This window comes from Pseudovibrio sp. Ad13, from assembly GCF_001623225.1.
Classification (GTDB): Bacteria; Pseudomonadota; Alphaproteobacteria; order Rhizobiales; family Stappiaceae; genus Pseudovibrio.
In genome coordinates, this window is the sequence record NZ_LMCC01000015.1 from 173015 (window position 1) to 403700 (window position 230686).

The 230686-nt window shown below is 50.9% G+C and carries 220 protein-coding genes, 6 tRNA genes, 1 pseudogene and 1 riboswitch (2 of these 228 cut by a window edge); of the genes and pseudogenes, 97 read left to right on the top strand and 130 right to left on the bottom strand.

What is annotated here, in order from left to right:
• A protein-coding gene (gene accC / locus PsAD13_RS17940; RefSeq protein WP_063289054.1) for an acetyl-CoA carboxylase biotin carboxylase subunit crosses the window boundary here: on the top strand, positions 1–1300 show its 3' portion. 68 nt of this gene lie to the left of the window's left edge; 1300 of the gene's 1368 nt are visible here — the last part of the coding sequence; the start codon falls outside the window, past its left edge; the stop codon is at positions 1298–1300.
• Between the two features lie 31 nt (positions 1301–1331).
• Complete coding sequence (gene aat / locus PsAD13_RS17945; protein WP_063319038.1) at positions 1332–2021, top strand: leucyl/phenylalanyl-tRNA--protein transferase; 690 nt, start codon at positions 1332–1334, stop codon at positions 2019–2021.
• A gap of 13 nt (positions 2022–2034) precedes the next feature.
• On the opposite strand, the gene PsAD13_RS17950 is transcribed toward aat, so the two are convergent.
• A complete protein-coding gene (locus tag PsAD13_RS17950) occupies positions 2035–2568 on the bottom strand; it encodes a DUF2155 domain-containing protein (protein ID WP_306418677.1) in 534 nt (177 codons plus the stop codon).
• A 264-nt stretch (positions 2569–2832) separates the two neighbouring features.
• Here PsAD13_RS17950 and PsAD13_RS17955 point away from each other — a divergent pair, with 264 nt between their 5' ends.
• A complete protein-coding gene (locus PsAD13_RS17955) occupies positions 2833–4872 on the top strand; it encodes a mechanosensitive ion channel family protein (RefSeq protein WP_208986771.1) in 2040 nt (679 codons plus the stop codon).
• Positions 4873–5019: 147 nt separating this feature from the next.
• Here the strand turns inward: PsAD13_RS17955 and PsAD13_RS17960 are convergent, their stop codons facing one another.
• From PsAD13_RS17960 to PsAD13_RS17970, 3 genes are all read right to left on the bottom strand, one after another.
• Positions 5020–5667, bottom strand: a complete 648-nt coding sequence (locus PsAD13_RS17960; RefSeq protein WP_063292424.1) for a DUF2497 domain-containing protein — start codon at positions 5665–5667, stop codon at positions 5020–5022.
• Between the two features lie 221 nt (positions 5668–5888).
• Entirely contained in the window at positions 5889–7256 is a 1368-nt protein-coding gene (locus PsAD13_RS17965) for a TolC family outer membrane protein (RefSeq protein ID WP_063319039.1), read from the bottom strand.
• Positions 7257–7715: 459 nt separating this feature from the next.
• Positions 7716–8375: a protein-L-isoaspartate O-methyltransferase gene (locus PsAD13_RS17970; protein WP_057464431.1), complete on the bottom strand. Its 660-nt coding sequence runs from the start codon at positions 8373–8375 to the stop codon at positions 7716–7718.
• A gap of 302 nt (positions 8376–8677) precedes the next feature.
• Between PsAD13_RS17970 and PsAD13_RS17975 the strand changes: the two genes are divergently transcribed.
• The 4 genes from PsAD13_RS17975 (at position 8678) to PsAD13_RS17985 (ending at position 10307) form a co-directional block, all read left to right on the top strand.
• A tRNA-Cys gene (locus PsAD13_RS17975) sits at positions 8678–8751 on the top strand.
• Between the two features lie 154 nt (positions 8752–8905).
• Positions 8906–9145: a hypothetical protein gene (locus tag PsAD13_RS27655; RefSeq protein ID WP_153040921.1), complete on the top strand. Its 240-nt coding sequence runs from the start codon at positions 8906–8908 to the stop codon at positions 9143–9145.
• A gap of 139 nt (positions 9146–9284) precedes the next feature.
• Entirely contained in the window at positions 9285–9950 is a 666-nt protein-coding gene (locus PsAD13_RS17980; protein WP_063319040.1) for a ParA family protein, read from the top strand.
• 9 nt (positions 9951–9959) lie between these two features.
• Positions 9960–10307: a hypothetical protein gene (locus PsAD13_RS17985; RefSeq protein WP_063319041.1), complete on the top strand. Its 348-nt coding sequence runs from the start codon at positions 9960–9962 to the stop codon at positions 10305–10307.
• A gap of 37 nt (positions 10308–10344) precedes the next feature.
• On the opposite strand, the gene PsAD13_RS17990 is transcribed toward PsAD13_RS17985, so the two are convergent.
• A complete protein-coding gene (locus tag PsAD13_RS17990) occupies positions 10345–11145 on the bottom strand; it encodes a DNA adenine methylase (RefSeq protein ID WP_063319042.1) in 801 nt (266 codons plus the stop codon).
• Positions 11146–11763: 618 nt separating this feature from the next.
• On the opposite strand from PsAD13_RS17990, the gene PsAD13_RS17995 reads away from it, so the two are divergent.
• Positions 11764–12714, top strand: coding sequence for a DMT family transporter (locus PsAD13_RS17995; RefSeq protein ID WP_063319043.1), 951 nt, complete (start codon positions 11764–11766; stop codon positions 12712–12714).
• Between the two features lie 439 nt (positions 12715–13153).
• Here PsAD13_RS17995 and PsAD13_RS18000 read toward each other — a convergent pair whose 3' ends face one another.
• The 34 genes from PsAD13_RS18000 to PsAD13_RS18165 form a co-directional block, all read right to left on the bottom strand.
• Positions 13154–13627: a hypothetical protein gene (locus PsAD13_RS18000; protein WP_063319044.1), complete on the bottom strand. Its 474-nt coding sequence runs from the start codon at positions 13625–13627 to the stop codon at positions 13154–13156.
• A gap of 12 nt (positions 13628–13639) precedes the next feature.
• Complete coding sequence (locus tag PsAD13_RS18005; RefSeq protein ID WP_063319045.1) at positions 13640–14095, bottom strand: hypothetical protein; 456 nt, start codon at positions 14093–14095, stop codon at positions 13640–13642.
• Between the two features lie 26 nt (positions 14096–14121).
• Complete coding sequence (locus PsAD13_RS18010; protein WP_063319046.1) at positions 14122–14802, bottom strand: hypothetical protein; 681 nt, start codon at positions 14800–14802, stop codon at positions 14122–14124.
• A gap of 52 nt (positions 14803–14854) precedes the next feature.
• Positions 14855–15631 (bottom strand): hypothetical protein, encoded by a 777-nt coding sequence (locus PsAD13_RS27660; RefSeq protein WP_153040922.1) that lies wholly within the window; start codon positions 15629–15631, stop codon positions 14855–14857.
• Between the two features lie 28 nt (positions 15632–15659).
• Positions 15660–16412 carry an abortive infection family protein gene (locus tag PsAD13_RS18020; RefSeq protein ID WP_244275187.1) on the bottom strand — a complete coding sequence of 251 codons (753 nt, stop codon included), beginning with the start codon at positions 16410–16412 and terminating at the stop codon, positions 15660–15662.
• Positions 16413–16486: 74 nt separating this feature from the next.
• Entirely contained in the window at positions 16487–16876 is a 390-nt protein-coding gene (locus tag PsAD13_RS18025) for a hypothetical protein (protein WP_063305202.1), read from the bottom strand.
• Between the two features lie 201 nt (positions 16877–17077).
• On the bottom strand, positions 17078–17338 hold the full coding sequence (locus tag PsAD13_RS18030) for a hypothetical protein (RefSeq protein ID WP_063319047.1): 261 nt from the start codon (positions 17336–17338) through the stop codon (positions 17078–17080).
• Positions 17339–17740: 402 nt separating this feature from the next.
• A complete protein-coding gene (locus PsAD13_RS27665; protein WP_153040924.1) occupies positions 17741–18022 on the bottom strand; it encodes a hypothetical protein in 282 nt (93 codons plus the stop codon).
• 260 nt (positions 18023–18282) lie between these two features.
• Positions 18283–18507, bottom strand: coding sequence for a hypothetical protein (locus PsAD13_RS18035; RefSeq protein WP_063305333.1), 225 nt, complete (start codon positions 18505–18507; stop codon positions 18283–18285).
• Between the two features lie 686 nt (positions 18508–19193).
• Positions 19194–19406 (bottom strand): hypothetical protein, encoded by a 213-nt coding sequence (locus PsAD13_RS18045; protein ID WP_063319048.1) that lies wholly within the window; start codon positions 19404–19406, stop codon positions 19194–19196.
• Between the two features lie 69 nt (positions 19407–19475).
• Complete coding sequence (locus PsAD13_RS18050) at positions 19476–20108, bottom strand: TIGR02594 family protein (protein ID WP_063319049.1); 633 nt, start codon at positions 20106–20108, stop codon at positions 19476–19478.
• 112 nt (positions 20109–20220) lie between these two features.
• Positions 20221–21570 (bottom strand): hypothetical protein, encoded by a 1350-nt coding sequence (locus tag PsAD13_RS18055; RefSeq protein ID WP_063319050.1) that lies wholly within the window; start codon positions 21568–21570, stop codon positions 20221–20223.
• A 24-nt stretch (positions 21571–21594) separates the two neighbouring features.
• Positions 21595–23403 carry a hypothetical protein gene (locus tag PsAD13_RS18060; RefSeq protein ID WP_063319051.1) on the bottom strand — a complete coding sequence of 603 codons (1809 nt, stop codon included), beginning with the start codon at positions 23401–23403 and terminating at the stop codon, positions 21595–21597.
• Positions 23403–23807, bottom strand: a complete 405-nt coding sequence (locus PsAD13_RS18065; RefSeq protein WP_057462207.1) for a hypothetical protein — start codon at positions 23805–23807, stop codon at positions 23403–23405. Before PsAD13_RS18065 ends, PsAD13_RS18060 begins: the two co-directional genes overlap by 1 nt.
• Positions 23792–24379 (bottom strand): hypothetical protein, encoded by a 588-nt coding sequence (locus tag PsAD13_RS18070; RefSeq protein ID WP_063319052.1) that lies wholly within the window; start codon positions 24377–24379, stop codon positions 23792–23794. Before PsAD13_RS18070 ends, PsAD13_RS18065 begins: the two co-directional genes overlap by 16 nt.
• The gene (locus tag PsAD13_RS18075; RefSeq protein ID WP_153040925.1) at positions 24376–25089 is read right to left on the bottom strand and encodes a hypothetical protein; all 714 of its coding nucleotides are present in this window, start codon (positions 25087–25089) and stop codon (positions 24376–24378) included. The genes PsAD13_RS18070 and PsAD13_RS18075 overlap by 4 nt, the downstream gene beginning before the upstream one ends.
• Positions 25082–27325 (bottom strand): phage tail length tape measure family protein, encoded by a 2244-nt coding sequence (locus PsAD13_RS18080; RefSeq protein ID WP_063319054.1) that lies wholly within the window; start codon positions 27323–27325, stop codon positions 25082–25084. Before PsAD13_RS18080 ends, PsAD13_RS18075 begins: the two co-directional genes overlap by 8 nt.
• 155 nt (positions 27326–27480) lie before the next feature.
• Positions 27481–27867: a gene transfer agent family protein gene (locus PsAD13_RS18085; RefSeq protein WP_063305343.1), complete on the bottom strand. Its 387-nt coding sequence runs from the start codon at positions 27865–27867 to the stop codon at positions 27481–27483.
• Positions 27868–27876: 9 nt separating this feature from the next.
• Entirely contained in the window at positions 27877–28323 is a 447-nt protein-coding gene (locus PsAD13_RS18090; protein WP_057462213.1) for a phage tail tube protein, read from the bottom strand.
• Between the two features lie 15 nt (positions 28324–28338).
• Entirely contained in the window at positions 28339–28764 is a 426-nt protein-coding gene (locus PsAD13_RS18095; protein WP_063302119.1) for a DUF3168 domain-containing protein, read from the bottom strand.
• Positions 28754–29197, bottom strand: coding sequence for an HK97-gp10 family putative phage morphogenesis protein (locus tag PsAD13_RS18100; RefSeq protein WP_153040926.1), 444 nt, complete (start codon positions 29195–29197; stop codon positions 28754–28756). Before PsAD13_RS18100 ends, PsAD13_RS18095 begins: the two co-directional genes overlap by 11 nt.
• Positions 29190–29528, bottom strand: a complete 339-nt coding sequence (locus PsAD13_RS18105; protein WP_057462215.1) for a head-tail adaptor protein — start codon at positions 29526–29528, stop codon at positions 29190–29192. Before PsAD13_RS18105 ends, PsAD13_RS18100 begins: the two co-directional genes overlap by 8 nt.
• A complete protein-coding gene (locus tag PsAD13_RS18110) occupies positions 29525–29803 on the bottom strand; it encodes a head-tail connector protein (RefSeq protein WP_063319055.1) in 279 nt (92 codons plus the stop codon). Before PsAD13_RS18110 ends, PsAD13_RS18105 begins: the two co-directional genes overlap by 4 nt.
• A gap of 2 nt (positions 29804–29805) precedes the next feature.
• Entirely contained in the window at positions 29806–30054 is a 249-nt protein-coding gene (locus PsAD13_RS18115) for a hypothetical protein (RefSeq protein WP_057462217.1), read from the bottom strand.
• A gap of 70 nt (positions 30055–30124) precedes the next feature.
• On the bottom strand, positions 30125–31438 hold the full coding sequence (locus PsAD13_RS18120; RefSeq protein ID WP_063319056.1) for a phage major capsid protein: 1314 nt from the start codon (positions 31436–31438) through the stop codon (positions 30125–30127).
• A gap of 14 nt (positions 31439–31452) precedes the next feature.
• Entirely contained in the window at positions 31453–32301 is an 849-nt protein-coding gene (locus PsAD13_RS18125; RefSeq protein ID WP_063319057.1) for a head maturation protease, ClpP-related, read from the bottom strand.
• Positions 32298–33524: a phage portal protein gene (locus PsAD13_RS18130; RefSeq protein WP_063319058.1), complete on the bottom strand. Its 1227-nt coding sequence runs from the start codon at positions 33522–33524 to the stop codon at positions 32298–32300. The genes PsAD13_RS18125 and PsAD13_RS18130 overlap by 4 nt, the downstream gene beginning before the upstream one ends.
• Positions 33521–35236, bottom strand: coding sequence for a terminase large subunit (locus PsAD13_RS18135; RefSeq protein WP_063319059.1), 1716 nt, complete (start codon positions 35234–35236; stop codon positions 33521–33523). The genes PsAD13_RS18130 and PsAD13_RS18135 overlap by 4 nt, the downstream gene beginning before the upstream one ends.
• Before the next feature lie 13 nt (positions 35237–35249).
• Positions 35250–35726, bottom strand: coding sequence for a hypothetical protein (locus tag PsAD13_RS18140; RefSeq protein ID WP_063319060.1), 477 nt, complete (start codon positions 35724–35726; stop codon positions 35250–35252).
• A 177-nt stretch (positions 35727–35903) separates the two neighbouring features.
• Positions 35904–36080, bottom strand: a complete 177-nt coding sequence (locus tag PsAD13_RS28145; protein WP_153040939.1) for an HNH endonuclease — start codon at positions 36078–36080, stop codon at positions 35904–35906.
• A 365-nt stretch (positions 36081–36445) separates the two neighbouring features.
• A complete protein-coding gene (locus PsAD13_RS18150) occupies positions 36446–37048 on the bottom strand; it encodes a transcription termination/antitermination NusG family protein (protein WP_063319062.1) in 603 nt (200 codons plus the stop codon).
• Positions 37045–38355, bottom strand: a complete 1311-nt coding sequence (locus PsAD13_RS18155; protein WP_063319063.1) for a helix-turn-helix domain-containing protein — start codon at positions 38353–38355, stop codon at positions 37045–37047. Before PsAD13_RS18155 ends, PsAD13_RS18150 begins: the two co-directional genes overlap by 4 nt.
• Complete coding sequence (locus PsAD13_RS18160; RefSeq protein WP_153040927.1) at positions 38352–38660, bottom strand: winged helix-turn-helix transcriptional regulator; 309 nt, start codon at positions 38658–38660, stop codon at positions 38352–38354. Before PsAD13_RS18160 ends, PsAD13_RS18155 begins: the two co-directional genes overlap by 4 nt.
• On the bottom strand, positions 38653–39402 hold the full coding sequence (locus tag PsAD13_RS18165; protein ID WP_063319065.1) for a class I SAM-dependent methyltransferase: 750 nt from the start codon (positions 39400–39402) through the stop codon (positions 38653–38655). Before PsAD13_RS18165 ends, PsAD13_RS18160 begins: the two co-directional genes overlap by 8 nt.
• Before the next feature lie 153 nt (positions 39403–39555).
• Between PsAD13_RS18165 and PsAD13_RS18170 the strand changes: the two genes are divergently transcribed.
• The 3 genes from PsAD13_RS18170 to PsAD13_RS18180 all read left to right on the top strand — a co-directional run bounded on the left by PsAD13_RS18170 (position 39556) and on the right by PsAD13_RS18180 (position 41162).
• Positions 39556–39819, top strand: coding sequence for a hypothetical protein (locus PsAD13_RS18170; RefSeq protein WP_153040928.1), 264 nt, complete (start codon positions 39556–39558; stop codon positions 39817–39819).
• A 570-nt stretch (positions 39820–40389) separates the two neighbouring features.
• On the top strand, positions 40390–40833 hold the full coding sequence (locus PsAD13_RS18175) for a helix-turn-helix transcriptional regulator (RefSeq protein WP_153040930.1): 444 nt from the start codon (positions 40390–40392) through the stop codon (positions 40831–40833).
• Positions 40834–40907: 74 nt separating this feature from the next.
• Positions 40908–41162: a hypothetical protein gene (locus PsAD13_RS18180; RefSeq protein WP_057464815.1), complete on the top strand. Its 255-nt coding sequence runs from the start codon at positions 40908–40910 to the stop codon at positions 41160–41162.
• Between the two features lie 450 nt (positions 41163–41612).
• Here the strand turns inward: PsAD13_RS18180 and PsAD13_RS18190 are convergent, their stop codons facing one another.
• On the bottom strand, positions 41613–42293 hold the full coding sequence (locus PsAD13_RS18190) for a GNAT family N-acetyltransferase (RefSeq protein WP_063305359.1): 681 nt from the start codon (positions 42291–42293) through the stop codon (positions 41613–41615).
• Positions 42294–42748: 455 nt separating this feature from the next.
• Here PsAD13_RS18190 and PsAD13_RS28150 point away from each other — a divergent pair, with 455 nt between their 5' ends.
• From PsAD13_RS28150 to PsAD13_RS18240, 10 genes are all read left to right on the top strand, one after another.
• Complete coding sequence (locus PsAD13_RS28150; protein ID WP_208981011.1) at positions 42749–42976, top strand: hypothetical protein; 228 nt, start codon at positions 42749–42751, stop codon at positions 42974–42976.
• Positions 42977–43035: 59 nt separating this feature from the next.
• Positions 43036–43329 (top strand): hypothetical protein, encoded by a 294-nt coding sequence (locus PsAD13_RS18200; RefSeq protein WP_057464812.1) that lies wholly within the window; start codon positions 43036–43038, stop codon positions 43327–43329.
• Positions 43330–43380: 51 nt separating this feature from the next.
• Positions 43381–43599 carry a hypothetical protein gene (locus PsAD13_RS18205; protein WP_063311556.1) on the top strand — a complete coding sequence of 73 codons (219 nt, stop codon included), beginning with the start codon at positions 43381–43383 and terminating at the stop codon, positions 43597–43599.
• Between the two features lie 15 nt (positions 43600–43614).
• Positions 43615–44376 carry a hypothetical protein gene (locus tag PsAD13_RS18210; protein ID WP_063319066.1) on the top strand — a complete coding sequence of 254 codons (762 nt, stop codon included), beginning with the start codon at positions 43615–43617 and terminating at the stop codon, positions 44374–44376.
• A gap of 57 nt (positions 44377–44433) precedes the next feature.
• Positions 44434–45042, top strand: a complete 609-nt coding sequence (locus PsAD13_RS18215) for a hypothetical protein (protein WP_063319067.1) — start codon at positions 44434–44436, stop codon at positions 45040–45042.
• 109 nt (positions 45043–45151) lie between these two features.
• Positions 45152–45427, top strand: coding sequence for a hypothetical protein (locus PsAD13_RS18220; protein ID WP_063319068.1), 276 nt, complete (start codon positions 45152–45154; stop codon positions 45425–45427).
• 2 nt (positions 45428–45429) lie between these two features.
• A complete protein-coding gene (locus PsAD13_RS18225) occupies positions 45430–46074 on the top strand; it encodes a hypothetical protein (RefSeq protein ID WP_063319069.1) in 645 nt (214 codons plus the stop codon).
• Between the two features lie 129 nt (positions 46075–46203).
• The gene (locus PsAD13_RS18230; protein WP_063319070.1) at positions 46204–46407 is read left to right on the top strand and encodes a hypothetical protein; all 204 of its coding nucleotides are present in this window, start codon (positions 46204–46206) and stop codon (positions 46405–46407) included.
• Between the two features lie 17 nt (positions 46408–46424).
• Complete coding sequence (locus PsAD13_RS18235; protein WP_063289144.1) at positions 46425–46676, top strand: hypothetical protein; 252 nt, start codon at positions 46425–46427, stop codon at positions 46674–46676.
• A 365-nt stretch (positions 46677–47041) separates the two neighbouring features.
• The gene (locus tag PsAD13_RS18240) at positions 47042–47779 is read left to right on the top strand and encodes a tyrosine-type recombinase/integrase (protein WP_193777069.1); all 738 of its coding nucleotides are present in this window, start codon (positions 47042–47044) and stop codon (positions 47777–47779) included.
• 12 nt (positions 47780–47791) lie between these two features.
• Here PsAD13_RS18240 and PsAD13_RS18245 read toward each other — a convergent pair whose 3' ends face one another.
• Together PsAD13_RS18245 and PsAD13_RS18250 are read right to left on the bottom strand one after the other, a co-directional pair.
• Positions 47792–48571 (bottom strand): hypothetical protein, encoded by a 780-nt coding sequence (locus tag PsAD13_RS18245; protein WP_063319072.1) that lies wholly within the window; start codon positions 48569–48571, stop codon positions 47792–47794.
• Between the two features lie 292 nt (positions 48572–48863).
• The gene (locus PsAD13_RS18250; RefSeq protein ID WP_084404780.1) at positions 48864–49847 is read right to left on the bottom strand and encodes a phytanoyl-CoA dioxygenase family protein; all 984 of its coding nucleotides are present in this window, start codon (positions 49845–49847) and stop codon (positions 48864–48866) included.
• A 180-nt stretch (positions 49848–50027) separates the two neighbouring features.
• On the opposite strand from PsAD13_RS18250, the gene PsAD13_RS18255 reads away from it, so the two are divergent.
• The 4 genes from PsAD13_RS18255 to cbiB all read left to right on the top strand — a co-directional run bounded on the left by PsAD13_RS18255 (position 50028) and on the right by cbiB (position 54222).
• A complete protein-coding gene (locus PsAD13_RS18255; RefSeq protein ID WP_063319074.1) occupies positions 50028–50870 on the top strand; it encodes a hypothetical protein in 843 nt (280 codons plus the stop codon).
• A gap of 119 nt (positions 50871–50989) precedes the next feature.
• Positions 50990–52159, top strand: coding sequence for an alkane 1-monooxygenase (locus PsAD13_RS18260; RefSeq protein ID WP_063319075.1), 1170 nt, complete (start codon positions 50990–50992; stop codon positions 52157–52159).
• Between the two features lie 85 nt (positions 52160–52244).
• The gene (gene cobD / locus PsAD13_RS18265; RefSeq protein ID WP_063319076.1) at positions 52245–53267 is read left to right on the top strand and encodes a threonine-phosphate decarboxylase CobD; all 1023 of its coding nucleotides are present in this window, start codon (positions 52245–52247) and stop codon (positions 53265–53267) included.
• The gene (cbiB, locus tag PsAD13_RS18270) at positions 53254–54222 is read left to right on the top strand and encodes an adenosylcobinamide-phosphate synthase CbiB (protein WP_063319077.1); all 969 of its coding nucleotides are present in this window, start codon (positions 53254–53256) and stop codon (positions 54220–54222) included. The genes cobD and cbiB overlap by 14 nt, the downstream gene beginning before the upstream one ends.
• Here cbiB and PsAD13_RS18275 read toward each other — a convergent pair.
• Genes PsAD13_RS18275 through cobU form a run of 5 tightly spaced genes read right to left on the bottom strand, consistent with a single transcriptional unit; the run spans position 54215 to position 61762 of the window.
• A complete protein-coding gene (locus PsAD13_RS18275) occupies positions 54215–55657 on the bottom strand; it encodes a cobyric acid synthase (RefSeq protein ID WP_063319078.1) in 1443 nt (480 codons plus the stop codon). The two genes, cbiB and PsAD13_RS18275, sit on opposite strands and share 8 nt — an antisense overlap.
• A 42-nt stretch (positions 55658–55699) precedes the next feature.
• Positions 55700–56329 carry a cob(I)yrinic acid a,c-diamide adenosyltransferase gene (gene cobO, locus PsAD13_RS18280; RefSeq protein WP_063299008.1) on the bottom strand — a complete coding sequence of 210 codons (630 nt, stop codon included), beginning with the start codon at positions 56327–56329 and terminating at the stop codon, positions 55700–55702.
• Between the two features lie 2 nt (positions 56330–56331).
• A complete protein-coding gene (cobN, locus tag PsAD13_RS18285; RefSeq protein ID WP_063319079.1) occupies positions 56332–60087 on the bottom strand; it encodes a cobaltochelatase subunit CobN in 3756 nt (1251 codons plus the stop codon).
• On the bottom strand, positions 60087–61205 hold the full coding sequence (gene cobW / locus PsAD13_RS18290) for a cobalamin biosynthesis protein CobW (protein WP_063319080.1): 1119 nt from the start codon (positions 61203–61205) through the stop codon (positions 60087–60089). The genes cobN and cobW overlap by 1 nt, the downstream gene beginning before the upstream one ends.
• Positions 61202–61762, bottom strand: a complete 561-nt coding sequence (cobU, locus tag PsAD13_RS18295) for a bifunctional adenosylcobinamide kinase/adenosylcobinamide-phosphate guanylyltransferase (protein WP_084404768.1) — start codon at positions 61760–61762, stop codon at positions 61202–61204. Before cobU ends, cobW begins: the two co-directional genes overlap by 4 nt.
• Positions 61763–61912: 150 nt before the next feature.
• Positions 61913–62122, bottom strand: a riboswitch (cobalamin riboswitch).
• A gap of 260 nt (positions 62123–62382) precedes the next feature.
• Between cobU and PsAD13_RS18300 the strand changes: the two genes are divergently transcribed.
• The 10 genes from PsAD13_RS18300 to sseA all read left to right on the top strand — a co-directional run bounded on the left by PsAD13_RS18300 (position 62383) and on the right by sseA (position 70084).
• Positions 62383–62457, top strand: a tRNA-Asn gene (locus PsAD13_RS18300).
• 39 nt (positions 62458–62496) lie between these two features.
• Positions 62497–62571, top strand: a tRNA-Asn gene (locus PsAD13_RS18305).
• A 39-nt stretch (positions 62572–62610) separates the two neighbouring features.
• A tRNA-Asn gene (locus PsAD13_RS18310) sits at positions 62611–62685 on the top strand.
• Between the two features lie 712 nt (positions 62686–63397).
• Positions 63398–64087 carry a hypothetical protein gene (locus tag PsAD13_RS18315; RefSeq protein WP_063319081.1) on the top strand — a complete coding sequence of 230 codons (690 nt, stop codon included), beginning with the start codon at positions 63398–63400 and terminating at the stop codon, positions 64085–64087.
• A 246-nt stretch (positions 64088–64333) separates the two neighbouring features.
• Complete coding sequence (locus PsAD13_RS18320; RefSeq protein ID WP_063319082.1) at positions 64334–65371, top strand: cysteine synthase A; 1038 nt, start codon at positions 64334–64336, stop codon at positions 65369–65371.
• 96 nt (positions 65372–65467) lie between these two features.
• A complete protein-coding gene (gene cls, locus PsAD13_RS18325; RefSeq protein ID WP_063305373.1) occupies positions 65468–66898 on the top strand; it encodes a cardiolipin synthase in 1431 nt (476 codons plus the stop codon).
• 70 nt (positions 66899–66968) lie between these two features.
• On the top strand, positions 66969–67688 hold the full coding sequence (locus PsAD13_RS18330; RefSeq protein ID WP_063305374.1) for an SDR family NAD(P)-dependent oxidoreductase: 720 nt from the start codon (positions 66969–66971) through the stop codon (positions 67686–67688).
• A 109-nt stretch (positions 67689–67797) separates the two neighbouring features.
• Positions 67798–68442, top strand: a complete 645-nt coding sequence (locus PsAD13_RS18335) for a LysE family translocator (protein WP_063305375.1) — start codon at positions 67798–67800, stop codon at positions 68440–68442.
• 67 nt (positions 68443–68509) lie between these two features.
• Complete coding sequence (locus PsAD13_RS18340) at positions 68510–69235, top strand: alanyl-tRNA editing protein (RefSeq protein WP_063305376.1); 726 nt, start codon at positions 68510–68512, stop codon at positions 69233–69235.
• A gap of 3 nt (positions 69236–69238) precedes the next feature.
• Positions 69239–70084 (top strand): 3-mercaptopyruvate sulfurtransferase, encoded by an 846-nt coding sequence (sseA, locus tag PsAD13_RS18345; protein ID WP_063289161.1) that lies wholly within the window; start codon positions 69239–69241, stop codon positions 70082–70084.
• Positions 70085–70145: 61 nt separating this feature from the next.
• Here sseA and PsAD13_RS18350 read toward each other — a convergent pair whose 3' ends face one another.
• On the bottom strand, positions 70146–70760 hold the full coding sequence (locus PsAD13_RS18350; RefSeq protein WP_063305377.1) for an NAD(P)H-dependent oxidoreductase: 615 nt from the start codon (positions 70758–70760) through the stop codon (positions 70146–70148).
• Between the two features lie 101 nt (positions 70761–70861).
• On the opposite strand from PsAD13_RS18350, the gene PsAD13_RS18355 reads away from it, so the two are divergent.
• Entirely contained in the window at positions 70862–71449 is a 588-nt protein-coding gene (locus PsAD13_RS18355; RefSeq protein ID WP_057464415.1) for a TetR/AcrR family transcriptional regulator, read from the top strand.
• Between the two features lie 6 nt (positions 71450–71455).
• Here PsAD13_RS18355 and PsAD13_RS18360 read toward each other — a convergent pair whose 3' ends face one another.
• Positions 71456–72259: an HD domain-containing protein gene (locus PsAD13_RS18360; RefSeq protein ID WP_063319083.1), complete on the bottom strand. Its 804-nt coding sequence runs from the start codon at positions 72257–72259 to the stop codon at positions 71456–71458.
• A gap of 87 nt (positions 72260–72346) precedes the next feature.
• Here PsAD13_RS18360 and PsAD13_RS18365 point away from each other — a divergent pair, with 87 nt between their 5' ends.
• Positions 72347–72961 (top strand): TetR/AcrR family transcriptional regulator, encoded by a 615-nt coding sequence (locus PsAD13_RS18365; RefSeq protein WP_084404769.1) that lies wholly within the window; start codon positions 72347–72349, stop codon positions 72959–72961.
• A 103-nt stretch (positions 72962–73064) separates the two neighbouring features.
• On the opposite strand, the gene PsAD13_RS18370 is transcribed toward PsAD13_RS18365, so the two are convergent.
• Positions 73065–74093, bottom strand: a complete 1029-nt coding sequence (locus PsAD13_RS18370; RefSeq protein WP_063292372.1) for a hypothetical protein — start codon at positions 74091–74093, stop codon at positions 73065–73067.
• Between the two features lie 97 nt (positions 74094–74190).
• On the opposite strand from PsAD13_RS18370, the gene PsAD13_RS18375 reads away from it, so the two are divergent.
• Both PsAD13_RS18375 and PsAD13_RS18380 read left to right on the top strand, forming a co-directional pair.
• Entirely contained in the window at positions 74191–75306 is a 1116-nt protein-coding gene (locus PsAD13_RS18375; protein WP_084404770.1) for a serine protease, read from the top strand.
• A gap of 95 nt (positions 75307–75401) precedes the next feature.
• Entirely contained in the window at positions 75402–76301 is a 900-nt protein-coding gene (locus PsAD13_RS18380; protein ID WP_063319084.1) for a hypothetical protein, read from the top strand.
• A gap of 50 nt (positions 76302–76351) precedes the next feature.
• On the opposite strand, the gene PsAD13_RS18385 is transcribed toward PsAD13_RS18380, so the two are convergent.
• The 9 genes from PsAD13_RS18385 to PsAD13_RS18425 all read right to left on the bottom strand — a co-directional run bounded on the left by PsAD13_RS18385 (position 76352) and on the right by PsAD13_RS18425 (position 86092).
• Entirely contained in the window at positions 76352–77155 is an 804-nt protein-coding gene (locus PsAD13_RS18385; RefSeq protein ID WP_063292371.1) for a hypothetical protein, read from the bottom strand.
• 137 nt (positions 77156–77292) lie between these two features.
• Positions 77293–78090: an amino acid ABC transporter ATP-binding protein gene (locus PsAD13_RS18390; RefSeq protein WP_063289166.1), complete on the bottom strand. Its 798-nt coding sequence runs from the start codon at positions 78088–78090 to the stop codon at positions 77293–77295.
• 39 nt (positions 78091–78129) lie between these two features.
• On the bottom strand, positions 78130–79248 hold the full coding sequence (locus PsAD13_RS18395) for an amino acid ABC transporter permease (RefSeq protein ID WP_063319085.1): 1119 nt from the start codon (positions 79246–79248) through the stop codon (positions 78130–78132).
• Position 79249: 1 nt separating this feature from the next.
• Positions 79250–80452: an ABC transporter permease subunit gene (locus tag PsAD13_RS18400; RefSeq protein ID WP_063319086.1), complete on the bottom strand. Its 1203-nt coding sequence runs from the start codon at positions 80450–80452 to the stop codon at positions 79250–79252.
• Between the two features lie 84 nt (positions 80453–80536).
• Complete coding sequence (locus tag PsAD13_RS18405) at positions 80537–81559, bottom strand: amino acid ABC transporter substrate-binding protein (protein WP_063292369.1); 1023 nt, start codon at positions 81557–81559, stop codon at positions 80537–80539.
• A 579-nt stretch (positions 81560–82138) separates the two neighbouring features.
• Positions 82139–82456, bottom strand: coding sequence for a lipid-A-disaccharide synthase N-terminal domain-containing protein (locus PsAD13_RS18410; RefSeq protein ID WP_057464408.1), 318 nt, complete (start codon positions 82454–82456; stop codon positions 82139–82141).
• Positions 82456–83232, bottom strand: coding sequence for a glycosyltransferase family 2 protein (locus PsAD13_RS18415; protein WP_084404771.1), 777 nt, complete (start codon positions 83230–83232; stop codon positions 82456–82458). The genes PsAD13_RS18410 and PsAD13_RS18415 overlap by 1 nt, the downstream gene beginning before the upstream one ends.
• A gap of 53 nt (positions 83233–83285) precedes the next feature.
• Positions 83286–84350, bottom strand: a complete 1065-nt coding sequence (locus PsAD13_RS18420) for a phosphatase PAP2 family protein (RefSeq protein WP_063319087.1) — start codon at positions 84348–84350, stop codon at positions 83286–83288.
• Positions 84350–86092: a glycosyltransferase family 39 protein gene (locus tag PsAD13_RS18425; protein ID WP_208986773.1), complete on the bottom strand. Its 1743-nt coding sequence runs from the start codon at positions 86090–86092 to the stop codon at positions 84350–84352. The genes PsAD13_RS18420 and PsAD13_RS18425 overlap by 1 nt, the downstream gene beginning before the upstream one ends.
• A gap of 577 nt (positions 86093–86669) precedes the next feature.
• On the opposite strand from PsAD13_RS18425, the gene PsAD13_RS18430 reads away from it, so the two are divergent.
• Positions 86670–87224, top strand: coding sequence for a CAP domain-containing protein (locus PsAD13_RS18430; protein ID WP_208986775.1), 555 nt, complete (start codon positions 86670–86672; stop codon positions 87222–87224).
• A gap of 218 nt (positions 87225–87442) precedes the next feature.
• Positions 87443–89491, top strand: a complete 2049-nt coding sequence (locus PsAD13_RS18435) for a M3 family metallopeptidase (RefSeq protein ID WP_063319088.1) — start codon at positions 87443–87445, stop codon at positions 89489–89491.
• A gap of 80 nt (positions 89492–89571) precedes the next feature.
• On the opposite strand, the gene PsAD13_RS18440 is transcribed toward PsAD13_RS18435, so the two are convergent.
• Complete coding sequence (locus tag PsAD13_RS18440) at positions 89572–89991, bottom strand: DUF423 domain-containing protein (RefSeq protein ID WP_057464405.1); 420 nt, start codon at positions 89989–89991, stop codon at positions 89572–89574.
• Positions 89992–90232: 241 nt separating this feature from the next.
• A complete protein-coding gene (locus tag PsAD13_RS18445) occupies positions 90233–91384 on the bottom strand; it encodes a choloylglycine hydrolase family protein (RefSeq protein ID WP_084404772.1) in 1152 nt (383 codons plus the stop codon).
• 149 nt (positions 91385–91533) lie between these two features.
• On the opposite strand from PsAD13_RS18445, the gene PsAD13_RS18450 reads away from it, so the two are divergent.
• Positions 91534–91998, top strand: coding sequence for a GNAT family N-acetyltransferase (locus tag PsAD13_RS18450; protein ID WP_063319090.1), 465 nt, complete (start codon positions 91534–91536; stop codon positions 91996–91998).
• On the opposite strand, the gene PsAD13_RS18455 is transcribed toward PsAD13_RS18450, so the two are convergent.
• The 7 genes from PsAD13_RS18455 to PsAD13_RS18485 all read right to left on the bottom strand — a co-directional run bounded on the left by PsAD13_RS18455 (position 91990) and on the right by PsAD13_RS18485 (position 99162).
• The gene (locus tag PsAD13_RS18455) at positions 91990–92433 is read right to left on the bottom strand and encodes a GNAT family N-acetyltransferase (protein WP_063319091.1); all 444 of its coding nucleotides are present in this window, start codon (positions 92431–92433) and stop codon (positions 91990–91992) included. The two genes, PsAD13_RS18450 and PsAD13_RS18455, sit on opposite strands and share 9 nt — an antisense overlap.
• Positions 92434–92588: 155 nt before the next feature.
• Positions 92589–92906, bottom strand: coding sequence for a GNAT family N-acetyltransferase (locus PsAD13_RS18460; protein WP_208986777.1), 318 nt, complete (start codon positions 92904–92906; stop codon positions 92589–92591).
• 69 nt (positions 92907–92975) lie between these two features.
• A complete protein-coding gene (gene recJ, locus PsAD13_RS18465; RefSeq protein ID WP_063319092.1) occupies positions 92976–94808 on the bottom strand; it encodes a single-stranded-DNA-specific exonuclease RecJ in 1833 nt (610 codons plus the stop codon).
• Between the two features lie 96 nt (positions 94809–94904).
• Positions 94905–95900 (bottom strand): class II fructose-bisphosphatase, encoded by a 996-nt coding sequence (glpX, locus tag PsAD13_RS18470; RefSeq protein ID WP_063289178.1) that lies wholly within the window; start codon positions 95898–95900, stop codon positions 94905–94907.
• 46 nt (positions 95901–95946) lie between these two features.
• Entirely contained in the window at positions 95947–97272 is a 1326-nt protein-coding gene (locus PsAD13_RS18475) for a homoserine dehydrogenase (RefSeq protein ID WP_063289179.1), read from the bottom strand.
• Positions 97273–97303: 31 nt separating this feature from the next.
• Positions 97304–98515, bottom strand: coding sequence for an LL-diaminopimelate aminotransferase (locus PsAD13_RS18480; protein ID WP_057464398.1), 1212 nt, complete (start codon positions 98513–98515; stop codon positions 97304–97306).
• 317 nt (positions 98516–98832) lie between these two features.
• Complete coding sequence (locus tag PsAD13_RS18485) at positions 98833–99162, bottom strand: hypothetical protein (protein ID WP_208986779.1); 330 nt, start codon at positions 99160–99162, stop codon at positions 98833–98835.
• 539 nt (positions 99163–99701) lie between these two features.
• Here PsAD13_RS18485 and phaC point away from each other — a divergent pair.
• Together phaC and PsAD13_RS18495 are read left to right on the top strand one after the other, a co-directional pair.
• Positions 99702–101510 (top strand): class I poly(R)-hydroxyalkanoic acid synthase, encoded by a 1809-nt coding sequence (phaC, locus tag PsAD13_RS18490; RefSeq protein WP_063319093.1) that lies wholly within the window; start codon positions 99702–99704, stop codon positions 101508–101510.
• 63 nt (positions 101511–101573) lie between these two features.
• Complete coding sequence (locus tag PsAD13_RS18495) at positions 101574–102167, top strand: DUF6653 family protein (RefSeq protein WP_208981016.1); 594 nt, start codon at positions 101574–101576, stop codon at positions 102165–102167.
• Between the two features lie 3 nt (positions 102168–102170).
• Here the strand turns inward: PsAD13_RS18495 and PsAD13_RS18500 are convergent, their stop codons facing one another.
• From PsAD13_RS18500 to PsAD13_RS18515, 4 genes are all read right to left on the bottom strand, one after another.
• Positions 102171–103049: an FkbM family methyltransferase gene (locus PsAD13_RS18500; protein WP_208986781.1), complete on the bottom strand. Its 879-nt coding sequence runs from the start codon at positions 103047–103049 to the stop codon at positions 102171–102173.
• A gap of 176 nt (positions 103050–103225) precedes the next feature.
• Positions 103226–103702, bottom strand: coding sequence for a 30S ribosomal protein S9 (rpsI, locus tag PsAD13_RS18505; protein WP_057464395.1), 477 nt, complete (start codon positions 103700–103702; stop codon positions 103226–103228).
• 2 nt (positions 103703–103704) lie between these two features.
• The gene (gene rplM, locus PsAD13_RS18510; protein ID WP_057464394.1) at positions 103705–104169 is read right to left on the bottom strand and encodes a 50S ribosomal protein L13; all 465 of its coding nucleotides are present in this window, start codon (positions 104167–104169) and stop codon (positions 103705–103707) included.
• Positions 104170–104400: 231 nt separating this feature from the next.
• Entirely contained in the window at positions 104401–104877 is a 477-nt protein-coding gene (locus tag PsAD13_RS18515; RefSeq protein ID WP_208981018.1) for a hypothetical protein, read from the bottom strand.
• 333 nt (positions 104878–105210) lie between these two features.
• On the opposite strand from PsAD13_RS18515, the gene PsAD13_RS18520 reads away from it, so the two are divergent.
• From PsAD13_RS18520 to PsAD13_RS27425, 3 genes are all read left to right on the top strand, one after another.
• The gene (locus PsAD13_RS18520; protein WP_208986783.1) at positions 105211–106404 is read left to right on the top strand and encodes a hypothetical protein; all 1194 of its coding nucleotides are present in this window, start codon (positions 105211–105213) and stop codon (positions 106402–106404) included.
• Positions 106405–106421: 17 nt separating this feature from the next.
• A complete protein-coding gene (locus PsAD13_RS18525; RefSeq protein ID WP_153040931.1) occupies positions 106422–107297 on the top strand; it encodes a leucine-rich repeat domain-containing protein in 876 nt (291 codons plus the stop codon).
• A 62-nt stretch (positions 107298–107359) separates the two neighbouring features.
• Positions 107360–107677, top strand: a complete 318-nt coding sequence (locus tag PsAD13_RS27425) for a hypothetical protein (protein WP_082596998.1) — start codon at positions 107360–107362, stop codon at positions 107675–107677.
• Here the strand turns inward: PsAD13_RS27425 and PsAD13_RS18535 are convergent.
• A complete protein-coding gene (locus PsAD13_RS18535) occupies positions 107644–108102 on the bottom strand; it encodes a PaaI family thioesterase (protein WP_063319096.1) in 459 nt (152 codons plus the stop codon). The two genes, PsAD13_RS27425 and PsAD13_RS18535, sit on opposite strands and share 34 nt — an antisense overlap.
• A 187-nt stretch (positions 108103–108289) precedes the next feature.
• Between PsAD13_RS18535 and PsAD13_RS18540 the strand changes: the two genes are divergently transcribed.
• The 4 genes from PsAD13_RS18540 to PsAD13_RS18555 all read left to right on the top strand — a co-directional run bounded on the left by PsAD13_RS18540 (position 108290) and on the right by PsAD13_RS18555 (position 111649).
• Entirely contained in the window at positions 108290–109120 is an 831-nt protein-coding gene (locus PsAD13_RS18540; RefSeq protein WP_063319097.1) for an enoyl-CoA hydratase, read from the top strand.
• A gap of 100 nt (positions 109121–109220) precedes the next feature.
• Positions 109221–109598, top strand: a complete 378-nt coding sequence (locus tag PsAD13_RS28390) for a DUF3052 domain-containing protein (RefSeq protein ID WP_244275189.1) — start codon at positions 109221–109223, stop codon at positions 109596–109598.
• A gap of 7 nt (positions 109599–109605) precedes the next feature.
• A complete protein-coding gene (locus PsAD13_RS18550; RefSeq protein ID WP_063319194.1) occupies positions 109606–110046 on the top strand; it encodes a CoA-binding protein in 441 nt (146 codons plus the stop codon).
• A 319-nt stretch (positions 110047–110365) separates the two neighbouring features.
• Positions 110366–111649: an O-acetylhomoserine aminocarboxypropyltransferase gene (locus PsAD13_RS18555; protein WP_063319099.1), complete on the top strand. Its 1284-nt coding sequence runs from the start codon at positions 110366–110368 to the stop codon at positions 111647–111649.
• A gap of 133 nt (positions 111650–111782) precedes the next feature.
• On the opposite strand, the gene PsAD13_RS18560 is transcribed toward PsAD13_RS18555, so the two are convergent.
• Positions 111783–112868, bottom strand: a complete 1086-nt coding sequence (locus PsAD13_RS18560) for a COX15/CtaA family protein (protein WP_063319100.1) — start codon at positions 112866–112868, stop codon at positions 111783–111785.
• A 290-nt stretch (positions 112869–113158) separates the two neighbouring features.
• On the opposite strand from PsAD13_RS18560, the gene PsAD13_RS18565 reads away from it, so the two are divergent.
• A complete protein-coding gene (locus tag PsAD13_RS18565) occupies positions 113159–113362 on the top strand; it encodes a DUF2842 domain-containing protein (protein ID WP_063319195.1) in 204 nt (67 codons plus the stop codon).
• A gap of 29 nt (positions 113363–113391) precedes the next feature.
• Here PsAD13_RS18565 and PsAD13_RS18570 read toward each other — a convergent pair whose 3' ends face one another.
• Complete coding sequence (locus PsAD13_RS18570; protein ID WP_208986794.1) at positions 113392–114471, bottom strand: polysaccharide deacetylase family protein; 1080 nt, start codon at positions 114469–114471, stop codon at positions 113392–113394.
• 155 nt (positions 114472–114626) lie between these two features.
• Between PsAD13_RS18570 and PsAD13_RS18575 the strand changes: the two genes are divergently transcribed.
• The gene (locus PsAD13_RS18575; protein WP_063319102.1) at positions 114627–115844 is read left to right on the top strand and encodes a GNAT family N-acetyltransferase; all 1218 of its coding nucleotides are present in this window, start codon (positions 114627–114629) and stop codon (positions 115842–115844) included.
• Between the two features lie 35 nt (positions 115845–115879).
• Here the strand turns inward: PsAD13_RS18575 and PsAD13_RS18580 are convergent, their stop codons facing one another.
• Positions 115880–118249 (bottom strand): GumC family protein, encoded by a 2370-nt coding sequence (locus PsAD13_RS18580; protein ID WP_063319103.1) that lies wholly within the window; start codon positions 118247–118249, stop codon positions 115880–115882.
• Between the two features lie 220 nt (positions 118250–118469).
• On the opposite strand from PsAD13_RS18580, the gene PsAD13_RS18585 reads away from it, so the two are divergent.
• From PsAD13_RS18585 to PsAD13_RS18605, 5 genes are all read left to right on the top strand, one after another.
• Positions 118470–119027, top strand: a complete 558-nt coding sequence (locus tag PsAD13_RS18585; protein ID WP_063289192.1) for a polysaccharide biosynthesis/export family protein — start codon at positions 118470–118472, stop codon at positions 119025–119027.
• 182 nt (positions 119028–119209) lie between these two features.
• Entirely contained in the window at positions 119210–120424 is a 1215-nt protein-coding gene (locus PsAD13_RS18590) for a glycosyltransferase (RefSeq protein ID WP_063305400.1), read from the top strand.
• 12 nt (positions 120425–120436) lie between these two features.
• Positions 120437–121996 (top strand): undecaprenyl-phosphate glucose phosphotransferase, encoded by a 1560-nt coding sequence (locus PsAD13_RS18595; protein ID WP_063305401.1) that lies wholly within the window; start codon positions 120437–120439, stop codon positions 121994–121996.
• A complete protein-coding gene (locus PsAD13_RS18600) occupies positions 121993–123261 on the top strand; it encodes an O-antigen ligase family protein (protein WP_208986796.1) in 1269 nt (422 codons plus the stop codon). Before PsAD13_RS18595 ends, PsAD13_RS18600 begins: the two co-directional genes overlap by 4 nt.
• A 136-nt stretch (positions 123262–123397) precedes the next feature.
• A tRNA-Pro gene (locus PsAD13_RS18605) sits at positions 123398–123474 on the top strand.
• Positions 123475–123606: 132 nt separating this feature from the next.
• Here PsAD13_RS18605 and PsAD13_RS18610 read toward each other — a convergent pair.
• From PsAD13_RS18610 to PsAD13_RS18630, 5 genes are all read right to left on the bottom strand, one after another.
• The gene (locus PsAD13_RS18610) at positions 123607–125007 is read right to left on the bottom strand and encodes an amidohydrolase (RefSeq protein WP_063319196.1); all 1401 of its coding nucleotides are present in this window, start codon (positions 125005–125007) and stop codon (positions 123607–123609) included.
• Between the two features lie 196 nt (positions 125008–125203).
• A complete protein-coding gene (locus PsAD13_RS18615; protein ID WP_063319104.1) occupies positions 125204–125980 on the bottom strand; it encodes a glycoside hydrolase family 108 protein in 777 nt (258 codons plus the stop codon).
• A gap of 92 nt (positions 125981–126072) precedes the next feature.
• The gene (locus PsAD13_RS18620) at positions 126073–126843 is read right to left on the bottom strand and encodes a DUF2793 domain-containing protein (RefSeq protein ID WP_063319105.1); all 771 of its coding nucleotides are present in this window, start codon (positions 126841–126843) and stop codon (positions 126073–126075) included.
• A 113-nt stretch (positions 126844–126956) separates the two neighbouring features.
• Positions 126957–127262, bottom strand: a complete 306-nt coding sequence (locus tag PsAD13_RS18625) for a hypothetical protein (protein WP_063289197.1) — start codon at positions 127260–127262, stop codon at positions 126957–126959.
• A gap of 258 nt (positions 127263–127520) precedes the next feature.
• Positions 127521–130583, bottom strand: coding sequence for an aminotransferase class III-fold pyridoxal phosphate-dependent enzyme (locus PsAD13_RS18630; RefSeq protein ID WP_063319106.1), 3063 nt, complete (start codon positions 130581–130583; stop codon positions 127521–127523).
• A 139-nt stretch (positions 130584–130722) separates the two neighbouring features.
• On the opposite strand from PsAD13_RS18630, the gene PsAD13_RS18635 reads away from it, so the two are divergent.
• A complete protein-coding gene (locus PsAD13_RS18635) occupies positions 130723–131151 on the top strand; it encodes an Lrp/AsnC family transcriptional regulator (RefSeq protein WP_063319107.1) in 429 nt (142 codons plus the stop codon).
• 102 nt (positions 131152–131253) lie between these two features.
• Here the strand turns inward: PsAD13_RS18635 and PsAD13_RS18640 are convergent, their stop codons facing one another.
• From PsAD13_RS18640 to PsAD13_RS18665, 6 genes are all read right to left on the bottom strand, one after another.
• Positions 131254–131967, bottom strand: coding sequence for a MerR family transcriptional regulator (locus tag PsAD13_RS18640; RefSeq protein ID WP_057464307.1), 714 nt, complete (start codon positions 131965–131967; stop codon positions 131254–131256).
• A gap of 41 nt (positions 131968–132008) precedes the next feature.
• Complete coding sequence (locus PsAD13_RS18645; RefSeq protein ID WP_057464306.1) at positions 132009–132320, bottom strand: integration host factor subunit alpha; 312 nt, start codon at positions 132318–132320, stop codon at positions 132009–132011.
• A 135-nt stretch (positions 132321–132455) separates the two neighbouring features.
• Positions 132456–133433, bottom strand: coding sequence for a beta-ketoacyl-ACP synthase III (locus tag PsAD13_RS18650; RefSeq protein ID WP_063319108.1), 978 nt, complete (start codon positions 133431–133433; stop codon positions 132456–132458).
• A gap of 10 nt (positions 133434–133443) precedes the next feature.
• The gene (gene plsX, locus PsAD13_RS18655) at positions 133444–134493 is read right to left on the bottom strand and encodes a phosphate acyltransferase PlsX (protein ID WP_057464304.1); all 1050 of its coding nucleotides are present in this window, start codon (positions 134491–134493) and stop codon (positions 133444–133446) included.
• A 166-nt stretch (positions 134494–134659) separates the two neighbouring features.
• Positions 134660–135232 (bottom strand): DUF177 domain-containing protein, encoded by a 573-nt coding sequence (locus PsAD13_RS18660; protein ID WP_063289201.1) that lies wholly within the window; start codon positions 135230–135232, stop codon positions 134660–134662.
• Complete coding sequence (locus tag PsAD13_RS18665) at positions 135225–135785, bottom strand: ubiquinol-cytochrome C chaperone family protein (RefSeq protein WP_208981023.1); 561 nt, start codon at positions 135783–135785, stop codon at positions 135225–135227. Before PsAD13_RS18665 ends, PsAD13_RS18660 begins: the two co-directional genes overlap by 8 nt.
• 127 nt (positions 135786–135912) lie before the next feature.
• On the opposite strand from PsAD13_RS18665, the gene PsAD13_RS18670 reads away from it, so the two are divergent.
• From PsAD13_RS18670 to PsAD13_RS18685, 4 genes are all read left to right on the top strand, one after another.
• Positions 135913–136350 carry an outer membrane protein assembly factor BamE gene (locus tag PsAD13_RS18670; RefSeq protein ID WP_057464446.1) on the top strand — a complete coding sequence of 146 codons (438 nt, stop codon included), beginning with the start codon at positions 135913–135915 and terminating at the stop codon, positions 136348–136350.
• Between the two features lie 359 nt (positions 136351–136709).
• Entirely contained in the window at positions 136710–137618 is a 909-nt protein-coding gene (locus PsAD13_RS18675) for a DUF417 family protein (protein ID WP_063305410.1), read from the top strand.
• Between the two features lie 150 nt (positions 137619–137768).
• On the top strand, positions 137769–138188 hold the full coding sequence (locus PsAD13_RS18680) for a thioesterase family protein (RefSeq protein WP_063319109.1): 420 nt from the start codon (positions 137769–137771) through the stop codon (positions 138186–138188).
• A 267-nt stretch (positions 138189–138455) separates the two neighbouring features.
• Positions 138456–139736: a carbohydrate porin gene (locus PsAD13_RS18685; protein WP_063319110.1), complete on the top strand. Its 1281-nt coding sequence runs from the start codon at positions 138456–138458 to the stop codon at positions 139734–139736.
• Between the two features lie 90 nt (positions 139737–139826).
• Here PsAD13_RS18685 and PsAD13_RS18690 read toward each other — a convergent pair whose 3' ends face one another.
• The 16 genes from PsAD13_RS18690 to PsAD13_RS18765 form a co-directional block, all read right to left on the bottom strand.
• Positions 139827–141956, bottom strand: a complete 2130-nt coding sequence (locus PsAD13_RS18690) for a sodium-translocating pyrophosphatase (protein ID WP_057464301.1) — start codon at positions 141954–141956, stop codon at positions 139827–139829.
• A 180-nt stretch (positions 141957–142136) separates the two neighbouring features.
• The gene (locus PsAD13_RS18695; protein ID WP_063319111.1) at positions 142137–143354 is read right to left on the bottom strand and encodes an MFS transporter; all 1218 of its coding nucleotides are present in this window, start codon (positions 143352–143354) and stop codon (positions 142137–142139) included.
• Positions 143355–143763: 409 nt separating this feature from the next.
• Positions 143764–144783 carry a thiamine-phosphate kinase gene (gene thiL, locus PsAD13_RS18700; RefSeq protein WP_063319112.1) on the bottom strand — a complete coding sequence of 340 codons (1020 nt, stop codon included), beginning with the start codon at positions 144781–144783 and terminating at the stop codon, positions 143764–143766.
• Between the two features lie 3 nt (positions 144784–144786).
• Positions 144787–145278 carry a transcription antitermination factor NusB gene (gene nusB / locus PsAD13_RS18705; protein ID WP_057464298.1) on the bottom strand — a complete coding sequence of 164 codons (492 nt, stop codon included), beginning with the start codon at positions 145276–145278 and terminating at the stop codon, positions 144787–144789.
• Between the two features lie 8 nt (positions 145279–145286).
• Complete coding sequence (gene ribH, locus PsAD13_RS18710) at positions 145287–145736, bottom strand: 6,7-dimethyl-8-ribityllumazine synthase (RefSeq protein ID WP_057464297.1); 450 nt, start codon at positions 145734–145736, stop codon at positions 145287–145289.
• 156 nt (positions 145737–145892) lie between these two features.
• Complete coding sequence (locus PsAD13_RS18715; RefSeq protein ID WP_063319113.1) at positions 145893–146516, bottom strand: riboflavin synthase; 624 nt, start codon at positions 146514–146516, stop codon at positions 145893–145895.
• Positions 146517–147662 (bottom strand): bifunctional diaminohydroxyphosphoribosylaminopyrimidine deaminase/5-amino-6-(5-phosphoribosylamino)uracil reductase RibD, encoded by a 1146-nt coding sequence (gene ribD / locus PsAD13_RS18720; protein WP_063289381.1) that lies wholly within the window; start codon positions 147660–147662, stop codon positions 146517–146519.
• A gap of 94 nt (positions 147663–147756) precedes the next feature.
• On the bottom strand, positions 147757–148242 hold the full coding sequence (gene nrdR, locus PsAD13_RS18725) for a transcriptional regulator NrdR (RefSeq protein WP_057464295.1): 486 nt from the start codon (positions 148240–148242) through the stop codon (positions 147757–147759).
• A gap of 68 nt (positions 148243–148310) precedes the next feature.
• Complete coding sequence (gene glyA, locus PsAD13_RS18730) at positions 148311–149624, bottom strand: serine hydroxymethyltransferase (protein WP_057464294.1); 1314 nt, start codon at positions 149622–149624, stop codon at positions 148311–148313.
• Between the two features lie 183 nt (positions 149625–149807).
• On the bottom strand, positions 149808–149993 hold the full coding sequence (locus PsAD13_RS18735) for a hypothetical protein (RefSeq protein WP_057464293.1): 186 nt from the start codon (positions 149991–149993) through the stop codon (positions 149808–149810).
• 159 nt (positions 149994–150152) lie between these two features.
• Positions 150153–151499 (bottom strand): L,D-transpeptidase family protein, encoded by a 1347-nt coding sequence (locus PsAD13_RS18740; protein ID WP_063307730.1) that lies wholly within the window; start codon positions 151497–151499, stop codon positions 150153–150155.
• Between the two features lie 504 nt (positions 151500–152003).
• Positions 152004–152516 (bottom strand): winged helix DNA-binding protein, encoded by a 513-nt coding sequence (locus tag PsAD13_RS18745; RefSeq protein WP_057464291.1) that lies wholly within the window; start codon positions 152514–152516, stop codon positions 152004–152006.
• A gap of 155 nt (positions 152517–152671) precedes the next feature.
• Positions 152672–153574, bottom strand: coding sequence for a 3-hydroxyisobutyrate dehydrogenase (gene mmsB / locus PsAD13_RS18750; protein WP_063289382.1), 903 nt, complete (start codon positions 153572–153574; stop codon positions 152672–152674).
• 157 nt (positions 153575–153731) lie between these two features.
• Positions 153732–154142 carry a DUF6163 family protein gene (locus PsAD13_RS18755; RefSeq protein WP_057464290.1) on the bottom strand — a complete coding sequence of 137 codons (411 nt, stop codon included), beginning with the start codon at positions 154140–154142 and terminating at the stop codon, positions 153732–153734.
• Between the two features lie 58 nt (positions 154143–154200).
• Positions 154201–155250 (bottom strand): enoyl-CoA hydratase/isomerase family protein, encoded by a 1050-nt coding sequence (locus PsAD13_RS18760; RefSeq protein ID WP_244275191.1) that lies wholly within the window; start codon positions 155248–155250, stop codon positions 154201–154203.
• Positions 155251–155411: 161 nt separating this feature from the next.
• Positions 155412–156551 (bottom strand): isobutyryl-CoA dehydrogenase, encoded by a 1140-nt coding sequence (locus PsAD13_RS18765; protein WP_063319114.1) that lies wholly within the window; start codon positions 156549–156551, stop codon positions 155412–155414.
• 467 nt (positions 156552–157018) lie between these two features.
• Between PsAD13_RS18765 and hemB the strand changes: the two genes are divergently transcribed.
• The 5 genes from hemB (at position 157019) to PsAD13_RS18790 (ending at position 162733) form a co-directional block, all read left to right on the top strand.
• Positions 157019–158047 carry a porphobilinogen synthase gene (hemB, locus tag PsAD13_RS18770; RefSeq protein WP_057464288.1) on the top strand — a complete coding sequence of 343 codons (1029 nt, stop codon included), beginning with the start codon at positions 157019–157021 and terminating at the stop codon, positions 158045–158047.
• A gap of 34 nt (positions 158048–158081) precedes the next feature.
• On the top strand, positions 158082–159323 hold the full coding sequence (locus tag PsAD13_RS18775; RefSeq protein ID WP_063319115.1) for a threonine ammonia-lyase: 1242 nt from the start codon (positions 158082–158084) through the stop codon (positions 159321–159323).
• Between the two features lie 220 nt (positions 159324–159543).
• Positions 159544–160032 (top strand): RDD family protein, encoded by a 489-nt coding sequence (locus PsAD13_RS18780; RefSeq protein WP_208986800.1) that lies wholly within the window; start codon positions 159544–159546, stop codon positions 160030–160032.
• 83 nt (positions 160033–160115) lie between these two features.
• On the top strand, positions 160116–161948 hold the full coding sequence (locus PsAD13_RS18785; RefSeq protein WP_063319117.1) for an SLC13 family permease: 1833 nt from the start codon (positions 160116–160118) through the stop codon (positions 161946–161948).
• 38 nt (positions 161949–161986) lie between these two features.
• Complete coding sequence (locus PsAD13_RS18790) at positions 161987–162733, top strand: arginyltransferase (protein WP_063297555.1); 747 nt, start codon at positions 161987–161989, stop codon at positions 162731–162733.
• Between the two features lie 16 nt (positions 162734–162749).
• Here PsAD13_RS18790 and PsAD13_RS18795 read toward each other — a convergent pair whose 3' ends face one another.
• Together PsAD13_RS18795 and PsAD13_RS18800 are read right to left on the bottom strand one after the other, a co-directional pair.
• Entirely contained in the window at positions 162750–163421 is a 672-nt protein-coding gene (locus tag PsAD13_RS18795; RefSeq protein WP_208981026.1) for a uracil-DNA glycosylase, read from the bottom strand.
• Positions 163408–163992 (bottom strand): NYN domain-containing protein, encoded by a 585-nt coding sequence (locus PsAD13_RS18800; protein ID WP_057464284.1) that lies wholly within the window; start codon positions 163990–163992, stop codon positions 163408–163410. The genes PsAD13_RS18795 and PsAD13_RS18800 overlap by 14 nt, the downstream gene beginning before the upstream one ends.
• A gap of 823 nt (positions 163993–164815) precedes the next feature.
• Here PsAD13_RS18800 and rpoZ point away from each other — a divergent pair.
• The 9 genes from rpoZ (at position 164816) to recO (ending at position 172874) form a co-directional block, all read left to right on the top strand.
• Positions 164816–165211, top strand: a complete 396-nt coding sequence (gene rpoZ, locus PsAD13_RS18805) for a DNA-directed RNA polymerase subunit omega (protein WP_057464283.1) — start codon at positions 164816–164818, stop codon at positions 165209–165211.
• Positions 165212–165306: 95 nt separating this feature from the next.
• Positions 165307–167544 (top strand): bifunctional (p)ppGpp synthetase/guanosine-3',5'-bis(diphosphate) 3'-pyrophosphohydrolase, encoded by a 2238-nt coding sequence (locus PsAD13_RS18810; RefSeq protein WP_063291607.1) that lies wholly within the window; start codon positions 165307–165309, stop codon positions 167542–167544.
• Positions 167545–167568: 24 nt separating this feature from the next.
• Complete coding sequence (locus PsAD13_RS18815; protein ID WP_063319118.1) at positions 167569–168162, top strand: hypothetical protein; 594 nt, start codon at positions 167569–167571, stop codon at positions 168160–168162.
• A gap of 25 nt (positions 168163–168187) precedes the next feature.
• Positions 168188–168772, top strand: a complete 585-nt coding sequence (locus PsAD13_RS18820; RefSeq protein ID WP_057464281.1) for a DUF2062 domain-containing protein — start codon at positions 168188–168190, stop codon at positions 168770–168772.
• A gap of 152 nt (positions 168773–168924) precedes the next feature.
• Complete coding sequence (gene acpS / locus PsAD13_RS18825) at positions 168925–169344, top strand: holo-ACP synthase (protein WP_063319119.1); 420 nt, start codon at positions 168925–168927, stop codon at positions 169342–169344.
• Positions 169345–169483: 139 nt separating this feature from the next.
• Complete coding sequence (lepB, locus tag PsAD13_RS18830; protein WP_057464279.1) at positions 169484–170239, top strand: signal peptidase I; 756 nt, start codon at positions 169484–169486, stop codon at positions 170237–170239.
• A gap of 141 nt (positions 170240–170380) precedes the next feature.
• On the top strand, positions 170381–171088 hold the full coding sequence (gene rnc, locus PsAD13_RS18835; protein WP_057464278.1) for a ribonuclease III: 708 nt from the start codon (positions 170381–170383) through the stop codon (positions 171086–171088).
• Between the two features lie 46 nt (positions 171089–171134).
• A complete protein-coding gene (gene era, locus PsAD13_RS18840) occupies positions 171135–172055 on the top strand; it encodes a GTPase Era (RefSeq protein ID WP_063289384.1) in 921 nt (306 codons plus the stop codon).
• A 63-nt stretch (positions 172056–172118) separates the two neighbouring features.
• Positions 172119–172874 carry a DNA repair protein RecO gene (gene recO / locus PsAD13_RS18845; RefSeq protein WP_063319120.1) on the top strand — a complete coding sequence of 252 codons (756 nt, stop codon included), beginning with the start codon at positions 172119–172121 and terminating at the stop codon, positions 172872–172874.
• A gap of 21 nt (positions 172875–172895) precedes the next feature.
• Here the strand turns inward: recO and PsAD13_RS18850 are convergent, their stop codons facing one another.
• On the bottom strand, positions 172896–173210 hold the full coding sequence (locus tag PsAD13_RS18850; RefSeq protein ID WP_208986802.1) for a hypothetical protein: 315 nt from the start codon (positions 173208–173210) through the stop codon (positions 172896–172898).
• A gap of 371 nt (positions 173211–173581) precedes the next feature.
• Here PsAD13_RS18850 and parC point away from each other — a divergent pair, with 371 nt between their 5' ends.
• The gene (parC, locus tag PsAD13_RS18855; protein ID WP_063319122.1) at positions 173582–175834 is read left to right on the top strand and encodes a DNA topoisomerase IV subunit A; all 2253 of its coding nucleotides are present in this window, start codon (positions 173582–173584) and stop codon (positions 175832–175834) included.
• 108 nt (positions 175835–175942) lie between these two features.
• Here the strand turns inward: parC and yjjX are convergent, their stop codons facing one another.
• The 4 genes from yjjX to dapA form a co-directional block, all read right to left on the bottom strand.
• A complete protein-coding gene (gene yjjX, locus PsAD13_RS18860; protein ID WP_063291603.1) occupies positions 175943–176476 on the bottom strand; it encodes an inosine/xanthosine triphosphatase in 534 nt (177 codons plus the stop codon).
• A gap of 119 nt (positions 176477–176595) precedes the next feature.
• On the bottom strand, positions 176596–177168 hold the full coding sequence (gene pyrE / locus PsAD13_RS18865) for an orotate phosphoribosyltransferase (RefSeq protein ID WP_063319123.1): 573 nt from the start codon (positions 177166–177168) through the stop codon (positions 176596–176598).
• A 127-nt stretch (positions 177169–177295) separates the two neighbouring features.
• A complete protein-coding gene (smpB, locus tag PsAD13_RS18870) occupies positions 177296–177772 on the bottom strand; it encodes an SsrA-binding protein SmpB (RefSeq protein WP_057464271.1) in 477 nt (158 codons plus the stop codon).
• A gap of 67 nt (positions 177773–177839) precedes the next feature.
• The gene (dapA, locus tag PsAD13_RS18875) at positions 177840–178718 is read right to left on the bottom strand and encodes a 4-hydroxy-tetrahydrodipicolinate synthase (protein WP_057464270.1); all 879 of its coding nucleotides are present in this window, start codon (positions 178716–178718) and stop codon (positions 177840–177842) included.
• 312 nt (positions 178719–179030) lie between these two features.
• Here dapA and PsAD13_RS18880 point away from each other — a divergent pair, with 312 nt between their 5' ends.
• Both PsAD13_RS18880 and PsAD13_RS18885 read left to right on the top strand, forming a co-directional pair.
• Entirely contained in the window at positions 179031–181328 is a 2298-nt protein-coding gene (locus tag PsAD13_RS18880; protein ID WP_063319124.1) for a transglycosylase SLT domain-containing protein, read from the top strand.
• A 298-nt stretch (positions 181329–181626) separates the two neighbouring features.
• On the top strand, positions 181627–182532 hold the full coding sequence (locus tag PsAD13_RS18885) for an alpha/beta hydrolase (protein WP_063319125.1): 906 nt from the start codon (positions 181627–181629) through the stop codon (positions 182530–182532).
• Positions 182533–182599: 67 nt separating this feature from the next.
• Here PsAD13_RS18885 and PsAD13_RS18890 read toward each other — a convergent pair whose 3' ends face one another.
• From PsAD13_RS18890 to PsAD13_RS18955, 13 genes are all read right to left on the bottom strand, one after another.
• On the bottom strand, positions 182600–183832 hold the full coding sequence (locus PsAD13_RS18890; RefSeq protein ID WP_063319126.1) for a porin: 1233 nt from the start codon (positions 183830–183832) through the stop codon (positions 182600–182602).
• Between the two features lie 486 nt (positions 183833–184318).
• Entirely contained in the window at positions 184319–185515 is a 1197-nt protein-coding gene (locus tag PsAD13_RS18895) for a porin (RefSeq protein WP_063319127.1), read from the bottom strand.
• Positions 185516–186386: 871 nt separating this feature from the next.
• Positions 186387–187517: a porin gene (locus PsAD13_RS18900; RefSeq protein WP_063319128.1), complete on the bottom strand. Its 1131-nt coding sequence runs from the start codon at positions 187515–187517 to the stop codon at positions 186387–186389.
• Between the two features lie 610 nt (positions 187518–188127).
• Positions 188128–189306, bottom strand: coding sequence for a porin (locus PsAD13_RS18910; RefSeq protein ID WP_057464264.1), 1179 nt, complete (start codon positions 189304–189306; stop codon positions 188128–188130).
• 762 nt (positions 189307–190068) lie between these two features.
• The gene (gene phnE, locus PsAD13_RS18915) at positions 190069–191433 is read right to left on the bottom strand and encodes a phosphonate ABC transporter, permease protein PhnE (RefSeq protein ID WP_063319198.1); all 1365 of its coding nucleotides are present in this window, start codon (positions 191431–191433) and stop codon (positions 190069–190071) included.
• 11 nt (positions 191434–191444) lie between these two features.
• On the bottom strand, positions 191445–192320 hold the full coding sequence (gene phnE / locus PsAD13_RS18920; protein ID WP_063319199.1) for a phosphonate ABC transporter, permease protein PhnE: 876 nt from the start codon (positions 192318–192320) through the stop codon (positions 191445–191447).
• Positions 192321–192415: 95 nt separating this feature from the next.
• Positions 192416–193342, bottom strand: a complete 927-nt coding sequence (gene phnD, locus PsAD13_RS18925; RefSeq protein WP_063289228.1) for a phosphonate ABC transporter substrate-binding protein — start codon at positions 193340–193342, stop codon at positions 192416–192418.
• Positions 193343–193382: 40 nt separating this feature from the next.
• Positions 193383–194228, bottom strand: a complete 846-nt coding sequence (gene phnC / locus PsAD13_RS18930) for a phosphonate ABC transporter ATP-binding protein (protein ID WP_063319130.1) — start codon at positions 194226–194228, stop codon at positions 193383–193385.
• Positions 194229–194626: 398 nt separating this feature from the next.
• The gene (locus PsAD13_RS18935) at positions 194627–197413 is read right to left on the bottom strand and encodes a bifunctional aconitate hydratase 2/2-methylisocitrate dehydratase (protein ID WP_063319131.1); all 2787 of its coding nucleotides are present in this window, start codon (positions 197411–197413) and stop codon (positions 194627–194629) included.
• A 713-nt stretch (positions 197414–198126) separates the two neighbouring features.
• Positions 198127–201969 (bottom strand): VCBS domain-containing protein, encoded by a 3843-nt coding sequence (locus tag PsAD13_RS18940; protein WP_063319132.1) that lies wholly within the window; start codon positions 201967–201969, stop codon positions 198127–198129.
• A 505-nt stretch (positions 201970–202474) separates the two neighbouring features.
• Entirely contained in the window at positions 202475–202864 is a 390-nt protein-coding gene (locus PsAD13_RS18945; RefSeq protein ID WP_063319133.1) for a TIGR02594 family protein, read from the bottom strand.
• A gap of 9 nt (positions 202865–202873) precedes the next feature.
• Positions 202874–203107 carry a hypothetical protein gene (locus PsAD13_RS18950; protein WP_153040934.1) on the bottom strand — a complete coding sequence of 78 codons (234 nt, stop codon included), beginning with the start codon at positions 203105–203107 and terminating at the stop codon, positions 202874–202876.
• Between the two features lie 64 nt (positions 203108–203171).
• The gene (locus PsAD13_RS18955) at positions 203172–204440 is read right to left on the bottom strand and encodes a hypothetical protein (protein WP_063319135.1); all 1269 of its coding nucleotides are present in this window, start codon (positions 204438–204440) and stop codon (positions 203172–203174) included.
• Between the two features lie 31 nt (positions 204441–204471).
• Between PsAD13_RS18955 and PsAD13_RS18960 the strand changes: the two genes are divergently transcribed.
• Genes PsAD13_RS18960 through PsAD13_RS18965 form a run of 3 tightly spaced genes read left to right on the top strand, consistent with a single transcriptional unit; the run spans position 204472 to position 205180 of the window.
• Positions 204472–204747 (top strand): hypothetical protein, encoded by a 276-nt coding sequence (locus PsAD13_RS18960; protein WP_153040935.1) that lies wholly within the window; start codon positions 204472–204474, stop codon positions 204745–204747.
• Between the two features lie 30 nt (positions 204748–204777).
• A complete protein-coding gene (locus PsAD13_RS27860; RefSeq protein ID WP_193777070.1) occupies positions 204778–204918 on the top strand; it encodes a hypothetical protein in 141 nt (46 codons plus the stop codon).
• A gap of 10 nt (positions 204919–204928) precedes the next feature.
• On the top strand, positions 204929–205180 hold the full coding sequence (locus PsAD13_RS18965) for a hypothetical protein (protein ID WP_063319137.1): 252 nt from the start codon (positions 204929–204931) through the stop codon (positions 205178–205180).
• Positions 205181–205318: 138 nt separating this feature from the next.
• On the opposite strand, the gene PsAD13_RS18970 is transcribed toward PsAD13_RS18965, so the two are convergent.
• Positions 205319–205711 (bottom strand): DUF302 domain-containing protein, encoded by a 393-nt coding sequence (locus PsAD13_RS18970; protein WP_063319138.1) that lies wholly within the window; start codon positions 205709–205711, stop codon positions 205319–205321.
• A gap of 504 nt (positions 205712–206215) precedes the next feature.
• Between PsAD13_RS18970 and PsAD13_RS18975 the strand changes: the two genes are divergently transcribed.
• The 5 genes from PsAD13_RS18975 to PsAD13_RS18995 all read left to right on the top strand — a co-directional run bounded on the left by PsAD13_RS18975 (position 206216) and on the right by PsAD13_RS18995 (position 210415).
• Complete coding sequence (locus PsAD13_RS18975; protein WP_063319139.1) at positions 206216–207361, top strand: FG-GAP repeat protein; 1146 nt, start codon at positions 206216–206218, stop codon at positions 207359–207361.
• Positions 207348–208412, top strand: coding sequence for an Ig-like domain-containing protein (locus PsAD13_RS18980; protein ID WP_063319140.1), 1065 nt, complete (start codon positions 207348–207350; stop codon positions 208410–208412). Before PsAD13_RS18975 ends, PsAD13_RS18980 begins: the two co-directional genes overlap by 14 nt.
• Positions 208336–209586: a hypothetical protein gene (locus PsAD13_RS18985; protein ID WP_193777071.1), complete on the top strand. Its 1251-nt coding sequence runs from the start codon at positions 208336–208338 to the stop codon at positions 209584–209586. The genes PsAD13_RS18980 and PsAD13_RS18985 overlap by 77 nt, the downstream gene beginning before the upstream one ends.
• A gap of 106 nt (positions 209587–209692) precedes the next feature.
• Complete coding sequence (locus tag PsAD13_RS18990; RefSeq protein WP_063319142.1) at positions 209693–210085, top strand: VCBS domain-containing protein; 393 nt, start codon at positions 209693–209695, stop codon at positions 210083–210085.
• 138 nt (positions 210086–210223) lie between these two features.
• On the top strand, positions 210224–210415 hold the full coding sequence (locus PsAD13_RS18995; RefSeq protein ID WP_063319143.1) for a hypothetical protein: 192 nt from the start codon (positions 210224–210226) through the stop codon (positions 210413–210415).
• A gap of 587 nt (positions 210416–211002) precedes the next feature.
• Here PsAD13_RS18995 and PsAD13_RS19000 read toward each other — a convergent pair.
• Both PsAD13_RS19000 and PsAD13_RS19005 read right to left on the bottom strand, forming a co-directional pair.
• Entirely contained in the window at positions 211003–215589 is a 4587-nt protein-coding gene (locus PsAD13_RS19000; RefSeq protein ID WP_084404776.1) for an autotransporter outer membrane beta-barrel domain-containing protein, read from the bottom strand.
• A 645-nt stretch (positions 215590–216234) separates the two neighbouring features.
• Positions 216235–217565 (bottom strand): annotated as a pseudogene (locus PsAD13_RS19005) (DDE-type integrase/transposase/recombinase).
• Positions 217566–217703: 138 nt separating this feature from the next.
• Here PsAD13_RS19005 and PsAD13_RS27865 point away from each other — a divergent pair.
• Positions 217704–217877, top strand: a complete 174-nt coding sequence (locus PsAD13_RS27865; RefSeq protein WP_193777073.1) for a hypothetical protein — start codon at positions 217704–217706, stop codon at positions 217875–217877.
• Between the two features lie 33 nt (positions 217878–217910).
• Here the strand turns inward: PsAD13_RS27865 and PsAD13_RS19020 are convergent, their stop codons facing one another.
• Together PsAD13_RS19020 and PsAD13_RS19025 are read right to left on the bottom strand one after the other, a co-directional pair.
• Positions 217911–218243, bottom strand: a complete 333-nt coding sequence (locus PsAD13_RS19020) for a DUF6538 domain-containing protein (RefSeq protein WP_153040938.1) — start codon at positions 218241–218243, stop codon at positions 217911–217913.
• 132 nt (positions 218244–218375) lie between these two features.
• Positions 218376–218465: transfer RNA gene (locus tag PsAD13_RS19025), tRNA-Ser, on the bottom strand.
• Positions 218466–218675: 210 nt separating this feature from the next.
• Between PsAD13_RS19025 and PsAD13_RS19030 the strand changes: the two genes are divergently transcribed.
• The 4 genes from PsAD13_RS19030 to PsAD13_RS19045 are packed head-to-tail and all read left to right on the top strand — an operon-like array spanning position 218676 to position 222367.
• Positions 218676–219383 carry a CerR family C-terminal domain-containing protein gene (locus tag PsAD13_RS19030; protein WP_063305209.1) on the top strand — a complete coding sequence of 236 codons (708 nt, stop codon included), beginning with the start codon at positions 218676–218678 and terminating at the stop codon, positions 219381–219383.
• Complete coding sequence (locus PsAD13_RS19035; protein WP_063307750.1) at positions 219376–220326, top strand: HlyD family efflux transporter periplasmic adaptor subunit; 951 nt, start codon at positions 219376–219378, stop codon at positions 220324–220326. Before PsAD13_RS19030 ends, PsAD13_RS19035 begins: the two co-directional genes overlap by 8 nt.
• Positions 220323–221240, top strand: a complete 918-nt coding sequence (locus PsAD13_RS19040; protein ID WP_063319147.1) for an ABC transporter ATP-binding protein — start codon at positions 220323–220325, stop codon at positions 221238–221240. Before PsAD13_RS19035 ends, PsAD13_RS19040 begins: the two co-directional genes overlap by 4 nt.
• The gene (locus PsAD13_RS19045) at positions 221237–222367 is read left to right on the top strand and encodes an ABC transporter permease (RefSeq protein ID WP_063319148.1); all 1131 of its coding nucleotides are present in this window, start codon (positions 221237–221239) and stop codon (positions 222365–222367) included. Before PsAD13_RS19040 ends, PsAD13_RS19045 begins: the two co-directional genes overlap by 4 nt.
• A 53-nt stretch (positions 222368–222420) precedes the next feature.
• On the opposite strand, the gene PsAD13_RS19050 is transcribed toward PsAD13_RS19045, so the two are convergent.
• Positions 222421–224814 (bottom strand): PIG-L family deacetylase, encoded by a 2394-nt coding sequence (locus PsAD13_RS19050; protein ID WP_063319149.1) that lies wholly within the window; start codon positions 224812–224814, stop codon positions 222421–222423.
• Between the two features lie 9 nt (positions 224815–224823).
• On the bottom strand, positions 224824–226023 hold the full coding sequence (locus PsAD13_RS19055) for an ROK family transcriptional regulator (RefSeq protein WP_208986803.1): 1200 nt from the start codon (positions 226021–226023) through the stop codon (positions 224824–224826).
• A 165-nt stretch (positions 226024–226188) separates the two neighbouring features.
• Between PsAD13_RS19055 and PsAD13_RS19060 the strand changes: the two genes are divergently transcribed.
• From PsAD13_RS19060 to argH, 4 genes are all read left to right on the top strand, one after another.
• Positions 226189–227442 carry an extracellular solute-binding protein gene (locus tag PsAD13_RS19060; protein WP_063319151.1) on the top strand — a complete coding sequence of 418 codons (1254 nt, stop codon included), beginning with the start codon at positions 226189–226191 and terminating at the stop codon, positions 227440–227442.
• Between the two features lie 192 nt (positions 227443–227634).
• Positions 227635–228528: a sugar ABC transporter permease gene (locus PsAD13_RS19065; protein ID WP_063289273.1), complete on the top strand. Its 894-nt coding sequence runs from the start codon at positions 227635–227637 to the stop codon at positions 228526–228528.
• 1 nt (position 228529) lies between these two features.
• Positions 228530–229408 (top strand): carbohydrate ABC transporter permease, encoded by an 879-nt coding sequence (locus PsAD13_RS19070; RefSeq protein WP_063290664.1) that lies wholly within the window; start codon positions 228530–228532, stop codon positions 229406–229408.
• A protein-coding gene (gene argH / locus PsAD13_RS19075; protein ID WP_063319152.1) for an argininosuccinate lyase crosses the window boundary here: on the top strand, positions 229405–230686 show its 5' portion. 206 nt of this gene lie beyond the right edge of the window; only the first 1282 of its 1488 coding nucleotides appear in the window; its start codon is at positions 229405–229407; its stop codon lies beyond the right edge, outside the window. Before PsAD13_RS19070 ends, argH begins: the two co-directional genes overlap by 4 nt.

Genomic DNA, 230686 nt, shown 5'->3' on the forward strand with positions numbered 1-230686 from the left:
GCTTGGCATTCGCACTGTTGCGGTCCACTCTACTGCTGACGAAGATGCGATGCATGTGCGCCTTGCTGACGAAAGTGTTTGTATTGGTCCGCCGGTAGCACGCGACAGCTACCTCAACATCCCGCAGATTCTGGCAGCCTGTGAAATCACTGGCGCCGACGCTGTGCATCCCGGTTATGGTTTCCTGTCCGAGAATGCACGCTTTGCGGAAATTCTTGAGGCACACGGCATCACCTTTATCGGCCCTACCTCAGAGCACATCCGTGTGATGGGCGATAAAATTCAGGCGAAAACCACGGCAAAAGAACTGGGCATTCCAGTTGTGCCGGGTTCTGATGGTGGCATCACTCCTGAAGACGACGTCCATGCAATCGCTAAGGAAATCGGTTACCCGGTTCTCGTAAAAGCGGCAGCAGGCGGCGGTGGCCGCGGCATGAAGGTCGCCCTGACAGCTGAAGATCTGGATACTGCGATCTCAACCGCACGCTCCGAATCCAAAGCAGCCTTTGGCGATGATGCTCTGTACATGGAAAAGTACCTCGGCAAACCACGCCACATTGAGGTGCAGGTACTGGGTGATGGTCAGGGCAATGCAATCCACCTTGGTGAGCGCGACTGTTCTTTGCAGCGCCGCCACCAGAAGGTATTCGAAGAGTGCCCATCCCCTGCGCTCAATGAAGAGCAACGGATGGAAATCGGCGAAGTTTGTGCAGACGCTATGCGTAAGCTCAAGTATCGCGGTGCAGGTACAATCGAATTCCTCTATGAAAACGGTGAGTTCTACTTCATTGAAATGAACACCCGTTTGCAGGTGGAACATCCTGTAACCGAGATGGTAACCGGCATTGATCTTGTGATCGAACAGATCCGCATCGCTGGTGGTTCTACTCTGTCAATCAATCAGGAAGAAGTTCGCTTCTCTGGTCATGCGATTGAGTGCCGTATCAACGCAGAGCATCCTCTGACCTTCGCACCATCTCCGGGCACAATCACCTATTACCACCCACCGGGCGGTCTGGGTGTGCGCGTAGATTCAGGCGTTTATCAGGGCTACAAAATTCCTCCACATTATGACAGCCTGATCGGTAAGTTGATCGTTCATGGCCGGACCCGTGTGGAATGTATGATGCGCCTGCGTCGTGCTCTGAGCGAGTTTGTGGTTGATGGCATCAACACAACTGTTCCGCTCTTCACAGAGCTTCTGGACAATCAGGATATCGCCAACGGCGCCTATGATATCCATTGGCTTGAGAAGTTCCTGGAAGCGCACATCGCAGCACAGAACTCCGAAGAAAACTGAGGAGATTTAGGGAGGTCAAAAGCAGGCCAGCATGGAATTTAAGATTACCCCACAAATTCTGCTTAAAGCATACGCTTGTGGCATCTTTCCAATGGCTGAGACTGCTGACTCTCCTGATCTTTTCTGGATTGATCCCGAGCGGCGAGGTATCTTGCCGCTCGATTCATTTCACATCCCCAAACGGCTCGCCAGAACCGTCCGCTCCGACAAGTTTGTCGTTCGAGCCTCCCGTGATTTCAAAGCAGTAATCTCTCACTGCGCGACAACCTCCTCAGAGCGCAAAGAGACATGGATCAACACTGAGATCCGCAAGCTCTACACTGCACTTTTTGCCATGGGGTATTGCCACACAATCGAGGTCTATAACGCCGCTGACGAGCTCGTTGGCGGCCTTTACGGTGTATCACTAGGCGGTGCCTTCTTTGGGGAGAGCATGTTCTCACTGGAGCGGGATGCCTCCAAGGTTGCCCTTGTGCATCTGTATGGCCGTCTGCTCTATGGAGGCTACAGGTTACTGGACGCTCAGTTCGTAACAGAACATCTGGAACAGTTCGGGGCGACAGAAGTTCCCAAAGAGCAGTATGGCAAGCTGCTGGAAAATGCGCTGATGGTACTCGGAGATTTTCACGCACTACCGCAGGAGAGCTCTGGCAAATTAGTGTTGCAGATCATCGAGGATATGCGCCCTGCTCCACCTAAAAACAAAAACGGCCTCATCTGAGAGGCCGCATCATTTACCGCAGTGTTGCAACAACCTTCGGTCGTGGCACCGGAATTTCCCCTGAAGAAACAAAGTCCTTACCAGCAAGATCATCCTCTTCGGAAACAAGATCAACAGCTGGACCAGCGTATCCTTCTGGTGGCGGCACGGAAGTTGTCTTCTTACAGTTGATCAGCCAGATGTCATAGACACTGTGCTCAACAGCGTGCACCCCAGGGTTACTTGCAAACATCCAGCCACTGAAAATCCGGCGAACTTTACTGTCAAGCGTAAGCTCGTCAACCTCAATAAACGCAGTGGTTTGAGAGGCTTCTGTCCGAGGCCGGGAATTACAAACGCGCGGCGTCACCTGAAGCGCACCAAACTGAACTGTCTCATCAATATAGACATCAAACGTGGTAATGCGGCCGGTGATCTTATCCAGCCCTTTGAACACTGCAACCGGGTTTTTAATTGGTGTCTGAGCTTGTGCAGGCAATGCAAATGCTGCCCCACCGATCAACGCAGCAAGTGCGCAGGATGCAGCGCGCCCAAGATATTTACGCATTGTAAAACCCATAAAACTTTCCAGCAGCTAGTGATTCAAACGCCCAAGCTGTAAAGGGCTTAGCACTGGAATGCTACGGGGAAAAGGCCAGAACGAGGCAAACACGCGGCAATCGCTGAGGAATCTCAGCTAACCCACAGGCGTTGCGCGAAAGCCACGATAACCCACCGGCAAATTTTACTTAAATAACAAGGCTTGGATTGTCCAAATGGTCTTGAGTGGCTGGTTTCATAGAGCAGGAAGCAGGCAACAACCGAGACCTCAATGCAACCAGAGCAACAGCCCTCGATAACCCAGCAACAACAGACCTACCGGGCCTCCAATGTGCTTTGCGTTGGTTTGCGTTATTTGTGCGTTACACGTGTTTTTTCTGCGTTTTTTTGCGTTCTTTTGTTTCTGGCACTCCCGAGCGAGGCTCCCGCCCAGTCTCTCTACCAGAAGTACATCAAACAGCAGCAAAAGGAGATCCTGAAAGCTCCCTCAGAAAAGCCAGAGATGCCATCTGACGAAAACGGCATGCCTGAGACACTGCGCATGCCGGCAATGCCTTTGATGGAGTTTCGCGCAAAAGACATCATCGGCATGTTCCCTCTCGCACCTGCCGACACCAGCTCCCCAAGAGCGACACTGGACAGCTTTCTCGACATCATGGAGGAGACCAACCACCTCATTCAGGAAGCTTACGAAGAAAACACAGGTATGGGTGCGTTCTCCATGGAAACGCTCGGCATGAGCAAAAACCATGAGCACATTCAGAACCAGATCCATCTCGCCGAGATTCTTCTGGAGCGTGCCAGAGGCTGCTTTGATCTTTCCGGCCTCCCCAGCGCAACACGTCAACAAACATCATTGGAACTGGTCCTGCAGCTCAAAGAGATTCTGGACCGCATCCCGCTTCCCCCCTTTCCGGATATCCCCGGAACCGCAGCGGGCACCTACGACTTCAATCAGGCCGATTTGGAAAGCTCCTGGACGATCCCATTCACCCAAATCGTTATCACCAGGATGACGGAGGGACCGCAGCAAGGAGACTATGTCTTCTCAGCAGAAACAGTGGACCGGATTCCGGAGTTTTATGAGGAAGTCAAAGCGCTCCCGTCCCGCTCCTCCATTCCGCAAGACCTTTACCACTTTTTCGCCAGCAGTCCCGGGCACCTGCTTCCACCAGCCTGGTTCTCGTTGATTGAAAGCCAACCTCCATGGCTACTGGAACTGTATTATGGACAGGCCGTCTGGCAGTGGTTCGCACTGATCCTGATCACAGCAATCGCCGCAGTCATTCTTTTCTTCTTCGTCACCACCATGCGGCGCTTACCAGATCGCAAGAAGCCGGTTCGGCGGCAAGTGCTCAGCATCATCACTTCTGGCGTTATTGTCGGCTCGCTCATCTTTCTGCGTTATTTGGCTGACTATCAAATCAATATCGGTGGCCCGGTTCTGCAAGTCTATGACCTGACCATCGAAACGCTCGTCTGGATTGGCGGCGCAGTCATCATATACAAGGTCCTCCGCCTTCTGAGCGAGCTGGTGTTGCTCAAGAACCGCGGCGTTGCCTCCATCGACCGCAGCATCATCCGCACAGCAACGCAGTTCTTCGCCATCCTGTGCGCTCTCATTTTGCTCACGTACGGCGCGACCCGCCTGAACATCCCGCTCTACGGCATCATCGCAGGTATCAGTGTCGGCGGTCTCGCCATCGCCCTGGCCGCTCAGCCCACGCTCGAAAACCTTCTCGGCGGCCTGATCCTCTATGCAGACGGCATTGTCCGTGTCGGAGATTATTGCGAGTTCAACAAGGTCCGCGGTCACGTGACATCCATCGGCATGCGCTCAACTCGGATCAGAACCAAAGACAGAACGCTGGTAACCATCCCTAATGCAGACCTTGCAAAAATGAACTTCCTGAACTTCACATTAAAAGATCATTTTCGTGTCGTTCAACACTTCTCATTAGAGTTCGATACAACTGCAGAACAACTAGAGGCCGTCATCTCCAAAATAAAGCAAATGCTAGCCGAACACCCACTCTCTCTGCCAGACGCTTCAAAAGTTTTGCTGGAAGAAATAGACGAAAACGGCTTCTTAATTCTCGTCGAAAATGGTGTCAAAGCATCAAGCCGGGATGAATACCTCGCTATTCAGGAGGATATTCTTATCTGCATACTCAAGCTTGTTTCAGACGAAAACATAAAGGTCGCCCATCCTTTCATCAGTAATTATGGCGATGTTAGAGATACACCCAAAACCACAAAAGGCCCGATTGCAAAAGCAAAGTCTCGGAAAAAAAAGAAAAACCAAATATGAAACCGTAACATACATCTACAGAGCATATTTGAGCGACAAATACCCAAACGGCCCACACCACAGATCAGTTTTGACACGGTTTTCTTAGAAAGAGTAGCAGAGAGCGGATGTGTGAAGGGGAGAGCTTCTCCCCTCACATCCAAAGGATTATTTGCGTGAGATGCGATCGATCTCTTGGCGCACAAGCCGCTCCACCACGCTTGGCAGATGCTGGTCGAGCCAGCCTTTCAGCATTGGGCGCAGCATCTCAGCCACGAGGTCTTCCAGTGTACGGGCGTTCTTGGACAGCACCGTGTTGGCAAGACCGTTAAAGGCGCTGGACACAACTTCGTCCGTCGCGCTTGAGATAAGTGTTTCCGCCGGACTTTTTGCGGCAGATGGCTCAAGAATGTCATCTTGCCCCATACTGCCCAGCCCAAACGCTTCAGGTCCCGGCTGATCAAGAAAAGCGATGTCTCCATCCTCTTCCTTATCTTCATCAGCAAGACCTTCAATAATTTTCAATGAGGAGGATTGCTCGTCGATCTGCTCTTTTTGCGTCAGCTCCAGAACGTCCGGTTCCGCATCCTTCACCACTTCTGGCTCAGGAGTTGGAGCAGGTTCCATTTCCGCTGGCGCATCATCAAAGAGTTTATCTAGATCGTCCTGTGATAATTCGCGACCCGCGTCCGCGTCACTCAATGCAGCATCTGTCATCTGTTCTGCGCCACTTGCTTCGTCATCCGAAATAATCTTGCGGATCGAGCTCAGGATATCCTCCATGGAAGGCTCGTTACCCTGTGAGACAGCTCCCATGTATGTGCTCCACTTCTAATCGCGTCTAATCCGCCGGCTTTCCGACTCAGTTCATTAATAAATACTTACTTAAATATAGGAGAAAAGCGCCCCCGCCTGACAGCCACATATCCAGCAAAAAGCCAATTCCCACAAGGAAAACGAGCAAATTTGAAAATACGGCAACAAAAAAGGGAGCCGATAAGGCTCCCTTCTTCAAAATTTCATTATATCAGAAGAGCTTAACGCCCATCCGGGGTCCGCAGACCAATCCACTTATCACGTACCAGACGGTAGTGTTCAGTTGGGTCATAACGCGCACCGGTCAATGCCAGATTGCTATAGTCGAGACGACCAACAGAGGAAAGAACCGCATAAGCAGCAACCACACGGTCACGCTGCGCAGTCACCAATGTTACGCGCGCATCCACCAGATCACTCTGCGTATCCAGAACATCAAGCGTGGTCCGCTGACCAACACGCTGCTCTTCAATCACGCCTTCCAAAGCAAGACGAGCCGCAGCAACCTGTGCTTCAGCTGCCGTAATGGAAGCGATTGATGCGTTCAGCTGCCCCCAAGAGGAGATCGCCTGTGCACGGATGCTATCACGGGACACATCAACCAAAATCTCGGTCCGGCCCAGATCTTCCTTAGCCTGACGAACAACAGAGTATTCGCTACCGTTCTGATAGATAGGGATATTTACACGACCAAAAATAGAAGCAGATCGTGTAGGTTTTCCTTGATTACCTGATTGGTTGGTATCACTAAAGGTGAGCGTACCCTGCACATCTGCAGTTGGCAGCAAGACACCTTGAGCAGTTTTAACTGCAAATTGAGCTGCATTAACCAGAAACTGAGAAGACTGGATCGCAGGATGTTCATCCTGACCAATGGAGATGGCAGAAGAAACAGTCTTTGGTAGCAAGCTTGTCACATTGGTGCGAGCACTCAGGTTTTTTGGATCAATGCCAATCACCTGACGGAAAATCGCACGACTAGTGTTCAGGTTTGCCAGCGCAGTGTTCAGTGTGGACTGCGCACGTGCACGACCTGATTCAGCCTGAGAAACATCCGTCCGCGTGCCTTCGCCCACATTGAAACGATCTTTAGAAGCACGAACCTGCTCTTCCTGGAATTTCAAGTCACTCCGACGCAAAGACACAAGCGCGGTATCGCGAATGACGTCCATGTAAGCTGTCGCAGCCTGGAAAAGCGCTGTCTGCTCCGCTGTCCGCAAATCTTCACGCTGAGCACGAACAATAGCCTCAGCCTGTCGCGTAGAGTTTACCGTCCGAAAACCACGAAAAAGCGGCTGAGTTGCTGTGACAGACAATGAATAGCGATTATTGCTAGTGTAGGCTCCCCCAGCGTCTTGCCACAGGTATCCATACTCACCACTACCAATAATGCTTGGACGCCATCCGGCCAAGGCCTGTGGTACACCTTCATCTGTCGCACGAAGCTGAGCGCGTGACGCGTTTAATGTCGGGTTATTCTGATAGGTAGCAGCCAATGCCTCTTTAATTGAAAGAGCATTCGCGCCTTGAGCACTCACAAGCAAGCCGACTACTGCAACTGCACCCGTTAACGTTTTCCGAGAAACCACTTTATATGCCTCAAACAGGGTCAATCTTACGAACCGCAAACCCAACACACTCGCCGAAATGTATATCTTATTCGGCGTTTTCCGAAACCGGCGATCAAGCCGATTTTGGAAAAAAATAAATACTGCGACGAACAGGCAACATCTTATCGATATAATTACCTAGCCCAATCGCAGAATATCATTCCCCGGAGGCACACTAATAGAACCATTAAGTTTTTACTACCGTTTTTTCACCCAATGATTGAAACGTGGATATCTCTACATCATTGATAGAAAAGACAGCAGCAGCAACCAGTTCTCATTTTACCCCACCAGAGTCTGAAGTGCTTTAAACCAGCATTGGGACAAAACTGTAATTCACATCACGAAAACGGAAATTCATCACAACACTTCACAGAAAAACAAAAAAAGGCGAAGGTTGCCCCTCGCCTCACATCTCAGTACCTGCATCGCAAGCGTTTAGAATTCAAAGACTTCCGGCTTCTCAAAACCTGGAAGCGCACATGCATGCGCATTAAACGCAAACACAGAACTCACATTGCCGCCAGACTTGGTGTAAAGCCGCGCAACGCCCGCATTGCTCTCCCCCTCAACCACAACAAGACGCCCCTCGTCTTTCAGCTGAGCAGTCAAGGCTTCCGGCAGCTCTTCAACGGAACCGTTCACCAGAATAACATCATAAGGCGCATCAGCCGCATAACCCTTGGCCAGATCGCCATCAATCACAGCAGCATTTTCAATGCCCAACTGTTCAAGATTCGCTGAAGCCGCCTCAGACAGCGCCACATCAACTTCCAGACCAACAACAGCCTCAGCAAGATAGGAAACGATCGCCACGCCATAACCAGAGGCAGCGCCAACCACAAGCACAACATCCTTGGCAGTGATATCAGCCAGCTGAACAAGACGGCCAAAGATGTGCGGCTTGAGCATTTTACGCTCGCCTTTTTCATCAACGGCTACATCTTCATCAATATAGGCCAGCTCCTGCAGGTTTTCCGGAACAAACTTTTCGCGAGGCACCTTGCCCATAGCACCAATAATGCGCAGGTCTGTAATATCATTGGTCCGCAGCTGATTGTCGACCATCAGTGTTCTTTGTTCCGCGAAGTTGACCATCCTGTCCTCACTGTCTCGCAAGATTCTTTGGCTGAGAAATATCGCTCATGCACCACAAACACAAGCTGCCAGATCCGTAAAAATAAACAGTTCCCTCTGTTGTTTTTCTATTTTTGAACTTTACGGTGCAAATACGAGCTTTTTCTCCATGCAGGAAGAAAAGCCGTGCCTCATCCAGAAAGCTACTCACTTAGGTAAACCCCATAGATTTCGGTGTTTTACACAAGAGTGATCGTGGAAAGTGAATTTGCCCGCTTGACTATCCGCCCCAAATATCAGAAAAGCCCCTCACACCACAGCGGGGCCTCTTGGCGGAGTGGTGACGCAGCGGATTGCAAATCCGTGTACGCCGGTTCGATTCCGGCAGAGGCCTCCACTTTCTTTTCCTGACATTGTTATTGTTTATCTTATTGGGATTTTTCCCTCACGTTTTTCGTGATGGAACCAAGGTGAGGGATTCTTGCCCCCAAAATTGCACCCTGCTACCCTCCCAAACTTCCTGTCAGGAGAGACCATTTGGAGCACGAGCAATGGAAAACCGTCCAGTCACTTTGGCAGACCTGAAAGAACTCGACGCGCCAGTTCGCGCTCACTGCAATAACTGCCAGAACGCTGATTACGTTTCCACTGAGGGAATGCCCGAGGATACAATCGTAATTCATATTGCTCGGAAGCTGCGTTGCTCGCACTGCGGATCCAAGGACGTTACATCCCGTCCTTGCTACCAGCACATGGTGCCGCAACATCCCCAAGAGACCTCTCAACAGTAATCAGCCGTAACTAACATTCGTAAACTGTTATCTGCTTACGGCTCTCGATTACCTGTTCCCCATTAATTGTCGCGGATTGCCTGTTATCTGGCGGTTAAATACCGTTGTCCAGCAACTATCTTTTGTTGAGGGGCACAATATGGCGCATACGATTTCAGCTATTCAGCAGAAAGGTGGCTGCGGCAAGTCCACCTTGATAATATCTCTTGCGAGCATTCTCGCTGGAGAAGGCCACAACATCATCATTCCAGACACTGACACACTCCGCTCTTCCTCACTTTGGGCTGAGCAAGAAGTCTTAGATCGCGGCAATATTGATTTCCTCTGCGAGACAAACGACAACGCGATCACCGGACTGCTGCAAGAGCTTAAGGGTGAGTACGATTACACTCTTGTAGACACCGCAGGCTTTAACTCACGTATCGCTGCGTACATCGCAGCTGCTAGTGACCTGGTCTTAATCCCCTGCTCTACAACTGTTGCCGATATTGAGGGAGCAGTAAACACCCAGCGTTTCCTCTCGAAACTGAGTGCGGAGACAGGCAAGCCAATCACAAGCGCAGTGGTAAGGACGGACTTTGACCGCAACACCCGCAATGTTGACGACATCACAAACGAGCTATCTGATGAATCGGCTCTCGACGTTCTGGACACCATCCTCTGGCACACCACAACATTCAAGACTGCAATGAACACGGGAGACTCCATCAAAGGCCGAGCCAAGGTCTACACCCAGGAACTCGTAGGAGAGTTACGGGCAAAGCGCCTCATTCCTCCTGCAATCATTCGGAAAGTAGCAGCATGAGGTTGAGCTATGGGAGACTATAAAGCGAAGCGACAGCTCATTAGCCGAGACACGAGCACAATTGAGCAAGCTCCAGAAGCCGCTGTAAAGCCCACTGAGAGCTCATTCATCCAAGACATTATCGCACAGCTAGTGAATGACCGACCAAGCGAGCATGAGGCCATGCTGAGCGCCTTGCGCAAATCTGAGAGGGGCAACGTCGCTTACTCTCTCGTTCCAATCCCTATCATTGAGATGATTGAAGCTCGCCGCAAAGAACTGAAACTGGGCAAGAAGGAATATTTCTACCACTTGCTGCGAGAAGACGGCTTACCCGTTCCCACCCTAGAAGAACTTGACGCCCGCAATCGGCGATGATTGCGAGCGTCAAAGTTTCTCATATTGGATTGTTAAGCTAATTGGAGATGATCAGCTCAGAGACCTGCTTACCCGCACCTTTCGCAATGGAATAGTTCAGGCTGACAACATCCTGCTGAAAGCCGTCAAAGGTCTGCCGCGTTTCGTCTCTATCATTCAGCGAGAGAATGAACCGACCTGCGATTTTAGAAAGCCGCTCTGCCATCTCCGCAAAGTCGGAGCGCTCAAATACCCCCTTGCCGTAATCTGTCTCACCACCCCAGTAAGGCGGATCGAGATAGAACAACGTCTGCTCTCCATCATAACGCTCTATGCAAGCACGCCAGTCCAAGTTTTCTATGGTCACTGCAGACAGCCTGTCTGCAACCTTTTCTATGTTACTCAGAACACGCTTTACGTTAAAGCGAGATGGCCGCTCTATCGCAGTCCCAAACGACTGTCCCACAGACTTACCACCAAATGCGAGCCGTTGGAGGTAATAGAAGCGAACAGCCCTTTGAATGTCAGTCAGATAATCCAGTCCACTATCTTTGAGCGATTCAAATTCCTCACGTGAGGCAAACATGTATTCCAGGCTTCGCAAGAACTCAGCCTTGTGTGAGCGCAAAACACGAAAGAACGTGACAAGCTCACTATTTATATCGTTAATCACTTCGCATTTGGTGACAGAGCTTCTCTTGAAAAACACCCCGCCCATTCCGCAGAACACATCCACATAACTCTGGTGTGGGGTCTGATTGATCTTACCGACAATACGAGCAGCAAGCTGGCTTTTGCCGCCAAGATAGGGTGCCACCGGTTCAGCGTTGACCGGAGCGACTTCTCCAAACAAGTTCATATTGAAGTTTACTCTCAAGCTATGGCAAGATTTCCCAACCATACAATTAACAATGTATGGCTTGGTGGGAATGAGCCTTTCAGCTTGCTTAACGCTCTCACGGACTGATTTGACAAGGCCCGTGGATTGACGTGTTTACGCACGTCGTTCTTCCCACCAATACTCTGATGGGTATCGAGAAGAGAGGGATCATGGGAAAGAGGCGTTTGACCAATAGCTGCCGTTCAGCCTAGATCCAGTTGCTTACAGCCAGTCCGTGATTTCAACCGTAAGTCGATTTTGGTCAATTTGTTGATGAGTGACCTTACCGGTCATACGCCTTGGTACAATATTCAGACTGCTGGAAACTTCTCACTACTTCTGATTGCTATTATGGAAGCACGCGCAGTGTTATTGACATCTTGTCTGGAATTGTTATATTTCGACATCTGCCCAAGCTTCGTCCAAGCGCAGTCAAATCTATATCTTGATTTGCGCAATTGGACCCAAAATGCAGAAACCACTTCCCAATAGTAAAAAATATTCGCTAACCTTGTACGCTTCTGCGTCCGGGGTTCTTTGTGCTATGCGCGTTTCATGCGTCATAGCCAATGCGATCATGACAAAAGGTCCGCAGCAATGAACCAAGCAGTTCGAAACGACACTAAAGATGTGCCTCGCGCTATAGTTATCACATTAATTTCTTTATTCATTTTCGGGCTTCAAGATATCGCAGTCAAAGCGCTTGTCGCAGATTATCCACCCACACAGCTTGTGATGATCCGGTTCTGGGGTGTTGGCCTGTTTATGGTTATTTGGATTGGACGTACGTCCGATTTCTCTAGCGTTTTACGTTCACACTTTCCTGGATTGCAGATTTTACGAAGTGTCCTACTTCTTGCCGACATTTGGTTGTTTACCGCCGCATTGAACTACATGCAAACATCTGACCTCCAGGCAATTTTTATGTTATTTCCGATTACTGTGAGCGTATTAGCCGTTCCTCTTCTGGGTGAAAGAATGGACGTCTATCGCTGGCTGGCTGTACTGATAGGTTTTGCTGGTGCCCTCATTGTCGTGCGTCCAGGATTTCAACAGATCGACAGCTCGCTATGGCTCGTTGCCGGTGCAGTGTTGAGTTTCTCGCTTTATACTGTACTGACACGTAAAGTTGCGACAAGAGACAGTACAAAAACTTCAATGCTATATCTGGCGTTAGTTGCAGTGTTGCTTTCTACAGCAGTTGGCGTTTTCGACCTGAAGGCAATGACACCAAATGCAATACTTGTCATGCTGGTAGTGATTGTTTGTGCCATAGCCACCCACATTCTTTTCACCGAAGCATTGAAATACGCCCCTGCAAGCACGCTACAACCGTTCAATTTTCTCGCACTTCCCGTAGCCGTTTTGCTGAGCTTTTTATTCTTTGGCTATATCACCGATATTATTACCGTAGTCGGCGGAGCAGTCACAATCGCGGCGGGTGTCATGGTTTGGGTTCGCGAAAGAAAGCGAAATGTCATCAAGCCTAACCTTGCAGGTGTCAAACTTAGCAATATTAAGCCGGTTCTCGCTGATCATAGCGATTGACTGTGTGCTTGATCAACTGGGGCTACAATCAGGTATGATCCTGCCACCAGTGCCCAGGGACAACTCATAACCTGGCTGTCTCGCCTTTTTTAACGCATGTTATGAAAGGTGGGGCAGTTGTGGGAGAGTAATAAACTTTCATACTGACAAGCACTCCAAGCAGCAGAAATCAGCCCATATGAGTGACCAAACAAAAAATAGAGTTGCATACTTGTCGCAATAGACGCTCTTCCAGCGATTGCTTATTGAGTAATAAAGATTCATACCGAATGAGCCCTTTGCTGCCGTTCGTCGGCGCATAGGCATTCGCAAGAGCAGCATGTAGCTGGTGACCATAAGCGGACACTGAGACGCCTATTTGCGATCACTATATCAAAGAACATTCTCAATTGCTGATTGGTCTTACTATGCTCTTAACGGAAATAGAAAGCAGGCCTTCTTAGCTGGATTGATTTTCTCCGGCTCTCTTAAGACGCTTTGCATCTTTCAATGAGGCGATCTGCATTGTGAGGTTGTTGTGCACCCACTTCGAGGCGCGACTGATTGCATCTGCGAAGATTAAGTCAGCATGGACGCTCGTCAGAATGTCGATGCCATCGTCAGGTAAGATTGGTAAAGGTTTGTTTTGGCTGTCAAAAAAATAAACTTCATCTTCGGGATAATGGATCTGCAAGTTTGCCTCTAAGTGGCACACTTCGATCCCAACTTGTCCATGAAGCGGGTAACGTTTGCCCCATTGTTTTAATGCACTTGCAAGCTTGAATCGATTGCCGCCATCTAATGGTGCCCATAGATCCAGATCACGAGTAGGTCTCTCTATATGGTGCTTTAGCGCCATACCTCCAATAACAAGGTACTCAACTTTGAAGTCAGTTAGGCATGCAACAAATTGCCGTTGATACTCATTCAACATGCTCTGCGCTCCTTAGTTGGGCTTAAGCAAATCGCAGTTTCTCTTTTCGTATTCTTCCTGAGCTGCCAGTCTTCTCAAAATCCGCCAGTCTTCAATACTCTGAGTAGTCGCATCTCGCCGAGGTAAGTCTTCTTCAATTGACTTCCGTACCCTCACGAATGCGCCACCTAAAATAAAATCAATGGAAACACCGTAGTCATGGTTCTTCAATATCCATGAAAAGTGATCTCTGTCTTGCTCGGCTATTTTATCAGTAACTGCTGCTTGGTATGCCTTTTGCAATTTACTTAATCCTGAAAAGAAAAAGCTGTCTTGGTTGCCATTATCAAAGATCCTCGACAAGGATGAACATTCCCATTGGGCTTCCCCTTTCAGTGCTAGAAGCTTGTAATTTGAAGCTCTTGCAGGGTAGAGTTGGAGCGCGGATATTAAAACCGATATTCCTATGAAACACAGTATCTTATGCATTCAATGCTCCTTATATGGACTGCTAATTAATCGTTATTTTTAGCGCTGTCCTTCAGTTTCGCTCTAAGTTTGATGATGCGAGCTGGACCAAATTCTATCGCTAGAATCCAAACTAAGATTGCTGTTACAATAAATGGCAAAGCAAAGCCAAAGAACTCCATCCCGTCTGAAAAACCAGAAAAGAATGCTTCAGAAACACTTGTAACTTCTTGAATGCTAGCCAACTCAGCAGAGTCTTCTTCAAGAATTTTTTTGCCGCCCATATCTTGAGTAGTTGAAGAATTTTTAACTTGCATTTCTGTTCTTACTTGTTCGTCAATTGATTGTGATGCGCGGTCAGGTGATATAAAGGGCCAGATCCAGTTGGTAATAAGGTTTACTGTAATAGCCAAGATCACACCTCCTAGTACTTGCCATTTGGACAGCTTGTACCTCCAATGCTCCCAATAACCGTATGTGTGTAACCATTTCTGGCCTTTGTCCGTTAGAAAATATACGCTGCCTTTCGATCCGCGAATTGAAGCAATTGCAATATGTTCAATTAGCCCCAATTCTGTCAGCGTCTTATAGAAATGATCGACATCGATATCTGGGTTTTTCTCCTTAATTTTTGATTGTTTCGTTCCTCGATTAACGGCTCTTAAAAACGTTAAGATGAAGTCAACATTAGTAGTGAGTATAGGTAACGTATTGTTATTTGTCGTCAAATTAATAACCTCAAAAATGTCGCTCTCTTCGGGGGTGCTCGATTGATGCTCCTTAGTTGGACAGTTCTTGCGATGTCAATGCACCCCACTCTTTCTCTACAAACTGGCACATATGCAATAGGCTTCTCATTGCCTCATCGGCATTAGCAACACTGATGGCACTGACAAGGCCATGAGCGGCTTCATCTCGCCAAATGGCAATGATCCCTGAAAACGCTTCCATATTTTTACGGATATGTTGTTTGGTGTTCCCTGTTACCAGATTTAAAATAGCTCTTCGACCATTAGAACCGCGGTACTGCTTAATGATTTTTTCTTCATCACTTGTTTTTGCAATTGCTACCGCAAGAAGTACTGACTCTGCTGCTGCGCCAGCCATGGCGCAACAAGCGAACCAGGCTTGCGCATTCCTACATTTGATTGCTTCTTGTGATCTTTGATAAAACCCATCCCCAAAAGTCTTGTTAAAGCTTTTGAGTGCTGCTGAAAGTGACCCGGGTTGAAGTAAAACTATCTCGTTTTCATCAAGTGAGCTTAGCTGTTCAGAACCATATGAGGTAAGCGAGTAGCCGCCATCAGCAACCGCTTGTGCGCCATGGTGACTTACTCCTGGTCGTAGCCAACCGCGCTTTGTTAGCTCCCATGCGGCTTCTTGAAAAAGCGGATACCATTCTTTTTCCAGCCTATTTTTTTTGTTGTGATCATTTGAAGCTTCTCTGTCAGCTGCGTGGTAACAGACTGAAGAGGGATGGACATCATATCCATAATGTCTGGCTCCATTATTTTTAATTGCGGATATTGTTTTGGAAATAGCTTCGTCTAAATTCATGATAACATAGGTCCTATTCAAATTATGGCTATCGCAATATCTCTTGGTAGGTCTCGACGAGGAAAGTAGCAATCGCTCCTGCTGTATTGACCGCAAGGCTGGCATGACGTGGTGATGGCTTATCAGGCCACTTGCCTCCGCGACCATGGGAATCAGATAGTCGGTTGCGCAATGTGCCAATCCCACTAACGAGATTCATTGCACTTCCCATTATGGTCTTGATTGGTTCTTCTGAATGCTGGCTCGGTCCAAGGTTCAGTGTCTTAGCAACCTTGGCATATAGCTTCGGCAAGTCATCTCTGTCTGAATATGTTTCGTCACACTCGTCGAGGATACGCTTTGTGACGGTTTCAAGTAGAGTGCGCGCTACTGTGATTGCACCTTCAGGATCGGAATTTCGGCGTGCAATGGCTTTGCTCCAAACAGAGTGAACGCCCTCTACGTCGAACGTCTCCAAAGTTTCAGATGCCAGCTTGTCGCTAGGGGCGATATTCCGCCCTTCAAGAAACTCCATGAGGGGGATAAAGCCCTCATTAATAATCTTACGTCGTTCCGCATATTTTTCTGCTTTGCCTTGGATATAAGACCAAAAGGCGGGTAGTGTCGGGCAACTTCTTACGAACGATGGGAGCAGGTTGCAAAGAAAGGGGTCAGCCATAAACCTACTACGAAGATGCATATATTCAGGGTAGTCTTTTAAATCACCGGTGGCACGTGAGGTAAGCATGCTTTGAAGCATCATCGCTTGCTCAATCGGTAAAGTTGGAATTTCATTATGCAATTTTATTGATCCTTTTCGCCAAAACAATATCGCAGTTCAACTTCCCAACTCACACCTAAACTTCTTTGTTGGGCCTAGCCTTTGGCAGATGCCAAAATAGCTAGTCCTAAAGATAAAATCCCCAATGCAAGCGATCCAACGGCTATCCATGCCGGTAGACGCACAGCTGGGTCCCGGGATTTCAACCACCAACACAAAGCGCCGATGATACCAATTTTCTTGATCGTAAAATCGTACACTTCATTTTTTGCCACGCCCATTTCATTTCTCACGTCATAAGGCATGGAAATCGATGTCTTGCAGTCCTGGCCAAGTGCTAAAGCCAGTATTCGCTTGCTAGTGTCTTGACATTCAATCTCAATCACATCGTAACGTTTTGCGTGGTCTCTGTGATCTATATTAACCCGCACAATCAATCGCCCAACATCATTGCGTAGCGCCTTCACCACCTTTAGTTTTGGCAATTCAATCTCCTTTTGGGACTGATTTCTATTCCCCTATAAAATAGACTCAATTATATGTAACGGCTAGGAAAATTAATGGCTTCCTTTGTCCGCCAATCAAATCTCATATCTACCCTTGATTGAACTACTCGAATAGCCGATGTTGGCCCGTTTATTTGATGTTCTGGTGTGTAATGCAGCAAAAAATAGCATGCTGTCTAGTTAACGGTTTTTATTGCGATCTTTCGCAACAATAATGCCTGCCTTGCCCAATACGAGTATCATCACCCCACCTATCCAACCTGCAATTAATGAGTTTATTGCTACGGCAGTACCCATCAATGCTAGACCCATGTTCCCAACAAGTAGAGTTAGAGCTATTGCACACAGAATTGGAACAATTAAGAGAAGCTGAATAAAAACTGGAAAGCTACGGAAACGTTTCCAGATGGCTGTGACATGAGGCTTAGACCGTTCGAACATTTAATCACCTTCCCCAAATAGGGTCATGAATGGATCGTTATGCCGTCCTCTGCAGTGAGGTATGGAAATTATAATTTTGCTATGATGCTGACAGTCAACGACTGTTTTCAAAACAGTGCCATACGATTCACACTTCATCCAACGGAAACCTATGGCCTTAGAAATAGTGACAGGTCAGTTAGAAGGGAACGATCAAAACCCTCTAAGCAACAGTCTCAACCCTCGATAGAACCACCCGAATGGCGGCTGTTGGCCCAGTTACGCGATACCTGCGGACATTCGCTCTAGATTTAGTCACTCAACATCTCGCTACGCCCACAAAGTTCAACACAACGTTGGTTGACTACTATAGCCTTGTGGCTCGCCGTTATTGTTTTTGAGTTACGCCGCAGATGCCAAAAATTAATCTCTATCTGCCCAAATGGAACTAGCTAGACGCGAGGCACGTCGCACCCGAAGAGCTGCCCATAACGAGACTTGGCAGCCAATGAAGCCAGTCCAGGCAATCAAGAACTGGGCTCCATTCGCTTCAGTCGCCGCTTCAAACGCGAAAAGAAGAGAACAGATGGAGCCCGCAGTCACCAAAACAACAAAGCAGAACCAAGCATGCCTTGTTACACCGTAAAACCGATTAGATAGATGAGGAGCAAAAACACTGGTGTTTCGAAAGAATGAGTTTTGCATAGTGCCCCCCTAATAAATGTCCTACTATTACTGTGAGATGCACTACTCAAAAAATAAACCCATAGATTTCATAAGATATATTTTATATTCACACTAGATATTGTTAAGATTTCAACAATATTCACATTTACGTTATTTATATATTATATAAATACACAAATAATACTAAATCATAACTGACCACCAAATATCAGATAAGCTTAGTTAGATTAGGTTTTTGCATGAGTTAATGCTATCCCCGCCGCTGGATAGCGCTATATTTACATAACTACAATTGCACCATTCCTTAAATTCAAAGCACGACTTTCTTTGTAAATGATTTGATCACATGCTTGCTCTGTTATCGGCTTGACCTCCAAATTATTGCAAACATGCACACTCTCCTCATAAGACAATTCTCTCAGAATGACCAAGGCATGATTGATTGCCTCTTCTTCATTTGCCCCAAGTCCCAGAATAGACGTTCTATAAACTGCAACAAACATGAAAAACTCCTATAAATAACGTGTAAAAAATTTCACACGTATGCATTAGGAACTGATCGCAGCCATTAAGTTACTGGTGAGAATAAGAGGCGAGATAGGGCGGATTCATTTGCTCTCTATTTTGATAGACACTAATCCGTTTCCTCAAATCACGTCATGCGAGTTATTCAATACATCACAACCTATGAGATTAATTGCCCTTAGCTATTATTTAGCGAAAAAGAGCAGCTTGCGATAATTGGTTCAGACCAACATTGTCCGATCAAACGTCATCACCTTTGAGGTCAATTATGTATAACTTCACCAGACCAACTTGTGCGGCGACTGCAATCATTTATCTGGTTGAATTACATCAAGCAGACTTGATGTTTCATGCTGATGATAGCCCTCAAGAGTGCGTATTTGGCAGAGAAATCTCATCAGAAACACTAGAAGTGATGGACCAGTATATGCAGAGAACCCATACATATTTGGAAGATCCGCACGTAATCATCTATGAGCTAAGTAGATCGCCGGACGATTACTGAGACACGATCCAATTCACCTCTGGCTCTTTAAGCAAACATGCGATTTTAATCTTTTTTGTCAATCCTCCAGCCGCATATCACAGCGCCAGCCAAATGGAATTGTCTCATCTCTTTTTTAGAACTCTCGGATCTCCAGTAAGGACGATCAGTACCGCTCGGTCAATCAGCACACGACTTATCGCGTTCATAGTCTCGTAGTTGCTTTCGTTTCATGCGGTTGTCCAAAACTCGGTTCCACACCATGAAGAACGCAGCAACCACAGTCAGGATAATGAGCAGTGCCTGAAAGAACGGCTCTAGGAAGTTGGCCCAGTTTTGGGCTATCCAAGCTGCTAGAAAGGTCAGTGCTGTGCCTGTCTCTGATTTCTGCATCTTAGCCTCATTCAAGGATATGGATCTTCTGGTGAGTAAACTGTGGTCACAACTCCAAACTAGAACGCCTTAAGCTTCGTTAGTCGAGACAGCGCCCTCACGCTGCACAAACGCCTGTTCTCCCTGCACGGGATAGCTGTTCGGCCACCGGATATCCAAGAGCCGCCGCTTTGAGACTTTCGTGATTGTGACTGCGTTGGACTGGTTCCCACCAAGCACGTGATAGTGACCTGCACTCTCGGAGACATAAAACCCGACATGCCCTTTCCAGCCGCGAGGACTTCCACGCCAGAACACGAGGATGGAACCTGGTACTGGTTTATCTAAACGCCTGCCGTATTTAGCCCATTGGCGAGATCCTAAAGGGTTGGTGGGCTGGGTATCAGATACAAGGCTCATGCAATGGGCAACGAACAGGCCGCACCATGGGGTTTCATCGGTTTGGTAGGAGATACTTAATTTGCTCGCCCAGCCCATGATCCTTGGATTGTGCGTTGGTCCCGAGATCTCCTTGGTTCCCAGCAGTCGACGCGCCTCAACCAACCATGGTGGCTCACTGCTTTTGATCGCCTTGATTTTGGAGCTAAGCCAATCCTGATAAGCAGCTTCAGATAGCCTGCCCCAATCTCCATCGGGCTTGCCGGGATTGAACCCGAGATCCTGCAGCATTTCCTGAGATTCAAAGTCTGGTATCCGTCCCATGATCACCTCACAAAAAAGGCTCCCCATGGGAGCCGTGTTGTCAGATCAACTTCAATGCATGTCAGCAGAACGCGCACCAGATGATCATCTTTGTTTCATCACTGCGTTAAGCTCAAACCCGATAGACAACGACGTCTACTTTGCCAGTTGCACCAACCACACCTCCAGAACTTCGCAGGCCCAGACCACCTATTTGAAAAGTTTGTTCGGTCTTGCCTCTGATACCGATATTGTCCACGGTGGTGAGCGAGCCTTGTATCAACGTCCCACCTACAATTTGAACAATGTAATCTGTATCCGGCTGCTCGTTTTCGAATGTAAATGTATTGCCTGAACGAGTGAGTCTATAAGACGCTGAGCCCTTCAGATCTGAATAAGCAGCGACAATCTTCGGGAGCCCATTCAGCGCATTCAGTTTTGCTGAGTTGAGCTTCTGATCAGTGACAGAGTTGTTTTTGTATTTCTGAGTGGTGAGTGAGTTGTCCTCAACCTCTGCGGTTCCAACCTTGTCTAACACCGCCAGATTTTGCAGACCAAGGTTCTGGCGAGCGTGCGGGGCACTGGCAATTTCGCTTAGATTATTTGCCGCTTGCACAAAGTCGCTTGCATCAGGCGTTGCCAGCACCCACCCATCAACATCAGAGTAGACTTTCAACTTCTTGTCTGGCGATTTGAAGTAAAGCGCTCCGTCCTCTAGCGCGTTGCCTTCAATGTCAGTGTCCGGGTCGTCATCAAATGATCCCAGATAGAGCTTATTGAAGCGTTTGAACGCCAGATCAGAAGCTTGCTCAACCGCTGCCTCTAACTGGTTCAAAGCATCCTCTGCCTTGCCTTGAGCTGTTTGTGCCTGATTGCGAGCGGCTATTGCAGCAGCTTTGGCCGCAAGAACCACCGCTTCAACATTTGCCGGATTGAGAAGCACATAACCCTCCTGCCCCTCAATCACTGCAAGCATCGCCGGATATCCTGTTTGCAAGTCATCAGGACCAAGCTCATTACCGAGACCATTTCGAATAGGCAACAGCACATCATCAACCTTGATGGTCACTGCGCCCGAGTTGTTGTCAATGGGAACGAAGACTGCAAACTCAACCGCCGAGAGGCTGACGCCCAATCGAAGCTTCGCTCTGATCGCATTACCCGTCCCGTCAATCTCAACCAGTCTCGTGATGCTGTCTGCAAGGTCGCGCACATAGTGCCAGGTACCACCCAGCCACTGATAGTAACCGCTTAAGGCATGGTTGGAGTCAGCTCCGACAATGGCAGGTGTGTAATCTGGCTTGTTGGTGACAGTATCCAGCTCAGCCTTGGTCTTAACGATCACCGCACCCAGCGTTGCTGCAATTTCCACCTGCCCCATGTAGGCGATTATTTCTTCCTTTTTGGGCTTGTGCGGATCTGTGCTTTCAAGTCCGAGGGTCTCTCGCGCACGCCAAACGTATTCCTTGGTGAGGAAGTTCATAGCCAACTCCATTTTGAGGGGAACTTAAACCGCAGCCACAACAACCGTTGGGCCGGACCAATCGCTGTTTTGTCCAAAGACCGAGCGCGTGCGCATGCGGAAGCGATATTCAACACCCGATGTCAGACTGCCTGTTTCAATGGTTTCTTCGCCATCATTGGCCTGCGCATACTTGGCAGCACCGCCGCTGGTCTTCACATATTCCAGCTCATAGGTGAGCGCCTCAGAGAGCCGTGTAAAACTTGCTACCGCGATAACGCTCTGCCCTTGCTGCTGCATCTGGATTGAGAAGCTATCAACGCTTGGAATGGCCTCAGCTGCAATGCGCTTGGGAGGATCGCCCTTTTCGCCCTCATCTTCAGGCTCATAGGCAAACGGGTCTCGCGGAATAACCAGCGCCTCGAACACATGCTGGAACGTTGTCAGATCCAGTGTGGGGGTGCCGTCCAGCTCTAGATAGGCATCAACAAGGTGTGGCGGGTCACTGATCTTGATGAACCTTCTGAGCGGTACATTCTGGGATGCGAAGTAGTCGCATTTCACACGCACACGAGGTGCATTCACCCGAATAGCTTTAAGCGCTTGCAAGCGCCGCATATGGTTGTGACGTTGCACGCAATCATTATCGACAGTGCGCGATCTGGGATCATCCTCCTGAACATATGGATCGCCTTCAATAACCGCATCGTCTTCCACATAGTGAAGCTCAGGATTGACCCAAAGCCCGCGCACTGACTTGACGCTGGAAGCTGCATTGCGGTTCGGCAAGAACTCAATATCAATGATATCGTTTGTTTTCAGATGAATATCAGGTTCAACCCACTCCCCGGCATGAACCGCAATCTGTCCCTGCGCATCAGTGTAAAGAAGCAGCTCGCCTGCCTCATCAATCATCCGGCCAATCTGGGTTGGGTCGTTGTTTTCACGGCCACGGAACCCGCCATGATAACGCGGCTCCATTTCGCCCTTAATGTTCTCAACCTGTTGATCGCAAACGTCCGCAGCATGAGCCCAGCTTTCGAGATCAATCTGGGAGATATCCAGAGCACTGCCATAGGGAGCCAGCAGATAATCAAGCCGTATGAGAGCAAGGTTCTCGCTAAACCTGACCTGTCCGTCTCTGGGATCGAAAATCTTCTTTCCACGAATGGTGGAGGAGAGCGTCGGGTAGCCTTGCGGGAAGACCGTTCGATGACGCCGGGCACTCACGCTCTTACACATCATCAGGACACTGGCGATATTGTCACCGCGATGATCCTCACTCCAGATATCATCGAACTTACTCACCAGCTGCGAATAAGGAACACCAACCTGCGTCCCAACGCGTTCAATGAGCATCACCTTGGCATCACCGCTCAGACGATAATACTTGGATGCATCCTCATCATTGCTCAAAGATTTGGTGACATCGCCATCTGCATCAATCTCAACCGGATCATCACTGAGGAAGTGCTCCACAAAACCATCAATCTCATGAGAGGCATAAGCAATCAGCATATAGGCTGTGCCGCTACGCTCCTCCAAAAACGCCATGTCGCCCGCAACGCGCACGATGCCATATTGATAGGAGCGCGACGGCACATTTTGCTTTTGCACCACCTTGCCATCCGCAGCACTTGGAATAGGCGCTGCATTGTCTTTTCGCTGCTGGCTTCCAAGCAGCGCATTTACACCCAGCCCAACACCAGCGGAAATGCCAACCCCAATAATCCCGACACTCAATGAAGAAACAGCAGCCCCTGCGAGGATTGCCTGTGTTGCGACAGAAGCCCCAACAAAGGCCGCGCCATTTGACAAAACGAATGCAATCCCAAGCGCAGCAGTAGCAGGCATCAGACCCTCCAGATTTTTAAGGCAGGCGCGTGAATGGCTTCAAAGCCCGAACTCCAGTGAACTTGCCAATGCTCACCATCCCAGATCGCGCCCCACTGCCTGAGAGGAGAATGAAGACTGCCGATCACGCCAATGTCGCCAGTCTTTCTGGTTTGGACTTCATTCAGGCCCGCAATATCGGCACATCTGCCAACCAGCTCCAAAGCACCGCCAGCTTCAATAATCAGCTGTTTCATCTGCTCTTGTGTTGAGTAGGTTCCGCGCAGATGAACGGCCCCGTCAGGATACCCGTTGGCACTCACCCAATCGGCAAGAACGAGACAGCAATCAGCCCTGCCCGGATCAAAAGTCAGAGTTTGCCGATCTGCCAGCCAGGTCTTTAAAAGATCTAGGATCGCGGCCATGTGATTGTCTGTTCACTCATCAAGGTAATGCGTTCACACGACAGATCGGGAGGCAGATCTGGATTGACCTTGAGCGAGTAAGCTCGCTGATCAGCATCCGACAGCACTGCGTTGCGCCGGGATTTGCGAGCATGAAAAGCATTGCCCACGACCAAGGTCACATCATGCAGAATTTGAGGCTTATCTGGATCAATCACTGCCCGCTTGCGGAACTTCAGGTCAATGACCCTACCCGTGAACTTGACGATGGGACCTGGAGGCAAAGGCTGGAAATTTTCGTCACAAGTTTGCAAGAGAACCTGCACCTTTGAGCCGATGACATCGCTCTCCTGTGTCTCCTCATAGGCAAGATCGGCAATCTCCTGATCGACACCGGAAAGTCCCATATCCATCGTGGTGGCCTCACCAGAAAACGCATATTGAATGGTGGTTAAGGCAGAGGTTGGAAGCACTCCGGCAGGTCGCCAGTGGTTTCCATCCTTGTCAACATAGGGATGAGAACCAAACCAGAAGCGAGCAGTTCCAGTTGGGAAATGCATTGCCACAAGGATCATAATATTGCGAAAGGTCATGGCGCAGACACCTTGTCCCAATAGTCGATCGCCTCGACAAAGTTCACGCTCTTTCTGGTAAAGCTTGAACTGCCAAAATCCAGATTCATTTCATTGTCACTGGCAAGTTTCATGAGGCAGCTGGGCTCTGTCACATTCAGCAATGTCCCTGCTGGAATGGGTGCCCGGATCGCAGGGAAAATTGGAACCCGCACCACATCACCTTCAGTCTCGATAATTGGCCCGGTGTTATAGAGCGCATGCAGATAACTGAAATGTATCCCGCTCAACCTCAGCCCGCTCTGCAGACCACGCAGTTTGAGCACCGTTGAGCCCAATGTCGCCTGTTCTTCCAATTGAACCAGAGCAGGCTCACTGGCGTAAAAGGTGCCATCGCTAAACCCGGTCTCATCAGCATGGGGAACATAGGATCGCGCTTGCTTTGCAAGCTTTTGTACTTGTGAGCCCACATGAGAGACAGAAACGATCACCAGACCTACTTGCCCGTGCAAGGCAACTTCAATCGCGTTCCAGGCCTCTTCGTGGCGCAGGTCTCGCCTGCGCAACACAATGTTTGGAATTCTGGCTCTCCAGAATCCTAAATCCGTCTGTGTTACCAACTCACGCCCGCCAAGCGTCATTCCACCAGATCTGCTAAATGGCCGTTTCTGAAAAGTAGGCTTGCCTTGGCTTGCGAACAAAGAATGAGGCCAATGGATCACATTAGTCACGGAAGCCACCTCCCCGGTTTTGCGCGTGCATGTTGTAATCGCCAATCATATGCTCACGGCTTTTCTGGGTGGCTGCATCAACAATCATAGGCGCAGCTTCCTTGACTACATTCCCAGACACACTCTCGATCCGCGCTTCCAGATCAGGTGTAACTTCAAGGATCACCCGAGAAATCATCTGCCCACCCCCACCGCCAGATTGAGGAAGCTTGTGGAACGGAGTGATTGTTGCCGGCCCCTCAATCAGCTCAGGGACACCGCGCTCACCAGCAATGCCCCATTTGCCAGCCCCCAGATTGCCCCCTTCTGCGAAAAACCCACCAAAGCTGGAAAGCAAGGTTGAAAGCATCGCGCCCATGTTGCCCCCACCAACTGAGCTTGTCATGCTGGAGACAGATGACTGCAGCAGCATCTTGGCAATCCCCTTACCCATGTTTCCAAGCACATCAACAAACCGTTCGCCCTCAAAGATCACATCCGTGAGTGAGTTGGTGATGGATTGATTGACGCTTGCCATCATGCGGCTTTGCCGTGTCTGTTCTTCAATCTTGCCTGTTAGCTGGGAGACTGATTTTGACCGCGCCTCGATCTCGTCGCGAAGCGTCAGTCCTGTTTTCACAGAGCGCTCATCAAGATCAAGGCCCTGCTGCTTTGCCAGATCGAGCAGCTTGTATTTTGTGGTGAGCGCTGCAACTTCCTCGCGGGTACGACCAAACATCTCAATTCTGCGCTCAAGAGCAGTGACATCCTGATCACCCAGCCCAAGAACATCCGGCCCCTTGTTGGTGATGGGCCGTGCAGCCTCTTGAAGCCGAGCCTGTTCACGAGCCATACGGATGTACTCTTCGCGCTCTTTAGCAAGCTGAGTTCCACCTGTTGGCCCGACCTGCTGGGCAAGCGGATTGACAGTGCGATCAAATTCCAGAGCGGCCAAAGCGCCAGCCCGAGACACCGGATCATCTTTGTATTTTAAGCGCACCTGAGCATCTTCCAGCGAAGTCAAACCATTGCGTTTCATGGCCTCCATCGCATCAGCAGCGCGGCTGATTTCATTGGCCATTGTGGTCGCATCAGCTGAGAGACCTTTAAGCTTCACCCCATCAGTCGCCGTTTTCAAACGCTTGGTTGTGCTGACCGACTGACGAGCGATGCTTTCCACCCGCGCCAGTTCTTTGCCTACCTCTGCAAGCTTCTCATCAGGAAGCCTGGTCAGGATCTCACGCATTTTTGCAAGCGCTTCAGAGACACGCTCCATATTCCCGCTTGCTCTTGCATCTTCAAGAGCAGCCATTTCAGCAGCCCAGATTTTCACGAGATCTGAGGAAGCTTCCAGCTCATGGTTGAGATCTTTCAGTGTGCTCTCGACACCTTCAAGCCCGATAGCGTCAATTGATCGGGACTGACTGAAAGGGTCGCTCAGCTGCGCAATGCGATGCTGAATAGCCTGATACTTCTTAAGCTGGAGATCCAGCTCAGCAAACGCATTGTTACCGCCCAGAAAATCATCAAAGAAAGAATCCAGAGCCGTATCCGTTTTTGTCTGTGCGGCCTTGGAATCCAGCTCTGCTAACGCGGCCACAAGATTGAGCACAGCGCTTGTAACTTCGCCGTACTTGTCTCTGATGTTCTCCAATCCGTTCTTTGAGTAATCAGCAATGGAGCTGTTAGCTCTTGAGATCGCGCTTTCAGCCTCATTGAACGCCTTGGTGAAAGCATCGACTTTCTTGCTGGAACCTTCTGCATTGTCACCCATGCTCAAGAGGACGCCAGCAAGAGGGAAACCAATCCCCGCAATCACCCCCAGAACAGGCATTAACAAGCCGACAGTACCAGTCAAAGCTCCAAAACCAGCTACAAGCTGCGGGATCTGCTGCCCCATGATCCGCATGGGATCAGTGCCCATCTCGAACTGCACCGCCATATCAGCAATCTGATTGGACGTGTTCTGGATGGCAAAGCGCCCACCTTTGGAGACATTGATGAAGCCTTGCATCTCCTTACCAGCACCTTGAGAGGCTTTCCCGATCTTGCCAAAATTATCGTTCATCCCGCCAGCAGATGCCTGAAGTTTCGCGAATTTCTGTTGCGTTTGCTCCAGTTGCTTCTGAAGCTTTTTGTTCTCCGCAGCCATCCGATTAGATGACTTAACCGCAGCAGCCGCGGAACGAGACATCTGATCGTGGAACTTCTTATAGGTGACCTCAAGAGGGATAGTCAGGCCAGAATTCTTTGCCATCAATCAAAACCCTTCAATGCCCAGTTCCCGAAGCTCTTCATCTGAAAATTCACCGCTGGGGTTCCCAGATTTGCCACCATGGACCTCATTGTAACCCTCTACGCAGGCCACATATTCCCATAGGCTCATCTGATCGATTTCTCGTGGAGTGAAGCCTATTGCGGCTCCTCGTTTGTAAAACTTGGAGAACTGCCAGAGTTCTCCTGTTGCCTCACCCCTGCCTGCTCCCCCACGGGATCATCATCCTCGCCCACGAGCGCATTGGTCAGGATCTCAATCGCAACAGGTTTGAACTCAAGCACCCCATGCAATTCAAACAGATGCAGAACCATGGGCCCCGCCTCTTTGTTTGGCATCCCAGCACCGATCAAGCCTTGGCGAATGGTCTCAATCAGATCATCAATAAACCAGGTCCCCGTCGTGATGCGCAGGAGGATGACTTCAGGGCCAGCGTTGCAGTTCTTCTGCAACGCACGAAGCTGGCCGATGTTCAGCACGAACTCGTGCTGACCACCGATCCATTCAATGTTTTTGGCTTCCATAAGTTAGCCTCAAGCTTTGTTTTCAATTTCAGGAGTGCCGACCATATTGATCTCAATAGTTTTCGTAACGCGCCCCTTACCATCAGAACGCGCCTGAGAGAGCTGAGACAAAATTGCAGGAGCCTTCTCCCATTCAGGATCGCCAGATGCCGCTTTTTTGTTCCCAAGACGCACAGGCAGATGCTTTGCAGAATAAAACCAGTTCATCATCTTGCCGTGAGACTCCTGCGCCCAGGTTCCTTCTGCCGAAACAGAAACCTTCACAGAACGCACATCACTCAAGATCTCATTAGGCTTGCTCTCATCATCGCAATCCACGACCTCGGTCTCATCAACATTCGCCTGCCGCTGGATCGTAACACCCTTAAGGCCGCAAACTCTGGCGTAGTTACCATCTTCCGCAAAATCGACCTCAAGGACCATCTCCTCAAAACGCTCTGTTGTCGGCTTAGTCATGACAAACCCCTTTCGTTAGTGAACTTGGATTTCGAATGTGAATTGCAAAATTCCGTGCGTTACGCCCTCTTCTGGATCTGGAACAATCCGCTGAAGCTCTAGCTCGGTGAGCACGTTGCCAAAGGAAGGAAGAGGAAGCTCAGCACCGCTGAGTACATTGCGCACCGCTCGCAAAATCTGCTTTGCATGCACTCTGCCGGGTTTCTTTGACCAGCAATCAATTTGAACTGTGATTTCTTCTATGGTGAAGCAGTCGTGATGATCCTCAGATTCATCTTCAGGGCCAAGGCTCACATAACCTTGCTGATCCCCCCAAGGCGCTCCATCAGAGGAAGCTTTAGTGCTGTCATAAACACCGTGCACCACCTCCATGAGCGCAGCGTCTCCCGCCAAAGCAGCAATCACGGCTTGCTGAAGCTCCAGATCTGGATTAGCCATCATTCAGTACCTTGATTGCTTTGTTAATACGCCGCGTGATCAGGGACTTCACAGCACGGCGCTGCGAGCGGTAAACGGGATAGAAGAAGGGATGGGATTTACGATCTTTGGTTCCAAACTCTTGGATTAAAGCATTTTGGAATTTGATGCCGCGCTTGTTGGTGACCATTGTGCTGGCGTTGCCTGCATAAATCACAATGCGAAGACCGCGCTCAGATGATTTCACTTTCCCAACCACCATGGCACCTTCAGGTGGTTTACCCCACGTCCAACCGATACTTGCAAGCAGTGCCCCCTCATCTTTGGGAACCAGCAGGCGCATGTACTGGACGATACGCTCTGCCCCTTCCTCCATAGCTTGCCGAGCAGCGTTCTTAACGGCATCAGGCAAGATTTTGCGCATGAACTGCCGAAACTCTTGCTCACCTTTAACCATCGATATCACCGCTTTCACAGGTCAGCTCAAAATAGAGCTGGTCATCTGTCGGGATCTTGCTGCGAATTGCGTAGATGGTACCTGAGAGAAGATCTTTCATACGCCAACTGGTTTGGATCGCCTCAGTATCTGGAGAGCGCCAGATAGTAACCACAGTCGGCTGAATACCTTCGAGGCGGGCACCGATCACACGCTCACCGCCGCGTAGAAACTTGAAGTGCGCACGCTCTTCAAAGCGCGGCTCGTAATCAGAGACATGGTTGCCATAACCATCAGACTTCGACACCAAAGCCTCGAACGAGACGACCTCCCGCATTGATTTACTGGTCATCCGGCAAGGTTCCTATAGGGAGCCATCATGACTTCATAAGCAGGAGGTGGAGGAGCATCACCACCCCGGCTGGTGTAGAACGCAAACACATGCATGCTCAAACACGTCTTGATCGGCTCAGGAAGTCCATTGGGAAAGTCGACTTTGAGATCCCGCCGCAGATGTTGCGCAGCAAACACCTCAGCCGTGCGAATAAACGTCAGGAGGAGATCGTCATCATGACCGTGTGAGATGGCCAGATGACGCTTCGCCTCTTCCAGCTCGATCAAAGGCAAAGTTAGTCTCCATCCTCTTCGGATTCTTCCTCCCCTGCGTCTTCATTCGCAGGTCCAGTCAGATCGAGATACTTGATACTTTCCGCCTGCACTTGCTTGGCAGTCAGTCGCTTCAAAGGCGCATCATCGCCTTCCATCAGCGGTTTGGTGACCTTTCGGGTTTTGGCATCTTTTTCATTGACCTTGTAGACACACCCAAACCGGAAGGTGCCAAGGATGGTGTGGCGGGTTGAGTTCACTTTGACGTACATGCTCATTCTCCTGAAAAAGGCTCTGCAATCAGAAGATCGCAGAGCCAGTTGGTGGCCTCGGTTATTCGGGTTACGCGAAGACGAAGTTGCCCTTCACCATCGCCGCAGCACGTTTGATCGCCAGAGCAACCCGTTTACGACCCTTCATGGTCAGCATGTCTTCAATGAAGTTGGTGTCGTGCTCGGAAGAAATGAGCACTTCAGTTTCCTGACGGTCATAATAAGTTCCCGCCATCGCCAGATCGCCAGTCAACCACTCGCCCGCAGACATGGTGTTGGATTCCACCACATCCTTACCCCAGAGCATTGGAGTGCTCATTGAACCTGGGTTACCGAAGATGTATCGGTCCTGACTATCTTTCAGGAGGTCAATTGCCGCCCAATCAGTCGGGTTCATCACAAAGGATGTTGAAACGTAATCCGCCAATGCGACCTGCAAAATGGCAAGACGCAGACGATCAATCCGCGTGGCATTGGGTAGGCCAGCAGCCGCAGCAAATGCCACAGCCTCAGTCAAAAGCCCCTTCAGGTTTTCACCCTGCCCATCACCAGCAAGGATCTGCTTTTCTTCTTCCAGATCCAGACCATAACGAAGCTCGGAGTCGATCTCCGTTTGCAGGAAGTCGGAATCTGCCAGAGCTTCTTCTGTGATATTGGTAACGTGGGCAATCTTTTTGACTTCAGAGGTGGCCTTCTCCCAACCAAAGCTGGATTCCGGCATTGTTCCCTCTTCGGCAACCATCGCCGCCTTATTGTCACGTATTGTCTGCTTTCGGTACTTCACCAGATCAGAACTGGTTTTGCCCTTGGTCAGCAGATCCCGGATAAGCAAGCGACGCCGAGGCATACGGATCGGATCACGTTCCTCTTCATGGTAGATCAAACCACCAGCCGAGCCTGCAGCAGTGGTGATTGCATTCGAGACGGTAATTCGCAGATTGCCTCGTGCACCACCATCGGCAAACGCCTTGATCCGGTCATCTTCTGCCACGAATGCCTGACCAAGTGTCATCACCGGAGTAGAGCCACCGCCGCCGATCCCCTCAGCCACTTGCTGCGAGATTTCCAGCGCCTGACTCTTGATGCCTTCCAGTGAGTTTTTCAGCTCAGTGACCGAGTTGCTCAAAGCCGTCTGCTCAGTCAAAAGCTTGTCGGCCTTATCTTTGGTTTCCTGCGAAACCTCGCCAGAGCGCTTCGCTTGCTTCAGAGCTTCTTCCGCCGTGCCCTTAACGTTATCAGTCACATCATCCAGCTGCTGACTAACTTTTTTCAGCAGGTCTTCTGTCGTCATGTTGTCATTGCGCACCGACCCGACAACAGCATCAGGGCGAGCAAGAGCAAGTGCCGCCAAGCAAATGGCGGGCATGAGTGATTTCGTTCTCATGAATGTTCTCCGATTTACATGGAATCCAATTTATCGAGGAGGCTTTGCACTCCTGCTCGAACGGCAGCGCCAGACTTGCCGGATGGAGCAGCGCCAGACGTGCTCCCTTTCAAAGCCGCACAAAGTGAGCGACGTTTTGATTTTGGTACGTTGAGACGCGCAAGGAGGATATCAAGCTCCTTCTGCGCAGCATTTGGTGAGGGCTTATCGGAAGCTTGGCTTGGAGCCTGCTCAACTTCATCACTTGGAAGAAGCGCATCTGCAAACCCTTGTTCAACAGCACTCTCACCATTGATCCAGGTCTCTTTGTCGAGCTGGTTGCTCAGCTCTTTTTCCGAGATCTTGGTGCGTGCGTGATAGATACTGACTGCCGCATCATCAAACGGCTTTAGCCAATCGGCAACCTCAAGGAACGCATGGCGATCACCGCATGCACAAACCCACGTGTTATGGATCATCAAGAACGCCGCTCGCCCAATCTGGATTTCATCTGCTGCCATTGCAATGACAGAAGCTGCCGATGCTGCTAACCCCAGCACCTTCACAGTTACCTTGGCCTTATGCTCGCGCAGCAGGTTGTAAATCGCCAACCCTTCGAAGAAATCGCCGCCCGGAGAGTTGATCGAGACGACCACATCCTTCTCACCAATGTTGCGCAGCACCGCTGAAATTCGCTTGGCAGTCACCCCATCATACATCCAGCTCTCGCCAATAGGATCGAGGATGGAAATGGTGCTTTCGCCGTCCTCACCAGCTGCTGCTTTGATATCGGGATTCCAGCGCTGCTGTACACTTTCAGCAATCGCACTTTGAAGACCTTTCCCAGCCAGTACCGGGACATTTGGCAAATTACGGATGCTCATTTGTCGTCCTTTCCAAGCAAGTCAACCAGTCCCAGTGAGGTTTGAACCACCAGCTCATCACTGTTACCGCCGCGCCGTGGCAGGTTGATCCTGTCGCGACACTCATCACCAGTCATGATGCCAGCCATACGCAATTTGAGGAAAAGGTCGCCTTTGGCCTTGCTGTCCATTTGCAACATGCCTTCGCGGTTATATTCCACGTACCAACGCCCGCGTTTTTCAACGGGAATGAGATCTTTCAGGATACGGGCTTCGTTTTTGATGAGCAGCGGATTGATACCAAGCGAGAGCCAAGACAGCATCACCGCTTCAACACCGCTGCCCCACATGGTCTGGCCATCTGCTGAATGGCCGATCACAATGGGAGGAACTCCAAACCATCTGCATACATCTTCAACGCTAAAGCGCCGGGTTTCCAAAAGCTGAGCATCTTCAGGGTTGAGCTGGAGCTGCTGGAACTTAAGGCCAGATTCCAGCGTTAGAGTCTTACCTGCTCTGCTCGATCCAATGAACTTTTCCAGCAGGGTCTGAAGCTGGGCCCGCTGTGCATCATTGAGGCTCTGATCAGAAGTCAAAACACCCGCAGCCATCATCGCATTGGAAAAAACGCTGCCCGCTGTCTCATCAGCAGCCAAAGCCGCCCCAATTGAATTCGCCCCGTACTTGATGGCTGACATGCCCAAACCATCACCAGCCCCAAACCCGCGCAGATGGAATACCTTGTCAGCGGGCAACGTGCTGTGTTTGCTCCGGTCATAGACACTGTATTCCAGCTTGCCATCCCGATTGCGTTTGGGTGTGACATTGAGCAGAGGGCGCAACCCAACCAGTCTTGATCCGACAAAGAGCTTTTCCGCACATGCATTGCCGCGCAAAGTTGCATGCGCTGTCATACCCTCCCAGAACTCAACCCCAGTTTGCTCAGGGTTGGGGCTTTTACAAAGGATCTCGGACAGGTCTTCTTCAATCTTCACCCTACTGTTTCCTGAACCCTTTTCATAAAGCGCGAGAGGCAGTGTCGAGATCACCTGTGAAGTCTTGCGAACACAATCCCAAACAGCAGAAAACGCCAGAGCAGAGGACGCATTAACGGTTTTGCCAGCCGAAGAAGAGTGACCACCCCCAGCCCATGCATCTCCCCCATTGAGGTTGATCCATCCAGACTCGCCTGCACGTAGCTCCTGCTTAATGCCGCGAGCTGCTGCCTTTAAAAATCTGATCATATCACCATCACCGGATTGCTGAGGAAGTCGTCCAGGCCATTGCCTTCTGCTTCTGGATGGCGGCTCATGAGATCGAACGCGTTGAACGCTGCTGTGAGCGGGTCAATCTTCATGGAGCCGGATGCTTGCTTGGTCACATAGTCAGCGTTGCCGCGTTTCTCGGTTTTGGCGTTGGAAACACACCAGGCCATCAGCCGAGAACCACCATGAACCAGAGACTTATCTGCTAGCTTTCGCGCCATGCCTTTGGTTACGCCTGAGAGTTTGTAGCCTTGAGGCACACCAACAAGCTGCTCTTGTTTGACCTCCCGCTCCATCAGCTCATCAACAATTGCGGCCACTCCGACTGGATCTAGTCCAATGGCATGTTCTTTCGGAAACAGACCACGATCCAGAACTTGCTCAATGTAGTCAGCAACAATCGGAATATCGTCTTCGATGTTCTCACAGATGAACAAGTCGCCATCCTTCTCGAAGTCTCTAAGCGCCGTCGCAATCTGCTTGCGTTTGTCTAAGGCACTCTCATGGCAACATGCACAGGTCCAAAGCAGCCATCTGCTTTTCTCGGTCTCGCTCTCTTTTTCGCGCCCGATAAAACAAAGCCCTAGAAGGTCATCCAGACCGCCGCCATCAACGCCAGCAGTCACAACCTCACATCGATCTAAAAACTCATCAAAATCACGGATGACAGTGAACTCAGCAGCCTGCCAATGATCAGCCCCAGCCCACCGATCTCTTCGCAGGTTCATGCCAATCGGCACATTCAAGTGCTTGGCAAGGAAGCTTTGCTTGTCCTCTTCACCCGTTCCATCCATGGCTTCGCGAAGTTTGGATTCCAGCCAGCTCTTACGAACGGAACGCCCTAGATTGGGATTGGTGATGTAATAGTTTTCCGGCTTCAGATAATCCTTGCTTTTGAGCATTGCTTTCGGGAACTCGTAGAGAACTCCAAGCCGCTCAGGATCGTGAATTTTCCCGTCACGCACATCTCGGTAGTATTCAAGCTTACTCTTCCAGACCCCAGCTGGCGGTTCATCGGAATGCGTGGTCAGATAAACAACAAATCCTTCAGGACGAGCAATCAATCCGCCAGTGGCCTCCTGTAGCATGGCCGCCGCCTTTGGCTTCTTGCCAAACAACCACAACTCATCGACCAAAACAAAACCAGCTTTTTTGCCAGAGAGCGTGTCGCTGTCAGCCGCCACAATCTTGAGATTTGAGTTTGTGGTCTCATGCCTGATTGTCCGCTGGTGCGAGATCACCTTAAGAATGCTTTTGAGTTCCGGATCGTAGGAGACCATCGCCGCAGCTGGATCAAAGCAGTTGTTGGCCACCTCAATGGTTGGAGCCAACAGCAGCAGCTCATTGAGGTGACGCCAGTTGCGAATGAGCGCCGTCACCATGATCCCGGCTGCAATGGTGGACTTGGCGTTTTTCTTTGAGATCAGGAGCAGGAACTCACTGATCAAACGTTGTCCTTCTCCCGCGTCATAGGCTCCAAAGATCGCACCAACAAAATCGAACACCCACTGATCACAGCACTCACCAAATGTCGGCATGCCCGGAACATCAACCACCTTGAGCGACTTGAAGACATTCAAAGCCGCCTCTGCTTCTGCTGAGAACAAGGGATCAAAGGGAATGAGAGATTTCCCTTGAACAATGCGTTGTTCCCAATCCACGCAGGCTGTTGACCAGTGCTGAATTTTCAAGACAGATCTTTCTTCAGTTGATCAGTTGAGGAGCTTGGGGAGGTGCATACTTTCCGTCATAGGTTTCTGCTGTTTTCTTGCGCTCTTCTTTTTTGCCGAGCGCTTTTTCAGATGCAGCAGGAACACTCTTTCCGCGGTTAGCAATCGCTTCCGCCAGCTTGTCACGATCAGAACTTTCAAGCCGCGAGAAGATTTCTTTGATCGCTGACACCTTCCCCGCTTCCGCCATGTCCATGAGCTTACCCAGAAGCTTGGCTTCCACTCTCGCCCGAGCATCATCCTTGACCTTGAGCTGACGAAAATAATTCTTGCGCAAAGTGGGAGCTGTGATCCCTAAGGCTGCTGCAATTTCATCCTGAGTTTTTCCGAATGCCAGTAACTGTATGACAAGTCTACGCTTTTCGTCTGTCACCACATGAGGTGGACGCCCTCGTTTTCCAAATCCTTCAGGGATTGGATCGCCTAGCAGGTCAAATTCGAAGTCGGCCAAAAAAAAATCTCTCAGTTATATTGGGGCGGGTAAGGGCCATTCAGCCCCCGGACTTTCACCCCACCCCCCATTTTCCGTTGAAAATCAATGACTTGGCAGTCCAGCCGCTAAAGCCTTCACAGCCGCCTCAGAGGCGCTCAACAGCTCCCGAGCAACTCACTCAAACTGATTTTCACCTTATAAATCAACAACTTGGCAACGCATCCGCCGCGCCTGCGCAGTCTTCCGATTGTGGCACCACGTGCAAAGGCACTGGATATTGCCCGGATCGAGGTCAGCGCCGCCATCCTTGCGCTCGACGATGTGGTCAGCGATGAGCTTGTGTTGCCGCTTCGAGAAGTCCTTGCCGCACATCTCGCAGACATAGCCGCGCAGCTGCTTGATGTACTTGGCGAGCGTCTTCCATTCAGCCGTGAGGTAGAATGGATCGACCGCCTTCGGCGCTTTGCGCAGCGTTGAGCCCAATGTGTTCAAGCGAGGTGTGATGGATTTGAGTGGCAAAGGAAGCAGCCTTCAAACAGAAAAAAGGCCCGCCTCTCAGCGAACCAGTTAACGCACTCCGCATGCGTGTTAAAATTCCATAGAAACTCTTCGCGCCAACTCCGCCTCTCGGCGTCTTATGTTGACTGGGTCTCGTGTCCAGGTCGCTCTGTTGGTTTAGCGGGTTCTAGCCGCTCAGGCCCCGGAGATTCACGTGATCATCCTGATGCGCATCATGGTTAACGTAACGCCAGCTTGTCAACCGGCACTGTTGCTTTTGTAGTCCGACCGAATGCTTCAAGCTCCACGCGAGCCAGCTCGCCGCCCTGCCTGAGACTACGAATTTCCCCCACCAACTGAGCACCAACGCCAGCCACAAGCATGACCTTATCACCAATACTAAAGATCTGACCTTTAATCAGTTTCCGCCCAACCTCAGCTTCACAAGCCGTATCGACTATTCGAAGCATCTCGCGCATAGGCACACGATGAGGAGCGCCCTCTAAGGTTGTCGAAAGAATTTTTTCCACACCGTCGCATTTCCGAACTAGATCACAGCTCTGCCCCGCATTCGCATTCAATCCGACGAACAGATAACGAGGGAACATCAAGCAGCTTCTCACGAAACGCTTCTTCATAACCTTGACGGTTCGAACCTCGGTCATCATTGGCAGATAGGCAGTCAGGCCAGCCGCATTGATCCCTTCAAAAGCTCGATCCTCACAGTTCGGATTGGTGCGAACCACAACCCACTCAAGAGAGCTGCCTTTGATGAGCGAACGCATGAACTGATAGTTGCGCTCAAGCGCTCGTCTTTCCTCGTTGGGAGCAGTCATCGTCATTCAGCAGCCTCCTGAGTAGCCGTTGTGGTGTTTGTGATTTGATTGTGCGCTGCTTCAAAGTTCTCAAGAGCTGCTGTCACAGCCTCAAGCAAAGTCTCGTGTTCATCACCAACAAGCCTCGGCATCCAGACCCACTCAGGCAGAGCATGATCAGGAGCAAACCTAGGCCAGCCACGCTTCTGGTGAAGCCGCTTCCAAGCCTGCCAGATCTCGCTACCAACCTTCACAACTTCAAACTCATCACCCAACGAAGACAGCTCATTCGGGACAGTTCCGCCACTTCGCTTCCGTTCGGCAGCTTGATGCATGAGAACAACCGAGCGCCAACCGTATTTCGACAACCGGTCCAGCTTCTCTTGCTTCTCGATATCTCCCCCAGCCGTTAATCGCCCTTGGATTATCGAAGGTGGTTTAGGAAAGTGCTCAGGCGCAAGGGGCGGTTTGAGCAACTCAGAAAACCGATAAACGCCCCAAAGCTTGCCATAGGGCTTGGCTACCTGCACCTCGCCACCCTCATTTCCAGAGCCTTTGGGCAGCAGCTCCCACCGCTTTTCCTTGAGATAAGTCAGCAGAGAGCAAATCTTGGTGCGACCTAAATCCCTGATGTGTTTCTCGTAAGATTTCGCCAGCTTTGCAGCCTGATTGCGTTCTTCCTCAGTCAGTCCAAACCACAGCCGCTCAGCAGCTTCCACACTGTCGCCTGCCCCTGTCGACCAGCCAGCATGAACCTTTTTCAGCCTTCGAACCCACGTTTCACGAGTGACTTTGCCCTTATTGTCATTTTTAACATTCTCGCTCTTACACGCGCCCTCTCTCTTCTGGACTGGTATTGGATTGTTAAATGGACTGTTCTTATCTTGGTGCACGTCGTGCACCGCCTTAGGTGCATCAGGTGCACCACCTTCATGCACCTCGTGCACCACCTTTTTTGAGTGAGCTGGTGCATCTGGTGCACCGCCTTCCTCCTCAAACTCGGCAGTTTTGACCATCCGCTCAGATAAGCTGGGCGCAACTAAATCACGCTCAGGCCACCGCGCCACGTACTCATGGCGCTTCCATCTTTGCCCTCTGAAACCATGTTGGCTGACCTTGATCCAACCAGCTGCACGAGCCGTCTCGATATGGTTGAGAACTGCCCGCTTGCTCAGCCCGCTATACTCCATCAAATCTTCAATTGACGGATAGCAGCTCTCCCCCATCGTGTTCATGAACATGCTCAAGGTTTGCAGCACATGCTTTGTGGTCGCCGGAAGTTCAGACTGGCAGAAGGCTTGCCGCCAATTCCATGCCTTTCGGTCTCCGCTCATGTCCAGCCCTCCACTTCCATTTCAGGAGACTTGAGCATGTAGTCGTTTCGCCTGAGCTTTGCGCCTGCAGCATCGTAGCGCCGCACACCGACCCAGCCAGCCCGTTGTGCCCTCTTAAGGTGCTTGGTCACCACCGGTTTGCTCAAGTTGGCCCGCTCTGCCAGATCGCTAACAGGCACCGTAAAAACCTCACCAACACCGCCGACAAACAGGCTCAGCGTATGCAGCACCAAGCAGGTGCCGGATTCCATGTGGTATTGCGAAAACTCGCGCCGCCACTCTTCAATGTTTCGAAATTCACGCACTGCAAGCCTCCATTGTTTCAGGGAGAGAAAACAAAGGGCCAGGTTGATCCTGAAGTTCAGGGCCAGTAGCCAGTTCTAGGTCATTTAGCTTTGAAAATTGCCCTTTGGAGCCGGGAGGCACCCAGATGAGCTGGGTAGAGCTTGCCTCTTGGTCTGTCCGAAAAATGATCCAGCAATACGCCGTTGCAGTGGACCCTTTGGGATCATATCGCCCCTTATGGATCGGCACCCTTTCAGCAAAAACCGCCACGATTGCAGGTGGATGAGCAAGAAACAGTGTTGCAACACGCTCGATTGTCTCCAGCCACCTCAATGGAACAAGCACAGCAACGCCTCGCTTGGGCTTATGGGCTAATGCACGTTCCACGAACTGCTGAGCCAACATGCCAAAGGGCGGATTGGTGACAATCCAATCAAAGGTTCCGTTAGGGAATTGCCACTCAGGGAGCACTGTCAGGAAGTCCCAAAACTCCCCATGTGCATCGCCAAACCCGCGATTGAACAGATCGGACGCCCAAACCAGATCAAAGTATTCTCGGAGCGGGATCGCCATATGCCCACCACCGCAAGCACATTCCCAAACCTTCAACGGCTCCCAACCCGCCTCTCCCACTCGCTTGAGGTGCAAAAGCAATTCGCACAGAGCACGCGTTGCCCATGGTGGCGTAGGGAAATAGTCACCAAACTTCTCAGGCTCCACTCGAGACGCCATAACCGCTCGTGAGTTCTTAGGAGAGCTCATGCAGCAACCCTCCCGAGGAATTCCGTAGATCGACGTTCAGGTGAATGCGTGTTGCAATCGGCATCGCGTAAAGATGCAGAGAGCCTTGCCGGATGCGCCAACATAGCAAAGCTCTCTGCGCACACTGGCAACCCGAGGAAAGGAACAGCCAGCATGAGTGATGAAGTATTCGAAGAAGCCGTAATTGAAGTACATCCAGAAGAGAATTTAGAACAGAGAGCACATAATGAAGTTCTATTTGTCTTACTGTGCAAAGTGCTTGAAAGCCTAACACCTGAGCAAAGAAAATCTGCTGTAGGACAATTTGAACATTATGCCAGAAACTTGAAATATGGCGATCGCACCAACGACGATGACTGCAAAGTCGTGGAAGAAGTTTGCTATCAATACCTCCGTCAGATTCGATACCTCCGCTAGAAGCAAAGTGGTTGCAAACCTCGCCTAGAAGAAGAACTAGCTTAGTCAATTTTGATTTGTTGACTGGGTTTTGCTCTGCCAACAGATTATGAGGAAAGGTCATGCAGCAACCTCTCGCAACATAATGTGCAAAAGTTACACGACGTTTATCAGATTTGAACACTACACCACCTCCCCCAAACAATGCGCTGCGTGACGAGATTGGCTGCATTGAGGGAACCATCTCTCAATACAGCCAACTTCTACCAATCACCTCTTGGCAGTAGGAAGGTTTTCATCTTCAGTGACTTGCTGTTGCTCCAACATGAAAAGCTGATAAGACCTTTCAAGAACGGCAGTTTTCTCAGAGAAACCATCCCGTTCAACGCGAGAGATGCAACTTTGAGAGCATCCAAGCGCACGCGCCATCTCCAACTGAGTAAGCTTAGCTTTCATTCGAATTTCGGTAGGCTCTAGCATCGCTATAAAATCCCGTGGGTATAATATTTACTCGACACGTGTATTTTCAATGCCAGATGCATAGTCCAAAGTCAACACCCAATGCATAAAGCCGATTGGCACTGTGGAGCTATGGAACCACACGAAAGACTTAGAACAGCCCGCTTCAATGCAGGCTTCAAAACAGCTACAGCAGCCGCCAAGTCTCTTGGCGTCAACGTTAGCACCTACTCAAGCCACGAGAACGGCTCTAGGGCATTCGGTCATGAAGAGGCCGCTCACTATGCCCGCCGCTTCAAAACATCTCCCCAGTTCCTTTTGTATGGAGAAGGCCGATCACCCGATGATGCAAAACCAGACGCTGATGACCTAACACACAGCCTGCTGGGTGAAATGGCGAACAATTCTGACAGACCGCAAACGGATAAGCTTGACTTAGAGTTATTCTTAAAGTCTTTTGAAGAAGGAATAAGACTTGAAGAGCAAATTCTTGATGGCAGGGGTAGCATTAGAGATTTATCTATTATAGTTGAAAATATTTATAACGCTGCAAAGAAGAAAAAGACTGATAAGTGATATTTTTTAACTGAAGGATACTGTCCTAAAGTTTCGCTACGCGCTCTAACCATAAGTACCTAAAGAGAGACCATATGGACAACGAAAGCGCACTATCACTGATCTGGCATCGTCCAACCTTCTCACACAAAGAGGAAGTTTTGGACCTTATTAAGACCGCCGAAAAGTACGACCTAATCACACCACTTAAGATGATGTGTGTTAATCTTTACGATTGCCCCTACATCGATTTACTAAGCGAAAAGCAGCAAAAAGAAGTAATCAACGCCTTTCGCCCCGCGCTGGTTCTGGCGTACACACAACAGAAACAGGAGCAGGAAGTTGCTTGAGTACACCAAGAGGCGCCCCGCTACTGCACTCATACTCGAAGAGTTGAGCACAACGGGTGCACAGCTTTTGCACATCTGGAATAAATCCAATGGGCACCTCTCACCCGAGTTCATCGATTACGCACGCAAAGTACTACTCATGGCGCCACCTGCCACCCCCAGCGACAGCCCTGACATTCTAATGATAGGCAACGACAGCTTCGCACGTCACGTGTTCGGGGCGGACTGGGCTCAACACCCAACCAGAGCCAGAAAGGCGATGTCACTGACATATCGGCAATTGGTGGCAAGCAGTTATTGGAATGCCCACCAGTCAAACAAGCCAATTTTTGACCTGATCGGCGCAAACCTTTCCGACAATAACTATCGCGAGTATTGCAGACTAATCCTGCCCGTACATTCACGAGCAGGAATTTCGCAACTTGTAGTTTTCACGAAAGAGCTACCTGATCAATCATCTCGCGCTATATCACTAATCAACTGATTCAGAGCGTATGAAGGGTTTGCACAAAACGCCAACCCCTTTGGAAAGTCTCGAGACGGCACCTCAAAGCGAATGCCATCTGACTGACCCACCAACCATCCCCAGCGCGCTCCATTTCCATTCAAGAAATCAGCGGGACGCATCCAGCAATAAATCCAATCAAGTCGCCAAAGATCAAAAGCCATAATCTGCGCGAACTCCATCAATCTGCGCGCGTACCCCCGCTTCCTGAGATCTGGCCTTATCCAAAGATCGCCCAGGTATCCAACCTGCCCCGAAATACGCTTCGCGATCTCTGGCTGAACATTCGTCACCTGTACAGGATTGCCATCAACATCAACATATCGCAATCGCCAATAAGTGGCCAAGAATTCCGACAACGCCAACCCTTGCAGCGGCTCTAGCCTAATTGCCGCAAACCCACATAAATGCTTCTCACCAACTAACCTCAGGCCTAGCCATGCAACATTCTCTTTACTCTGTGCGTTGAGAGAATATGCAAAATGCGGTGTAAGCCCGCCCTTAGCCTCGGGCAAAGCTTCTTCAGCAGCGGCAAACGATTCCCCCTGAACAATCTCAAAGCCGTTTTTCTCAAACTCAGAAATCAGCTTAGCAGCTGCCTGATAGAGCACTAAACGCGCCACCATATTGGTACCTCCAAATACCCAAAGAGCAATTGGATGCAGATATCCACATAAAACCTAACGAAATTACCCCTTAAATCTAACAATCAACATAGTTTGACTCGTGTCCTAAATTCATTTTTCGGACGCAGAGCATAATATTTATGCCATACGCATTGACAACAGCGTATACTCAGAGCATATTTTTTACACTGACTGTGTGGATTTGAATATCATGACCGAATTTGAAGCAATTAAGCTTCTTCGTGAACATCGAAGAAAACTGTCTCGACTTCCAGCTGGCTCATTAGTCCGTTTTCGAAGGAGCCCGCCTGAAGACTTAGGCCGATGCAACATCGGTATTGTGCAACGAGATGCAGCCCTTAGTGCTGTGGTCGTTCTCTACATCGATAGCAACAACCAACCTCAGCAAGCAGTAGCAGCAGTTTCAGATTTATTTATCGCAGAGGGTGAACGAGATGACATCTCAGATTGATGACAAAAAGGTGCGGGACACACGCGACGATCTACAACCTGGAATTGACAACCTGACCAGCCAGATCAAAAGCGCCGCGGTGTCTGACACAGATAAAGCAACTCTCGCTTTGCGTGCAGGGAAGGCAATCGTCTCAAACGTTGCAGAAGAGATCTTGGTGAACCAGTTCGCCGAGACACTCTCAAAGGAAGATGAAGACACCACCGCCTAACACAAAATAGAGAGAGAGGGCCCTGCTCTGTCTCTCTATCTCCAAAAGGGAGTATTTCGATGCATAGCGCCACAATCATTCAATTCCCTGCGACTAAACAGAGCCCAGCTCAAGCACCCTCCAAAACCGTACAGCAAGTGGGTGAAGAAGCGCTCACCCAGACGAAGGACGCTCATAGAGACCTCTGCACGTTCCTCTCTGACTTGAGCTTCATGGTCAAAGAGACCCCGCAGGATCGCCGCGCGATCAGCGCTCGCATCCTCGCCATGCACGAAACACTCACCAACGCCGATATCGCGCTGGTGAAGATGCTTCAGCAAATGGAAACCGCAACTCCAGCAGGCACTCTTTAGGGCCTCCAATACCTCACCTCTTCGCTCCCCTCAATCACGAGGAACAGTCCCATGAATAGCATTGAGAAAGTCGTATCTAGTAATCTCTGCCGCGAGATCCTGTTCCATGTGAACGAGGCCGCGAAGCTATCCGTTCTGGTGGCCTTCGCCATAGTGCTGCTGCTCCTCGCCCCCGCCCTTGATGAAACAGTAATCGAGGCAAAACAGAGCATCTCCTCTGAGTTCATCAGCACCCAGCTTTCCTCTTTTGACGTCCTAAACGAACGCTAGAAGGTTCATGCGCCTATGAAACGTAAAGCGAAATTCCAGACTGAAGCCGAGATGTGCTCAGTGTTCCTAAAGAACTTGCCGGAAGGCTGGACCGCTTACCCGGAATGGAACAATTGGGACATTGTTTTGGTCCGCGACTGCGATGACTTTCAAATCGGCATAGAAGCCAAGCTGCGTTTAAACGCCAAGGTCATCACCCAAGCCGCAGAGCGCGCCTATGAGGTCGCAAAGCCGGGACCAGACTGCCGCGCCATCCTCATTCCTGAAGGCTACAGAAACGACCTGACTTTCATTTGCGGACTACTCAACATGCAAGTGATCGAAGTAAGTGATGAGCCACGGAACGCTAAGTATGATCCTTGGTTCCGACCAGAGCTTCCCAATCCCAAGCGCCGCAACTTCTCAAAATTCCCCGAGTTCTATCCTGTCGCCAGAATGCCTCTCCCCGAGATCATCCCGACTGTAGACGCTGGCAAGCCCTGCCCCACTCGCCTCACAGAGTGGAAGGTCAAGGCAATAAAGCTATCCATTCTGCTGGAGAAAAACGGCTTCGTGACCCGCAAAATCTTCGATGAACTGAAGCTCAGCGCAACGCTGTTTCTCTATTCCAAGAATGAGTGGATGAGACGCGGACGCGCCAAAGGTCAATGGAGAGCAGGCCCCAACTTCCCAGACTTTAGAGAGGGCTTTGAAGCGAATTACGCGGAACTGGAGCAACTCTTCCCGGAGTGGTCTCAGCAGCTGACAGAGTTCCAAACAGCGGAGAAGGCCGCCTAAAGCCAACCGGCGACAAGCCTTTGAAATCAACATTTCAACTTGTAGAAGGAAGCTATCATGGATTTTTCTATTCCTGTTCCACTGTACATGATCAAAGCAGCTCACGAGCTACTCAAAACCGTCGAGGAACATCGTTACTACATCAATTGCCTTCAGGTCGAAGTCAAAGACGATGCAGCTCTCCTGATCGCCACAAACGGCAGCATCATGCTCGTGCAATCCATAGATCTCGATGCTGAAATCGGCAGAGGTAGCTTCACCATTCCTCGAAAGGTTCTCGATCAGCTTCCCAAAGCCACCAAGAGCAACCGTGACGAACTCTACGAGCTTTCAGAAAGCAGCGCACAAGGGCCAGACTTGAGCTTCGGCTGGAAGCCAGAGAAGATCGACTATCCCAATTGGCGCCGCGTTTTACCTAGCGACGGTTATGAAAAAGCGTTCGCAAAGTACGACCCTAAGTACATATTACTCTTCAGCAAAATCGCGAAAACTCTTCATGCGCCCAGCTGCCAGATCCTCCCTAACAGCGAACCCCACCCTGCTCTGGTAACGTTTGATGGAGTCGAGCAAGCGTTCGGAGTCGTCATGCCGATTAAGATGACGGAACACTCTACGAAGAAACCCTTCGAAATCTGGGAGCAAGAGTTTCAAGAGGAAGCAGCATGACCTTCCTCCCACTCATCTTCACAGTGAACACAATCCGCATGTGGCAGCTCTACTGGTTTGGTCAGGAGCCGATTCACTATGGCTCAAACCTGCCGGAGGAGATCGAGCAATGAAGTGCCCCACCTGCATTGGCACCGGACGCGATGACTTCTATCACCTTGCTCTGAGCGAGTGTGAGCGTTGCGACGGCACCGGTTACCTACCGATTGAAGACCTCAAACCATCTGCCCTGAGAACTGCTTCGCAAGCTTATTGGGAAACACAGTCTCCGAGCAACAAAGTGCCCTTCGACGAACTCACCCCAAGCAATCAAACCGATCTTTCTTGGCACGCCGCGAAGGTCATTCTCGCTTACCAAAAAAGCGAAAAAGAAACACGGAGCTAATCATGCCGGTCTTAGCATCTAGAACCACAGCGTCAGCAGTCGAGACCATCAGAGAAACAGCCAGAGCCGCTGGCTACTCTATGCCTGCATTCAAGCGGATCATTGAGGAGTTCATCTACCCGCTTCGCTGGTCAGAACGGCAGTCTCGCCCACCTCAGGACACTCACTTTAAGACCTTCGAGTTCTACTCCAAGCCGCCTCTTATGCTCTACATGATCGTGCGTCGGGACTGGTACAACGGGAAAACCGATTGGCTCGCATACTTCCAGCACGCCAACGGCATCTATTCTTCAGACAACAAACCTCACAGCACATTCGAAGATGCAGAAGCTGCCTGCAATAAGTACCATCGCGACCACATCTTGAAACTTATCGACCTGGAGGCAGTTTGCAGCGAGGTCTTTGAGATGGTGGCGAATATGCTGGAAGCCATAACCGGCACAGCCGACAAGACCCCGTGCCCCTTCTGCTCTGGCGAAGCAAACCGTTGCGACTGCGTAGAGGATTACTGCACCTGCACGCTCCCTCGCACAAATTGCGACCATTGCAACAACAAAGGCTGGTTACCGCAGACACCCGCCAGCAACCTCCTCACTGAAGAGGAGGGCAAGCTGGCAGCATTCCAGCACGTCACCCACACCCATTAGCATTGCCGAGGTTACTCCTCCCAAGCGCGAATGCGTCGCCTCGACATGAGCGGCTCAGGAAAGGCGCACCTGAGCCGCTTCCCATCCTTCTCAACACTGGTCGTAACCTAACCTCAAAGAGGCACAGCAATGAGATTGGAAACAGAAGTCAACCCGATCCATATCGGCATCATGCTGACAACCAAGCCGGAAGCTTTAGCAGAGCTACTCACCGCCATTGCTGTTAACGCTCCTTCTGAGCTTGCCGAGCAAGTCAACGAGCATATGCCGGAAGCCCTACGCGACCGCACATCCAACCTGCTTGAGAAACTACTCATCGCAATCTCAACCTGAAACCAATGAGGTGATAAATGTTAGATGGCAAAACCAATCCGTTGAACTTCCCGCCTCGCGGTTTAGGTAGAGTTGATGCCGCCAAATACATTGGCATAAGCGCAAGTCTTTTCGATGAGCTGGTTGCAAAACGTTTGATGCCTGATCCTAAAATGATGAACACCAGAAAAGTCTGGGATATCCGAGAGCTGGACAGAGCTTTCGATGAGCTCCCGCATTCCAACCAATCAGCAACAACAAACAGCAACCTACCAAGCGACTTCGTGTAACCATGAGCACAACAAAGTTCAAAGGCGTTCATACCGAACGAGATCGACACGGAAAAATTCGCAGGTACTTTCGCAAAGACCGACAGTCACGCAGAATCCGCCTTAGAGAAGAGCCCGGAACACAAGCTTTTCTTGATGAGATCGCCCGCGCTCAGCTTGGGTTAACAAAGCCTGCACCGCTGGCAAAAGATAAGCCGAAGAAGACTATTCGAAAGGTAAAAGGAACATTCGGCTGGCTGGCAGAGGAGTATCTCAGTCGAGTAGGCCCCACCTTTGCAAAGTCAACAGTAGACCAAAAACGCCGAGTGCTCACCGCTATTGGCGACGAAACGTGCTTGAGCGCCTCTGCGTCAGCTTTGCGAGATATGGACTATCGCGGACTAACCAAAGCACACGTCACTAAACTGCGCGATCAAAAAGCCGGTACTCCTGAAGCAGCAAACCACCGTGTGAAAGCTCTATCAGCCCTTTTCGAGTGGGCTTGCGGAGAAGCTGAACTTGCCGAAACCAACCCTGTCCATGGGGTCAAGAAGTTCAAGTCAAACACGACCGGCCACCATACTTGGACACAAGATGAGATGGACCAGTTTGCTGCTCACCATAGCCCAGGTTCAAAAGCCCACCTGTGCTTCACAGTTTTACGCTACACTGGCTTGCGCATATCCGACGTTTCTCGGCTTGGACCAAAACATCTCTACACTGATCGCGAAACAGGCTTGCTTCACTTTAAGATTGCAACCAAAAAAAATGAGAACAACACCTCTAAGGTGATTGATATGCCAGTACTCCCACCACTAGCATTGGCTATCAAAGACCTCGATGAACAGGCAACGTTTGTCCAGACACAGTGGGGAAAACAGTACTCCATAAAAAGTCTTGGCAACCGCTTCAGCACTTGGTGCAATCAAGCAAATCTTCCTCATTGTTCAGCTCACGGAATCAGAAAAGCTGATGCCGTTCTAGCTGCAGAACAAGGCGCAACTGCTCATGAACTACTGAGCATGTTCGGCTGGGAAAAACTAAGCACCGCCGAAATCTATACGCGAAAAGCAAATGCAAAAAGACTGAGCCAAACAGGCGCAATAAAGCTAATCAAGAAGTGAGTAACCCAACTCCTACTCAGTAGTTAGAGCTTTTTCCAATGTTTGCACCTCGCTCTGATCTAACGACATTAACTCCCCATATTTGAAGATTAAGTCCCCCAATGCAGAAAGCTCGATTGTGCTCGGGAAATGAACCTGATCTCCTAGGTATCCACCTTGCAAAGTATAATCAAAAAGCCCCAAGGTCTCTAGTTGTTGATATTCTTTTAGCAACGTTGCCAATCTCGGAGTTTTTTTCAAATTACTCCGACTGAGAAAAGCGTGCTTCCCATTTTCAAGGCCCTTTAGCAATTTTATGAGGCACAGCTGTCTGTATGACAATTCTGACACGACGGAGACTAGATGCAGCCCATCTTCTGGTAGCAGTTCATCATCAAACTCGATATTGCTATAAACTTTGGCGAGATGAACGAGCTTCTTTTGCTCCACTTCATTTTGCGCTTTCAGCAAAATGCTTTCAAGCAAGTCAGAAGAGCCTTCGCGAAACTCAAAATCCTCTCGCGGCTTTTCTCCATTCTCAATACGGCAGCTCATATCCTCAATTGCAAGAGACAATACTTCAGCAGACCGCCGCCTCTGTTTGGGGCTTAACACCCTGTCACAGAAATCAGCGGCAATATCCACAACAACTGAAGCAGCTGCAGCACCTCCAAGGAGCAAAACCGGATCTTGCGTCACAATCCCCGGCACTGCTCCCAGGCTACCACTAAGTGCCTTTTTCGAGTTATTGAGAAAGGATCCTGCTTTGTGTTTCTTGGTAGGCATTCCGGTTACGTCTTGGAGGTCTTTCATCACGAGTATCCAGCGCATGAATGATTAGAGAGCTAAACTACGTGGAATGTGAGCATGCAGGATATACTCAGGTCAACCGCCACTCTTGCAAAAAGTGAGGGAACCACATTCGCTAAGTTGTTGTTTTTGCGTCTATAGGTTTTCCCTCACCTAGCACCTAACAATTTGTCTATTCAAATATAAATCGCTCCGGCAGAGGCCTCCATTTTTCTCCCTTTACATTGATAGCAAAAACCTTTTCGCCTTTGGGGCGCAGAAGAATTGCGCCTTGCGATCAGCCATGTCTCGCGTTTCAGAGCACTGGCGGCGCGTCTATTTTTACGTGGCCAACCTCCCGGTGATGGCTCGGTTTTCCTGTCAACTTGCTCCTGAAACTCAGATAACCCGTATAGATCTCTGACTGCCGCCCTTTCACACCCGGCAGTGAGCGCGGGTCCAATCCAGACCATGGAAAGTAGGGCGAACGGCGCAAATCTGCGAACAGGCCGACACGAGCACCTGGGCGCGTTGCAATCCCCCGGCGGTGGAACCCATGTGTATCAGCAATCACCAGTGAGTTTGCCGGCACATCAAAGCAGACGGGTTTACCATATCCCATCCTCAAAATATCTTCCTCACTGGCTCGAAAAGAACCCGCTGCATGCATGCCATCTGGGTGCTGCACCGCATTCAAGCTCTGCTCAAACTCCCAGGCAGTCCGCTCCGGCGTATAACGATGAGACCCCGGCACGTAATGAAAAGGCCCATCAGCGACATCAACATCGCGCAAAAACAACCAAGCCTTCGATGTGGCGTGGAACGTATCCATATGAAAGTCAGTCTGCGGGTCTTTCCTCGTTTTTTCCAAATCCCACAAAACGGCATGCAAAAACACAATGGGATCCGCATTGTAAGACGCCACATAACGCATCGCATTTTGCAAATAAGGGTCGCGAACCGCCCTACTCAAACCCGGTAGGTCTTTCAGCACCGAAGGCGGCAACCCAATAAACCGCGTCACCGTTTTTCCCTGCCGCATTTCACTTGCAGCAAACGCATTCGTGGCAATCTCATCCTGAACTTGCGCAAAAATATCTTTGGAGAGGAAATTCTCTTTCACCACATATCCATTGCGATGAAAAAACGCTTTATCTCCCTCTGGCAGAAAGCGCACCATCTGACGACGGCGCAGCGCAGCCATTTTTTCAGCCCACGCCACACGCTTCAGATAAAACCCACGCTCATTTAACCAGCGACTTCCGATAATCGGATTCTTCTTAAATGACTTTTGACCCATCAAAGCATCAAGAGCCCAGATAGGACTTTTTAAAATTCGCAACACACGAGCCCCCACTCCGCTGACAAAACCGCCAGAACCTGTGCAATAACAAACACACTACGTATTCCTGTGTCCATTTGCCATTTAAACTCATCAAGCAGGCTATTGCAGCACTGATGATTTAAAGGGCAATTTTCGATGAGCGATACACTTGATCAACCGACTAAGCGCTCAACTCCCAAACGCCGCAAAAAAAGGCTTCGCAAAGCCGAGTTTGCCTCCGAAAGCGACATGTGCTCCCATTTCATCAACAAGCTTCCCGAAGAGTGGGTCGCCTACCCGGAGTGGGGCAACTGGGATATTCTACTTGTCAGGAAGAAAGACGGGTTTCAGGTTGGCATCGAGGCCAAGTTGCGTCTCAACGCAAAAGTCATCTCTCAATCTGCCGAAACCGCTTATCACTGCGACAAACCCGGGCCTGATTGCCGAGCAATCCTGATTCCAAAAGGCTCCAATCTCGATTTTCAACCGGTTTGCAACATACTGTCTCTGCAGATCATTGAGATTGAAAGCGAAACCTCTAAAAGCCCAAGTACCGTCAGTTGGTATCGGCCCAAACTCCCCAATCCAGATCGCGCATCCCCGGCAGGAAACTTCAAAGAGTTCTATCCCACCGAGCGACTGGAACTCCCTGAAATCATTCCTATTGTTGCAGCTGGCAAGCCCTCTCCCATCAAGCTGACACCGTGGAAAATCAAAGCCATCAAGCTTGATATTCTGCTGCAAAAGCATGGCGTGGTTACGCGCAAACTATTCAAAGCCCTCAACCTCAGCACGACACTCTTCCTTCATTCCGGCAATGGCTGGATGCTGAAGGGATCAGAACGGGGTGCATGGACACGCGGCCCCAGTTTCCCCGATTTCAGAATAGGGTGCGAAGAGAACTACAACGAGCTGGAAAAGCGTTACAAAACATGGGTTAAGACCTTGCCGATGGAAGGCATCCTCGCACCGGAAACCGAAAAAGAACCCGCTTCATGAGCGAACAAACAGTTCTTTGTTGTTGCATGCAGAACAACTCCCCCGAAACAACAGAGTTTCACTTGACCTAAATAGCTGCTAGATTACCCTTAGGTAAACCAAGCATCTGGGAGGGAGCGATGGTTTTCAAAACGCAGGATGAGACGGGCACATTCAAAACATTCAGGGACGCAAAGCGATATTACTGGCTAATTGCTTATGCCAGCAGCAGCGTCACACTCATCACAGTCGCGCTTTATGCCTACACGCACGTCACAGCAACTCTGTTCATTCCCCTCGTTTACTTCTTCATCGTCATTCCCGGCCTGGACGCTCTGATTGGCGAAGACCCGTATAATCCGCCTGATGATGTGTTGATCCAGATGGCGGAAGACCCCTATTACAGTCGGCTTGTGCGCTGGCTCGTACCATATGCCTGGATCAATCTTTTTGCCGGTGTCTGGCTTGTCGGCACCTACGACCTGCCTCTCTGGCTGATTGCTTTGTTTGCTTTTGGCAAAGGTCTGTTCGGCTCTGGCACCATCATGCTTGCCCATGAACTCGGCCACAAAACCAACAAGACAGATCAATTGCTGGCCAAGTTTGCCCTCGCAGTTGTCGGCTACGGTCATTTTTGCATTGAGCACAATCGCGGCCACCACGTGTATGTGGCAACGCCGGAAGATCCCGCCAGCTCCCGCATGGGAGAAAGCATCTACGCCTTCGCTTGGCGCGAGATGCCCGGCGCGTTCGTCAGAGGCTGGCAAAACGAAAAGGAACGCCTGCACAAGAAAGGCCTCAGCACCTTCTCAGCGAAAAACGATATCTTGCAAGGCTACGCCATCACCTTGATTGTCTTTGGCATTTGCACCGCCCTGTTTGGCTGGAAGGTTCTGTTGTTACTGGCGATTCAAAGCGTGGTTGCTTGGTATGGCCTGACGCAGGCAAACTATGTGGAACACTATGGCCTTCTGCGCCAGAAGGACAAGAATGGCAAATACGAGCGCTGCCAGCCACGCCACTCATGGAACACAAACCACATCTTCTCAAACCTGAGCACGTTCCACCTGCAGCGCCATTCAGACCATCACGCCAATCCTCTGCGCCCTTATCAAACCCTGCGAAACTTCCCTGACTTACCCTGCCTTCCGAGCGGATATCCCGGTTGTTTTGCTCTGGCGGCTATCCCCTCACTGTGGTTCAAAACAATGGACCCAAAAGTTCTGGAATGGGCTGGCGGAGACATCAACAAGGTCAATCGTGTTGATGGGTATGAGCCTGTTGCATTCTCTGCGCCGAACATCTGTTGAAACACGCAGAATGCCACTGCATTTCATGGCAATCACACTGTCGCCCCGCTAAAACAGGATCAAGTTTTAAAGCGGGGTTAGACCAATGCAACATGGTGGTGATCTTTCAAAGGCAATTGCTGAGTTTGGCGGCGAGATCAGCGACTGGCTGGACCTTTCCACCGGCATCAATCCTGTTGCCTATCCAGCAGCAGAACACATCACGTTCCGCGGTCTGGCAGAGCTGCCAAGCGAAAGAGCCGAAGTCGCGCTGATTGAAGCTGCACGTAAGGCTTATCAGGTCGCACCGCACTCAGGCATCACTGCAACACCCGGCACGCAAGCAATCATCACCGCACTTCCGCATCTACTGGGCGCCAGTTCTTCAATCGCAATTGTCGGTCCAACCTATGCTTCCCACGAAGAAAGCTGGAGAGCTGCTGGTGCGACCGTTCAATGCATTTCCGCTCAAGAAGCCCATACCGCTGCGACTAATCACCTTTTGCTTGTGAACCCGAATAATCCGGATGGTCATCTTTTCTCAAAAACCGAACTTCTGGAACTTGCAGTTAAGAGGAGAAAAGGCGGCGGCTATCTGATCATCGACGAAGCCTACATGGATCTTTATCCAGAAACCTCGATCATTCCTGAGCTTGATGACCTTCCAATTCTGGTCCTGCGCAGCTTCGGCAAGTTCTTCGGCCTCGCAGGTTTGCGCCTAGGGTTTCTTGTTGGTCCCAAAGCAATCACAACGAAACTACAGAACCAGCTGGGCAGTTGGGCGGTCTCCGGCCCCGCATTGGATATTGGTTGCGTCGCACTTTCGGATATGAACTGGCAAGAAGAAATGCGTGCGTTTTTGAAAACGGAAATGGCCATCTTCAGGGCAACATTTCAGGAGCTAGGTACATCAGCCATGGGCCACACCAATCTCTATCTGTTGATTGACCACCCTTGTGCTCACCAGCTCCACACAGCACTGGCGAAAGAGAAAATCTGGACACGCGTGTTCGATTACAGCGAAAGCTGGTTGCGCCTTGGATTGCCTGCATCCAAATCCGCCCGGCAGCGGTTCACGCTAGCATTCAAGAACGCAGTACAGACGGTCGAAAACCATGCTGCTCTTTGAAAACACGCTCTGGATCGTTCTGCTTGCCATTTGTCTTGACGCCGTGATTGGTGATCCGGACTGGCTGTGGTCCAGACTGCCACATCCAGTCACTCTGATTGGCCAGCTGATCTCCTATATGGATCACACCTACAACAAACCGGAATACCAACGCTCAAATCGCAAAACCAATGGTATTCTAACGCTTGCCTTATTGATCAGCAGCGCTGGCGTTGCTGGACTGGTACTCCAGTATCTGCTCGATTTTCTGCCATTTGGCTATATTTTGATTGCGTTGGTCGGCATGACCTTGATTGCGCAAAAAAGCCTCTACCAACACGTGGCAAGAGTACGCGATGCTCTGCGAAACTCCGGCCTCACCGAGGCCCGCAAACAAATCTCCATGATCGTTGGCCGCAACCCGGAATATTTGGATGAAGCAGGCGTCAGCAGAGCAGCCATTGAATCATGCTCGGAGAACTTTTCAGATGGTGTGGTCGCGCCCATCTTCTGGTTTGCCGTGTTCGGTCTACCTGGGCTGTTCATTTACAAAGCCGTCAACACAGCTGACAGCATGATCGGCCATAAAAACGAAACCTATGAAGACTTTGGTTGGGCTTCAGCACGATTTGACGACTTGATCAATCTACCAGCCTCTCGCCTGTCCGGCCTGCTGATCGTGCTCGCAGCACTCTTTTCCGGCAGAGCTTATAAAACAGCACTTTCCACCATTCTCAGGGAAGCAAAAAAACACCGTTCACCCAACGCAGGCTGGCCCGAGGCTGCCATGGCAGGGGCGCTCGGTGTAGCTCTAGCAGGCCCACGCCAGTACGCTGAATACCGTGTTGAAGATCCCTTCATGAACGCAAAAGGCCGCAAAATAGCGGATGCAGATGATATTGATGGTGCACTGAAACTGATGGCAATTTCCAGCGCCCTCCTAGCGCTCCTGATCGCAGCAACCTTAGCTATTTAATACGGCTTTGAGCAATTTCCCAAAGCGCATCCAGATCAAGATGTTGCTCCAGATGATCAGCCAGCGCATCCAGCGCCCGTTCCACACGATGCTCGTATCCCAATTGAGAAACAGCCCCGAACCCTTTCAGAAATGCTGCGCGAAACGCATCTGAACCAAAGATGCCATGCATATAACACCCTGAAATCTGACTATTTTTCGAGATTGCCCCATCCACATGGTCTCCAAGGTCAACAAAGGGACGCTCACAATCCGGGCCAGACGTCCGCCCCACATGGATCTCATAGCCTGTGACGCTTTCACCACTCGGGACATGCAACCCGGTCTTCTCAGTTGTTTCCTTATGGGCTGTCAAAACCGTTTCAACATCCAGCAAACCAAGCCCGTCAACGGTGCCAGCATCACCTTCAATCCCCTCAGGATCAGTGATGGTTTTACCAAGCATCTGATAACCACCACAGATACCAAGCACCTGCCCACCACGGCGCACATGTGCAAGAAGGTCGATGTCCCACCCCTGAGCGCGGAAGAAGGCAAGGTCCCCGATGGTGGACTTGGTCCCCGGCAGCAAAACCACATCCGCATCAGCTGGCAGCACCTCACCCGGGAGCACAAACTCCAGCGAAACATCCGCTTCCATACGCAGTGGATCTAGATCGTCAAAATTTGCAATTCGGCTGATGACTGGAACCACAACCTTCAACTTACCGCGACTGGTGCTCTCAGACAGGTCCAGCGCGTCTTCTGCGGGCAGGTCCATCACCTGCGCAAACCACGTCACCACACCATTGCAGGGCCACCCGGTTTTGTCTTCAATAGCCGTTACACCTGAATCAAACAGTGAGGGTTCGCCCCTAAACTTATTGATCAAAAACGACTTTATGCGGTTTACTTCACCACTTTCCAGCACAGCATGCGTTCCGACCAACGAGGCAATGACGCCGCCGCGATCAATATCACCACACAACACCACCGGAACATCTGCTGCCTCGGCAAAGCCCATATTGGCAATGTCACCGGAGCGCAAGTTGATCTCAGCCGGCGAGCCAGCTCCCTCAACGAGAACCAGATCAGCCATTGACTCAACTTCAGCAAAACTCTCCATAACGTACTGGATAAGCGTGCCTTTTTGCCGACCAAACTCCGCCCCGCGCAACGTACCAAACCGTTTGCCCTGCACAATCACCTGAGACCCGCTGTCACTTTCAGGTTTCAGCAGCACAGGGTTCATATGCACACTCAACGCAACATTTGCACCTCGTGCCTGTAAGGCTTGAGCCCGCCCAATCTCACCGCCGTCAGCCGTGACAGCAGCATTGTTGGACATGTTCTGCGGTTTGAACGGCTGAACGGAAAGACCACGGCGCGTGAAAGCACGCGCCAGTCCAGCAACAAGCACACTCTTACCAACGTTAGAGCCAGTGCCCTGTATCATCAGGGCTGGCTTTCTTTTCTGCGAAACAGATGACGTCACAACTTAAAACTCAATGCCTTCCTGCGGCTTCACGCCAGAGCGGAACGGATGCTTGATCTGTCCCATCTCAGTCACAAGATCAGCAATCTCAATCAACTCGTCCTTCGCATTGCGACCTGTGATAACCACATGAACATCATCAGGTTTTTCATCACGAAGGAAGGACACGACATCCTCAAGCGGAATGTATTCATAGCGCAGTACGATGTTCAGCTCATCCAGCAAAACCATCTTATGCTCACGAGAGCTTATCAGCTCCTTTGCCGCATCCCAGGCAGCGTGTGCAGCTGTGATATCGCGCTGACGATCTTGTGTCTCCCATGTAAAGCCTTCGCCCATGCGTTTGATGGTGACGAGATCGGAGAAACGATCCAATGCCATGCGTTCGCCAGTCTCCAGGCGACCTTTCACGAACTGTACGACAGCCACTTTATGGCCGTGACCGAGGCTGCGGAAGATCATGCCGAAACCAGCAGTGGACTTGCCTTTCCCCTTGCCGGTATGGACGATCAGCAACCCCTTCTCGATGGTCTTAGTCGCCATAATCTTATCGCGCGCAGCCTTCTTCTTACGCATCTTTTCAGCGTGGCGTGCGTCCAGATCTTCTTCACTCATGTCAGCCTTGGTAACCATTCTTATTCCCCTCCATCCATGAGCGCGCGTCGCAGCTCTATTAAGTCCTCAAAGGCGCTGTTTCGTTTCGGCACCCACATATCTCGTTGAATGATCTCTAAAAATCGCTCTGTCATTTCCAAAAGCGCTGCAGAATTCTTCTCTGCAATAAAGTCCCGCACCTCATCATCATAAAGATATGCATCATAGAGCTGATCAAAATGATGGTTAGAAACGGCGTTGGTCGTCGCCCCAAAAGCAAAGAGATAGTCGACCGTGGCCGCCATCTCAAAAGCACCTTTATACCCGTGGCGCATAACACCTGCGATCCATTTTGGATTGGCAGCTCTTCCCCTGACAACCCGCCCGATTTCCTCAGAAAGACTGCGAATGACAGGGCGTTCGGGGCGAGAGTGGTCGTTATGGTAGATGTGCGGAGCATCACCCTTGAGCGTTTCAACAGTGGCAGCAAGCCCGCCCTCGAACTGATAATAATCATCAGAATCAAGGAGATCGTGTTCCCTGTTGTCTTGGTTGTGCACGACAGCATCTGCTTGAGTGAGGCGGGTTACCAGATCGTCCTTGGCTTGCTCGCCCTCTTGCGAACGGCCATAGGCGTAACTGCCCCATTCAAGAAAACTCTCCGCAAAGTCGGCGCGCTTATCCCACAGCTTCTCATCGATCAAAGCTTGCAGACCAGCGCCGTAAGCGCCTGGCTTACTGCCGAAAATCCGGCTGGAGGACCGTTTTCGCGCCTGTCCTTCTTCAACACCCTTGGCCAGTAATTCCCCAAGTTCAGTTTGGTACCGCGCCGCCAGTGGGTTGGCATCATCTGGCTCATCAAGGTCGCAGATAGCAGCAACAGCAGCGTCGAACAAATGTATGAGTTGTGGGAACGCATCGCGAAAAAAGCCGGAAATTCTGAGGGTTACGTCAACGCGGGGGCGTTGGAGCTCGGAAAGTGGAACAATCTCAAATCCGGTAACGCGGCCTGAAGCTTCTTCCCAAACCGGGCGAGCCCCAATCAGCGCCAGCGCTTGAGCGATATCATCCCCGCCGGTGCGCATATTTGCGGTTCCCCAGCAGCTCATGGCGATGCTTTTCAGCCACTCACCGTGCTCCTGAAAATGCCGCATAATCAATGCGCTAGCGCTTCTCTCACCAAGCTTCCAGGCGACCTTTGTAGGAACGGAGCGAACGTCAACAGAATAAAAGTTACGCCCGGTTGGCAGCACATCAGGGCGACCACGCGACGGCGCACCCGACGGTCCCGGGGGGACAAATCTCCCAGCCAGAGAGGATAACACCCCATCCACCTCAGCAGCGCCAGAGGCATCTACTGAGCGCGCAATCTCTTGCTCCAACGCCTCCAACACGGCACAAGTCGCTGTAAACGCAGCCGGAACCACCCGTTCACCTGAGACATACGCCAGTGCCAGCGCTTCCAGCCGCTCAACCGTATCCCCGCAGCTGCGCCACGGCGCGTCAAGAAGCTCCTGCAAAAGCACAGGCCGTTCACCAGCCCACGCCTGCTCAAAGGCACAATCCAGTGGATCAAACTCCACCAGATTCAAATCCTCAGAAAGTGCGCGTAACAAGCTGTTCTCATGAGGCTTTTCACCACGCGGCACGCGCAGCAAAGCCACCAGTAACTCGGCCCGTTGCTCTCCTGTTGGCGACTGCCCCAGAATGTGCAGCCCATCGCGGATTTGCAGCTCTTTCAAATCACATAAATGAGCATCCAGTCGCGCCAGACGGGTGTCTTCATCCATCTCGGATGTCAGGCCGATGTCTTTGTCCATGCCTTCACGCGCAGCAACGCCAAGTATCTCTTTTCCAAGCGCTTTCAGGCGGCGATGGTCCACCCCTGCTGCGATGTAATACTCATCCAGCAATGCTTCCAGCTCCAGCGCAGAACCGTGGCTCTCAGCGCGGGCCAGCGGAGGGGTAAGATGATCGATGATCACCGAGGATAACCGCCGTTTTGCCTGCGATCCCTCTCCGGGGTCGTTGACGATGAAAGGATAGATATTTGGTACAGGTCCAATTACGGCTTCCGGATAGCAAGCCTCTGATAAGGCTAATGCTTTTCCGGGGAGCCATTCCAGATTTCCGTGTTTGCCAAAGTGAATAAGTGCGTCCGCCTCAAAGCTGTCGCGCAGCCACATGTACCAGGCAAGGTAATGATGCGGCGGAACAAGCGCCGGATCGTGATAAGTCTCTTTAGGATCAATGTTATAGCCGCGTGCGGGCTGAATGCCGACGGTCACATTGCCGTAAGTCTTCAGCGCCAGCTGGAAAGAGCCGTCAACAATATGCGGATCGTCCTCCGGCGCACCCCAACGTTCCTCAATCCCCTCCCGCACAGCCAAAGGCAGCTGAGAAAACAACTGCTTATAACGAGCAAGCGCAAACACTTCCCCGCCTTTGCGTTGGTTTGCGTTGCTAAGTGAATTGGTAGGACCAGCCAGCAGGTCCTCTATCAACGCCTCGGAAGCTTCCGGCGCATCCTCAGCAACTCCATAACCTGCTGTTTTCATGGCACAAAGCAGGTGTGTGCAAGAGGCAGGCGTGTCCAGCCCAACCCCGTTTGCTATACGCCCATCCTTGTTGGGATAGTTTGCGAGCACTATGCCGACTTTGCGTTGATTTGCGTTTTTGTGTTTCAGCTGCGCCCAATTGGCCGCCAGCGCCGCCACAAACTCAATCCGGTCCGGTTTTGGTACAAAGCGAACAAGCGAACATTGGGTCCTGACATCACGCCCACCTTCTTCCTTAAACGAGATCGCCCGCGTCAAAAGACGACCATCAATTTCAGGAAGCACTACATGCATGGCAAGGTCGCGCGGGGATAAGCCCTGATCGCTCTCCGCCCAGCCTTCTTCCGAGGAAGATGACAAAACGATCTGCAGAACACATGCACCTGGATTGTCCAACACCGTGCCGGAATGAACAGCACCTGCACTCGACAAAGCAAAGGCTGTGGCATTCAAAACCACGTCCGGCGGGCACTGCTCAAACACACTGGAAACAACACCAGCGCATTCCGCAGTTTTCAGGCTCGCCACATAAAGCACCAGCGGGTTTATCCCCTGTGCCTCAAGCTCGTGGCACAAGGCCTGCACTGGCTCGATTGCACCGCTCTGGTACAGCGCCCGATAAAACACAATGGCCGCAACCGGACGGGCTGGATCTTTCCAGCTCGCCCGCACATCATCTAAGGAAGGAAGCGAATGCCCTTGCAGCACCAGCCCGGCCCGCGGCAACGCCATTGGCTCCGATGGTGTCTCAACAGGCAACTCGGCACTCTGCGCGGCATAAAGCAAAGCGTTAGAAAGGTTCTCCGCTCCGCCCTCAATCAGGTATCGCCACAACATGTGCGCGCTCTCAAACGGCACAGTGGAACGCTTCGCCAGCTCTTCGTCCCACTTGTCATCACCGGGCAGCAGAACCAGCTTCACCCCGTCAGCGCGGGCAGCTGCTTCCAACCGCTCAACGCCGTAACGCCAGTATTCAACACCGCCCAAAAGGCGCACCACAACAAGCTTGGAAGCCTGAATGGTCTGCTCAACATAAAGATCAACGGAGTACGGATGCGACAGCGCCAGAAAACTGGCAAGCCGAAGAGAGTAGCCCTCATGCTGGGCATGCGCCGCCGCAAGCCCGGCAAGCTCTGTGTCTGCTGCGCTTAAAAACACAACATCCGCAGGCGCCTGCTCAAGGTCGACGGCCTCTTCACCATCATCCAATCGGCGTGATTGCCCGACAAGTACGTGCATCAGGCCTGAACCAACTCAAATTCACTCAGCGCAGCCTGCACACTGTGTTTGTCCAGCCCCGCAAGACCGATCACAACAAGTTTGGAGTGGCTTTCACTGCCAGCCGCAAACCAGGCCTCCACACGCGGCCCAACCGCCTGCACCAGCACCGGCGCGGCCTTGCCCTCAACCACCACACTGCCCTTAATGCGCAACACACCAGAAACCTTCATGGCCGCTTCCACCTGAGCCTTCACCTCATCAATTGAGGCAAACCGGCGGGTTGGCAGTACAAAACTCTCAAAATCATCATGAGAATGATCGTGATGATGGTGGTCGTGGTCGTGGTCGTGGTCGTGGTCGTGGTCGTGGTCGTGGTCGTGAGCATGCTGCGCTTCATGGTGAGACAGACGCAAGTCCATATCGTCTTCCGCACCGGCATCACGCCCAAGCAGAACATCCAGCGCCAGCTCGCCATGAGAGGCAGCCACAATCTCAACTCCATCACGCACACGGCCACGGATCGTCTGCTTCACCGCCGCCAGCTCTGCCTCGCTCAAAAGGTCCGCTTTGGAAAGCACAACAAGGTCAGCACAGGTCAGCTGATCCGCAAACAGCTCTTCCACCGGGCTTTCATGGTCCAGCGCATCATCCGCTGCCCGCTGCGCAGCAACGGCCTCTTCATCGCAGGCCACTTTGCCAGCGGCAACAGCCGGTGCATCCACCACGGTCACCACACTGTCAACGGTCACGCGCGGCTTGACAGAAGGCCAGTTGAACGCACGCACCAACGGCTGTGGCAGAGCAAGGCCAGAGGTTTCAATCACAACCACATCCGGCACCTGCTCGCGCTCCAGAAGCATCTCCATGGTCGGCAGAAAATCATCAGCTACCGTGCAGCAAATGCAGCCGTTGGCCAGCTCCACCACTTCATCAGCAGAACAGTCCGGGTCAGCACAGCCATTCACCAGTGAGCCATCAAAGCCCATCTCGCCGAACTCATTGACGATCAGCGCGATGCGCTTGTTTTGTGCCTTCATCAGCAGGTTACGCACCAGCGTTGTTTTTCCGGCACCCAGAAAACCAGTGATAATGACAGCAGGGATTTTTTTAGAAGGCGCAGCAAAAGAAACAGTCATAGGGAAATCTCCGGAAAAACAGCAGGCTTCAGCTGCAAAGGCTGTCCAGCAGCCACAAACATCACAAAATGGCAAAGGTCGGCGATACGCTGGTTCAGGCGGCCAGCTTCATCTCGAAAGGCGCGGGCCATGGCGTTTTCAGGCACAATGCCCATGCCCACTTCATTGCCAACAAACACAACGGGGCATGGCAAAGAGCTAAGAACCGCCTCAAGCCGCTCAAGCTCCACGGTCCAGTCCCGCGCCCCGTGCATAAGGTTGGAAAGCCAAAGTGTCAGACAATCAACGAGGATCGCACGATCGCTGCTGGCATGCGTTTCCAGCACGCGCACAAGCTCCAGCGGCTCCTCAACGGTGTCCCAAAGATCGCCCCGCTGCATCTTATGATGCGCGATGCGCTCCTCCATTTCACCGTCAAAGGCCTGTCCTGTCGCGATATAAGTCGGGCGCCGCCCGCTGCTTATAACCAGCTTTTCCGCATATGCGCTTTTCCCGGAACGAGCTCCACCCGTAACCAAGCAATGGCGAACACGAAGGTCGCCTCTCTGTTCAGCCATCTGGGTTAGCTGGTCCCAGAGAAACGAAAAAATGCGCGCAAAGAAGCCGGGGCTTCAATCAAAGAATATGAAAGTACAGCAACTGTCTCGCACGGAGACAGGAAAATATGCGTCATGAGCACCTCTCGCCGTCCACCCGACAGCAGTCCTATGTCAAATCATATCTCCAGCCGGTCTCCTGGCTTGCGGCTCAACCGACCATAGCCCCTTCCCAGCCCTTAAAAGGCCAGTGGGATTTTCGCTAAGGTCTCACCGCTCACAGTTGCGGGGGCAGCTGCGGCTTGTCTCCATAATATATGGAACCGCATTCCCGTTTAATCTTGTCATTCCAAAGCCTGAGCCGGAACAAAAAGAAACTGGAGTTCTGGCCTTAAGTGTGGGACGCAATCAGCTCTCCTGTCAATTGTCTTTGTGAGGATTCCAACATCACCGGAAAATCAAACCCGCAAAATCCGCGGTTTTTGGAGATTTCTGGCTAACCCCCTTGGATATCTCAATAAAAAAATAGAGAAACTGTCCACAAATCGAAAAATACGCAAAAAACGACTTGGCAAACACAACATGCCTCTGTAAAAGCCTCCTCACGCAAACGGCGAGGCAAACTCGCAAGGGTGTCATGATCCCCGGTAGCTCAGTGGTAGAGCAAGCGGCTGTTAACCGCTTGGTCGCTGGTTCGAATCCGGCCCGGGGAGCCATCCTTTTTCGTTTGCAGCCATACGGCAAGATCATCGTGATCCCCGGTAGCTCAGTGGTAGAGCAAGCGGCTGTTAACCGCTTGGTCGCTGGTTCGAATCCGGCCCGGGGAGCCACTTCTTTATCGATCGCCGCCAATGGCAGCCATAGTATGATCCCCGGTAGCTCAGTGGTAGAGCAAGCGGCTGTTAACCGCTTGGTCGCTGGTTCGAATCCGGCCCGGGGAGCCATACTTCTCTTTATATCCTCCCCTTCTTCTTAAATAGCTTATCTCTTCACAAAGCACGTGCGTGCGCGTCTATCCAGAAAACAAGAAAAATGATGGGTAGAAAACCATGTTCACGCGAAGCGAAGGTGCAGCACTATCAAGTGCCGCTGGCCGAAGACATAAAGTCCATTTGGGTAGAACTCTCTTCCGCACAAAAGCGGAGGCGTTCCATTTTGCGTTAAAACTCACCCTGATCCTGCACATGGCCACCCACTGACGCAGCATTGGCTCCTTAAATTTTCAGGGAGTTCATAAGTTGGGAGAGCTGTGCATATCAGCCACGAGCCCCAATACCGTCCGACAGCCCTTGGCACCCACAAAAAATTGGCCGAAATGAAGCCCTGTTCTTTCAAAAGCTTAGCTCATGCGGAAAAATACTAGATTTTTTTGCCATATGTACAAACTGCGATCTACATCACAGATCTATCCAAATCCTATAGCAAATCAACACAATGAAAATTTTACATAATAGCATTTAAATAACCTGAAAGTATAAATACGCGAAACATAATTTATATACAATTATTATGGCATAGATACTCTAAGTAAATGCGTATACCTCTAATATATCTAGTGCATATTATCATACTCACTACTAAGTGATGACTAGTGAAGTGCACATAATAAGGCGCCCCCTCTGGGAAAGTTGCTGCGTAAAAGTCAGGGAGCCATAAATGAGTAGTCTGTTGCCATCCTGCGGTCTGCCGCAAACCTTCAAGTTGCACCTCACAAGATCAGGTTTTCTTGCCGCCTGCATCGCTGCGCCACTCGCTATGGCAGAGCCTTCGCGCGCAGAAACGCCCCCAGCCTCCGCGCCAGCCACAACATCCGGCCCTCAGCTCATCGAAAAATCCGACAATGGCAACACCTACGCCATGCCAGAGGATTATCTGGCCGTCACCGTTGCTCCGCCCTCCAAAACACCCTACGCCGATCCATTAGAGAGCGATTTGTCCATCTGGGTTGGTGAAGTGGAAATTGAGGGCCGCAAGACCCTATGGGTCGAGCTGATCGATAACCACGGCGAGGTCATCTACAATTCCGAGGTCCAGCAAAACGAGACGCATCTGTTGCCTGATGGCAGAGCCATTGCCGTCACCGTGATGCAACCCGCCACTCACAACAAAGCACTACAATCTGCCAGCCTGAAGAAAGACCAGTCCCGCGTGCCAACTGATGAACGCTTTGTCATCACCCGCAAGGAAGCTTTTGCCCCGGCACTGGATACGCAGGTGAATCTGCTGGAGGTGCAGCCCGTCCCAAAGGAAGTCCATAACTCCTTTATGCTGCGCGCAGGTGAGAACGGCGAGATCCTCTGGAAAGCCACCAAGGATGCCATCACCTGGCTGGAAAGCAGATCCTGACAAAGGCTGGACTGCGCGCAAATCGATACTCTCTCAAATCGCATTTAGCGCACTCATTCGAAAGCCACGCACCCCGTGAGTAATTTTGTTCTCACGCACCATCGTAAAGAGAATAATATCCTAGTCTGACGCACCCTTTGGCAGCCCATTTCTTGTTCTCGTGAGGTCAGCGCAGTAGCGTGGTCTCAAAAGGGGTAAACACCCGCATTCTGATTTTTTGGTCATACGAATTATTTGAGAGAAACTATGGATACGCGCGCCTCTGCCATCGAAGCCATCGGCAACACTCCACTTATTCGCCTCAAAGGCCCCTCCGAGCGAACCGGCTGTGAGATCCTCGGCAAAGCCGAGTTCATGAACCCGGGCCAGTCCGTCAAGGACCGTGCCGCCCTCTTCATCATCAATGACGCTGTCAAACGTGGCACGCTCAAGCCGGGCGGCATCATTGTAGAAGGCACAGCTGGCAACACCGGCATCGGCCTCGCGCTGGTCGGCAACGCTCTGGGCTATCGCTCCGTGATCGTCATTCCGGAGACCCAGTCTCAGGAAAAGAAAGACATGCTGCGCATTGCAGGCGCTGAGCTAATCGAAGTTCCGGCTGTTCCCTATAAAAACCCGAACAACTACATCAAAGTCTCGCAGCGCGTAGCTGAAGAGCTGAACAGAACCCATCCGCATGGCGCTATCTGGGCCAATCAGTTCGACAACACCGCCAACCGTCAGGGCCATATTGAAACCACTGCTCAGGAAATCTGGCAGCAGACCGACGGCAAAGTGGACGGCTTCATCTGCGCAGTCGGCACCGGCGGCACGCTTGCCGGCACCGGCATCGGCCTGAAGGAAAAGAACCCGAACATCAAGATCGGCCTCGCAGACCCACACGGCGCAGCGCTTTACAACTACTACGCCCACGGCGAACTGAAGTCCGAAGGCTCTTCCATCTCGGAGGGCATCGGTCAAGGCCGCATTACCGCCAATCTGGAAGATGCACCGATCGACATTCCTTACCGTATTTCTGATGAAGAAGGCCTACTGATCAACTTCGAGCTTCTGGAACACGAAGGCCTCTGCCTTGGCGGCTCCTCCGGCATCAACGTCGCTGGCGCAATCCGCCTGGCAAAAGAACTCGGCCCCGGCCACACCATCGTGACCATCCTGTGCGACTACGGCACCCGTTACCAGGGCAAGATGTTCAACCCAACCTTCCTGCGCGAAAAAGGCCTGCCAGTGCCAGAATGGATGGAACGCAAGTCCGAAATCGCCATTCCATTTGAAGCTGCCTAACCTTAACGGAAAGCACTGCACAATATGCCAAGAGGTTTTGACCATTCCTCTTGGCGCAGCTATAAGTAGGTCCTCGCATTACAGGAGTTGTAGCGCTTGGAATCCTCATTTAGCCTTCTTCCCCTGATCGCAGTTTTCAGTGTTCTTTTCTATGCATTGGCAGTCATTTGCGCCATTCGCGAGATCATGTATTCACGCACCTCGCAAGGCAGCATTGCCTGGCTGCTCTCCCTGTTTTTCATCCCCATGCCAACGGTCCCGCTCTACTTCGTCTTCGCATGGAAGCGGCTGGATGATTACATCGAGGTCCGCGATGATATCTCCCAGATTGAGGCAGACGTCCTCAATCGTCACACACCGTATGTAGACGGCGCAGCCAACAAGCAGTGGCCGGTGCACACCCGTGTAGCCTCGGTGCCTTTTCTCGCGAATAACCAGTGTGACCTGCTCATCGATGGTCCAGCTATGTTTGCGTCCATCATTGAAGGCATCCGCACCGCCGAAAGGCATGTTCTTGTCCAGTTCTTCATCATCCGCGAAGACAGCGCGGGACTGGAGCTGGCAGATGCCTTGATAGAACGCGCCAAAGCGGGCCTGCACGTTTGCCTGCTTTACGACGACATCGGCTCCCGCTCTCTTTCCACGCAGTACCTCACGCGCCTGCAAGACGCTGGTGTCCTCGTCAGCGCGTTCAACAGACGCCACCGCCTCATGCGTATGCTCGGCCCCATGCGCCTCAACTACCGCAACCACCGCAAAGTCGTGGTCACAGACAGCAAACACTGCTGGATCGGCGGTCACAACATCGGTGAGGAGTATCTGGGGCTGTCAAAAGAGTTCGGTCACTGGCGCGACACCCATGTCAAAGTCACTGGCCCGGCAGCGCTCGCAGCCACGCTCTCTTTCAGCGAAGACTGGCAATTTGCAACGGGCAAGACATTACAGCTGGAACTGCCCTCCTCCTTCTCCCAAACGGGTGGGGAAAGCGTCATGGTCATGCCGACAGGTCCGGCAGACATTCAGGAAGACTGCGCCATCACATTTGTGGAGAGCATTTCAAGAGCCAAGGAACGCATCTGGATCGTCAGCCCTTACTTTGTACCGGGCATTGAAGTCCTCACAGCCCTCTACGCAGCCGCTTTGCGCGGCGTGGATGTCCGCATCCTCCTGCCGGAAAAAGCCGACCACTGGCTCGTCTGGCTCGCCAGCTATGCCCACGCAGATAACCTCGCCAGCCATGGCATCAAGGTTTATCGCTATCTGGAAGGCTTCCTGCACGAAAAGGTCATCCTCATCGATGAGGAACTGGCAGGCATTGGCACCGTCAATTTCGACAACCGCTCCTTCAACATCAACTTCGAGATCACCCTCTGGTTCACAGGCCAGAACATGATCAGGAAAACCGAAGAGATGCTGCTGCAGGATTTCAAAGGCGCCCGGCAAACTGATCGCCTGGAACTCAACAACCGCCGCTACGCCTTCCGCGTCCTCGCCCAGGCCGCCCGCCTGTTCTCACCCATTTTGTAGATCTTTTTCTTGGCCACCGATTGCTTTTGCAGAAGCGATTGCTCGCCCTGAACATTAGAATATTGATTGAATGACCCAAGCACAGAAAAAAGTTGTTTTGATTACCGGAGCAGGCCGCGGATTAGGTCATGCAACAGCAGTTGCGTTTATGGCAGCAGGCTATGAAGTCATAGCAACCGCACGTGACACCTCTGAGAAGCGGGATAAAGCGGGCCTTAATTGGAGACCGCTGGACGTGAAAGATGCCGCAGCCTGCAATGAAATCATCGCCGACGCATTTGCTGAATATGGCCGACTGGATATCTTGATAAACAACGCCTCAGGTTACACCGGCGGCATGCCATTCGATGAGCTATCTGATGATGAGATCATCGCAGAAACAGATATCACACTTAAAGCCCCAATGCTCCTTTCCAAAGCTTTCATGAAACACGGAAAACACCAAGGATTTGGGAAAATCATTTTCATTGGTTCAACGGCAGGCCTCACCAACCGAGGCGCGACCAGTAAGTGGGCAGCCTATTCAGCAACCAAAGCAGCAATACTTCGATTTTCTGAAAGCCTGCAAGGCGATCTCTATGCCTACGGGATGCAAAGCCATGTCATCATCCCAGACAATCTTCGGGAAACAGAAGACATGACAGAACTGTCTCAGGAAGCCGCCACATCATACGAAGCGGTATCTGAAGCACTTTTGTTTCTGGCGCAGCTTAAAGGCAACCTCTCAATTTCTCGCATGGACATACGTCCGGCTATCATTGCAAGCAATGATGTACCCAATAAGCCCTAAACACTTTAGAGCACCCTCCGAAATAGTGAGTACGCTTCAGTAGACTTGCGTTGGGGCACTGAAATACGTTAGGGGCCAACTGAGAATAATAACCCAGAGGGCTTTTCGCATGTATTTTGTGCCTGAACTAAGCGTGATGGCGGGCTTTACCCTTGCTGCCTTCATCCTGTCCATTACACCTGGACCGGACATGACCTTCTTCATGAGCAAAACGCTCACACAGGGCCGAAAAGCCGGACTGGTTGCGATCATCGGCGCAACCAACGGCATCATGATCCATGCGTTTCTGGCAGCGGTTGGCATTTCCGCCCTGCTCGCCGCATCTGAATTTGCCTTCCAGGTCCTCAAAACGGTAGGCGCGCTCTATCTGGTTTACCTGGCTTTCCAGATCCTGCGCAACGGGTCCGCCCTCTCATTGGAAGAAGGCGAAGCATCCCGCGAAACTCCCAGAGCCATTTGGGCAAAGGCTGTCACGATCAACCTGCTCAACCCGAAAGTTGTGTTGTTCTTCGTAACCTTCCTGCCGCAGTTCGTGTCTGCCTCTGATCCATACGCAACCTCAAAACTGTTGTTCCTTGGCTTCTTCTTCATTCTTCTGAATGTGCCAAGCAGTCTCGTAATGGTATTTGGCGCCTCTGCTGTCTCCAAGTTCCTGCGCAGCTCACCGCGGGTGATGCGCATTCTCGACTATTCTTTCGCTGGCATCATGGCAGCGTTCGCTGTGAAGCTGCTCAGCGCACGCACCACCGCTTAAGATCACCAGTTAAAGGTGCGCCAATTCATTTCATGGCGCACCTGTTCAATCCATTTGAGATTATTCCATGACCGAACATTTGTACCGTGAAGATGCTTACTTGCGCAGCAGCGAAGCCGCTGTAAACGAAATCACTCCGGAAGGTGGCATCATTCTGGACCGGACCTGCTTCTACCCCAATGGCGGCGGCCAGCCGGGGGACTGTGGCTCGCTTGAGCTGGAGGATGACACCCGCATTCCAATTGCAACAGCTGTTTATTCCAAAGACCGCAGCCAGATTGTGCATGTGCCAGCTGATGGCACCGAGCTTCCCGCAGGGCTGACCAGCGGCGCAAAGATTACTGCGCACATTGACTGGGAAACCCGCTACAAGCGCATGCGTGTCCACACTGCTTTGCATCTGCTCTCCGTCGTGCTGCCCTTCCCCGTCACCGGTGGCCAGATCAGCGATGGCACAGGCCGTCTGGACTTTGACATTCCAGAAGCTGCACTGGACAAAGAAGAGCTGACAGGCAAGCTACAGGACCTCATTGCAAACGACGATGCCATCACTCAGGAATGGATCACTGACGAGGAGCTGGAAGCAAACCCGGGCCTTGTTAAAACCATGAGTGTAAAACCACCTATGGGCAGCGGACGGTTAAGGCTGATAAGAATTGGGGAAGATGTTGATTTGCAGCCATGCGGTGGAACGCACGTGTCGCAAACCGCACAGATTGGCAAAGCTGTCATCACTAAGATAGAGAAAAAAGGCCGTCAGAACAGACGCGTCCGTATCCAGTTGGAGGACTAAAACATGGCACAGGACCCGATTGTTTCGACAAGCTGGCTCAAAGACCACCTTGATGCTCCTGATGTAGTTATCATTGATGCTTCCTGGTATCTGCCTGCAATGGAGCGCGACGCCAAAAAGGAATACGAGCAAGAGCATATTCCCGGCGCACTGTTCATGGACATTGACGACGTGTCCGACCAAAATTCTCCGCTCCCGCACATGATGCCGGAACCACACGTATTCTCATCCAAAATGCGCAAGATGGGCATTGGCGATGGCCAGACCATCGTTCTCTATGATGGCATGGGCATTTTCTCCGCAGCCCGCGTCTGGTGGATGTTCCGCGCCTTTGGTGTAAAAAGCGTCTTCGTGCTGGACGGCGGCTTGCCTGCCTGGAAGGAAGAAGGCTATCCGGTCTCCGACGAAGTGCCTGCCCGCATGGAACGCCACTTCACAGCCATGCTGAACAACGACATGGTGCGCAACCTCAACGAAGTGCAGGATGCCTTGGAAACCAGCAGCCACCTTGTGCTTGACGCACGCGCACCAGAGCGCTTCAAAGGACTGGCACCGGAACCTCGCGAAGGCGTGCGCGCCGGCCACATGCCAGGTGCTCTGAACCTGCCGTTTGGCTTGCTGCTGAACGATGGCAAGCTGCGCTCTAAGGAAGACCTGCAGAACATCTTTGCGCAAGCTGGCGTCGATGCCACCACTCCGGTAATCACCTCTTGCGGTTCAGGCGTAACAGCTGCTGTCATCACGCTAGCTCTGGAGCAAGTAGGCTTCACTAAGAACGCACTTTATGATGGTTCGTGGACCGAATGGGGCTCAAGTTCAAAGACCGAAGTTATCAGCGAACCAGCCTGAGTTAAACCAGATTCACATTCGCAACAAAGCCCTGCAAGTCATTGACCTGCAGGGCTTTTCTTTACGCCACAGCCAACACGTCCTGCACTGCAAGCGCATCTTGTTTGCCAAGTTCAGCGGTTTCCGCAATCCATGCAGCGCGCTCGTCCTCACCCGCCAGATAGGTTGGCGAGAACATCTTGAAGCTGTGCTCCTCAAACCCGATGAAGTCCAGAATCTGACGTCCCATCACCTTGTCATGCGCACAGTCATAAAGCTCTTCATAATAATGCGCGGCTGTATCACTGGTGATGATCACACGTGCGCTGCGGCCTTTGAACAGTTTGGCAGGCAGCTCTTCCCCTTCCACAATCTGGAAGGCAACACCCGGCAGCAGGGCCCGATCCAGCAGCCCCTTCATAGGCCCCGGCATACCACCCCACCATAGCGGATAGATCGGCGTCCAATGACTGCACCATTTCAGGTTCTCCTGAAATGCAGCCACATCCGGTTCCAGCGCCTGATCTCCTTTGAAATCACCTGAGAACAGCGCACTCTCAAAGCTCATAGTGCTCAGGTTCATCACACGAACCTCCGCCCCCGATTGACGTGCAGCTTTAGCGTATGTTTCAGCCAGCGCATGCCCAAGACGGTCCTCTCCGAGATGACCGCTAAACACAAAAATTCTGTTTGTCATGGAAACTCCATTTATTTGACTGCGGTCAATTTATTTTCAAAATATGACTGGAGTCAATTTATTTTTTTGACCATAGTCATATTATTCAGATTGAGGGAACCATGCTTCAGGGCAAACAAAAACGAGCACAGGAAACCCGCCAGCGCATTTTGGTGGCGGCAACGAGCCTGTTCAATGAAGGCAATTTCAATGCGGTCAGCACAGAGAGCATTGCCGAGCAAGCCAACGTTTCCAAAGGCACGCTCTTCGCCCACTTCGGCGACAAGCTGGGACTGTTTGCTGAGATCGGCCTGAAGGAGCTGAAAGCCTGCGTGGACAGCCTTCACAAGGCAGCAGAAAGCAGCCCTCTCAATGGGCGGGATGTATTGAATCAATCTCTCATGGGAATTCTGGAATACTTTGAAAAACAACCAGAATTCCTGCGCATCTTCATCGACGTTGCTGGTTGGGAAAAAGGCACCAGAGCGGAAAACTTCATCAATGTCGCAATCAGCATTGATGCGCTCTTTCAAGCAAGTGTTGAGAAGGGCCAGCAGGACAAATCTATTCGAGCAATTGATCCAAAACTCGGCGCAGTCTCCGTCCGCGCTTTCATGATCCACGTCGCAATTGGCCGTGTCTGCGGCGAATACAAAGACACGCAACAGCAGCACACCGAAGTTCAAAAGCTGCTCTCACTGGTGCTTTAGGCGGCACTATACGCCGTAGATATCAAACGCAGTCTTCGGTGCTTTGCCACCTGTCAGCTTGGTCAACACATAAGGCCGCGTGCCTTTCAGGTGGCGTGCTGTTTCAAACTCCAACGCTTCAATCACCCCATCACGCGGATGCTTCTGCATGATTTCATCCACGCTGGACTTGGCAAGACGGCGATGCCCTGCCCCAAACAGATCACACATCGCCCCTCGGTTCACCAGATACGCCTCACCCCCATGCGCTCGCGCTGAGACATAGGCATTCAGATGCAGTGCAATCGCGTCGCCAACCCTATGCACCGTATCAGCACCATGCCCACAGCTGGAGAGATGATTGCACGCCACTTCAGCCCCGGAGATCGCAAAGCAACACTCATGCACTTGAGTCTCACGATCATTGATCAACCCACTGTCGTGCAAGATCGCCGCTGAGAACAAGAGCTCCCGATCAATCGGCACACCTGCATACTCCCCCAGCAGCACGCCAAACAGATAGGTCCGCCAGCTGTGATGCAGCAATCTCGCATCATGCGTCTCAACAGCAAAATCAAGGCTATCGCGCACCAATCCCGTCTCAGCAGGCAGCAGCGCTTCCAGCCCAGAAGAAACCGGCGCTAGCAAGCCCAACCGATCTTTCACGCTGTCACCCAGCTCAATCAACTGCGTGCGCACCAGATTGCCAACCAGTGTGAGATGTTCCAGAGGCGTCAGCCGCCCCTTGCTGTACGCCCCGTCCCGATTGCCCCAATTCAGGCTACCCATCATGCGCTCAGAGGCTCTGCAATCCTTTGCTGTCACAGACATAACTCGCTCTTCCAAAAACAAAAATAATTATGTACCGTATCGCATCAATATTTAGAGCTCAATATTTTTATGCAAAGCAGTACATAAATGAGTCCATCACGCCCACGCGGACGCCCGCGCCTTTTTGACAAAGACGAAGCGCTGACCACAATTCAGCGGATTTTCTGGAAAAACGGTTACTCAGCAACCAGTCTGGATCAGATCTCCGCAGAGACCAAAATCAACCGCCCAAGCCTTTACGCCACCTTCGGCTCAAAGAAGGACATCTACATCAAGTGCCTGGAGCACTTTGCCGAAATGATGGGCAAACGCACCGAAGCAGCCATCCTGTCCGAGACAGAGATATCACGCGGGCTGGAAAAAGTTTTCATGCAGGCCATGGAGATCTACCGGCCCAAAGCAAAGAGTGACGGCGGCCCAATGGGCTGCTTCGTCACCTGCACAGCCCCGTCTGAAGCAGGTGCAGATGAAGAGATCAAAGAAGTCCTTAAAATGGTCCTCGACCGGATCGACCAGACTATGCGCGAAACCGTTGAGGCGGCGATCAAAGACCGGAAAATCCAGCCAAAACAAACTGCTGAAATCACCGGCCACCTGCTCGGTTGCCTGCTGAACGGCCTCTCCCTTCGCGCCCGATCCGGCACCTCGCGAGACGAACTGGAACGCACGGCAAAGGCAGGCATCGAGCAAATTCTTGCATGACATCTGCATGCAAACAAAGCAAATCACGTCGCCCATCGGCAAATAGAAAGTGCACCGGCTTTCAACACCGGTGCACTTACAGTCACTCACTCACCCAACCAAATCAGGTCATGGCACCTTGCACCACGAGGGCCTGATCAATAGCAGCCTTAAACCGGCTCGCTACCTTCGCAAATCCATCAGACGTGCCGTGGATTTCATCCACCCAATCCGTCAGGTTTGGCATGGCCCCCCGGCAGTCAACCACAATGACATTGTCATCGCTCGCCGCCAGACCATCAAGCATAGCATAGAGCTCATCCAGCATTGCGCTGATGATCTTACGTCCAAGCACGCTCGGAATATTGCGGTCTGACAGTGGTTCACCCAGCCACTCATCCTGAGCCGCATGCAGTGGATCACGCGTATCTCCCTCCCATCTGAATGGGAACACGTAATCGTATCCATGCACGAAGACAGGCATCTCCTGCAGCTCGGCAACACCGCGAATATCGCTGATCACCCGCTCATAAGCCCCCTTGAGGAAAGCAAGTTTCTCATCAAACACCACACGGTCGATGTGCCCTTCCACATCAGTAATATCGCCGTTAAAGTCTCTCAAAACGTCAAAGAGCACTGCAACACCGGTATCCGGATCTTCGCCGATCACGTCATTCCCGGCAGCCGAGAACAGGAACCCGGACACCTGATCCTTGTATTCAAGCAGCGCGGAGAGATACTCACGCCGCCGCGCCCGGTTCGCACCATACACCATGTTCTGCGCCGTATCCCCGGCAGCGTCTAACGAGTAAATGTTGAAGTGTGCGCTGAGATGATCAATGACGTCATCAATCAGGATCGGAAACTGGAACCAGCTGTCTCCCTCAGAAATCAGCATTGGCCGCTCTGGATGATCCCTGAGCGCATCTTTGAACCGCCAATACCGCCGGATACGAGATGCCCAATTGCCGATCTGAAGAGCATTCTCAAACTCCTGATCAGCCTCAGTCATCTGCACCATGTCAGGCTTTATCTTGAACTGTATGTCAAATGCACCTGAATGCTCAACCACATCACAGTATTTTAGAAGTTGTTCCTCTGGGACACTTGGGTCCCGAGCAATTTTCAAAAACTCATCATATGTAATTTTCATAGTATTCCCCCTCCTAGATTTACAGATAAACTTTACACAAGAGGTGAGTTTATGATTAAGCTTGCCATATGCAGATAACAATTTAAAGGTACTTTTCATGACCCTTAAATTACAAAACTTAAACAATGTATTACTTGAAAAAGCGACTCATAGATTACAAAGCCGTCTGGGGGATTTAAACAAAACACGCAGTGCAATTCTTGCAGGTACACAAGCGGAAACAGATAGCCGGGAACGCTTGAATCTCTATCAGAAACGGCAGGCCACACTCGCCTTATCAGAAGGCTGCGCCATCTCTGCGCAGCCCTCAATCTTTGAGGAAGACGTGCAGGATCTCTCAAGACTGGGCAAGGAAGCTTTGATCGGCACGCGCAACGACCTCCTCCCAATCGAGTTCTTTGAATACGGCCTTTATGCCGCGCGCTCAGTTGGCAGAATTGAGCATGTTGAAGGGCTTAGGTTCGGCACCGGCTTTCTGGTTGGGCACGGTCTCATCATGACGAACCACCATGTTTTGCCCAATGAGCACGAAGCACGCCAGCACTTTTTCGAGCTCGGCGCAGAAGCTAACCGCATCGGCAATCAGACGCCCTCGAAAATCTGCTCCATCGAACCAGACCGCTTTTTCTGGGCCAACGAAGAACTGGACATAGCCATCGCGGCCGTCGTGGACGAAGACCCGAGCTTCATTCCACTGGACCATTATGGCTGGCACGCCCTCATCCGTCAGCAAGGCAAAATCAAGAAGGGAGATCCGATTAATATCATTCAGCATCCCCTTGGACGCAACAAAGCCGTGGTCGTCCATAACAACCACCTTCTTCATATTGAAAATGGAACTGATGCACACATGTTTTGCTGGTATTCCGGCGATACGCAAAAAGGAAGCTCCGGTTCCCCTGTCTTTAACAGTCGCTGGGAGGTCGTCGCCGTACACCACATGGCAATCCCGCAAACCAACACACAAGGTGACATTCTGGGCAAGAACGGCCAACCCATCAGCCGGGCAACCGCACGCAGACACCCGGACCAGATCGCCTACGCAGCCAACGAGGGCATCCGCACCTCTCGTATCGTAGATGCACTGGAAACCGCTCAATTCACCAAAGCCCACCACACCGACATCCGCGACTTCCTCCTAAAATCATGGAGCAGCCCCGGCGCCCACCGCAGAGGCCTGCGCGCCGCAGTAAGAAGCGCACAGGCTTTGTAAGTGCATCCTTGTTGGCATCTTGAGTGCTCTCAAATCATGGCCTACGATATTACAGCAGTATCGAACTGCGCCCCCACCAATGACTTGGAATGATAATGGCTTATCCAAACCTTGCACGTGCACGAGACTACATTTTCTCCAATGCGAGGCTTCTCGACAGGCATCTCTTTTCATTTCACTTTGAGGCAGCACCAGCAAAACCGATAGAGCAGGCATTAGAAGCCTACCAGCATGACAATGGCCTTTATGGCTATGGTTTGGAGCCAGACAAGCGCGCATCTGACCCGCAACCCATTGATCAGGCTATTGCGATGGAGCTCTTAGATACTATTAGGGCAGATCCCAGCAAGTTTCTATCGATATGCGACGCACTCCCGAAACTCACAAATCCGGATGGCGGCTTGCCGTTTTCGCACCCAACTGTTGAAGCTGCCCCACATGCACCTTGGTGGGCGTGCAAAGAGCCTCAACCCAGTTCAATCAATCCGACAGCTGTGATTCTTTCCTACCTTTGGAGGAATGGCATCTCTCATGAATGGATGAAACATGCAGAAGAATTCTGCTGGAACGAATTGAATAAACTCGATGCAACACGCCCTCACTCCATCCAAAATGCCCTAGCTTTTCTTGCAGCTCATCCAGATACTCAACGGACAGAACATCCTTTGCGAGAAATTCGGGAGTTAGTGAGACAAGCCACCTGCTTCGATCCTCATGCCGAGGACTATGTTTTTTCACCATTGCGGTTTGCCACAAGCCCGAACAGCCCAGCAGCCTCATTCTTCACAGAGGATGAGCTTCAGCTTCATCTGGAAACCCTCGTCAATCAACAGCAAGATGACGGCGGCTGGCCAATCAACTGGCCAGCAATATCAGAGGGTGTTTTATCTGAATGCCGTGGGATCGTGACACTAAGAAACCTGAAGCTGCTGAGAGACTACGGTCGGCTTGAAGTCCCTGCAGAGAAGACGCAGGTACGCCAACTCGAACATTAAGAGACTGGGACACCCAGACCTCTCATTAGCTAAACTCTCAGCACACCACGTTAAGCTCCCAACCGTATCCAGATGCCTGGAAACTCGTAGGAGTTCGGGCCGATCTGTGTCGCTGGCTTTGCGGAAGAGCTGGTCTGCGGTTTGAAGTTACCGGTGGTCGCGATCTCCAGAACATCACCTGTCGCAGGATCATAAATCATGGCCTTATCCGTATCCGTCAGATGACGCGTACCAGCAACCCAATGCATCGTATTGGTGCCCGCATACTGCACCAGAATAAGGTTCACCTGATTGGTCTGGAACGGAATACTGGTCACGTTGGACAGGCTCACAGTCTTGCCGAGCTTGTTCTGAATCAGGTCTTCCTCACGATTGAAGAGATAACCACCAGCCGCATTCAGAACTTTGAAGTTGTTGAACAAGCCTTTGCCGAATGCAGTGTAATAAGTAATGTTCTTTGCCAGACCCGGGGCAAGAGTTTTCGCAACAGCAACCATACCCGAAGGGCTGTTCTCCAAATCAACTGTTCCATCATTTTCTTTATAAAGTGCAGTTGGACCGGGCGAAGCTGTAAGATCAAGTTCCAGATTTCCTGAAACTTTGTAAGTCTGCGTCGTCACCACCTCAGCAATCTGCAAGCGATGATAGATCAAGTGACTCAGTCGCCATAAATTGATGCGCCCTGGATCGGTTGTGACATCATAACCTTTGGTGAGATCGGCTGCGTTGAGCGTATCGACATCAGTCGCTTTGGGCATGAAGCCCAGTTGAGCAAGAGCTGCGTTCACACAGTAAGCACCACAGGATTTAGGGGAATGTTGGACGATACCTTCGTAGAGGTCAAATTCTGCCATTTTTACTTTTCCTTGTTGAGAGCCATTGCTCTGCAAGGAAAGACGTGGCGGCAGGCAAACTGTGAAAACGGCAGACAGCAGACAAGAAAAAAGCCCCGCTGAAACAGCGAGGCTTTGAATTGGGAACTCTTTCCAGATCAGTGATTGAGGATCTGGGAGAGGAACAGCTGAGTACGTTCATGCTGCGGATTGGTGAAGAACGGCTCAGGCTCATTCTGCTCAACAATCTGCCCCTGATCCATAAAGATCACGCGGTTTGCCACTTTACGGGCAAAGCCCATTTCGTGGGTCACGCAGAGCATGGTCATACCCTCTTCCGCCAGACCGATCATCACGTCCAGCACTTCCTTGATCATCTCAGGGTCAAGCGCGGATGTCGGCTCATCAAACAGCATAACCTTCGGGTTCATGCACAGCGAACGGGCAATCGCCACACGCTGCTGCTGACCACCGGAAAGCTGACCTGGGTACTTGTTGGCCTGCTCAGGGATCTTCACGCGCTCAAGGTAATGCATCGCAACTTCTTCAGCCTGCTTCTTAGGCATCTTGCGAACCCAGATTGGAGCCAGCGTACAGTTCTCCAAAATGGTCAGATGCGGAAACAGGTTGAAGTGCTGGAAGCACATACCGACTTCACGGCGGATCTCATCAATCTTCTTGAGGTCAGAGGTCAGCTCAATACCGTCGACAACGATCTGGCCCTTCTGATGCTCTTCAAGGCGGTTGATACAGCGGATCATCGTGGACTTACCAGAACCCGATGGACCACAGATAACGATACGCTCGCCGCGCATAACCTTCAGGTTAATGTCGCGCAGAACATGAAAGTCACCATACCATTTATTCATGCCGTTGATTTCGATAGCCACATCGGTATCCGAAATCTGCATTTTTGAGCGGTCCGCCTGAACATCAGCGAGATTTGCGTCACTCATTTTTATTTCTCCGAGTTTCTCTTGGCTTGCGCCAGGCGACTAGCGATGGCCGGTATGCAGTTTGCGTTCCAAATACATCGAATATCGGGACATTGCAAAGCAGAAGATAAAGAACATGAACGCGATAAACGCATAAAGTTCCACAAAAATACCATTCCAACGTTGGTCAGCGAGCGTTGGCGCAACCAATCCGAGAGGATCCATAAGGCCAATAATCAAAACCAGTGTGGTGTCTTTGAACAAGCCAATAAAGGTGTTCACGATACCTGGGATGGAAATCTTGAGCGCTTGCGGCAGAATAATCAGACGCATGCTCTGCCAATAACTCAAGCCCAATGCATCCGCAGCTTCATACTGCCCCTTTGGCAACGCAGCCAAACCACCACGGATAACCTCAGCCATATAAGCACTGGCAAAGAAGGTCACCATAATGACAACACGCAGCACGATGTCGAAGTTCACACCCTTTGGCAGGAAGTAGTTGAGCAGAACGTGCGCAACAAACAACAAGGTGATCAACGGCACGCCGCGAATGAACTCGATGAAGATAATCGCCAGAGACTTCACAATAGGCAGATTGGAACTGCGAGACAGCGCAAGAACGATACCGATCGGAAGCGAGAACGAGATACCGGAGACACCGATAATCATGGTCAGCAGCAAACCGCCCAGCTTGGTGGAGGAAACCGGCTCAAGACCAAAACCACCCCAAATCAGCCAAAACGCCACAAATGGGTATGCCATTGAAGCCATCAACGCAGTGCCGCGCTTAGGCATACCATCCCAAAGGGCTGGCACAAGGGCTAGGAACAGCAGTACGAAAGCCAAAATAGGGCGCCAGTACAGCTCAGTTGGGTAAAAACCAAACAGGAACTGGTGATAACGCTCACGAATAACGGCCCAACAAGCACCATTTTCTGTCAGTGCCCGGCATTCATCCAGAGAGTTCGCATTCCAGACAGAGTCCACGAACGCCCAGTTGACCACACCCGGCACTGTTGAATACACCGCAAAGATAGAAAGCAGCGTCAAAATAGTGTTGAGCGGAGACGAGAACAGATTTTCACGAACCCAGCCGATTGCACCAGTTGTACCCTGGGGAGGTGGCAACTGAGGCTTTTCAGAGGTCGAGACAAAGGCGAAATTATTTTCACTCATGTTAGCGCCCCTTCAGCTTTACGGATTCATTGTAAAAGTTCATGACTGCTGAAATAGACAGCGAGATCAACAAATATGTTGCCATCAGAAGCAACATGCACTCCATCTCACGGCCCGTCTGGTTCAGTGTAATACCGCCCAGTGTGCCGGCCAGATCCGAATACCCTACTGCAATCGCCAAGGATGAGTTTTTAGTGATGTTCAGGTAATTGGAGATCATTGGCGGAATAATGATGCGCAAAGACTGCGGCAGAACCACAAGGCTCATGGTCCGTTTTGGACGAAGGCCAAGAGCATAAGCAGCTTCTGTCTGTCCCTTACTGATCGCCATGATACCAGCACGAACAATCTCCGCAACAAACGCAGCAGAGTAGATGGAAAGCGCAAACCAAAGAGCAACTAGCGGAGCACCAACTTTGACACCACCGTTCAGGTTAAAGCGACCGGCAACAGGATAATCAAGACCAATCGGCATACCAGACGCAAAGTAAGTCAAAACGGTTGGGACAATCAAAATCCCAAGCGTGATGTAGCCCACGGGCAGAATTTGACCGGTCGCTTCTTGACGCTGACGCGCCCAACGACGGAATACAAAAATGCCACCGATGGAAGCGAGCAAAACTGCAACAACAATCTGGTAGCCACCATCGAAAGTCAGTCCAGGAATATAGAAACCACGGTTCGTTGCATAAACCGCCCCTTCAATAACTGGTGCTTTAACAGCCTGCTTGGGGGTTGGAAACACATGAATGAAGACAGCGTACCATGCCAGAATTTGCAGCAGCAGCGGTACGTTACGAACGCCTTCAATGTATACCGCCATCAAGCGGGAGACGACCCAGTTATTGGAGAGACGCAGAACACCGACGAAAACGCCAATGATTGTCGCAGTCAAACACGCTAGAAAGGAAACTAGCAGCGTGTTGAGCACACCCACAAGGGCTGCTTTCCAGTGCGCCGAAGCAGCACTATATTCCACTAGAGCTGGGATAATAGGATATCCCGATGGCTCAGATAGGAATCCAAAATTGAAATCTTTGCCAAGTGCTTCGAGGTTCTCGACAGCATTGCTGATGAGCATCATCACAACTGACAGAGTAGCAACAAGCGCGATAATCTGGATCGTATAAGATCTGTATCGAGCATCTCGCCACAGTTGCGAAAACTGGAAGCTATTATCGGCTGGTACGGTTGAAGTGCTCATAAGTAGCCCGCCTTATTTATTATGCTTAGAAAAAAGGGCGCTGTCATCTTGCAACAGCGCCCCTTTTGTCAGATCTCAATCAGATCAACGGAATGGAGGTGCGTACTGCAGACCACCTTCGGTCCATGTCGCATTCAAACCACGAGCCAGATTAACTTTGGTCTGTGTGCCCAGGTGACGCTCGAACATTTCGCCGTAGTTACCAACGGATTTGATAGCTACGAGAGCGAAGTCGTTACCCAGACCAAGGGATGCACCCATTTCACCGGAAGCACCGAGCAGACGCTTAACTTCTGGATCTTTGGTGTTAGCGGCCATGTCGTCTGCATTTGCAGCGGTGATGCCTTTTTCTTCCGCAATCTTCATTGCATTCAGAACCCAACGGCCAATGTCTGCCCACTGATCGTCGCCATGACGGACGAGCGGACCCAGAGGCTCTTTGGAGATGATTTCAGGAAGAACGATATGGTCGTCTGCGTTCTCGAATGTTGCACGGGAAGCAGCCAGACCGGAAGCATCAGTGGTGTACACGTCACAAGCGTCTGCAAGGTAGTTTGCACGACCTTCAGTGTTTGTCTCAATGGACAACGGCTCGTAAGACATGCCTTCAGCTGAGAAGTAGTCAGACAGGTTCAGCTCTGTTGTTGTACCAGTCTGGATACAAACGGTTGCACCATCCAGCTCTTTAGCAGAAGCAACGCCAAGAGACTTCTTCACCATGAAGCCCTGACCATCGTAGTAGCTCACACCAAGGAAGGTGAACTTCAGGTCTGCATCACGGGAGAACGTCCATGTGGTGTTACGGGACAGGATGTCCACTTCACCGGAAGCCAGCGCAGTAAAGCGGGTCTTACCAGTGGTTGGTGAGAAATCAACTGCATCCGGATCACCAAGAACAGCAGCAGCTACTGCACGGCAATAATCAACGTCAAAGCCCTGCCATTTGCCGTTTTCGTCGGTGTAAGAAAAGCCTGCAAGACCAGTGGAAACCGCGCAGCGCAGCTTACCGCGCTCTTTCACGTCTTCGAGAGTGCCGGCAGATGCTGCAGACAGAGCAGTCGCTGCGAACGCTGCACCCAGCGCAACTGGAAGGATCATTTTTTTCATAGAATTGGAGCCTCTTTTTCTTGTCCAATTTTAAAATTCATCACCGGAAGTAGCAGGCTGTTCTCCTCCTCTAAGAAAAACACCCAAGACAGACATGTCAGCGCATGTCCTTAAAGCCCCCCTATTGGCTTCAACCACTCCTCGCTAAGCATTCGATGATATTTCTCTAAAAACGTCAAGAGGTTTTTATTAATAAGTTAGTCTACGAGGTGCTATTCATCAACCACTGCAAAGTTTCTATGCAATTTATATCTCAGCTGCACGCGCTTTAACCATTAATCAAAATTGCAAAATATAGTTCTTTATACACCAGCAAACAAATTAATCCAAACAATACTGAAATAGAGAGGAAATATTACTTAGACTACAAGCGCAACGAAAAAACTAACCTTAAAAACTGACCGCATAATCTGAGCAATTTTCTTCAAAAATACGTATTTCACACTAACCTTTACAATCCCACTGCACAAATAATACGCAATTTTACGAAAATCTCACAAGGAAGTCTATCTTCCCTATGGGCAAATAGCGTTCAGCTATACTGGTGTATTCAGAGTGCATTTATTGCGGATAAATCGCCTAGAAATTCGGGTCCTTGCGTTTTTCCTTGTAGATAAGCCATAGATTTCGGAAATAAATGATCAATCCGAGGCCCTGTCCCGCAATAAAAACCGGATCCTTCTTGACGATAGCGTAAGTCAAAAGGAGCGATCCGCCCCCTATTGAGAAGAACCAAAAAGCCACCGGGACAATCGATCGCCCCACCCGCTCAGAGGCAATCCATTGGATCATAAAGCGCATCATGAACATGAATTGTGCAACAAATCCCCAAAGAACCCAAAAATCCCATTGAGCGACGAAAACATCATAAAGCCAGTCATACAAACCCGAGAACATCAATGGTCCTCCTTAGCAGGAGACACATCCGAATCTGTCACCATCACCACCTCGGGAATGACTTTTCGACGTCGGCGCAACCACCACACACCAAACAGATCAAGAATCCCAACAAGCGCCCGGTCAAAGATCCCATATTTGGAGACACCGTGCTCGCGCTCACGGTCGACCACATCCACATGAACCACCTCGTATCCTTCACGGATAACAAGGGCCGGTAAAAACCGGTGCCAGCTGTCAAAATACGGCAGTCTCAGAAACACATCACGACGCAACAACTTGAGACCGCATCCACTGTCTCGCGTATTGTCTTTCAGGATTGCGCCACGCAACTTGTTAGCCGCTTTGGAAGCGTAACATTTGAAGAGGCTGGCTTTTCGCCCCAGTCGCTGCCCGGCAGCAAGACCAACACGCGCGCCCCCCTTCTCCATCGCCTCAAGCATTTCACGATAATAGATCGGATTATTTTGCCCATCGCCGTCAATCGTGGCGATATATGTGCCCCGAGCGTGCAATAAGCCCGTTCGTACAGAACAACTCTGCCCACCAGATCGCTTATGGTGGATCAGCTGCAAAAAGCTGTGCTCCAACGCATAGCGGCGCAAAACCTCAAGACTATCGTCAGTAGAGCCATCATCAACCACAATGGCTTCAAACCTGTAGTCCTTCAAAGCTTCCGCAATTTCATCCAGCAATGGAGGAAGATTATCTCTCTCATTCTTGGCGGGGATAACGACGCTAACGTCAATCTCATTCACACCGGCATTCTTGGTCATTCCAGTTACCCCTACCCTGAGACGGAACTCCGCTCAGGCTAAGGACAACGACCTCAATCAGCCCGGAGTGTCTCCGATTGTTTTTGTACGGGAGAAAAACTGTCAGATCGCGCCGCTCGCCAGGACCTCAAACATAAAGCCGCAGAGATACTGCTCATGATCGGTTGCACACCGCCTTTATCATCAAATGAAAACCCGATCCGCCGACGAGCCATCCAACGAGCACAGCAATAAGAAAATGCTCCACCTATGATAATGCCAGCGACAACATCACTGGGATAATGAGCTCCCACAATCACTCTGCTGGCAGCAATCCAAAGCCCCACAACCGCAAGCAGCCACCGAAGTCTGGGAGCAATCAATGCCAAAGCAACGATCAGAGCACCAGCCGTTGTCGAATGCCCGCTTGGAAGGCTCGAAAGCTTTGCCTCCCACGCGAAGAAGTCGAAATACATTGGCCCCATTTCATCAAAAAGGGTTGGTCGGGCACGCCCGATATTCCATTTCAGAGCAATGGCCAGCAGCCCACTAACAGCGACAACAAAGAACAGATAACTCCCGTATATCGTCAGATACGACACTGCCATCTTTCTACGAAACGGGAGGCGCTGCCAGCCGCCAAAAATCATTGCTAGAATCCATAGTCCCGTTGGGAACAGGATCCAGTCAGACTTGCCGACATCTGTAATGACCTCGAAAATATCATGATAGGCAACGGGCAGTTTCCGAGCCCAAATCGGGCTACTGTGGTCCAGAAAGACCATCGCCAGACCGCACAGCCCAATCAACAATGCCGCTACATTCTGCGGCTTTATAACTGATGGAAGATCAGGAACAGCAACAGAGCTCCGTGCTTTCCGGTTTTTCAGAATTGCAGAGGTTTGCCCAAGATGCCGTCTCGCATTATTGCCAGCAACACGTAAGGTCTCAATCAGACGCTCACCAATTGATGGAGTGGAACCTTCTTCCCGCGGAGCATCTTCCTTGTAGCTTTGCTCATAAGATGCAGCACTTATGGCGTCCTTTTTGAAAGGCTGCGCTTCGCGTGATTTATTTTGTTTTTGATCCACGTCCTGAACTGGACGCTCTAAGGTATCTATGGAGCCGTCATCAATCATCACGTCGCCCCACCCGCAGAAAAAATGTGTATCAGCAATGCTTTACCGCCATTAATATTCAAGCCAGATACAGTTGATACTTCCGAAGTCTTCATCCCCAACCGAAGAGCTTCCGCATCAAACCGATCCAGCTGCCGTCCTTCCACCAGCACGACTCTGCAGGTCCCCTTAGGCACTCCGGCTTTCTGGCTTCCGTCTGCCAGAAAACGCGCTGCAGCTTCTGCGCCAAGTAATTTTGTTTGCGTGCCCTGCAAAAATACGAAGCTAGGCTCATAAAAACCTGCTGTTGCAACGTCTTTCCGCTCACATCCCGGGAGCTGCTCAACAACTTCCACGAGACGGCTGGAAATCCAGATGGTCGACAATGCCGGACCAGAAAATGCCCAGAAGCCGACAAACATCAGCAAAGCGGAAGCCCCCACCGTCGGCAATGCGCCAACAAGCTCCCCGCCAATCAGTTTACGAGTGGCTGATAACGCTGCGATGACCGCCAACCCACACAGCACAACACCGGGGGGAGACGGCCACAGATCAAGCAGCAAAGGTCCAACAACAACAACAATCAAAATGCCCAGAGGCATCAGCAGGAATAAAAACGCCGAGGCATATCGCCAATAAACGCCGGCCTGTTTTGCTCTGTCAGTCGTCAATACACCTGCTGCCAAAAGCGCCAGTACTGGCATCATCGGCAGTGTGTAGTGAGGCAGTTTCGTTGAAACCAATTCAAATATGACCCACGACGGGATCAGCCAACACAACAAGAATCTATAACAATATTTATTCAATTCTTGCCCAATTCCCTTAAAAGCCACAAGGAGAAAAGAGGGGATTGGCCAGAAAATAACGAAACTGATTAACAGGTGCGTGAGTGGTGGAGCACCGTGAGCCTCTCGCCCGGTTCCCACTTTCCCCCAAAGGTCACCGCCCAGCGCATCCCGGAAGAACACACCCTTTGTTTCAATGTAAATGGCAATAAGCCATGGGGAGACCAATGCAAGAAACAGCAGAAAACCGGCGATTGGAGCGAGTCCTCTCAACCACGAGATCCGTCTTTCCCAAAGAACCAACGTCAGGATGGTTAGGCCGCATACCATAAGAATGATCGGCCCCTTGATAAGAGTGCCCAGCGCCAACCCAACCCAAAAGAGCACGGCAGGAGACCAAAGCGCTTTGCTTTGTTGCGCCATCCACACTCGAACCAACGCCCCTTGAGACAACATCACACATGCCAGAAGCGCCGCATCCGTTTTAGCCAAATGTGCTTCAACATTTAAAATGAGAGCTAATGCAACAAGCAGCGCACCTAAAAAGGCCTCCTGCTCCCGAAAAAATGCTCGCCCAGTCCAGTACGTCAGCAACACAGCTGCAATTGCGCCAATCACAGAAGGGAGACGATAGACCCAAATGGGCGCATGCTCTCCATATCCCAACAGTTTGGCAGCACCCACATGTGCCCAGTAAATTCCGATCGGTTTTTTGTTTCGTGCCAGCTCTTGATAGTGAATGGAAACGTAGTTGCCTGTCTCCATCATCTGTTTGGAAGCCTGAGCAAATCTCGGTTCATCACGATCAAGCGGGGGAACGGACGTCAACCCCGGCAGGTACAAGCACAGACACAAAAGCAAAAGAATGATCGGGGCCAGCCAGTCGCGCGCCACCAGACGAAGCCAAATAGCCTGTTGATCAGACTTCTCAACCTCATCCTCACTCAGAGACATTGCAAGATTCATTTGCGCAGACATAATCGCCTTGAGGCCCTCCACACTCCCAAAAAACATGGTCCGAGAGACTGCCGCCCCCTGAGAACAATACGCAGCCGATCATCTGGAACACATTCCCCAAAACTCCCCACTCAAATGCACGGTGGGCCTAAATTCATAAGCAGCACCGTCGCCTGGAAAGCTGAAGAGCACCTGAGTTGCCCCTTCCAATTGTGTCTTCAGCTTTTGACACTCTGTGAGGTTTCTAAAACTCATGGCTTGTCTTCACTCTTCTTTGAGATCACCTGAAAATCCGAAGGACAGAAGTATGAGGGAAATGTATTTTTGTCAACTTTATTGACAATAATTACTTTTAAAGTATAAAATTCATTATGTTATAATTAAGCAATCAACTCTATATCGCTCTATACGGGTATTCACATGACTGCTCGCTGCTCCGCACGACCAGCAATCGAAGAGCCAAAGCCGCTCCTTTTAAGGACAATCAAAATAAAGAAACAGCTTGGGAATTACGTGGATTACTCGCGAGCAGTACAGTTTCGGCCAAATTTCATGCCTAAGATGAAATGAACTAATCGGGCATTTCGGGATTACACACGTGCGTTTGGAATTAAGGGCAACTGCTGCCTTGCTGCTGGCAGGAACACTTGCTGGCTGCGCTGGCTTGGGCATAGAGACATCAAAGAATGTTGAGCTGTCTCAGATCGCAATCAACAAGAATGAAGCATTGCGCCAGACCAATGCGTGGCGTGCGACGCATTCCCTGCTGCCAATCAAGCTGGACCCGCACCTCAGCGAAGTCTCGCAGGATATGGCCGATCACATCGCCCGCCTGGATTCGCTCAAAACCAGACGTCATTCGTCCTCCAGCCTCATCAGTCGCACCCAGACTGAAGGATATAAATCCTTTGCAGGCGCAGAAAATCTGGGCGCAGGCTACGCGAACATTTCGGCTGCAATGACGGGTTGGAAAACCTCTCCCGATCACAACAAAAACCTGCTCAACAAAAACGTCACCCATATGGGTATCGCCCGCACCAACCGAGCAGACGGCACCTACCGGAATTTCTGGGTCATGACTCTCGCTGCCCCTCAAAAGCCAGTGACAGCAACAGGTTTCACCACAGTCTCACTGCCCTTCCCGGTCCAGTAACTTCCCTTGCGTCGAGAATTGATTAGGGGAATTTTCACTCCGCTTCCTTTACGCAGTTGCAAATAGCACCCATATTCACATCTCCAGCGCGCATTCCCATGATGAGGCATTGCCTCCTTGAGGGAATACGCGTCCATCAATTGATTGAAAGCAGTCTGGCTCTCCCTTTAAGCAGACCTGAGCTCAGTCTGAATTTTTAATTTCATCGGAGACTTAATATGAGCGAGACCGCAAAGGTTCTTCTGCAAGATTGGAAAACCCCGTTCGGACTTCCACCGTTTGCACAGATCAAGCCGGAAGACTTCGAGGGTGCATTTGAAGAGGCCTTTAAGGCAGGCGAAAACAACATCACTCGCATTGCTCAAAATCCTGAAGAACCAACCTTTAAAAACACCATTGCAGCATTGGAACTGGCCGAAGATGCTCTTGAGCAGGTTGCAAGCGTGTTCTTCAACCTTTCCTCGGCAGATACCAACGAGACCTTGCAGCAAGTCGAGCGCAATGTTTCACCAAAACTGGCGGCGTACAGCACTAAAAAGTACCTGAACCCTGCTCTCTTCAAACGCATTGAAACGCTGATGGCGAAGAAGGACACGCTGGACCTGACATCTGAACAGGACCGTGTGTTGGAGCGTTACTACGCCATCTTCCATCGCGCTGGTGCTGGTCTGGACGCCAATGGCAAAACCCGTATCGCGGAAATCAACGAGCGTCTTGCAACTCTGGGCACCAGCTTTGCGCAGAACGTTCTGGCTGATGAGGCCTCCTACAAACTCGTTTTGGAAAACGAAAGCGATCTGGAAGGCTTGCCGGAGTTCCTTGTAAAAGCCGCAAGTGCAGCAGCTGAGGAACGTGGTGAACCGGGCAAATACGCCATTACCCTCTCCCGCTCCTCCATTGAACCGTTCCTGCAGTTCTCCAAACGTCGCGACCTGCGTGAAGAAGCCTTCAATGCCTGGGCAAGCCGTGGTGACAATCCGGGAGAAACCAACAACTCAGTAATCGTCCGCGAGACTGTGCAGCTGCGCAATGAGAAAGCCAAACTCCTCGGCTTCGAAAACTTTGCAGCATTCAAGCTGGATGATGTCATGGCAAAAAAAACAGGCGCAGTGGATGATCTGCTCTCTAATGTCTGGGGACCAGCCAAGGCACGTGCACTGGAAGAAGCCGCTGACCTCCAGGATATGGCGCAATCTGAGGGCGACAACATTGAGATCGCCCCGTGGGACTGGCGTTACTATTCAGAGAAGGTCCGCAGCGCCAAGCATGATCTGGATGAAGCTGAGATCAAGCCGTATTTCCAGCTGGATCAGATGATCGAAGCGGCCTTTTACACCGCAACCCGTTTGTTTGGCCTCTCCTTCAAAGAACTGAAGGGACAAGACGTCTACCATCCGGATGTGCGTGTTTTTGAAGTCTTTGACAAAAACGGCGACCATCTCGGTATCTTCATCGGCGACTACTTCGCCCGCGCTTCAAAGCGTTCCGGTGCATGGATGAGCGCCTTCCGCTCACAACAGAAGCTGAAGGGTGATGTCCGCCCTATCATCGTCAACGTGATGAATTTCTCAAAAGCACCAGAGGGTGAGCCAACCCTGCTGACCTTTGATGATGCCCGCACCCTGTTCCACGAATTTGGTCACGGCCTCCATGGCCTCATGTCCAACGTGACACACCCACTTGTTTCCGGCACCAGCGTGGCACGGGACTTTGTGGAGCTACCATCCCAGCTCTTTGAACATTGGCTGGATCAGCCGGAAATCTTGAAAAAGTATGCCCGCCACTACCAGAGCAGCGAAGTCATTCCCGAAGAGCTTCTGGAGCGTCTGCTAGCAGCCGCCAACTTCAACCAAGGCTTTGCAACGGTTGAGTATCTCGCAACTGCTCTGGTCGATATGGCGATCCATAAAGAAGATAAGCTCGACGATCTCGATCCGGCTCAGATGGAAAAGAAGATCCTCAACGGTATCGGTATGCCGAAAGAGATCATCATGCGTCACCGCATTCCGCACCTCTTGCACGCCTTTGCAGGAGACGGATATTCTGCAGGTTACTACAGCTATCTCTGGTCAGAAGTGATGGATGCTGACGCATTTGAAGCTTTTGAAGAAACGGGCGATGCATTTGACGCTGACACAGCAGCCAAACTGGAAAAGTTCATCTACGCAGCAGGCGGATCTCAGGATCCGGCAAAAGCATATATGGATTTCCGCGGTAAACTTCCATCCATTGAGCCGCTTCTCAAAGGTCGCGGGCTGGTCAACTAAACATCAGACACCCAAGACAGATAGCAAAAAGGGCGGACCATGCAGTTCGCCCTTTATCATGAGAACTCAAAGGAAGAAGGCTAGCCTCTCATCATCCGGTTGAGACCACTTAAGAATACAAACAGCCAGCCCAGGATCATCAGCATGCCACCCGTCGGGGCAGCAAAGTCAAAGAGCTTCTCACCAACGAACAATCGTTGAGCCAGATCACCACAGAACAAACCAACACCGGCAAACAGCAAGAGCATGGCAAATGCAATGCCTTTGGAGCCCGTAATCCCGTGCGCAACGCCCAGCCCGACAAAAGCGGCGGCATGCATCATCGTGATTTGAGAGATAATACCCAGATACTGGTTATCGACCGCGTGCGAACTGGCCGCCGAAGTCAAAATGGCAATGACACCGCAAAACCCGCCAAGCGCCAATCCAAGACCAAGGCCCTGACCAAGTCTGATCCGTGGCTGGTCAACAGGCACCGCTTCACTTGCACTATCCGGCATGGCTGCTCCTTAAATCCCTATTCCAAATAACATACTGCGTGAAACACAGACACGCATCAACTGCATATAGGATAGCCAGCAAAAATTACAAAACCCTCAGCAACGCACCACCATGATTGATAGCTGATAAGAACATGCACTCCGCTGCAGTCCCTCAACACCTGGTCCTGCGACAAGCAATAAGTTCCCTCCTCAACCAGAGAGAAGGCTGCAAAGATTGGCTCTTTACAGCCTGCATCACTTATTTCGCAGCATCCGCTAGATTGCTAAACGGGTCAGCCACCAGCGGCTTCAAGATTGTTAGCGCAGACCCGTCCGGGTCAAAGTTTTTAAAGCTCACAGAGTTGAAGTTCATCGCATTGAGCTTCCGCACATAATAAACAGCGCCATTCAGGTCTGCCATAACAGACCATTGCGTGTAGTCTGGGTTGTCATCTTGCTGAGAGCTCGCAGACTGGGCCGCATCCGGCGCTTCCGGTTGGGCAAAGCCTTTCGGAATGTCGAAGTTGTTCAGAATATGCCCAGCGACATTGAGGTTCTCTTTTGCAGTTTCATGTTCCTCAGCTGTGGTCACAAACGCCGTCACGCGCACAAAACGCGATGGCGGCGTTACATCTCCCGGCACGCCCAGCATACCTGATCCTTGCCCCAGTGGTTGCAGCTCACCTTCTGGAAACTTCTTTCCAGCCGAGTTTATAGGCGTCAGGTTCACGTAATTGCGCAGATTGGTTAAGTGCCAATCAAACTGTGGCGAGTTGGTCATCACACCAAGCTCATTATCGTAGATCTTCAAGCCATCATCGACGGGCTCGATCACAATGGATTTTCCGGAACGATCATGAATAGTGAAATGCAGCGGAGGCACTTCGCCAAGCGGAGCAAAATCAACATCGACCAGCTTGATCGACTTAACGGCTTCTTTCACCTCTTCAACTGTCTCAAACTGCGATAGGACCCAAACGAGAAAATCAATCGGTGCAACTTCATCATCTGCGCCACTCGCCTTCACATCAGAGTACTCTGCAAAACCAGGGAAGTAGAGAGCACCAGCTGCAAGACCAGCTTCATTTACACCATCAACAATCGCGGTCTCATACTTCATTGCATTCATACCGATCACAGCATACTTGCTTTTCCACTTTGCCCCTTCCCATTGTTTATCCCCATTAAGCTCTCCAGAACTCGTGAGCCCATAATTGCGTGGGATCAGAGAAACAGTGGACTCAGTTTCAAAGCCAAACTCCATGGTCCTCCCATAGACACGTCCGTCATCTTTGGCCGTAACAACAAAGCTCGTGCAAGCAGATGCACCAGCAATTGGTGATATCAAGAGGGTAGTCGAACACAATCCAGTCAGCACAACGCGCTGCATTTTTGAAAATAATGATGGCATGCTAAGCTCTTTTTAGCTTTTTGCATGCGTATCGTCTCTGGAGATCTCCAAGAAATGCATAACGTTTGCATTCGATTACTCTGAAGCTTAGTAAGTGCTTTATGTTGTTGTTTTAATGAGAAATATTTGGAGCTCAGTTGGAGAAATCAATGCACAAAACTCTGAGCATCTCGAACCTCATTGATGTTCCTCACTTCCTTGAGCCAGGTGCAAAAGGCATGTGGCTGGAGTGGTGGGAAGAAGAAGGTCATCCGATTGAAGATGTTTATGTGGAACTGCGCACGAGCCTCAGCGAGGAAACCATTCCAACAACATTGATCGCCCACGACCAGACCGGGTTCCTTGGTATGGTCATGCTGGTGCGCTCAGATATGAGCAAACGCCCGCAATACGCGCCATGGCTGGCGTCCCTATGGGTCGCTCCCGAGCATCAGGGAAAAGGTATCGGCTCCCGGCTGACGAAGGAGCTGGAGACACTCGCCTCGAACGAGGGCACACCGCACCTCTATCTCTTCGCAAAGCTCAGCCTACGCGGGTTTTATGAAGGTTTGGGCTGGCTGTGCATTGAAGACGATGTGAATGGAGTAGATATTTTCTGCAAGCAATTAAGCTGAAACAGCAGGCCGCTTCATCAGCACCTTATGCAATCCAGGCCCATAGCCATCCGTTTCAACGGACTCAGCGACAAACCCCATTCTCTCATAGAAGGGACGTGTATGCTGCGAGGTATCTATGTAAACCGCCTGATCCGGATAGTTTTCGGCAATACGCGCAAGCCGGAATTGCACGAGCCTCCTGCCAATTCCCTGACTGTGTAGTTCACGGCGCACCATTCCCCAAGTCAGCCCAACCCCTTTAGCGTTCAGACAATACCCGCCAGCAGCAACAATCACTCCATCTCGCTCAACGACAAAGTACGGATCATCAAGCATTTCCAGATCCTGGCTGTATTCTTCCAGCTCAGTCTCCATGAAATACCTGGGAACGTTTCCCTTAAAGATCTCAAGGCATGCATCGTAATCAGCTGATTGATACCTGCGAAAGTCCATCACACTGTCCTGGGTGGTCTTGGTTCTAAAACATATCGCATGACAGGCAGTTTTCGCCCTTCAGGAAGCGAAGGTTGATACCCAACTTCCTCTGCTCCCATACGCTCATAAAACCCTTTGGCGTGAGGATCAGAGACGATCACCAACTCAGACAACTACTGAATTTGCAACCAGTTCTGTATGAAACCAAACATAATCCGCCCGGCTCCCTTGCCCATCAGTTCCGGCAAAACCCAAAAATCTTCAAGCTCACAGCGCTGCTCTGCATCAACGGAAATTGAGAAGACACCAGCAATCCGGCCCTCAGTTTCCAAAACCCCAAAATGCCTGCTTGCCAAAACAACCTCATCAACGATCAGATCAGGCAGCCAGACATCCATCATCTCCTGCGAATAACCCCAATGGCCTTTCGCTGAGAGGATAACCTCGTTCATTTCCGAAATATGCTGTGCTCTGTCCCTGATAATATTCAAGTTCAGGCCTCCTTAGATGGAGAAGACTAAACATCTCACGCAAGCTGACACAATCCAATGAGCCCGGACTTATGCTCCGTATTGCCCTCTGGTTGGGTCTGCAACATCAATAATGCGCAAGGATGGTTTCGCTTGCCCTTGCCAGGTATCAACACTCAAACTACCAGCAATATGCAGGGGCTTGCCGCGAGCTTGTAAGAGCGCCTTCCCGTGAGGCTGGTCTTCCGCTTTAAAAGCAATCGCCTTCAGGTTCGTTCCCTCATTGCCGCCAAGCGTCACACTCACATGGCCTTGCCCAACCACCTTGGAAAATTTGATCGGCACAGATGGCAAGGCAAAGACAGGTTCTGCATGCGAAGCACCATAAGGTCCTGCCTGTTCCAGTATATCCAGCAGGCTCAGGTTTGCACCGGCAGGCGTCAGCACACCATCAATGGTGAGTTCATGGTCAGCAGAGGCTTGCTCCACATCCTCACTCAGCTGCTCACTCAGGAAGGCCTCAAACTCAGGTACTTTTTCCTTTTCAATGGTCAGCCCCGCCGCCATTGCGTGCCCACCGCCTTTGACAAGCAAACCCGCCTCAACAGCTACACGAACCGCAGAGCCCAGATCAACACCAGTGATTGAACGGCCTGAGCCAGTGCCCAAACCCTTTTCATTAAACGCCATAGCAAAAGCAGGCCGGCGGTAACGCTCTTTCAGCCGCGAAGCAATCAGCCCAACAACCCCCGGATGCCAGCCGTCCGCTCCTGTCAAAAGCACAGCAGGAGGAACAGTGACCTCCATTTTCTGAAATGCTTGCCCCTCGCCTTCTTCCAACATCACAGCTTCCATGGCCTGACGTTCCTGGTTGAGCCGTTCCAGCGTCGCTGCAATGCGCTCCCCCTCCGCCCGATCATCAGAGGAAAGCAGTTTCATGCCAAGAGCTGAATCGCCAATTCGCCCGCCCGCATTGATGCGCGGCCCAAGCATGTAGCCCAGATGGTACGGGGTCGGCTTTCCACTCAATCGGGAAATATCAGCAAGACAGGAAAGGCCAATGTTCTCACGCCGTGCCATCACTTTAAGGCCCTGCACCACATAAGCACGGTTCAGTCCCTTCAGCGGCACAACATCACAAACAGTCCCAAGCGCAACAAGATCGAGAAGGTCCATAAGCCGGGGCTCAGCGCGCTGCGCAAAAGCACCACGCCGCCGCAACTCCCGGTTCAAACCAACAAGGAACAGGAAGGTAACACCCACAGCTGCCAGGTGGCCCTGCCCCGACAGATCATCCTGCCGGTTGGCATTCACCAGAGCATGAACTTCCGGAAAGCTCTCATCCACCTGATGGTGATCCAGAACCACCACTTCCAGTCCGATCCGCTTGGCTTCTTCAAAGGCTTCAAACGACGTGGAACCACAGTCAACTGTGACTAGCAGCCGTGCCCCACCTGCATGAAGCTGATTGATTGCCGTTGGATTTGGCCCATAACCATCAATGATGCGGTCCGGGATATAGACATCCGGCTCCGCTCCAAGCTGCATCAGGTAGCGCTTGAGCAAAGCAGAGGACGTCGCCCCGTCAACATCGTAGTCACCAAAGATCGCAATCTTAACGCCCGCCTGCAGCGCATCTGCAACGCGTGCACAGGCCTTATCCATATCCACCAGTTTGGAAGGATCCGGCATCAGATCTTTAAGGGAAGGATTTAAGAAACCGGAAGCCTCTTCCAACGCCACATTGCGCCCGGCAAGCACACGGCCAACCACTTCAGGCAGATCGGTTCTTTGAGCAATGGCCAGTGCTTGTGAGAGCCCCTGATCATCAAGCCGTTCACGCCACATACGTGCGCTCAAAGACTTTTTGACACCAAGAACGACACGCCGCTCGGCACTGGATGCATCCAACGTCATAACCATAGAAAGAAACTGCCCGGATTCTCGTATAAAAGCAAAAGGGGCGAGTGTTCAACACACCCGCCCACTCTATTTATCTAGCTTGAAGGAAGCGCTAAATCAATCGAGATGGAATTTTTCCAACTGGGTATGCTTCGCTTCAATGAAACGAACAGTACCGGTCGTGGAGCGCATCACAACAGTGTGGGTGGTGATGTTATCACGGCCCAGCTTCACACCCTTCAGGAAGTTACCAGTTGTCACACCGGTTGCTGCAAACAGAACGTCTCCGCCAGCCATTTCTTCCATGGTGTATTTGCGATTGATATCGTCAATACCCATGCGGCCTGCGCGTTCAACCTGCTCTTCGCGAGTGATCACCAGACGGCCCTGCATCTGACCACCAATACAGCGCAGAGCTGCAGCAGCCAAAACGCCCTCAGGTGCACCACCAATACCAACATAAAGATCGATACCGGTCTCTTCAGGGTCAGTGGTGTAAATGATGCCAGCGACATCACCATCACCAATCAGGAAGATGGAAGCACCGGTAGCACGGATGTCGTCAATCAACTTAGCGTGACGTGGACGGTCCAGCACACAGACGGTTACGTCTTTCACTTCACAGCCCTTTGCTTTCGCAACAGCTGCAAGGTTTTCCTGAATTGGGCGATCCAGATCGATGGTACCCTCAGGATACCCCGGACCAATCGCGATCTTATCCATGTAGCTGTCAGGTGCGTTCAGCAAGCCGCCTTCTGGTGCCAGCGCGATAACAGCAATGGAGTTTGGCATGTTCTTCGCACAGATCGTGGTACCTTCCAGCGGATCAAGTGCGATATCAACCTTTGGCCCGTCTTTGGTGCCAACCTTTTCGCCAATGTAGAGCATTGGCGCTTCATCACGTTCCCCTTCACCAATCACGACAGTACCGTCGATTGGCAGCTGGTTCAGTTCGCGGCGCATTGCGTCCACAGCAGCCTGGTCAGCTGCCTTTTCATCGCCCCGCCCACGAAGACGTGCTGCAGATACAGCAGCACGTTCCGTAACGCGTGCAAGTTCCAGTGTCAGAATACGGTCAAGAACGTCAGTTGCGTCCTGATGACTATCCGCCATTTAAACCTCTCGGGTGTCCTGTTTTCACGTTAAACGTGAGGAAGTATTATTTCAGGTTCTCAATTCGTAACATCTGAGGCTTACCAGAAGTTACTTTTTCAGCAGCAATCGCATCCAGAGCTTCGCGTACAGCCAGTTCAGTGGTCTCATGCGTGATAAGGATAACACTTCGCGGTGCTGCAGGATCGCTTACACCATCCTTATCATTTCTGGAATGCGGTCCACGTTGGACAATAGACTCAAGTGAGATCCCTTTGTCCGCCATACAGCGCGCAATTGTGGCAAAAGTACCGGCTACGTCCAACACAGCCAGACGAATGTAATAACCACCTTCATGCGCTCGCATACGCGCTGGAACATAATCTGCAAGTGTTGTCGCAGACTGACTAAACACCGGCAGAGAAACATCACGTGCAATATCGACAAGATCGGAGATCACAGAGGATGCTGTTGCATCACCGCCAGCACCCGGACCAACCAGCACCACTTCACCAACCGCATCACCATCAACAGCAACGGCATTCAGAACACCATCAATGCGAGCGATTGCAGAGGATTTCGGCACCATAGTCGGGTGCACACGCTGCTCGATCCCTGTATCAGTACGCTGAGCAACACCCAGCAGTTTGATCCGGTAACCCAGCTCATCCGCAGCGCGAATATCAGCCGTCGTAATGGAAGTGATCCCTTCCACATAGATCGCATCAGCATTCACTTCACAGCCAAACGCAAGGCTGGTGAGTAGAGCAAGCTTGTGCGCGGTATCAAAACCTTCAATGTCAAAGGTCGGATCAGCCTCCGCATAACCAAGACGCTGCGCATCAGCAAGACACTCAGCAAATGACAGGCCTTCCTGCTCCATCCGCGTGAGGATATAGTTACAAGTGCCGTTCATGATGCCGTAAACGCGGGACACATCATTGCCCGCAAGGCTCTCACGCATGGTCTTGATGATTGGAATACCACCAGCGGCGGCGGCCTCATAGTTGAGGCTCACACCTTTGGCTTCTGCAAGGTGAGAGAACGCAACCGCGTGCTTCGCCAAGAGCGCCTTATTAGCTGTGACAACGTGCTTGCCGGTTTCTAGCGCAGTGCGAACACTCACCTCAGCCGGACCGTCTTCACCACCAATCAGCTCCACAAAAACATCAATCCCGTCGAACTTGGCAAGTTCAACGGGATCTTCAAACCAGGTCAATCCATCCAGATTAACACCACGATCTTTAGAGCGGCTGCGAGCACTCACAGCCACTACTTTGATAGGTCGGCCACATCGATTAGCAAGAACATTCGCCTTGGCCTCGAGGATACGCACCAACGAAGCACCGACGGTTCCTAGACCAGCAACGCCAACTTTCAAAATATCAGTCATAAATACCCAGTATCTGTAGGTGGGCGGGCGCCTAAGCGCCCGATTTGCTCAATTCCTCAGAATTGCTGCCCGCGTCTTCAAAAAACTTCCGAATGCCACGTGCGGCCTGCCTGATACGCTGTTCGTTTTCAACCAGACCGATACGCACAAAACCTTCACCGTGTTCACCAAAGCCGATTCCCGGAGCAACCGCCACATCTGCCTTTTCAATAAGCAGCTTGGAGAACTCCAAAGAGCCTAGATGTTTGAACTGGTCTGGAATTGGAGCCCAGGCAAACATGGATGCTTCTGGAGCAGGAATATCCCAACCAGCGCGTCCAAATGAGTCGATCAGCACATCACGGCGCTTCTTATAGATCTCGCGAGTTTCACGAATGCAGTCATCTGATCCGTTCAGCGCAGACGCAGCTGCCACCTGAATTGGAGTGAACGCACCATAATCCAGATAGGACTTCACGCGAGCAAGAGCCGCAATCAGACGTTCATTACCAACTGCAAAGCCCATACGCCACCCCGGCATGGAGAAGGTTTTGGACAAAGAGGTAAACTCAACAGCAATATCCATTGCCCCCTCTACCTGCAGGATGCTCGGAGGAGGAACATCACCAAAGTAGATTTCAGAGTACGCCAGATCAGAAAGCACATAGATTTCGTGCTTACGCGCAAAGGCAACCACATCGCGATAGAAATCCAGATCAGCAACACTTGCTGTCGGGTTCGCTGGGAAGCACAGAATAATTGCAATTGGCTTCGGAATGGAATGGACCACAGCCCGCTCCAGAGCCTCAAACAGCTCAGGACCCGGAGTTGCCGGGATAGACCGCAGCGAACCACCTGCCATCAGGAAGCCAAATGCATGAATTGGATAGGATGGATTAGGGACAAGCACCACATCGCCCGGCGCGGTAATCGCCTGAGCCATGTTGGCAAATCCTTCCTTGGACCCCAGTGTCGCAACAACTTGCGTATCTGGGTTTAGCTTTACACCAAAGCGACGCTCATAATAGCCAGCCTGTGCCTTACGCAATCCCGGGATCCCTTTGGATGCGGAATAGCGATGTGTGCGCGGGTTCTGAACAGTCTCCACCAGTTTATCAACAATATGTTGCGGAGTAGGCAAATCAGGGTTGCCCATACCCATGTCGATAATATCGGCGCCTGCCGCTCGCGCTTTGGCTTTCAGACGATTGACCTGTTCAAAGACATATGGCGGGAGCCGGCGTGTCTTGTGAAAGTCGTCCATGACGCGAGCCTCACTTTCTTCAGTTTAGCGTTTCAAGCTATATTTTGATTTCTGTTCAAACTTGGTCCCGAGTCATTTCAGCCAAGTTTCCACGGCCTTTTAGCAGGTGCGAACATTTTTCGCATCATTCATGAGGGATAAAACCGACATTTTTTTAAAGTTTTCAAAGAAGATGTGAAACTTTAAATCCAAAGAAAAAGCCGCAGTATTCTGCGGCTAACAACGGGATCTACAATTTCAACTTGAGAAATTAGACGGCTTTCACACAAAATGCACAACTAAAGGTGTATTCGCCACATGAAAAATGCGACGAAAGATTATTGCGCCTGCACATCCTGAGATTGCCCAGCCTGCTCACCAGCAATCGTTTTCAGCTGTTCGGCACTGGACTCAAAGCTCCCACCGAGACCTGCCCTGCGCTTACTCTCAGAGGAGATCGCAAGCAGATTGGCTTCAGAAGCCGCACGCTGTTCTGGGGAAAGCAAATCGCTGGAAACTTCTGGCGGCAGTTCAGCCACACCAGTCTGCTTTGCGCCGTTGCCTTTTTCGATGGCCTCGTAAACCGTCAAAGATTCGCCAAATGCACAACCGCCAACAAAACCTGCCAGCACAACTGCACAGCAAACTCGTTGAAACTTAAGCAACATCTGGAACCTCGCGTTTTATCTGATGACGACACAAAAGCAGCGCACATAACTTTATTAAAAATGCACTTAGCAGTTGCGTCATCCGTAGTCCACATATATTACCCTGTTAACAACACATAGTTTCTTACTCTAGGGCAACTGTCATTTACTGAACACAGAACACGATATACTCAAACCATAACCGATAAATATTAAGAAGAAATACTATTAGAATTCGGAGTATTCCGAGTTTTCCTCAAGAGCTGAACTCATCCATAAAACTTAAGAATAACCCAAAACTTCTCACAGTTCCGCAAGAGCACTTTACTTGCTAAATACCTACTAAGAATCCACCTAAGGACTAAGACAATCAGCATGGATTTTCACGTGCCTGTCAAAATTCTTAGGGATATACTCATTATGCCGTTTTTGTAGGCTAAGACACCGCCCCATTACGCATGAGTGTATGTGGCATATTTTTGAGCACGATCACGCACACCAAATACTATTGGGTCTGGCGCGTATTAATCAGACACCAGATACGAGGACTGAGCAGGCAAATGACCGGTGAAGACACCAATCCAATGTTGCAGTACATCCTCAATAATCCTGAGGAGTTTGCCAAGAACCTCTCCGAGATCGCCGAAAATGGCGGCAAGGCTCTGGCAGCCTATCTGGAGCCTCGCGAAAAAGGCGAAGCAGCATCCGGCGGCACCGAAGAACTCAACGCGGTGGTAAAGACACTCGCTGAGGTCGGCAATTATTGGATGAAAGACCCTTCCCGCGCCATAGAAGCTCAAACCAAGCTCTGGTCTGGATATATGAACATCTGGAACTCCACGCTCCAGCGCATGGCTGGAAAGGAAAGAGAACCAATCGTCGTCCCCACCAACACTGACAAGCGCTTTAAAGACAGTCAGTGGGACGACAACAACTTCTTCGACTTCATCAAGCAGATGTACTTGCAGACGAGCAACTGGGCTGAAGAACTTGCCGAAGGCGCCGATGAACTGGATGACCACACGCGCCATAAGGCGGGCTTTTACATAAAGCAAATCTCCAATGCCATGTCGCCGTCCAACTTCATCCTCACCAACCCGGAGCTGCTGCGCGAGACCATGTCGTCCAACGCCGGCAATCTGGTGAAGGGCATGAAGTTGCTCGCCGAAGATATCAAGGCCGGTCACGGAGACCTACGCATCCGTCAGACTGACCCGGACAAGTTTGAAGTTGGCGTGAACGTTGCTGTCACACCCGGCAAGATCGTAGAACAGAACGATGTTTGCCAGCTGATTCAATACACACCAACGACAGAAACAGTTCTCAAACGTCCGCTCCTTATTGTTCCGCCTTGGATCAACAAGTACTACATTCTTGATCTTAACAAGGAAAAGTCCTTCATCAGATGGGCAGTCGATCAAGGCCATACTGTCTTTGTAGTCTCGTGGATCAATCCGGATGAGACGCAGGCTCAAAAAAGCTTTGAGCATTATATGCGCGACGGCATTCTCAACTCTCTGGAGCGCATTCGCAAGACCACACAGCAGACGACCGTCAACGCCATTGGTTACTGCGTCGGCGGCACTTTGTTGGCTGCTACCCTCGCCTACCTTACCAAAATCGGAGAGCAAGATCGCATTTCATCCGCAACCTTCCTGACCACTCAGGTGGATTTCACCTATGCAGGCGACCTGAAGGTGTTTGTGGACGAAGAGCAGATCGAAATTCTTGAACATCGCATGGGCGAGAAAGGATATCTGGACGGCTCCAAAATGGCGACGGCCTTTAACATGCTGCGCTCCAATGACTTGATTTGGCCTTATGTCGTCAACAATTACCTGCGCGGTAAAGATCCATTCCCGTTTGACCTGCTCTATTGGAACGCGGACAGCACGCGCATGCCTGCTGCCAACCACTCATACTACCTGCGCAACTGCTACCAGAAAAACGCACTTGCGAAAGGCGAAATGGAACTGGCCGGGCAAAACCTCGACTTGAGCGATGTCCAGATCCCGATCTATAATCTGGCAACAAAAGAAGACCACATTGCACCTGCAAAATCCGTATTCAAAGGCTGCGGGTGTTTTGGCGGTCCCGTGGAGTACGTTTTGAGTGGCTCTGGCCACATCGCTGGCGTCGTCAACCCGCCCTCCAAAGAGAAATACCAGTACTGGACAGGAAGTAAGCCGGAGGGTGCTTTGGAAAACTGGATGCAAGATGCATCTGAAACCCCTGGGTCATGGTGGCCACACTGGCAAAAATGGATTACATCTCAGGATGATAATCAGGTAAAAGCACGCAAACCGGGCGCACGCCGCACAAAAATTTTGGAAAACGCACCAGGCAGTTATGTTAAGGTGCGCATATAAAGAGAACACGCAGTGAGTCTGCTCGACGCCACGCTTGTTCTCACGAAATAAATGGAGGACAACGTGGCAGGAGATCCTAAGCTATCACAAATGCAACCGCGGAAGATCGGCGGCTGGGATCCTCGACATGTTCGGCACCTGAACACACAAAGCGCGGCCCTCACGCGCATGAACAAGCCTAAAAACCTCTTGGCAAGAATCCTTGTGCTTCCTGCCTTGCTTGCACCTCTGTGGTATCAACCAGCACTCGGCTGGTTCTGGGCTTTAGCCCTTTCACTTGCAGCTGTTGCATGGGTTTGGGTCATTCCACCCTTTGGCAAAAAAGCAATTGGCGCAAAAACTTGGCTGCAAAAAGCGATGTTGGGTGAGAGAATGTGGCTGAACCGGATGTTTGTTCCAGTTCCAGCCCCTTATCATCAAAAAGCACTCGCTCTTCTTGTCATCGGGCTAATCGCAGTAGGCACAGCGATCTGGGCAGCAACCACCAACAATCTTCCACTTATGCTTACGGGTGGCATCCTCGCCTACCTCGCAAAGCTCGCCTCACTGTTTGTGATGGTGAAGGTCTTCGAGCATATGAAAAATGCCCATCCGCTCTACAAGAGCTGGCGAAACATTCCAGTCAACGACAACAGCCTGAAAGCAAAAGCGAGCTGAGTCTTAGTCGGCCAACAAGGGCGCACCATAACCGTCTTGCTTTGCAGAAACAGACGACGCACGCCCCTGCCCTGAAACAAACCAGTAATCTGCTCCGGAGAATTCCGGCTGGGTGACCACATATCCCTGCAACTTCATAAAGGCGACTAAGGCATCTTGCTGCTTTGAGTTATGATTGTGCTCAACGCATAGGAAGTCAAACGTCCTGCGCGAAAAATCTATTCCCTTGAGAACCTCCAGCTCAGTACCTTCCGTATCAATAGATATAAAGGGAATGTGATCAGGCACATTGTGCTGAACCAGAATATCCTCAGTCCGAGCAATAGGAACTTCAATCTCGCGCCCGGGCTTAGTTCCTTGGCCTACAACGGAGAGCATCCCAGAGTACTCCGAAGTATCAGCACAAAAGAAGCGAAGTGCTCCCCCTCCCGAACTCCAAGCCGCTCTCTTATCCAAATCAGCGTCACGCCTTGAGCAAATCTGCTCCCAGCAATCTGGATTGGGTTCCACAAGCAAACCAGACCAACCCAATGCCCTCTCAAAAAGGAAGCTATTGGAAAGGTGCGTTCCATCTCCAACGCCTATTTCTACAAAAAAACCTTTTTGCTTCTCGTAGAATGGAAACTGTTTGAGGAAATGCAGCTCCTGAAAGCGCTGAGCACGGCAATAGTAAAAGTACTTCTCACTCAACCGCGCAAACTGCTCATCACCCAAGCCAACTCGCAAAAACTCTTCCAATCGCCTCATATTGGAAAAGCCCTTATGCTCTTTCAGATAAAGCACTCTCGAAGCACTCAGGTTCTTCTTATCCAACCTCAAAGCAAGACGAGCCAGCGTCCCACTTCGTTTATGCGGGGCAAGCCCCATTAGGAATGCCGACAAGAACTTTTGCGACCACCGGATCAATGCACATCCCCACCACAGTTTGGCACAAACGTGGCAGGTAAACCCCAGCGCAACAACTCTGCAATTTCACCCACGGCAAGACAGAGAGCCCAAATACAAAAAGGGCCGCCAAATGGCAGCCCTTTCCGTAAAACTGTTTCCAGTATCGCGTATTAGCGCTTGGAGAACTGGAAGGAACGACGAGCTTTACGCTTACCGTACTTCTTACGTTCAACAACACGGCTATCACGAGTAAGGAAGCCTTCTTTCTTCAGAACCGGACGCAGTGCTGGCTCGTAGAAAGTAAGTGCTTTAGAGATACCGTGACGAACAGCACCAGCCTGGCCGGAAAGACCACCACCAGCAACAGTTACGTTGATGTCGTACTGGCCATCACGCTCGGTGAGCATGATTGGCTGACGCAGGATCAGCTGAAGTACTGGACGAGCGAAATACTCAGCGTACTCTTTGCCGTTTACAACGATTTTACCGGTGCCTGGCTTGATCCATACACGAGCGATAGCGTCTTTACGCTTACCGGTTGCATATGCACGGCCTTGTGCGTCGAGCTTCTGTACATGTACAGGAGCTTCGTTCTCGGTAGGGGCGATTGCGCCGCCCAGTTCCTCAAGGGACTGTAGCTCAGACATAATTAACCCCTCTTCGCATTTTTAGGATTCATGGCTTTAACGTCTACCACTTCTGGAGACTGGCCATCATGCGGATGTTCTGCAGCAGCATAAACACGCAGGTTACGCAGCTGTGTACGGGAAAGAGGTCCGCCTGGCATCATACGCTGGATAGCCTTTTCCAGAACGCGCTCTGGGAAACGACCTTCGATCAGCTGACGTGCAGTGCGCTCTTTGATACCGCCAGGGTAACCAGTGTGCCAGTAGTACTTCTTGCTCTGGTATTTTTTACCAGTCAGTACAACTTTGTCTGCATTGATAACGATTACGTTGTCGCCATCGTCGATGTGTGGTGTGTAGGTCGGCTTGTGCTTGCCGCGCAGACGGTTTGCGATGAATGCTGCCAGACGGCCAACAACAACGCCTTCTGCGTCGATCAAGATCCACTTCTTGTCGACCTCAGCCACTTTAGTGGAATGAGTCTTCATAAGATCTACCGTAGTTTTGACGGTTAAAATTCTTGGGAGAAATTCGTTCAGGCCCGAAAGAGCAGCTAAACGTGATAGCTCCGTGTAGGAACGGGTAGATACGCGAGCTTGAGCACAACGTCAAGAACAAAAAAACACACACTCAAGCAAATTAATCAATAAAATCAAATAGATATAAAATAGGTATTATAATACCACACTTTTTCCGCATGAATCTGAGGTTTTTGCACCTCAGGAAACACCGGCAGCACGTGCAGCAGTCAAAATAAGGTCATCTACCTGCAATTCATAGAAGACCCAGTTGGCGCTGTAACAGCTGACATAATAACCAAGACCAGCAAGTGCCACACGATATTCGCGCAAATTAATGGGTGTAAAATGAACCGGATAGAAAAACCGCCAGCGACTTCGGGTCAGGCGTGTCGTCAACGTGGCATTTGCCAGCAGCAGATTGAAGAACACCAGGCTCACGAAGACAATTGGATCACCAATAAAGGCCGTATCCAGATAGAACATCGTCTCGCGGAATTCAGCAAAGACCCGAGGCTCACTGACCACATAAAGATCAAAGAACGCAGGAACTGCCAGAATCAAAAGGATATTCAGGGCTAGAAAGCCAATATAGCCGATCGTGGCCAATAGAGTTCCGAAACGGAGTGGCACCAACAGGAAATCAAAAATGAAACCGAAAAACGCACGATAGAACACAAGCCTGCTCCCCCACACGCCGTCTTCTCAGGTCTCCCATCCATCAAAAAACGGCCTTTGGCTTTAGTCCCTGAATTTTAAGTGGCTTTTTGCTTTTGGATCAACAGACAATTCAACTTTCAGGCAAATTTAATTTAAAAATTTCAATAAGCTGAGAGATTTAGGCACTTCAACGCAGTGTCGTCTTGTAGAGCATATGCTTCATACATTGGATAACATGGGATGAACACATTTCCGTGCGGAAATCATCGAATCGATTGTTCAATCCAAAGTTGCTTTTCTCAGGTATCAAATTTTCATATGCGTCTCCCCTTTCTCTTTCTAATTCCGTCCTTGTTCATAAAACCTACCCTTGCAGAAAATCCACCGGTCCAGATCATCATAGACGTCAGCACCACCGCACCTATGAGTGGAACAGCAACAGTTACGCTTCCAGCTCCACAAAGCCTCAGGTTACTGAAGCCCCGCACCATTCGAGGGGATGCAAAAACGCCACCAATTCAGTTCTTCTGCGATGGAATTCAAAAGACATCCATTACCTATGGAAAGCGACTTTCATGTCGTGAGCTGCAATGGAATGTCACCTTCCAGAATGTGCAAACCGCCCCTCATGCCATTGCAAACCAGCAAAACCTCTACTCTCCCTCTGAATGGTGGAGCTTGACGGAGTGGGATGACATTCCTCGCTTCGAAGGTATATTGACAATAGAGATCTGCGGCAAAGTTCATGGCAAGGCGCAGGCAATCAAATGCAACGCCTTGCCCACCCAAAACGAACCACCTCTGATCCTCACATGGGGCAAGTCCACCAAAACACTGGAAACCGGACAAACAACGCTCACGCTGTTCAAAGACGACCCGACTTCTGCTTTGAAAGCAGAGAACCTGCCCGCTATTCAACAACAACTTGCGTATCTGAAAGCGTTGCTTGCACCCGAGGAGCGCACACCAAACAATATCGATCTCGTGTGGGTCGCAATTGACAAGAAACTGGGGCAAATAGCTGGAGCTGCTGGCAAACAAGCGTTCCTTGCCAATTTTGCAGTAACCGATGGCGCAGCCACAGACGACAGCCTCGCCAAACTTCATTGGGTCTCCGGCCACGAACTCTTTCACTTGCTGACAACCCAATCTTACCCACTCTGGATTTCTGAAAGCCTCGCTCAATACTACGGCTACAAATCACTGGAGAAAGCTGGTTTACAATCAGAAACTCCGATGGAGCAATGGCAAAACTTTCAAGAGCGCTACCCTCACGCAGCAACAGGCCTTTATGAAGCCCACACCAAAGTAACGCGCGACAATAACCCCAACTACTATCCTCTTTTCTATATGAAAGGTGCTGCATTCTGGCAGGCAGTTGATCAGAAATTGCAGAAGGCAGGAACATCACTCGATAATGTTCTGCCTCAAATAGAAGCCGCAGCAGCAAATGATGCGGCATTATCATCAAGAACAATCGGCCTCCTGAAAACTACGCTTTCGGAGCAAGTCGTTTCGACGCTACAACAGCAGTACCTCCACTAAGTGCATTGCAGGTTCCAATGATCACACAGGACTCATTTCAGTATCATCAGCTCAAAAGCATCAGACACCGTCAAGATGGAACCCCATGCGCAGCCCAGTCCGGCGGCAAGCTGACGGATGTCGCGCTCACAAAGTGCGAGTTGAACCGTTTCCCATCAGAGTTGTTGCATCATCGTTCCTTAAGAAGCCTCTATCTGGGACAGAACCCAATCAGCGAAATACCGCAGGCACTATCTGACCTTCAGGCGCTGAAGGAACTCTACATCTACGGATGTAAGCTAACACAGCTGCCCGACAGCCTTTGTCACATGCCAAATCTGGAGATCCTGGACCTCAGCCATCAAACAATGAAGTATCTTCCGGAAAAGTTAGGGGCTTTAAAGAAACTGCGTGTGCTCTATGCAAGCAACACCGTCATGACGCAACTGCCAGAGAGCATTGGTGATCTGTCTGCACTGGAGTATCTCGGTTGCACCGACAACACCATTACACATCTCCCGGAAAGTTTCGGGAACCTGCAAAATCTGAAGGAGCTAAGGCTCTACGGCAATGGTTTGCGCGCATTACCCTTGCACTTTTCCAACCTCTCATCCTTACGAGAAGCTTATTTGCGCGACAACGCCCTCACAAAGCTTCCTGAGAACATGGACGAATTGCATCAGCTCGAAGTGCTGGACCTCCGCAACAATCAATTATCCCAGCTCCCAGAAGATATTGGAGATCTTCCCAATCTCTATCAGTTGGACCTCAGGGCAAATCCATTGGAAGAACTGCCCGCCAGCATGAGTAACCTGAAGAATTTGCGCAAACTGGATCTGCGCTGGACACGACTGAGCAAGGAACCGGAGTGGTTTGATATCCTGCGCGCACAAGGCACGTTGATTTACCTCTGAGCTGCAAAGTTACCCCTGAAAAACAGTGGTGGCGATCCACGCCCCACATCTTACCATGGGGAATGCATCGCTATCTCTTACTCACCCTATCGCTTTTGTTGCTTTGGACCTGGAATGTCCAAGCTCAAGAAAGCAAGTTCCGCAAACGTCCTCGCAGTCTGTTTAAACAGCCGGATTGTTATTGCACCAACCGTGGCCTGCGGATTGAGCTGGGTGATTTTTCCTGCCTGTATGTAGACGGCACCGCCTATCTGGCCCAATGCCAAATGGCACTCAACAATCCCATGTGGCGCAAAATTCAGGATGGATGCCCAACCACGCAGTTGGACAACAAACAGCACGCATCCTATCCCTTGAACGACGCCGGCGGGATGGAGTAAGTCGCGGTAGCATGGGCAATCAGATCATCGCTCCCGTCACGTGTAATTTCGCAATCCATAACAACAAGGCGTTTGCCGCCCTTCAGGATGCGACACGTGGCGATCATCTCACCAGCTTCAGCTTTGCGTAGGAAGTTGATATTGATGTTGGTGGTCACAGCAAGCGCATGCAGCCCCACATTGCCTAGCAGAACTACATAGGCCGCATAGTCAACCAGAGCCATCAACGAAGGACCGGAAACAGTACCACCAGGACGCAAATGCACGTCCCCGGCCTTGAGCCTGACAATTGCTTTTCCCGGTAGAATTTCATCGATGAAATATGCACGACCTAATGCGTGCATCTGCGGAAATGCCTTGTCCAGAAACTCCGTCAGTTCTGCCGGACTAAACTTAACAGCAGGCGCCGCCACCTCACTGGTCATGAAGTCCCTCCTCCTCATGCAAGCCGCCATACTGATATATGGCTCCATGATTTACCAGCTGAACAAAAGTTCTATACCGTTGCGCTAGGCTCAAGTTTTGTTCACTCTGTGATTTAGCACTTAATCATGGCCCGATAGCCTGCTAAAGGCATCTCAACGACTATTTTCAGCACTATGGAGAACCATCATGTCTGACGCAGACACCACCAAAGATCAAAACGAAGCAGAACGCCCGATGCTTGGCAAAATGCTGCACAATGGTGTTCAGCGTATCGTCATGCAGCGCCCTGAGCGTATGAATGCTCTGTCCATGGCCATGATGAAAGAACTCTGCACCGCATTGGATGAAGCCGCAGCAAACCCGGAAGTGCGCGTTGTTTTGCTCGGCGCTGAAGGCAAAGTCTTTTGCGCAGGCCACGACCTGAAAGAACTAACCGCTGCACGCGCACAAGCAGATGGCGGCAAAGTTTTTTATCAGCAGACATTCGATCAATGCGCTGAGCTCATGCAGAAGATCGTGAACCTGCCAAAGCCAGTCATCAGCGTTGTAACTGGCGTTGCAACAGCAGCAGGCTGCCAGTTGGTCGCTTCCTGTGATCTGGCACTGGCACTGGATACAGCCACCTTCTGCACCCCAGGCGTTAACATCGGCCTCTTCTGCTCCACCCCAATGGTAGCCCTTACCCGCAACATTGGCCGCAAACAGGCCATGGAAATGCTATTGACCGGTGAAAGTATCGACGCTTCCACCGCAAAAGAATACGGCTTGATCAACCGAGTGGTGCAAGCAGACTATCTGGAAGTCGTAGTCCAGAAATACGCTGAAGTGATTGCGTCCAAGTCCGCCCTCACAGTCAAAACCGGCAAGGAAGCCTTCTACAAGCAGGCCGATATGCCATTGGCAGAAGCGTATGCTTACACCTCACAAGTCATGGCAGAAAACATGCTCGCCAACGATGCGGAAGAAGGCATCAACGCTTTCCTTCAAAAGCGTACGCCTGATTGGAAAGACAGCTGATCAAGATGTAAGGAGCAGCGCAATGACAGCCGGGTATTCAAAAAGACCACTAGCTCAAAAGCTAGGCCTGAAACCCGGCATGCGCTGTTGGTGGCACAACATGCCACAAACCGCTTCCGATGAAATTGCAGCAGGAGTTGACGATCTGATCCTCCTGCCCGCACTGGAAACTGGCATCAGTGCTGCCCATATCTTTGTACCAGGTCAAAGCGAACTGTCAGAATTGCTGAGTAAGCTGCGCAGAACACTGGATGCAGACGGCATGATCTGGGTGTCTTGGCTTAAGAAAGCATCCAAAGTCTCCTCAGAGGTGACAGAAGATACGGTTAGAGAAGTTTGCTTGCCTATGGGGCTGGTCGATATCAAGGTTTGCGCAGTTGACGCTGTCTGGTCCGGTCTCAAGCTTGTTATTCGCAAGGAGCTGCGTGAAGAGCACAGACAAATACAGCTGGCAGCCAATGAAATTGCAGAAAGTTGATAAGAACATGAACCACGATCATTATTCAGACGACTACATTCAGGGCATTCTGGAAAACACAAAAACAATCGCATTGGTCGGCGCCAGCAACAAACCAGAACGCGCCAGCTTCCGCGTCCTCAACTATTTGCTTGAACAAGGCTATACAGTCTATCCAATCAATCCCGGTCAGACAGGTACTGAAATCGCAGGCGCAAAAGTCTATGCGTCCCTGACAGACCTTCCAGAACCTGTCGACATGGTCGATGTCTTCCGCAATTCAGAAGCAGCGGTAGGTGTCATTGATGAGGTAATAGCCCTGCCAACGCTCCCCAAAGCAATCTGGCTTCAGCTGGGCGTCAGAAACGACGAAGCAGCAGCACGGGCAGAAGACAAGGGAATCAAAGTGGTAATGGACCGCTGCCCTAAGATCGAAATCCCACGCCTAGCATCAGTTACAGCCAGCTAAACACTCCTATCAGGCGCTCTCGATACCACGAAAATTGAGAGCACATCCGATAAAATAGAACGATTTTCCAATCCCACCAAGCAGAAGCGAACAGAATTTCAAACATCAAATAGTCGGCAAGTTGCTTGAGCTTTCTGCAAGAGTGAAGAGCGCTCATCTTTTCATCTGAGCTTGCCAACCTCCGGTTGCCCCCTCATAGTTCCTAGCGGGAAATTATATAAATTTCAGCAGAGAATGACGCGCCTGTTCCAAGGGTTTGCAAACCATGCACCTTGCGCAGAACCGTTCCATCCTGCAAGCGCATTGAAAGGACTGCCTTATGAGCGATCACACCCCAGGCTTTGATACCCTTGCAATTCACGCAGGCGCGAAACCAGACCCAACCACAGGCGCGCGCGCAACACCAATCTACCAAACTACATCTTTCGTGTTTGAGGATGTAGACCACGCTGCGTCCTTGTTTGGCCTGCAAGCATTTGGCAACATCTATACTCGCATCACAAACCCAACCACCGCTGTTCTTGAAGAGCGTGTGGCAACATTGGAAGGCGGCACTGCAGCTCTGGCCGTGGCATCCGGCCACGCCGCACAGCTTCTGGCCTTCCACGCCCTCATGACACCTGGCTGTAACATCGTCGCTTCCAAGCGCATGTATGGCGGCACCATCAACCAGCTCAACCATTCTTTCAAAAGCTTCGGCTGGGATGTAAAATGGGCAGAAGGTCTGGACGCACAAAGCTTCGCAGACCAGATCGACGAAAACACCCGTGCCGTCTTCATCGAAAGTGTCGCCAATCCAGGCGGCGTTATCATGGATATCGAGGGCATCTCAGCAGTGACCAAAGATGCTGGCGTGCCTCTTATCGTCGATAACACGATGGCAACCCCATACCTCTGTCAGCCGATTAAGCACGGCGCAGACATCGTGCTGCATTCCCTGACCAAGTTCATGGGTGGACATGGCAACTCCATGGGCGGCGCAATTGTTGACGCTGGTACATTCGATTGGGCAGCATCCGGCAAATATCCAATGCTGACCGAACCTCGTCCAGAATACAACGACATGCGCTTGTTTGAGACCTTCGGCAACATCGCCTTTGCGATCTGCTGTCGGGTACTGGGCTTGCGTGATCTCGGCCCTGCTATCTCGCCACAAAATGCCTTCATGCTCATCACAGGCATCGAGACACTGGCGCTGCGCATGCAGAAGCACTCTGACAATGCCTTGAAGGTCGCTGAGTTCCTCCAAAGCCATCCAGCTGTCAGCTGGGTTTCTTATGCAGGTCTCGCCAATGATCCATTCCATCAGGCGCATCAGAAGTACTGCCCGAAAGGCGCAGGCGCAGTCTTTACCTTCGGCCTAAAAGGCGGCTATGAGTCGGGCGTTGAACTGGTAAAAGGTCTGGAGTTATTCTCTCACCTTGCTAACATCGGTGACACCCGCTCGCTCGTCATCCATCCAGCGTCTACCACACACCGCCAGCTGTCTGACGCTCAAAAAACTGCTGCTGGAGCAGGCCCGGATGTTGTTCGTGTTTCCATTGGCATTGAAGATGTCGCTGATATCATTGCAGATCTGAAACAAGCTCTCGAAAAAACGTAATACCTATATATTTCAATGCGGTATGATTGGAAAATGAATCAATCTACCAGCAATGACCATAAAACAAGAAAAGGCGCCCGCAAGGCGCCTTTTTCGATTCCACATCAACCACTTAGTCAGACAAACTGAATCATCATCTCAACGCAGCTTCCTTTTCACGGCGAAGCAGACAAACCTGCTCGACAGCGAGCGCCAGAACAATAAGGGCCATCGCCTGATGCGCCAATGCGCGATCCATCGGCACCATGCCAAGCAGCGTCACAACACCTAGGAACACCTGAATAACAATTGCCACCATCAACCAGCTGGCATTGCTTTTCAGCACGCTCTCTCTGTTGCCGCGCATCAGATAAAAACCCTGCACAAACACAGCAATCACCAGCGCATAAGCGATCATGCGGTGCTGGAACTGCACCATCATCACATTCTCGAAAAAGTTGATCCACCAAGGAGACATGACAAACAAACCTGATGGAACAATCTGCCCATCCATCAGCGGCCAGGTGTTAAAGGTCAGCCCAGCATTGAGGCCTGCGACCAGTGCTCCGAGGAACAGCTGAAAGAGCACTAAGCCAACAATGGCATATGCACCAAACAAACCATCACCAAACACATTCCAGCCTTCACGCTCAAGCTCTGGGCGGCGCTTTAACACAGCTGCTAGATAATACAGGTAAGCAAACAGAATACAGGCCACACTCAAGTGCACAGCAAGACGGTACTGGCTCACATCCACACGGTTCACAAGGCCAGACACAACCATCCACCAGCCAATCGCCCCCTGCAATCCACCAAGCAAGAACGCAACCACAAGCCGCGGCTTAAGCCATGAGCTAACCTGCCTACGAGCCCAAAACCACACAAGAGGGATAAAGAAGAAGAGCCCAATCACCCGGCCCAGCAAGCGGTGCCCCCACTCCCACCAGAAGATGGACTTAAACTCGCCAAGCGTCATACCCTCATTGAGAAGCTTGTACTGCGGGATCTGTTTGTACTTTTCAAACTCCTCCGCCCATTCAGCTGCACTCAGCGGCGGAATGGCACCATGTATTGGCTTCCATTCAGTAATGGAAAGGCCGGATTCGGTCAGGCGGGTCGCCCCGCCAACAACAACCATGGCCAAAATCAGGAAGCAGATAAACAGCAACCACACGCGAATTTGCCTGCGGTTGGAAAGGTCTTGAGCAGAAAGATCTGAACTGTAGAACGGAGTAGACATGACACCTATTCGAAGAACTTGTTTGCCCCTATATATGTCAGATCAGCAGCCAAATCAGGAAAAATACGCAGATCCTCACAGCAGTCTAGACAAATTACCTAGATTTTTCAGGTGAAAGTCAGTCATGCAATAGCACTGCTGTGTCATAGACTTAGAGAACACGAAAGCGGGTCTGCAAAATCTAAATTACAAATTATCAGCAAGATCCTCTTGAAAAATATATGCATTTTGAACTATGGCTTGCGCGGAAAAGAAAGGCCCTACGCAAAGAGGCTTTCAAGGAGAACTCTATGGCTTCGCCATTTCGTCGTTTCATCGGCATGGTATTTTTAGTGACTTTTGTTCTTGTCTATATCTTCCTGGCAATGGTCATTGGCGATATAACAATGGCGGGCAAGCATTGGTCTATTAAGCTTATCTTTTTTGCAATTGCTGGTTTGATCTGGGTGATTCCGGCGGGACTGATTATCAGCTGGACCTATAAAAAGCGCTAGGACCTAAAGGTTCAAGCCCTGATCAGAGCTCACGCTCTTCTCAAAAAAGACCGGACGCGCTTCACCGCGTAGTAAGCCGCAAATGCGGCTCCGGTCAGATACACATCAACCATTCTTTGCTGTTGATGTAATCCATTCAATGAGACACGCGGCAAATGATAGCGTCGCTTGAGATTTTCCGTAGTCAAGGTTCCCGGTTGCGTCGTCACAGCCGCCGCAAAACCCAGTTCCTCAGCAACACTTTCACAGCGCTTATCAACCGCTTCAGCAAACCCGTAAGGATACGCTAATACCGTCGGCGTTTTGCCTAACTGCGCAGTCATTTCCTCCAGCCCTGTCTGAATATGCTGTCGGATATCCTCTCGGGTAGAAAGCCGCGCCAACATCGGATGAGTGTCCGTATGTGCGCCCAGGCTGACCAGTGGATCCTGAGAGAATGCTCGCAACTCTTCAAAAGACAGAATCAGCTCGCGGCAAAGCGCTCGCCAATCCAATCCATAGCGCTCTGCAGCCTCCCGAATAACCGCTCGCTGCTTAGCCTCTGGCACTTCGCTGATAAGCATGCAGCGCGCTGATATAAACGCTGCCTCTTTTTGGTCCAAAGAGGTACAGTCATAATCAAACTGCTTGTCTTCATATCGGAATGAGACGTGGTCATTATCGGCAATGAGCTGTTCGATAATAATCCACCACAGCTCAGAGTTATGCTTGCTGTATTCACTGCTGATAAAAACGGTGAAAGGAACATCGAGTTCCTTTAGCACGGGATAAGCCACATCCCGGTTATCTTTATAACCATCATCAAAAGTCAGAACCGCAAACTTCTGAGAGCATTGCCTTTTGCTTTGAAGCCGTTCTAAAGCATCATCCAGTGAAATAAACTCGTATCCCGCCTTTCGAACCTGAACAACGGTTTTACGCAGAAATTCGGGTGTAACTTCAAGCAGTTTATTAGGCTGAAAGGACCCGGTCGTTTCAGGCAGAACACGATGAAGCGTAAAAATAATGCCATCACCAGCGGTCATGTTCCTGAATAACCTGGCAGGCCCACGGCTACTTAAAAAGTAGCTGGCGTAATCAATAACTAAATGCTTGAAGGACTTCCGCACGGAGACCCCCTAGTTCCAAACCGAATATCTCTCAAATTGTAACTGGGAATTATTTACGATTAATTTCAATTTGGGTTGCTCTACCTAGTTAGATTTGAGATTCATTAAGAGCTTGGAACTAATAATTCCTTGTATTTTATTTAGGGCATTTTCCAATGGCACTTCCACAATCCACGTCAAACAGCGAGCGCTCCAACCGTGCTGATTGTAATAACAAGCTGGATTTGAGTAAGCTTTCTTTTCAGATCATCTCAGATGCAGATTTGCCAAAACTGAGAAATGATTGGCTCGCCCTGGAAGCATCAGGTAATGGAAGCGCCTATCACGCCTATGAATGGTGTAAAAGCTGGGCAGAGCATGTTGCTCACTCAGAAAGAACCACCACACTGATTGTTGTCGGGTACATCGACGCAAAACTCCACGTCCTGCTACCTCTCGCTCTCCATCAGTGCCACCTTGCAAAAACCGCCCGATGGCTCGGAGAGGAAATCTTCAACCAGAACACAGGTTATTGGTCTCAAGAGCTATTACAAGCTCCGCAGGCACATTTTCTCCGCCCTCGTCTGGTCGCAGCCCTCAAAGCATGGGGCGTTGATCTCATCCACCTTGGCAACATGGCAAGTCGTGTGGGCACCTACGACAACCCGTTGATCCGTTTGGATGACACCACGAGCACCAATGCAATCTATCCGTTTGAGCTTACAAGCCCTGCGGAAGAATTCGTCAAAGCAAAACGCTCTAAAGGTGCTCGCAAAAAGCACCGCAGTAAACTTAGCAAACTTCAGTCACTGGGAACGCTCAGCTTCACGGCTGAAATCACAAAAGAAGGCGCAGCCGCTGCCATTGATGCCATGATAAGGCAGCGAGAACTCCGTCAGGCTGAGACAGGCATTCCAACCGCCTTCGCTCTTCCCAACTACCAGTGTTTCGTGCGTGAGGCCTTCACAAACCTTTCGCAAGACGACAGCCCATCAAAACCGGTGATTTACAGCCTGAAGCTTGATGATGAGATCATCAGCACATGCCTCAGTCTTAAGTCTGGAAAACGTGTATATTGCTACTGCACCTCCATCATTAATGGCGAACTGATGCGACATAGTCCCGGCGAGTTGCTCATGCAGCACGTCATTGAGGACATGTGCAATGAAGGCATGGAGATCTTTGACTTTGGACTGGGCGAAGAGCGTTTCAAGCTGGCATGGGCTGAACCAGAACACTTAAAGGACTGGATCGAACCACTCACTTTCAAAGGAAAGCTCGTCGCAGCTCTCGAAAACGTCATACTCAGCTCTAAGCGCAAACTCAGAAACAACGAGCGTTTTTGGCAGCTTTACAGGCGTGTCCGTGGAACTTTCGCTCGCATGCAGCACTAAGCTCACTCAGGAAATATTAAAGTAAGTGGCTGCTCTTACGCTGCCATATCAACCTGCAACCAAGCCGCAGCTTCATTGCTGACCACTCGCTCCACCTCAACGGGTGCCTTGGTGTGCTTTTCAAGGATGGTCAGAGCTTTTTCCAGTTCAGGGCCAGCAGGTGACCCGTCAGTCGCAATAATTACGCGATCCGCTTCAGAAAGCATCTGCGCGCAAATCAAACTCGGTTCGATGAGACCGAGATCAGCCACGATTACGTCATACGTCAGATCCAGGGCTTCCATGATGAGATTATAGCGCCCGCCATAAACCACTTCATCACGAATAGGCATGACACCTGATTGTATCACATGCGCACGGGAAACAGGATCGCGGTGGATTACGTTCGTAAAGGCCGCCTCGCCTTCCAATAACTCTGCAAAACCCGGCTTCAACGGATCATCAGAACCCTCTTCAGCTTGACGCACATCCCCAACTTCTTCAAGCGGCGTTTCTTTGAGGATGGACTGAGCCCCTTCACCGCCTTCAGACCGCACCTCGACGACCACAGGCATAATACCGCGCTCGGCAATCTTGCGCGTACAGCTTAGGGCAACGCGTGAAGACAGGCTTTCATCCTCAACACTGAGCACAACCACACGGCCAACCTTTGCCAGCTGATTGGCGTTATCAGCCTTGACTTCTTTTAGAGTAATTGACGAAACCTCAGCACTTGCTTCTTCTTCCTCAAACTCCTCGTCAAACTCTTCTTCTTCGCGTGCTTCGTCATGCTCTTCTTCAGAAGCTTCATCCCCAGCAAGCTCAGTCGTTTCCTCTTGAGGCTCTTCCTCCTCTGAGGTGTCCTGCTCCTCATCAGACTTATCTTCCTCTTCAACAAAGGAAGGCTTCAGCTCAACAGGAGGAGCGGCAACAGCATGGCTGCGGGTCGTTGCATCCACCACGCTTTCAAGCGCGTTAGAGGTTGCGGTACCTGTCGCTTCTTTCGGATTGGCAGCAGGTGCTGTTGGCGTAGAAAATGTTTCGCGGCGTAAAACTTCACCAGCAATCAAAGCACGTGCAATCACCCAGAGGCAGCCGAGGAAGAACGCGGCAAAACCTGCAATCGCAGCAAGCGCAGAAGGCTTCCGGCCAGACGGCTCACTTGGCACAGACGCACGCGAAATCACACGGGAGTCAGCATTCAGCACACCAACACCCTGCAACACTTCGGCTTCGCGCAGGCTCACAAGCAACTGGTTCAGCTGCTCTTCTTTGGAGCGTGCTTCTCGCTGCAACTCCTGCAAACGAACCTGATCAGCGCCCGAACGGGCAGCTTCTACCTTCAGTGCATTCACCTGCTCATTGAGCGCGAGGTAACGATCCTGAGCAATCTTGGCATCATTCTCAAGACCAATAACAATCTTCTCCGCCTCAGCACGGATCTGACGATCGTACCCACGCAGCTGGGAGCGCAGTGCTTTGATCTGTGGGTGATTTGGCAGGAGCGTAGTTGAAAGCTCCGCAATACGATTTTCCAGCGCCAACTGACGCTCACGCAAGCGCTGGATCAAAGACGAAGCCAGAACCTGCGTTGCAGTTTCCAAAGACCCACTATCCTCCAGCAAGGATCGGATCTGTCGCGCCTGAGCTTCAGCCTGCGACTTTGCCACGATGGCGGAAGAAACCTGAGAGTTGAGCTCGGCCAGCTGCTGTTGGTTTAGCGTCCTATTTTCGGACCCAAGCAACAGGTCTGCTCCCGCACGAAACTCCGCAACGGTCTTTTTCGCAGCCTCAACTTCGTTTTCGAGGCGCGCAACCTGCGGCGCAAGCGCATCAGCCGTGTTATTGGTCACCGCGCGCTTCGCATTATCCTGCAGCATGCGATATTCGTTGATCACCGTGTTAGCAACACGCGCTGCAAGCTCAGGATCTTTGCTTGTAAAACGCACTGCGATAACGCGGGATCCGTCGACCTGATACACATCCAGATTGCTCGTGAATTTGTTCAGCAGCCGCTCTGCTTCACTCATCTGACCAGATGTCGGCTCAAGCCCAACACGGGTCATCAATTGATCAACAAGACCCGGTTTGCTTTTGGTTGCAAAAACACTGTTGTTCGCAAGATCAAGTGTTTGCACAACGTGGCGCGCCAAATCACGCGACTGTAACAACTGTACTTGGCTGGCAATGCCTTCTTTATCCAGCAGAGATCGTTCCTGCTCGCTGTTACGGATTTGGCCTGGCAGGATAATTTTGGCTGTATCAATGAGGACTTTGGATTCGCTTGTGTATTTGGCAGTTTGCTTGCTGGCCAGGTAGAAAGTGCCGAAGGCGATCAGCGCTGCAAAAGGGATCACCCAAAGGAGCCCCTTAAACACTTTTTTGAACAGCACGCCCATATCAAGAAAGACATCTTCTTGCGGCACAGCCCACTTCCCCACTCAATACAAAGCCCGAAACAATTTTCAATCACAAGAATGCATAGACAGGGTAACCAAGTTATTAAGCACCTTAATCAAATGCTGGAAAGAAATGACAAAGCGCTCAACAATTCTTGTAAAATTAACTAGAGGATAATTACAATATTTATACTCTGTTAACCTTGAGCGCGGAAATATACTCCCAATGAATTTAAAGGATTTCGTAATGCGCCCGCGCCTACTAGCAGTTATTGCTGGCTTAACTCTGTTAACGAGTTGTTCATCCTATAAAAAGCCAGAGCCTGCTTTTCATGAGGAACTGGTCCAGCCATACACTCTTGCTGCAAGCGACGAAGTCCGTATTATCGTTTTTGGACAGGCTAATCTGTCCAATACCTACAAGATTGATCAGGGAGGCAGCCTCGCCTTCCCATTGATCGGTCAGATCAACGCAACAGGCAAAACTCCAAAACAACTCGCAAGCATGATCCGCACCCGTCTAAAAAACGGTTTCATCCGCGATCCCGATGTATCTGTGGAAGTTGCCGTCTACCGACCAATTTTCATCATGGGTGAAGTCAGAAACGCAGGCCAATACGCATACCTGCCGGGCATGACCGTGCAAAACGCCGTAGCGACTGCTGGAGGCTTCACTGCAAGAGCCCGCCAACAGGATGTTGATCTAACGCGTCAGATCGGCGGCGAAGTTGCCAGCGGACCGGCACCAATCACAGCGCCTGTACGCCCTGGGGACACGCTCTATGTGCATGAAAGGCTTTTTTAAATTAAGAGCATGCATCCTACATGCCTTTACGTTTTATTAGGCTAAAACCCACGATTAAGAATTAATTAACCCTGTCGATTAACAGGTCAAACAGTATTTTAAGCTAGCAATAAACTCAGTTGCGCGGCGGTCTGTGCTGGGGAGCATCAGACAATGCATGCGCGGTGGGGAGTTTGCTGCGGATGTCTACGGACAAGCTGAAAATCGTTCATTGCATACGTGCGCCTTTAGGCGGTGCGTTTCGTCATCTTATGGATCTTGTCGAAGAGCAGATCGAGATGGGCCATGAGCTTGGCATTGTCTGCGCCTCCAACGCTATCCCTCCCTCATCAATGAAACAATTAGAAGCCTTAAAGACTAGTCTTTCCCTTGGCTTACTCACAGTTCCCATGGCGCGTTCACTCGCTCCTAAAGACCTTTTCAGTTTCTACAAGATCACAAAACATCTTACCCCTTTAAAGCCGGATGTCTTGCACGGTCATGGCGCGAAAGGCGGCGTCTGGGCACGCATCGTAGGGTCTGCACTGAGGCTGAGGGGAATCAATACCCAGCGCGTTTACAGCCCTCACGGCGGCAGCTTGCACTACGATTTCTCAACCATATCAGGCAAAATCTACATCACGCTTGAAAAGCTCTTGAGACCACTCACCGACTCACTCGTGTTTACCAGTGCGTTTGAGCAAGCAGCTTATCAACAAAAGATCGGCTTGAGCGGTAATCCTCCACACCACAAAATCGTACATAACGGTTTGCGGCAAGCAGAGTTCAAACGCAGCACAACTCATGAGAACGCAGCAGACCTACTCTTCGTCGGAGAGCTTCGTCTTTTGAAAGGCGTCGACCTGCTCATCAATGCTCTGGATGACTTGCACAAAAACTCCAGTACCAAGCCAACCCTTGCAATTGTGGGAGATGGTCCAGATCGTGCTCTGTTTGAGCAAATGGTCCGAGATAAAAATCTGCGAGCCTACGTTACCTTCCATGGGTTCTTGCCACTCAGCCAAGCTCTTCCACTCGGCAAAACAGCAGTTATCCCCTCGCGAGCAGAAGCTCTGCCGTATATCGTGTTGGAACTCCTTGCTGCACAAAAACCGCTGATCACAACTCGCGTTGGCGGCATACCTGAGATTTATGCAGAGCATCACAAGACACTTGTTCAGCCCGATGATCAGCAAGCGCTGACAAAAGCTGTCAGTTGGGCTCTCTCTCATTCTGATGAGCAAATCCAGCTGAGCCAGCAACTGCAGAACCAATTGAAAATGAATTTTACTCTGCCGCAAATGGCGCAGAGCATCACCCAACTTTATCACCCTGTTCAAAGTGCAAAAGATGAACTGGCAGACGCCTCGCGGCAGTCTCAACAGTCCACGCTGCACTCACAAAACAAACTCACTTAGGCGCACGGCACAATGGTCAAGCATCGCTTCAATGTAATTGAGAGTGGCCCGTCACCTGATGATCAATCCGGGACGAATGGTCAACAGACTTCTTTGACAAAAAATGAGGATACCACAACAAGCAACCTGTCCAAGGATGCTCTGGAGGTGGCAGCAACCCTGCGCACCAACACCATCTCTAAATCGGTTTTCGATGGTTTCATGCGCTGCTCAGATGCGGCCCTGATTGTTCTGACAGGTATTATCGCTTATCTGAGCGGAGCTTCCCTTGATATCCCGCCTCTCTGGCAAATCTTCGCACTGTTCGAAGCATCCCTGATTGGCGTCATGCTGTTTCAAATGGCTGATCTGTATCAAGCCAATGCCCTGCAAAAAGTCGTGGCTCAGGCCATGCGCCTCATCACAGCATGGGCACTGGTATTTGCGGCTTTGATCACGTCTCTGCTGCTTATCCTGCCATCTACGGAGATTCCGCAGGCCTTTCTGCTGAAGTGGTTTGTGAGCGGAGTTGTGGTCCTCACAATCTTCCGAATGGTCATGCGTGGCTTTATCGTGCGCTGGACTCGCATGGGTCGCTTGAGCCGCAGAGCAGTCCTCGTCGGAGGTGGGCAAAGCGCTGCTGATCTCATCGCAGAACTTGAACGCCAACCAAACAATGACATTGAGATTTGCGGGATTTTTGATGACCGCTCAAATGATCGTTCCCCACCAAGCGTCGCTGGCTACCAAAAGCTTGGCAATGTTTCTGATCTGGTAGAGTTCGCCCGCATCGCACAAATCGACATGTTGCTGGTGACAATCCCGATCCGTGCCGAGAAGCGCATCATTCAGTTGCTGGAAAAGCTCTGGGTTCTCCCGGTCGATATCCGCCTCTCAGCGCATGCAGACAAACTCCGCTTCCGCCAAAGGGCCTCGTCTTTCGTGGGCGCAGTGCCGTTTGTCGATGTTCTTGAAAAACCGATCGCGGATTGGGACACAATCGCAAAGCGCGCCTTCGATATCTTCTTCGCAAGCATTTCGCTGATTGCTCTCTCTCCGGTCATGCTGGTCACAGCATTGCTGATCAAACTGGACAGCCCCGGCCCGGTCATCTTTCGACAGAAGCGCTACGGCTTTAACAACGAGTTGATTGACGTCTTCAAGTTCCGCTCCATGTACCACAACATGACGGACGCCAACGCCTCAAAACTGGTGACCAAAGGCGATCCACGCGTTACCAAAATCGGCCGCTTCATCCGCAAGACCTCCATTGACGAGTTGCCTCAGCTGATGAACGTACTGATGGGACAGCTCTCTCTCGTCGGCCCTCGCCCGCACGCTCTCTCCGCAAAAGCCGAAGATCGCCTCTACGAGAATGTGGTGGATGGCTATTTCGCACGCCACAAGGTCAAGCCAGGCGTCACTGGTTGGGCGCAGATCAAAGGTTGGCGCGGTGAAACGGATACCGAGGACAAGATCCAGAAGCGTGTCGAATGCGATATCTACTACATTGAAAACTGGTCCGTTTTCTTTGACCTCTATATCTTGATTAAAACACCGTTCTGTCTTCTGGAAACGGAAAACGCATATTGACCGACTTATCGCGCTCACACGATGCAATCAGAAATGCACGCCCCTTCTGGTACGTGCCTCTGACAATCGGCACAGAAACAATAGCCAGAGCGCTGTTGTTTCTGACCGCATCCGTGAGCGCACTCGTCATCATAGAACCAGCACCCTATGACCTGCTGATTGCCCTGCTATTGGTAGGCTGGTCCTTCTTCGGTCTGGAACTGCGCAAAGACATCCTGCCACTTCTGATCCTGCTGTGCTTTTACATTGCAGGCGGAATTCTTGCCTTACCAGCAGCCGCAGACACCAAAGAAGCCGTCACCTTCTACGCCGTAACGATCTTTCTGGCGTTTTCATCCTTCTTGTATGCAGCAACCCTGTCTGCAAAAATTGAACGGATAGACATTCTTGAGAAGGGCTATTTGCTGGCAGCTCTGTTTGCCACCCTGCTTGCCATTGCAGGTTACTTCAACGCCTTCCCCGGCGCTTATGACCAGTTCACCCTGTATGGCCGCGCAAAAGGCACCTTCAAGGATCCAAACGTCTACGGCCCATTTCTGCTCTTGCCAACGCTGCTAATAACCTACGACATTCTAACCAAACCTTTGCAAGAGAACATCTTAAAGTCAGGCGCTCTGCTCATCCTCTTGCTGGGAGCATTTCTTTCCTTCTCCCGAGCAGCATGGGGCATGACACTGGGTGGCGCACTCATGGTGTTTCTCCTCGTCTTCATCAACGAGCGGCGCTCACTCCCACGCATAAAGCTGCTCGGTATCCTTGGTCTTGCAGGTGTCGGTCTTATCATTGCGCTGTTTGCAATTCTTTCAATTGAATCGATCTCGGAGATGTTCACGCTCCGCGCCAAGCTCGTGCAGGATTATGACGGCGCACGTTTAGGCCGTTTTGGACGCTGGGGGGAAGGCTTCACACTTGTCACAGAACGCCCGTTTGGTCTTGGTGTCGGAGGCTTTAACTCCATCTTCCCAGAGGATGAGCACAACGCCTACCTAAAGGCCTTTACAACCTACGGGTGGCTTGGTGGTCTGTCTTATATAACGCTTGTTTTCTGGACATTGATCAAAGCTTTGCCGCTGGTCTTCAAGCCCCGGCCTTGGCAGAAATACATCATCTGCACTTATGTGGCATTCCTGCTACACGCTTGTGTTAGCTTCATTATCGACACAGATCATTGGCGCCATTACTTTCTGCTACTCGGCATTCTGTGGGCCATCATCGCAGCGGAATCCGGCATCTCACGCTACAGGCGTTTTCCACCAGCACAATAAGCTCAGTTTCATTTGATCCTTGATCGGACAACCTGAATTAGGTAGGAAAGTTGTGTGGTAAGCTGTTAAGGCAGCTCCACAAATAGGAATACTTGCATATGCGGCAACGCACCCAGGCGCAAGGTTCCACACGGTTCGGGTAGTAGCGCAGCCTGGTAGCGCACTTCACTGGGGGTGAAGGGGTCGTCGGTTCAAATCCGGCCTACCCGACCATTTTTCTCATAAAACCAATATTTTTGCGGATTCGGTCAACCCAACCTGCTGTCCGGGATAATGTGCGCTTGCTTGCACAAAAAAGGGGACTGACCAAGCCAGTCCCCTCGTAAATATAATTCTCAATAAGACCTATTGAACAACTTCACCCTTATCGATAACTGTTTTGCGGACGACCTCAGCAAATTCCTGTGCTTCTTTGCGGATTTGATCTTCATCCACGGTCAGCACATCACGCTTATCCATAAGGATCCGGCCATCAACAATCGAGGTGCTGACATTGGTGGCGTAAGCAGAATAAACCAGCGCAGAGTATGGGTTAAAGATCGGCACCATGTTGGGCGCTTTGGTGTCGATGATGATCACATCAGCCAGTTTCCCGACTTCCAGTGATCCGATCTTGTCTTCCATATGCAGCGCACGTGCAGCACCAATGGTTGCCATTTCAACCACTTTGACCGGAGGCATCGCAGCCCGGTCTTTGTTGGCCAGTTTGTGAACCTTCGCCACCTGCCCCAGCTCATCAATGATGGAAAGCGTGTTGCCAGACATCGGGCCATCAGTCCCCAGTCCGATACGCAACCCCTGATCAAACATCTTCAACGCAGGTGCAACACCCTTCGCTGATTTGATGTTGGCACTCATATTGTGAGAGACACCAACATCATGATCCTTCAAAATCTGGATGTCATCATCATTTGCTGTGATGGCATGCGCTGCTACCCAATGTTTTGACAATGCTCCGATTTCAGCCATGTAACCGATTGGCGTTTTGCCGGGCATCCGCTTTTCAATCTTCTCACTTTCACGAGAAGATTCAGACAGATGGATCAGGACCGGAACATCTTTTTCCTCCGCCAGCTCATTCACCTTCACAAGCACCTCTGTTGTGTTTGTATACGGCGCATGAGGTGCAAATGCTGGTGTGATCCGCGGATGGTCTTTGTATTCCTCAATGAATTTCAAAGCATAGTTGATACCTTCTTCAGCATTTTTCGCATCTGCCACCGGAAACTTGATCACAGTCTCACCAAGCACAGCGCGCATACCGATCTGATCAACCGTCTTCGCAACTTCATCCTCAAAATAGTACATATCAGCGTAGGTGGTGACACCGCCCTTCAGCATCTCCACATTACCAAGGTTTGCACCAATACGAACCATATCACGCGAGACGAGCGCTCCTTCCAACGGGAAGATATACCGGTGCAGGCGATCAGGAACATCATCAGCCAGTGAGCGGAACACAGTCATAGAAACGTGGGTGTGCGCATTGATCATGCCGGGCATAACAATATCGCCCTCTGCATCAATGGTTTTGTCGGCACTATAGTCAGCACTATCAGACCCATCAGACACCGCAACAATCTTGTTGCCCTTGATTGCCACAAGCCCACGGTCATAAACAGTTTTTTGTGCATCCATGGTCAGAACGTGCGCGTTGGTGATCAGCAGATCGACCGCCTCACCCGCATGCGCATTTGTAAGAGCCGTAAAACCAAGAAGAAGAGAAACGAAGCTAAGTTTTTTCATGGAACCTGCAATGCCTTTCCAGCAGTTCAGAATTTTGGTGCCCGGTTGTAATGGGAGAACCTGCAAGCACACTAAAACGTCCTTAGCAGAACGTCATTGGTAGTTCCCATTACAGATTGCCCGATGCTCCAAAATCACTGGGGAGCTTTACGGCACCGCTGCGTAAGCTCTCTTCCTCTTGCAGTGCCGCTCAAATCTATGCCATTCGCTCTTTCTGGAGCATCAGATAGCCACCAATGCCTGCTGCAACAACAAGCGCAAAAGCAAACGCCCACTGCAACGGCCCGGAACCTGCAAGCATGCCGGATATGCCGGAAATCAGCACCCCGGCCTTACTCACGCCCTCTGGCGTCAACCAGGTGCTCATAGCGGAGGTTTCCTCACTCCGCGCTTTGGCTGCACCATCCGGCACAACGCCGTCACGGACAAGCAGTGTTCGAACCGTAGATGCTGGCGATTTGATCAACTCAAGCGACCGTTGCTGAACATCCCTCACCCGGCGTGTCCATCCATTTTTGTTGTAGGGCCAGTTCTTAAGCCGCTTCATGAAACGCAAGCGCTCAGCGGAAAGTTTACCCACCAGATCACCAAGATCGTGCGTCTCGAGTGCCCCAAACGTTTCCGCACCAGCCAGACCATCAGCAGCAACGCCCAGAATACTCTGAAGCGTCTTGACCGCCCGCGCGGGGCCCGAGTTGACGGCAAAATCAAAAAGCGCATAATCCAAGCCCGAAGGCATTTTGTCCCCCTTCACAGCATCCCAATACTGTGCTCGAAAGATATCGACAGCCTCAGCCCGCTCCATAGACCGCACCTCCTGAACGCTGACAGACTGCCCCCGCCATGCGCTCAAGGTCCGCTGCGTGATGCCAAAGTTTGTAGGACCACCCGGATCAGCCTTCCGGCTTCGATGGGCAAATCCTCCTTCACTCTCAAGCAAGTCCGAAACAATCAGTTGAAAGGTATCCTGCATCTCTCACTCCCCAAATAAAAAACGGGAGCCAGAGCCCCCGTGCAAACACAAAAAAGACCGCAGATGCGGCCTATGAAATTCAAAGATATCGCTCAGGTCTGCGGCACCACTGGCAGGAAGAAATGTAAGGACAATCGAACCTTGCCTCCGGTAAAGCTGCCAGTATTCGCAGTAATCCGGACTGGCGTGTCCGCATAATACGCAGTTGGTCCAATCACGCCTGCATTATTAGAACCAACGGCAATCCCCAAAGAGCCCCCAAACTTGCCAGTCTCACCAGCAATTCCGCAGTCGTAGGAGCTTGCACCCGTGACAGCCTCAACCACGCGGGTGGAAACACAGAACACGATTGCACGGGAGGGAATAACCAAAGAGCTTTCAGTAAAACCGCCAGAAACGGTGATCAGCTCATCTGCAGTCACAAACTGGCTCTGCGCAGCATGAGCGCTCTCGCTCAGCACAGTCTTTTCCTGCTGAAAGGCCGCACCGCCGGTAACGTCATCAACGCCCAGTCCAGCGACAGAAGAAAACCCGGTCCATTTACCACCTGAGAAAACCTGCATCGCGCCGAGGCTTTGCACCCAGGCCGCCCAACCTTCAACTGGAGCTAAAAATCGCCAGATGCCACCATCAAAGGCCGCGATCTTACTCTCCTGCCCTGCAAAAGCACCTGTCGAAGCTGCAGGAACGATATAACGCTCCCCTTCTGCGGGGTCTGCAGGTGGTGCACTCACACTGTTGGAAACAACGCAAAGCTGCACAACCAGATCAACAAGTGCCAAAGCCTCGTTGTGCGTGACATGCTTTTGCGCTTGAGCAGCTGCCAGAAATGGCAGTTTAAGATGCGATGTCGTCTCACTCATCATGATCCCCATAGATCGCCTAGCCTACGCAAAAGCGTACCATCCAGCGCAACAAGGGGGATAAGTGGAGATCAGAGCCGCAGGCAGATCAGCCCGCAACAGCAATCAAAAGCTTAGGCAACGTGGCGACCAGTACCATCACCAGCCAGAGACCAGATGCGCGTGCGGTTGCGAGCCATTTTCTCGTCAACGGCAAATGAAAGCTCAGCGCCATGCAAACCAACAAGACGATGCAGCAGGATCGCAATCTCCGCGGCATCCGCAGCGACATCACGTGAACTCTCGCCGCTTTCGACAGCCAGTTGCAGAGCGGCAAGCTCTTCTTTTGCCCGCGCAATCAACGCATTCAGGTCAGCCACTTGCCCAAAGGTTCGCTCACCCCAGGCCGTAATGCTTGCACTGCTTTCAATGGTTACCATGTTCGCCCACCTTCAAACTCTGGGGCCTGTTCTTTAAAGGATGGCAAGCCAACCTGTTCTAAAACAAACCCAAAACAACAAGCCGGAGCACTCAGGACGTTGCGATCAAGAGCGACGCCTCCGGATTTTGAACATGAATTGAACTCATCCTTACCTTCATCCCGTTAGCCCTCAGGACAAAGAAAAAGCGGAGACAACTTCCTGTCCCCGCCTATTCTTCAGGTAAAAAAGGCCAGACTTTGGCCCTTTTTTGATAGTTTACATGGTTTCCAGAGCTGAAACGGACTCATTCATGGCCTGATCAAGGACATCCAGCAGGTAATCCGCATTTTCCTTAGAAAAAATCATCGGTGGTCGCATCTTCAACACATTGTCATAAGGCCCCTCGGTTCCCATTAGGATACCAAGGTCTTTTGCGCGGTTGGCAATACGTTTCGCCATATCTGTTGCTGGCTCTTTGGTACGGCGATCTTTCACCAGCTCGATGCCAAGGAATAGTCCCATCCCGCGCACATCGCCAATAAACTCATACTTTTCCATCATCTTTCGGAAGCCCGAAAGGATGTAATCACCAACAACACGCGCATTCTCGCGCAATCCATCCCGCTCAATCACGCTCAGCACAGAAAGCCCGACTGCACAGGAAACCGGATTACCACCAAAAGTGTTGAAGTATTCCATGCCATTGTTAAAGCTGGCAGCAACCTCACGAGTAGTCACAAGCGCGGCCATAGGATGACCGTTGCCAATCGGCTTCCCCATAGTCACAACATCCGGCGTCACACCTTGTGTTTCAAAAGCCCACCAATGCGATCCGACACGGCCAAACCCAACCTGCACTTCATCAGCAACGCACAAACCACCCTCCGCACGGATCAGCTTGTAGACCTCCTCCAGATAGCCATCTGGCATGAACACCTGACCAGCCACACTTGGAATTGATTCAGCAATGAAGAATGCTGGGGCACGGCCTTGTTTTTTCATCAGGTCCAGCTGCTCAGCAACACTTTGCACATAACGTGCAGCGATCTCCTCAGGTGCCCAGTCAGCCGGTGCACGATAGGCATCCGGAATAGCTGCCTCAAACACATGATCAGGCCGCCCTTTGCCACCATTGCGCTTGTATTTGTAAGGGCTCAGCGCAATCAGCTCAGATGTTGTGCCATGATAAGCCCAATCCAGAACAACTGCATCACGACGCCCGGTATGCGCCTCTGCCATGCGAAGCATCAGGCTGTTCGCCTCACTGCCCGTACACACAAACGAAGCAACCGCCAGACCATCCGGCAGTGTCGCTGTCAGGCGCTCAGAGTACTCAACAATGTTGTCGTGCAAATACCGTGTATTGGTGTTGAGCAAACCTGCCTGATGAGACAAGGCCTCAACCACATCTGGATGTGCATGACCCAGATGGCAAACATTGTTAAAGCAGTCCAGATAAGCCCGCCCGCGATGGTCGATAAGGTAAGCCCCCTCGCCACGTACAAACTTGATAGGTTCGCTGTAGGAGATGGAAAGGTTCGGCAGCAGATTTTGACGGCGCGATGAAACGATATCGCTGACTGATCGTCCAGCACTGCCCAGTGTTTCTTGCGGGAGCCCGGCAAAATCGATAGCGGACGGGAATAATTCTGCCCACACATCAAGATACTTCTCTTCACCAACACCGAGGATTTCTTCGGCACTCAAAGAAACATCTGCACATAGCTGCAGGTGAAGATGGGGAGCCCAGCCACCATTTTCATCTTCTGCACCCAGATACCCAACTGTCTCACCAGCCTTGACCACATCACCCACGCTCAGTCGGCTCGCCGCCTCATGCGCCATGTGTCCCCAAAGGCTCACAAACGGCTGACCGCAATCCGTTTCATGATCCAGCGCAATCATGCAGCCATAGCCAAGTGGATCCGTCTCAATCACCACAGACCGCACTTTTCCATCCATAGGCGCACAAACACGGATTCCTGACGGCAGGAACAAATCAAACCCCAGATGGTTCCGGCGACGCTCTCCCTCAATGAAACGACTCTCAAAGAAGTCGGAGGAATAAACACTGCGGCTTTCACCCCATGGTCCAATGCCAAGTTCAACGCCATGCGCCTCGCAGTACTCTTCCCACCATTCCTGTGCAGCTTCTGGCTGACGGTCACGAGACGTCACAGTCATCTCATTCTCAGGATCAGCATAAGGTACCAGCGCCTTGGACATGAGCTTGGGATGGCGCGCAAACAACGGGGCAAATGAGTTCCGGCTTTTTGCACAAAACGCTGCCACCTTCCGAGCACCCGGCACAGCATCAAAACCACAGGCCTTGCGCAGGATTGCAGTCGCAAACGATGGTTTCATGCCATAAAGTTTGTAAAGCAGGTTCCAGGCTGGTGCTTCACTGACAGCAAGGTATGGATTGTCGTCAGTCTCATCTTTCCGCAGAGCAGACAAACTCACGCTTGTTACCAACCGCATCGCAATCAGATCAAAGAGAAGATCAACCTCCCCTTCTTCCAACGGATACTCAGCATGGTAGGCAGCAGCCAGATCAGCAGCAGCGCCAATCGGATCAAGCACCTCCATAATCGTATAGGCCGCTGCAATCGCAACTTCCGCAATCACAGGCGTATGCAGGCTGTCACCAAAATCAATAAGACCACAAACGCGGGAATGATCTTCTGGATCAACCAGCACATTCCAGTCATTTGCATCATTGTGAATGACAGCAGCTCTCAAGCCGGCAAGCTGCGGAGCAACAATCCGGTCAAACCGATCAAGGAAGTACTCAACCACGCGCCGCTGATCAAGATCATCAATGGCACTCAGGCGCGCGCGCGCATCACCAGCCGCACGTAAATCCCACTCAAAGCTGCGCAAAGCACCTGGGTGCACGAAACCACGCAGCGCTTTGTCCATCTTGCCAAGCAGCGTCCCCAAACTGGCAACAACACCATCCTCACGCTGAGTTTCAGCCAACGGCACCCCCGGAACCCAGGAAACCACACGCATGGCATGAGATGCTCCACCCGGTCCGGCGACACTCTGCGTGGCTCCATCATCCTTTGTCAGGCGCAGGCGCGGCATAGGAAAATTCGGAGAGGACACAGCAAGATGCTGCAGCATGGCTGTCTGGAATCCAGTCTCAGCGTCGGGCTCACTGGCATTAACAAGCTTCACCGTCCAGCGCGTGCCATCCTCTGCATCAAGGCGATGGTTCTGGTCGCGCTCGCTTTCCAATGGAGACAAGTCACCTTTCAGGTTCCAGTGCTCCAGCAGAAGGGCTGCAATGGTATCGCGGTCAAAATTAGGGGCGGGATGGCTAATATCAGTCATAAGTCTCTCCGGTTGCCCGGAATATAACGCACACTGATATTTCAGAACACCGACTTTATGTCAGTTGCACCGCCACTATGTCGCGATTAATAAGTATTTTAACGGCACTCTTCCTGATAGCCCACGCAGAGGAATCTCAATGCTCGACGCCACCGATCGCGAGATTATCGCGATCCTTTCCAAAGAAGCCCGTATCCCGATCAAAACACTGGCAGCCCGCATCAACCTGTCTCGCAGTGCCACCAGTGAACGCATCACACGCCTGGAGAACAACGGCACAATTCGCGGTTACCGGGCAGACATTGGTGGTCTTGATCCCACACACATCTCCGCCTTCCTGTTCATCCGCCTATCACGCACACCCATGCGCGAAATCCTCGACATACTGGCGGCGTTTCCAGAAATTAAACGTGTGAGTTCGGTAAGTGGCGAGCTCGACCTTGTGGTCGAAGTCGTTGCCTCCTCAATGGAGATACTCAACAACGTCAGAGACGCCATCGCATCCACTGACGGCGTGCAAGACCTGACAACCACAGTCATTTTGCGGGATGAATTTCATCGCACCTGAAACAGCAAAGGGCGCCGACTGCAACAAAGCAGTAACTGACGCCCTTAAACCAACGCTCAGGTCAGCATTTCACCAACCCAAGACCCTATCACTTTTTGCAGATTATCGCGCCTGATCCAGCATACGCTTACACTCCAACAGCTCAAAAAGCGTGGATTGCAACCGATCAACATTGTCCTTGGAAAGTCCAGCAGACCCTGTTGCCTCTTCCTTTTCAGAGCCCATCAAGCGATCCATGAAGCCAAACGCCCCATGCCCGCCTTTGCCATGCTGATCCGGCTCGTCATCCGGCAACAGACCGGACGGCAATGGCATCTGCGGCTCAGGTTCGCTCTCAAGCGGAAGCACAGCCTGCTCTTCAACAGACCGCTCAGCAACCCAGTCTTCCTGCGGCTCATACATCTCTTCTGGAGACGACATGATAGCCTGTGCAACTGCAGCTTCCGCCGCACTGCGCACTGAACCCTCAGAAACTTGGGATGGATCAGGTGCCACGCCCACAGGCGTATTGGCGCTGGATGAGGTTGGGATGACAACGCCACCACCCTCTTTCCAAACGTCCATAACGACGCGCACGCCTTGCTCTCGCAAAATACGTTGCACGCCTTTAATCGTATAGCCTTCCCCATAGAGCAAATGGCGAATACCGCGCAAAAGCTCAAGGTCGTCAGGTCTGTAGTAGCGCCGTCCACCGCCTCTTTTCAGAGGCCTGATCTGGGTAAATCGTGTTTCCCAGAACCGCAGAACGTGCTGCGGCAGATCCAGTTCACTCGCTACTTCACTAATTGTTCGGAACGCGTCGGCGCTCTTCTCCACGATGCAGACCCTCTAAACCTTACTATTATCGGGGCAGCAAATTAGCTGGCGCCCTCAACCAGTGCATCATTAATGCGCTGCTTAAGAACATTGCTTGGCTTGAATACCATAACCCGGCGTGGAGAGATCGGAACTTCCTCACCTGTTTTTGGGTTACGGCCAATGCGTTCACCTTTCGAGCGAACAACAAAAGAGCCAAAGCTAGACAATTTGACAGACTCGCCGCCTTCCAGGCTGGCAGAAATTTCTGCAAGTACCTGCTCAACGAGTTCGGCAGATTCAGTCCGAGATAGGCCGACTTTCTGGTAAACCGCTTCACATAAATCAGCGCGGGTTACAGTGTGACTACCCATTCCACCCTCCTCCGGTAAAGCCATGATCCGTAAGAATAAAGCTTGCTTTCAACAAGTTACGGTATGGCCAACCGGCGTCAGGGTCAACAGCTCATTTGCTAAGAAATGCAACCCTCTGGGGTTTTTTGCCGCTTTTTACCACTTAAGGAGTACGGAACCCCAGGTAAAGCCGCCGCCCATTGCTTCCAGCATGATCAGATCGCCCTTTTTGACCTTGCCAGCTTTAACAATGCTGTCCAGTGCCAAAGGAATCGATGCAGCCGAAGTGTTGCCATGCTCGGAAACTGTTTTCACTACCTTTTCAGGAGCGATGCCAAGTTTCTTAGCAGAGGCATCAATGATGCGCTGGTTCGCCTGGTGCGGCACAAACCAGTCCAGATCTTCCGCAGTTGTGCCAGTGGCATCAAAGGCAGCTTCAATCACATCAGTGACCATGCCAACCGCATGCTTGAACACTTCACGGCCCTGCATGCGCAAATGACCTGCTGTCTGCGTGGTGGAAGGACCACCATCCACAAAGAGCTTTTCTTTGTGACGGCCATCAGAACGCAAATGACAGGTCAACACACCACTGGCCTCAGCAGAAGCCTCGCCTTCCTGCGCTTCCATGACAACAGCGCCAGCGCCATCACCAAACAGAACGCAAGTCGTACGGTCTTCCCAATCCAGAATGCGCGAGAATGTTTCAGCGCCAATTACAAGTGCGCGCTTAGCCAGACCACCGCGCAGGTATGCGTCGGCAGTGGTAACCGCATAAACAAAACCAGAGCAAACAGCCTGAACGTCAAACGCAAAACCGTGGTTGATACCAAGTTCGGCCTGCACAGCAACAGCCGTTGCCGGGAACGTATTGTCAGGTGTTGAGGTTGCCAGAATGATCAGATCAATATCCTGCGCATCAACACCGGCATTTTCCAGCGCAGCCTTGGCAGCATTCACTGCAAGGTGAGACGTAAACTCACCTTCTGCCGCTATATGACGGTTCTTGATCCCGGTACGCTGAACGATCCACTCATCAGAAGTGTCAACAATCTCGGTAAGCTGCTGGTTAGTAAGTGCTTTTTCAGGCAGATAGCTGCCACAGCCCAAAAATACAGAGCGAAGTGCCTTCACTTTAAACCCTTCAGTTTTCTTCAGCCTCTGAGAAACGACCACGATGGTAGTTTGCCAGATCCTCGGAGATCTTTTTAATCAATTCATTCTTGGCCATATCATAGGCAAGTTCAATGGCAGCACCAAAACCTTCAGCGTCTGTTCCGCCATGGCTTTTGATAACAATCCCATTAAGCCCAAGAAAGACCCCGCCATTGACTTTACGCGGATCCATTTTCGCCCGAAGCCGCTCGAAAGCACCTCGTGCAAAAAAGTAACCGATTTTCGCCATAAGCGTACGTTTCATAGCAGCCCGTAGGTAGCCAGCAAACTGTTTTGCGGTTCCCTCGGCTGTTTTGAGTGCAATATTGCCGGCAAACCCTTCGGTCACAACAACATCAACGGTGCCTTTACCAATGTCATCACCCTCGACAAAGCCGGAGTAAACAAGGTTTGGAGGAGACAGTTCGCGCAGCATTTTGCCTGCTGTACGCACTTCCTCAACACCCTTCACCTCTTCAACACCAATATTAAGGAGACCAACAGTCGGCTGCTTAACACCATGAACAGAACGACACATAGCGCCGCCCAAAATAGCAAAGTCGATCAGCTGCTGGGCATCCGCGCCGATCGTAGCACCCACATCAAGCACAATGGATTCACCGCGAAGTGTCGGCCACATTGCCGCAATCGCAGGACGCTCAATACCAGACATGGTGCGCAGGCAAAACTTGGACATCGCCATCAGCGCGCCCGTATTACCAGCGGAAACAGCAACATCTGCTTCAGAATTTTTAACCGCAGCGATCGCATTCCACATGGAAGATTTACCGCGGCCCTTGCGCAAAGCCTGACTCGGTTTTTCGTCCATGCCAATCGACACATCGGTATGATGAACAACGGATGCCTGCTTCAGACGAGGGTATTCCTCGAGCATTGGCTCGATGACTTTACTGTCACCGAAAAGTAAGAATTCGATATTCGGGCAGCGTTGCAGCACCTGATCAGCACCAGGCAGCACCACCTCAACACCGTAATCCCCCCCCATAGCATCAAGAGAAATACGTATTTTTTCAGACATTTCCAATTTCTTGCCTTGTCCCAACAAAGTCTGCCCTTGTATCGGCAGGCCTCGGAATAGTTAAGAGCATTTTCCCTAAGTTCAGTGGAAATGCGCGTCGCGAAGATACTCGATTATAAACGTCTCGCAACACCCACCTCTAAAAAACCTTTGCAGCAATCTAAGATTATTTTTTGCCTTTAAGGGCTTCTAGTGCAGCAAAAGGAGAAGGCTTCTGCTCTTCATCCTGTTTCAGTTCTTCCTCTGGGTCCGGAGCATATTTATCATCCATTTCAACCCCTTTAGCCCGAGGAAATGGATCCAGTCCCAACGCAAAGTGCTCACAAACAACAGCTCCGAAATCCACCTGTGAGCCTTCGAAATAATCTGGCGGATCGCTCTCATCAATATCCAGATCTACTTCCAAGGTATCATCATCACTTCGACGACGCCCCCGGGAATCTTGATCCGGCAAAAATGTACGGTCGAATTCTTCGTCCACCAGGCACTCAACTCGGTCAAGCGTGACAACGCATTGTTGAATAGCTTTGGCGCGAATGTGACCGCGCACCGCCAGTCCATCACGGCGCCACGGACGCACTTCAAGGTCGGCTTCGAACTCAGGCAGCTCTATCAAATCATATGCCTTGGCGATCTGCGTCCGCTCATTCTCATTGAGGACAAGCTTTAGCTGTTTGGTTTTCTTACCAAGACGCACCGCATCGAATAAATAGGCCCACGGGTATTCAGTTTCAGCCATCGCTGGCGCTTTCCCTTATAAGTTCGATCTTTGGAGCCACAAATTTGACGTCGCCCGCAAGAATTTCATGGGTTGGAAGAGCAGCAAGGCCTTCCACCGCTTCATGCATGTAATGAACCAGCGCTCTTATCGCAACAGCTTCACCGCTCTCGCCATAAATGTTTCTTACAAAGGCCTCAAATAGAGCGGAATTGTCCTTGTTTTCCAGAGCCTGCATATAGCTGGCTGTGCGTCCGTAAAACGATTCGACCATAATTCGAACCCGTTTACGCACACCTTCATCACCAATACCGATCTCACGCATGCTCTGGTCCATATCCTGAAAAAAATAATCGAATACAGCCTGTGCAAATTTCCGGGACGCCTTATCTTCGCCTCCTAACCGGTAAAAGACACAAAAAGCGTGCAAAACAATCATCTCGAAGCGACCTTCGCTCGTATCAGGTATACCATAGTGCTGATAAAACACTGGTAGTCGTGCCTGCGCGACGATCCGCTCGTAAGTTGTTCTGACGGATGTGTCTTTATGTCGACGGAAAAAGCCGAAGATCATGGCACCTCTCTTGCGCTTGTCGAGTTACTTGTGTGACTGCCACGAGGATGGCATAAGCACAAGTCTGAATCTAAACCGCTTGCTTGCTGCATTTTGCTGCAATTTGCAAGCCAACAGGATGTTTGGAATGATTGCATTCGCACGCCGTACTGTGTTCCTCGCTTTTTTGAGCCTGCCACTTGCCGGCTGCTTCACCCAGACACTGACACATGGCCAGGTTGTTTCACCTGATTCAATTCAAGATGTTCAAGTCGGTTCCAGCCGTGAGCAGGTAGAACTTCTCCTTGGTAGCCCGTCCACCACATCTAATCTGGACGGTGAAGCTTACTATTATATCTCGCAAAAGAGCGAAACAGTGGCATTCTGGTCTCCGTCAATCGTCGACCAACGTGTTGTCGCTGTTTACTTTGATAAAGATGGTTATGTGAAGTCCGTTGCTGACTACGGCATTGAAGACGGAAAAGTCTTTGATTACCTCGGCAGAAAAACACGCACCGGCGGTGCTGATTATGGTCTCCTGACGCAGATCCTGCGTGGAGCTGCAAATCCATCAATCGGTCTCTAAGACCCGCCCATGACGAGTTTAAAAAACGGCGCCTGTTTTTCAGGCGCCGTTTTTTTTTGCGCTTAAAGCCAACAGGCCAGGCTGCTCTATCCCATTCATATCGAGAATGCTGCCAAATCCTAAGCTTCACGCTTAAAATCACGCCGGTGTTATTGGAGGTTTGCTACATGTGATCCTGTATTGAGGAGTTATACGCATTCTGGCCGTCTTCTTCCGTGGTTTCTTCAAGGCATTAGAGCGCGTTCCTTTTGATTGGAAACAGTCAAACGACAAGAATTCGCTCCACCAAGGATGTTAGATCGCGATGCGTGAATGCAAATAAATGCGACGTGCTCTAACGACAAACGCGAAGTAAAATCATGACGCACTCCTCTACTGCCCTCAAAAAAATTACAGATCTGCGCCCCTCAGATCACGCTCTTTTTATCTATCTCACACTTGTCACAGCAACCTACTTGATCTGGGTTGGCCTGCTCAAGCTGACAGGTCCGGAACATCAGCAAATCGAGTTCTGGCTCGGCAACAGCCCCATATTCAGTGGAGTGGTTCAAGCACTCGGCGTGCCTCTCACCGGCGTTCTGATGGCTCTTTTTGAAGTCCCGGCAGGCATTCTGGTTCTGCTTGGCCTGAAAGATCGCCGCCTTGGCATTCTTGGCTGCCTGATGGCCATGCTGATCTTCGCTCTGAACTTCCTTTACCTGTTCACAAACCCTGTGTGGATGGATGCCCTCGGAGGTTTCCCGATTATCGGCTCCGGTCAGAACCTCCTGAAGTACCTCTCCATGTTTGCAATCCCGGCGTACATCCTCGGGCATCACATGCACACAGCTGGCAAGGAGCAGACCGCAGGCTCTCTCAAAAAGCTGGCTGTGTTCGCAAGCTTCGCTGGCATCGCACTGGTCATGGGCTGGATCGGCGCTATGAAGTTTTATGAGTTTGAGGCACAAGGCATTGTCCGCCTGATGCAGTCCAACGTCCTCTTCAGCTGGACCTATCAGGTCTGGGATGTTCAGGGCGCCTCCAACTTCATCGGTATCGTAGAGTGGGTCTTCCTGCTGCTGCTGCTCTGCCTGCCATTCAATCGCTTCCTTGGCGGTCTGGGTGTCCTCGGCATCGCTGCTACAGCACTCGGCACCCTCACCTTCATGTTCTCCGTACCGGGCTGGGATGCAGATTCATTCTTCCCTCTCCTCAACCGTACAGGCATCTTCGTGCTGAAAGACCAGTTCCTGCTCGCCGCCGCCATCATCCTTTGGCGCAATTACTGAGCAGTACATAGACAGCAATGATAGGAAAGCCGGTGTTCCATAAGGAGCACCGGCTTTTTCACGTTCACCTGAAGGTATCCGACAGTCGTAATGACCTGCAGCACTCTTCCCAATAGGCTGGTCAGGATTGCGATTGTATTGGAAACAAAGATGTTTGAGACATATCGCGGGATTGTTTACCCGCAGCAGGAAGATCACATGGGCCATATGAATGTGGCCTGGTACACCTCCAAATTTGATGAAGCAACATGGCACATGCTCGCCCACATTGGCATCACCCCAGCCTATATCCGCGAGAGCAACAAGGGCATGGCTGCACTGGAGATCACATACAAGTATCTGGCGGAGGTCTCCGCAGGTGACTTGCTTGTCGTACGCTCTGAAATTAAAGAAATGCGCGACAAAACCATTCTCTTCAAACACACCATGTTTGACTCAATCACCGACACACCTGTTGCAACCATGCAGGCCGTCGGTGTCCATATGGATCGCGAAGCCCGAAAGTCCTGCCCTTTCCCCGCGCATGCAAGAGAACGCTATGAGGCCCTGCAGCCGGAGCCAGCAGCCTGATCAGGCACCTCAAAATTACTTAGCAAGTTTCAGATAGAAGCCGCCGCAAGTACAACAGACTATAGTAATCCTGTAAGTGAATCTGAGTAGGACATGCAGCACTGCTGCATACCAGATTGATGCGGGCAAATTCTTGAATGAGTGCGGGCGTTTTTCGCAAAAGGATGGGTTCCATCAAAGTGTTGGAGCATGCGGCGTAAACAAGAGTGCGCGCTGCATAATCCTGAGTTTCTCTGTTTGCCTGAGTCAGTCTAGGGGAACCAGCTTTTGCGAGCGCTTAAGGTACCTGCGATAAAAAAACGCATATCGCCAGTTCTACAGTTTCTAGCGGTTGTCGGCATAGCGCTGACAGCCAGCACGGAACTTCGCGCGCAAGTGGGCAACTGGCCATTAGCCTGGGCGCAATGGCACAACGAAACACGCGACTGGGGCGGTATCCGCACCAACCTTTCTGACGAGGGTCTTGATCTAGGTGTGCTCTACACCCAGGACGTTGCCGCAAATCCCGTTGGCGGCCTAAACCAGAGCGCAACTTATGGCGCGCGGCTGGAAGGCATGGCCATGCTGGACTTTGAGAAGATCTTCGGCATCAAAGGCAGCAGCCTGCACTACATCATGTATCAAGGTCTGGGACAGGGCCTGTCACAGGAGGTCATTGGCAACGACTTTGGCGTCACCCAAATTTTCTCAAGCGACATCCTCGCCATCGCCAACTTCAGTCTGGAGCAAAACCTGCTCAACGATCAGCTGTACCTCTCCGCCGGTCGCCTCGCTGTAGGCGACATCTTCGCAAGAGACGATACCTTCGCGTACTATCTCAACGGAGCCCTCAACAGCACCCCTGGTCAGCTGCTCATCAACCAGCCCACTTTCACCACCTACCCCTTCAACATATGGGGTCTGGCAGGCAACTATACCTTCCCCGGCAATCAATACGTCAGCCTCGGCGTCTATGACGCGTCCGTGGATGATCTGAACAACGCCGAAAACGGCTTCAACTTCCGCTTTGCGCCCAAAGGCAGCGTGCTGATGGTTGGGCAAGTTGGCGTTAATCCGGGGAAAGATGACACAAGCAAGTATCTCCCCGGCCACTATCAGCTGGGCGCCTTCTACAACACTGGCAGAGTGGATGTTCTGGGCACCACCACCACGCAAACCCGTGAAGGCAACTGGGGCGCCTATGCCATCGCACGGCAAATGATCTATCAGGAAAAGGACCTGCAAGGTCTGAGCCTCTGGGGCCTTGTTACAATCGCGCCACAACAAGCCATCAACACCCAACCTCTCGGCATCAGCGGCGGTTTGTTCTACCAAGGCCTGATCCCCAACAGAGACAATGACGTTACTGCCGGAGCCTTCATTCTTGGGTATTTCAGTGATCACCTGCCCGGCCAGTCCTATGAGCTCGTATTCGAAGCCACCCATCGCTACCAGTTCGCCGACTGGTCCTATCTCTCACTGGACTTTCAATACGTGGTCAATCCCGCCGGAAACGACGACATCCCGGACGCCTGGGTCTTTGGCACCGAGTTCTCAGTGAAATTCTGACCTCCGCTAACGCCCCCAGACACAAGAACAGCAAAAAGCCCGGCCATCTCCCAGGTCGGGCTTTTTAGTTTCAAATCAGATCAGAGCAAACTAGTGCGCCAGCACTGCCAGAAGCAGAAGAGCCACGATGTTTGTGATCTTGATCATTGGGTTCACAGCTGGACCAGCAGTGTCCTTGTAAGGATCACCAACAGTATCACCTGTAACCGCAGCTTTATGAGCCTCAGAGCCCTTACCACCGTAATGACCGTCTTCAATGTACTTCTTGGCGTTATCCCACGCACCGCCACCAGCGGTCATGGAAAGCGCAACAAACAGCCCTGTCACAATCACACCAAGCAGCATGGCGCCCAGGGATGCGAAGGCATTTGCTTTGCCGGCAATCGCTTCAATCAGGAAGTAAATGACGATTGGAGACAGCACAGGCAGCATGCTCGGAATAATCATTTCCTTGATCGCAGCCTTGGTCAGCATATCAACAGCACGGCCATAATCAGGGCGAACTTCACCCTTCATGATGCCAGGCTGTTCTTTAAACTGACGCCGAACTTCTTCAACCACAGCACCCGCTGCGCGGCCAACCGCTGTCATGGCCATACCGCCAAACAGGAATGGGAGCAGACCACCAAAGAACAGACCGACAACCACATATGGGTTAGACAGTGAGAAATCGATGGACGCCTCAGTCATCCCCTTGAAGTAAGGGAACTGCTCAGAGTTTGCCACGAAGAACTTCAGATCCTCCGTGTAAGCAGTAAACAGCACCAGAGCACCAAGACCGGCAGACCCAATCGCGTAGCCCTTGGTCACTGCCTTTGTGGTGTTACCCACTGCATCCAGCGCATCAGTCGTGTCGCGCACTTCCGCAGGCAGGTCTGCCATTTCAGCAATACCACCAGCGTTGTCCGTGACTGGACCAAACGCATCAAGCGCCACAACCATACCAGCCAGCGCCAGCATGGTTGTCACTGCAATGGCAATACCGAACAGACCAGCCAGCTGGAAAGTCACGATAATACCGGCAATGATAACCAGAGCAGGAAGCGCAGTGGATTCCATGGAGACCGCAAGACCCTGAATAACGTTGGTACCGTGACCCGTTTCAGATGCTCGGGCAATCGCCTGCACAGGACGGAAGTTGGTACCGGTGTAATATTCAGTGATCCAGATGATCAGACCTGTCACCACAAGACCGGAGACACCGCAGAAGAACAGATCCAGCGGCGTAAAGCTAACGCCATTGCTCTGCGTCAACACTGTATCCATCCCGCCGAAGACCCAGTAGGTCAGCGGATACAGGATGATCAGCGAAACAATTGCAGTGGCGATGAAGCCCTTATAGAGCGCACCCATAATGGAGTTGGACGCACCAAGGCGCACGAAGAACGTACCGATGATGGATGCCACAGAACAAACACCACAGATCAGCATCGGATACAGCATTGCAGACTGCAAATCAGCCGTACCTGCAAAGTAGATCGCTGCAAGAACCATCGTCGCAACAAGCGTCACGGCGTAGGTCTCAAACAAGTCAGCGGCCATACCTGCACAATCACCAACGTTGTCGCCAACGTTATCTGCGATTGTTGCCGGGTTACGTGGATCATCCTCAGGAATGCCAGCCTCAACCTTACCAACAAGGTCACCACCAACATCAGCACCTTTTGTAAAGATGCCGCCGCCAAGACGGGCGAAGATGGAAATCAGAGACGCACCAAACCCAAGAGCCACAAGCGCATCAATCACAGTACGTGATGTTGGATCAATGCCCATAGGTCCGGTGAGGATCAGGTAGTAAACGGCAACGCCTAAAAGAGCGAGACCGGCAACGAACATCCCGGTAATGGCGCCGGAACGGAATGCAATTGAGAGCCCTGCCCCAAGGCTCTGGCTTGCAGCTTGTGCAGTGCGAACGTTTGCCCGTACGGAGACGAGCATTCCAATAAATCCTGCGGCACCGGAAAGAACGGCACCGATAACAAATCCAATAGCTACGGTGATAGACAGCAAGTAAGCGACGATGGCGAAGATAACCACGCCAACAATTGCAACACTGGTGTACTGACGAGTGAGGTATGCTTGCGCACCCTCTTGAATGGCACCAGCGATTTCCTGCATTTTCGCAGACCCGGTGTCAGCAGCCATCACGCTGCGAATTGCCCAGATGCCGTAAACGACAGAGAGCAAACCGCACGCAATGGTAACGATAAGTTCAGTCATATTTCCTCCCCTAAGGGTACCCTGCTACTTATGTGTGTGTTCGTAGCAAAATCCGCACTGCAATTGTGTAAATTAACGAACACAGTGACGGTATATACCTGTCACTATCCGTCAAGTTGCTTTTGCGTGGTAGTGGAAGGAAACACGTATGTTGAAAGGAGAGAAACTACTTGGAATTATTCAAACTTTAACTTCCCGTTTTTCAGTAAACATCAGTGAGACAACAAGAAATAGACATAAGATAACGAACGGGAACACCATTAGGTTGACAGTTTCCCAACCAAACACGTTTAACAATTTCCCTGAGGAAAACGAGGCAGTTGCGACTAAACCAAAGACGAAGAAGTCGTTTACGGACTGGACTCTGTTTTGTTCTTCTGGTCGGTAAGTTTGTGTCAGCAACGCAGACGCTCCGACGAAAGAAAAGTTCCAGCCAAGACCAAGTAAAATCAGGGAACTCCAGAAAATCCAACGCTCTAGTCCCGTAAGGCCAACCAGCGCGCACACCGCATAAAGCAAGAATCCCGTGCCAATTACAGCTCCATGACCGAATCGGCTGATCAAACTACCCGTAATAAAACTAGGTGCAAACATGGCAATCACGTGCCACTGGATGCCAAGAGCCGCATCTGAGTTCGTCAACCCGCAAGCAACCATGGCGAGCGGAGCAGACGTCATGATCAGGTTCATGATCGCGTAACTGATCATTCCACAACCAACAGCCACAAAGAACTTTTGTTGCTTCAAAATCTCTAAAAGCGGACGTCCACGTTCATGCTTTTCCAACTTCGGTGGCAAAGGTATTTCCAAAAACGCCACAAAAAACAAACCGATAAGCATCAAAACCGCTTGCGCAAGGTAGGTTCCGACAAAAAGGAAGGGCTCAAACATGCCCTGTGTCAGAATAACGGTCTGCGGACCAACCACACCAGCAAGAATACCACCGGTCAAAACCCAGGAAATGGCCTTAGGTTTGAAAGCAGGGCTGGCCGTATCAGCAGCAGCAAAACGCGCCTGCTGGGTAAAGGCCATGACAAAACCGCTGCCGAGTGTGGAAACGCAAAGCAGCGTAAAACTACCAAGGTAGGCAGCGTAGGCAGCAACCAAGGCAAACAGCACACCAAACAGCAGCGCACCAACAAGCCCGGCACGGCGTCCAAAACTGCGCATGATCATGCCAGCAGGCAACGTCCCGATGGCTGTTCCAAGCACGAAAGCAGTAACAGGCAGTGTTGCCAGAGACTTGTCGTCAACCAACAAAACTGAAGCAAGAATAGATGTGGTTGCAAAAATGATAGGAGGAACACCACCAGCAAACGACTGGGCAAGCGCCAAAAGCAGCGCATTGCGCTTTGCCAATCCGTCATCAATCAACGGAGCCGCCAGAGTATTTGCCATAATGTAAACTTTCAAAGAAATCAGGAAGGAACCGACAGCCTAATCAATTCCACGTAATGAGCAACCACAGAGCTCACCAGATCATCTGTAACTTCGGGAGATATACGCACAACTCGATGAGAATACGTCATGCAAGGCAGCTATTGTCGATTATAACGGCAAACCCAACACAATGCGTCTTGCAATCCCTGCAACGAACATCAGGCCCCACCACAAAAGCAGTGATTTTCCAATGTGGTAGGAAATCAAACGACTTCTGGTCCGTCTTTGGCGTTTTAACGTCGTTGCAGCGGGAACTTTCCGCAACTTAACAACCAAGTAAAGCAATGAAATAACGAATGTTATAAAATAGATAGCCGACTCCATCTGAGTACCCTAGCAAAAATAAGGCTCAGGTCGAGACCACTAATCAAAAATGCTTGAACCCGTCAGCCCCGTGAAGTGCATAGGTCTCGCCATTCAGGCTCAAAGCAATCTCTTTCTTGGAAACATCAGCAGCACCCAGCACGCCAATCTGAACACAGCGCAAACCAGCTTCCTGAAGTGCCACTTCAAAAGCCACTGCATTCTCAGGCATCACGGCAGCAAGGATCTCGTAGTCATCCCCGCCCGTAATCGCTGTCTCACGGAACGCAGCATCCTTCGCAATCATTGCAGAAGCAGCGTCAGACAGCGGTACATTCTCCAGCTTCACTGAGGCCTGCACCTGCGATGTCCGGCACATATGTCCCAGATCAGCAACCAACCCGTCAGACACATCCATCGCCGCAACAGCATAATCACGAAGCGCTTGAGCAGCACCAACACGAGGCTGCGGCAGCAAATAACGGTTTAGGAGGAGATCACGCTGCCCAGCAGAAAGCTCAAGCTTATCTGCGAGTGCTTCATCCAACCGCAGCTGCAAGCCAAGTGCGGCATCACCAATGGTGCCAGTCACATAAAGCAGTGCACCAGCAACAGCCTCATTGCGCCGAACCACCTGCCCCGTTGGAACCTGACCAAACGCGGTGATGGAAAGCAGCGGGCCTTGCGGGCAGGAAATCGTGTCACCGCCAAGAAGGTCAATCTGGAACTGATCCTGAACCAGCTTCAAGCCGCGGCAAAACTCGGCAACCCACTCTTCGCTGATGTCTTTGGAAAGACCGAGACCCAGCAGATACCCCTTAGGTTCTGCGCCTTTGGCAGCCAGATCCGAAAGGTTCACACCAAGCGCTTTTTGCGCGACTTCAAAGGGAGGGTCGTTTTCAAAAAAATGAACCCCTGCCATCAGCATGTCTTTGGTTACAACCAAATCACATCCGGTGTCAGGGGCAAATACAGCAGCATCATCTTGCAGATGCACAGCACCCGCGCTGGTGGCGAGCGGCGCAAAATAGCGCTCAATAAGCGAGAACTCTCCCGGTCTGGAACTGGCAGCTCTCTCGCTCATTTTTTAGTCTTCGAATTCAGACTGACGCAGCTCGCGAGCCAGACGATTCATAATACCGTTGACCAGACGTGCCTCATCTCCATCATAGAAGGACTTCGTCACATCAATGTATTCATTGATGATAACGCGGGCCGGAACGTCTTTTTTACGCAAAAACTCAGCACAGCCAACACGAAGGATCGCACGCAAAGTGGTGTCGATACGCTTCAGTGGCCAATCTTCAGAAAGCGCTGTGTGAATGCGAGGATCAATACGCAGCTGATCCTCAAACACCGCCTGCACCAGATCACGGAACCATGCCGGATCCGCATCACGGTACTGGTCGCCATCCACTTCCTGACCAAGCCGGTAAGCTTCATACTCATTCAGCACATCATTCAAACGCGCACCAGTGATTTCCATCTGATACACAGCCTGAACAGCAGCCAATCGAGCAACCCCGCGCTTATTCGCGGGTTTCACTTCGGCGTTTTTCTTGTTGTTTTCCGTTGTCATCCTAAACCTTACACACCGAACCGGTCGCGCACGTCAATCATAGCAAGACAAGCTTCAGCAGCACCGCCGCCCTTGTTCTTTTTAGAAACGCTTGCGCGCGCCCATGCCTGATCATCATTCTCAACTGTCTGGATGCCGTTACCAACTGCAACGTTTGCATCCACAGAAAGATCCATGATCGCACGAGCCGACTCGTTAGAAACGATGTCGTAATGGGTTGTTTCACCGCGAATTACAACACCGAGCAATACAAAACCGTCATAATCTGCGTCGCCATTCTCCATTGCGGTTAACGCCATGGAAAGCGCAGCAGGAATTTCGAGCACACCTGGCACAGCCAGTCGAGAGATTTTCGCTCCTTCACGGTCCAGCACATCTGAAGCACCTTCATAAAGGGCATCAGCCAGATCTTCGTAAAACCGTGCTTCAATAACAAGAATGTGCGGAACGGCGCTCATTTAATTTCTCCTAATGCCAACCTCATCTTTTCACTGAGAAATCAGCAAAGATGGGTTAAGGCCACGGGTACGGACAGTACCCACGTATGTGCGCTCAGGAACCACGCCCCAAGCGAAATGTCCAGTTATTTCCTGCGGAAGATTTTGGCTATAAGGCTATTTTGCAATTTCTGCAAGGCTTGGAAACTCAGCAAGACGCGCAACGTACCGTGCCATCATGTCAACTTCCAGGTTTACCTCATCCCCCTGCGCTCTGTCGGACCATGTGGTCACTTCCAGAGTGTGTGGAATAAGGAAGACAGAAAACGTATTTCCTTCAGCCTCGTTCACCGTCAAAGAGGTGCCATCCAGCCCCACGGATCCCTTCTTTGGGATGAACCGCGCGAACTCTGGCGCACACTCAAATTTCAGATAAACGCTCTCAGGGTGTTCGGTTCGCTCAACAATGGTCGCCTTGCCATCCACATGCCCCAGAACCAGGTGACCACCCAGCTCAGCGCCCATGGAAAGGGAACACTCCAGATTGACCCGCTTACCCACGCTCCACTCAGCAACAGTTGTCAACGCCAGCGTTTCGGCAGCCGATTCAACCGTAAACCAGTTCTGCTCGCCATCACGACCTTTCGCGACAACAGTGTGGCAAACGCCGGAACAGGCAATGGATGCACCAATATCGATCCCGTCAGGATCGTAAACAGTACCAATTTTCGTCCGCTGACCTGCAGCAATCTGCTCCAGCTCAAGGATTGTTCCAACGTCACTAACGATGCCCGTAAACACCTAGAACCTCTCTTTTGGCGTATACCGCCACAACAGATCTTCGCCCACAGGACGCAGCATCTGCTTGTTATAACCGTCTCGCAAACTCTCCAGCCCTTCAAATCCGAAAGGCTGAATACCATCGGACCCAATCAGATTGGCTCCCTGGAAAATCAATAGCTCATCCACCAGATCTTGCTGAAGCAGACCGTGCGCAAGCTCCGCACCGCCCTCAACCATAATCTGGGAGAGACCATGCATGTAAAGCGCATCCAAAGCCTTATCAAGACATACCTTGCCATTTCTGAGGCAGTCATTGACGATAACTGTCACGCCTTCCCGCTCAAGCGCACTGACGCGATGATCCGGCGCATGTTCACCAATCACCACCCACAGGGAATTAATCTCTGCGTTTTGCACCAGTTTGGAGGAAAGCGGAATCCGGGCCTGACTATCAAACACCACCGGCTGCGGTGAGCGATGCGCCATGCCAGGCAGGCGCACAGAGAGCTCAGGATCGTCTTCTAAAACCGTACCGATGCCAACAACAATGGCATCCATCTGCGCCCGCATCGCATGCACCAGCTGCCGCGACAACGGACTGGAGATCGCCACCTGTCCGGCTCCGCGCTTGCCGATATAACCATCTTTCGACACAGCCATCTTAAGCTGAACAAAAGGACGCTCATTAAGGATACGGGAGATATGGCCTCGAACAGCCTGTCGGCAGTCCTTCTCTAAAATACCGATTAGGACGTCAACACCGCCCTCTTCAAGGATCTTTTTACCGCGACCAGCCACAGCAGGGTTGGGATCAGCGGTGCCATAAACAACGCGCGCCACGCCAGCTGCCACAAGCGCCCGCGCACACGGACCAGTCCGGCCATAATGCGCACAAGGCTCAAGGGTCACGTAAGCTGTCGCACCTTGGGCATGTTCACCGGCATCTTTGATGGCCAGCACTTCAGCGTGAGAGCCACCGGGAGGCAGAGTTGCACCCTGCCCCACAATCACAGGCCCATCACCAAAATCTTTTGTCAGGATTGCTCCAACAGGAGGGTTGGGCCACGTCCGGCCCTTTGCACGAATGCCATAGCTGATCGCCGCCGCCATAAAGCGCTCGTGCTCAACTCGTTCCTTTGCATCTAATGCTTTGTAACCAGACAAAGCCATCCCCCTGCCAGCACTACAGCGTATTTCCTAAAAGAAAAGCCCGATCCTCGGAGAAATTACGCAACACAACACTGCAAAAAGCCAGAGATTACGTCCGTGGCGGCATCATCAGCGGATCAACATCCGCATCGGAAAGCTCATCCAGCAGAGCCTCGAAGTCTTTGGCCTCGCGGAAATTCTTATAAACAGAAGCGAACCGCACATAAGCCACATCGTCAAGGGTTTTCAGCCCTTCCATGACCAAATGACCAATATCTTCCGCCACAACGTCACTTTCACCAGAGCTTTCCAACTGCCGGACAAGTCCGCTCACCATACGCTCTATACGCTCAGGCTCAACAGGACGCTTGCGGGTTGCGATCAAAACAGAGCGCATCAGCTTTTCGCGATCAAAAGGTACTCGGCGCCCGTTACGCTTGATAACGGTCAGCTCGCGCAGCTGAACACGCTCAAAGGTGGTAAAACGACCACCACAAGTCTGGCAGACCCTGCGCCGACGGATAGCTGTATTATCCTCGGTCGGGCGCGAATCCTTCACCTGGGTGTCATCACCCCCGCAATATGGACAACGCATCTCGCCTGCCTCCTTACTTAAACACTAAAGAACCGCCGAAGGGTGTCCGGCGGTTCTTCTCGTTTAAATTAGTTTTTGTAGATTGGGAACCGGGCAGTAAGGGCCAGTACCTTCTCTTTGACCCGTGCTTCCACAGCTTCGTTGTCGTCAACGGAATTTGCTTTGCGCAGACCTTCCAGAACCTCGGTAATCAGCTTACCGATTTCACGGAATTCTTCCTTACCAAACCCACGGGAAGTCCCAGCAGGTGTACCAAGGCGGATACCGGAGGTGATGGTCGGTTTCTGAGGATCAAGCGGAACACCGTTCTTGTTACAGGTGATGTTCGCACGGCCCAGAGAAATCTCTGCGTTTTTGCCAGTCAGTTCCATTGGACGCAGGTCAACCAGCATAAGGTGTGTGTCGGTACCGCCAGAAACGATATCCAGACCACCTTCAACCAGTGTCGCAGCCAGAACCTGTGCGTTTTCGACAACGTCTTTCGCGTAGGTCTTGAACTCAGGACGCAGCGCTTCACCGAAGGCAACAGCCTTACCAGCGATCACATGCATCAAAGGACCACCCTGCAGACCTGGGAAGATCGCGGAGTTGATCTTTTTCGCAATGTCAGCGTCGTTGGTCACAACCAGACCACCACGAGGACCGCGCAGGGTCTTATGGGTGGTGGATGTTGCAACATGCGCATGCGGGAACGGGCTTGGATGCTGACCACCAGCAACAAGACCTGCAAAGTGCGCCATGTCGACCCAAAGGTAAGCGCCTACTTCGTCAGCGATTGCGCGGAACGCAGCAAAATCGATCTCACGGGAGTAAGCAGAACCGCCAGCAATGATGATCTTTGGCTGGTGTTCTTTAGCAAGCTCACGCACCTCATCCATGTTGATGTGGCCAGTTTCAGTGTTCAGACCGTACTGAACAGCGTTGAACCACTTGCCGGACAAGTTCGGGCGAGCGCCGTGTGTCAGGTGACCACCTGCATCAAGGCTCATGCCGAGCAGAGTGTCGCCTGGTTTCGCCAAAGCAAGCAAAACAGACTGGTTGGCCTGAGAACCGGAATTCGCCTGCACGTTAGCAAAATCACAGCCGAACAGCTCTTTTACGCGGTCGATTGCAAGACGCTCAACGATATCGACGTATTCACAACCACCGTAGTAACGGCGACCAGGATAACCCTCGGCGTATTTGTTGGTCAGGACGGAACCCTGCGCCTCAAGCACAGCGCGAGATACAATATTTTCCGAAGCGATAAGCTCAATCTCGTTCTGCTGACGAGTAAGTTCTTTATTGATTGCCTCGAGAAGCTCTGGGTCACCAGAAGCCAGGCTACCTGTAAAAAACTCTGGGTAGAGCGGCGTCGTAATTGGATTATCCGATACGGACATAGGTGGACCTCATGACAAGGTTGGAGCAACAAACTGACGAAACGTCCCAATATCGTTTCGCATTCCCATCCCGACAAGTTGTAGCTTCGGGTCCTAGCCCATTAACATATAGGGGGTAACGAACCAAGCGTTGTTCATAGGAATTGCGCAATACTATTGCTGCCATCACCCAAAATTTATGAATTACGCATCTTGAGGTTGTAATTTGCGTTCCAGCTTACGAAGTGCCAGCTGTTTCAGATGCGACTCGCTCGCATTACGAGGCCCCACAACAAACACCTCAACACCGCTCTGAGCACAAATTGCTGTCATGCGAACAGCATTCCCAACCACACGTGTCTCAAAATAGACCTGCCCCAGCTTAGACATATGGCCCCTCGCCTTGCTTCTCTCAGATTCGTAAGTTGCCTGCCGTTTTAGCAGGTAAAACAGCGCAGCACAGGCATACCCGCCCCACATCCCCAAAAGAAAAGGGCCGCTCTGCATCTGGCAGAGACGACCCTTCAAACTTGAAACTCTTGCAAAACCTTACTGAGCAGAGGCCTGCGCCATCGGATCAGCACTCGCGGCGTAAAGCCCATCTTTGTCGTAGATGTCATCCCGGAAGTGAACCATACCATCGCTCAGCGCCCACGCAGTCACGTAGGACATGTGGAGCGGAATACGGCTCTTCATCTTCACATCCGTACGCTCACCTGAATTGATGGCTGCATCCACGCGGCTGCGGGTCCAGTCTGGTGTTGTCGACCCAAGCAACCATGTCACCAGCTCACGCACGTTCTGCACACGCACACAGCCGGAGGAATGGAAGCGATAGCCTTCACCGAACAAAGACTGCTCTGGCGTATCGTGCAGATACACTTGATGAGTATTGTTGAAGTTGATCCGGATGCTGCCCATGGAGTTGCCCTCACCCGGGTCCTGCGTAAAGCGATACTGGGTCGCTTCATCCGTATTCCAGTCAATCTCCTGCCACTGCTTTTCTTTGCCATACCAGTCATAGATATGGATGTTGTTCTTCGCCAGATACTGTGGATCCTTCTGCATCTTCGGAATCAGATCTTTCCGGATAATGCTGACAGGAACAGTCCAATACGGGTTGAAGTTCACTTCATAAATCGCAGAGCTGAGGATCGGAGACTGGCGATCCTGCTTGCCAACAACAGCAGTGTGACGGGAGCGAACACGGCCATTCTCAACAACTTCAATACGAGCTGCCGGAATATTCACGTTCACATACGTATCTGTCACATTTTCAGCCAAAGCAGAAACGCGCTCCAGATTGGTCCGCAACTGCTGCAAACGCACCTCAACAGGCACATTCATTGCAATCACGGTCGCCCGCCCTACAACACCATCCGGTGTCAGGCCATGGCGCAACTGAAAGCGGCGAACAGCTGAAACAACATAACTGTCAAAAACCTCAGAGACACCCGCATGCTGCGCCATGTCGCCTGAAACAATCAGGCGCTGTCGCAAAGCTGCAATTGCCGGTGCGCGCATACCAATGCGCAAAACTTTCTTGGTGGAGACCTCAGGCCAACCTCCATTGAGAGCGATACGCTCATAATCGAGAATCGCATCAATCATGTACTGGCTGGTCTGCTTGGAGATAATCGGAGCCACAAAATCAATCTGCTCCAGAGAAGAAACGCCCTCATCAAAGGTGTCTTCCCATTCCGTGCCCTGACCAACGATAGGCTGTGTAGGAGCAACCGGCGCCGGCTGACTGACAGCTTGCTGAATGCTGCCATTATAGGAAAGCAGGTCTGGAACCTTCACCTGCGCCTGTGCAGACATCATACCTGCAGAAAGGCCCGTACTCACAACGAGAGCCAGAGCAAACTTGCTGCGGTTTAAAAGAGGTGCCAACACGAATAGTTTCTCCTAGCAATCAGTCATTCTGTAAGATTCCATGTAACTTGGTAAACAGAGACTTAACATGGCAAATCTACATGGCATTATCTTAGCAAACTCGCAAGACTTCAGCCAAAAATCGGGGAGGAACATCTGTTGGTGAATTAAAGAAAGTGATCGATCCCCTGAACAAATCAGAGTTGACAGCTTCTAAATTTACAATGCCAACAGCACTTTTTCAGCCCGAAAAGTGAGAGCGTGTATTCCCCACTCAATGTGACCGTTTAATGGCTAATTACTCCAAGTGGGAAAAAGGTGGTTACACAGCGAGCGTTGGTTTGCACCTAGTGCAAGAAAGCAACAATCAGCCCAACTTACTCACAGATGCCTTATCTTGAGCTGGCGCACCACCCGCAGCAATCCCGCGCAAGCGTGGCCGCAAGCCGGCCCTCATAACACGCAAAAACACCGCCCCCGGTGCATGGAAGCGGTGTTTTTTGAAAGCCCTGATATCGCCGAAAATTAAAGCCGATAGAGGATTTGATCTGTCCAGAAGCGTTCCAGACGACGCAGGGACCGGTTCAGCTCTTCAAAGTTCTCGGTTGAGAGCTCACCAACCTGCTCAACAGAAAGAATATGACGACTGTAAAGGTCATCAACAATCTGAGCAATCTCGCGCCCTTTTTCCGTCAGGCTCACCCGCACAGAGCGGCGATCCATCTGGGAACGTTCGTGATTGATGTATCCGGTTTCAACGAGTTTCTTCAGATTATAAGAAACGTTGGAACCAAGATAATAACCGCGAGTACGAAGCTCGCCTGCAGTCAGCTCGGCGTCGCCAATGTTGAAAAGAAGCAGCGCCTGAACGCTGTTCACATCGGAACGACCCATCCGGTCAAACTCATCTTTAATGACGTCAAGAAGACGACGATGCAGACGCTCGATGAGCGTCAGTGCCTCGAGGTATGCAGGCTTCAGCCCTACCGTTTCTTCTTCTTGCGCCAAGACCTCAACGGCCCTGTTTGTATTGATCATCTGGTTGCGCCTCATGTCCATATTTTTCGTGCGTTCGTATTTTTATCAGCACTTGAAGCAAATTTACGCGACCGCTTCTAAGAACCGCTTAAGAGACACGATGAATTATTTCTTAATCACTAGCAAGCGTGTAGACCTTTCCGTTAACCCTCTGTTTACCCTGACTTCCGAAGCAAGTGGATGATGCCGGAGAAGTCGACGTTTTCCCCGCCATTGTTACAGTATTCCTCATAGAGCCGAGCCGCCTTTTCACCCATTGGTGTGTTAGCTCCGCTCGAATCTGCTGCCTCTTCCGCCAGTAGCAAGTCTTTCAGCATCATTGGCGCTGCAAAGCCGGGCTTATATTCATTGTTGGCTGGCGACGTCGGAACCGGTCCGGGAATCGGGCAGTAGGAGGTCAAAGACCAACACTGACCGGAGGACTTGGAGGAGATGTCGTAAAGCTTCTGTGGGTCCAGACCCAACTTTTCAGCCAAAACAAACGCCTCGCAGGTACCAATCATCGAAATACCAAGCAACATGTTGTTACAGATCTTTGCTGCCTGCCCAGCGCCAGCATCACCGGCATGAACAATCGAGGCTCCCATAATATCCAGGAGCGGCTTAGCCCGTTCAAATGCAGAATCAGGCCCACCAACCATAAAGGTCAATGTGCCGTTCGCAGCACCCACAATACCTCCGGAAACCGGAGCATCGACCATGCCCATGCCAGCTTCGCTTGCTGCTTTTGCAACATCGCGACTGCTGTCCACATCAATAGTCGAGCTATCGATAAACAGCGTGCCCTTTGGTGCATGCGCAAGAATTCCATCTTCGCCCGTATACACGGCACGAACATGCTTCCCTGCTGGCAGCATGGTAACAACAGCCTGAACGTCGCGAACCGCTTCAACTGCTGACGAAGCAACTTGCCCGCCCGCAGCCTGAAACGCAGTACGCGCCTCTTCAGAAAGATCTACACCGACGACTTCATGTCCGGCTTTGACAAGATTTGCAGCCATAGGGCCGCCCATATTGCCAAGACCAATAAAAGCAACGCGAAGAACAGTTTCTCCCATTGCATCCTCCCGAAAATCGCCGTCCGTCAGGATTTTGAACATTTAGAACTTGCCCCAAGCTGATCACTTAGGGTTCGCTCAGATCAATTTGACGTGAACGGCAGTTTGCAAAACAGTAAATTTCAATGAGTTACAGACCAAACTGAACTTTGGTCGATCAGGCCCGTTCCTCTCGCTCTGCAAGGTAAAGCAGAACGAGATAAAGGGCGATTGCACTGATGTAGAATACGACCTCAGTCGGACTACGACCAAAGACCATGGGAAACACGGAATACATCACCACTTGAGCCAGTGAGCGGAACAGCCACATCACTGTTCCCCAGCTGGAAAGCAGCCACAGACCGATGGCAGTCACCAGATCGAGAATAGCGAAAAAGATAATGGTAGACTGCACTTGTACGCCGACGCTCTCAAACGGAGCACCGTCAATCAGGCGCACACCAAGTATTGCGCCCCAGTAGCTTAGGCCTGCAAACAGCATGAAGACGGCAAGCAGCCTGACATACGCATGCAGCAAAAACTGAAAGGAGGGAACCCTCTTCATCAGCTCTACAAAAACGCCAGGCATACCTAAAGCTCCACCTTACAAATCTGCCCCAATCACAGGCAGTAAGCCCCTTGCCCCGTTAAAATACGAGGTCACCCCCCTTCGGTGACATAAAATGGGCCTCAACATCAACTGTTTTTATTTCATCGAGGCTTGAATGCTGCCATTTAGGGGCGTGATCCTTATCGATAATCACAGCTCGTACACCCTCATAGAAATCCTTGCCCAGCAGAATCTGTGAAACAATCCGATGCTCCATGACCATACACTCGGCCATGGAAAGCCCCGCACCGCGCCGCACCTGTTGAAAAGCAACTTCCATGCTAAGCGGAGACCGCTTGCCAATCGTTTCCAGAGCAGCAACCGCAAAGTCATTATGCTCCGAGCCCTGCAGCTTGCGCAGACGGTCCACAACTTCCAGCGTGCTCTCAGCGCCAAAGCACTCATCCACCACATCCGCTTTGGCATGCAGCGGCGCAGCTCCCGGATCAAACGCATAGCGCGCCAACACAGGCTCTACGTCCTGAGCCTCACACAGCGCCTCTGCCAACGCAGCCATATCCTCAGACTTCACCGCATGGGTCAAAACGCCGGTCCAGTAGCAATCCGCTTGCCTCAACCGCTCCCCGGTCATCGCGCAGTACATGCCCGTGTTCTGAGGCATCTTCGGCAGGAAGTGACTGCCACCCACATCCGGGAAGAAACCAATCGCCGTCTCAGGCATGGCAAACATCGTCTTCTCACTGCCCACACGATACGCACCGTGCACAGAGATACCGACACCGCCGCCCATCACAATACCATCAAGCAGCGCAATCAAAGGCTTAGCGTAGCTTTCCATGTAAGTGTTGAGGCGATACTCGTCCGCAAAGAACGGCAGGCTCATATCAATTTTCTCAGGCCCGTTTTCGGCAACCTGACGAATATCTCCACCTGCGCAAAAGGCCTTTTCACTGTTGCTCTTAATGAGAACATGATGGACCGCATCATCAATCAGCCAGCGCTCCAGCTGCTGGTGCATCGCAACGCACATCTCATGTGTCAGCGCATTCAGCGCCTTGGGGCGATTGAGAATGATAAGACCGGCATGGCCCTTCTCTTCAAAAAGAACATCAGTAGTTTCGGACAAGACTTCCTCCGCATATTCCTGTTGCACAGCGTACCTATTCATTTTGCTAAATTTGCTCAGCGTATCTCTGAAAAGTGCCTACCGGTTTTCGGATAAAGAAACGCAACATAAAAGCCAAAGCAGTTCACTCCAAGCATCCTAGGAAGAACTGCTTCGGCAACTCAAGCTTTCATCAGCTCACGCGCCACGATGACGCGCATAATCTCGTTGGTTCCTTCCAGAATCTGGTGAACCCGCAAGTCGCGCAAATGACGCTCCAGCGGATAATCCTTCAGATACCCGTAACCACCATGGATCTGCAGCGCTTCATTGACCACCTTGAAGCCCGTATCCGTCGCAAGCCGCTTGGCCATCGCCGCCATCTTGGTCGCCTGAGGATCTTTCCGGTCCAGCAGAGACGCCGCCTTGTGCAACAACAAACGCGCTGCTTCAAGTTCCGTCGCCATATCCGCAATCTTGAACTGCAGCGCCTGAAACTGCGCCAGCGAGCGCCCAAACTGCTTGCGCTCATCCATGTATTGCAAAGCCCGGTCCAGACAGAACTGCGCGCCGCCAAGCGAACAGGCGCCAATGTTCAGGCGTCCACCATCAAGTCCGGCCATGGCAATAGAAAAGCCCTGCCCCTCTGCGCCAACCAGGTTCTCCACTGGAACACGGCAATCTTCAAAGATCACCTGCGCCGTCGGCTGGCTGCACCATCCGAGCTTATGCTCATTGGCCCCAAAGGACAGACCCGGCGCATCCTTCTCAACCACGATACAGGATATCCCCTTCGGCCCGTCCTCACCTGTGCGAACCATACACACGTAAACATCAGAGACACCGCCGCCAGAGATGAAGGATTTTGAGCCGTTGATCACATAATGATCACCATCCCGCACCGCCTTCGTGCGCAGCGACGCTGCATCTGACCCTGCTCCCGGCTCGGTCAGACAATAACTCGCCACCTTCTCCATGCTGCAAAGACCGGGGAGAAATCTCTGCCGAACCTCATCAGACCCAAACCGGTCCAGCATGCCAGCAGCCATATTATGGATAGACAAAAACGCAGAGGTGGAAACACATCCCTTGGAGAGCTCTTCAAAGATCAATGCCCCATCAAGACGTCCCAGCTGAGAGCCGCCCACATCTTCACGCACATACAGCCCGCCCAGACCCAGCGCCGCTGCCTTGCGAAGCACATCCAGTGGAAAATGAGATTTCGCATCCCACTCTGCTGCAAAAGGCGCCATCTCCTCCTGCGCAAATCCGGCTGCCATATCCACAAAGGCGCGTTGATCTTCGTTCAGTTCAAATTCCATGGAATCCGTCCTCCCGGCAAGCAGCCTCCCACAACCACCAGCCACAATATTAATGTAATTGCGTCAATCGGTAGACCCACACCAAAACTGCGTCAATTCTCGGAAAGACCAAGGTAAGACCAATTGCTCAGTCAAAACAGCGCCCCGTACACAGCAACGTTCCAAAAACGCAAAGCTTTCAAACCAACGCAACAAATCGCGCAAAGCTATAATCCGCGAGTGATTCCCCGCTTGTTCCCCTCGCGCCTCCAATCAGCTGAGAGGATAAGTCTGTCGTCCACCGTTTAATTGCTCTGAAAGCGAAAACCTTCCCGCGATTCTAAAGAACCTCTGGAACACAAAAAGAATTTGAGTTTCATCAAGCAAACTCCCCGTGCTATCTGACATCAAATGCCCTAGTAGTTTTGAGTAAACCGACGCTCTCAGAGCTAAAGACGCCACACAACAAGTCATTCAGGTGAGTTACCATGCCGTTTGCCAATGAATCGCATTCTTCCGTAGACATGAACCAGATTTTGAACGGCCGCCGAATGCGTCGCAATCGTCACAGCGATTGGTCCCGTCGTTTGATCCGCGAAAACACAATCACCACGGACGACCTGATCTGGCCAATCTTCCTGATTGATGGCGAGAAGAAAACCGAACCAGTCACGTCCATGCCAGGCGTTGAGCGCTATTCTGTCGATATGGCAGTGCGCGCCGCTGAGCAGGCTGCAGAACTTGGCATTCCGGTTATGGCATTGTTTCCAAACACTGACCCTGATTTACGCGACGAAATGGGCACCGAAGCGCTGAACGACAGCAACCTGACCTGCCGCGCGCTGCAAGCCATCAAAGCAGAAGGTTTCCCCGTTGGCCTGATGACAGACGTTGCGCTGGACCCTTACACCTCTCACGGCCACGATGGCCTGATGGCAGGCGACAAGATCATCAATGATGAGACCGTAGATCAGCTGTGCCGTCAGGCCCTTATTCAGGCAGAAGCTGGCTCTGATATCATTGCACCTTCTGACATGATGGATGGCCGTATCGGTGCAATCCGCTATGCGCTGGACAATAATAACTTCGAAAACCTGCAGATCATGGCCTACTCCGCAAAGTATGCCTCCGCCTTCTATGGCCCGTTCCGCGACGCTGTTGGCTCCAACTCTAACCTGAAGGGCGACAAACGCACCTATCAGATGGATCCGGCCAACACGGACGAAGCGCTGAAAGAAGCTGAGCTGGATCTGGATGAAGGTGCAGACATGATCATGGTGAAGCCGGGAATGCCTTACCTTGATATTCTCCGCCGCATCAAAGACGCCTTCCTTGCACCAACCTACGCCTATCAGGTCTCCGGCGAATACGCCATGATCTGTGCAGCAGCGCAAAACGGCTGGATGGACAAAGACAAAGCCATGCTGGAAAGCCTGATGGCGTTTAAACGCGCTGGCGCAGATGGTGTCTTAACCTACTTTGCACCTGAACTTGCGAAAAAGCTAAACGGCAAATAAAGCCCGTAAAACAAGACACCTGCGAGAACAAAACATGCCAAAGGTGGCCTCACCTCTTCTCACCCTTTCAAAGATTGAAGAGGCTGCAAACAACATCAAGGGCGCGGTGATATCAACACCGCTCCTGCCAGCCGCTCAACTGGATGCCATCACAGGCGCCACTGTTTTCGTCAAATACGAGAACATGCAGGCCACCAACGCCTTCAAAGAGCGCGGCGCCCTGAACAAGCTGCTTCACCTGACAGATGAAGAGAAAAGCCGCGGCGTGATTGCCATGTCCGCCGGCAATCACGCACAAGCTGTGGCTCTTCACGCACAACGTCTTGGCATCCCGGCACTCATCGTCATGCCCAACGGCACGCCCTACGTAAAGGTGGAAGCAACCAAAGCCTTTGGCGCCAAAGTCGTTCTTGCTGGTGAAACTGTAGACGATGCTAAGAATGAAGCTGACCGCCTGTCAGAAAAACACGGCTATATCTGGGTTCATCCGTTTGATGATCTGGAAGTCATCGCAGGCCAAGGCACAATCGCTCTTGAAATGCTGAAGGCCCAGCCAGATCTGGACACGCTGATCGTACCAATCGGCGGTGGCGGCATGATCTCCGGCATCGCAGTCGCAGCCAAGGCGATCAAGCCGAATATCGAGATCATCGGTGTTGAAAGCGAGCTCTACCCGTCCATGTACGCTGCCCTGCGCAACCAGCCAATGGAATGCGGTGGCAACTCTCTGGCAGAAGGTATCGCGGTCAAAGTGCCCGGCACTTATACCCAGCAGCTGGTCAAGCAATATGTCGACGACATTCTGCTTGTCAGCGAAAGCCAGATAGAGGAAGCCATCAACATCTTCCTCACCCGCCTGAAAACGGTGGCTGAAGGAGCTGGCGCTGCTGGCCTTGCCGCCATTTGCGCGCACCCGGAGCGATTTAAAGGCAACAAAGTTGGACTTGTCCTCTGCGGAGGCAACATCAATCCCCGCCTGCTGGCATCCATCGCATTGCGCCAGCTGGTCCGCCTTGGCAACATCATACACATCCGCTGCAACATCCCGGATCGTCCGGGCATCCTTGGCGAAATCTCGACAACGATCGGTCAGCTGGGCGGCAACATTTTAGAAGTCTCTCACCATCGCCTCTTCCTTGACGTCTCCGTAAAAGGCGCAACACTGGACGTGGCTATTGAGACCCGTGACAATCAGCACGCAAAAGAAATCGTTGCTGCGCTGGAAGAAGGAGATATCCACGTCTCCCACCTGTCTTCTGGCGAGATGCGATTCTAGGGTTATCCCCACTCGCAAACTGCAATTGAGATCAGCATCTGCGCCGAACACCGTGTTCGTGCAGATGCTCGCATTATGAGCGGCGCAAAATTATCCTCTCATTGCCAGATTCTACAAAAATAGTTTGCTACCCCCGCTTGAAACTTGAAAATAGCACACCCAATTCTACTGAGAGACGCTGGGGAATGCCCCGGCACAGTTGAACCTGACAGAGGCAGAAATGAGCCAAGAAGTGAGCGCGCACCCGAACATCTATTATGATCCCTATCTTAATCCTCAGCTGTTTGACGGCGTGCGGAAAAAACGGATCTTTGCGTGCGTCATCGATATTATCGCGATCACCGTTCTCTCTGCCATCGCTTACTTTGTCGTCGGCTTTCTCGGCATCCTGACACTTGGCCTTGCATGGTTGTTATTCCCTGCAATCTGGCCACTTGTTGCCCTGGCCTACACTGCGTTTTCACTAGGTGGGTTTAACTCCGCAACACCGGGCATGCGTGCGTTTGGCTTGGAAATGCGCCTGAGCAACGGCGGACGTCCATATCCGCTCTATGCAGCAATCCACGTCCTGCTCTTTTATTTCTCAGTAACAATACTCAGCCCTTTTGTCCTCATAGTCTCATTGTTTAGTGACCAAAAGCGCCTGCTCCATGATATCGTGCTTGGTGCCGTTATTATGAATTCCCCGGTGGATAGTCTGCATCGATAACAAACCAATGATGCAACGTGCAGTGACGAACCTGCCAGGACCCTCTAATAACGTGTGAAAGTGTAGCACGAGCGGGGACGCGCATGGAGAACCTGAACATACCGATGATCCTGACCTTTGTGATCATCGGATTCACGATCGTCCTGTATGCGCTGGAACGCGTTGCGATCGAGATCGTAGCACTGGGCTCCATTGTAGCTCTCATGCTGCTGTTCATGGCTTTTCCCCAAACATTGAATGGAACGCCAATCAGGCCGGAGGACTTTCTCTCCGGCTTTTCCAATCAAGCGCTGATCACGGTGATCTGCTTGCTGATTGTCGGCCAAGGCCTCTTCCAGACGGATGCCCTCGACAAACCCGCTCAGGCGATCCTGCGCATCTCAAAACAGCGCCGCTGGCTGGCAACCGGCCCTTTGCTGATTACTGTTGGCATTGTCAGCGCATTTTTGAACAACACACCCGTTGTTGTCATCACGCTTCCAATTCTGACCACCGTCGCCGCCGCGCATAACACCTCCTCCTCTCGTTTTCTCATGCCTCTCTCGTTCATTACGATCCTGGGCGGCATGACAACGATGATCGGCTCCTCCACCAACCTGCTCGTAGCCAATGTCGCCAACGCAACTGGTGAAGTCCGTATCAACTTCTTCACCTTCACCGCATTTGGCTCCATTCTCGCAGCCGTCGGTGCTGTTTATGTTTTGGTGATTTTGCCGCGTCTGCTCAAACCTCGCCAGACCATGGCAGAGGAGTTCACCGGCAAGGATGGTCGCCAGTTTATCGCACAAATTCCAATAGTTTACGGCCATCCTCTGGTGGGAGAAAAGGCTGTCGCAGGCATGTTCCCAGCGCTTAAGGAAATGACGGTTCGCCTGATCCAGCGCGGAGAACGCCCGCTCCTGCCGCCCTTTGAAGACGTTCAGCTACAGCCGGGTGATACAGTAATCGTTGCCGCAACCCGCGACACTCTCACCCGCGCCATCAGCCAACGCCATCCACTCCTTCCAGCTGATGCAAACGAGAGCCCAACCAGCGAAGCAGAACACGCTTCTCCGTCTGGTACGCTCACTCTTGCAGAAGCAGTTATTGCGCCCGGCTCCCGCCTGATTGGCCGCACGCTCTCCATGACAAGTTTCCACGCCGACACCGGCTGTGTTGTCACCGGATTGCAGCGTCGCAGCCGCATGCCACGCATGCCAATGACCGATATCCGTATGGAATCCGGGGATGTTTTGCTGATTGCTGGCAACCGGGAAGAGATCAACCGCCTGCGCGGAAACCGCGATGTTCTGCTCATGGACTGGTCAGCAACCGAACTGCCACAACGACAATATGCCCGTCGCGCATTGGCAATCTTCGTCGCCATGATCACCTTAGCAGTGTCTGGTGTTGTGCCAATTATGGTGGCATCAATCGCGGCAACCCTTGCTATGATCATGTGCGGCTGCCTCAACATCCGCCAGACACTGCGCACAATCGACAGCCGGATATTCATGTTGATCGGCGCCTCCATTGCTGCCTCCCTCGCTCTGGAAGCAACGGGGGGTGATAATGCCATTGCACAGACATTGCTCAACATCGCCGACGGCAGATCTCCAGCCTTTGTCCTCTCGCTTCTCTTTGCCGTTGTTGCGATTTTAACCAACTTACTCAGCAACAACGCAACAGCGGTGCTCTTCACGCCCATCGCAATCGAGATGGCACACAGGACAGGCGTGCCCGTAGAGCCCTTCATTGTCTGCCTGATTTTTGCAGCAAACTGTTCATTTGCAACACCAATCGGCTATCAGACGAACCTCATCGTAATGGGTCCGGGGCATTACCGTTTCTCAGATTTTCTCTTCGCCGGCACACCTCTCGCCATAATCATATGGTTGACCTTCTCAATTGTCGCTCCTTACTATTATAATCTGTAAGGCGAAAAGAGGATAAATAAGAGAAAGGGACGCCCTAGGTGACACGGCAAGCCTATGATAACCCGCAGTTTTATCTGACTGCCCCTACGGATTGCCCCTACCTGCCAGATCGTAAAGAACGCAAAGTCTTCACGCATCTTGTCGGGCCCAATGCCCCTGCGCTCAATGACGTCCTCACACAAGGCGGTTTCCGCCGCTCTCAAAACATCGCCTATCGTCCAGCCTGCGAAGACTGCCGCGCCTGTGTTTCAATCCGCGTCTGCGCGCAAGAGTTTCAATGGACGAAGTCTTTGAAGCGTGTCTGGAAAGACAATCAGGATCTGATCGGAACAGAACTTCCACCAGGCCCTTCAACAGAGCAATACGATCTGTTCCATGAATACTTAAGTGCCCGCCACACCAACGGCGGCATGACAGAGATGTCCCCCACCGACTATTCCATGATGGTGGAAGACACGCACGTGGAGACAGCCCTCATTGAGTACCGCCGCAGAGGCCCGAACACCTTCATATCCGGCGAAGGCGAAGGTCCGCTGATTGGGGTTGCGCTAACAGATCGCCTTTGCGATGGCCTGTCCATGGTCTACTCGTTTTTCGACCACAACGAGACCACGCGAAGCCTCGGGACCTACATGATCCTGGAACACATCGCCAGAGCACAGCACCTTGGCCTGCCCTACGTATACTTGGGATATTGGGTTCAAGGGTCTCCAAAAATGACTTACAAAGAACGCTTCAAGCCACAAGAGCACCTTGGTGCACAAGGCTGGGAAAAGCAGAAATGATATCCCCCTCTCAAATCTAGAGGGATTTCAGATAGTCCTGAACGCGCAGGAACACCGACGTAAACTCTTCAGCCGTAATGCGCCGCGTGTTTACGTTGTACTGCGAACAATGGAAGCTGGAAAACATTCTGAGAGAAGGCGTAAGCTGAATTTCGCTACCATGCGCAAAAGGATAGTCACGAAGCTTAAGCTCAAAAGCCTTGAGCAACTCTTCATGCGCTGTCCGCCCAACAGCCACAACAGCCCTCGTCGCATCACTAACCAACAGAGAATCCAGAAAGAATTCACGACATGTCCGGATCTCAGCAGGCTTCGGCGCATTCTTCGGCGGCATACACTTCACCACATTGGTAATGCGCACATCAATCGGCTCGATCCCGAGCTCAGGCTCTGCCTCATTCCTGTAAGCAGCAAAACCACTCGCCGTCAGCGCACCATTCAGCATCTCACCTGAAAAATCACCAAAGAATGGAATACCCGTACGGTTCCCCCCTTTGTGCCCAGGCGCCAACCCAACAACAATAAGAGAGGCATCAACTGGACCAAAATCCAGCACCGGCGCATTGTGCCAGTCAGGATGAAGCGCGCGCAACTCCTCCCTATACGCAACAAGCCGGGAACAGAGTGCACACTCTCTCCCCGGCTTCTGCAAACTTTCGATACCGTGACGAACCTTAGTAGTCGTCATCTCCGATCTCATCATCCTCTTCTTCAACACGAGGTGGACGTTCACTTGGGTCACGTCCAACACGCTGCATCAGCGTAGACAATTCAATGAAGTGATCAGCCTGACGGCGCAGGTCATCAGCAATCATTGGAGGTTGCGTCTGAAGTGTAGAAACAACAGAAACTTTACGGCCACGACGCTGAAGCGCCTCAACCAGAGAACGGAAGTCACCATCACCAGAGAACAGTACAATATGGTCAACATGGTCAATAAGCTGCATGGCGTCTACAGCCAGCTCGATGTCCATATTGCCCTTAATTTTGCGACGTCCTGCAGAATCCACGAATTCCTTTACAGGTTTAGTAACAACTTTGTAGCCATTGTAGTCCAGCCAATCGATCAGAGGTCGAATGGAGGAATACTCCTGCTCTTCCACCAACGCTGTGTAATAGTAAGCGCGTAGCAGGTAGCCCTTTGATTGGAATTCTTTCAAGAGACGCTTGTAATCGATATCGAAGCCAATAGCTTTCGCTGTCGAATAAAGGTTCGCTCCATCAATGAATAAAGCAATCTTTTCGCGGGGATCAAACATATTATTTTTAGCCTTTCCGCTGCACAGACGCGTAAGTCAGTAACTTGTTATAAGCAATCACTTTCTGGGCATGCCTGTTTGCTGTCGTGACATGCCTAGAATGTATGCCATTCTAATTGACCCGGTTGCACTCTACGTTAAATCGAATACGCATTCGTTACGGACAAACATAAAACCTTGCCCCTCAGCATATATATTGCATTGGCCTAGTTAATATTGGACCAATGCGGTTCGATTCACCGGCCAGAAACTAAAACAAGATGAATGAAATTTACAGATGTCATCTTGCATAAATTAACAGGAACCCACTAAATATTCCCAGTTTATATTATAGATCCAAGTTAGCTTAGAAACAAACCACCGGATATAGATACTAAAGGTTCCAATAGAAACAAGGTTTCCTTGTTTTTTCGGATCTAGTGCATCCCAAGAAAATCTAGGTCCCAAAATGGGTTAATCTCTTATGTTATTTTTTTTCATCTATTCCAATTCCAGTGTACAATTCACATCTTGAATAGCATTCAGGTGTTGCAGATTTGAAAATTCATTCCCCCAGAAGAAGCTGTAATAAAAAACTAATCCGACGCAGCACTGCACACTAAAACATCTCTTCACAATAGTATTTAAACTAAAATTATGCGCGATAGACCTAAAGCCCCAATTTTTCTATGGCCTAATCTTAAGCAGCAGAAAGATGGAAAAACGCTCCCCACATAATAAGATGTAAAGGAGTTGCACAAAAAATGCATAAACGGCTCTTGCCTTGCAACAAGAAGCATTCTATGAGTGGCCTCTGAATTCCCAGATATTATGGAGTGATCGAATGGCACGTGTGACCGTCGAAGATTGCGTCGACAAGGTTGAAAACCGGTTCGAGCTGGTTCTACTTGCCAGCCATCGCGCCCGGATGATTTCAAGTGGTTCTCCACTGACAATCGACCGCGACAATGATAAAAATCCGGTCTGCGCACTTCGCGAGATTGCTGAAGAAACTGTGAGCCCTGAAGATCTTAAAGAAGATCTCATTCACTCACTACAGAAGTTCGTTGAAGTTGATGAACCAGAAGCTGAAACAGCTCCAATGGTTCCAAGTGACCCACAGCAGCTTCAGATTAATGCCGTTGATGATTCAGAAGTAGAATTTGACAGTATTACTGAAGAAGACCTGCTTAAGGGGCTTGAAGGCTTGGTACCGCCGGAACGTTCCGACGACTACTAATCGCCCTCTGCAAGATGTCGGCGTCGGCCGGGCCGGCGCCTCGCATTTTCAGGTCCGGCCCTAGCTTATTTTTAAAGTGAAGCGGCCGCCCGAAAATGATGCGTCAATACGAACTTGTTGAGAAAGTAACCAGCTACAATCCCAATGCGGATGAAGCACTGCTCAACAAGGCATATGTTTATGCCATGCAAAAGCATGGTACCCAGACCCGCGCCTCTGGGGATCCTTATATTTCCCACCCTCTTGAAGTTGCTGCAATCCTCACGGATCTGAAGCTTGACGACGCAACCATTGCTGTCGCTCTTCTTCACGACACCATTGAGGACACCGATGCCACACGTGCCGAGATTGACCGCATGTTTGGCGAAGAGATCGGCAAGCTCGTAGAGGGACTTACAAAGATCCAGCGCCTGGATCTGGTTTCCAGAAAAGCAAAACAGGCCGAGAACTTCCGCAAGCTCCTGCTTGCGATTGCTGATGATGTCCGCGTCCTCCTTGTGAAGCTGGCTGATCGCCTGCACAACATGCGCACACTTCACCACATGCGCGAAGACAAACGCCTCCGCATCGCTGAAGAAACCATGGAAATCTATGCACCCCTTGCTGGCCGCATGGGTATGCAGGACATTCGCGATGAGCTGGAAGACATCTCTTTCGAGACACTCTACCCGGACGCCCGCGATACCATTCGTGAACGCCTGGCAACTCTGCACGGCAAGAACGAAAGCCTGATCACGGACATTGAAGAGGACCTGACGCAGCGCCTCGCCGAACAAGGCATCACAGCCAAGATCAGTGGACGCGAAAAGCGCGCTTACTCCATCTTCCGTAAGATGGAAGAAAAGTCTCTCGGCTTCGAACAGCTCTCCGATATCTACGGTTTCCGAGCAATCGTGCCAACACCAGAAGATTGCTACCGTGTACTGGGCGTGATCCATACGGCATGGCCATGTGTACCGGGCCGCTTCAAAGATTACATCTCGACGCCAAAGCAGAACGACTATCGCTCCATACACACAACCGTGGTTGGACCGAAGCGTCAGCGTGTAGAGCTGCAGATCCGCACCCAAGCCATGCACCGCATCGCTGAGAACGGCATCGCAGCACACGCGCTCTACAAAGACGGCGTCACCGGTGGCCGCAACATTCAGTCCATGACGGCAGAATCCCGCGCCTATGGCTGGCTGCGCGGCACCATTGACCTGCTAGCACAAGGGGAATCCCCGGAAGAATTTCTCGAGCACACCAAGCTTGAACTCTTCCACGACCAGGTCTTCTGCTTTACACCAAAAGGCCGCTTGATCGCACTGCCACGCGGCGCAACTCCAATCGATTTCGCCTATGCCGTTCACACGGATATCGGCAACACCTGCGTGGGTTGTAAAATTAACGGACGCATCTCCTCGCTGGTCACTGAGCTGACCAACGGCGATGAAGTCGACGTCGTCCGCTCACAGGCGCAGACCCCTCCTCCGGCCTGGGAAAACATTGCTGTCACAGGCAAGGCACGCTCTGCAATTCGCAAGGCAACCAAAGCTTCCGCACGCCAGCAATATGGCGGACTTGGCAAACACATCCTTGAACGCGCCTTCTCCCATGCAGGCAAGGACTTCGACGAGGCAGCTCTTGAAGCACACATCAAGAAGTTCACCATGGAAACCACGCTCGACTTGCTCGTCGCCGTGGGTCGCGGAGATGTACAAGCAAGCGCAATTCTGGAAGTTGCATATCCAGACTACGCACCAGCACAAACAGCTGACCGCAACCCAAGTGCACCACCCGCAGCAGGCTCAGCCTCAGAAGGCTGGTTTGATCTGGACAAAGGCAGCTCAGTCAAGTTCAAGATTCCGGAAGGATCTCAGGAGAGTTCCAAAAACGGCTCTCTGCCTATCCGTACCAGCGTCTCCGGCTCGCTCCCTGTGCGCTTTGCCCCAAGTGGCGGCGCAGTACCAGGAGACCGCATCGTCGGCATCCTGACACCGGGCGTTGGCATCACCATCTATCCGATCCAGTCACCGGACCTTAAGGAATTCGACGATCAACCTGAGCGTTGGCTCGACGTGCGCTGGGACATCGACCCCAATGCACCAGAACGTTTCCCGGCGCAGATCAGCGTGTTCGCGGTCAACGAGCCCGGTTCACTGGCAGCAATCACCAAGGTCATCGGTGATCACCGCGGTAACATTGATAATATCAAAATGATCCGCAAAGCCTCCGATTTTCACGAGATGCTAATTGATCTTGAGGTATGGGATTTGAAGCACCTGAATCTGATCCTGAACCAGCTGCGTGCCAAACCCAACGTTTCAGAAGCGCAAAGGGTGAACGGCTAGCTGCTGAAAACAAGAGGAAAACCCATGGGGCCCAATGCAGTCCTGGACGTTTTCAGAGAAACAAAAGCCCTGAAGGAAGGTCACTTCATCCTTCCTTCAGGCTGGCACGGCTCAGCTTACCTGCAACGACAAAAGCTGCTGGAATACCCGGATAAGGTTGAAACCCTCGCCTCCGAACTGGTGAAAAAAATTGCTGCCCACCAGCTCCTCAACTTCTCCCATTTCGTTGCCCCCAGCTTAGGTGGCCTGATCGTCGCACTGCAAACTGCAAGAATCATGCAGAAGTGTGCCCTCTGGCTTCGCCGCGAAGGCGGCTACCTCACCACCGGACCGGCAACCATCCCTCCAAAGTCAAATGTATTTATAGTTCAGGATGTTGTAGGAACAGGTCACCTATGCCTTTCCACAATTGAAGCGCTGCAGTCACTGAGCATTAACACCGTAGGTATTGGTTGTTTTATCGACAGGAGTCTTGACGATACGGACTTAGGAGTACCTCTAATATCTCTTGCTCCTTTAAAACGACCGGTGTATGCAGCCGAGAATGTACCAAAAGAACTCGCTGAGATACCGGCTATAGAAACAACCCCAATCGAGCCGTTTAACTGGCGCGATTGAAAATAAGCAAAGTACTTGAACCGAAATGATTTTTAAACGGCGGGATAAACCAACAAGAATAGAACGTATCCGCGTGGCTGTTTGGCCGCGTCACAGTTGGTCTCGCTCTTTCAGGTACTTAACAAAACGGGTTCTCCGCCTTTCAGCCAGCCCAAGAAAGATTGCAGCAGGCTTTGCCGCAGGCGCCGCCGCTTCTTTCACGCCATTCCTCGGTTTCCATTTTATTCTCAGCTTTGTCTTGGCCTATATTCTGCGCGGCAACATGCTTGCCGCGGCATTAGGCACAGCCGTAGGCAATCCACTCACCTTCCCGTTTATCTGGGCCAGCACCTACAAAGTCGGTCTCTATATTATGGATCTGGAAGACAAGCCCCTTCCGGATTTAGGTGGCAAGCTGGATCATTCCATGCTGTCTCAGTCTCTGGATTCAATCTGGCCAATCTTAAAACCAATGTTGATTGGCTCAATCCCGCTCGGTCTGGCCGCTGGTGTCTTTTTCTATTTTATTGTTCTGGGCTCGGTTTCCACTTACCAGAAAGCCAGAGCACATCGTTTTCGCTTAAAAAGAAAGCTGGCAAAAAAAAGCAAAAATGTCGCTCAGGAAAAATAAACGGGATCGCCGGACCGGCACTCCAACACTGAGCAGACCAGCAGGAGACACAAGTTGTTTCCTTGAAAAGATTTGCACCACAACAACTTATTCAGAAGGCTTGTGAGTTTCGCGCTCACGCGCCAATATATCCGTCACACAACGAGGCAGAGATGATTATTGGCATTGGCAGTGATCTGAGCGACATTCGAAGAATAGAGAAAACACTCTCCCGTTTTCCAGATCGCTTCACAAAACGCGTCTTCACAGATGTTGAGCGGGCAAAAGCAGAAAGTCGCGCCAACAAGGCTGCAACCTATGCGAAGCGTTTTGCCGCCAAAGAAGCCTGCTCCAAGGCCTTGGGCACAGGTCTTTCCATGGGCGTTGCTTGGAAAGAGATGGGCGTCGTGAACCTGCCGAGCGGCAAACCGACCCTGCATCTGTCCGGCGGCGCGAAAGAAAGACTGGATAAACTTGTGCCAAAAGGCTTTGTGCCACGAATTGACCTTACAATTACGGATGATTACCCGCTGGCACAGGCATTTGTCGTTATTTCGGCATGGCCAGAAGACTGGCCGGGTCTAGAGCCGTGAAAACGTAAATGAACTGGATTGCAGAAGTGGCCTTGAACCGCTAAGAGATCCACCTATGTGAATATTATTGTCAGGAGACTGACTCGCACTATTTAAGTGATGGGCATCGGGCCAAGCGAGTATTCTCTTACCACGAAGGATGAACATGAGCCAATCCAAAGAAAAGGAGCAGGAAGGCGGCGTATATGAGACCATTAAGGTCATCGCTCAAGCTCTGCTACTCGCTCTGGTTGTTAGAACATTTCTTTTTCAGCCATTTTTTATTCCTTCGGGCTCCATGAAAGATACTTTGCTGATTGGCGACTACCTGTTTGTCTCTAAGTACAGCTATGGCTACTCAAAGTACTCCTTCCCATTTGGACTGGCACCATTTGACGGGCGTGTCTGGAGTTCCCCTCCAGAGCGCGGCGACATTGCCGTTTTCAAGCTACCAAAAGACAACTCCACCGATTATATTAAGCGTGTGGTTGGCTTGCCTGGCGATGAAGTTCAGATGATCAATGGCATTTTGCACATCAATGGCAATGCTGTTGAGCGCAAGCGCATTGACGATTACATCGAAAAAGACGCTTATGGGAACATTCACAAGATCCCGCGTTATATCGAAACACTGCCAAATGGCATAAGCTACCAGACCCTTGATATCACGACCAATGGCTCTCTGGACAACACACCCGTCTATCACGTACCAGCAGATCGCTATTTCATGATGGGCGACAACCGGGATAATTCGCAGGACAGCCGCGTTCTTTCCGAAGTGGGCTACGTCCCGTTCGAGAACTTTATCGGACGCGCTGAAATCATCTTCTTCTCTATTGAAGATGACCAGCCTGCATGGATGTTCTGGAAATGGCCTTGGACCGTTCGCTGGGATCGCCTTGGCGACGTACTCTAAAGCGTAGCGCCTGCAAACGGCCTCCGGTTTACGGAAAAAACTACGCCCAACCACACTTGAAGCAGTTTGAGTGATACAGTTAGTGACACAAACTGCTTCAGAAAGTCTGCAAAGCAGTCTTTGAAGGAATTAGCCGGAATTATGAGCAGAAGAAAAAGACCGGTATCAGACGCAGCTCTGGAAGAGCGCATCGGCTACAAGTTCACGAACAAGGAACTCCTTGTTCGTGCTTTGACGCATGCCAGTGCCCTTCCGGTTGCAAAGGCTTCCCTGCAGAGCTACCAGCGCCTTGAGTTTTTGGGCGATCGAGTGCTCGGCCTTGCAATTGCGACGATGCTGGAAGAAAATTTCCCTAAAGCAGATGAAGGGGAACTTGCTCGGCGCCTGAACCAACTTGTAAAGCGCGAGACATGCGCTGAAGTTTCCAAGGTCATCGACATTGGCCAGCATATGCGCGTCGGCGAAGCTGAAGCACATACTGGTGGACGATCTAAAACAGCAATTCTTGCAGACATGTGCGAGAGCCTGATTGCAGCAATTTACCTTGATAGCGGATTTGACGAAGCCGAGAGCTTCATCAAACGCTATTTTGCTGTAAGAATGGTGTCTTACACAGGTCCATTGCGAGATGCCAAAACAACTCTTCAGGAGTGGGCACAGTCCAAAGGACGCCCTACTCCGTTATACGAAACAGTCTCTCGCAGCGGCCCAGACCATGCCCCGATCTTCAAGATCCGCGTGAATGTGGAAGGCGTTGGTCCCGGCGAAGCCGTCGGAAGCTCAAAGCGCATTGCAGAACAGTCCGCTGCCGAGAACATCCTGCGCCGCGAAGGCGTGTGGAGCGAATAGGTCTTAAATGAACGACGAAAACAACAACAATGACCTGCCAGAGGGCATGAACTTCAACCTCGGCAAACTCAACGAAAACACACGCGCTGGCTTTGTCGCGTTGATTGGCGCGCCAAATGCGGGCAAGTCGACGCTGCTGAACCAGTTGGTTGGCACGAAGGTTTCAATCGTCACCCACAAGGTGCAGACAACACGCGCAATCGTTCGCGGTGTTGCGATTGAAGACGACAGCCAGGTTATCTTCGTTGACACACCAGGCATCTTCCGCCCGAAACGCCGTCTTGACCGTGCAATGGTCGACACAGCATGGGGCGGAGCCAAGGACGCTGACGTCGTTGCCGTTCTCATTGACGCCAAGAAAGGCATCAATGAATCTGTAGAGCGTATTTTGAACGAACTGGAGCACATCAAACTCCCGAAAGTTCTGATCCTCAACAAGATCGACATCACCAAGCGCGATCAACTTCTGGCACTTGCGGCAAAAGCCAACGAGTACACCAAGTTTGATCAGACCTTCATGGTCTCTGCTATCAACGGCTCCGGTACAAAGGATATCCTGAAGTACTTCTCCGATCAGATGCCAAAAGGCCCATGGCTTTATCCGGAAGACCAGGCTTCAGACATCCCATTGCGTATGTTGGCCGCTGAGATCACCCGCGAGAAACTTTACCTGCGCCTTCATGAAGAGCTGCCTTACATCTCCACTGTCGAGACCGATAAGTGGGAAGATAAGAAAGACGGCTCCATCCGTATCGAGCAGACAATCTTCGTTGAACGCGACAGTCAAAAGTCAATTGTGCTGGGCAAGAACGGTCAGACCATCAAAGCGATCTCAAAAGCTGCACGTGAAGAGCTCACAGAAGCCTTTGAAACCACAATCCATCTCTTTGTGTTTGTGAAAGTGCGTGAAAACTGGTCCGATGATCCAGAACGCTATCGCAACATGGGATTGGACTTCCCACACTAGCGTATCCCCGAAAAGCGGATCCGGTTTTCGGACAAGGATACGCTGCGCTTAATGAGCACAATTATGCAGTGGCAGGCAGAAGGCATCGTCATTGGAACGCGCAAGCAGGGTGAAAACAACATCCTGCTTGAAGTTCTGACACCGGACAAAGGCCGCTGCCTGGGCTTGGTGCGCGGCGGCAGATCACGTCGCCAGCAACCAGCCCTGCAACTGGGCAATCATCTCAATCTCACTTGGCGCGCGAGACTGGATGAACATCTGGGCTTTTTCACAGTTGAGCCCCTGCAATTACGTGCCGCCCACCTCATGCAAACTGCAAGAGCCATTCACGGCCTGCAAAGCCTGTGCGCGCAAGTCCGCCTTCTTCCCGAGCGCGATCCACACCCCAATCTGTTTCACGCGCTGGACGTCATTCTCGATCATCTGGAAGACCCTCGAATTGGTGCAGCACTCGTGCTCCGTTTTGAGTTGGAACTGCTCAATGAGCTCGGCTTCGGCCTTGACCTCTCAGAATGCGCAGCCACTGGTGTCACCGAGGAACTGATCTGGGTTTCACCCAAATCAGGCCGAGCGGTTTGCAAAACAGCCGGACAACCTTACGCTACCAAGCTCCTCACACTGCCAGAGTTCCTGAAAGCGCCCGAGTCGCGGCTCTCCCAAAACATTCAAATCTCGAAGGGGGATATGGAAGCAGGGTTCTCACTCACCGGCTACTTCCTGTTCAAATACATCTATGAGCCGCGCAGCATTGCATGGCCTCCTGCACGAGACAATTATGTAACCGCGCTCAAAAAAGACTTCGCAAACCTGCCCAACTGAAACGAAGCCACACCAAGCCTATCAATCAGATTGCGGCCCATTCCCACCCGGCAAAACAATCACCGGACCAGTACTATCTCCTCCCAGCGGGATATAACGTTTCTTGGGCGGAGGCACATAAGGGTGCTGATCCTCTGGTGGAGGCTGATACCAGCTGCGAAGCACACCCGGCGCCTCAATGACCGTGCCCTGCCCTGCGCCTTCCAAAGATGGCGCTTGCTGATCAGATGCACCTTGAGCTGTTCTCCCATGATCCGCAGCATGGCTACAAGCCGTGATTGCCACGACTCCATACACCGCCATAAGACCTTTCAACGCCAAGCTTTGCTTCCTCACTATAACCTCCAGTCATCAACATGTTATCTCCTAAACAGCGACAACATCCTGCCATGTGCACGCTCTAGGATAGCCGAGCAAAAATCAGGTCGGCTTAAACCACCTCTGCAAATCCGAGTAATAATCGAAACCACCTGTTGCCTCTGCTAGTTGCGGTCGATTGGCGAGAATTCGCTCCACCAAAAATGATAGGGCATGATGCATGAATGCCAATGAACGTGACGTGCTCTAAGTAATCACCGCAGTGAGTCGCAAAACGCATGCCCGCTACACAGAATTAAACCTTGAAAAAGCGCTGTTTTCTGAGGATTTCATAGGTAGAACGGTGCGTTAGCATGGACAGAACAAGCCAAGAACGATAACCAAGTGTCATGGGACAGGAAGTGATCGGCCATGATGGCCCGGAAACAATCAATCTTAAAGATGCACTGGAAGAGCGCTACCTTAGCTACGCTCTGACAACCATCATGCATCGCGCACTACCAGATGTACGCGATGGCCTGAAGCCGGTGCACCGACGGATTTTGTATGGCATGCGCCTTTTAAAGCTCGATCCAAATCAGGGCTTTAAGAAGTGTGCGCGTGTTGTCGGTGACGTCATGGGTAAATATCACCCTCACGGTGACGCCGCCATCTACGACGCCCTTGTCCGTCTCGCACAGGATTTCTCCGTTCGCTATCCGATGGTGGATGGTCAGGGCAACTTCGGTAACATCGACGGCGATAGCGCCGCTGCGATGCGTTACACCGAAGCCCGCATGACCGACGTGGCCACCCGCATTCTGGATGGCCTCAACGAGAACGCTGTCGACTTCCGTGAAACTTACGACGGTCTGGATTCCGAACCAGTCGTTCTTCCCGGCAACTTCCCGAACCTTCTGGCAAACGGCTCCACAGGCATCGCAGTGGGCATGGCAACATCCATCCCCCCACACAATGCCTATGAGCTCTGCAACGCCTGCCAGCTTCTGATTTCCAAACCGGATGCGGAAATTGAAGAGCTCCTTGAGCACATCAAGGGCCCGGATTTCCCAACCGGCGGCACCATTGTCAACGATCAGGGCTCCATAGTGGAAGCCTACAAGACAGGCCGCGGCAGCTTCCGGACACGTGCAAAATGGCACAAAGAGGAAGGTCAGCGCGGCACCTACAACATCGTTGTTACAGAGATTCCATACGTCGTTCAGAAGTCCCGTCTGATCGAAAAAATCGCAGAACTCCTCATGGCACGCAAACTGCCGTTGCTGGATGATGTTCGCGATGAATCCGCTGAAGACGTGCGCGTGGTTCTGGTGCCACGCAACAAAAACGTTGACCCTGAACTCCTCATGGCCTCCCTTTTCAAGCTGACGGATCTGGAAAACAGATTCTCGCTGAACTTGAACGTCCTGTCCAAAGGCGTTGTTCCAAAGGTCATGAACCTGAAGGAAGTCCTGCAGGAGTGGCTAGAGCACCAGAAAGAAGTTCTGGTCCGCCGCTCCAATCACAGGCTGGACCAGATCAACCACCGTCTGGAAGTTCTGGAAGGCTACCTCATTGCCTACCTGAACATTGATGAAGTCATCCGCATCATCCGCGAAGAAGATGATGCCAAGGCGTCTCTCATTCGCGCGTTTGAGCTGACAGACGTTCAGGCTGAAGCCATCTTGAACATGCGCCTGCGCTCCTTGCGCAAGCTCGAAGAGTTCGAGATCAGGAAAGAACACGACAAACTCTCTAAAGAAAAATCAGGTCTGGAAGCTCTCCTCGCCTCCGACAAGAAACAGTGGAACCGCGTTTCCAAACAAGTCGGCGAGATCGGTAAGGCCTACGGCCCTGAGACCGAAATCGGCAAGCGCAGAACAGACTTCAGCACTGCAACGGACCACGATCTGGAAGAGATCCACCAGGCTATGATTGAGAAAGAACCGATCACGGTTGTTATCTCAGAAAAAGGCTGGATCAGAACACTTAAGGGCCATGTACAGGACGTCAGCACTCTCACCTTCAAGCAAGGCGATCAGCTGCACCTTTCCTTCCATGCAGAAACCACCAGCAAGATCCTGATCTTCACCAGTGGTGGTAAGTTCTATACCCTCGGCGCAGATAAGCTACCAGGCGGCCGCGGCCACGGTGAACCAATCCGCCTGATGCTGGATATGGACGAGACGCAGGAAATCATCAGCGCCTTCGTACATGACCCTGAGCGCAAACTCCTCATGTGCACCGATGGAGCATATGGTTTTGTAGTTCAGGAAAAGGATGTGATCGCCAACACCCGCAAAGGGAAACAGGTACTCAACGTGACAGCCCCGGCAAAGGCTGTCCTGTGCGTGCCGGCTATGGGAGACTATGTCGCGGTCATTGGCCACAACAGAAAACTCCTCACCTTCCCGCTTGCGCAAATCGCAGTCATGACGCGCGGTCGAGGTGTTCGCCTGCAGCGCTACAGAGATGGCGGCATTTCCGATATCAAGACCTTCAGTTCAGAAGAAGGCCTGACATGGACAGATGCATCTGGTCGCACCTTCAAGCGCACTCTAGAAGAAATGCAGGACTGGCGCGGCGACCGCGGTCAAGCCGGACGCCTGCCACCAAACGGCTTCCCGAGAACCAACAAATTCGATGGAAGTTCAACAGGTTAAAGCGATAATCAGAATCTATTTCTGCGCAATCTACCTAGTACCTACAAAAACAGAGCCTCAAGGGCTCTGTTTTTCGTTTTAGATGAATCTTTCTCTCAGCAACACCTGCTAAGCATCTCTAAATGCTGGAGATCTGAACGGCAGCAGCGCACAAAAGAGAGTATCTACGTAGGTCGAAGTCCGCGTTAGACGACCACCGGTCAGCAAACCAACTGCACCAGCCTTTTGCTTGATGTTATCAGTACCATAAATCTCATCAATAGCGTGCCCAAGCTCCATTCCCGAGCGCACCAACTGCATGACTTTCTCTGGCAGTGGCAGCAGCATGGAACGGCTGGCAGAAATCTGCCCTTCGCGCGAAATCACCACCATCCACGCAAACGTGTAGGCAATTCCGTGCAACTCACAGATACCGCCTTCCAGCCCGACACCAAAGTCCGCATCAGCTTGCGCTTCCAAAGCGTTCTCAGCACGCACCACAGCACCCTGACGCGTTTCCTCATCACTCATTGGCTGATCAGAAACACCAGAAGGAACACTTGCAGAAACCAGCTCAATGTCATCAGCCGGAAACTGAGCCCTGAACGCCTCAAGCGTCGCATTCACCTTGACCGGATTTTGAGAGGCAACAACGACTTTCATTCAAAACACTCCAGAACAATCAGAGCTCTTTAGCCCGCACTTTGAGCTAACAGAAACAGGTCTCGATACACTTGCGAGCGAAGCACGCGCAAACAAAGGCAAAATCACTTCAAACCGATTCACTGAGTTTCCATTTGGTTTGCCTGATCACCGAGCGATGCCTCAAGGTCGCTCCGCGTAAAAACCGGATAGACAGGCAACTCAGGAGCAGCGTGAATTGCAGGAGCACCGTCCCCTCGCCAAATTGCACAAACAACGGCGCGAACATCTGCCCCCTCTTGCGTAGCTAAACGCAATGCATCAGCAACAGCCCCACCAGTTGAGATAACGTCTTCTACGAAGACCACTTTTCGCCCAGTCAGATTTTGTCCTTCGATCGCACGACGAGTACCGTAAGATTTAGGCTCTTTTCGAACAAACGCTGCCGGAAGCCCAGTTTCCAGAGACATCGCAGTAACAAGAGGGACACCTCCAAGCTCAAGACCAGCGATAATTTCCGTTTCAGGCGGAAGCAACTCGCTCATTGCCCGTGCGAGCGGTCGCAAAATGTGAGGAAGTCCTTCGAAGCTGTACTTATCGAAGTAACGCTCAGAAACCTGCCCGGAACGCAGCACAAACTCACCTTCGAGCGTTGCGACCTTCGCAATCTGCCTCGCAAGATCGGGCAACAACAACATTGTTTCGCTAGACATCCGCTCCACCTCCAAACACAGTTGCCCCTTATTAGAAGGAATGCAACTTTCCAGCAAGTTCTCGGACCAGCCTTATCTTTGCAGGCGTAGGCAAAAAGCTGTAGCATCACCAGCTATGTGAGATGCTCTAGCCGTTCTTAAGCAAGCGTTGCTTTTCGCGGTTCCAGTCGCGTGTTTTTTCGGTCTGGCGCTTATCGTGAGCTTTTTTACCACGGCCCAAAGCGACTTCCATTTTTGCCCGCCCATCTTCATTAAAGTAGATCTTCAGGGGCACGATGGTCTTGCCTTCTTTTTGAACGGCAGCAAACAGCTTGTTCAACTCGCGGCGATGCATCAGCAGTTTTCGAGGACGGCGAGGTTCATGGTTAAAGCGGTTACCCTGCGTATATTCAGGGATGTAGACGTTGTAGACCATCATCTCCCCCCGATATTCAGCAGCATAGCTTTCAGCAATATTGCTTTTGCCTTGGCGAAGAGACTTTACTTCAGTGCCCCTCAGCTCAATACCAGCCTCAAACACATCTTCAATTTCGTAGTTAAAACGGGCCTTCCGGTTATCCGCAACAACCTTGCGCCCGGGAACGCCACCTTTTTTGGCAGCCATTTCTTTTCCTTATTTCATTCAATAAATGTCTCCGCGCACACTCATATTAGGTGCGCGGAGCAATAGTTTAATTGATCAGGCCTGCATGAACCATAGCCTTACGAATGCTTTCCTGAGTTTCTTCACTTACTGTGACCAAAGGCAGGCGCAACTCGTTTTCCATTTTGCCAAGCAGAGACAAAGCATACTTTGGCCCAGCTGGATTTGGCTCAATGAACAGGGCCTGGTGCAGCGGTGCAAGACGATCCTGAATGGAAAGCGCAGTTACAAAGTCGCCTGCAAGGCAAGCTTCCTGAAACTGAGAACACAGCGCAGGCGCAATGTTTGCTGTCACAGAAATACAGCCCTGACCACCATGAGCATTAAAGCCAAGTGCAGTGATATCTTCACCAGAAAGCTGAATGAAGTCATGACCACATAAATGGCGTTGCTCAGAAGCGCGCGCAAGGTTTGCCGTCGCATCTTTTACACCGACAATGTTGTCCACTTCATGAAACAGATCAGCCATCGTCTGGCTTTCCATATCAATGATGGAACGGCCCGGAATGTTGTAGATGTAGATCGGAAGATCTACAGAAGCAGCAATCGCCTTAAAGTGGCCCTTCAAACCAGCCTGATTAGGCTTGTTGTAATATGGCGTAACGGACAAAATCGCATCTGCCCCCACTTCCTGAGCGTGCTGCGCAAATTCGATTGCTTCAACCGGATTGTTGGAGCCAGCACCTGCCATAACAGGGACGCGGCCAGCAGAAACCTCAACAGCCATCTGCACGACACGCTTGTGCTCAGCAAAGGAAAGAGTTGGGCTTTCTCCGGTTGTTCCCACAGGCACAAGCCCGTGGGAGCCCTGTTTTATCTGCCAATCCACGAATTCCTGGAAGGCCTTCTCATCCACTTTGCCATCCTTGAAAGGTGTGACAAGTGCTGGAATTGATCCTCTAAACATCTCAGGTTCCTCGTTGGATTACATATATACAGAGCAAAATTTGCCAGTGCCCTCAAAGGGGTGGCATACAATAATGTGATCTAGCCTATCTCGGCAACATCACCAAGACCTTCTCTTATAAGATTCGGGAATTTTTTTGTGCTCATATTTAGGCCAGTTTCGACTGTAAGTATTATGGTCTCCTGAGTGAAACATTAAACAGATATTTACCCTGTTTGTGGCAAGCAGAATGAGGGACTTTTTGGGAATTAAACCGTCCGGTGCGTTTTTGCCGGATAAACAACACTCAGGTGAGACGGGCCGACGAGTAGTATGCGTATCCGTGAGTTTCTTCTAATATCGACACGTGTGAGTGCATTTGCCATTGCCACGACTGTTTCCGCATCGGCATTTTCAGCTGTATCTTCTTTAAATCACAGCGTTATTCCGGCTCCAAACCCTGCAAAGGTTGTGCGCACTATCGCCTTGAGCACGCAGCATGCTGCTGTTCAAAGCCGATCGCTTGCCGCCACGCCACGCTCCAAACCTCCAGTGATTGGCAGGGGCAGCACAGGTGGAACACAGAACTCTCAGCTGTCCAGCTATGCACCCGCAGCACCTGTCAGCAATGAGCGAACTGCAATTTCGACCCGACCTTCCAGCCCGCAAAATGCACTCGAAGCGACTGCTGCGCTGACAAGTTCTTATCCACAGGGATTGAGCACAGCTCAAGCAACAGGATCGGTTGAACCACTTAAAACCGTTCTCCAGCACGTTAAATCCGGACGGCTGAACGAAGCGCTGCGCGCTCGAAATGCTTTGCCGGATAATCTTGATCGTCGCGTGGCGGATTGGTTCATTATGCTACGGGGCGGCCCAAAGACACCGGTCACCCATATCGCCCAGTTTGCAGCCAGCGCACCACACTGGCCAACAGCAAAAGTCGTACGTGCTCGTGGAGAAGCCGCCCTCGCCGCATCCAACCTGACACCCATTCAGATCATCGCAGCATTCGGTTCTACTGTCCCGGAAACAAAGGACGGCAAACTTGTCCTTGCCAAAGCGCACTTAGCCAAAGGCAACAAGACAGAAGCCGCCAAACTTATTCGCCCACTCTGGCAAAAAACCGTCTTTGAAGCTCCCGAAGAAGCAACAATTCGCTCTGCCTTTGGCAGCCTCCTACGGCAAAAAGATCATCGTCTCAGAGCAGAAATGCTCCTGTATCGTGACAGAGCACGCGCAGCAGAACGCCTGCTTTCCGAACTGTCAAAAGACGAACAAACATACATCAAAGCCCGCATAGCGAGCATCCGCAAAAACGGCAATGCGCTCAGCAAGTTAAAGAGCGTTCCGCGCTCTATGAAGTCTGACAGCAATTACCAGTTCGCGCTCATCCAGCACTATCGCTTACAAGGGGATTACGACACCGCAGCAAAGCTGATGGAAGCAGCTCCAACTGATCCGGCCGCCTTGCTCAATGGTGACAGCTGGTGGAAGCAACGCCGTGACATTTCCCGCGAGATGATAGAGGCTGGCAAGCCGCGCCTCGCCTACAATATAGCAGCCCACCACGCAGCGGAATCTCCGGGCATGATCGTCGAGGCCGAGTTCCATGCCGGCTGGTTTGCCCTGCGCTATGTGGGTGATCCACGCCTGGCTGAGCCTCATTTCAAACGCATCGCAAAACTCGGCAAAACAGCACAAACGCTATCCCGTGCCTATTACTGGTTGGGCCGCACCCGCGAAGCTTTGAAAGATACAGACGGCGCCGTTGACTACTATAAACAGGCAGGCGCTTTCCAAACCGCATACTACGGACAACTGGCACTCGCCAAGCTCGGCATCAACCAAATGCCATTGGCATCCCTTCCGGATGTGACAACAGCAGACCGAACCGCCTTCAACCAGAACGAGCTTGTGCAAGCCATCAAGCGAATGGATGAAGCCGGACTGCACAATGATACACTGTTGTTTTATACGCACCTGGCGCGGACACTGCCAACAAACGGTCAAATCAGACTTCTGACTGAGCTAGCAGAATCTCGCGGCGTCTATCAATGGGCGACAATGGTTGGTCGTCTGGCGCAGGCAGAACGTGTGGAAGCGGCACCGCTCGCTTACCCGACCAACGCAATTCCGCGCAAAACACGCATCACAAAAGGTGTAGAAAAACCAGTCGTTTACGCGATTGCTCGACAAGAGAGCTCATTTAACCCAAAAGCGCGCAGCAGCGCAGGTGCATTGGGATTACTCCAACTCATGCCGGGGACAGCTCGCGACACGGCTCGCAATCTGGGGGTCTCCTACAAGAAGTCCCGCCTGACATCTGACCCAGCCTACAACGCCACACTGGGCGCAGCCTTTTTGGGAGAGCTGGTGGACGAGTTCGGTGGCTCCTACATCCTCACCTTCGCCGCGTACAACGCTGGTGAGAACAAAGTGAAGGAGTGGATTGAGCGCTTTGGCGACCCACGAGATCCAAAAATAGATCCAATAGATTGGGTTGAATCAATCCCTTACGGAGAAACGAGGAACTACGTGCAGCGCATCACGGAAAACCTTCAGGTCTATCGTTACAAGCTGGAAAACAAGCCACTCACGATCACACAGGATCTCACGCGCGGCTACTAATCCCACTGCAAAACAACTTAAAACAATCAAAGCCCGGTGAATTAGCCGGGCTTTTTGTTGTCAGCAACAGAACATAAACTTTCCGGGCACCCTTGCATCTCACCCTCCAACTTTGACAAGACACGTGCATAAACCTGCCCTATGGTGAGGATAACTGATCCAGCGATTCATCAGGCAGTTTTCACAATAGCAAACACACGCACTGAAAAAACTGTCTAACAGCGCCCTTCAGAAGCCAGAATTTAAACCGGACCGCATTGTAATCGCTGAAAACACCGAAGCATTTCGGGAGGAACTTATGCTTCAAGCCCCAGATTACATTGATGTCGACCTTCAAAACGTTGCGGGCGCAACCCGTTTCACTTGGAAAGCCAGCGATGGACTAACCTTATCTGCACACATCTGGGACCCGGATATTCCCCGCAACCCAACAGTCCTTTGCCTTTCTGGCCTGACGAGAAACACAAGAGATTTCTATCACCTAGCAAACTTTTTAAGAGAAAATGGTCACCGCGTCATCGCAATGGATTACCGTGGCCGTGGCCTGTCAGATCACTCTGAGGATTTTGAGACCTACAGTCTTGATCAGGAAGCCGACGATATTGACAGAGGCATCGAAGCGCTCGGACTTGAAAAATTTGCACTCATCGGCACATCCCGCGGCGGCCTCCACTCTTTCTCCATGGCCCAACGCCACCCAGAGCGCCTGCTATCAGTCATTATCAACGACATAGGCCCAGTCATCGAACCACCAGCCCTCGACGACATCATTACCTCAGTCGGCACCGTCATGTCCCAACCAAACATGAAAGCCGCAGCAGAGCGCCTCGCTTCCATCCATGCAACAGCGTTCACGGCCATGTCAGAAGCGGATTGGATAACATTCGCCAATCAACTATATGCCCCCAATTCTGACGGTGTATCATTACGCTATGACAAGCACTTGGGCGATACACTCCGTGGAGACAAGAAAGCTGTACCTGAAGATGATCTCTGGATGTCTTTCAGCGCGCTAAAACCGTTTCCTCACCTCTTACTCCATGGACAAAACTCACGTCTCCTCACAACAAAGACTGTCGAGAAAATGCAGCAGTTGCACGAGAAGATGGAACTCGCAGTCATCCCCAATCAAGGACATGCACCTCTACTCTGGGACCAACCCACCCAAAGGAGCATCCTCAATTTTATAAGACAGCACGCTTAGCAAACACAAAAAAAGAGGAGTTGGCTCATCAGATCCAACTCCCAAGTTCTTCAAGAAACTTAATGCCTTAGAAGGTTCTCTGAACTCTGAAGAGCGCACTGGCCGCATCAAAGTCTTTCTCATCCTCCGGCGATGTTCGTGCATAGCCAAGGTCAACACCCATTTCCATTCCACTTACCGGCGACCAGACCAGATCCCAATCCAGAGCAAACCGATCAAAGTCTGGAAGCGCGGCACCAGTTGGTGTGTCAACAACCGCGTAACTCGCATCAAAGTCTGTCCGCACTTCAGGCGTCACATAGTGCGTAAGCCCACCTGAAAACGACAGTGCTTCGGTCTTTCTGGTATCGCCGTTGATGTAGTAAGCGTCAAAAACTTCATCGTCATCAATACCCACATAGGAAACAGCACCGTTTCCATACTGGAACTGAAGAGCCATAGCATCCTGACTACCCATCTGAGGGAGGTTAATAATTGCCCCTGCCCCCAACGCCCAGCCAACTTCACCAGGCACATAAGCTGCTTCTGGTCTGATGTTCGTCACAGCCGCCGCGAGCTTCGCACTACCCCAGTCACCATCCATCCGGAATGCCGCAACTGCATCAGGTGCCTTGTTTCCAGCCTTTCCGTTTTCGCTCGCAACACCCGTAAATACGCCATGCGCACGGTAAACAGGATCCTCAATAGAAACGGTAACGGAAACACCACCATCAAACACTTCCGTGTAAGCTGCGGCCCAGGAATTAGTGTCTGACCAATCGCGATGCACAGAGCCAAAGGTAGCGCCCGTAAAGAAGTCAAACAGAGAACCAGTGCGCCCAATCGTAAAGCCACCAAACTGAATATAAGCTTTGTTCAGATCCATTTCCGGAGAGTCACCATATCGTTCAGTGTCTGAATCCACGGTCGCTCTAAGCTCGGAAAAAGTGCGAACAAACCCAAATTCGGTCTCTGATCGCGCATCCATGCGGATGTAGGAGCGAGCACGAAAGCGCATCGAGTTCAAATCACGCCCTTTAGGATCATCATCGACCACGCCGCCCCAGTTACTTGGCTTTTTCGGAAAGCGTCGATACTGCGCATCCGTACGCACCCGGCCACTTAAGCGCAGACACGTCTGTGTACCAGGGATAAAGAAAAATCCCTCACCATACGCATCACACACCTGCACATAGTCCAGCGGCTCCACCAAATTGAGCGGCTCAGGTTCAGCCTCAAAAACAGGTTTAGGCAAGTCTGTAGCCTGTGCTGTAACTCCGAATGACAGCAAGACCGGCAGGAATATCAGCTTCTTCGTCATAGTATTGAACCTCCATCCGTCACTCGGAGTAGCCCAATGCCCACAAATGCAGTGATCAAAATCAGCTGCAATGACTACCCCTGTGCAACTAGACAATTACGCCAAGGTTCAATTTTCGCAATTACTATGGATTGGGCAGGATTATCTCACCCAATCGAAACGGGCAGGAAGTTCAACTGAGCAAAATTTCGCAGCTTGGGAGGTCACCATGGCGTAATACTCATTGAAAACTTAAGTATCGCGTACAAATGGGAAAGCCCGGCGGGTTGGAACCGCCGGGCCTGAGAGACTGATTGAAAGATCAGGATATATGAACTTCAACCAGATATAGATTAGAAGGTTTTGAGCGAAACCAAAACTCATAAAATCTTGAAGTAGTACCTACCTATACCCACTATATACGCAAGTCTGTGGCAAGTATCACATCAAGGCTTTATGAAAGTGGTCCCGGCGACACCGCCGCCGAGACCCTCAATCTAAGAAATCTTAGAAGGTGTACTGTACACGAGTAGTAACTTTCGCCACGTCAGCGTCAGCTGAATCGTCGTTGTCAACTTTACCCCAACCAGCATCGAGGATAATGTTCAAGCCTGCGACAGGTGCATAGTTGAGAGAACCATTAATGGAAGTGAATGTTGCGTCATAATCATCCTGATCATAGGAGGAGTAAGATGCATCCAAAGCACCAGTCAGTGTATCTGTAATTCCAACTTCAACACCAGCAACCAAAGTGTAAGCTGTCAGAGCTTCATCATCAGATTCAGCAACAAACTGCATACCATCCTGGAGACCACCTGCATAGCTTAATGCATTACGAGCATAAGTAGCACCAAAGCCTAGTTTTACATTTTCAGCAACATCAGCTTCTAGAGTACCAGCAACAGCGTAACCGTACGTTACATCGCCATCAATAAAGTCATTAAACGCATGTGCAGCTGCTGACAGATTAGCAGAGAACATTCCCTGAGTAACACCAAGAGAACCCTCAAAATTGACGGCTTTTGATGCCTTCTGGTTCACCTCGAGAACAGTGTTACCATTTCCATCAACCAGATCATACTCAAGTCCGCTAGCTTCTGCATCCATCACACCGAAGGAAGCAGTGAAACCATTACCAAACGATGTAGTTGCAGAAATCTGGAGCGAATCTTCTCCACCAGAAACTGGTCCAATAGTACCAATCGCTGAATAGCCACCAAATGCAGAGAATACAGAAGCAGAACGACCGATCAATACTGAAGTATCTTCAAAGCCGAACTGAACATACGCAGAGCCAACTTCAACTTTACTCGAGTTATCATCACTCCATTTAGTGTTCAACTCAGTATATGTTTTGATAGAAGCAACTTCTGTATCAGTCATAGACTCAAGGTAAATGTAACCCTTAGCGTATGCGCTGTAAGCATTCTCAGCTTCATATTCATTACCTGGAGTAAGAGGATCATCTGACTTCGCCGCACGATTGTAACCCTCAGTCAGATCATGAGAAGTGTAGTTGGTGCGGATGCGGCCATGTACGCGGATGCAAGTGTCCTGACCTGGCAGCTGGAAGTAACCAGCACCGAATGCGTCACATGCCTGTACGTAGTTTACTGGTTCAGCAACTACTGGAAGGTCAGCAGCCATTGCTGGAGTTGCAGCTGCAGCTGCTGCTGCTGCGATAGCGATTTTCTTGAAGTTCATCACAAGCTTCCCATAATATGGATTTTAAACTTTATTTAAAACAGATCATCAAACCGCAATTCAGGTGCGAGCACCGTCATCAAACGTGTCTGAACTGTCCCCGTGAACCCTCCGCCTCAATTCAAGCGCCTACTTGAAGAAAAAGCCCCCTGAAGGTTCGTGAGGAGAAATTACAATGTTAGGAGTTTTAGGCAAGCCTATTCAGAGCACTAACTTGCCTATTTGTACTCGTGACTTTTTACATGTGTCTTTTTGACAACACGAGAAATAGGCAAGCCAGGCAGCAACCCTCTAACACATAAGACATTCAACTCTTAAATGTCGGGAAACATTGTTCCTGTACCCTATAATAGAAATTAATTATTTCTGTTTAATATCAATTAGTTATCTATTAATCATATATAATCAGCAACTCAACCGTGATCAGTAGGAGACGTCGATGCGACTGAACTAAGTATGTAGCAACATACAGTCACTCTGTGTGAATAAAGATATCGTAAAATTAGGCAATTTAGAAAAACAATATGAAGGATGGGCAGTTTATCTGGCCCAGGCTGCTTTGATAACAGCTTAGCCGCCGCCAATCACCATTCAAAGGATCAGGCAAGGCAATCAAGTCTAATGCTTCTATTGGAGTATAAGCATCATTGACCGCGAAACATTCACGCAACATAAAGTCCTAGCCCCACGCCCAACCCCCCAATAGAGCTTAGCTCCACACTTCAGGACTAATCAAATTTAGCGAAGATGCCCGAAGTCATTCACTACGCTTGCCCTCTTCCTCATAGACAACAAAAAAGCCTCGGCAACCGTAGTTACCGAGGCTTTCGAAACCGGATGGCAAACTAAGCCATCAAATTTTCACACCAGATTAGAAGGTGTATTGTACACGAGCACCAACTTTTGCGGAGTCATCATACTTTTTACCTTCAACTTCTTTTTGCTCCCAACCTGCAGCCAGAGCGAGGCCTAGCCCAGCTACTGGAGAGTAAACAACAGAACCGTTCACGTTTGTTGCCGTAACATCAAGATCAGTAGAAGTTTCAAAATCTGCGTAAGTCAGGTCAAGCTGAGCAGAAATAGTTTCTGTCAGAGCAGTTTCGACACCACCAGACAAGCTGTAACCGGTTGCTGCCGCAAGTTCCACCTTGTCTTTATCAAGACCGATGTATGCTCCAGCTTCATCCGCATACTGAGCCTGGAAGGTAATTTCAGTACCTTCTTTAAGCATATCGAGGTTGAAAGTTGCAGTTGCACCACCTGCGTAACCGTAACCATCTTCGTCAGCTTTGTTGTGCGCAGCACCGGAGAGCTGGAAAGAACCCCAACCCTGAGAAACTTTCAGAGCACCTACAATATCAACTGCGTTATCTTCGCCACCGCGATAGTTAGAATCTTCAAGAGAAACTGCCGCAGTGAAGCCGTTACCAAGATCAGCAGTGAAAGAAGCCTGCAATGTGGAAACATCAGAAAGAGCTACGCCAACTGGAACAATCCAAGTGTAACCTGTGAAACCATCGAACTGAGAAGACTCACGACCGAACAAAAAGGAACCGTAACCAGTACCGATTTGCACCCATGCATCGTTTGTCTTAGTTGAGCTAGAACCGCTCTGATTCCACTCACCCTGGAACTCAGTGTAAGTTTTAATGGTACCAATTTCTGTCGCTGTCATCGATGTAAAGTAAAGGTAACCACGAGTGTAAGAACCATAATCGTTCTTCAGGTCTTTACCATCTTCCTGATCAGCAACATCATCTTTGTTGTAATCTACAGTATCACCAAGGCCTTCACCAAGATCGTGGGAAACGTACTGCGCACGGATACGACCGCCGAGCTTGATGCAGGTCTCTGCACCTGGAAGCTGGAAGTAACCAGCGCCGAATGCGTCACATGCTTTTACGTAGTTTACTGGCTCAGCAGCGAGTGGCAGATCTGCAGCCTGTGCAGAAGTTGCAGCTGCAGCAGCTGCTGCAGCGAGTGCAAGAGTTTTAACGTTCATAATCCTGACCTTCCAATGTCTCTCAATAGAAAGAAGAAACTGGCGTGACCTGTTTGGAGCAGCTCACATTTCCTCTTTTCCCTGCGACACGAGAACCAGAGAGGCTCGCCATAATTTGGCAAAGCATTCAATCGGCTCGACCGCGTCGATGGACATATTGATGCCCGACGAGATGGAAGATCGCAATATCAACCTAGTAGTTTGAAAGGGGAGAAACATCACCACGCTAAAGTAGTGTGTTTTTTTTGACACAACAGCTTTTGTGGGTGCCTGTTTCACTCAACTCAGACACCACAGATCATAGTCATTCTAATTCTCACTAAGCCACTGAATTATATAATATAAATTAAACCACAGCACACTTGGACCAGTATATTTAATTGCTAGAAAAGCATAATCTCACTGAACGTGCGCAAAAAATTACGCACTGGGGATTAAAATGCCGACTAAAATTTAATATGCAAATTCAAAATAGAAATAGGCAAGAGCGCCCACATACACATAGCCTCAAACAGAGGAACCCGGTGGTTTTGGACACCACCGGGAATGAGAGTCATTGGAAAATCAGGATTATTGAAAGTCCAATGAAGGTCTAAGGCTTAAGTCAGCCTTAGAAAGAACGCTGTACGCGGAAGTTCAAGACACCAGCATCTTCTTTAGATGCACCATCGACGTCATCCTGCTTCCAACCAGCGCCAGCAGAGAACAGCAGACCGGAAACTGGACGGTACTCAAGAGTACCGGCTACAACAACCTGATTGAAGTCAGCGTCGCCTGCACCAACTTCAACATCAAGGTAGGAAGCTTCTACACCAGAAGACAGTTCACTTGTCCAGTTGTGCATATAACCACCAGCAACAGACCAAGCTTTATTGGTTTCGATGTCACCATCAGCGTCAAGGACTGCATCTGCAACGTCACTTTCAGCGCCAACATATGCCATAGCACCGTCTGCATAAGCAGCCTGGAAGTTGATCACGTCGCCAGGAGCAATCATGTCAAGATTGAAGCCAACAGCACCCGCAACAGCGTATCCAACTTCAGAGGAGTCACGATCACCTGGAGCGTCAACTTTAGTTACTGCACCAGAAAGACCAGCATAGCCCCAACCCTGATTCAGCAAAACTTTCGCAACGAAGGATGGAAGGGTGTTACCTGCTTTGCCGATTATAAGTTCGCCGCTTTTTTCGTCCGTGGCAGCACCAAACACACCCTGCTCACGATCAGAATTGTCTTCAATAGACGCAGCAATCGTCAGGCCGTTACCCAATGCGTGGGTGTAGGATGCCTGCCATACGGTGTCATCAGCCAGGTGGCGGTCAAACAGGTTGGAAGCCAGTTCGCCAGTCCAAAGGTCGAATGCAGAAGTTGCAAGACCAAAAGTGAAGCCACCAATCTGAACATAACCCTTGTCCAGTTTAACACCTTCAGCACCGCGTGAGTCGGAATTAGAAGTGTACTGGAAATCCATGTATGTACGGATCAGACCCAGCTCAGACTGTGTACGAGTATCAATACGCAGGTTCGCACGGGAACGGAAGTTGTGGTTGTTGTCTTCTCTGCTGTAATCTTCATCGTCCAGCAGGTCAGTGAAGCGTGCTTCAACACGAACACGACCACCGATTTTGATTGCAGTTTCAGTGCCTGGCAGTACGAAGAAACCTGCACCGTATGCATCGTTGATGCGTACGTAATCTACTGGTGCAATATCAGCTGGAAGATCAGCAGCCTGAACGGAAGTTGCAGCGGCAGCAGCAGCTGCTGCGATTGCGATAGCCTTAAAGTTCATAATTCTAACTTTCTTTAAAACCAGAGCAGCTCGACCACATGTCGATCCCTGACCACTCTGGCTCCCCACTTGCGCATCCTGATCAAAGCAATGTTTGAAACATCACTTTATTCAGCGGGCACCGGTAAGTGCGCCCCGCGCTGTTCACAACATCAATATTTGTGATCTTTGGTTTTTAATCAATAATTCAAATGAAGTTTGAAAGTCATCGAAACACGATGTGGCACAAATAACACAGGGAATTCAGGGGAGGTAAGCCAAACTAAGAACGGCAACACGTACTAGAAACAAACCATTTCAAAGCAAAAGCGAAGATTAAACCCATAATTTATTGTTATGTTCCGAGTTACTGGAGAGGTGTTGAGACCGGGCCGGTATAACTTAAGAAAAACAAACATAAATCATCACTTATTCAGTCAAAAACCTACTATCTCAAAGCTCTTTCCTTCCAAGTCAGCTGCAACTGACTGCAAGAATACATCAACACAAACAAAAAATAATAATACATAAATATTTTTGATGTTAAATACACCAGTTCCACACAACCAAGAAAAATACATATAAATCAATAATTTAACTAAATTCACATAGGATCACTGCGATTTATCAGCCTAAAACGCATTAACTTTTGCAGTCTACACGATGTGGACAAATCCACCTCAGCGAGCATTTTTCACCCGAAGGACAACTGACTGCCTACCAAAAACAAAGAGGGCAGCCACTTGAGTAACTGCCCTCCTCCATAAAACTGAGTGTTTTGTCCTAGGCTTGGCCTTCAATGAGTTTGCGACGTAACCATCCTGAGAGTTGATCCATCATCATCACCACCACAATGATCAGAAAGATCAGGTAGAGAGTGTTCTCCCAATCCTGTCTGGTTCGCATAGTCTCTATAAGCTTTAGGCCTATTCCCCCTGCTCCCAATGCCCCAATCACAGTGGCACTGCGTGTATTGCTCTCCAGATAATAAAGCATCTGAGATATAAAGAGAGGTAGGATTTGCGGAAACAGCCCGAACCGGTATTTCTGAACCGGAGAAGCTCCCGTTGCTTGCACGCCTTCCGCCTGTTTCTTATCTGCATTCTCAATCGCCTCAGAGAACAACTTGCCGAAAGTACCCGTATCAGTGAAGAAGATCGCAAAAATCCCGGAGAGCGGCCCAAGTCCGAACGCCCGTATAAAGATGAGCGACCAGATAAGCATATCGACCCCGCGTAGGAAATCGAAGAACCAGCGCACGCCTGTTCGCGCTAGCCTCACCGGATTAACATTCGCAGCAGCAGCAAACGCAAGCGGCAATGCTAGAATACCCGCAATCAAGGTACCGACCACGGCCATGATGAGAGTTTGCAGCAATGCGAAATAAACCTCCCCATGCTGCCACTCACTGTTCATCCAAAACTCATTGAACATAAAGCGCAGGTTGGAAACATCAGGATCCAGTCTTTCCGAAGAGAACGCCAGGGACATCAGCTGACCAGCACTCAGCCCGTTCAGCTTGCTGTCAAAGTCAAACCAGAAGTTCTCCCACCCAACGAAATAGCGATGCACCTCAACTTTGCTCTTTGTCAGCCAGATACGTGTATATAAAGAGGGTCGCGCATTAACCTGGGTTTTCGAGACCTTCAGCCAGTCAGCCTCCGCTCCACCAATAAACTGCGGAACCCCATCTCCAACTTTGAATGTAAAAGGCTCATCAAACTCTGGATGAGTGTAAGTCACCACATCATCTGCAAAATGAAGCACCCCATCTTCACCGAGCAGAATGGAGGATTGCCCACGTGATTGCTCAATCCAATCTGGCTGCTCTTTATATATAGCCCGTCTGTTGCCCTCCAGGCTAACAACAAATCCCTGATCAGCCTTCTTGAACTGATACTTTGCATGCACCTTGTGGGCATAAGCATCCAGTGCAAACAGTTGAGCCATGTCCCCACGAGCCTTCTCCATCACGCCCGGAACATCAAACGCGAAAAAGCAGAGAGCCAAATAAACAACAACCAACAGCGACAGCACCGGCCCAAGCAAGCGCTTTTTCAAATCCAGCCCGAGAACACCGGGATACTGCTCGTCCAACCGTTGCTCTTCATGATGCGACGTCCCACGCAAGGCACTAATATCTGTCATAGAACGCTCCATCAAACTTGCCCCGTCTGACCAATAAGTTTTTGTCGCATCCAGCCACTGAGGTAATCGATGGACGTAATTGAAAGAACCAGCATGAAAATGATGACAAGAATGTCAGCTCCATAGTTCCAATCGACAACCATCTTCAACTCAGCACCAAGACCACCAGCCCCGACAAACCCAAGGATTGCAGAGGCCCGTACGTTCACTTCCAACCGAAGCAGCGTGTAAGACAAAAAATTCGGAAGCACCTGAGGCAGAATGCCAAAGCGAATTTGCTCCAACCAGTTGCCACCTACACTGCGAATGCCTTCAGCAGCCTTCAGGTCACAGTTCTCATTCACCTCAGAAAACTGTTTGGCGAGTGCACCAATTGTATGCGTTGTCACCGCAATCACAGCTGCAACCGGACTTGGCCCAAAAATCAGAACCAGCAACAGCGCAATCACAATCTCTGGAAACGCGCGAAAAATATCCATCAACCGGCGCATTGCAGCAACGGCCAGCCGATTGCTCACCAAGTTACGGCTCGCAACAAAACTCAGCGCCCCGCCCAGAAAAAATGCCAGAAGAGTTGAGACCAAAGCGATGTTGACGGTCTCGATTAGGTACGGAAGATATTGAAGAACAAGTGCGAAGAGCCCAACCAGCCCTTCCTCATAAGCACCAATGAACAACTCAGCCGGATAATCAAAGAATTTACCCAAGCCGGTCCAAAAGCCACCAGAATTTGCTTGGTCCGCAACAAACAAGCCACCGAAGATGCTCAGGACACAAAGGCCGAGCAGAGAAAGAGTATATAGCGTTCGGCGCCGGGCAACACGCTCATAGGCCTGAGAAATCTCAGCCAAACGGGAAGCTTCGGCAAGCGCCAGATGAGCGGCCACTTCAACATCCTCCAAACAGGGAAATGATGAGAGCCACCACGGCCCTCATAAAGAAAGGGCGCGGTCAGCTCCGCGCCCCTTTACTACTCTGAGAATTAGTTAGCTTTTTTCGCTTCAATCTTACGGCGACGCGCTTCAACAATGGTCTTGTAGAAGTCGTGGTTCACCTCCACAAAGTCAGCGTACTCACCACCCTGTGCGGAATAGAAGCACTCAGTGTTATCAGTCACCATAGACTTCAACGAGGCGACAACCTTCTGCTTAACGTCAGATGGAAGCGACTTACGTACAACAAGCGGACCATTAGGGATCAGCGGAGACTGCCAGACCTGAACCAGATCAGACATATCAACCATGCCTTTATCTACCATCTTACGTAGGTTACCAGAGGTGTAGCCCTCTTCCCATTCGCCAACACCAGATGCCCAGGTGACGCCGCCGTCAACATCGCCATTCAAAACAGCAAGAACGTTCTGCTCGTGTCCACCAGAGAACTGCGTAGAGGCAAAGTACTCTTTCAGGTTCAGGCCCATATCGTCAAACGCAACAGAAGGAACCAGATAACCGGAGGTGGAGTTAGGGTCAGCAAAGCCCATGCGCTTGCCCTTCATGTCTTCCAGCGTTTCAATACCAGAATCTGCACGAGCAACCAAAACAGAATAATAGCCTGTTGCGCCATCTGTCTGCTTGGTGGTCAGCACTGGCTCAACAGCATCAGGAGCTGACAGATAAACAGCAGAGTAACCGGAAGCGCCAAGCTCGGCATAATCCAGGTTACCACCCTTCAGGCCTTCAATGGTGCCAGCATAATCAGCTGCCGGGAAAAGCTTGACCGGAACACCCAGCAGCTTTTCAAAACGGTCAACCAGACACTGGTTGGAACGAAGACGATCCGCCTCATTCTCACCACCAAGAATACCAATGCGGAACTCAGTGATTTTCTCTTCAGCCAGAGCCATAGGCGCAGCAAGAAGGGTTGTGCTAACAGCAAGAGCTGCAGCGACTTTACCGATGATTTTCATCAGAGCACTCCAATATCAGAATATAAATCTAAACCCGCCGCTATTCAGCAGCAGAGACAACAGGCGAAGCATCGCCTTTCGCCAGTTCCAGGGCAGCGATTTTTGCACCTTCGCTACCCAGAGAAGTTGAGGTCATCCCCTCCTCAAAACTGTCGTCAGCACCGTAGATCTCACGGGCTACTGCGGTCGAAAGCTCATCCGGTTTCCCATCAAAAACAATCTCACCATCACGCATGCCAATCACGCGGTCACAGTAATTACGGGCAGTATCAAGAGTATGGAGATTACAAATAACTGTCAGGCCATCTTCCGCGTTGATCGCCTTAAGAGCGTCCATCACCACCTGCGCGTTCATCGGATCCAGCGAGGCAATCGGCTCATCTGCCAAAAGCATTTTCGGGTCCTGCATAAGAGCACGAGCAATCGCAACACGCTGTTGCTGACCACCAGAAAGATTTTCCGCCCTTTTCAAAGCCGTTTCAGCAATGCCAAGTCTTTCAAGTTTCAGCAGAGCCTGAACCCGCTCTTCACGAGTGAACAGCTTAAGCATGCTTGAAACTGTTCCGTGTGCATTCAGGCGTCCCAACATAACGTTGGTTAAAACATCAAGGCGAGGAACCAGGTTGAACTGCTGAAAGATCATCGCGCAATCACGCTGCCAGCGGCGCTTATACGCCCCCTGCAAGGCAAGCACATCAACACCATCAACAAGGACACGCCCGTCGGTTGCCGGGGTAAGTCTGTTGATCATCCGCAGCAATGTGGATTTACCTGCACCAGAACGACCAATAATGCCGATCATCTGAGGCTTCTCAACAATGAAGCTCGCCCCTTTGACAGCAACATGCGCGCCAAATTCTTTTCTAACGCTTTCAAACTGGATCAAGAGCTCAACCCCGGTACCTGTTAAAATTTAACGTACTAGGCACACGCGATTGTTACAGCGAAATGACGCTCACTCACAAAGCAACCCCGTCAAAAAACCGTCACACCCCACCTCCCCCACATAGCTGACAAAACGAGCATTACATTACGTTTCTATGACAGAAGGAAAAGCCAACCGGCTTTCAAACCAAGGTGTCGAAACTCTGCTTTTCAGGGAATCAAAAACCGTCGATTGAACGCTAAGCACTCTAAACACTCAGTAGAGCTAAACACCTAACTTCTGAAAGCATCGACATTTAAAAAGCAAATGGGTGGTACTGTTAAGTACCGCCCATTCGAATATAAATTAGTGTTGTTTGCCAGCTGCTAGGTCTAAGGCCGCTATCCTGCGATTAGACCCTAGAAGTGAACTGACTTCGCAGCAGCAGGTTTCTGGAGTGGTGGGGCGAACTTGGTGAGGTCGATGCCTTCCACTGCTGCCTTGTACTCATCCATGTTTGGAGTTCTGCCGAGGATAGCGGAAAGAACAACAACCGGAGTGGACGCCAGCAGGGATTCACCCTTCTTCTCAGAGGAATCTTCTACCACACGGCCCTGGAACAAGCGGGTAGAGGTTGCCAGAACGGTATCCCCCTTAGCAGCCTTCTCCTGGTTACCCATGCAAAGGTTACAGCCAGGACGCTCCAGGTACATAATGTTTTCGTATTCGGTACGTGCTGTTGCTTTTGGCAGTGCATCATCGAATTCGAAACCGGAGTACTTCTGCAAAATTTCCCAGTCGCCTTCTGCCTTCAGCTCATCAATAATGTTGTAGGTTGGCGCTGCAACAACAAGCGGAGCATTGAACTCGACCTTACCGCCGTCTTTCTCAAGGTTCTTGAGCATCTGAGCAACAATCTTCATGTCGCCTTTGTGCACCATGCAAGAGCCAACAAAGCCCAGATCAACCTTCTTGTCACCACCATAGTAGGAAACAGGACGGATGGTGTCGTGGGTGTAACGCTTGGAAACGTCATCATTGTTTACGTCAGGGTCAGCGATCATTGGCTCATCGATCTGGTCCAGATCGACAACAACCTCAGCAAAGTATTTCGCGTTGTCATCAGGTGTCAGCGCAGCTTTCTCGCCAGACTTGATTTCTGCAATGCGTTTGTCTGCTTTATCGATCAGGCCTTGAAGAACTTTGGCATCATTTTCCATGCCTTTGTCGATCATAATCTGAATGCGGCTCTTCGCAATCTCAAGTGATTGAACCAGAGTGTCATCCTGAGAGATACAGATGGAAGCTTTTGCCTTCATCTCAGCAGTCCAGTCAGTGAACGTGAACGCCTGGTCAGCAAGCAAAGTTCCGATGTGAACCTCAATAATGCGGCCCTGGAACACGTTATCGCCAAACTGCTTCAGCATCTGAGACTGTGTTGCATGCACCACATCGCGGAAATCCATGTAGTTTTTCATGGTGCCTTTGAAAGTCACCTTCACAGATTCAGGGATCGGCATGGTGGCTTCACCAGTTGCCAGTGCCAGCGCCACGGTGCCAGAATCTGCACCAAACGCAACGCCCTTAGACATACGGGTGTGGCTGTCGCCACCGATAATGATCGCCCAGTCGTCAATGGTGATGTCGTTCAGCACCTTATGGATCACGTCTGTCATGGCGTGGTAGACGCCTTTTGGATCGCGCGCGGTGATCAGGCCAAACTTGTTCATGAACTTCATGAGTTTTGGAATGTTAGCCTGCGCTTTCAAATCCCAAACAGATGCAGTGTGACAACCGGACTGGTAAGCACCATCAACAGTTGGAGAAATGACGGTTGCCGCCATGGACTCCAGTTCCTGTGAGGTCATCAGACCAGTGGTGTCCTGAGAACCAACGATATTCACTTTCACACGAACGTCAGAACCAGCATGCAGAGTTGCACCCGGAGTGGCGCCAACAGCATTGCGGTTGAAGATCTTCTCAACAGCAGTCAGGCCCTGACCTTCATGAGAGATCTCTTTGGCCGGAGCAAAAGCGGACTTCAGTTCAATGCCAAGTGTTTCAGATGCAAAAGTCTGCAGCTTTTTACCAAACACAACAGCATAGGAGCCGCCAGCTTTCATAAACTCAACTTTTTGAGGTGTGAACGCGGAAGAAACATCAACCAGCTCTTTATCACCGTCATAAAGCTTCTTGGTTTTAGTGTTGATGGTGAGCACCTTACCAGTCTCAACTGAGTAGGTCTGCTCAAGAACAGGATCACCATTTCCATCCAGAACGGTGTTGCCATCAGCATCTTGTTTTTTGACCCAATTTTTCAGATCAAGCCCGATACCACCGGTCACGCCAACAGTGGTCAGGAAGATTGGAGAAATGCCGTTGGTGCCAGCAACAATCGGCGCAATGTTCACGAAAGGAACATATGGGCTTGCCTGTTTACCAGCCCAAAGCGCAACGTTGTTTACGCCAGACATACGGGAGGAGCCAACGCCCATGGTGCCTTTTTCAGCAATCAGCATCACGCGCGCATCAGGATTTGCTTTCTGCAGTTCCTGAATTTCCGCCTGTGCTTCAGGTGAGATCATGCACTTGCCGTGTAGTTCACGGTCAGAACGGGAGTGTGCCTGATTGCCAGGAGAAAGAAGGTCGGTTGAGATATCGCCTTCACCTGCGATGAAGGTCACGACTTTGATTTCTTCGTCTACATCAGGAAGTTTCGTGAAGAACTCAGCCTTTGCATAGCTTTCCAAAATGTCTTTTGCAATCACATTACCTGCTGCAAAAGCTGCCTTCAAACGCTCGGTATCTGCCTCATACAAGAACACCTGGGTTTTAAGGACATCGGCAGCCTGTTGCGCAACAGTCGCGTCATCGCTAAGCGCCAGGTCAAGAAGAACCTCAACAGAAGGGCCACCCTTCATGTGAGACAGCAGTTCAAAAGCAAAGGACTGAGAAATTTCCTCAACAACAGAGTCGCCAAGAATGATCTCTTTCAAAAACTTCGCCTTTTCGCCAGCTGCGCTGGTTGTGCCTGGCAAGGTGTTGTAGATAAAGAATTTAAGGGAACCGTCTCTGTGTTCGTTACTGAGATCTTTAATCTGCGAAATGATCTCATTCACAAGTGCGCCATCTTCAATCGGCTTGGGGTTCAAACCCTCGGCTTTTCGAGTGTCAATCTCATTCAAGTAGTCAGTGTACAAGCTCATGATTATTCCGACGCATTTGTGTTAGACGATTTATGTTTGGTGTATCCTGAACTCTATGTCAAAACCATCTCTGGCAAACCGGTCCAAGTTTGTTGTATGCGGTCGTATACCAAATGACATTGGCATGCAAGATGTTTCCAGCAGTTGCAGAGCTCCAACCCCACCCGCATCACTAACAAGCTTATCTATCCACGCAGCCCCAGAACAATAAATTCTGCGAGAGGCTCATTCATTACCTCTACATTCATTTATCTTGGAACGAGCAAAGACGCCCGAGATGTCATCAGGTTGATTTAGTCGCTTGGAAGAAGAGATGTCCAATCACCAGAACATCGCAAGACCTAGGAGCGCAAAATGCACGCAAAATTTCCCATAGTCTTTAAATAAGGAACAGACCCAATACTGTGATCATCCAACCAAAAACAGAAGTCGAAGGGAACCAGCAAAAGTTCCTATTAAAAAAAAGGAAGATGGCGGACACGGAGAGAGTCCGTTAAAAAATCGAGTTTTCAGGTGAAATATTTTTCGCTCATATATATTTCAGCGCGATAACTCAATTTACTTCAATTTCACAATGCTCAAAATACACAATTGTTATGTAATTTGTTATGTAGCTCATTTCTAGATCTTCCTGTGAAAATGAAAGATGCTTGATTATAAAAAATAGCGCCCGCAATCGATGATTGCGGGCGCCTTGAACTGCTCAGTACAGATTAGATGAACAGGAAGTCGTCCTGTTGCAGTTCGGCAGTCATGACACCTTGTAAAGTGATAGAGGTATCTTCGTCGATCGTGAACACTGTATTTGAACCACTATCCTCAGCTGCTGCCATGACAGCGGTGAAGTCGGCGAACAGTGCAGTTTCAAGCTGAATGACATCTGCAGCATCGAAGTCAGCAAGGACATCATGACCGGTATCACCAGCAGTAAACACAAATATGTCACTGCCTTCACCGCCATTCAGCTGATCATCACCAGCACCACCTGTGATCACATCATTACCACCATTTCCTTTGATAACATCAGTACCATCACCGCCCAAAAGAACTTCAGCAGCATTGCTACCAATAATTTTGAGTGATGTTGTCTCAAAGGTTTCAATCACTGGCGGTGTATCTGTTGGCTCATAAACAGTGCCGTCTGGACCAACATAATTGCCATCATCATCAAGCGTGAAGACATAAACAGAGCCAGAATTACTCCCCTTGTCATCATCAGTATAAGCAGCAACTGTAATGACACCATCTTCATTGATTGAGACAGATCTTCCAAAGCTATCGCCACTCTCTCCATCAAAAGCTGTCAGTATGATTTCCCGATAACCACCAGATCCATCAGGGATATAGACTTTAGCAGCCGCTGATGCTCCTGTGACAATGACACCAGTCTCGTTTATTGCAACTGATGTACCTGTACCAGGCCCAGAGACCAACTTGGAAACCGCATAATTGCCACTGCCATCCGGCTCATGGATGTACAGTACTCCTGAGGCGCCAACCACAATGGTGCCATCACCTTCAACCGCACCGCTTTTACCAAAGCCAGCATTGGAATCTGGTGCTGTCAGCTGCAGTTCCGTGTAACCACCCGAGCCATCCGGTGTGAACACACGAGCCAAACTACCTGGACCATCTGCAAAGATAACACCATCATCATTGATGCTAACCGCTCCACCGAAGCCATCACTGTCTTCAGCAACAAGCTTGGTTTCTGTGTAACCACCCGAACCATCAGGCGTGAACACGTAAATCCTGTCGGTTGTCGTGCCAAAAGCACTTGCAACAATCACTCCCTCTGCATTCATCGACAATGTCTGACCCAACCGATCTCCGACAACACCATCAGATGCGATCAATTTGGTCTCTGCGTAACTACCACCTTCTGTCGGGGTAAACACATAAACCGAGCCGGAATCCTTGCCCATGTCATCATCGTTATATGCACTGACTGCAACAACACCAGAATTATTGATGACAGTCTGAATGCCAAAACTATCTGTTGTTACTCCATCTGAGGCAACAAGCTTGGTTTCAACATAACCGGTACCATCCGGAGTGTAGACATAAACAGAGCCAGAACTTGCTCCCTTGTCATCATCTCCAATAGAACCAACAACAACCACACCATGGTCATTCATCTGCGTGCTATACCCAAAGTAATCAGTATCGTCGCCATCAGATGCAACAAGTTTGGTTGCCGTTTCCTCTCCATTCACCTCATGGAATTCACCATAGGAATAGATCACTGGCGGTGTATCTGTTGGCTCATAAACAGTGCCGTCTGGACCAACATAATTGCCATCATCATCAAGCGTGAAGACATAAACAGAGCCAGAATTACTCCCCTTGTCATCATCAGTATAAGCAGCAACTGTAATGACACCATCTTCATTGATTGAGACAGATCTTCCAAAGCTATCGCCACTCTCTCCATCAAAAGCTGTCAGTATGATTTCCCGATAACCACCAGATCCATCAGGGATATAGACTTTAGCAGCCGCTGATGCTCCTGTGACAATGACACCAGTCTCGTTTATTGCAACTGATGTACCTGTACCAGGCCCAGAGACCAACTTGGAAACCGCATAATTGCCACTGCCATCCGGCTCATGGATGTACAGTACTCCTGAGGCGCCAACCACAATGGTGCCATCACCTTCAACCGCACCGCTTTTACCAAAGCCAGCATTGGAATCTGGTGCTGTCAGCTGCAGTTCCGTGTAACCACCCGAGCCATCCGGTGTGAACACACGAGCCAAACTACCTGGACCATCTGCAAAGATAACACCATCATCATTGATGCTAACCGCTCCACCGAAGCCATCACTGTCTTCAGCAACAAGCTTGGTTTCTGTGTAACCACCCGAACCATCAGGCGTGAACACGTAAATCCTGTCGGTTGTCGTGCCAAAAGCACTTGCAACAATCACTCCCTCTGCATTCATCGACAATGTCTGACCCAACCGATCTCCGACAACACCATCAGATGCGATCAATTTGGTCTCTGCGTAACTACCACCTTCTGTCGGGGTAAACACATAAACCGAGCCGGAATCCTTGCCCATGTCATCATCGTTATATGCACTGACTGCAACAACACCAGAATTATTGATGACAGTCTGAATGCCAAAACTATCTGTTGTTACTCCATCTGAGGCAACAAGCTTGGTTTCAACATAACCGGTACCATCCGGAGTGTAGACATAAACAGAGCCAGAACTTGCTCCCTTGTCATCATCTCCAATAGAACCAACAACAACCACACCATGGTCATTCATCTGCGTGCTATACCCAAAGTAATCAGTATCGTCGCCATCAGATGCAACAAGTTTGGTTGGATGGACGCTTACATCACTTTCACCCTGGATTGTGACAGTAACGGTCTCACTGGAGCTTTCGCCTGAACTGTCCGTTACAGTATAAGTAAATGTGTCGGTTGCAGTTTCTCCAAGATTCAACGCATCATACTTGCCATTTGGATTATAGGTGAATGTTCCATCTGGATTTACGGTCACGATGCCGGAAGTGCTGCTCGTATTAACAGTAATGCTGTGGGTATCGGACGTATCTGGATCAACGAAGTCAGGTGCAATAACAAGTGCGCTGCTCTCACTCGTACTTACGTTCATAGCAGACGCGACTGGCCCGTCATTTTGTCCAGTGACTGTAATTGTCACAGTAGAGGTATGGCTCGCTCCAAAACTATCCGTGACCGTATAAGTAAAAGTAGTCGTGCCAGTTTCGCCTTTTGCAAGATAATCAAAAGCTGGACTTGCTGTATATTGATAGTCACCATCGGACGTTTTTGTCAGCATGCCTTCAAGTATTTCCGTATTAACGGAATGAGTATGGCTGTCACCGACATCTGGGTCTTCAAAAATAACACGGAAGATAATAGCGCCATCTTCATCCGCAGCTAGATCGACTGGATACGTGACTGGTGGATTATTTGTATCTACCCCAGTGACAGTAACAGTAACGGTTTCGGTTGAACTTTCACCCGCTGCATCTGTCACAGTATAAGTGAAGGTGTCTGTGACTGTTTCGCCAGAGTTCAAATAATCAAATTTACCGTCAGGATCATACGAAAACGTACCATCCTCATTCACAGTGACTGTGCCAACGGTCCCAGTTGTGTCTACAGTGTAGGTATGACTATCAGAACTATCTGCATCAGTGAAGTCAGGTGCGATATCAATCGCCGTGTTTTCGTCGGTCTGCTTAGCAATCTCAACCGCAACTGGTCCATCATTTTGACCCGTCACTGTAATAGTAACAGTCGAAGTTGAACTTTCACCAGCAGCATCTGTAATCGTATAAGAAAACGTATCTGTAGCTGTTTCTCCAACAGCTAGATGATCAAATTTGGAGCCTGGGTCATAGTGGAATGTGTCATCACTGACGACTGTTCCAGTTCCGATCATTTCAGCTACATTCAAAGCGAGCGTATGAGTATCTGCCAGATCAGAATCTTGAAAGAAAACTCTGATCGAAATCACGCCGTTTTCGGCCGTTGAGATCAGGATTGGGTAGGAAAATGGTGCGGTGTTAGACATTAAAACAACTTCCCTAAGAGTATTAACGACCACACCCTAAAGTTGCAAAACTTGCCTGAAACTTATGATTTTAATTATAATAAATATATATCTTAAGTTGAGTAATCATATAGATAAAAATCTCGCACCTTTTCACTCACGAGCCATAAGTAAATACACCTTCTTCTTTTTTCGGTGCAACGATCTCCTTTTCTTTCGATATTTTCCAGCCGCCTTTCAATGCATGCCGCCTCCGTGACACACTCAACCTAGCCAGCGTAACGATGCACCGCAACTAACAACGCCTTCACAACACCATCAACTTAGACGCAAACATGTTTCAGGTTCATGCGCACTTGAGCAAGAATTCACGAAGAAATTTCACGAGTTCCTATAAAATAAAAACTATAAGTTTATCCACTAACTAGCTGTAAAAGAAGTTCCAGTTGAAGCAACAACAACCCCGCTATCGAGATCCAAGTCGAGGGCAGCAAGTAACATGTATTTTGCAAGCGCAACGTTCGTCTCAAGCTTCGTTGATCGAGGCAGCGCCTTCGCGCTGTGCCAACACCCGCACTCCCCGCACCGGATAGCTTTCCTGCCACCGGATGTCTAAGAGCCGCCGCTTTGAAAGCTTTGCAGTTGTGACTGCATTGGACTGGTTGCCGCCAAGCATGTGATAGTGGCCAGCACTCTCAGAAACGTAGAAACCAACGTGCCCTTTCCAACCGCGAGGACTACCGCGCCAGAAGACGAGAATAGAGCCAGGTGCCCCTTTATCTAACCGTCTGCCGTATTTCGCCCATTGGCGAGCCCCTAGAGGATTGATAGGCAGGCGATCAGAAACAAGGCTCATGCAATGGGCCACAAACAGACCACACCAAGAGGTTTCATCAGTCTGGTAGGAGATGCCCAACTTACTCGCCTAACCCATAATCCTTGGATTGTGCTTCGGTCCTGAAATTTCTTTGGTTCCCAACAATCGTCGCGCCTCAATAAACCATGGTGGCTCATCACTTTTAACCGCTTTAATTTTAGAACCAAGCCAACTCTGATAGTCACGTTCTGAAAGTCTGCCCCAATCACGATCGGGCTTGCCTGGATTGAATCTAAGTTCCAACAGCATTTCTTGAGATTCCAAGTCTGGTACCCGTCCCATGATCACCTCACAAAAAAGGCTCCCCAGGGGAGCCGGCTTTTCAGTTGAGTTCGCTTGCAATGCCTTACCAAACACCAATCACAACCACATCGTGACCTGTGCTTGAGCCGACAAATGGATAAGGCGAGGTCGTTCGCCGTGTCGCAAATCCAGTCTTAAAACCATCTTTTGTTTTCGCAGTGGTTCGAGGTACGTGCCAGCTTACATCTGCCGTCGTTAAGACGATGTGTTTGCCTGCTTTGCTGGATGGGAGCGCTTGTACGAACTCGTATTCGTAACCACCTACACTAGTACGATTGCAGGTCAGATTGCTTGCCCAAAGCACATCACCGTTTGCATCCACCTTCGCAGCGGCAATAATCCTTGGAACCGCTGCCAGCGTATTCAGCTTTGCTGAGTTGAGCTTCTGATCAGTGACAGAGTTGTTTTTGTACTTTTGGGTTGAGAGTGAGTTGTCTTCGAACTGTGCGGTTCCAACCTTGTCCAACACCGCAAGGTTTTGCAAACCCAAGTTCTGCCGAGCGTGAGCCGCACTGGGAACATCGCTCAGATTGTTTGCTTTATGGAGAAAGTCACTTGTGTCTGGCGTTGCCAGCACCCAACCATCGGCATCAGAATAAACTTTCAACTTCTTGTCTGGCGACTTGAAGTACAGCGCTCCATCTTCAAGTTCATTGCCCTCATTATCAGTGTCCGGATCGTCGTCAAATGACCCTAGATAGAGCTTATTGAAGCGCTTGAACGCCAGATCAGAAGCTTGCTCTACTGCTGCCTCCAACTGGTTCAAAGCACTCTCAGCCGCACCCCTCGCTGTTTGCGCCTGATTACGAGCTGCTATGGCTGCGGTCTTGGCAGCAAGAACCACGGCTTCGACATTTGCCGGATTAAGGAGAACATAGCCCTCCTGCCCCTGGATCACTGTGAGCATCGCCGGGTAGCCTGCTTGAAGGTCATCAGGGTCAAGTTCATTGCCGAGGCCATTTCGAATTGGCAACAGCACATCATCAACCTTGATGGCCACGGCGCCTGAGTTGTTTGCAATGGGAACGAAGACTGCAAACTCAACTGCCGAAAGGCTGACACCCAATCGAAGTTTCGCCCTGATCGCATTACCCGTCCCATCGATATCGACCAGTCGCGTGATGCTGTCAGCAAGGTCTCGCACATAGTTCCAGGTACCGGCCAGCCACTGATAGTAACCGCTTAAGGCGTGGTTGGAGTCAGCTCCGACTATGGCAGGTGTGTAGTCTGGTTTGTTGGTTATATTATCCAGCTCGGCCTTGGTCTTAACGATCACTGCTCCAAGCGCAGAACCTATCTCAAGCTGCCCCATATAGGTGATAATTTTTCCTTCTTGGCCTTATGTGCCCAGTGCTCAAGTCATCCAGTTTCCCGGAAGCCGTAAAACCACCCCATCACGCCCTGTGAAATCCGCAGCCGAGATTGGCTTTGAGGCTCTTGAAGTCAGCTCCCAAACGCAGACCGACACCTGCTTTGCCCGCGATGACTTACGCGAGATGCTCCAGATCTCCCCCGACAAGAAAGCCGCCATCGCAAACCGCATCTATTCACTGCGCGAAAATTTCGTGGATGCACAAATCTCCCTGACAAAACTGCTGAAGCAGATGGGCCGCACATAGCAGCACGGCCTGTTCCTCGTCAGCGAGGCCATGAAGCTGGTCGTTCTGGCAAGCTTCGCCGCCATCCTGCTCTTCCTCGCCCCTGCCCTTGACCAGACAGTGATTGAGGTAAAACACAGTATCCCTGCGGACTTCATCGCCGCTCAACTTGCCGCGTTCGAAACCAGGTAAGGAGGCTAAAGTGGACCTCGCCCCACGCCGCAAAAAAGCATCGCCACCATTCCCGGTCACCAACCTATTGCCACGCTCTGACAAGGAGCAGGAGATAACGCTCGAACGCCTCCTCAACGCCCAGAAAGTCGTTGCCACCCTCATCGCAGCAGGCAACACAAAGTACCTCCCGATCTTCCAACGCCTGAAACACGAGATCGAAGAGTTCCAGCAACGCGAGGACGACCTGGCATTGGCGTTACGGATTGCGAAGGATGACTAGCTGGGAGAGGTAGAGAGAGATGGTGACTACAGCAGGCGCTCGCCTCTAAGAGAGCTGCCCACCACCCAATTGAAAAAGCCCAGAGCCCTTTTAAAGACCCTGAGCAGACTGAAATTTTTGATCTGGTATCGAATTCGACTACTTGGCAGCCTTGGAGGGCAGCTTCGCCAAAACACCGCGCATTTTTTCGATTACCGGTGATTTATCGACATCATCCAGATCCTTCATTGTTTCCTTCGGATCTTCATAAGCCAACCAGACCTGACCCTCGGAATCCTCATAGACCTGAACTTTAAGTGGTAGGTACAGGCCTGCCCTCGGGTCGATCTCCATCGCAGGGGTACCAAGAACCGGATTACCGAAAATCAGCAACTGGTTCGCTGGAATGGACATACCAACTTTTTCGGCTCCCGCAGCATGATCAACACGAGCAAATATTGTTGCCCCTGCTTTCCTGGCAGTAGCCTCCAGCGCATCCATAGTCGCCTGCACTGCTTTATTGGTATCGACCTTGATAATATCTTGAGCCATGACGGGATACAAACTCCCAAGTATTAGCGCTGAAGCCAGAAACAAACTGCGCAAATCACTATCCTTCTTGTAAATTTAATCAGGCCTCGGAGAGCATATAGACAAATAAGCCCTTCCACTACCGGAGTTTGATAGTTTAACTATGGAAATATTCCAGCTACATATAAATTATTTTCACATGATCGTGTGTGGTGGACTGCAGGATGTGGGATCAGAGGTGCAACAACTGTGGACTGAACGTTAGCCGAGCAGCTGCATGACCGGAGCTTAAGACTTTTGCGCAGGCCATATGCCCCTGAGAAATTCAACCCCAGGAAATTACAATTAAAAGGTGTACACACAAAGAATAACAGACGCACAAAAAAGACAAGAAACTTAACACTCCCATCACATTACATCATTAAAAATATAATAAAAATAAATAGTTAGAGATTTTATGATCATTTTCCAATGGGCTATGTCGCAAAATTATATTTATATGCAGCATACAATTAATGGTAAGCGGTGCTTTCGGAATTTTATATATTTGATACCAGTAATACCTCCAGCGATAACCACACTCCCGTATTTCTAGACTCAGAGCTAATCTCTTATTTCATCAAGCTCACTTCCGGCCAGATTGTCCAGACTGGGCAGCTCGGCAACGCAGTTGCGATCAATGGAAATGGCGTGATTGTCGCCGGTGCTCGAGATGATGCACTAGATAGCAGTTATCAGGCTGGCTCAGTCGTCATCTTTACGCCGTTGGAAGACGGTACTTACGTGGAGCACCAACTCATTGCCCCCGACGAGGTTGCCGACGATCACTTTGGCGATGCTATTACTATTGCCGTAGACGGTACCGTTGTCGTAAGTGCGACCACCGCTTCCCCCGATGGAAACTCTGAGAGCGGGGCCGTCTATGTCTATAATCCAGGTGGCAATGGCGATTATACCGTTCCTGTAAAGCTTGTCGCCTCAGATGCCACGCAGCTCGATAACTTTGGCTTATCTGTAGCTATAAACGAAAGTGGTCAAATCATTGTCGGCGCAGCTAGCGATGATGTTAATGGCGGACTTGGCGCAGGTTCGATATATATCTACACACCTGAAGCATCAGGAGACTATAGCGAGATCAAGCTCACCGCGCCGGAGGGTGAAGGTCTGGCAAATTTCGGCAGCTCCATTTCTTTCAATGAAAGCGGCCTGATCGTTGTCGGAGCCAAGGGCGAACTAAACGATACGGGCGCGCTATATGTCTATCATTCGTCTCTCGATGGATATGCAGATCCTGTTAAGCTGGATACTCCTCAACTCCAAATCGGAGACAAACTCGGTACGTCCATTGCAGTTAACGAAAATGGGCAAATACTAGTCAGTCAGCCTGGGAATTGGATTGATGGGGAAGCTGCAACCGGGTCCGTCTTGCTTTATACCCCAGATGAAGATGGAAATTATTCTGATTCAATTGAATTTACAGCAGCTGACGGCGATGCTAGTGACGCGTTCGGCTCTGCCGTCGCGATCAACGCCAGTGGTACCTTCGTAGTAGCAGCTGCAAACGATGAGGCAAACGGCTACGCCTCTGGCTCAGTTTATGTCTTCGTCCCGCAGGAAGATGGCACTTATAAAGAGTTTAAGATTTGGTGTAGCAGACGTGGTTGCCGGTGATGGATTTGGCTTTGCTGTTGCCATTAGCGAAGATGGCACTGTCATCATTGGCAAGCCAGGTAATGATAGCACAACCGAAATCAATACCGGCGCCATTTACGTCATTAAGCCAGATTCAAATGGTGATTACAGCCGGCCGGCTAATGAGCTTACGCTTTACGAAACAACTGATACCTCAGACATTGCCGGACAGCTGAGCTTGTCTTTCTCGGATGCAGATGTGACTGACATAGGCCACACGGCAATTATAAAAGGCCTCAGCCTATCAGGTGTTCAGAACGGCCTTAGCAAGCTCACCGAACAACAATTGTTAGATCTGCTTACCGTTGGCTCCATTGACACTTCAGACCAGTCGCTCTTCGGAAAAGTCAATCTTGACTTCACCGCCGGCTATGAGGTGTTCAATTACCTGGCTGAAGATGAGGAAGTCACACTTACCTACACGGTGGAGCTGGATGACGGTAATTGCGGAACGACTGAAGGCACAGCCAAAATCATAATCATCGGCACTAACGATACACCACAAGCGGAGGGTGTTGCAGTAACGGTCTCAGAAGATAATCGTGATTATTTGATCCAGACCTGTCTCGTTGACCCTGATCGTTCAGACCGCTTAGCAATTACATGGGATACTGATAGCGTTGAAGGTAAACTCGAGCGCTATGGAAATAACTTTGAGTATTCGGCGTTTCCGCACTTCAATTACCTTGCTGAAGGCGAGAGTGCCACAGAGACTTTTACTTACACCGCCGATGACGGCCTCGGAGGCGTTATCACGCGCAGCGTAACGATCACAGTTGAAGGAGCAAATGACCGTCCCAGTGTCAGAAATATTGAAGCGACCACTTTAGAGAACCAAGAGGTCGGTATTGCACCAGATTATCGTGATGTGGATGCTTCCGACACGCACACGATTAGTTTCGACAGCAGCGAAACAAAGGGGATCGTCACATTTGCCGATGGTGTCTTCCATTATGATCCAAATGGAAAATTTGATCACTTTTTTAGAAACACAAAAAGCGACGGACACTTTCACCTATACAGTAGATGATGGTCACGGCGGGGTTGTTACAAAGAACGTTACTGTAACAATTACCGACCTTCCTAATCCAATTTCCATCTCTCATGTTGAGGCACTGCCCAAGATCATCGAGACTGGTGTTTTCGGTAAATACGACACTGAGCTAAGTCATAATGGCTCAACTTTAGCGATAACTGAGGGTGATCTGATCGTAGTTGGATCAAATCGGGGATATGCTACTTCGAGCAACGGCGCTGTCTATGTGCTCGTACCTGACGGTAATGGTGGACGTGAAACCATCCAGTTAACAGCCTCGGGTTCAGGTATCGCAAACGGATTTGGTGGGGCAGTTGCTGCAAACAAATATGGCACCATCATTATTGGAGCAGATGATTTGGATAATGGTGGATGGTCAGCTCATGGGGCGGTGCTTACATTTTCCATAAGAATGCAGAAGGTGAGTACGTTGAGCATGAGCTTCCTGCTCATCAGGGAGATGGGCGTTTTTGGTCATCTTGTTGCAATTAATGATGCAGGAGTAGCAGTGGTCGGCACCACGACCTCTCACAATGAAGATTGGCAAGAAATACACACTTTTTATGTTTACACACCGACAGAAGATAGCGGATATGCTGAAACACAACTGTCTTCTCCATTACCTGGCCATGCTAACCACTTTGGATGGAATGTTGAAATTAACGCAAACGGCACTATCGCTGTCTCAGCCCCATATGATGATGAACTAGCAGAAAATTCTGGTGCAGTATATATCTATCAGCCCAACGGGGCTGGGGGATATACAGAAACCGAGATCACTCCATCAGATGGCGGTTTGCATCAAAATTTTGGAGACGAACTTGCCTTAAATGACAACGGCACCATAGTTATTGGCGCAGAAAACAGCTCAGGGAATTCAAACCAGTCAGGAGCAGTTTATGTTTATGCTCTCAATGATGATGGTCAGTATGAAGAAATCAAGCTAATTGACGAAGATGGTAAACGCTACGATTACATTGGCCATTCCGTAGCAAATAATAATGATGGCGTTATTGTTGTAGGCGTGTGGCGCGTTGACACAGAAGATCAGTGGAACAGGAAGGGTTACGAATCCGGCGCTATTTATATCTATAGGCCTGATAGCAACGGAGTTTACACTGTTCAAAAACTGACAGAGCCCTACAGCAAGCTTAGGTCAAGATGGTAAAAACATCATCTATGAATATTATCCTGATACGAATGGAAATTACGGCATAGTCACCCCTGAAGCTGTCATTGATGAGACATCAGATAATCAACCAGTTGAGGCGTCTTTGGATGTAGTATTCGAAGACAAATACCATTCTGACCACGACTTTACTTCCAACGTTAAATCAATGACGGCTGAAGGTGAAACATCAGGTGTGGATGAAGAGGCCCTCCTTTGTCTACTTAGCCCAAACGACTTCTCACTTTGGCGATACGCTGACTTACCTCAGGGGCAGGGAAACGCTCATTTTGAATTCAATGCGCCAGCGGAATTATTTGATTATCTCAAACGAGGAGAGAGCATAACACTCACCTATACAGTGGAGATTAACAATGGCGGCAGTGAGCCTGTCACACAGGAACTTAAAATCATCATCAACGGACGGGATGATTTAGGAACGAGCGCCAATGACCATTTAGTGGGCAGCAAGTTTAACGACTACATTCGTGGCCTCTAGGGTGACGATGTTATTTCAGGCGAAATGGGCGCTGACATATTGGAAGGAGGACAAGGAGACGACACCTTAACCGGTGGTTCTTCGACCGATACCTTCCAATTTAAAGGTACAGATTTCGGCTAAGACGTTATCACAGATATGGAATTTGGATCAGGTGTTAAAGATGTAATCGAACTGGATCTGGCTGTATTTGTTGATTTTGATACTGTACTCGCTAATGCAGTCAATGTTGGCGATAATACCGTTATTACGCTAGATGAAGAAAACTCAATCACCTTGCAAGAGGTGAACGTTGAAGGTTTTTATCAAGACGACTTTCTCTTTGTTTAATAAATCAGTTTCAGCATAAGATTGCTAAAGCCATTGTACATATAAAGAAAGTCAAATTAATCAGCTTTTGCCAGTAAAAAATGCTTTCACTGAAGTGAGCTGCGACTCAGGCCGACGGAAAACACACACAATCAAAAATAGCAAGACTTTGGGATTGTAATTGACCAAACCTAGGGCAACTGCCCATGATGGTCATCGAGTAACTTGCTGGAAGGGTCCGCAACCGGGCATTTGAGACTTTCTATCAAGGATTGAGTACGGATTAGCTAATCTCATTAAGAAACTGATCTATGAACTCAATTTCGTCCTCACCCGAGCACGTGTCAGCGCCGACACAATAATCGAATGGGAATTCAATTAAGGAATTCTATTTTAAGTTTGAAGTGAAAAGTGCCGAATATCTCGCTATTCAGAATGATACTTTGCTTCATCCCACTGCCAGATCATCGGATTGATTCCGATAAGGTGAACCTTGAGCCGAATGAATGAACTGGACAGTGTCAGTTCTAACTTAACGCAAAATGGCAAACAAATCAGGCAGTTTCAAATAGCTGCCCGACACTTCTGAGCGCACTCCTTTTCTCAGTTTAGAACTGCACGAATAGTCTTGCGTTGGCGCCGTGGTCTAGGGTTTGGTCGGCGAGGAGGCCGTAGTAGTTGATGTTGAGTTGGATGTGCTCGGCCAACCGGGATTCAAGGCCGGTTTCGATCAGGGCCACGTTGCGGGCGATTGGGACGCTGGCGACGGTGAAAGGGTTGCCGCTGTCGATGAAGCTTTGGGTATAGTCGAGCGTATCAGCGGAAGAGTATTGCCAGGCTGCCAAGCCAACAAAACTTGTGTCCCCATAAAGATAGTTGGAAAGGTCAAACTCGCCGCGGGTTCCCAGGGTTAGGAAGGTGAGGGAGTTGGATTGTCCATCTGCTTTGAGAGCTGCTGCACCGCCGGTTTCGTTGAAGCCGGGGCCGGACAGGTAAGCATAGGCAACTCCTGCGAAAGGTTCCAGATTGCCGTAGGTGCTTTCCAACGTATACCCAAGCTCACCAAACACTTGCACAGAACCGGCGAACTGATCAGACGACAGTGTTTCTTCCGGGAAGAGGCTTACATCGCGATCAGTTGCAATGTTGTACCATGTACCGGCAACACCTCCGCGCAGTTTGACGTTGTCGATCGGATTGGCACTGGCGTAGCCGCCGACACTGTAGCTGTCACTGTCAGATGATGCATCGATGGAACTGATGTCGATGGATGTTCTGCCGAAGCCTGCAACGACACCCAGCTGCACCATGTCAAAGTAGGTTGCATCAACACCAACCAGAACGCCGCCGACGCTTCTGCCTGTGGTGCGGGCATTGCCATCGGAGAAGAATTGACCCCAGCTGCCGTAGACCTGCCCCCACATCTCAAAGGGGCCAACTTTGCGGGAAACGGTGTTGTCATCCACGTCTGCAGCAAAAGCGCTGTGAGCCTTGTAAAGGCGGTCATTCACCGCTTGTCTCAGGAAGCGGCTGTCGGCGAGAAGGATTGCACGGGTTGAAGCGTTGATTTCACCTGCAAGGGGATCGAGAAGAGCTTTAATCTGAGCGTTGTTCATGGGCGCAAGTTGTGTGAAGAGATCGCCGCTTTCATTGATAGTATCAAGCGCCAGAGTGACTGAATGTTCGTTGCGTGTATCTGCCAGGCCATTGAAGTTGTTGGAGCTTCGGATGAACTGGATCGCGACATCGTTACCGTCTCCTGGGATACCGTAGATAACGTTCACATCTAACATGAACATGTCATGGTTGACTGAACTGAACGTGCCAGTCGGTGGCTCTGACCCCGGTGCGGAGAGATTGTCAATAATGACGAACTCATCGCCGATCTTGACCGGCGTTGGACCCATGACGTTAACAAGATTAAGGGTTATGTTATTCAGGTCCACGCTGCCACCCGCGAGGATCTGGATTTGATCAACATTTGTCATTCCAGATACCGGATCAGAGCCAAACTCCATTTCCAGCGTGCCGCCAGTGCCAGTAGCATCCAGACTGCCGAGCGTGATTATGCCGAACGAAGCGCCGGGGGCGATAACGCCGCCATCCAGTGTCACACTGCCACTTGCAGTTCCATGCCCGCCCAAACGTCCTCCAGAGGCAATTGTAAAACCTGCTTGAACAGATGCAGCGTTAAAGTCTGTCGTATCGCCAATCAGCAACGTTCCTTGCTGAACCGTCAGGCCCGCTCCAAATGAGTTGCTACTGCTATTGAACACAAGCGATCCGCTGCCCGTCTTGGTGAAAGCTCCTGTGCTGGTTACAGTGTTCGTAAGCTGCAACGTCCTGTTAACGTTTTGCACCTCTACCGTACCCCCGGAAGCTCCAACAGTCAGCGCGTTATAGCTTTGCGTTCCAGTTCCGCTAAAAGCCAGCGTGGCTCCGTCCAGTGTGGTGGTTCCTGTGCCCAGTTGAGAGACCTGAGAGACCTGCAAGGTTCCCACAGAAACGGTCGCCCCGCCGCTAAAGGTGTTGGTGCCGGATAGGACAAGAGTGCCTGCTCCGGTCTTGATCAGGCTGCCTGCACCGGCCAAGTTGCCGGAAAGCGTCAGAGCACCTGCGGCACTAGTCACATCGAACGTGCTGGCACCTGTCCCCAAAACCACGGTCGATAAGGTGGCATTGGTGCTTGCTGTATAGCTAAGGGAGGTGGCATTGAGTGTGGTGGTCCCCGTACCCAGCTGATTGGCAGCCGAGATCGACAACCCACCGCCATTAACGGAGATAATACCGGAGTAGCTGGAGTTGTTACCTGATAAGGTCAATATACCAGATCCGGTCTTCGTTAGTGCACCAGAGCCGGAAAGGTCTCCGCTATAGGTTCCGTTTGTCGCTTGAGTAAAGGCCACAGTAGCCCCATTGGCGACAGACATGTCTCCCTGAATGTTTAAGCTATCGCCTTGCAGCGTTCCCGATGAAACTGTTGTTCCGCCGCTATAGGTGTTGGTACCGGTGAGGATGAGAGTACCGGCTCCGCTCTTGGTTAAGCTGCCCGTGCCCGAAAGGTCACTCGAAACCGTAATACTCGCTACACTGTTGCTGACATCAAGCGTATTGTCAGCGGAACCTAAAACCAAATCGGCGAGGGTGACAGCGCTTGTACCTGTGTAATTGAGAGACCCACCATTGAGGGTCGTGGATCCCGTGCCAAGACGGTTCAGGTCATCGACTTGCAGTACTCCCGCTGAAATAACAGTCCCACCGCTGTAGCTGTTCGTCCCAGAGAGAACCAATGTCCCGCTGCCCTGCTTGGTTAGGATCCCCGTTCCCGAAAGATCGCTGCTAACCTCAAGTGTCCCAGAACTCTCAGTAACTTCCAAGGCGCCGCCTACAGCACTCAAGACAAGATTGGAATATGTGGCACTTGTTGTTCCGCTGTAGCTCAGCGTTCCGCCATCAAGTGTCGTCGTGCCTGTTCCCAAACTGTTGATATCATCAACCTGCACACTTCCATCAGTTATGGTCGTGCCACCGCTATAATCATTCATGCCGGTCAAACGAAGAACGCCGGCCCCGTCTTTGCTAAGGCTGCCTGTTCCTGTCAACTCGCTTGAAACTGTAAAAGTGGCAGAGCTCTCCGAGACCTCAATCGTTCCGCCGCTACTGCCAATCGTTAGTGCAGAGGTTGAGCCACTTGCTGTGTCAGCATATAAAAACCTCCCACCATTAAGTACAGTAGAGCTATCATCCAGTTGATCAATATCTGTAACGCGAAGCGTCCCACCCGTGATCGTGTTGGTTCCTGAGTAAGAGCTGTTGTTCCCTGTCAATGTGGTTGTGCCGCTCTCAATGAGAACATCGCCGTCTCCAAAGAGCCCAGCATCAAATGTGTAATCTGTACTCGTATGATTAAAGACGATCACATCACGATTAGCTGTCAGGCGCACTTGATTGCCAATGAACGTACCAGCTGCTGTTGCCGCCTCACCGGTCGCGGAACCAATATTTAATGTTCCACGAGCCCCAGCTTCTTGACCAAGTACCAATCTGCGATTTCCGCCAGTAATCTCTAAAACACCACCATCAGAGAGTGTGATGGTCGCGCGAGCTGAACGACCTGCCACAATATTGGTTGCAGCCGTCCAGTTCGAGCCCGTGCCCGTAACAACAACTGAGCCCGTACCATTGAAGAGACCCATCGTGTTGTTCGCACGCGTATCAAGCGTCCCACCATCGGAAACGGTAATGGTTGCATCTTCTTGTCGGCCAATGATTATGTTTCCTGAAACAGTCCAGATTGAATCCGAACCAGAGATTGTCACCGCTCCATTACTGCTTGCAAATTCAGAAACAATAGAGTCTTGCGAGGTAACCGAACCACCATCAGAGATATTCAAGTTGCCACCAGCAGCTCCAGTTGCTCCAACTACAAGCTCGTCAGAAACATTCCAGGTTGATCCTACTCCAGTTACATTCACTGTACCTAAATTGTTAGAAACGCCAAGCTGTCCATCTGTACTTGTAACGCTAGCGCCATTTTCAACATTGACAGTACCAGTACCAGCTATACCAACACGCAAACGATCACTCAGATCCCAAGTTGAACCTGCATCTCGAATAGTAACAACTCCAGTACCACTGCCACCATTGTTTTCGCCAACTGAGCTTTCACCTGTAATAAGAGCTCCACCTTGTTCGACAATCAGATCGCCTGTTCCGCCATTTCCAACAATCAAGTCGTTATCAATGGTCCATGAAGATCCAGTTCCGGTAATCGTCGTTGTACCTTGAGACCCAAGCACCCCAACACGGCCCTGAGTACTAGCAACAGTAGCTCCATCTTCAATATTGAAGATACCTGTCCCTCCACGCCCAACGCGAAGATTACCATCCGCAGTCCAGGTAGAGCCACTGCCAGTAACTGTCACCGTTCCTGATGAGCCATTCGTGCCTAACGTGCTTACATCACTGGTTAAGTCTCCACCTTGTTGAACAGTTAACGTGCCAGCTCCGTTGTCACCAACGACGAGCGTGCCGCCAACATTCCAAGTATCTCCATGTGTGGAACCGGGCCCGCCAACCGTCTGGTTTGGGCCCAAGGGATTATCATCATCAATCACAGCCTGCGCATACACGTCAGGACGAGCCCATAACAATAATCCTAGAAATAAAACCGACCACTGAAAGCGCAGAGTCACTATTTACTATCCAAATTGTTGATTCATCATCTATTACTCTAAGGTAGATACGATTTATATTGATATGAATATTTTAACTTTTGAACAGTTGATAGTAAAATATAGATGTAATTAGCAATTATACTCATATCTATATAATATTCGAAGATAATGAGTATATATATCTTATGTGCTGTTCGATTTTGAAGGGTAAGCCCCATTTTTGCTTCAATATACTGGGGCGATATTTACTTTCCAGTGGCTGAGTGTTCCCACTCAATGAGCGTGCTGAAGTTACTCGGCTCTCCGCGGCAAACCAGCCGGCGATAACATTCACTCGATGTTCAGATTGCAAACGGCCTGATTTCTGGCTCGAATTATCTGCGTTTATTAGAAGGGCCAGACTCACATTAACTGCGAATGCAACCATGTAATTCGTACCGCATTTACAATTAGCTACCGCAGTTCACTTTATGTGCGATCAAGAACTCAGCGGACTTTGCTACCGTTCGGAGCTCTGCGGTAGCTCAGGCAAGTGAGAGATGGATAGCAGAGACGAGGGGCAACAGCGGTCATTCAGTTAGTTCTATCAGGAATAGAACTAACTGAATCCGGCAATACTCAGCGTGCTGTTAGGGCCTTTTACTTGCCCGTCATCAAGGATAGCTAGACAATTTGGCTTTCAAATAGCGAAGCATCAGGCCCTTTTACGTGTTGATATTGTTTAGCTTGTGCGCGGTAGCGCAAGCGGCAGTTTTGAAGAGTTTTGCGTTTAATCATCTGCCGGTGTTGAAGATTTGCTTATCCCTGCTGAAATAGGCACCGGCTGGCGTGACGTCGCCAAGGCTCTCGTGATAGCGGTGATGATTAAAGTATTCCACGAAGTTACTGACCTGGGCTTCCAAGTCCTCCGACATGTAATAGTTCTCGAGCAGAATACGGTTCGTCATGGCCTGACGCCAACGCTCGGTCTTGCCTCGCACATACTTCATATCCTTTTCCTTGAGCCATTCATCCGGATCGATAGAGACGTTCAGAGCTCCCGTTATCAGCAAAGCAGGCACGGTCAACGCAGGACTTTTGGCTGCTCGCAACCCAAGACGTCGAGTGCCAATTGAAGGGTGTCGATGACATCCTTAGCTTTCATGGTGGTGGATAGCTTCCAGACGATGGTTTAGCGGGAGTCGTCGTTGAAAACAGTTGAGAGATAAAACCATCCCCAACCGATAATCTTGAAATAAGTAAGATCGGTCTGGCATTGCTAATTTGGTGCTGTAGTCTTGTCCTTGAACTCAACAGCAGCCTTGATGACCACATAGGCCGGAGACGTGATCAGGTCCTACGCCTTTATTAATCGATATACAGAAGCCTCTGAAACAAAATAACCTTTTGTGCATGTGAAGCGTACAGCAAACACGCGCGGAGACAGGCACGTCTCATCTAGCACTAGCTCAATGATCTGCACCCGAATCTCTTCGAGAGTACGGTTCCAGACCTTGGAAGGACGCGAAACCCGGCCCTCTAATGCCTCAACACCGCTCTCAAAGTAGCGATCATACCAAGCGAAAACCGTGGACCGGAGAATATCCAACAGCTCCAACGCGCTTGATTGGTTGATGGCCCCCTTCAACCAGTCGGATAATCTCCAGCTTCTCTTGGGCAGGATACCTCATTCTTCATCGCCCCATCCTCGAAAACGCTTTTTTAAGAAGCTGCAGTTCCAGAGGTTGTTTAGCAGCCATCCTCTTGAGCTCGCATACCTCTTTGCGCAATTACTTAACCTCACCGGTGCTCGCCTTTCGAGCAGTGTCACCAGCAAGGCGCTTTTGCCTGCTTCCAGCAAACTCTTTAGACTAGCTGTAGAAGAGGCCTTGCGAATTACCTTCTTGTCGGCACAGTTCAGCAATGCTGCCTTCGCCGCGAAGACCCGCGAGCACGACACAGATTTTATCTTCGGTGGCAAAGCGCTTACAAGCCTTGCGCCGAATGTCTTTCATCGTTTTCTCAGCCGCAGCGCTGTCGGTCCTTGTGCTTGGCCCCACAGGTCACTCCTATCGTCAGGATCATGAGCCAAAACACCCCCCCCTTACTCAAACCCACTCATCTATCCAAAAAACTTCGAGAGGAAACTGCTCATGGACGTTTTTGTCACCTACAACGGTGATCAGCTTATTGATGGCCTTTTGTCTGGGGTTCTTCCATTTGCGGATTTGGTCGTCACTCTTTCCCAGGAGCAGATCTGGAGTGAGTTCCAGATACTCCTCATAGAGCCTGGACACCTTCAGGATCGGCTTATCCGCACCGCCTAACAATCCATCAGCAACAACAGAAACTGTTTTGGATTACTCACCCTCCGGGATCACCTCAATACGATTGAGCAGACCACCTAAAGGCTCCGCAACAACCTCCTCCAATGACAGGTAGGTATACCCCTGCACTTCTGCAAAATTGACTGCAGCCTCATAGTGAGCCTTTGCCCCCTCATGATCTTCTGCGAGCAAAGCCTCCCAGTACGCGACAAGCCTCTCCTCAATAATGAGAGACTTCCTTTGTACCACATCAGGGCTTTCGGTTTTAAGGGAGAGCTGGATGCGTGAACGCGGATCGACAGACGCATATCTTTTAGGAACACGCTTCACAAAATAGTACATTCCACGACTGATCGTATGAGCCATATTCTACCCATCCTACATGCAGTGTTATGTAATTTGTTATGTAGCTCAGTCCGCCAGTGTCAAATCACTTTGCGCAACACGCTTTAACCTACTGATTAAGCGCATCTTTTCGTATTTTCAAAAAAGGGAAGATGGCGGACACGGAGGGATTCGAACCCTCGAGACCCTTCCGGGCCTACTCCCTTAGCAGGGGAGCGCCTTCGACCACTCGGCCACGTGTCCATGAGCGGGTAGATACCACGAACCACCTGAAATTCAAGAGCAAGTAGCAACTGTAGCTGTGGAAATAGAAAATACCCTGTGTAGAAACTACAAAAGTCCCAATCTCACCCCCAATTTCCCATCAATACGAATTTCTGGATGCGCACTTTACAAAATTCTGAAACAGGCGTATATTTTCAATCAAACGATTGATTGAAAATAGGTGCCATCATGACAAACTCCCCCACCCCAAATGAACTGCGTGAAATTCTGGCATCTGACACCCCATCGGCCAAAACAAAACGCGACCTTATTGAATCTGCGCTCTACCACTTCGGTCATGAGGGATATGCCGGCACGTCCACGCGCTCTATCGCGCAAACAGCGAAGGCCAACATTGCTTCCATTGCCTATCACTTCGATGGCAAGGCCGGGTTGAAGCGGGCATGCATCAACTTCATTGCCATGTCGATTGGCGATGTGATGTCTGTTGTGCTGAACCGAAAGCTCTCTGACATCGAGCATCTGTCGCCTGAAGACGCACGCACTAAGATTCTGGAGATGATCGACCGCATGATCACCTTCACCCAAACAAACAAGCGCGCTGAACTGGTGATTGGTTTTATGCTCAAGGAGGTGTTGCACTCACCAGAGGAAGTGGACACACTGTACCACTTGATCTTTGAGCCGCTGATGGACCGTGTCACCGTGCTCTTCAGCCGCGCAACTGGCCAGCCTGTCGCCTCTGATGAACTGAAGCTCGCAATCTTCGCCATGATCGGCCAGTTGCTTTACATCCGTCTGGCCCGTCCGCTGGTGCTCAAGCGCATGGGCTGGCAAGACGTCGGCCCGGATGAGCTGGCACAGATCAAATCTATCCTCCATCGCTCAATCAACGCCCTGTTGGATGATCTGTCGAAAGGCTCGAGTCATGCTTAATGTCTGCGCCCTTCCTGTTGTGGCAAGCTGGCTTGCCTTTTGCGCACCAGAACAGAACCTGACGGCTGGCTATGTTGAAGGCGAGTACCTCAAGCTGGCGCCAGTGGAGCTCTCCGAAATTACTGATGTACAGGTAGAAGAAGGAGAACGGGTCAAGAAAGGCCAGCTCATTGCCATATTGGAATCCTCCGATGCCAATATGAAGCTGGCTGAAGCCAAGGCTCAACTGCAACAGACACTCGCCTCACTCAATGACCTCAAGCTTGGCAAGCGCCCTGAGGAGATCGATGTTCTGAAGGCTACCCTACGCTCAGCTCAGGCACAGGCCAAACATTCGCAAAACGTCTACGACAGATATCAGGGCCTTCTCGGGCGTAAAGTCATCTCTCAGGCACAGTTTGATGAAGCAGAGACCGCCCTGCTCGTTGCGCAAGCCCGCATAACAGAGCTGCAAGCCCAGCTCTCCGTTGCCAAACTGCCAGCACGTGAAGATCAGATCGCTGCCGCCGAGAGCCAATATGAGATGGCAAAGGCGAAAGTTGATCTGGCCGAGTGGTTGCTGGAGAAGCGAAAGATCTATGCACCTGAAGATGCCAAGGTCACAGACGTGTTCCTACACTCTGGTGAAATGGCAGGCCCAACAGCGCCAGTTGCCAGCCTGTTGCCCGTCAATTCCATCAAGCTTCATTTCTTCGTGCCCGAAGAGCAATACACCCAGCTGGAAGTTGGTACCCGGTTCAACGCCAGATGCTCCGGCTGCGCCACCCTGCAAGCCCTGCAGATCACCCACATTGCAGAAGGCCCGGAATTCACCCCACCAGTCATCTACTCTTTAGAAACACGCGAGAAGCTGGTTTATGAGGTGCAGGCAAAGCCAATCACGAAGCATTCTCCGCTGAGACCCGGTCAGATTTTTGACGTTGATCTGGACAGCTTGCAATGAACGCAATTGAAGTCAAAGGCCTGACCAAACGCTTTGGCGACAAGCTGGTCGTCAGCAATGTCTCGCTTAAAGTCAAACCGGGTGAGATTGTCGGCTTCCTTGGTCCCAATGGCTCAGGCAAAACCACCAGCATCCGGATGATGTGTGGGCTCCTGAAGCCAGACGAAGGCAACGGACAGGTGCTTGGGTACGATCTGATCAAGGACCGTCTGCTGATCAAAAGCCAGGTCGGCTACATGACGCAGAAGTTCTCGTTCTACGAAGATCTGACCATCGAGGAAAACCTCAGTTTTGTTGCACGGCTTTACAACCTCAAACCAGTGAAGCAGCACACAACCGCAACACTGGAAAAGCTAGGCCTGCTCTCCCGCCGCAACCAGTTGGCAGGCGAACTCTCTGGCGGATGGAAACAGCGCCTCGCTCTCGCGGCCTGCACCATGCACAAACCGAAGCTTCTATTGTTGGATGAACCCACCGCAGGTGTAGACCCAAAGGCCCGTCGCGATTTTTGGGAGGAGATCCACCGCCTTGCAGCTGATGGCATGACCGTTCTTGTCTCCACCCACTACATGGACGAGGCCGAGCGCTGTCATCGCATCACCTACATCTCATATGGCGAACTGCTGGCAGATGGTTCCTTGAGCGACGTTATCGCAGATGCAGGACTGTACACATACACACTCACCGGCCCCAACCTTGAGCGTTTCATTCCTCAGCTTCAGGAAAACAAAGGCGTGCAGCAGGTCGCACCGTTCGGCAACTCATTGCACGTGACAGGAACAGACCTTCAGGCATTGAAACGCGCGCTCAAACCACTGGAGCAACACGAAGACATCCGGACAGAACAATCAGAAACCAATCTGGAGGATGTCTTCATCAAGTTCATGAGTGACAGCACGGACAATATGCAATGAGCAGAGTATTCTCCCTTCAGCGGCTCTTTGCCATGCTCATCAAAGAGTTCATCCAGATGCGCCGCGACCGCATCACCTTCGCCATGATGCTCGGTATCCCCCTGCTTCAGCTTGTGCTGTTTGGATACGCGATCAACAATGACCCACGCGGTCTCCCTACGGCTCTGGTTGCCATGGCAAATGACCCATATTCCCGTGCCGCCGTTACAGCCCTTGAGAACTCTCAGTACTTCAAGTTCACCGATGTCAACGTCTCACCATCAGAAGCCCGCAGCCTGCTCCGGCGTGGCAAAGTCACGTTTGTGGTGACATTCCCCAGCAACTTCGCCAAGCAGGCAGAAGCAGGAATACCCAACGCGCTGATTGAAGCAGATGCCACAGACCCGGCAGCGTCCGGCGCAGCAGTCGCCTCTGCCCCGGCAATCATCGAAAAAGCCGTTGCATCCATCAAACAAAAGAATCCAAGCCTGAAGCAGGATCTTTTGAAGTCCAGTACCATCATTCATCGCAATTACAATCCGGAAGGCATCACCCAGTACAACATCGTCCCCGGCCTGCTGGGCGTCATTCTTCAGCTGACGCTGGTGATGATGACTAGCATCGCACTGACGCGAGAAACAGAACGTGGCACCATGGAAAACCTTCTGGCCATGCCCGCGTCCCCTTTCGAGATCATGTGCGGCAAAGTCCTGCCCTATCTGGGCGTGGGGGCGGTTCAGGTCGCCGTAGTGTTGAGTGCAGGCCGCCTGCTCTTCAACATCCCGTTTGAAGGCGGGCTGCTGTTGCTTATCGGCGCCATACTGGTTTTTGTGCTGACATTGGTGTTGCTGGGTTACTTCATTTCAACAGTCGCCCGCACACAAATGCAGGCCATGCAGATGACGTTCTTCTTCTTCCTGCCATCCCTACTGCTCTCCGGCTTCATGTTCCCCTACGCGGGCATGCCGGAATGGGCGCAAATGCTGGGCGAGATCTTCCCGCTCACTCACTTCCTGCGCGTTGTACGTGCGATCTTGCTGAAAGGCGCGGAATGGAGCGAGGTATCTGCAAGCGTTTACACCCTCTTCCTGTTCGTCGGCCTGCTCCTGATGCTGGCCTTGAAGAGGTTCAAGCGGACACTGGACTAACAACTGCCCGCAAGAAAAGAGGCGCCGTTTTCGCGGCGCCTCTTTCAACTCTTTTAGCTGGCCTCAAAGGCCTCAGCGCTTTGAGAGACACTCGCCTCTTCAGCTCCATTCGAGACAAGATTGGCCATCAGGCGGAAAGCCCCCGGCACCAGCTTCTCCATCTGGTGATGCAGGATAAGCGAGGTGTGGATGTGTTGCCCCTGTCCAAAGTCACCCGCAAGCAAAATGCCCTGGTGAGGTGCTTCATCGGGGTCCGCCATCTCCAGCAGCGGTTCATAGGCAACATCCCAGCTCTTCGCAAAATAGAGCCCGCGCTCCTTGTGCCAGTTCGCCCAATCGCTCTTGCCAATCTCGTTAGGCTTGTTGAGCAAAACATGCTGCGGGTTCAGATAACGCACCTCGGCGTTCTCATCAGTCACCCGCCAACGCAAGCTCGGCGATCCAATCTCAAGCGGTTGAAGCGGAAGCTTCTCTGCATCCCAGCGATCCCATGGACGGTGATAGAGTGTAATCAGGCGCCCGCCTGCTTTCACCCACGCATGAATATCCTCAATCACATCATGCAGGTCCTGTCGGCTACGGAATGCAAAGATGCCGACAACGAGGCAATCCAGCCCTTGCAGCCGCTTGGCACTCAACTCACCAACAGGCGAATCAACCAGTTCAACGCCAATGTCACCAAGCCATTTGGCAACACGGTCATTACCGCTCCCGACATAACCAACACGCTTTGCATCAAGACGCGCCTCAACCACACAGATCCGAACCGTCGCCGGAGTAACCCGAACACGCTGGCTCACATGCGGATAAGACACAACATGAACGGTGTAAGCCTGCTCGCCCCCCTGCAAGATCGGCAACTCATAAAGCCCTTTGGCAACATCATCTGGCAGAGCAATCTGGAAAACACCATCGTCAAACTGTGCCGTCCATCCTTCTGGCACATCAAGGCTCAAGCCCTCGGCATTCCCACCCACCGGAATGCTCAAGGACCGTTTTTCCAGCGTGTTGTTGAGCACGAAGCCCGTGTCATCCAATGTGACCACATGAGAAGGAAGCACAATTGGCTCCACCTCAAACGGCAGCCGCGTTTCAACCGCCACACCATGAGAAGTAAACTGAAGCTTTGCACAGGGCGCCTGAACCGCATCTGGACAATAAACAGCAGGATACGGATCACTGGTGTCTGCTTCAGACCCAACTTGGACGCAGCCGTCTTGCTGCACCCAGCCCTTCGGCAGATCCAGCTCAAAGCTCACGGCTTCACGGTTACACTCAAACGCAACCTCGACGCTCTCACCACGCTTCAGCTGGTCTTGAGACAACCGCATTGAAGCAACAATGCCCTCTGCCAGCTCAAGCACTTTGGCAAGCTGCAATTCCTTGCGCTCCAGACGGTGTAGCACTTCATCACGGGCTGCTTCAGGGCACTCCTCCATCGCTTTACGCAACAACTTCAGCGCCTGGGCTGCAGCCGCGCCAATCATCGCACGGTTCGGGAAGGCCTCAATTGCATCCAGACAATGATCATGCGCCTTGTCCAGCAATTCTGAAAGTGTTGGGGCTCCTGCAAAGGAGCCAAGCTCGGATAGGTCTTTCGGAAGATTGTCGGATAAAGACAGCTCTTCTGTTCCAACCGTGCTTTCCGCCAGATGCAGCGACCAGACATTGCTTTTGTCATAAGCCTGCCAGCGCCCCATGCCTTGCGTTCTATGGAATGCACGGGACTGCTCACCAATCTGAGCCCAGCTCCAGCCAGTCACTTCCTCCTCACCATTGCCATCAAATTCAAGCGTGGCTGGCGGCGGTGGAACTTCATCATCATACGCCCCACCCGCGCCAGACCACGCAGGCAGGTAGAGCTTCTTGACGGTCCAGCATGGCAGATCAACATCAGGAAACTCAGGATCAGCTGCCGCTTTCATCACCTCAAACGCAGCCTGTGTCATAGCGCGGTGGTGACCATGCTGGCCGGGAATATTCAGAAAAGTTGGACTAATGATGTCTGGCCGCTCTTGGCGGATGATTTCAACAAACCGCTTCAGCGTGCGTTGATGCCCCCACTTGCCAAGTGTCTCAACACCACTTTTTGAAAACCCGAAGTCAAAAACACTGTCCTCAGCATTTCTCGAAAGCCAGTACATGCGCATGTTCAGCACATCACAGGCTTTTTCCATTTCTGCGGTGCGCAATACACCAAGGTTCTCAGTCGCCTCGGTCCCGATATCGTTTTGCCCGCCCTCACCACGGTTGGCGCAGGCATAAGACAAGGCAATGCCATCGCGAAGACCAATCGCTGCCAGCATCTCAGAAATCTCATCATCCGGATGAGCTCCCGTATTCATAAAGGAAACCGTTGACTTGAGCGGCTGCAGCGCCCGCCAAAGGTTCACCATCCGCACACTTTGTTTGTGCTCGGCAATACGTTCTTGTTCTGAAAGTGGCATCGTGTCCCCTCAGGCTACCTTCGAAATACTTGGAATATAGGTGTCGTGTATAATCAGCGCTGCCGCTCCAAGAGCCGCAGTCATCCAACCAGACGCTCCACGCACTACACGCGGCAAGGTCCGGTCAGCGCGGACGGAAACCGTCGCATCAATCAGGTTCAGTTGAGCAATCAACCGCTCAAGCAACTCTGGCGGCATAGCACCACCAAGAATAACGGCTTCCGGATCAAACAAGTTCTCAAGCGTTCCAATGGCCTGCGCCAATGGGTCAGCCGCCTCACAAATCCACTCTTCCAGATCAGGATCATTCACGGCCAGCAGGTCAGAAAGGTCCTTCTGGTTTTCCGCTGACTTGCCGCGCTTTTGCAAAAACTCACTAGCCGCCATACGGCTGGTATAGGTTTCAAGGCACCCGCGATTGCCACAGGAACAAAGCCGTCCGCCCCGCTCCACAACAACGTGCCCCAGCTCCCCAGCGTTGCCAAACGCACCGCGCAGGATCTCACCATTGGAGATCACACCAAGCCCCAGACCAGTGCCAAAATAAACAAAACAGAAGGATTGCAGGTCCGTAGCCGAGCCAGTGGTCTGCTCTGCAATAGCCGCCGCCGTCGCATCATTTTCCACGCGCACCGGCACCTGCAGCACATCTTCAAACAGTGCCTGCGGGTCTTTATCGTCCCAGCCAACCAACTCGGCCTTACCAGCTCCAGTCAATCCCACACGGCCAAACGGACCTGGCATAACGATTCCCGCGCCTAAAACAGGTGGCGCGTTCTTGCCAATGAATGAAAGGGCCTCATCGCAGGCTGTTTTAACGGCTGGCAAAACCACTGCGGGCGCACTACTCTCGATATGTATGCGCTTGGTATAAAGCGTATCGCCAAGAAAATTCACCAGCGCACAAAGGATCGCATTGGGGCGAACCTCCACCCCCAACGCAACAGCGCCCGCCGGGTTTAAAGTGTATTGCACCGCAGGCAAACCACGCCCTTTTGTTTGCCGCTCACCCGCAAGAATCAGAGCCTCGCTCTCCAATTCAGCTATGATGTTGCTCATTGCCTGTGTGGACAAACCTGTCAGGCGCGCAAGTTCTGCTCGCCCCAGTTTCCCATGAGAACGTAAATGCCCGAGAACGACTTTCCTATTGTGAAGTCGAGTTCTTTCGGCGTTGGAGCCAATGATTTTAAGTGGTGTTTTTCGATGCATATCTATCCATTAAATCAAAACACTTGAATACTCAACTCAATTGAATTAAATCTATTCAGCATTGTGAAATATTAAGAGAAGAACATTTCTTTTCGCAATTTATCAAAAGAAGCCGGAGCGAGGAATAGAGGGCAGTTCCGACTTTAGGACTTAGGAGAGGGTCTTATGAAGCAGTTGAAAAAGTGGATGCTGGGGGCAACCACCGCGGCTTGCGCAATGTATGCAGCAGGCAGCGCACAAGCCGTTGAAATTGAGTACTGGCAGTATTTCTTTGAGCCACGTGTGAAAGCAATGGAAACCCTGATCGAAAACTTCGAGAAGGCAAACCCGGACATCACCGTGAAAATGACCCACTTCCCGTATGCGGATTACCGCACGAAAGTGGCAGCAGCGATCCCTGCGGGTCAGGGCCCGGATGTGGTGCAGCTGTTTTATGGCTGGTTGAACGACTACGTAAACGCACAACTCATTCAGCCACTTCCAAACGATGTTTTCCCGCCAGCTGAAATTGAGGCTGAGTTCTTCCCAATGGTTCAGGCTATGAAGCGCGGCGATCAGTACATGGCCCTGCCAACCGCAGTGCGCTCGCTGGCTCTGTTCTACAACAAGCACCTGTTCGACAAAGCTGGCATCGACGGCCCACCAAAGACACTGGACGAACTGGTTGAAACCGCAAAGAAACTCACCCAGAAAGACGGCGCAGGCAACCTGTCCACCGTTGGCATCACCACAGGCATGAACGCACAAGACCACCACTGGTTCCGCGAAGTGCTTATCCGCCAGTTCGGCGGCGATCCATACATGGATAACTACAAGAAAGTGAACTACAACACAGATGCCGGTAAAGCCGCTCTGAAGTACTACTCCGATCTTGAGTTCACTCACAAAGTAACCGCAGCAGGCTTCATGGATGAGCCACAGGCCGCCTTTAAAGCAGGCCGGGCAGGCATGCACATCGACGGCTCCTTCCGCATCGGCGCACTCAACAAAGTCCGCGGCCTCAAGTGGGGCGTTGCAGAGCTGCCAGCCGCAGCTGACGGCACCCATTCCAACTACTCGTCTTATTGGGTGAACGGCATCACGTCCAAAGCCACCGATGAGAAGTACGATGCAGCCGTCAAGTTCATGAAGTACGTCACCTCCGATGAGGCCATGCAAGTCTGGCTCGACACCGTTGGCGAACTTCCTGCAAAACCATCTGCAGCGATGACAGAAGCCAATGCCAACCACGAAGTCTACGGCCCATTCATCAAAGGCCTTGGCTATGCGAAGACAACAATCTTCGCCAACGAAAGTGGTCAGCGTCAGGCTCTGATGGACATGGTTGGACGTATGCGTCTTCAAGATCAGTCTGTAGATGACTCTCTTGCTCAGGCAGCAGACGAAGAGCAGAAGATCCTCGACGACTACTACAACTAAGCATCACGCGACAGTCTATCAAAACGTATGTGTGTGGGGGCTCCACCTTGCCCCCACACCATCAAGACAGCATGTAGGGCAAAGGTTCTTTAAGCAGAGCCATAAAACACCTTAAAACAAATAGTTAAAGCAGTCTCATGTCTCATATTCTGAGCGAACTGCTGCAATTCCGGCTATAACCAGGGGGCGGTTTTGGGGATTTATAAGAGGCTCTCGATCTCGCAAAAGCAGATCGTCTGGGCGTGGGGGCTACTTGCCATCCCAATCGTTTTTTATGTAGTCGTGCGCTTCTATCCAACAGCGAACGCTATTCTGCTCTCTTTTCAGGAATGGAACCTGCTCGGCTCCCGCAATTGGACCGGGTTCGACAATTATGTAAAGCTGTTCAGTGACCCCACATTCTGGAAAGTGTTCGGCAACACCTTCCTCTATTTGATTTTGGGAACACCAAGCTCTCTGCTCCTTGCCTTCGTGATCGCGTTCCATCTCGACAAACTGCGCTTCATGCATGGCACGATCCGGGCATTGTACTTCCTGCCATTCATGACCAGCGCGGTCGCAATGGCGTGGGTCTGGCGCTGGTTCTACCAACCAGTTCCAATCGGCGTCTTCAACAACACGCTGGCCACCTTCGGCATCCCGCAGATCCCGTTTTTGAACTCAACCACCTTTGCACTGCCATCCATTCTGGCACCGGCCATCTGGGCAGGACTGGGCTTTCAAGTCATCATCTTCATGGCCGGTCTACGCGCTATTCCGCAAACCTATTATGAGGCCGCCCGCATTGATGGCATTTCTGCGTGGGAAACGCTGACCGAGATCACCATTCCGCTTCTCAAGCCAACCATCGTCTTTCTGGTTGTCTTCTCCTCCATTGGCTTCCTGCGCATCTTCGATCAGGTCTTCAACATGACCACGAATGATCCCGGCGGCCCGCTCAACTCCACCAAGCCGTTGGTTCTGATGATCTATGACACGGCCTTCAACTCTTTTGACATGGGGTATGCGGCGGCACAAACAGTTGTTCTGTTCACCGTTTTGCTTGTCGTCAGCCTGCTGCAATTGCGCGTCATGAGGGATAAGTAATATGGCTTTCTCAGATACTCTGGACACAAGCAAAAAGACCTCGGCCCTGCGCAATTCTGCCCGCAGAAAACGCAGTCAGGCGCAGTTCATCCGTTGGCTCCTGCTGTTTGCAGGTGGCATCGCCATGATCATGCCAATCGTCTTCATGCTGTCCACGTCCTTCAAATACCCGTTTGAAGTCTACAACCTGAACCTCATCCCGGAAGAACCAACAATCGAGAACTACACCTACGTTCTTGAAGACGGGCGCTTCTTCGGCTGGTTCACCAACTCTTTGTTCATCGCAACCATCACAACCATCTGTAACGTGCTGTTTGACAGCCTCGTCGGTTACGTCCTGTGCAAGTACACCTTCCCGGGCCGTTACATCATCTTCATCGCCATCCTGTCGACCCTGATGATCCCGACCGAAATGCTGGTTATTCCGTGGTACCTGATGAGCTCTGCATTCGGCTGGCTCGACACTTACTGGGGCATCATGTTCCCAGGTCTTATGACAGCCTTTGGCACCTTCCTCATGAAGCAGTTCTTTGAAACTGTACCAGACGACTTTCTGGAAGCCGCGCGCATTGATGGCCTCAACGAACTACAGATCTGGTGGACAGTGGCCATGCCGCTGGTGCGCCCTGCTCTGGCAGCGCTGGCAATCTTCGTCTTCCTTGGCAACTGGACAGCCTTCATCTGGCCTCTCATCGTCACCAACAGTCAGGAAATGTACACCCTGCCCGTTGGCCTCACCACCTTCTCCGTAGAAGCGCAGGTGGAGTGGGAACTGATCATGACAGGTGCAGCAATTTCAACCATCCCGACCCTGATCGTATTCCTGGTGTTCCAGCGCTACATCATTCGCGGCGTAGTAATGGCAGGGCTTAAAGGATGATCGACAGCTCCAAGTTCCCCCATCCTGTCTACAAAGACACAGTGCTTGCACCGCTTTTTGAAGGCGTGAAAGCACACCATGTCGCCTCGATCACCCAGATCAATCAAGCCCATCTGGTGATGCTGTGCGAGACTGGCATTGTGCCAGTTGAAACCGGCAAGCAAATCGCCAAGGCACTCCTTGAGATCGAGAAGGATCTGGCAGACGCTGATCCGGAATACACGGGCGAATACGAGGACTACTTCTTCCTCGTTGAAGCTGAGCTAAAAAAGCGGCTCGGCCCAGACATCGCTGGCATGCTGCACACAGCCCGCTCGCGCAATGACATGGACCACACCGTCTTCAAGCTGGCGCTGGCAAAACGCTGTGATGCCCTCACCCAGCAGGCTCTGCATCTGTGTGATGTGCTCATCAAGAAAGCCGAGATCGAAAAGGAAACGCTGATTGTTGCCTACACCCACGGGCAACCGGCACAGCCATCCACCTTTGGCCATTACCTGTCCGCCGCACTGGAAGTGCTACTGCGTGATCTGGAACGGCTGAATCTGGCACGAGCCGGCATTGACCACTGCCCAATGGGCGCAGCAGCCATCACCACTTCTGGCTTTCCGATCAATCGGGAGCGTATGGCGCAGCTGCTTGGCTTCAGCGAACCGCTGCTCAACTCCTATGGCTGTATTGCCTCCGTAGATTACGTGACTGGCCTCTACTCGGCCATGAAGCTCATGTTCCTGCATCTGGGCCGCGTCATTCAGGACATGCAGTTCTGGAGCGCATTCGAAGTTGGACAGCTCTACGTGCCAAACAGCCTGGTGCAGATCTCTTCCATCATGCCGCAAAAACGCAATCCGGTGCCAATCGAACACCTGCGCCATCTGGCATCCATCACCGTTGGCCGCTGCGATGCAATCGTCGGCACCATGCACAACACCCCGTTCACCGATATGAACGACAGTGAGGGGGAAGTGCAGCAGGCAGGGTATGCAGCCTTTGAAAGCGGCAGCCGCGTGCTGGATCTTTTTGCAGCACTCATCGCCGCAAGCTCAATCAACGAAGCACGCGTCGCAAAGAACACGGACGCCTCCTGCATCACCATCACAGAGCTGGCAGATACGCTGGTGCGTGAGGAAGGTCTTTCCTTCCGTCAGGCCCATGAGATTGCAGCAGACACAGCCAAAGCAGTGATAGCAGAGCAAAGACCACTCCGTGACGGCTTTGACCCATTTGGCAAGGCCTTTGAGGCACACGCCCAAAAGATATCCAGCATGAGCGAAGACC

Coding starts and splice junctions, on each gene's coding strand:
- aat (WP_063319038.1), top strand. CDS start 1,332: ATGGAATTTAAGATTACCCCACAAATTCTGCTTAAAGCATACGCTTGT.
- PsAD13_RS17950 (WP_306418677.1), bottom strand. CDS start 2,568: ATGCGTAAATATCTTGGGCGCGCTGCATCCTGCGCACTTGCTGCGTTG.
- PsAD13_RS17955 (WP_208986771.1), top strand. CDS start 2,833: ATGCAACCAGAGCAACAGCCCTCGATAACCCAGCAACAACAGACCTAC.
- PsAD13_RS17960 (WP_063292424.1), bottom strand. CDS start 5,667: ATGGGAGCTGTCTCACAGGGTAACGAGCCTTCCATGGAGGATATCCTG.
- PsAD13_RS17970 (WP_057464431.1), bottom strand. CDS start 8,375: ATGGTCAACTTCGCGGAACAAAGAACACTGATGGTCGACAATCAGCTG.
- PsAD13_RS27655 (WP_153040921.1), top strand. CDS start 8,906: ATGGAAAACCGTCCAGTCACTTTGGCAGACCTGAAAGAACTCGACGCG.
- PsAD13_RS17980 (WP_063319040.1), top strand. CDS start 9,285: ATGGCGCATACGATTTCAGCTATTCAGCAGAAAGGTGGCTGCGGCAAG.
- PsAD13_RS17985 (WP_063319041.1), top strand. CDS start 9,960: ATGGGAGACTATAAAGCGAAGCGACAGCTCATTAGCCGAGACACGAGC.
- PsAD13_RS17990 (WP_063319042.1), bottom strand. CDS start 11,145: ATGAACTTGTTTGGAGAAGTCGCTCCGGTCAACGCTGAACCGGTGGCA.
- PsAD13_RS17995 (WP_063319043.1), top strand. CDS start 11,764: ATGAACCAAGCAGTTCGAAACGACACTAAAGATGTGCCTCGCGCTATA.
- PsAD13_RS18000 (WP_063319044.1), bottom strand. CDS start 13,627: ATGTTGAATGAGTATCAACGGCAATTTGTTGCATGCCTAACTGACTTC.
- PsAD13_RS18005 (WP_063319045.1), bottom strand. CDS start 14,095: ATGCATAAGATACTGTGTTTCATAGGAATATCGGTTTTAATATCCGCG.
- PsAD13_RS27660 (WP_153040922.1), bottom strand. CDS start 15,631: ATGAATTTAGACGAAGCTATTTCCAAAACAATATCCGCAATTAAAAAT.
- PsAD13_RS18030 (WP_063319047.1), bottom strand. CDS start 17,338: ATGTTCGAACGGTCTAAGCCTCATGTCACAGCCATCTGGAAACGTTTC.
- PsAD13_RS27665 (WP_153040924.1), bottom strand. CDS start 18,022: ATGCAAAACTCATTCTTTCGAAACACCAGTGTTTTTGCTCCTCATCTA.
- PsAD13_RS18035 (WP_063305333.1), bottom strand. CDS start 18,507: ATGTTTGTTGCAGTTTATAGAACGTCTATTCTGGGACTTGGGGCAAAT.
- PsAD13_RS18045 (WP_063319048.1), bottom strand. CDS start 19,406: ATGCAGAAATCAGAGACAGGCACAGCACTGACCTTTCTAGCAGCTTGG.
- PsAD13_RS18050 (WP_063319049.1), bottom strand. CDS start 20,108: ATGGGACGGATACCAGACTTTGAATCTCAGGAAATGCTGCAGGATCTC.
- PsAD13_RS18055 (WP_063319050.1), bottom strand. CDS start 21,570: ATGAACTTCCTCACCAAGGAATACGTTTGGCGTGCGCGAGAGACCCTC.
- PsAD13_RS18060 (WP_063319051.1), bottom strand. CDS start 23,403: ATGCCTGCTACTGCTGCGCTTGGGATTGCATTCGTTTTGTCAAATGGC.
- PsAD13_RS18065 (WP_057462207.1), bottom strand. CDS start 23,807: ATGGCCGCGATCCTAGATCTTTTAAAGACCTGGCTGGCAGATCGGCAA.
- PsAD13_RS18070 (WP_063319052.1), bottom strand. CDS start 24,379: ATGACCTTTCGCAATATTATGATCCTTGTGGCAATGCATTTCCCAACT.
- PsAD13_RS18080 (WP_063319054.1), bottom strand. CDS start 27,325: ATGGCAAAGAATTCTGGCCTGACTATCCCTCTTGAGGTCACCTATAAG.
- PsAD13_RS18085 (WP_063305343.1), bottom strand. CDS start 27,867: ATGGAAGCCAAAAACATTGAATGGATCGGTGGTCAGCACGAGTTCGTG.
- PsAD13_RS18090 (WP_057462213.1), bottom strand. CDS start 28,323: ATGACTAAGCCGACAACAGAGCGTTTTGAGGAGATGGTCCTTGAGGTC.
- PsAD13_RS18095 (WP_063302119.1), bottom strand. CDS start 28,764: ATGATGGCTAATCCAGATCTGGAGCTTCAGCAAGCCGTGATTGCTGCT.
- PsAD13_RS18100 (WP_153040926.1), bottom strand. CDS start 29,197: ATGGTTAAAGGTGAGCAAGAGTTTCGGCAGTTCATGCGCAAAATCTTG.
- PsAD13_RS18105 (WP_057462215.1), bottom strand. CDS start 29,528: ATGACCAGTAAATCAATGCGGGAGGTCGTCTCGTTCGAGGCTTTGGTG.
- PsAD13_RS18115 (WP_057462217.1), bottom strand. CDS start 30,054: ATGTACGTCAAAGTGAACTCAACCCGCCACACCATCCTTGGCACCTTC.
- PsAD13_RS18120 (WP_063319056.1), bottom strand. CDS start 31,438: ATGAGAACGAAATCACTCATGCCCGCCATTTGCTTGGCGGCACTTGCT.
- PsAD13_RS18125 (WP_063319057.1), bottom strand. CDS start 32,301: ATGAGCATCCGTAATTTGCCAAATGTCCCGGTACTGGCTGGGAAAGGT.
- PsAD13_RS18130 (WP_063319058.1), bottom strand. CDS start 33,524: ATGATCAGATTTTTAAAGGCAGCAGCTCGCGGCATTAAGCAGGAGCTA.
- PsAD13_RS28145 (WP_153040939.1), bottom strand. CDS start 36,080: ATGTGCGGCAAGGACTTCTCGAAGCGGCAACACAAGCTCATCGCTGAC.
- PsAD13_RS18150 (WP_063319062.1), bottom strand. CDS start 37,048: ATGACGATGACTGCTCCCAACGAGGAAAGACGAGCGCTTGAGCGCAAC.
- PsAD13_RS18155 (WP_063319063.1), bottom strand. CDS start 38,355: ATGAGCGGAGACCGAAAGGCATGGAATTGGCGGCAAGCCTTCTGCCAG.
- PsAD13_RS18165 (WP_063319065.1), bottom strand. CDS start 39,402: ATGAGCTCTCCTAAGAACTCACGAGCGGTTATGGCGTCTCGAGTGGAG.
- PsAD13_RS18170 (WP_153040928.1), top strand. CDS start 39,556: ATGAGTGATGAAGTATTCGAAGAAGCCGTAATTGAAGTACATCCAGAA.
- PsAD13_RS18175 (WP_153040930.1), top strand. CDS start 40,390: ATGGAACCACACGAAAGACTTAGAACAGCCCGCTTCAATGCAGGCTTC.
- PsAD13_RS18180 (WP_057464815.1), top strand. CDS start 40,908: ATGGACAACGAAAGCGCACTATCACTGATCTGGCATCGTCCAACCTTC.
- PsAD13_RS18190 (WP_063305359.1), bottom strand. CDS start 42,293: ATGGTGGCGCGTTTAGTGCTCTATCAGGCAGCTGCTAAGCTGATTTCT.
- PsAD13_RS28150 (WP_208981011.1), top strand. CDS start 42,749: ATGACATCTCAGATTGATGACAAAAAGGTGCGGGACACACGCGACGAT.
- PsAD13_RS18200 (WP_057464812.1), top strand. CDS start 43,036: ATGCATAGCGCCACAATCATTCAATTCCCTGCGACTAAACAGAGCCCA.
- PsAD13_RS18205 (WP_063311556.1), top strand. CDS start 43,381: ATGAATAGCATTGAGAAAGTCGTATCTAGTAATCTCTGCCGCGAGATC.
- PsAD13_RS18210 (WP_063319066.1), top strand. CDS start 43,615: ATGAAACGTAAAGCGAAATTCCAGACTGAAGCCGAGATGTGCTCAGTG.
- PsAD13_RS18215 (WP_063319067.1), top strand. CDS start 44,434: ATGGATTTTTCTATTCCTGTTCCACTGTACATGATCAAAGCAGCTCAC.
- PsAD13_RS18220 (WP_063319068.1), top strand. CDS start 45,152: ATGAAGTGCCCCACCTGCATTGGCACCGGACGCGATGACTTCTATCAC.
- PsAD13_RS18225 (WP_063319069.1), top strand. CDS start 45,430: ATGCCGGTCTTAGCATCTAGAACCACAGCGTCAGCAGTCGAGACCATC.
- PsAD13_RS18230 (WP_063319070.1), top strand. CDS start 46,204: ATGAGATTGGAAACAGAAGTCAACCCGATCCATATCGGCATCATGCTG.
- PsAD13_RS18235 (WP_063289144.1), top strand. CDS start 46,425: ATGTTAGATGGCAAAACCAATCCGTTGAACTTCCCGCCTCGCGGTTTA.
- PsAD13_RS18240 (WP_193777069.1), top strand. CDS start 47,042: ATGGACTATCGCGGACTAACCAAAGCACACGTCACTAAACTGCGCGAT.
- PsAD13_RS18245 (WP_063319072.1), bottom strand. CDS start 48,571: ATGAAAGACCTCCAAGACGTAACCGGAATGCCTACCAAGAAACACAAA.
- PsAD13_RS18250 (WP_084404780.1), bottom strand. CDS start 49,847: ATGGGTCAAAAGTCATTTAAGAAGAATCCGATTATCGGAAGTCGCTGG.
- PsAD13_RS18255 (WP_063319074.1), top strand. CDS start 50,028: ATGAGCGATACACTTGATCAACCGACTAAGCGCTCAACTCCCAAACGC.
- PsAD13_RS18260 (WP_063319075.1), top strand. CDS start 50,990: ATGGTTTTCAAAACGCAGGATGAGACGGGCACATTCAAAACATTCAGG.
- cobD (WP_063319076.1), top strand. CDS start 52,245: ATGCAACATGGTGGTGATCTTTCAAAGGCAATTGCTGAGTTTGGCGGC.
- cbiB (WP_063319077.1), top strand. CDS start 53,254: ATGCTGCTCTTTGAAAACACGCTCTGGATCGTTCTGCTTGCCATTTGT.
- PsAD13_RS18275 (WP_063319078.1), bottom strand. CDS start 55,657: ATGATACAGGGCACTGGCTCTAACGTTGGTAAGAGTGTGCTTGTTGCT.
- cobO (WP_063299008.1), bottom strand. CDS start 56,329: ATGGTTACCAAGGCTGACATGAGTGAAGAAGATCTGGACGCACGCCAC.
- cobN (WP_063319079.1), bottom strand. CDS start 60,087: ATGCACGTACTTGTCGGGCAATCACGCCGATTGGATGATGGTGAAGAG.
- cobW (WP_063319080.1), bottom strand. CDS start 61,205: ATGACTGTTTCTTTTGCTGCGCCTTCTAAAAAAATCCCTGCTGTCATT.
- cobU (WP_084404768.1), bottom strand. CDS start 61,762: ATGGCTGAACAGAGAGGCGACCTTCGTGTTCGCCATTGCTTGGTTACG.
- PsAD13_RS18315 (WP_063319081.1), top strand. CDS start 63,398: ATGAGTAGTCTGTTGCCATCCTGCGGTCTGCCGCAAACCTTCAAGTTG.
- PsAD13_RS18320 (WP_063319082.1), top strand. CDS start 64,334: ATGGATACGCGCGCCTCTGCCATCGAAGCCATCGGCAACACTCCACTT.
- PsAD13_RS18330 (WP_063305374.1), top strand. CDS start 66,969: ATGACCCAAGCACAGAAAAAAGTTGTTTTGATTACCGGAGCAGGCCGC.
- PsAD13_RS18335 (WP_063305375.1), top strand. CDS start 67,798: ATGTATTTTGTGCCTGAACTAAGCGTGATGGCGGGCTTTACCCTTGCT.
- PsAD13_RS18340 (WP_063305376.1), top strand. CDS start 68,510: ATGACCGAACATTTGTACCGTGAAGATGCTTACTTGCGCAGCAGCGAA.
- sseA (WP_063289161.1), top strand. CDS start 69,239: ATGGCACAGGACCCGATTGTTTCGACAAGCTGGCTCAAAGACCACCTT.
- PsAD13_RS18350 (WP_063305377.1), bottom strand. CDS start 70,760: ATGACAAACAGAATTTTTGTGTTTAGCGGTCATCTCGGAGAGGACCGT.
- PsAD13_RS18355 (WP_057464415.1), top strand. CDS start 70,862: ATGCTTCAGGGCAAACAAAAACGAGCACAGGAAACCCGCCAGCGCATT.
- PsAD13_RS18360 (WP_063319083.1), bottom strand. CDS start 72,259: ATGTCTGTGACAGCAAAGGATTGCAGAGCCTCTGAGCGCATGATGGGT.
- PsAD13_RS18365 (WP_084404769.1), top strand. CDS start 72,347: ATGAGTCCATCACGCCCACGCGGACGCCCGCGCCTTTTTGACAAAGAC.
- PsAD13_RS18370 (WP_063292372.1), bottom strand. CDS start 74,093: ATGAAAATTACATATGATGAGTTTTTGAAAATTGCTCGGGACCCAAGT.
- PsAD13_RS18375 (WP_084404770.1), top strand. CDS start 74,191: ATGACCCTTAAATTACAAAACTTAAACAATGTATTACTTGAAAAAGCG.
- PsAD13_RS18380 (WP_063319084.1), top strand. CDS start 75,402: ATGGCTTATCCAAACCTTGCACGTGCACGAGACTACATTTTCTCCAAT.
- PsAD13_RS18385 (WP_063292371.1), bottom strand. CDS start 77,155: ATGGCAGAATTTGACCTCTACGAAGGTATCGTCCAACATTCCCCTAAA.
- PsAD13_RS18390 (WP_063289166.1), bottom strand. CDS start 78,090: ATGAGTGACGCAAATCTCGCTGATGTTCAGGCGGACCGCTCAAAAATG.
- PsAD13_RS18395 (WP_063319085.1), bottom strand. CDS start 79,248: ATGAGTGAAAATAATTTCGCCTTTGTCTCGACCTCTGAAAAGCCTCAG.
- PsAD13_RS18400 (WP_063319086.1), bottom strand. CDS start 80,452: ATGAGCACTTCAACCGTACCAGCCGATAATAGCTTCCAGTTTTCGCAA.
- PsAD13_RS18405 (WP_063292369.1), bottom strand. CDS start 81,559: ATGAAAAAAATGATCCTTCCAGTTGCGCTGGGTGCAGCGTTCGCAGCG.
- PsAD13_RS18410 (WP_057464408.1), bottom strand. CDS start 82,456: ATGTTCTCGGGTTTGTATGACTGGCTTTATGATGTTTTCGTCGCTCAA.
- PsAD13_RS18415 (WP_084404771.1), bottom strand. CDS start 83,232: ATGACCAAGAATGCCGGTGTGAATGAGATTGACGTTAGCGTCGTTATC.
- PsAD13_RS18420 (WP_063319087.1), bottom strand. CDS start 84,350: ATGATTGATGACGGCTCCATAGATACCTTAGAGCGTCCAGTTCAGGAC.
- PsAD13_RS18425 (WP_208986773.1), bottom strand. CDS start 86,092: ATGTCTGCGCAAATGAATCTTGCAATGTCTCTGAGTGAGGATGAGGTT.
- PsAD13_RS18435 (WP_063319088.1), top strand. CDS start 87,443: ATGAGCGAGACCGCAAAGGTTCTTCTGCAAGATTGGAAAACCCCGTTC.
- PsAD13_RS18440 (WP_057464405.1), bottom strand. CDS start 89,991: ATGCCGGATAGTGCAAGTGAAGCGGTGCCTGTTGACCAGCCACGGATC.
- PsAD13_RS18445 (WP_084404772.1), bottom strand. CDS start 91,384: ATGCCATCATTATTTTCAAAAATGCAGCGCGTTGTGCTGACTGGATTG.
- PsAD13_RS18450 (WP_063319090.1), top strand. CDS start 91,534: ATGCACAAAACTCTGAGCATCTCGAACCTCATTGATGTTCCTCACTTC.
- PsAD13_RS18455 (WP_063319091.1), bottom strand. CDS start 92,433: ATGGACTTTCGCAGGTATCAATCAGCTGATTACGATGCATGCCTTGAG.
- recJ (WP_063319092.1), bottom strand. CDS start 94,808: ATGGTTATGACGTTGGATGCATCCAGTGCCGAGCGGCGTGTCGTTCTT.
- glpX (WP_063289178.1), bottom strand. CDS start 95,900: ATGGCGGATAGTCATCAGGACGCAACTGACGTTCTTGACCGTATTCTG.
- PsAD13_RS18475 (WP_063289179.1), bottom strand. CDS start 97,272: ATGACTGATATTTTGAAAGTTGGCGTTGCTGGTCTAGGAACCGTCGGT.
- PsAD13_RS18480 (WP_057464398.1), bottom strand. CDS start 98,515: ATGGACGACTTTCACAAGACACGCCGGCTCCCGCCATATGTCTTTGAA.
- PsAD13_RS18485 (WP_208986779.1), bottom strand. CDS start 99,162: ATGTTGCTTAAGTTTCAACGAGTTTGCTGTGCAGTTGTGCTGGCAGGT.
- phaC (WP_063319093.1), top strand. CDS start 99,702: ATGACCGGTGAAGACACCAATCCAATGTTGCAGTACATCCTCAATAAT.
- rpsI (WP_057464395.1), bottom strand. CDS start 103,702: ATGTCTGAGCTACAGTCCCTTGAGGAACTGGGCGGCGCAATCGCCCCT.
- rplM (WP_057464394.1), bottom strand. CDS start 104,169: ATGAAGACTCATTCCACTAAAGTGGCTGAGGTCGACAAGAAGTGGATC.
- PsAD13_RS18525 (WP_153040931.1), top strand. CDS start 106,422: ATGATCACACAGGACTCATTTCAGTATCATCAGCTCAAAAGCATCAGA.
- PsAD13_RS27425 (WP_082596998.1), top strand. CDS start 107,360: ATGCATCGCTATCTCTTACTCACCCTATCGCTTTTGTTGCTTTGGACC.
- PsAD13_RS18535 (WP_063319096.1), bottom strand. CDS start 108,102: ATGACCAGTGAGGTGGCGGCGCCTGCTGTTAAGTTTAGTCCGGCAGAA.
- PsAD13_RS18540 (WP_063319097.1), top strand. CDS start 108,290: ATGTCTGACGCAGACACCACCAAAGATCAAAACGAAGCAGAACGCCCG.
- PsAD13_RS28390 (WP_244275189.1), top strand. CDS start 109,221: ATGCCACAAACCGCTTCCGATGAAATTGCAGCAGGAGTTGACGATCTG.
- PsAD13_RS18550 (WP_063319194.1), top strand. CDS start 109,606: ATGAACCACGATCATTATTCAGACGACTACATTCAGGGCATTCTGGAA.
- PsAD13_RS18555 (WP_063319099.1), top strand. CDS start 110,366: ATGAGCGATCACACCCCAGGCTTTGATACCCTTGCAATTCACGCAGGC.
- PsAD13_RS18560 (WP_063319100.1), bottom strand. CDS start 112,868: ATGTCTACTCCGTTCTACAGTTCAGATCTTTCTGCTCAAGACCTTTCC.
- PsAD13_RS18565 (WP_063319195.1), top strand. CDS start 113,159: ATGGCTTCGCCATTTCGTCGTTTCATCGGCATGGTATTTTTAGTGACT.
- PsAD13_RS18575 (WP_063319102.1), top strand. CDS start 114,627: ATGGCACTTCCACAATCCACGTCAAACAGCGAGCGCTCCAACCGTGCT.
- PsAD13_RS18585 (WP_063289192.1), top strand. CDS start 118,470: ATGCGCCCGCGCCTACTAGCAGTTATTGCTGGCTTAACTCTGTTAACG.
- PsAD13_RS18590 (WP_063305400.1), top strand. CDS start 119,210: ATGTCTACGGACAAGCTGAAAATCGTTCATTGCATACGTGCGCCTTTA.
- PsAD13_RS18595 (WP_063305401.1), top strand. CDS start 120,437: ATGGTCAAGCATCGCTTCAATGTAATTGAGAGTGGCCCGTCACCTGAT.
- PsAD13_RS18610 (WP_063319196.1), bottom strand. CDS start 125,007: ATGAAAAAACTTAGCTTCGTTTCTCTTCTTCTTGGTTTTACGGCTCTT.
- PsAD13_RS18615 (WP_063319104.1), bottom strand. CDS start 125,980: ATGCAGGATACCTTTCAACTGATTGTTTCGGACTTGCTTGAGAGTGAA.
- PsAD13_RS18620 (WP_063319105.1), bottom strand. CDS start 126,843: ATGAGTGAGACGACATCGCATCTTAAACTGCCATTTCTGGCAGCTGCT.
- PsAD13_RS18625 (WP_063289197.1), bottom strand. CDS start 127,262: ATGGTAACCATTGAAAGCAGTGCAAGCATTACGGCCTGGGGTGAGCGA.
- PsAD13_RS18630 (WP_063319106.1), bottom strand. CDS start 130,583: ATGACTGATATTAGCCATCCCGCCCCTAATTTTGACCGCGATACCATT.
- PsAD13_RS18635 (WP_063319107.1), top strand. CDS start 130,723: ATGCTCGACGCCACCGATCGCGAGATTATCGCGATCCTTTCCAAAGAA.
- PsAD13_RS18645 (WP_057464306.1), bottom strand. CDS start 132,320: ATGGGTAGTCACACTGTAACCCGCGCTGATTTATGTGAAGCGGTTTAC.
- plsX (WP_057464304.1), bottom strand. CDS start 134,493: ATGTCTGAAAAAATACGTATTTCTCTTGATGCTATGGGGGGGGATTAC.
- PsAD13_RS18660 (WP_063289201.1), bottom strand. CDS start 135,232: ATGGCTGAAACTGAATACCCGTGGGCCTATTTATTCGATGCGGTGCGT.
- PsAD13_RS18665 (WP_208981023.1), bottom strand. CDS start 135,785: ATGATCTTCGGCTTTTTCCGTCGACATAAAGACACATCCGTCAGAACA.
- PsAD13_RS18670 (WP_057464446.1), top strand. CDS start 135,913: ATGATTGCATTCGCACGCCGTACTGTGTTCCTCGCTTTTTTGAGCCTG.
- PsAD13_RS18675 (WP_063305410.1), top strand. CDS start 136,710: ATGACGCACTCCTCTACTGCCCTCAAAAAAATTACAGATCTGCGCCCC.
- PsAD13_RS18680 (WP_063319109.1), top strand. CDS start 137,769: ATGTTTGAGACATATCGCGGGATTGTTTACCCGCAGCAGGAAGATCAC.
- PsAD13_RS18690 (WP_057464301.1), bottom strand. CDS start 141,956: ATGACTGAACTTATCGTTACCATTGCGTGCGGTTTGCTCTCTGTCGTT.
- PsAD13_RS18695 (WP_063319111.1), bottom strand. CDS start 143,354: ATGGCAAATACTCTGGCGGCTCCGTTGATTGATGACGGATTGGCAAAG.
- thiL (WP_063319112.1), bottom strand. CDS start 144,783: ATGAGCGAGAGAGCTGCCAGTTCCAGACCGGGAGAGTTCTCGCTTATT.
- nusB (WP_057464298.1), bottom strand. CDS start 145,278: ATGACAACGGAAAACAACAAGAAAAACGCCGAAGTGAAACCCGCGAAT.
- ribH (WP_057464297.1), bottom strand. CDS start 145,736: ATGAGCGCCGTTCCGCACATTCTTGTTATTGAAGCACGGTTTTACGAA.
- nrdR (WP_057464295.1), bottom strand. CDS start 148,242: ATGCGTTGTCCATATTGCGGGGGTGATGACACCCAGGTGAAGGATTCG.
- glyA (WP_057464294.1), bottom strand. CDS start 149,624: ATGTCCGTATCGGATAATCCAATTACGACGCCGCTCTACCCAGAGTTT.
- PsAD13_RS18735 (WP_057464293.1), bottom strand. CDS start 149,993: ATGTCTAAGCTGGGGCAGGTCTATTTTGAGACACGTGTGGTTGGGAAT.
- PsAD13_RS18745 (WP_057464291.1), bottom strand. CDS start 152,516: ATGATCAATACAAACAGGGCCGTTGAGGTCTTGGCGCAAGAAGAAGAA.
- mmsB (WP_063289382.1), bottom strand. CDS start 153,574: ATGGGAGAAACTGTTCTTCGCGTTGCTTTTATTGGTCTTGGCAATATG.
- PsAD13_RS18755 (WP_057464290.1), bottom strand. CDS start 154,142: ATGCCTGGCGTTTTTGTAGAGCTGATGAAGAGGGTTCCCTCCTTTCAG.
- PsAD13_RS18765 (WP_063319114.1), bottom strand. CDS start 156,551: ATGGAATTTGAACTGAACGAAGATCAACGCGCCTTTGTGGATATGGCA.
- hemB (WP_057464288.1), top strand. CDS start 157,019: ATGCCGTTTGCCAATGAATCGCATTCTTCCGTAGACATGAACCAGATT.
- PsAD13_RS18775 (WP_063319115.1), top strand. CDS start 158,082: ATGCCAAAGGTGGCCTCACCTCTTCTCACCCTTTCAAAGATTGAAGAG.
- PsAD13_RS18780 (WP_208986800.1), top strand. CDS start 159,544: ATGAGCCAAGAAGTGAGCGCGCACCCGAACATCTATTATGATCCCTAT.
- PsAD13_RS18785 (WP_063319117.1), top strand. CDS start 160,116: ATGGAGAACCTGAACATACCGATGATCCTGACCTTTGTGATCATCGGA.
- PsAD13_RS18795 (WP_208981026.1), bottom strand. CDS start 163,421: ATGACGACTACTAAGGTTCGTCACGGTATCGAAAGTTTGCAGAAGCCG.
- PsAD13_RS18800 (WP_057464284.1), bottom strand. CDS start 163,992: ATGTTTGATCCCCGCGAAAAGATTGCTTTATTCATTGATGGAGCGAAC.
- rpoZ (WP_057464283.1), top strand. CDS start 164,816: ATGGCACGTGTGACCGTCGAAGATTGCGTCGACAAGGTTGAAAACCGG.
- PsAD13_RS18810 (WP_063291607.1), top strand. CDS start 165,307: ATGATGCGTCAATACGAACTTGTTGAGAAAGTAACCAGCTACAATCCC.
- PsAD13_RS18815 (WP_063319118.1), top strand. CDS start 167,569: ATGGGGCCCAATGCAGTCCTGGACGTTTTCAGAGAAACAAAAGCCCTG.
- PsAD13_RS18820 (WP_057464281.1), top strand. CDS start 168,188: ATGATTTTTAAACGGCGGGATAAACCAACAAGAATAGAACGTATCCGC.
- acpS (WP_063319119.1), top strand. CDS start 168,925: ATGATTATTGGCATTGGCAGTGATCTGAGCGACATTCGAAGAATAGAG.
- lepB (WP_057464279.1), top strand. CDS start 169,484: ATGAACATGAGCCAATCCAAAGAAAAGGAGCAGGAAGGCGGCGTATAT.
- rnc (WP_057464278.1), top strand. CDS start 170,381: ATGAGCAGAAGAAAAAGACCGGTATCAGACGCAGCTCTGGAAGAGCGC.
- era (WP_063289384.1), top strand. CDS start 171,135: ATGAACTTCAACCTCGGCAAACTCAACGAAAACACACGCGCTGGCTTT.
- recO (WP_063319120.1), top strand. CDS start 172,119: ATGCAGTGGCAGGCAGAAGGCATCGTCATTGGAACGCGCAAGCAGGGT.
- parC (WP_063319122.1), top strand. CDS start 173,582: ATGGGACAGGAAGTGATCGGCCATGATGGCCCGGAAACAATCAATCTT.
- yjjX (WP_063291603.1), bottom strand. CDS start 176,476: ATGAAAGTCGTTGTTGCCTCTCAAAATCCGGTCAAGGTGAATGCGACG.
- pyrE (WP_063319123.1), bottom strand. CDS start 177,168: ATGTCTAGCGAAACAATGTTGTTGTTGCCCGATCTTGCGAGGCAGATT.
- smpB (WP_057464271.1), bottom strand. CDS start 177,772: ATGGCTGCCAAAAAAGGTGGCGTTCCCGGGCGCAAGGTTGTTGCGGAT.
- dapA (WP_057464270.1), bottom strand. CDS start 178,718: ATGTTTAGAGGATCAATTCCAGCACTTGTCACACCTTTCAAGGATGGC.
- PsAD13_RS18880 (WP_063319124.1), top strand. CDS start 179,031: ATGCGTATCCGTGAGTTTCTTCTAATATCGACACGTGTGAGTGCATTT.
- PsAD13_RS18885 (WP_063319125.1), top strand. CDS start 181,627: ATGCTTCAAGCCCCAGATTACATTGATGTCGACCTTCAAAACGTTGCG.
- PsAD13_RS18890 (WP_063319126.1), bottom strand. CDS start 183,832: ATGACGAAGAAGCTGATATTCCTGCCGGTCTTGCTGTCATTCGGAGTT.
- PsAD13_RS18895 (WP_063319127.1), bottom strand. CDS start 185,515: ATGAACTTCAAGAAAATCGCTATCGCAGCAGCAGCAGCTGCAGCTGCA.
- PsAD13_RS18900 (WP_063319128.1), bottom strand. CDS start 187,517: ATGAACGTTAAAACTCTTGCACTCGCTGCAGCAGCTGCTGCAGCTGCA.
- PsAD13_RS18910 (WP_057464264.1), bottom strand. CDS start 189,306: ATGAACTTTAAGGCTATCGCAATCGCAGCAGCTGCTGCTGCCGCTGCA.
- phnE (WP_063319198.1), bottom strand. CDS start 191,433: ATGACAGATATTAGTGCCTTGCGTGGGACGTCGCATCATGAAGAGCAA.
- phnD (WP_063289228.1), bottom strand. CDS start 193,342: ATGAAAATCATCGGTAAAGTCGCTGCAGCTCTTGCTGTTAGCACAACC.
- PsAD13_RS18935 (WP_063319131.1), bottom strand. CDS start 197,413: ATGAGCTTGTACACTGACTACTTGAATGAGATTGACACTCGAAAAGCC.
- PsAD13_RS18940 (WP_063319132.1), bottom strand. CDS start 201,969: ATGTCTAACACCGCACCATTTTCCTACCCAATCCTGATCTCAACGGCC.
- PsAD13_RS18950 (WP_153040934.1), bottom strand. CDS start 203,107: ATGGGACGGGTACCAGACTTGGAATCTCAAGAAATGCTGTTGGAACTT.
- PsAD13_RS18955 (WP_063319135.1), bottom strand. CDS start 204,440: ATGGGGCAGCTTGAGATAGGTTCTGCGCTTGGAGCAGTGATCGTTAAG.
- PsAD13_RS27860 (WP_193777070.1), top strand. CDS start 204,778: ATGAAGCTGGTCGTTCTGGCAAGCTTCGCCGCCATCCTGCTCTTCCTC.
- PsAD13_RS18970 (WP_063319138.1), bottom strand. CDS start 205,711: ATGGCTCAAGATATTATCAAGGTCGATACCAATAAAGCAGTGCAGGCG.
- PsAD13_RS18985 (WP_193777071.1), top strand. CDS start 208,336: ATGATCCAAATGGAAAATTTGATCACTTTTTTAGAAACACAAAAAGCG.
- PsAD13_RS18995 (WP_063319143.1), top strand. CDS start 210,224: ATGGAATTTGGATCAGGTGTTAAAGATGTAATCGAACTGGATCTGGCT.
- PsAD13_RS27865 (WP_193777073.1), top strand. CDS start 217,704: ATGGACGTTTTTGTCACCTACAACGGTGATCAGCTTATTGATGGCCTT.
- PsAD13_RS19020 (WP_153040938.1), bottom strand. CDS start 218,243: ATGGCTCATACGATCAGTCGTGGAATGTACTATTTTGTGAAGCGTGTT.
- PsAD13_RS19030 (WP_063305209.1), top strand. CDS start 218,676: ATGACAAACTCCCCCACCCCAAATGAACTGCGTGAAATTCTGGCATCT.
- PsAD13_RS19035 (WP_063307750.1), top strand. CDS start 219,376: ATGCTTAATGTCTGCGCCCTTCCTGTTGTGGCAAGCTGGCTTGCCTTT.
- PsAD13_RS19040 (WP_063319147.1), top strand. CDS start 220,323: ATGAACGCAATTGAAGTCAAAGGCCTGACCAAACGCTTTGGCGACAAG.
- PsAD13_RS19045 (WP_063319148.1), top strand. CDS start 221,237: ATGAGCAGAGTATTCTCCCTTCAGCGGCTCTTTGCCATGCTCATCAAA.
- PsAD13_RS19050 (WP_063319149.1), bottom strand. CDS start 224,814: ATGCCACTTTCAGAACAAGAACGTATTGCCGAGCACAAACAAAGTGTG.
- PsAD13_RS19055 (WP_208986803.1), bottom strand. CDS start 226,023: ATGCATCGAAAAACACCACTTAAAATCATTGGCTCCAACGCCGAAAGA.
- PsAD13_RS19060 (WP_063319151.1), top strand. CDS start 226,189: ATGAAGCAGTTGAAAAAGTGGATGCTGGGGGCAACCACCGCGGCTTGC.
- PsAD13_RS19070 (WP_063290664.1), top strand. CDS start 228,530: ATGGCTTTCTCAGATACTCTGGACACAAGCAAAAAGACCTCGGCCCTG.